This is a genomic window from Mesorhizobium sp. L-8-10 (assembly GCF_016756635.1).
Lineage (GTDB): Bacteria > Pseudomonadota > Alphaproteobacteria > Rhizobiales > Rhizobiaceae.
Genome location: NZ_AP023263.1, coordinates 4,437,292 through 4,666,833, shown reverse-complemented (window position 1 = coordinate 4,666,833; position 229,542 = coordinate 4,437,292). Strand labels below are relative to the sequence as shown.

Annotated in this window: 208 protein-coding genes, 1 tRNA gene and 4 pseudogenes (2 of these 213 cut by a window edge); 90 read left to right on the top strand and 123 right to left on the bottom strand. The window is 64.2% G+C overall.

Annotation, left to right across the window (positions count from 1 at the left end; genetic code table 11):
- A protein-coding gene (locus JN280_RS21490) for a pyridoxamine 5'-phosphate oxidase family protein (RefSeq protein WP_202305045.1) crosses the window boundary here: on the bottom strand, positions 1-235 show its 5' end (the start). The gene continues 377 nt to the left of window position 1, outside the view; 235 of the gene's 612 nt are visible here — the first part of the coding sequence; its start codon is at positions 233-235; its stop codon lies off the left edge, out of view.
- Positions 236-313: 78 nt separating this feature from the next.
- Positions 314-664: a gamma-butyrobetaine hydroxylase-like domain-containing protein gene (locus JN280_RS21485; protein WP_202305044.1), complete on the bottom strand. Its 351-nt coding sequence runs from the start codon at positions 662-664 to the stop codon at positions 314-316.
- Between the two features lie 207 nt (positions 665-871).
- On the opposite strand from JN280_RS21485, the gene moaA reads away from it, so the two are divergent.
- The 12 genes from moaA to JN280_RS21425 all read left to right on the top strand — a co-directional run bounded on the left by moaA (position 872) and on the right by JN280_RS21425 (position 12,580).
- Positions 872-1,879: a GTP 3',8-cyclase MoaA gene (gene moaA, locus JN280_RS21480; RefSeq protein ID WP_244741867.1), complete on the top strand. Its 1,008-nt coding sequence runs from the start codon at positions 872-874 to the stop codon at positions 1,877-1,879.
- Between the two features lie 187 nt (positions 1,880-2,066).
- Positions 2,067-2,219: a hypothetical protein gene (locus JN280_RS21475; protein WP_202305042.1), complete on the top strand. Its 153-nt coding sequence runs from the start codon at positions 2,067-2,069 to the stop codon at positions 2,217-2,219.
- Entirely contained in the window at positions 2,216-2,359 is a 144-nt protein-coding gene (locus tag JN280_RS21470) for a hypothetical protein (RefSeq protein WP_202305040.1), read from the top strand. Before JN280_RS21475 ends, JN280_RS21470 begins: the two co-directional genes overlap by 4 nt.
- 115 nt (positions 2,360-2,474) lie before the next feature.
- Positions 2,475-3,395: a DMT family transporter gene (locus JN280_RS21465; protein ID WP_202305039.1), complete on the top strand. Its 921-nt coding sequence runs from the start codon at positions 2,475-2,477 to the stop codon at positions 3,393-3,395.
- Positions 3,396-3,464: 69 nt separating this feature from the next.
- Positions 3,465-4,667 (top strand): multidrug effflux MFS transporter, encoded by a 1,203-nt coding sequence (locus JN280_RS21460; protein ID WP_446720850.1) that lies wholly within the window; start codon positions 3,465-3,467, stop codon positions 4,665-4,667.
- Complete coding sequence (mobA, locus tag JN280_RS21455) at positions 4,664-5,299, top strand: molybdenum cofactor guanylyltransferase MobA (RefSeq protein WP_202305037.1); 636 nt, start codon at positions 4,664-4,666, stop codon at positions 5,297-5,299. Before JN280_RS21460 ends, mobA begins: the two co-directional genes overlap by 4 nt.
- The gene (mobB, locus tag JN280_RS21450; RefSeq protein WP_202305036.1) at positions 5,296-5,802 is read left to right on the top strand and encodes a molybdopterin-guanine dinucleotide biosynthesis protein B; all 507 of its coding nucleotides are present in this window, start codon (positions 5,296-5,298) and stop codon (positions 5,800-5,802) included. The genes mobA and mobB overlap by 4 nt, the downstream gene beginning before the upstream one ends.
- Before the next feature lie 186 nt (positions 5,803-5,988).
- Positions 5,989-6,771 carry an ABC transporter substrate-binding protein gene (locus JN280_RS21445; protein ID WP_202305035.1) on the top strand — a complete coding sequence of 261 codons (783 nt, stop codon included), beginning with the start codon at positions 5,989-5,991 and terminating at the stop codon, positions 6,769-6,771.
- Positions 6,772-6,871: 100 nt separating this feature from the next.
- Positions 6,872-7,582 (top strand): ABC transporter permease, encoded by a 711-nt coding sequence (locus tag JN280_RS21440; protein ID WP_202305034.1) that lies wholly within the window; start codon positions 6,872-6,874, stop codon positions 7,580-7,582.
- Complete coding sequence (locus JN280_RS21435) at positions 7,579-8,421, top strand: ABC transporter permease (protein ID WP_446720672.1); 843 nt, start codon at positions 7,579-7,581, stop codon at positions 8,419-8,421. The genes JN280_RS21440 and JN280_RS21435 overlap by 4 nt, the downstream gene beginning before the upstream one ends.
- Positions 8,422-8,942: 521 nt before the next feature.
- On the top strand, positions 8,943-9,914 hold the full coding sequence (locus JN280_RS21430) for a TAXI family TRAP transporter solute-binding subunit (protein WP_202305032.1): 972 nt from the start codon (positions 8,943-8,945) through the stop codon (positions 9,912-9,914).
- 161 nt (positions 9,915-10,075) lie between these two features.
- On the top strand, positions 10,076-12,580 hold the full coding sequence (locus tag JN280_RS21425) for a TRAP transporter permease (RefSeq protein ID WP_202314955.1): 2,505 nt from the start codon (positions 10,076-10,078) through the stop codon (positions 12,578-12,580).
- A gap of 98 nt (positions 12,581-12,678) precedes the next feature.
- Here the strand turns inward: JN280_RS21425 and JN280_RS21420 are convergent, their stop codons facing one another.
- The 3 genes from JN280_RS21420 to JN280_RS21410 form a co-directional block, all read right to left on the bottom strand.
- The gene (locus JN280_RS21420; protein WP_202305029.1) at positions 12,679-14,025 is read right to left on the bottom strand and encodes a TRAP transporter large permease; all 1,347 of its coding nucleotides are present in this window, start codon (positions 14,023-14,025) and stop codon (positions 12,679-12,681) included.
- A complete protein-coding gene (locus tag JN280_RS21415; RefSeq protein ID WP_202305027.1) occupies positions 14,022-14,591 on the bottom strand; it encodes a TRAP transporter small permease subunit in 570 nt (189 codons plus the stop codon). Before JN280_RS21415 ends, JN280_RS21420 begins: the two co-directional genes overlap by 4 nt.
- A gap of 113 nt (positions 14,592-14,704) precedes the next feature.
- Positions 14,705-15,742: a TRAP transporter substrate-binding protein gene (locus tag JN280_RS21410; protein WP_202305017.1), complete on the bottom strand. Its 1,038-nt coding sequence runs from the start codon at positions 15,740-15,742 to the stop codon at positions 14,705-14,707.
- A gap of 167 nt (positions 15,743-15,909) precedes the next feature.
- Between JN280_RS21410 and JN280_RS21405 the strand changes: the two genes are divergently transcribed.
- The 3 genes from JN280_RS21405 to JN280_RS21395 are packed head-to-tail and all read left to right on the top strand — an operon-like array spanning position 15,910 to position 19,355.
- Positions 15,910-16,662 (top strand): SDR family NAD(P)-dependent oxidoreductase, encoded by a 753-nt coding sequence (locus JN280_RS21405; protein WP_202305015.1) that lies wholly within the window; start codon positions 15,910-15,912, stop codon positions 16,660-16,662.
- 30 nt (positions 16,663-16,692) lie between these two features.
- Positions 16,693-18,393 carry an FAD-dependent oxidoreductase gene (locus tag JN280_RS21400; RefSeq protein WP_202305013.1) on the top strand — a complete coding sequence of 567 codons (1,701 nt, stop codon included), beginning with the start codon at positions 16,693-16,695 and terminating at the stop codon, positions 18,391-18,393.
- Positions 18,390-19,355 (top strand): DMT family transporter, encoded by a 966-nt coding sequence (locus JN280_RS21395; RefSeq protein WP_202305011.1) that lies wholly within the window; start codon positions 18,390-18,392, stop codon positions 19,353-19,355. The genes JN280_RS21400 and JN280_RS21395 overlap by 4 nt, the downstream gene beginning before the upstream one ends.
- On the opposite strand, the gene JN280_RS21390 is transcribed toward JN280_RS21395, so the two are convergent.
- From JN280_RS21390 to JN280_RS21360, 7 genes are all read right to left on the bottom strand, one after another.
- Entirely contained in the window at positions 19,309-20,100 is a 792-nt protein-coding gene (locus JN280_RS21390; RefSeq protein WP_202305009.1) for an IclR family transcriptional regulator, read from the bottom strand. The two genes, JN280_RS21395 and JN280_RS21390, sit on opposite strands and share 47 nt — an antisense overlap.
- Before the next feature lie 433 nt (positions 20,101-20,533).
- Positions 20,534-21,724 (bottom strand): epoxide hydrolase family protein, encoded by a 1,191-nt coding sequence (locus JN280_RS21385; RefSeq protein ID WP_244743589.1) that lies wholly within the window; start codon positions 21,722-21,724, stop codon positions 20,534-20,536.
- A 19-nt stretch (positions 21,725-21,743) separates the two neighbouring features.
- Positions 21,744-22,553, bottom strand: a complete 810-nt coding sequence (locus JN280_RS21380) for an SDR family NAD(P)-dependent oxidoreductase (RefSeq protein ID WP_244741862.1) — start codon at positions 22,551-22,553, stop codon at positions 21,744-21,746.
- 11 nt (positions 22,554-22,564) lie between these two features.
- Entirely contained in the window at positions 22,565-22,993 is a 429-nt protein-coding gene (locus JN280_RS21375) for a Zn-ribbon domain-containing OB-fold protein (protein ID WP_202305005.1), read from the bottom strand.
- Positions 22,990-24,174: a thiolase family protein gene (locus tag JN280_RS21370; RefSeq protein WP_202305000.1), complete on the bottom strand. Its 1,185-nt coding sequence runs from the start codon at positions 24,172-24,174 to the stop codon at positions 22,990-22,992. The genes JN280_RS21375 and JN280_RS21370 overlap by 4 nt, the downstream gene beginning before the upstream one ends.
- Positions 24,175-24,179: 5 nt before the next feature.
- Entirely contained in the window at positions 24,180-26,345 is a 2,166-nt protein-coding gene (locus tag JN280_RS21365; protein WP_202304997.1) for a CaiB/BaiF CoA transferase family protein, read from the bottom strand.
- A 32-nt stretch (positions 26,346-26,377) separates the two neighbouring features.
- Positions 26,378-27,184, bottom strand: a complete 807-nt coding sequence (locus JN280_RS21360; protein WP_202304996.1) for an enoyl-CoA hydratase-related protein — start codon at positions 27,182-27,184, stop codon at positions 26,378-26,380.
- A gap of 108 nt (positions 27,185-27,292) precedes the next feature.
- Here JN280_RS21360 and JN280_RS21355 point away from each other — a divergent pair, with 108 nt between their 5' ends.
- From JN280_RS21355 to JN280_RS21345, 3 genes are all read left to right on the top strand, one after another.
- The gene (locus JN280_RS21355; protein ID WP_244741858.1) at positions 27,293-28,348 is read left to right on the top strand and encodes a zinc-dependent alcohol dehydrogenase family protein; all 1,056 of its coding nucleotides are present in this window, start codon (positions 27,293-27,295) and stop codon (positions 28,346-28,348) included.
- Between the two features lie 97 nt (positions 28,349-28,445).
- Positions 28,446-29,486, top strand: a complete 1,041-nt coding sequence (locus JN280_RS21350) for an MBL fold metallo-hydrolase (protein ID WP_202304995.1) — start codon at positions 28,446-28,448, stop codon at positions 29,484-29,486.
- A gap of 103 nt (positions 29,487-29,589) precedes the next feature.
- Positions 29,590-30,339 carry a GntR family transcriptional regulator gene (locus tag JN280_RS21345; RefSeq protein WP_202304993.1) on the top strand — a complete coding sequence of 250 codons (750 nt, stop codon included), beginning with the start codon at positions 29,590-29,592 and terminating at the stop codon, positions 30,337-30,339.
- A 2-nt stretch (positions 30,340-30,341) separates the two neighbouring features.
- Here the strand turns inward: JN280_RS21345 and JN280_RS21340 are convergent, their stop codons facing one another.
- Entirely contained in the window at positions 30,342-31,505 is a 1,164-nt protein-coding gene (locus JN280_RS21340; RefSeq protein ID WP_202304991.1) for an acetyl-CoA hydrolase/transferase family protein, read from the bottom strand.
- A 140-nt stretch (positions 31,506-31,645) separates the two neighbouring features.
- Positions 31,646-32,455 (bottom strand): 2-hydroxyacid dehydrogenase, encoded by an 810-nt coding sequence (locus tag JN280_RS21335; RefSeq protein ID WP_244741854.1) that lies wholly within the window; start codon positions 32,453-32,455, stop codon positions 31,646-31,648.
- Between JN280_RS21335 and JN280_RS21330 the strand changes: the two genes are divergently transcribed.
- The 5 genes from JN280_RS21330 to JN280_RS21310 all read left to right on the top strand — a co-directional run bounded on the left by JN280_RS21330 (position 32,399) and on the right by JN280_RS21310 (position 37,816).
- On the top strand, positions 32,399-34,345 hold the full coding sequence (locus JN280_RS21330) for an aldehyde dehydrogenase family protein (RefSeq protein WP_244741851.1): 1,947 nt from the start codon (positions 32,399-32,401) through the stop codon (positions 34,343-34,345). The two genes, JN280_RS21335 and JN280_RS21330, sit on opposite strands and share 57 nt — an antisense overlap.
- An 84-nt stretch (positions 34,346-34,429) precedes the next feature.
- Positions 34,430-35,224: an ABC transporter ATP-binding protein gene (locus JN280_RS21325; protein ID WP_202304985.1), complete on the top strand. Its 795-nt coding sequence runs from the start codon at positions 34,430-34,432 to the stop codon at positions 35,222-35,224.
- A 23-nt stretch (positions 35,225-35,247) separates the two neighbouring features.
- Positions 35,248-36,078 (top strand): ABC transporter permease, encoded by an 831-nt coding sequence (locus JN280_RS21320; RefSeq protein WP_202304983.1) that lies wholly within the window; start codon positions 35,248-35,250, stop codon positions 36,076-36,078.
- A gap of 141 nt (positions 36,079-36,219) precedes the next feature.
- Entirely contained in the window at positions 36,220-37,314 is a 1,095-nt protein-coding gene (locus tag JN280_RS21315) for an ABC transporter substrate-binding protein (protein ID WP_202304981.1), read from the top strand.
- 79 nt (positions 37,315-37,393) lie between these two features.
- Positions 37,394-37,816 (top strand): nuclear transport factor 2 family protein, encoded by a 423-nt coding sequence (locus JN280_RS21310; RefSeq protein ID WP_202304979.1) that lies wholly within the window; start codon positions 37,394-37,396, stop codon positions 37,814-37,816.
- Positions 37,817-37,871: 55 nt separating this feature from the next.
- Here JN280_RS21310 and JN280_RS21305 read toward each other — a convergent pair whose 3' ends face one another.
- Positions 37,872-39,386, bottom strand: a complete 1,515-nt coding sequence (locus JN280_RS21305; protein WP_202304977.1) for an AMP-binding protein — start codon at positions 39,384-39,386, stop codon at positions 37,872-37,874.
- 381 nt (positions 39,387-39,767) lie between these two features.
- Between JN280_RS21305 and JN280_RS21300 the strand changes: the two genes are divergently transcribed.
- The 3 genes from JN280_RS21300 (at position 39,768) to JN280_RS21290 (ending at position 42,697) form a co-directional block, all read left to right on the top strand.
- Positions 39,768-40,937: a GGDEF domain-containing protein gene (locus JN280_RS21300; RefSeq protein WP_202304975.1), complete on the top strand. Its 1,170-nt coding sequence runs from the start codon at positions 39,768-39,770 to the stop codon at positions 40,935-40,937.
- A 183-nt stretch (positions 40,938-41,120) separates the two neighbouring features.
- Positions 41,121-41,990, top strand: coding sequence for an NAD(P)-dependent oxidoreductase (locus JN280_RS21295; RefSeq protein ID WP_202304973.1), 870 nt, complete (start codon positions 41,121-41,123; stop codon positions 41,988-41,990).
- A 2-nt stretch (positions 41,991-41,992) separates the two neighbouring features.
- Positions 41,993-42,697, top strand: coding sequence for a DNA alkylation repair protein (locus JN280_RS21290; RefSeq protein ID WP_202304971.1), 705 nt, complete (start codon positions 41,993-41,995; stop codon positions 42,695-42,697).
- A gap of 88 nt (positions 42,698-42,785) precedes the next feature.
- Here JN280_RS21290 and JN280_RS21285 read toward each other — a convergent pair whose 3' ends face one another.
- The 3 genes from JN280_RS21285 to JN280_RS21275 all read right to left on the bottom strand — a co-directional run bounded on the left by JN280_RS21285 (position 42,786) and on the right by JN280_RS21275 (position 44,624).
- Positions 42,786-43,277 carry an Lrp/AsnC family transcriptional regulator gene (locus tag JN280_RS21285; RefSeq protein ID WP_202304969.1) on the bottom strand — a complete coding sequence of 164 codons (492 nt, stop codon included), beginning with the start codon at positions 43,275-43,277 and terminating at the stop codon, positions 42,786-42,788.
- A 101-nt stretch (positions 43,278-43,378) separates the two neighbouring features.
- A complete protein-coding gene (locus JN280_RS21280; protein WP_244741848.1) occupies positions 43,379-44,002 on the bottom strand; it encodes a uracil-DNA glycosylase family protein in 624 nt (207 codons plus the stop codon).
- Between the two features lie 10 nt (positions 44,003-44,012).
- Positions 44,013-44,624, bottom strand: a complete 612-nt coding sequence (locus JN280_RS21275; protein ID WP_202304966.1) for a glutathione S-transferase — start codon at positions 44,622-44,624, stop codon at positions 44,013-44,015.
- Positions 44,625-44,788: 164 nt separating this feature from the next.
- On the opposite strand from JN280_RS21275, the gene JN280_RS21270 reads away from it, so the two are divergent.
- Positions 44,789-45,475, top strand: a complete 687-nt coding sequence (locus JN280_RS21270) for an HAD family hydrolase (RefSeq protein ID WP_202304965.1) — start codon at positions 44,789-44,791, stop codon at positions 45,473-45,475.
- Entirely contained in the window at positions 45,472-47,124 is a 1,653-nt protein-coding gene (gene pgm / locus JN280_RS21265) for a phosphoglucomutase (alpha-D-glucose-1,6-bisphosphate-dependent) (protein WP_202304964.1), read from the top strand. The genes JN280_RS21270 and pgm overlap by 4 nt, the downstream gene beginning before the upstream one ends.
- A 9-nt stretch (positions 47,125-47,133) precedes the next feature.
- On the opposite strand, the gene zwf is transcribed toward pgm, so the two are convergent.
- A complete protein-coding gene (gene zwf / locus JN280_RS21260; RefSeq protein ID WP_202304963.1) occupies positions 47,134-48,696 on the bottom strand; it encodes a glucose-6-phosphate dehydrogenase in 1,563 nt (520 codons plus the stop codon).
- Positions 48,697-48,700: 4 nt separating this feature from the next.
- Positions 48,701-49,705 (bottom strand): phosphogluconate dehydrogenase (NAD(+)-dependent, decarboxylating), encoded by a 1,005-nt coding sequence (gnd, locus tag JN280_RS21255; protein WP_202304962.1) that lies wholly within the window; start codon positions 49,703-49,705, stop codon positions 48,701-48,703.
- 244 nt (positions 49,706-49,949) lie between these two features.
- Here gnd and JN280_RS21250 point away from each other — a divergent pair, with 244 nt between their 5' ends.
- Positions 49,950-51,269, top strand: a complete 1,320-nt coding sequence (locus JN280_RS21250; protein WP_202304955.1) for a glucoamylase family protein — start codon at positions 49,950-49,952, stop codon at positions 51,267-51,269.
- A gap of 12 nt (positions 51,270-51,281) precedes the next feature.
- Here the strand turns inward: JN280_RS21250 and JN280_RS21245 are convergent, their stop codons facing one another.
- Positions 51,282-51,899: a thermonuclease family protein gene (locus JN280_RS21245; protein ID WP_202304953.1), complete on the bottom strand. Its 618-nt coding sequence runs from the start codon at positions 51,897-51,899 to the stop codon at positions 51,282-51,284.
- Positions 51,900-51,973: 74 nt separating this feature from the next.
- Here JN280_RS21245 and JN280_RS21240 point away from each other — a divergent pair, with 74 nt between their 5' ends.
- Positions 51,974-53,509 (top strand): sensor histidine kinase, encoded by a 1,536-nt coding sequence (locus JN280_RS21240; RefSeq protein WP_202304951.1) that lies wholly within the window; start codon positions 51,974-51,976, stop codon positions 53,507-53,509.
- A 32-nt stretch (positions 53,510-53,541) separates the two neighbouring features.
- On the opposite strand, the gene JN280_RS21235 is transcribed toward JN280_RS21240, so the two are convergent.
- The gene (locus tag JN280_RS21235; protein WP_202314953.1) at positions 53,542-54,531 is read right to left on the bottom strand and encodes a nicotinate-nucleotide--dimethylbenzimidazole phosphoribosyltransferase; all 990 of its coding nucleotides are present in this window, start codon (positions 54,529-54,531) and stop codon (positions 53,542-53,544) included.
- 173 nt (positions 54,532-54,704) lie between these two features.
- Here JN280_RS21235 and JN280_RS21230 point away from each other — a divergent pair, with 173 nt between their 5' ends.
- Positions 54,705-54,935 (top strand): DUF1289 domain-containing protein, encoded by a 231-nt coding sequence (locus JN280_RS21230; RefSeq protein ID WP_274609021.1) that lies wholly within the window; start codon positions 54,705-54,707, stop codon positions 54,933-54,935.
- On the top strand, positions 54,932-55,630 hold the full coding sequence (locus JN280_RS21225; RefSeq protein WP_202304947.1) for a retropepsin-like aspartic protease family protein: 699 nt from the start codon (positions 54,932-54,934) through the stop codon (positions 55,628-55,630). The genes JN280_RS21230 and JN280_RS21225 overlap by 4 nt, the downstream gene beginning before the upstream one ends.
- Before the next feature lie 92 nt (positions 55,631-55,722).
- Here the strand turns inward: JN280_RS21225 and JN280_RS21220 are convergent, their stop codons facing one another.
- The 5 genes from JN280_RS21220 to selD form a co-directional block, all read right to left on the bottom strand.
- On the bottom strand, positions 55,723-56,325 hold the full coding sequence (locus tag JN280_RS21220) for an ATP-dependent Clp protease proteolytic subunit (RefSeq protein ID WP_202304945.1): 603 nt from the start codon (positions 56,323-56,325) through the stop codon (positions 55,723-55,725).
- 14 nt (positions 56,326-56,339) lie between these two features.
- Positions 56,340-56,777: an SRPBCC family protein gene (locus JN280_RS21215; protein ID WP_202304943.1), complete on the bottom strand. Its 438-nt coding sequence runs from the start codon at positions 56,775-56,777 to the stop codon at positions 56,340-56,342.
- Positions 56,774-57,088, bottom strand: a complete 315-nt coding sequence (locus JN280_RS21210; protein WP_202304941.1) for an ArsR/SmtB family transcription factor — start codon at positions 57,086-57,088, stop codon at positions 56,774-56,776. Before JN280_RS21210 ends, JN280_RS21215 begins: the two co-directional genes overlap by 4 nt.
- Before the next feature lie 239 nt (positions 57,089-57,327).
- Entirely contained in the window at positions 57,328-58,311 is a 984-nt protein-coding gene (gene dusA, locus JN280_RS21205) for a tRNA dihydrouridine(20/20a) synthase DusA (protein WP_202304934.1), read from the bottom strand.
- 222 nt (positions 58,312-58,533) lie between these two features.
- Positions 58,534-59,583: a selenide, water dikinase SelD gene (selD, locus tag JN280_RS21200; RefSeq protein ID WP_202314952.1), complete on the bottom strand. Its 1,050-nt coding sequence runs from the start codon at positions 59,581-59,583 to the stop codon at positions 58,534-58,536.
- 518 nt (positions 59,584-60,101) lie between these two features.
- On the opposite strand from selD, the gene fdnG reads away from it, so the two are divergent.
- From fdnG to JN280_RS21150, 10 genes and pseudogenes are all read left to right on the top strand, one after another.
- Positions 60,102-63,188: a formate dehydrogenase-N subunit alpha gene (gene fdnG, locus JN280_RS21195; RefSeq protein WP_202314951.1), complete on the top strand. Its 3,087-nt coding sequence runs from the start codon at positions 60,102-60,104 to the stop codon at positions 63,186-63,188.
- 12 nt (positions 63,189-63,200) lie between these two features.
- Entirely contained in the window at positions 63,201-64,151 is a 951-nt protein-coding gene (fdxH, locus tag JN280_RS21190; protein WP_202304932.1) for a formate dehydrogenase subunit beta, read from the top strand.
- Positions 64,138-64,842, top strand: a complete 705-nt coding sequence (locus JN280_RS21185) for a formate dehydrogenase subunit gamma (protein WP_202304931.1) — start codon at positions 64,138-64,140, stop codon at positions 64,840-64,842. The genes fdxH and JN280_RS21185 overlap by 14 nt, the downstream gene beginning before the upstream one ends.
- 104 nt (positions 64,843-64,946) lie before the next feature.
- Positions 64,947-65,864 (top strand): formate dehydrogenase accessory protein FdhE, encoded by a 918-nt coding sequence (gene fdhE / locus JN280_RS21180; protein ID WP_202314949.1) that lies wholly within the window; start codon positions 64,947-64,949, stop codon positions 65,862-65,864.
- A 7-nt stretch (positions 65,865-65,871) separates the two neighbouring features.
- Entirely contained in the window at positions 65,872-67,290 is a 1,419-nt protein-coding gene (gene selA / locus JN280_RS21175; RefSeq protein WP_202304930.1) for an L-seryl-tRNA(Sec) selenium transferase, read from the top strand.
- Positions 67,277-68,062 (top strand): tetratricopeptide repeat protein, encoded by a 786-nt coding sequence (locus tag JN280_RS21170; RefSeq protein WP_202304929.1) that lies wholly within the window; start codon positions 67,277-67,279, stop codon positions 68,060-68,062. The genes selA and JN280_RS21170 overlap by 14 nt, the downstream gene beginning before the upstream one ends.
- Positions 68,059-69,891: pseudogene (selB, locus tag JN280_RS21165) on the top strand (selenocysteine-specific translation elongation factor); the annotation flags it as partial. The gene JN280_RS21170 and the pseudogene selB, both read left to right, overlap by 4 nt.
- A 126-nt stretch (positions 69,892-70,017) precedes the next feature.
- Positions 70,018-70,113 (top strand) — tRNA-Sec (locus JN280_RS21160).
- Between the two features lie 21 nt (positions 70,114-70,134).
- Entirely contained in the window at positions 70,135-70,578 is a 444-nt protein-coding gene (locus JN280_RS21155) for a hypothetical protein (RefSeq protein WP_202304928.1), read from the top strand.
- Between the two features lie 610 nt (positions 70,579-71,188).
- Positions 71,189-72,231 (top strand): IS3 family transposase gene (locus JN280_RS21150; RefSeq protein ID WP_244741846.1). Its coding sequence is split into 2 segments (ribosomal slippage): positions 71,189-71,363 and positions 71,363-72,231, totalling 1,044 coding nucleotides; the frame shifts between segments, so codons are not numbered across the junction.
- 170 nt (positions 72,232-72,401) lie between these two features.
- Here the strand turns inward: JN280_RS21150 and JN280_RS21145 are convergent.
- From JN280_RS21145 to JN280_RS21100, 10 genes and pseudogenes are all read right to left on the bottom strand, one after another.
- Positions 72,402-73,184: a ZIP family metal transporter gene (locus JN280_RS21145; RefSeq protein ID WP_202304925.1), complete on the bottom strand. Its 783-nt coding sequence runs from the start codon at positions 73,182-73,184 to the stop codon at positions 72,402-72,404.
- A 166-nt stretch (positions 73,185-73,350) separates the two neighbouring features.
- Positions 73,351-74,119 (bottom strand): annotated as a pseudogene (locus JN280_RS21140) (ion channel).
- 252 nt (positions 74,120-74,371) lie between these two features.
- Positions 74,372-74,704 carry a SorU family sulfite dehydrogenase c-type cytochrome subunit gene (sorU, locus tag JN280_RS21135; protein WP_202304923.1) on the bottom strand — a complete coding sequence of 111 codons (333 nt, stop codon included), beginning with the start codon at positions 74,702-74,704 and terminating at the stop codon, positions 74,372-74,374.
- Positions 74,705-74,760: 56 nt separating this feature from the next.
- Positions 74,761-75,939, bottom strand: a complete 1,179-nt coding sequence (sorT, locus tag JN280_RS21130; RefSeq protein ID WP_202304921.1) for a SorT family sulfite dehydrogenase catalytic subunit — start codon at positions 75,937-75,939, stop codon at positions 74,761-74,763.
- Between the two features lie 113 nt (positions 75,940-76,052).
- On the bottom strand, positions 76,053-76,835 hold the full coding sequence (locus JN280_RS21125; RefSeq protein ID WP_202304919.1) for a hypothetical protein: 783 nt from the start codon (positions 76,833-76,835) through the stop codon (positions 76,053-76,055).
- Positions 76,832-77,374: an RNA polymerase sigma factor gene (locus tag JN280_RS21120; protein ID WP_202304917.1), complete on the bottom strand. Its 543-nt coding sequence runs from the start codon at positions 77,372-77,374 to the stop codon at positions 76,832-76,834. Before JN280_RS21120 ends, JN280_RS21125 begins: the two co-directional genes overlap by 4 nt.
- Positions 77,375-77,523: 149 nt before the next feature.
- Positions 77,524-78,018: a DoxX family protein gene (locus JN280_RS21115; protein WP_202304915.1), complete on the bottom strand. Its 495-nt coding sequence runs from the start codon at positions 78,016-78,018 to the stop codon at positions 77,524-77,526.
- Between the two features lie 5 nt (positions 78,019-78,023).
- Positions 78,024-78,824 carry an HvfC/BufC N-terminal domain-containing protein gene (locus JN280_RS21110; RefSeq protein WP_244741843.1) on the bottom strand — a complete coding sequence of 267 codons (801 nt, stop codon included), beginning with the start codon at positions 78,822-78,824 and terminating at the stop codon, positions 78,024-78,026.
- Positions 78,811-79,737 (bottom strand): MNIO family bufferin maturase, encoded by a 927-nt coding sequence (gene bufB, locus JN280_RS21105; RefSeq protein ID WP_202304911.1) that lies wholly within the window; start codon positions 79,735-79,737, stop codon positions 78,811-78,813. The genes JN280_RS21110 and bufB overlap by 14 nt, the downstream gene beginning before the upstream one ends.
- Before the next feature lie 137 nt (positions 79,738-79,874).
- The gene (locus JN280_RS21100) at positions 79,875-80,198 is read right to left on the bottom strand and encodes a BufA1 family periplasmic bufferin-type metallophore (protein WP_202304909.1); all 324 of its coding nucleotides are present in this window, start codon (positions 80,196-80,198) and stop codon (positions 79,875-79,877) included.
- 261 nt (positions 80,199-80,459) lie between these two features.
- Here JN280_RS21100 and JN280_RS21095 point away from each other — a divergent pair, with 261 nt between their 5' ends.
- The 3 genes from JN280_RS21095 (at position 80,460) to JN280_RS21085 (ending at position 83,743) form a co-directional block, all read left to right on the top strand.
- Positions 80,460-80,777 (top strand): NrsF family protein, encoded by a 318-nt coding sequence (locus JN280_RS21095; protein ID WP_274609098.1) that lies wholly within the window; start codon positions 80,460-80,462, stop codon positions 80,775-80,777.
- 188 nt (positions 80,778-80,965) lie between these two features.
- Positions 80,966-81,619, top strand: a complete 654-nt coding sequence (locus JN280_RS21090) for a DUF3047 domain-containing protein (protein ID WP_202304905.1) — start codon at positions 80,966-80,968, stop codon at positions 81,617-81,619.
- A 78-nt stretch (positions 81,620-81,697) separates the two neighbouring features.
- On the top strand, positions 81,698-83,743 hold the full coding sequence (locus JN280_RS21085) for an adenylate/guanylate cyclase domain-containing protein (protein WP_202304903.1): 2,046 nt from the start codon (positions 81,698-81,700) through the stop codon (positions 83,741-83,743).
- A 186-nt stretch (positions 83,744-83,929) separates the two neighbouring features.
- On the opposite strand, the gene JN280_RS21080 is transcribed toward JN280_RS21085, so the two are convergent.
- Positions 83,930-84,520, bottom strand: coding sequence for a TetR/AcrR family transcriptional regulator (locus JN280_RS21080; RefSeq protein ID WP_202304901.1), 591 nt, complete (start codon positions 84,518-84,520; stop codon positions 83,930-83,932).
- A 130-nt stretch (positions 84,521-84,650) separates the two neighbouring features.
- On the opposite strand from JN280_RS21080, the gene JN280_RS21075 reads away from it, so the two are divergent.
- On the top strand, positions 84,651-85,223 hold the full coding sequence (locus JN280_RS21075; protein WP_202304899.1) for a peroxiredoxin-like family protein: 573 nt from the start codon (positions 84,651-84,653) through the stop codon (positions 85,221-85,223).
- Between the two features lie 433 nt (positions 85,224-85,656).
- A complete protein-coding gene (locus JN280_RS40325) occupies positions 85,657-86,124 on the top strand; it encodes a DUF302 domain-containing protein (RefSeq protein WP_202304897.1) in 468 nt (155 codons plus the stop codon).
- 174 nt (positions 86,125-86,298) lie between these two features.
- Here the strand turns inward: JN280_RS40325 and JN280_RS21065 are convergent, their stop codons facing one another.
- From JN280_RS21065 to JN280_RS20975, 19 genes are all read right to left on the bottom strand, one after another.
- Complete coding sequence (locus tag JN280_RS21065; RefSeq protein WP_244741839.1) at positions 86,299-87,483, bottom strand: CapA family protein; 1,185 nt, start codon at positions 87,481-87,483, stop codon at positions 86,299-86,301.
- Positions 87,484-87,491: 8 nt separating this feature from the next.
- Entirely contained in the window at positions 87,492-88,172 is a 681-nt protein-coding gene (locus JN280_RS21060) for a CBS domain-containing protein (protein ID WP_202304895.1), read from the bottom strand.
- Positions 88,169-90,574, bottom strand: coding sequence for a phosphoenolpyruvate synthase (ppsA, locus tag JN280_RS21055; protein WP_202304893.1), 2,406 nt, complete (start codon positions 90,572-90,574; stop codon positions 88,169-88,171). Before ppsA ends, JN280_RS21060 begins: the two co-directional genes overlap by 4 nt.
- A 410-nt stretch (positions 90,575-90,984) precedes the next feature.
- Entirely contained in the window at positions 90,985-92,763 is a 1,779-nt protein-coding gene (locus JN280_RS21050; RefSeq protein ID WP_202304891.1) for a sigma-70 family RNA polymerase sigma factor, read from the bottom strand.
- 525 nt (positions 92,764-93,288) lie between these two features.
- A complete protein-coding gene (locus tag JN280_RS21045) occupies positions 93,289-94,263 on the bottom strand; it encodes a branched-chain amino acid ABC transporter permease (protein ID WP_202304889.1) in 975 nt (324 codons plus the stop codon).
- Positions 94,260-95,138 (bottom strand): branched-chain amino acid ABC transporter permease, encoded by an 879-nt coding sequence (locus JN280_RS21040; RefSeq protein ID WP_202304887.1) that lies wholly within the window; start codon positions 95,136-95,138, stop codon positions 94,260-94,262. The genes JN280_RS21045 and JN280_RS21040 overlap by 4 nt, the downstream gene beginning before the upstream one ends.
- 8 nt (positions 95,139-95,146) lie before the next feature.
- Entirely contained in the window at positions 95,147-95,863 is a 717-nt protein-coding gene (locus tag JN280_RS21035) for an ABC transporter ATP-binding protein (protein WP_202304885.1), read from the bottom strand.
- A complete protein-coding gene (locus JN280_RS21030) occupies positions 95,856-96,659 on the bottom strand; it encodes an ABC transporter ATP-binding protein (RefSeq protein WP_202304883.1) in 804 nt (267 codons plus the stop codon). The genes JN280_RS21035 and JN280_RS21030 overlap by 8 nt, the downstream gene beginning before the upstream one ends.
- A 7-nt stretch (positions 96,660-96,666) precedes the next feature.
- Positions 96,667-98,016, bottom strand: coding sequence for an ABC transporter substrate-binding protein (locus JN280_RS21025; RefSeq protein ID WP_244741837.1), 1,350 nt, complete (start codon positions 98,014-98,016; stop codon positions 96,667-96,669).
- Positions 98,013-99,134 carry a class II histone deacetylase gene (locus JN280_RS21020; protein ID WP_202304881.1) on the bottom strand — a complete coding sequence of 374 codons (1,122 nt, stop codon included), beginning with the start codon at positions 99,132-99,134 and terminating at the stop codon, positions 98,013-98,015. Before JN280_RS21020 ends, JN280_RS21025 begins: the two co-directional genes overlap by 4 nt.
- A 474-nt stretch (positions 99,135-99,608) precedes the next feature.
- On the bottom strand, positions 99,609-102,341 hold the full coding sequence (locus tag JN280_RS21015; protein WP_202304879.1) for a LuxR C-terminal-related transcriptional regulator: 2,733 nt from the start codon (positions 102,339-102,341) through the stop codon (positions 99,609-99,611).
- 248 nt (positions 102,342-102,589) lie between these two features.
- Positions 102,590-103,393, bottom strand: coding sequence for an ABC transporter permease (locus JN280_RS21010; protein ID WP_202304877.1), 804 nt, complete (start codon positions 103,391-103,393; stop codon positions 102,590-102,592).
- Positions 103,387-104,262, bottom strand: coding sequence for an ABC transporter permease (locus JN280_RS21005; RefSeq protein WP_244741835.1), 876 nt, complete (start codon positions 104,260-104,262; stop codon positions 103,387-103,389). Before JN280_RS21005 ends, JN280_RS21010 begins: the two co-directional genes overlap by 7 nt.
- A gap of 14 nt (positions 104,263-104,276) precedes the next feature.
- The gene (locus JN280_RS21000) at positions 104,277-105,446 is read right to left on the bottom strand and encodes an ABC transporter substrate-binding protein (RefSeq protein WP_202304875.1); all 1,170 of its coding nucleotides are present in this window, start codon (positions 105,444-105,446) and stop codon (positions 104,277-104,279) included.
- Between the two features lie 48 nt (positions 105,447-105,494).
- Complete coding sequence (locus JN280_RS20995) at positions 105,495-106,559, bottom strand: ABC transporter ATP-binding protein (protein ID WP_202304873.1); 1,065 nt, start codon at positions 106,557-106,559, stop codon at positions 105,495-105,497.
- Between the two features lie 4 nt (positions 106,560-106,563).
- The gene (locus tag JN280_RS20990; protein WP_202304871.1) at positions 106,564-108,630 is read right to left on the bottom strand and encodes a hydantoinase/oxoprolinase family protein; all 2,067 of its coding nucleotides are present in this window, start codon (positions 108,628-108,630) and stop codon (positions 106,564-106,566) included.
- Positions 108,630-110,333 (bottom strand): hydantoinase B/oxoprolinase family protein, encoded by a 1,704-nt coding sequence (locus tag JN280_RS20985; protein WP_202304869.1) that lies wholly within the window; start codon positions 110,331-110,333, stop codon positions 108,630-108,632. The genes JN280_RS20990 and JN280_RS20985 overlap by 1 nt, the downstream gene beginning before the upstream one ends.
- Positions 110,334-110,482: 149 nt before the next feature.
- Positions 110,483-113,134 carry a LuxR C-terminal-related transcriptional regulator gene (locus tag JN280_RS20980; RefSeq protein ID WP_202304867.1) on the bottom strand — a complete coding sequence of 884 codons (2,652 nt, stop codon included), beginning with the start codon at positions 113,132-113,134 and terminating at the stop codon, positions 110,483-110,485.
- Positions 113,135-113,250: 116 nt separating this feature from the next.
- On the bottom strand, positions 113,251-114,150 hold the full coding sequence (locus JN280_RS20975) for a lipid kinase (protein WP_202304865.1): 900 nt from the start codon (positions 114,148-114,150) through the stop codon (positions 113,251-113,253).
- A gap of 505 nt (positions 114,151-114,655) precedes the next feature.
- Between JN280_RS20975 and JN280_RS20970 the strand changes: the two genes are divergently transcribed.
- Complete coding sequence (locus JN280_RS20970; protein ID WP_202304863.1) at positions 114,656-115,105, top strand: RrF2 family transcriptional regulator; 450 nt, start codon at positions 114,656-114,658, stop codon at positions 115,103-115,105.
- 250 nt (positions 115,106-115,355) lie between these two features.
- Here the strand turns inward: JN280_RS20970 and JN280_RS20965 are convergent, their stop codons facing one another.
- The 15 genes from JN280_RS20965 to JN280_RS20895 all read right to left on the bottom strand — a co-directional run bounded on the left by JN280_RS20965 (position 115,356) and on the right by JN280_RS20895 (position 131,271).
- Complete coding sequence (locus JN280_RS20965; protein ID WP_202304860.1) at positions 115,356-116,792, bottom strand: aldehyde dehydrogenase family protein; 1,437 nt, start codon at positions 116,790-116,792, stop codon at positions 115,356-115,358.
- 18 nt (positions 116,793-116,810) lie between these two features.
- The gene (locus JN280_RS20960) at positions 116,811-117,968 is read right to left on the bottom strand and encodes a fumarylacetoacetate hydrolase family protein (RefSeq protein ID WP_202304858.1); all 1,158 of its coding nucleotides are present in this window, start codon (positions 117,966-117,968) and stop codon (positions 116,811-116,813) included.
- Positions 117,969-117,982: 14 nt separating this feature from the next.
- Positions 117,983-118,753, bottom strand: coding sequence for an enoyl-CoA hydratase/isomerase family protein (locus tag JN280_RS20955; RefSeq protein ID WP_202304856.1), 771 nt, complete (start codon positions 118,751-118,753; stop codon positions 117,983-117,985).
- 10 nt (positions 118,754-118,763) lie between these two features.
- Positions 118,764-119,912, bottom strand: a complete 1,149-nt coding sequence (locus tag JN280_RS20950; protein WP_202304854.1) for an extracellular solute-binding protein — start codon at positions 119,910-119,912, stop codon at positions 118,764-118,766.
- 2 nt (positions 119,913-119,914) lie between these two features.
- Complete coding sequence (locus tag JN280_RS20945) at positions 119,915-121,108, bottom strand: CaiB/BaiF CoA transferase family protein (RefSeq protein WP_202304852.1); 1,194 nt, start codon at positions 121,106-121,108, stop codon at positions 119,915-119,917.
- Between the two features lie 23 nt (positions 121,109-121,131).
- Positions 121,132-121,911 carry an SDR family NAD(P)-dependent oxidoreductase gene (locus JN280_RS20940; RefSeq protein WP_244743583.1) on the bottom strand — a complete coding sequence of 260 codons (780 nt, stop codon included), beginning with the start codon at positions 121,909-121,911 and terminating at the stop codon, positions 121,132-121,134.
- 2 nt (positions 121,912-121,913) lie between these two features.
- Positions 121,914-123,095, bottom strand: a complete 1,182-nt coding sequence (locus tag JN280_RS20935; RefSeq protein ID WP_202304850.1) for an aldose 1-epimerase family protein — start codon at positions 123,093-123,095, stop codon at positions 121,914-121,916.
- A gap of 22 nt (positions 123,096-123,117) precedes the next feature.
- Complete coding sequence (locus JN280_RS20930) at positions 123,118-123,258, bottom strand: hypothetical protein (protein ID WP_244741833.1); 141 nt, start codon at positions 123,256-123,258, stop codon at positions 123,118-123,120.
- A gap of 280 nt (positions 123,259-123,538) precedes the next feature.
- Positions 123,539-124,453: a sugar phosphate isomerase/epimerase family protein gene (locus JN280_RS20925; protein WP_202304848.1), complete on the bottom strand. Its 915-nt coding sequence runs from the start codon at positions 124,451-124,453 to the stop codon at positions 123,539-123,541.
- Positions 124,454-124,476: 23 nt separating this feature from the next.
- Positions 124,477-125,562: a Gfo/Idh/MocA family protein gene (locus tag JN280_RS20920; RefSeq protein WP_202304846.1), complete on the bottom strand. Its 1,086-nt coding sequence runs from the start codon at positions 125,560-125,562 to the stop codon at positions 124,477-124,479.
- 26 nt (positions 125,563-125,588) lie between these two features.
- Positions 125,589-126,650 carry an ABC transporter ATP-binding protein gene (locus tag JN280_RS20915; RefSeq protein WP_202304844.1) on the bottom strand — a complete coding sequence of 354 codons (1,062 nt, stop codon included), beginning with the start codon at positions 126,648-126,650 and terminating at the stop codon, positions 125,589-125,591.
- Positions 126,651-126,654: 4 nt separating this feature from the next.
- Entirely contained in the window at positions 126,655-127,746 is a 1,092-nt protein-coding gene (locus tag JN280_RS20910) for an ABC transporter ATP-binding protein (protein ID WP_202304842.1), read from the bottom strand.
- A 1-nt stretch (position 127,747) separates the two neighbouring features.
- Positions 127,748-128,653: a carbohydrate ABC transporter permease gene (locus JN280_RS20905; RefSeq protein ID WP_244743582.1), complete on the bottom strand. Its 906-nt coding sequence runs from the start codon at positions 128,651-128,653 to the stop codon at positions 127,748-127,750.
- 50 nt (positions 128,654-128,703) lie between these two features.
- Positions 128,704-129,564, bottom strand: a complete 861-nt coding sequence (locus JN280_RS20900) for a carbohydrate ABC transporter permease (RefSeq protein ID WP_202304840.1) — start codon at positions 129,562-129,564, stop codon at positions 128,704-128,706.
- Positions 129,565-129,657: 93 nt separating this feature from the next.
- Complete coding sequence (locus JN280_RS20895; protein WP_202304839.1) at positions 129,658-131,271, bottom strand: extracellular solute-binding protein; 1,614 nt, start codon at positions 131,269-131,271, stop codon at positions 129,658-129,660.
- Positions 131,272-131,650: 379 nt separating this feature from the next.
- Here JN280_RS20895 and JN280_RS20890 point away from each other — a divergent pair, with 379 nt between their 5' ends.
- On the top strand, positions 131,651-132,667 hold the full coding sequence (locus tag JN280_RS20890) for a LacI family DNA-binding transcriptional regulator (RefSeq protein ID WP_202304831.1): 1,017 nt from the start codon (positions 131,651-131,653) through the stop codon (positions 132,665-132,667).
- Positions 132,668-132,680: 13 nt separating this feature from the next.
- On the opposite strand, the gene JN280_RS20885 is transcribed toward JN280_RS20890, so the two are convergent.
- Complete coding sequence (locus JN280_RS20885) at positions 132,681-134,324, bottom strand: MFS transporter (RefSeq protein WP_202304829.1); 1,644 nt, start codon at positions 134,322-134,324, stop codon at positions 132,681-132,683.
- A 281-nt stretch (positions 134,325-134,605) separates the two neighbouring features.
- Here JN280_RS20885 and JN280_RS20880 point away from each other — a divergent pair, with 281 nt between their 5' ends.
- Positions 134,606-135,370, top strand: coding sequence for a copper homeostasis protein CutC (locus JN280_RS20880; protein ID WP_202304827.1), 765 nt, complete (start codon positions 134,606-134,608; stop codon positions 135,368-135,370).
- Positions 135,371-135,373: 3 nt separating this feature from the next.
- A complete protein-coding gene (locus JN280_RS20875) occupies positions 135,374-135,895 on the top strand; it encodes a GNAT family N-acetyltransferase (RefSeq protein WP_202304826.1) in 522 nt (173 codons plus the stop codon).
- Between the two features lie 66 nt (positions 135,896-135,961).
- Here JN280_RS20875 and JN280_RS20870 read toward each other — a convergent pair whose 3' ends face one another.
- The 3 genes from JN280_RS20870 to JN280_RS20860 all read right to left on the bottom strand — a co-directional run bounded on the left by JN280_RS20870 (position 135,962) and on the right by JN280_RS20860 (position 139,852).
- A complete protein-coding gene (locus JN280_RS20870; RefSeq protein ID WP_202304825.1) occupies positions 135,962-136,759 on the bottom strand; it encodes an FAD binding domain-containing protein in 798 nt (265 codons plus the stop codon).
- 125 nt (positions 136,760-136,884) lie between these two features.
- Positions 136,885-139,239 carry a xanthine dehydrogenase family protein molybdopterin-binding subunit gene (locus tag JN280_RS20865; protein ID WP_202304823.1) on the bottom strand — a complete coding sequence of 785 codons (2,355 nt, stop codon included), beginning with the start codon at positions 139,237-139,239 and terminating at the stop codon, positions 136,885-136,887.
- 115 nt (positions 139,240-139,354) lie between these two features.
- Entirely contained in the window at positions 139,355-139,852 is a 498-nt protein-coding gene (locus JN280_RS20860) for a (2Fe-2S)-binding protein (RefSeq protein WP_202304821.1), read from the bottom strand.
- Between the two features lie 293 nt (positions 139,853-140,145).
- Here JN280_RS20860 and JN280_RS20855 point away from each other — a divergent pair, with 293 nt between their 5' ends.
- The 4 genes from JN280_RS20855 to JN280_RS20840 all read left to right on the top strand — a co-directional run bounded on the left by JN280_RS20855 (position 140,146) and on the right by JN280_RS20840 (position 143,658).
- Entirely contained in the window at positions 140,146-141,333 is a 1,188-nt protein-coding gene (locus JN280_RS20855; protein ID WP_202304819.1) for an FIST N-terminal domain-containing protein, read from the top strand.
- Positions 141,334-141,350: 17 nt separating this feature from the next.
- The gene (locus JN280_RS20850) at positions 141,351-142,688 is read left to right on the top strand and encodes an ATP-binding response regulator (protein WP_202304811.1); all 1,338 of its coding nucleotides are present in this window, start codon (positions 141,351-141,353) and stop codon (positions 142,686-142,688) included.
- Between the two features lie 290 nt (positions 142,689-142,978).
- Positions 142,979-143,218: a FitA-like ribbon-helix-helix domain-containing protein gene (locus JN280_RS20845; RefSeq protein WP_202304810.1), complete on the top strand. Its 240-nt coding sequence runs from the start codon at positions 142,979-142,981 to the stop codon at positions 143,216-143,218.
- Positions 143,218-143,658, top strand: a complete 441-nt coding sequence (locus JN280_RS20840) for a type II toxin-antitoxin system VapC family toxin (protein ID WP_202304809.1) — start codon at positions 143,218-143,220, stop codon at positions 143,656-143,658. The genes JN280_RS20845 and JN280_RS20840 overlap by 1 nt, the downstream gene beginning before the upstream one ends.
- 143 nt (positions 143,659-143,801) lie before the next feature.
- Here JN280_RS20840 and JN280_RS20835 read toward each other — a convergent pair whose 3' ends face one another.
- The 3 genes from JN280_RS20835 to JN280_RS20825 all read right to left on the bottom strand — a co-directional run bounded on the left by JN280_RS20835 (position 143,802) and on the right by JN280_RS20825 (position 147,109).
- Entirely contained in the window at positions 143,802-144,479 is a 678-nt protein-coding gene (locus tag JN280_RS20835) for a response regulator (RefSeq protein ID WP_202304808.1), read from the bottom strand.
- A 333-nt stretch (positions 144,480-144,812) separates the two neighbouring features.
- Positions 144,813-146,006, bottom strand: coding sequence for a Gfo/Idh/MocA family protein (locus JN280_RS20830; RefSeq protein ID WP_202304807.1), 1,194 nt, complete (start codon positions 146,004-146,006; stop codon positions 144,813-144,815).
- Between the two features lie 47 nt (positions 146,007-146,053).
- Positions 146,054-147,109, bottom strand: coding sequence for a sugar phosphate isomerase/epimerase family protein (locus tag JN280_RS20825; protein ID WP_202304802.1), 1,056 nt, complete (start codon positions 147,107-147,109; stop codon positions 146,054-146,056).
- Between the two features lie 580 nt (positions 147,110-147,689).
- Here JN280_RS20825 and JN280_RS20820 point away from each other — a divergent pair.
- The 10 genes from JN280_RS20820 to JN280_RS20775 all read left to right on the top strand — a co-directional run bounded on the left by JN280_RS20820 (position 147,690) and on the right by JN280_RS20775 (position 157,037).
- Complete coding sequence (locus JN280_RS20820) at positions 147,690-148,598, top strand: sugar phosphate isomerase/epimerase family protein (RefSeq protein WP_202304801.1); 909 nt, start codon at positions 147,690-147,692, stop codon at positions 148,596-148,598.
- A 112-nt stretch (positions 148,599-148,710) separates the two neighbouring features.
- The gene (locus JN280_RS20815; RefSeq protein ID WP_202314939.1) at positions 148,711-149,880 is read left to right on the top strand and encodes a mandelate racemase/muconate lactonizing enzyme family protein; all 1,170 of its coding nucleotides are present in this window, start codon (positions 148,711-148,713) and stop codon (positions 149,878-149,880) included.
- A gap of 2 nt (positions 149,881-149,882) precedes the next feature.
- The gene (locus JN280_RS20810; protein WP_202304800.1) at positions 149,883-150,602 is read left to right on the top strand and encodes a FadR/GntR family transcriptional regulator; all 720 of its coding nucleotides are present in this window, start codon (positions 149,883-149,885) and stop codon (positions 150,600-150,602) included.
- Entirely contained in the window at positions 150,595-151,587 is a 993-nt protein-coding gene (locus tag JN280_RS20805) for an NAD(P)-dependent oxidoreductase (RefSeq protein WP_202304799.1), read from the top strand. Before JN280_RS20810 ends, JN280_RS20805 begins: the two co-directional genes overlap by 8 nt.
- A gap of 158 nt (positions 151,588-151,745) precedes the next feature.
- Positions 151,746-152,180: a YciI family protein gene (locus JN280_RS20800; protein ID WP_202304798.1), complete on the top strand. Its 435-nt coding sequence runs from the start codon at positions 151,746-151,748 to the stop codon at positions 152,178-152,180.
- Positions 152,181-152,209: 29 nt separating this feature from the next.
- A complete protein-coding gene (locus JN280_RS20795; protein ID WP_202304796.1) occupies positions 152,210-152,629 on the top strand; it encodes a YciI family protein in 420 nt (139 codons plus the stop codon).
- A gap of 156 nt (positions 152,630-152,785) precedes the next feature.
- On the top strand, positions 152,786-153,931 hold the full coding sequence (locus JN280_RS20790) for a glycosyltransferase family 87 protein (protein ID WP_202304794.1): 1,146 nt from the start codon (positions 152,786-152,788) through the stop codon (positions 153,929-153,931).
- Between the two features lie 78 nt (positions 153,932-154,009).
- On the top strand, positions 154,010-155,263 hold the full coding sequence (locus JN280_RS20785; RefSeq protein WP_202304792.1) for an RNA polymerase sigma factor: 1,254 nt from the start codon (positions 154,010-154,012) through the stop codon (positions 155,261-155,263).
- A 372-nt stretch (positions 155,264-155,635) separates the two neighbouring features.
- Positions 155,636-156,718, top strand: coding sequence for a WD40/YVTN/BNR-like repeat-containing protein (locus JN280_RS20780; protein WP_202304790.1), 1,083 nt, complete (start codon positions 155,636-155,638; stop codon positions 156,716-156,718).
- Between the two features lie 22 nt (positions 156,719-156,740).
- Complete coding sequence (locus tag JN280_RS20775) at positions 156,741-157,037, top strand: MoaD/ThiS family protein (protein ID WP_202304788.1); 297 nt, start codon at positions 156,741-156,743, stop codon at positions 157,035-157,037.
- 123 nt (positions 157,038-157,160) lie between these two features.
- Here JN280_RS20775 and JN280_RS20770 read toward each other — a convergent pair whose 3' ends face one another.
- The 9 genes from JN280_RS20770 to JN280_RS20730 form a co-directional block, all read right to left on the bottom strand.
- Positions 157,161-159,170, bottom strand: a complete 2,010-nt coding sequence (locus JN280_RS20770; RefSeq protein ID WP_244741829.1) for an acyltransferase family protein — start codon at positions 159,168-159,170, stop codon at positions 157,161-157,163.
- Between the two features lie 269 nt (positions 159,171-159,439).
- Positions 159,440-159,832, bottom strand: coding sequence for a YciI family protein (locus JN280_RS20765; RefSeq protein WP_244741826.1), 393 nt, complete (start codon positions 159,830-159,832; stop codon positions 159,440-159,442).
- 207 nt (positions 159,833-160,039) lie between these two features.
- The gene (locus JN280_RS20760; RefSeq protein ID WP_202304786.1) at positions 160,040-161,122 is read right to left on the bottom strand and encodes an ABC transporter ATP-binding protein; all 1,083 of its coding nucleotides are present in this window, start codon (positions 161,120-161,122) and stop codon (positions 160,040-160,042) included.
- Between the two features lie 226 nt (positions 161,123-161,348).
- Positions 161,349-162,455, bottom strand: coding sequence for an ABC transporter ATP-binding protein (locus tag JN280_RS20755; RefSeq protein WP_202304784.1), 1,107 nt, complete (start codon positions 162,453-162,455; stop codon positions 161,349-161,351).
- Entirely contained in the window at positions 162,452-162,694 is a 243-nt protein-coding gene (locus tag JN280_RS20750; protein ID WP_202315340.1) for a hypothetical protein, read from the bottom strand. Before JN280_RS20750 ends, JN280_RS20755 begins: the two co-directional genes overlap by 4 nt.
- Positions 162,691-163,650, bottom strand: a complete 960-nt coding sequence (locus JN280_RS20745; protein WP_202304782.1) for a carbohydrate ABC transporter permease — start codon at positions 163,648-163,650, stop codon at positions 162,691-162,693. Before JN280_RS20745 ends, JN280_RS20750 begins: the two co-directional genes overlap by 4 nt.
- A gap of 1 nt (position 163,651) precedes the next feature.
- Complete coding sequence (locus tag JN280_RS20740; protein WP_202304780.1) at positions 163,652-164,557, bottom strand: carbohydrate ABC transporter permease; 906 nt, start codon at positions 164,555-164,557, stop codon at positions 163,652-163,654.
- Between the two features lie 87 nt (positions 164,558-164,644).
- Positions 164,645-165,955, bottom strand: coding sequence for an ABC transporter substrate-binding protein (locus tag JN280_RS20735; RefSeq protein ID WP_202304778.1), 1,311 nt, complete (start codon positions 165,953-165,955; stop codon positions 164,645-164,647).
- Positions 165,956-166,351: 396 nt separating this feature from the next.
- On the bottom strand, positions 166,352-167,002 hold the full coding sequence (locus tag JN280_RS20730) for a TetR/AcrR family transcriptional regulator (protein WP_202304771.1): 651 nt from the start codon (positions 167,000-167,002) through the stop codon (positions 166,352-166,354).
- Between the two features lie 92 nt (positions 167,003-167,094).
- Here JN280_RS20730 and JN280_RS20725 point away from each other — a divergent pair, with 92 nt between their 5' ends.
- The 3 genes from JN280_RS20725 to JN280_RS20715 are packed head-to-tail and all read left to right on the top strand — an operon-like array spanning position 167,095 to position 169,586.
- A complete protein-coding gene (locus JN280_RS20725; protein WP_202304769.1) occupies positions 167,095-168,291 on the top strand; it encodes a Tm-1-like ATP-binding domain-containing protein in 1,197 nt (398 codons plus the stop codon).
- 7 nt (positions 168,292-168,298) lie between these two features.
- Positions 168,299-169,165, top strand: coding sequence for a phosphoenolpyruvate hydrolase family protein (locus tag JN280_RS20720; protein ID WP_202304766.1), 867 nt, complete (start codon positions 168,299-168,301; stop codon positions 169,163-169,165).
- 4 nt (positions 169,166-169,169) lie between these two features.
- On the top strand, positions 169,170-169,586 hold the full coding sequence (locus tag JN280_RS20715) for a cupin domain-containing protein (protein WP_202304764.1): 417 nt from the start codon (positions 169,170-169,172) through the stop codon (positions 169,584-169,586).
- A 32-nt stretch (positions 169,587-169,618) separates the two neighbouring features.
- Here JN280_RS20715 and hpaD read toward each other — a convergent pair whose 3' ends face one another.
- From hpaD to JN280_RS20700, 3 genes are all read right to left on the bottom strand, one after another.
- Positions 169,619-170,599 (bottom strand): 3,4-dihydroxyphenylacetate 2,3-dioxygenase, encoded by a 981-nt coding sequence (gene hpaD / locus JN280_RS20710; protein WP_202304761.1) that lies wholly within the window; start codon positions 170,597-170,599, stop codon positions 169,619-169,621.
- 91 nt (positions 170,600-170,690) lie between these two features.
- Positions 170,691-172,208, bottom strand: a complete 1,518-nt coding sequence (hpaE, locus tag JN280_RS20705; RefSeq protein WP_202304753.1) for a 5-carboxymethyl-2-hydroxymuconate semialdehyde dehydrogenase — start codon at positions 172,206-172,208, stop codon at positions 170,691-170,693.
- Between the two features lie 10 nt (positions 172,209-172,218).
- Complete coding sequence (locus JN280_RS20700; RefSeq protein ID WP_202304751.1) at positions 172,219-172,605, bottom strand: 5-carboxymethyl-2-hydroxymuconate Delta-isomerase; 387 nt, start codon at positions 172,603-172,605, stop codon at positions 172,219-172,221.
- A 127-nt stretch (positions 172,606-172,732) separates the two neighbouring features.
- Between JN280_RS20700 and dapA the strand changes: the two genes are divergently transcribed.
- From dapA to JN280_RS20680, 4 genes are read left to right on the top strand one after another with little or no spacing between them, the layout of a single operon-like run.
- Positions 172,733-173,635 (top strand): 4-hydroxy-tetrahydrodipicolinate synthase, encoded by a 903-nt coding sequence (dapA, locus tag JN280_RS20695; protein ID WP_202304749.1) that lies wholly within the window; start codon positions 172,733-172,735, stop codon positions 173,633-173,635.
- Positions 173,632-174,489, top strand: coding sequence for a fumarylacetoacetate hydrolase family protein (locus JN280_RS20690; protein ID WP_446720764.1), 858 nt, complete (start codon positions 173,632-173,634; stop codon positions 174,487-174,489). Before dapA ends, JN280_RS20690 begins: the two co-directional genes overlap by 4 nt.
- A gap of 50 nt (positions 174,490-174,539) precedes the next feature.
- Positions 174,540-175,016, top strand: coding sequence for a homoprotocatechuate degradation operon regulator HpaR (gene hpaR, locus JN280_RS20685; RefSeq protein ID WP_202304746.1), 477 nt, complete (start codon positions 174,540-174,542; stop codon positions 175,014-175,016).
- A gap of 45 nt (positions 175,017-175,061) precedes the next feature.
- Positions 175,062-175,763, top strand: a complete 702-nt coding sequence (locus JN280_RS20680; protein ID WP_202304744.1) for a fumarylacetoacetate hydrolase family protein — start codon at positions 175,062-175,064, stop codon at positions 175,761-175,763.
- A gap of 456 nt (positions 175,764-176,219) precedes the next feature.
- On the opposite strand, the gene phaZ is transcribed toward JN280_RS20680, so the two are convergent.
- The 4 genes from phaZ to JN280_RS20660 form a co-directional block, all read right to left on the bottom strand.
- Positions 176,220-177,011 (bottom strand): poly(3-hydroxyalkanoate) depolymerase, encoded by a 792-nt coding sequence (gene phaZ, locus JN280_RS20675; protein WP_202304742.1) that lies wholly within the window; start codon positions 177,009-177,011, stop codon positions 176,220-176,222.
- A 169-nt stretch (positions 177,012-177,180) separates the two neighbouring features.
- Positions 177,181-178,890 carry an alpha/beta fold hydrolase gene (locus JN280_RS20670; protein WP_202304735.1) on the bottom strand — a complete coding sequence of 570 codons (1,710 nt, stop codon included), beginning with the start codon at positions 178,888-178,890 and terminating at the stop codon, positions 177,181-177,183.
- 42 nt (positions 178,891-178,932) lie between these two features.
- Entirely contained in the window at positions 178,933-179,415 is a 483-nt protein-coding gene (locus JN280_RS20665; protein ID WP_202304734.1) for a MaoC family dehydratase, read from the bottom strand.
- Between the two features lie 19 nt (positions 179,416-179,434).
- Positions 179,435-181,123 (bottom strand): long-chain-fatty-acid--CoA ligase, encoded by a 1,689-nt coding sequence (locus JN280_RS20660; RefSeq protein ID WP_202304731.1) that lies wholly within the window; start codon positions 181,121-181,123, stop codon positions 179,435-179,437.
- A 272-nt stretch (positions 181,124-181,395) separates the two neighbouring features.
- Between JN280_RS20660 and JN280_RS20655 the strand changes: the two genes are divergently transcribed.
- The 3 genes from JN280_RS20655 (at position 181,396) to JN280_RS20645 (ending at position 184,547) form a co-directional block, all read left to right on the top strand.
- Complete coding sequence (locus tag JN280_RS20655; protein ID WP_202304729.1) at positions 181,396-182,829, top strand: WS/DGAT/MGAT family O-acyltransferase; 1,434 nt, start codon at positions 181,396-181,398, stop codon at positions 182,827-182,829.
- A 117-nt stretch (positions 182,830-182,946) separates the two neighbouring features.
- Complete coding sequence (locus tag JN280_RS20650) at positions 182,947-183,723, top strand: esterase/lipase family protein (RefSeq protein WP_202304726.1); 777 nt, start codon at positions 182,947-182,949, stop codon at positions 183,721-183,723.
- Between the two features lie 83 nt (positions 183,724-183,806).
- Entirely contained in the window at positions 183,807-184,547 is a 741-nt protein-coding gene (locus JN280_RS20645; protein ID WP_202304725.1) for an MBL fold metallo-hydrolase, read from the top strand.
- Here the strand turns inward: JN280_RS20645 and JN280_RS20640 are convergent.
- The 3 genes from JN280_RS20640 to JN280_RS20630 form a co-directional block, all read right to left on the bottom strand.
- Positions 184,544-185,716 (bottom strand): alpha-hydroxy-acid oxidizing protein, encoded by a 1,173-nt coding sequence (locus JN280_RS20640; RefSeq protein ID WP_202304718.1) that lies wholly within the window; start codon positions 185,714-185,716, stop codon positions 184,544-184,546. The genes JN280_RS20645 and JN280_RS20640 overlap by 4 nt on opposite strands.
- 50 nt (positions 185,717-185,766) lie before the next feature.
- Positions 185,767-186,198: a phasin family protein gene (locus tag JN280_RS20635; protein WP_202304716.1), complete on the bottom strand. Its 432-nt coding sequence runs from the start codon at positions 186,196-186,198 to the stop codon at positions 185,767-185,769.
- 71 nt (positions 186,199-186,269) lie between these two features.
- On the bottom strand, positions 186,270-187,568 hold the full coding sequence (locus tag JN280_RS20630) for a DUF445 domain-containing protein (RefSeq protein WP_202304714.1): 1,299 nt from the start codon (positions 187,566-187,568) through the stop codon (positions 186,270-186,272).
- A gap of 714 nt (positions 187,569-188,282) precedes the next feature.
- Between JN280_RS20630 and JN280_RS20625 the strand changes: the two genes are divergently transcribed.
- Positions 188,283-188,768, top strand: a complete 486-nt coding sequence (locus JN280_RS20625; protein ID WP_202304713.1) for a phasin family protein — start codon at positions 188,283-188,285, stop codon at positions 188,766-188,768.
- Between the two features lie 120 nt (positions 188,769-188,888).
- On the opposite strand, the gene JN280_RS20620 is transcribed toward JN280_RS20625, so the two are convergent.
- The 7 genes and pseudogenes from JN280_RS20620 to JN280_RS20590 all read right to left on the bottom strand — a co-directional run bounded on the left by JN280_RS20620 (position 188,889) and on the right by JN280_RS20590 (position 199,374).
- Positions 188,889-189,383: an anthrone oxygenase family protein gene (locus tag JN280_RS20620; protein ID WP_202304712.1), complete on the bottom strand. Its 495-nt coding sequence runs from the start codon at positions 189,381-189,383 to the stop codon at positions 188,889-188,891.
- A 129-nt stretch (positions 189,384-189,512) separates the two neighbouring features.
- Positions 189,513-190,076 (bottom strand): GNAT family N-acetyltransferase, encoded by a 564-nt coding sequence (locus JN280_RS20615; RefSeq protein ID WP_202304711.1) that lies wholly within the window; start codon positions 190,074-190,076, stop codon positions 189,513-189,515.
- A 193-nt stretch (positions 190,077-190,269) separates the two neighbouring features.
- Positions 190,270-193,479: a bifunctional cytochrome P450/NADPH--P450 reductase gene (locus tag JN280_RS20610; protein WP_274609019.1), complete on the bottom strand. Its 3,210-nt coding sequence runs from the start codon at positions 193,477-193,479 to the stop codon at positions 190,270-190,272.
- Between the two features lie 109 nt (positions 193,480-193,588).
- Positions 193,589-193,840 (bottom strand): annotated as a pseudogene (locus JN280_RS20605) (hypothetical protein); the annotation flags it as partial.
- A 553-nt stretch (positions 193,841-194,393) separates the two neighbouring features.
- Complete coding sequence (locus tag JN280_RS20600) at positions 194,394-195,008, bottom strand: TetR family transcriptional regulator (protein WP_202314926.1); 615 nt, start codon at positions 195,006-195,008, stop codon at positions 194,394-194,396.
- 146 nt (positions 195,009-195,154) lie between these two features.
- Positions 195,155-198,265, bottom strand: coding sequence for an efflux RND transporter permease subunit (locus JN280_RS20595; RefSeq protein ID WP_202304709.1), 3,111 nt, complete (start codon positions 198,263-198,265; stop codon positions 195,155-195,157).
- On the bottom strand, positions 198,262-199,374 hold the full coding sequence (locus JN280_RS20590) for an efflux RND transporter periplasmic adaptor subunit (protein WP_202304708.1): 1,113 nt from the start codon (positions 199,372-199,374) through the stop codon (positions 198,262-198,264). Before JN280_RS20590 ends, JN280_RS20595 begins: the two co-directional genes overlap by 4 nt.
- Before the next feature lie 89 nt (positions 199,375-199,463).
- On the opposite strand from JN280_RS20590, the gene JN280_RS20585 reads away from it, so the two are divergent.
- The 4 genes from JN280_RS20585 (at position 199,464) to JN280_RS20570 (ending at position 204,347) form a co-directional block, all read left to right on the top strand.
- Positions 199,464-200,069, top strand: a complete 606-nt coding sequence (locus JN280_RS20585) for a TetR/AcrR family transcriptional regulator (protein ID WP_202304706.1) — start codon at positions 199,464-199,466, stop codon at positions 200,067-200,069.
- A 228-nt stretch (positions 200,070-200,297) separates the two neighbouring features.
- A complete protein-coding gene (locus JN280_RS20580) occupies positions 200,298-201,545 on the top strand; it encodes a multidrug effflux MFS transporter (RefSeq protein ID WP_202304704.1) in 1,248 nt (415 codons plus the stop codon).
- 11 nt (positions 201,546-201,556) lie between these two features.
- A complete protein-coding gene (fabF, locus tag JN280_RS20575) occupies positions 201,557-202,861 on the top strand; it encodes a beta-ketoacyl-ACP synthase II (RefSeq protein WP_202304702.1) in 1,305 nt (434 codons plus the stop codon).
- Positions 202,854-204,347, top strand: a complete 1,494-nt coding sequence (locus JN280_RS20570; RefSeq protein ID WP_244741822.1) for an adenylate/guanylate cyclase domain-containing protein — start codon at positions 202,854-202,856, stop codon at positions 204,345-204,347. Before fabF ends, JN280_RS20570 begins: the two co-directional genes overlap by 8 nt.
- On the opposite strand, the pseudogene JN280_RS20565 reads toward JN280_RS20570, so the two are convergent.
- From JN280_RS20565 to JN280_RS20545, 5 genes and pseudogenes are all read right to left on the bottom strand, one after another.
- A pseudogene (locus tag JN280_RS20565) lies at positions 204,254-204,969 on the bottom strand (B3/B4 domain-containing protein). The gene JN280_RS20570 and the pseudogene JN280_RS20565 overlap by 94 nt on opposite strands.
- Before the next feature lie 4 nt (positions 204,970-204,973).
- Positions 204,974-205,897, bottom strand: coding sequence for a DMT family transporter (locus JN280_RS20560; RefSeq protein ID WP_202304697.1), 924 nt, complete (start codon positions 205,895-205,897; stop codon positions 204,974-204,976).
- Positions 205,898-205,981: 84 nt separating this feature from the next.
- Positions 205,982-206,788 (bottom strand): AraC family transcriptional regulator, encoded by an 807-nt coding sequence (locus tag JN280_RS20555; RefSeq protein ID WP_202304696.1) that lies wholly within the window; start codon positions 206,786-206,788, stop codon positions 205,982-205,984.
- Positions 206,789-206,872: 84 nt separating this feature from the next.
- Positions 206,873-207,514, bottom strand: a complete 642-nt coding sequence (locus JN280_RS20550; RefSeq protein ID WP_202304694.1) for an alpha/beta hydrolase — start codon at positions 207,512-207,514, stop codon at positions 206,873-206,875.
- A gap of 67 nt (positions 207,515-207,581) precedes the next feature.
- Positions 207,582-208,553 carry a ring-cleaving dioxygenase gene (locus JN280_RS20545; RefSeq protein WP_202304692.1) on the bottom strand — a complete coding sequence of 324 codons (972 nt, stop codon included), beginning with the start codon at positions 208,551-208,553 and terminating at the stop codon, positions 207,582-207,584.
- Between the two features lie 428 nt (positions 208,554-208,981).
- Here JN280_RS20545 and JN280_RS20540 point away from each other — a divergent pair, with 428 nt between their 5' ends.
- On the top strand, positions 208,982-209,620 hold the full coding sequence (locus tag JN280_RS20540) for a TetR/AcrR family transcriptional regulator (RefSeq protein ID WP_202304690.1): 639 nt from the start codon (positions 208,982-208,984) through the stop codon (positions 209,618-209,620).
- Between the two features lie 46 nt (positions 209,621-209,666).
- Here the strand turns inward: JN280_RS20540 and JN280_RS20535 are convergent, their stop codons facing one another.
- From JN280_RS20535 to JN280_RS20500, 8 genes are all read right to left on the bottom strand, one after another.
- Positions 209,667-210,548 (bottom strand): intradiol ring-cleavage dioxygenase, encoded by an 882-nt coding sequence (locus tag JN280_RS20535; protein ID WP_202304688.1) that lies wholly within the window; start codon positions 210,546-210,548, stop codon positions 209,667-209,669.
- Between the two features lie 19 nt (positions 210,549-210,567).
- The gene (locus JN280_RS20530) at positions 210,568-212,346 is read right to left on the bottom strand and encodes an FAD-dependent oxidoreductase (protein WP_202304678.1); all 1,779 of its coding nucleotides are present in this window, start codon (positions 212,344-212,346) and stop codon (positions 210,568-210,570) included.
- On the bottom strand, positions 212,346-213,458 hold the full coding sequence (locus JN280_RS20525) for a branched-chain amino acid ABC transporter permease (RefSeq protein WP_202304676.1): 1,113 nt from the start codon (positions 213,456-213,458) through the stop codon (positions 212,346-212,348). The genes JN280_RS20530 and JN280_RS20525 overlap by 1 nt, the downstream gene beginning before the upstream one ends.
- A gap of 8 nt (positions 213,459-213,466) precedes the next feature.
- Positions 213,467-214,336: a branched-chain amino acid ABC transporter permease gene (locus JN280_RS20520; RefSeq protein ID WP_202304674.1), complete on the bottom strand. Its 870-nt coding sequence runs from the start codon at positions 214,334-214,336 to the stop codon at positions 213,467-213,469.
- Between the two features lie 233 nt (positions 214,337-214,569).
- The gene (locus JN280_RS20515; protein ID WP_202304672.1) at positions 214,570-215,271 is read right to left on the bottom strand and encodes an ABC transporter ATP-binding protein; all 702 of its coding nucleotides are present in this window, start codon (positions 215,269-215,271) and stop codon (positions 214,570-214,572) included.
- 7 nt (positions 215,272-215,278) lie between these two features.
- Entirely contained in the window at positions 215,279-215,995 is a 717-nt protein-coding gene (locus tag JN280_RS20510) for an ABC transporter ATP-binding protein (RefSeq protein ID WP_202304670.1), read from the bottom strand.
- Positions 215,996-216,053: 58 nt separating this feature from the next.
- A complete protein-coding gene (locus JN280_RS20505) occupies positions 216,054-217,373 on the bottom strand; it encodes an ABC transporter substrate-binding protein (protein ID WP_202304668.1) in 1,320 nt (439 codons plus the stop codon).
- 48 nt (positions 217,374-217,421) lie between these two features.
- Positions 217,422-218,492 carry a maleylacetate reductase gene (locus tag JN280_RS20500; RefSeq protein WP_202304666.1) on the bottom strand — a complete coding sequence of 357 codons (1,071 nt, stop codon included), beginning with the start codon at positions 218,490-218,492 and terminating at the stop codon, positions 217,422-217,424.
- 171 nt (positions 218,493-218,663) lie between these two features.
- On the opposite strand from JN280_RS20500, the gene JN280_RS20495 reads away from it, so the two are divergent.
- The 3 genes from JN280_RS20495 (at position 218,664) to JN280_RS20485 (ending at position 221,168) form a co-directional block, all read left to right on the top strand.
- On the top strand, positions 218,664-219,455 hold the full coding sequence (locus tag JN280_RS20495) for an IclR family transcriptional regulator domain-containing protein (RefSeq protein WP_202304664.1): 792 nt from the start codon (positions 218,664-218,666) through the stop codon (positions 219,453-219,455).
- A 224-nt stretch (positions 219,456-219,679) separates the two neighbouring features.
- Positions 219,680-220,141: an iron-responsive transcriptional regulator RirA gene (gene rirA / locus JN280_RS20490; protein ID WP_202304662.1), complete on the top strand. Its 462-nt coding sequence runs from the start codon at positions 219,680-219,682 to the stop codon at positions 220,139-220,141.
- 424 nt (positions 220,142-220,565) lie between these two features.
- Positions 220,566-221,168 carry a hypothetical protein gene (locus tag JN280_RS20485; protein WP_202304653.1) on the top strand — a complete coding sequence of 201 codons (603 nt, stop codon included), beginning with the start codon at positions 220,566-220,568 and terminating at the stop codon, positions 221,166-221,168.
- A gap of 126 nt (positions 221,169-221,294) precedes the next feature.
- Here the strand turns inward: JN280_RS20485 and JN280_RS20480 are convergent, their stop codons facing one another.
- From JN280_RS20480 to hemP, 5 genes are all read right to left on the bottom strand, one after another.
- Positions 221,295-222,086, bottom strand: coding sequence for a heme ABC transporter ATP-binding protein (locus JN280_RS20480; protein ID WP_202304651.1), 792 nt, complete (start codon positions 222,084-222,086; stop codon positions 221,295-221,297).
- Between the two features lie 10 nt (positions 222,087-222,096).
- A complete protein-coding gene (locus tag JN280_RS20475) occupies positions 222,097-223,197 on the bottom strand; it encodes a FecCD family ABC transporter permease (protein ID WP_202304649.1) in 1,101 nt (366 codons plus the stop codon).
- Positions 223,198-223,355: 158 nt separating this feature from the next.
- Positions 223,356-224,252: a heme/hemin ABC transporter substrate-binding protein gene (locus tag JN280_RS20470; protein ID WP_202304648.1), complete on the bottom strand. Its 897-nt coding sequence runs from the start codon at positions 224,250-224,252 to the stop codon at positions 223,356-223,358.
- A 10-nt stretch (positions 224,253-224,262) separates the two neighbouring features.
- The gene (locus tag JN280_RS20465; protein WP_202304647.1) at positions 224,263-225,324 is read right to left on the bottom strand and encodes a hemin-degrading factor; all 1,062 of its coding nucleotides are present in this window, start codon (positions 225,322-225,324) and stop codon (positions 224,263-224,265) included.
- Positions 225,325-225,334: 10 nt separating this feature from the next.
- Positions 225,335-225,541, bottom strand: coding sequence for a hemin uptake protein HemP (gene hemP, locus JN280_RS20460; RefSeq protein WP_202304646.1), 207 nt, complete (start codon positions 225,539-225,541; stop codon positions 225,335-225,337).
- Between the two features lie 231 nt (positions 225,542-225,772).
- Between hemP and JN280_RS20455 the strand changes: the two genes are divergently transcribed.
- The 6 genes from JN280_RS20455 to JN280_RS20430 all read left to right on the top strand — a co-directional run.
- Complete coding sequence (locus JN280_RS20455; RefSeq protein ID WP_244741818.1) at positions 225,773-227,932, top strand: TonB-dependent hemoglobin/transferrin/lactoferrin family receptor; 2,160 nt, start codon at positions 225,773-225,775, stop codon at positions 227,930-227,932.
- A 4-nt stretch (positions 227,933-227,936) separates the two neighbouring features.
- Positions 227,937-228,368, top strand: a complete 432-nt coding sequence (locus JN280_RS20450; RefSeq protein ID WP_202304644.1) for a hypothetical protein — start codon at positions 227,937-227,939, stop codon at positions 228,366-228,368.
- A 19-nt stretch (positions 228,369-228,387) separates the two neighbouring features.
- Positions 228,388-228,621, top strand: a complete 234-nt coding sequence (locus JN280_RS20445; RefSeq protein WP_202304643.1) for a hypothetical protein — start codon at positions 228,388-228,390, stop codon at positions 228,619-228,621.
- A gap of 19 nt (positions 228,622-228,640) precedes the next feature.
- On the top strand, positions 228,641-228,955 hold the full coding sequence (locus tag JN280_RS20440) for an antibiotic biosynthesis monooxygenase family protein (protein WP_202304642.1): 315 nt from the start codon (positions 228,641-228,643) through the stop codon (positions 228,953-228,955).
- A 130-nt stretch (positions 228,956-229,085) separates the two neighbouring features.
- On the top strand, positions 229,086-229,331 hold the full coding sequence (locus tag JN280_RS20435) for a DUF4160 domain-containing protein (RefSeq protein ID WP_202304641.1): 246 nt from the start codon (positions 229,086-229,088) through the stop codon (positions 229,329-229,331).
- Positions 229,312-229,542 carry the 5' portion of a DUF2442 domain-containing protein gene (locus JN280_RS20430; RefSeq protein WP_202304639.1) on the top strand. The gene runs 18 nt beyond the window's last position, so the window shows 231 of its 249 coding nt (coding positions 1-231); the start codon lies at positions 229,312-229,314; its stop codon lies beyond the right edge, outside the window. Before JN280_RS20435 ends, JN280_RS20430 begins: the two co-directional genes overlap by 20 nt.

Sequence of the window (229,542 nt, the reverse complement as noted above, 5' to 3'; positions counted from 1 at the left end):
GCCGGTCGGGCATCATCAGCGTCCTGTCGTCATGGATGCGCACGAAGCCGGCCTTGTCGCCACGCGGCGAGCAGTCGAGCCCTTCCGGTCCGCTCGTCGCCAGCGACACGAAGGGCGAAGACTCGATGAAGGCCGCGTATTCGGGGATGATATGGTCGAGCTCCTTGACCAGCGAGGTTTCGCCGGGCCGTCCGTAGAGCGCTTCCAGTTGTTCGATCGTGGTGATGGTGTTCATGGATCCTTCCAGCCGATGTCAGCCTCATTCACCCATTTCATGAAGCTTTTGCGACAAGACCAGACGATGTCGCCGATATCAGTCGCGTGAGAGGCCTTTCTCGGCGAGTTCGTCGAGATAAGCTTGCCAGCGCTGCGCCTTCTCGTGACCGAGTTGATGCAGATAGTTCCAGGTGAAGATGCCCGTGTCGTGGAAGTCGTCGAAAGTGATGCGCACGGCATAGTTGCCGACGGGCTCGATCTTCAGGATGGCGACGTTCTTCTTTCCCGGAACCGTGACGCGCTGCTCCGGCGAATGTCCCTGCACTTCCGCCGAGGGCGAAAGCACCCTGAGCATCTCGGCGGACAGCTCGAACGGAGCGTGGGCGGGGAACGTAACCTTGAGCAGCCTCCGGTCCTTCGAGACGCGAAGTTCGGTCGGGGCGGTCATGGACGTCTCCTCTGCGCTTGCGATGTCGTTCCTACGCTGCTTCACGACGTTGCGGAAGCGAGGATTTTTCGGCGGAATCCGATATATTGCGTTCGATACAGCGGAAAAGCTAGGCAATGGCTGACCCGCGGACTTGAAGCGCGGCGTGGAATTTACGACATTGCGGGTAACAAGTGCCCAAGGGGCCAGCCAGGACGGACGCGACGCATGGGCTTTCACGACACGATGATCGATCCGTTCGGCAGGGCGATCAACTATCTGCGTGTGTCGGTCACCGACCGCTGCGATTTCCGCTGCACATACTGCATGGCCGAGGACATGGCCTTCCTGCCGAAGAAGGACCTGCTGACGCTGGAAGAACTCGACCGGCTGTGCACCGTCTTCATCGAGAAGGGCGTCAGGAAGCTGCGCCTGACCGGCGGCGAGCCGCTCGTGCGCAAGAACATCATGCACCTGGTCCGCCAGCTCTCGCGGCATCTGGCCAGCGGCGCGCTCGACGAGTTGACGCTCACCACCAACGGCTCGCAGCTTTCGCGATTCGCCGCCGAGCTCGCCGATTGCGGCGTGAGGCGCATCAATGTGTCGCTCGACACGCTCGACGCGGACAAATTCCACGCGGTGACGCGTTGGGGCAACCTCGCCAAGGTGCTCGAAGGTATCGACGCGGCCCTTGCGGCCGGGCTGAAGGTCAAGCTCAACGCCGTCGCACTGAAGAGCTTCAACGATGCCGAGCTTCCCGACCTCATGCGCTGGGCGCATGGCCGCGGCATGGACCTGACGGTGATCGAGACCATGCCGATGGGCGAGATCGACGTCGACCGCACCGACCAGTACCTGCCGCTGTCGCTGCTGCGGGCCGACCTCGAGCGGCAGTTCACGCTGACCGACATCCCCTACAAGACCGGGGGTCCCGCCCGCTATGTCGAGGTCGTGGAAACCGGCGGCAGGCTCGGCTTCATCACGCCGATGACCCACAATTTCTGCGAGAGCTGCAACCGCGTGCGGCTGACTTGCACAGGCACGCTCTATATGTGCCTCGGCCAGGAGGACGCCGCGGACCTGAGGGGCCCGTTACGGTCGTCCGAAGGCAACGAGCTCGTCTCGGCGGCCATCGACGAGGCGATCGGGCGCAAGCCGAAGGGCCATGATTTCGTCATAGACAGGCGCACGCGCCGGCCGGCGGTTTCCCGTCATATGAGCGTGACCGGCGGCTAGCCGGCGAGAAGGCCCCTATGGCTGACGGCCGCGTTCCTCGCGGCGGATCTCAGCAACCGCCGACCCCTTCACCTATTGGAATCCAAGGTTCGGCACCACGGCGACTTTTCCCGATGAGGTGTTTTCTTGCGCACTGGAGCCGCCGGCCAACGGCGACGGGCAAAGCCGGCGCGCCGCTGACGGCGCCATGCTGGCCATCTACGGCAGCTCCAACGTGATGGACTGTTCACCGGAGGACCTCGCTGCATCGAGGCTCAGGCGCGACGTGGCGCGCTTCGAACTCACCTATCGCCCGGTGAATGACAACCGGGTCCTGTTTCCGGCTACGAAGGCGACATGATCTTTTACGAGCGCGATGAGATACGGAAGGACGGCGACCTGGATGTCATAGACGGTCTGCGTAGCGTCTATCCGAAGGCCGGACGCGCCATTTGCGACAAGCTCGCTGCGTCGATCGCCGCGACGCTGTCCGGACCCTGAGTTTCGGCCAGCCTGCTGCGGCCTTCCATCGCGACCACTGGCCCATGCGATAGACATTGCGGTTTCCGCCTCGGCTGCTACACGCAGTTGTAAAAACGATCTTCCGGAAACGCCCTTGCCTCTTTCCCCCAATCTCAGCGCCGCCGTCTTCATGTCGATCTCGATGGCCGGTTTCACAATGAACGATGCCATCACCAAGGCGGTGTCGCATTCGATGAACATGGGCCAGGTGATGTTGCTGCGCGGCATCTTCGCGACGTTGCTGGTCGGCCTGATCGCCTGGCACCAAGGCGCGTTGCGTGCGCCCGGCGCGGTGTTGCATCCCATGATCCTGCTGCGGGTGGCCAGCGAGGTGGGCGCGACCGTGTGCTTTCTGATCGCGCTCGCGCATCTGCCGATCGCCAACGTCTCCGCCATCCTGCAGGCCCTGCCGCTGGCGGTCACCATGGGAGCCGCCCTCGTCTTCGACGAGCCCGTGGGCTGGCGTCGCTGGCTGGCGATTTCGGCCGGTTTCCTCGGCGTCATGATTGTCGTTCGGCCCGGCGTCGACGGCTTCAACGTCTACGCCCTGATGGCGCTCGCCAGCGTCTTCTTCTGCACCGTCCGCGACCTCGCGACAAGGCGGATCCCCAACGAGATCCCGACCTTTCTCGTCTCGACAGCGACTGCCGCTTCGGTTGCGATCACGGGCGTGGTGATCGTGCAGCCGATGGGCGGATGGACGCCGCCGGATGCATGGAGCGTCGGGCTGTTGGCGGGGGCGGCGGTGCTGCTCGTCATCGGCTACCAGTTCATCATCAAGGCGATGCGGACGGGCGACATCTCCTTCATCGCGCCGTTCCGCTACACGGCGCTGCTGTGGTCGATCGGACTTGGCTTCGTCGTATTCGGCGACGTGCCGGATGCCGCGATGATCACGGGCGCCTCCATCGTCATCGGCTCCGGCCTCTATGCACTCTATCGCGAGCGCTTCGTGGGCAAGCAGCGCCCGGCCGCCGAAAGCACCGGCCCGGCCATGGCGCCGGACGGAATGTAGGCGGGGACCCGTGGCGACAGACCAGTCGCGATCCAGGAAGCAGACCATACGCAGTGGCGCGGGTGGGCTCTGATGGCGCGTCTCTATTTCGATCGCTTTTCCCCGCCACATATGACGACGCTGATCGTGGCAACAGCCACGGGCGCGTTGACCATGAACGTCTTCCTGCCCTCCCTGCCCGGCATGGCGGAGTATTTCCAGGCCGACTACAAGGTGGTGCAACTCGCAATCTCGCTCTACCTCGCGGCCACCGCCTTTCTGCAGCTCTTCATCGGGCCCGCTTCCGACCGCTTCGGCCGCCGCCCGGTGATGCTCGCCTGCTTCGCCGTCTTCATCACGGGCACCGTCGCGGCGCTGTTCGCGCCGACGATCGAGCTCTTCCTGGCCTGCCGCCTTGCCCAGGCGTTCTCGGCCGCCGGCATGGTGCTCTCGCGCGCCGTCGTGCGCGACACGGTCGGCGCGGGCGACGCGGCGAGCATGATCGGCTACGTCACAATGGGCATGGCGCTGGTTCCGATGGTGGCGCCGATGCTGGGTGGGTTCCTGGACGAGATCTATGGCTGGAAGGCGAGCTTCGTTCTGACGCTCGCCTTCGGCATCGCGGCCATGACCATCATCTATTTCGACCTCGGCGAGACCGTGGCCAGTCGCACGGCCAGCATTACCGCACAGTTCCGCGCCTTCCCCATGCTCCTGCGCTCGCGCCTGTTCTGGGGCTACACGGCGACGGCAACGCTGGCGTCCGGCGCCTTTTTCGCCTTCGTCGGCGGAGGCCCCTATGTCGCAACCGAAATCCTCGGCCTGTCGCCGTCCGGCTACGGCATCTATTTCGGCATCATCTCGTGCGGATACATCGTCGGCAATTTCCTGTCCGGCCGCCTGTCGCGCCGGCTCGGCATCAATCGCATGATGCTTATCGGAAATGTCGTGGCCACCGCGGGCGCCGCGCTGGCGCTCGTCCTCTTCGCGGCCGGGCTCGAGCATGCTCTCTCTCTGTTCGGGCCCGCAATTTTCCTGGGGCTCGGCAACGGTCTCACCTTGCCGAACGCAAATGCCGGCATCGTCAGCGCGCGTCCGGACCTGGCCGGCTCCGCCTCGGGCCTCGGCGGCGCGATCCAGATCGGCGGCGGCGCCCTTTTGTCGGTGCTGGCCGGCATGCTGCTGTCGCCGAGCAGCGGTCCCTACCCGTTGCTCGCGATCATGCTTGTTTCCGCCTTTGCCGCCGCGTTCGCGACGCTCTATGTCATGCGTGTCGGAGTTGGCGACACATGAGCACCGAAAGGATCGCGGGCATACTCCTGGCCGGCGGGAAGTCTTCCCGCATGGGCGGCGGCGACAAGAGCCTGCGGCTGCTCGGCCGCCGGTCGATGCTCGCCCGCGCTGCCTCCCGCCTCGCGCCGCAGGTCGCGGCACTGGCGCTCAACGCGAATGGCGACCCGGCCCGTTTCGCCGGCTTTGACCTGCCCGTCATCGCCGACACGCTGCCCGGGCATCCCGGTCCGCTGGCCGGAATCCTCGCCGGAATGGAATGGGCCGCGGCCACGCCGAACCGCACCCATCTGGTCAGTGTCGCCTGCGACACGCCCTTCTTCCCCGCCGACCTCGTTAGCCGGCTCGTCGAAGCCGCGGACGGCAGGCCCGAACGTATTGCGGTCGCGGCATCGGGCGGCCGGCGCCATCCGGTCTTCGGTCTATGGCCGCTGGCGCTGCGCCCTGCCCTTCGCTATTTCATGGAGGAAGGCGCGACCTACAGGGTTTCGGACTTCGTCGAGCGGCAGGATTTCGCGCTCGCCGACTTCCCGATGCTGACGCTCGTGCAGGGAATGGTCGACCCGTTCTTCAACGTGAACACCGAGATCGACCTGATGATAGCCGAACGCATCGGCGCGGGGCTTCCGACATGACGCTGCGCATCTTCGGCATCGCCGGCTGGAAAAATTCCGGCAAGACCACGCTGACAGAGAGACTTGTGGGCGAACTCACGCGGCGCGGCCGCAAGGTGTCGACGGTCAAGCACGCCCACCACGCCTTCGACATCGACAAGGAAGGCACCGACAGCTACCGCCACCGCCAGGCCGGCGCCGCGGAAGTCGCCATCGTGTCCGGCAACCGCTGGGCCCTGATGCACGAGCTTCGCGACGAAGCGGAGCCGACGCTCGACGCCATCCTCGCCCGGCTTGCGCCCTGCGATATCGTGCTGGTCGAGGGTTACAAGCGCGAAGCCCACCCCAAGATCGAGACACGGAGGCTGGCGGCAAAGGACACAAGGCCGCTGGCACCGGACGATCGCAGCATATTGGCGGTCGCAGCCGACCATGCTGTCGAGCGCGCCGCGGTGCCGGTTTTCCACATCGACGACATTGTCGCAATCGCCGATTTCATCGAGTTGCAGACCGGCCTGACCTGATCCGCTCGCTCTGGTGAGCGCACGGGGCCGGCGCCGGCGACGCAAATCGCGTCCAGGCACGACGGTTTTTGCGGTTGCTTTTTCTTGAAGAACAATGGGAATATCGCCGCGATGGGCGGCCGGAATGCCGGGGCCCAGCCGGGAAACTGTGGGATTTCCCGGCTATCAAGAACAGAGAGGAACAACATGCGTATCTCCAAGCGTTTCGCTCTTGCAGTCTCGGCTGCCGCGTTCGCGCTGTCGGTCGGTGCCGCGGGCGCTCAGGAAAAGGTGCTCAAGATCGGCACGGAAGGCGCCTACCCGCCCTTCAACAACCTGACCGCGGACGGCAAGCTGGAAGGCTTCGACATCGACATCGCCAACGCGCTTTGCGAGGAGATGAAGGTCAAGTGCGAGTTCGTAACGCAGGATTGGGACGGCATCATTCCGGCGCTTCAGGCGGGCAAGTTCGATGCCATTATCGCCTCGATGTCGATCACCGACGAACGCAAGGAGAAGGTCGACTTCACCAACAAATACTACAATACGCCGCCGGCGATCGCGGCGCCGAAGGACACCACCATCAAGGGCGTGACCAAGGAGGACCTCGCGGGGAAAACGATCGGCGTGCAAGGCGGCACCACCCATTTCAACTACTCGGAAAAGACTTACACCGACAGCACCATCAAGCCCTATCCGACCGCCCAGGAATACCAGCTCGACCTCGCCAACGGCCGTATCGACGCAGTCAACGACGACGTAACCGTCATAGAGCAGTGGCTGAGTTCGCCCGAAGGCGAGTGCTGCAGGCTGGTCGGCACGGTCACCCCGGTGGATGAAATCCACGGCGAAGGCGCCGGGATCGCCGTGCGCAAGGGCGAAACCGATCTCGTCAAGCAGTTCAACGCAGCGATCGATGCCATTCGCGCCAATGGCAAGTACAAGGCGATCAACGACAAGTACTTCGTCTACGACGCTTATGGCAGCTAACCGGTACGCTCTGTCCGGTTGATATCGTGAGCGGGGCGGCGGGATATCCCGCCGTTTCCGCAACTGACGCCCGCGACCGAAGCGCGGAGAACAGGGCCATATGGACGGCGCGCTGACACTGCTCAGCTTTGGGCCGGAAGGCTGGGGCGACGATATCGCCTGGGGCGTTCTGGTGACGGTCTCGCTCGCGCTGGCCACCTTGCCGCCCGGCCTGCTTGTCGGTTTCCTCGCGGCGCTCGCCAAGCAGTCGCGTGAGCCTTCGCTCCGGCTGGCGGGCAACATCTACACGACGATTTTCCGCGGCCTGCCCGACCTGCTGACCCTGTTCCTGGTGTTTTACGGCGCGCAGATCGGCATCCAGACCGTGATGCGTCTGTTCAATCCGGCCGCCGTCATCGAGATCAACAGCTTCGTCGCCGGCATGATCGCTCTCGGCGTGGTGTTCTCCTCCTACGCCAGCGAGACCTTCCTCTCGGCCTTCCGCGCCATTCCGCGCGGCCAGTATGAAGGCGGCTACGCGATCGGCCTCACCAATACCCAGACCATGCGGCTGGTCATCCTTCCGCAATTGATCCGCATCGCGCTGCCGGGCCTCGGCAATCTCTGGATGATATTGCTGAAGGACACGGCGCTCGTCTCCGTCATCGGTCTTTCCGACATCCTGCGTCAGACAGGCATAGCGGCCCGCGTCACCAAGGAGGCTTTCCTCTTCTTCGGCGTCGCGACGCTTCTCTACCTCGTCCTCGCCATTCTCTCCTCCATCGCGCTCCGGCGCATCGAAATGAAGGTCGGAAGCGAGGTCCGCCGATGAGCAGCGCGACGATGGACGAAACCACCACCGTCGACCGCCCACCGCCTCCCGCGCGCGGCTGGCCGCGCGAGCGTGTCATCGGCCATGTGCTGATGGGGCTTTGGATCGCCTTCGGGCTCGGCTTGGCCTTCTATCTGTTCATGGCCTGGAACCCCGACCTGTTCCATCGTTATGCCGGCAACTACATGTCGGGTCTCGGCGTGACCCTGTCGCTGGTGTCGATCTCGGTCGTGCTGGGCGCCGCGCTTTCGGTGCCGATCGCCTATGCCCGCATGTCGAAGAACCGTCTGCTCTCCGCGCTCGCCTACGCCTATGTCTATTTCTTCCGCGGTACACCGCTGCTCGCCCAGACCTTTCTGGTCTATTACGGGCTCGGCTCGTTCCGGCCGCAACTCGAAGCGGTGGGATTGTGGGCCTTCTTCCGCGAGGCCTGGTATTGCGCGATCTTCGCTTTCACGCTCAACACCGCCGCCTATCAGGCCGAGATCCTGCGCGGCGCTGTCCAAAGCGTCCCGAGAGGGCAGTGGGAAGGGGCGGCCGCTCTCGGCCTGCACCGGTTCCAGATCCTGCGCAAGATCATCCTGCCGCAGGCGCTGATCGTGGCGTTGCGGCCCTATGGCAACGAGATCATCCTGATGATCAAGGGCTCGGCGATCGTGGCGATCATTACCGTCTACGATCTGATGGGGGAGACACGGCGCGCCTATGCCCGCAGCTTCGACTTCCAGACCTATCTGTGGGCAGCAGTATTGTATCTCGTCATCGTCGAGGCCCTGCGCAATGCGATCGAATGGGCCGAACAAAGGCTGACGCGCCACCTGCACTATCTTCACGGCTGATTGGGCAATGCGTTGTCTGGTGCCCGCAATTTGCTTGCTTCAACGTTGCAACCATGGCTTGTCGAGGAAGCACATGCGCCATCCCTTTCGTGCGAGCGGCGCCGGAATATCCCCGAGGCGGGCGCGGGGTATCCTGGAATGGGTCGACCGGTTCGACGATCGCCGGCCGCCGCAGCCTGGCGGCAACACTCCACCGGCAGGAGGCGAGGCAATCCGTATCCCATGCAGGCAGAACGAGCGATGGCCGCATAGCTCAAACGAAACAGCGTTCGGCATTCCAGGCGCGGTCCGGTACGATCGATGGTATGCTCGACAATCACGTGCCGATCGCGCCACCTTCATCGTCGGAGCGCGTGACATCGATGAGATCGTCCCGCGCCTGGTGAGGCAAACGATGCCACGCTCGCGGCATCACGTTGAGGGAGTAGTTCTAGCATGACGGGTTTGGCACGGAAGACCCGGACTGCCGGTCGAGCAATCAGCATGAACCGTGCGAATTGGGAGCAAGCAGGAGCAAGCACATGAAAAGAACAATCGGACTCGGTGTCGCGGCAGCGCTGTTTGGAATGTTTTCCGTCAGCACCGCGTCGGCGCAGCAGCAATTCGTCACGATCGGCACGGGCGGCGTCACCGGCGTTTATTATGCTGCTGGCGGCGCGATCTGCCGGCTGCTGAACAAGGACCGCAAGACCCATGGCATCCGCTGCTCAGTCGAATCGACCGGCGGTTCGGCATTCAACGTCAACACGATCAAGGAAGGCGAACTCGACTTCGGCATGGCCCAGTCGGATGTGCAGTACAACGCCTTCAAGGGCGAGGAATCCTTCAAGGAGGGCGGCGCCCATGCCGATTTGCGTGCCGTCTTCTCGGTTCACCCCGAGCCGTTCACGGTGCTCGCCCACCCCAATGCCGGCGTAACCAAGTTCGAGGACTTCAAGGGCAAGCGTTTCAACGTCGGCAATCCCGGTTCCGGCACACGCGCCTCGATGGAGCGTCTGCTCGGCGCCATGAACTGGACGCTGGCGGATTTCTCTCTGGCCTCCGAGCTGAAAGCCGACGAGCACGGCCCGGCACTTTGCGACGGCAAGATCGACGGTTTCTTCTATGGTGTCGGCCACCCGTCGGCGAACATACAGGATCCGACCACAACCTGCGGCGCGAAACTCATCCCGCTAACCGGCGAGGCCGTCGACAAGCTCGTGGCCGACAATCCCTACTATGCGCGGGCGACCATTCCGGGCGGCCTCTACAACGCCAATCCGGACGATACCCAGACTTTCGGCGTGCTCGCCACCCTGGTCACGTCGGCCAATGTCCCCGAGGAGAGCGTTTACCAACTCGTCAAGGCGGTCTTCGACAACTTCGACGAGTTCAAGTCGCTACACCCGGCGTTCGCCAATCTCGACCCGGCAAAGATGGTCAAGGACGGCCTGTCGGCGCCGCTGCATCCGGGCGCCGAACGCTACTACAAGGAGAAAGGCTGGCTTCAGTAAGCCGGCGCCACTACCCGCCGGCGGGTTCGAAAGGAAGCCGCCGGCGAAAATCGCAAGAGCAACGGGAGGGTGTCGTGAGCAAAGTCAAGGAAGCACCGTCCGATATCGATGTCGAACAGCTCGTCGCCGAGGCGGATACCGGAGGGCGGCACGCCGCCGGTGTGACCGGGCAGATCCTGCTGTGGGTCGCGGTCGCCTGGTCGCTGTTCCAACTCTGGTATGCCTCGCCGCTCCCCTTCGTTTTCGGCTTTGGCGTCCTGAACGACACCGAGGCTCGTGCGATCCACCTCGGCTTCGCGCTATTCCTCACTTTTGTTGCTTATCCGGCACTGAAGTCGTCCTCCCGCGACAAGGTGCCGGTCCTGGACTGGATCCTCGCGCTCGCCGGCGCTTTTGCCGGCGCTTACCTGTTCCTCTTCTACGATCAACTGGCGAACCGGCCCGGCCAGCCGACGATGCTTGATCTCGTCACCGGCACAGTTGGCATTCTGCTGCTGCTGGAGGCGACGCGCCGCTCGCTTGGCCTGCCGATGGTCGTCGTCGCCTGCGTGTTCATCTTCTACACCTTCGCCGGCCGCTATATGCCGGAAGTCATCCAGCATCGCGGCGCATCGCTGGTGAAGTTCCTCAATCATCAATGGCTGACCACCGAGGGTGTGTTCGGTATCGCGCTTGGCGTTTCGACCAGCTTCGTTTTCCTGTTCGTGCTGTTTGGCACGCTTCTGGAAAAGGCAGGAGCCGGCAACTGGATGATGCAGATCTCCATTGCCCTGCTCGGTCATATGCGAGGCGGCCCGGCAAAGGTTGCCGTCGTATCCTCCGCACTCAACGGCGTGGTCTCCGGCTCCTCGGTTTCCAATGTAGTCTCGGGCGGCATCTTCACCATCCCGCTGATGAAGCGCACCGGCCTGACAGGTGTCAAAGCGGGCGCGATAGAGGCGTCTGCCTCGATCAACGGCCAGATCATGCCACCGGTCATGGGTGCAGCGGCCTTCCTGATGGTCGAGTATGTCGGCATACCGTATTCCGCAATCGTGATGCACGCGCTGCTGCCGGCGGTACTCTCCTATATCGCGCTGCTCTACATCGTGCATCTGGAAGCGATCAAAATCGACTCGAAGCCGATCGCCTCGCAGCCGTTCCCGGCGCGCGAGAGGATGCTGCGCTGGGGCCTTGGACTCTCAGGCACCATACTCACGTTGTGCATCCTCTATTACGGCATCCTCGCCGTCCAGGCGGCATTCGGTTCCGCGGCACCAGCTTTGCTGGCGATTGTGGGCGCTGTGCTCTATGCCGCGTCGATCTGGTTCTCGTCGCGCTATCCGGACCTCGCGATCGATGATCCCGACACGCCGATCCTGCATCTTCCGCGCGCCTGGGAGGTTACGCGAACCGGGTTGGATTTCCTCATTCCCATCGTCGTGCTGCTGTGGTGCCTGATGGTCGAGCAGTTGTCACCCGGTCTGTCCGCCTTCTGGGCGACGGTATCGATCCTCGGCATCGTCGCCACTCGCCGACCGCTGATGGCGATATTCCGCAACGAGAATCTCGGCACGGCGTCCCGCGCTGCCGCTGCCGATCTCATCGACGGTCTGTCGCTTGGCGCACGCAACATGATCGGCATTGGTGTCGCAACAGCCACCGCGGGCATCGTGGTTGGAACCATTACGCTCACCGGACTTGGCCTGATGATGACCGAACTGGTCGAGTTCATCTCGGGCGGCAACGTCATCCTGATGCTGGTCCTGGTAGCTGCGATCAGTCTCATCCTCGGCATGGGTATTCCGACCACTGCCAACTACATCCTCGTTGCCACATTGATGGCACCGGTGGTGGTCGATCTCGGCGCCCAGTCCGGTCTCGCCATCCCTTTGATCGCGGTCCACCTCTTCGTCTTCTATTTCGGCATCATGGCCGACATCACGCCGCCGGTCGGGCTCGCCGCCTTCGCGGCGGCAGCAATCTCCAAGGAAGACCCGATTGCCACGGCTTTCCAGGGCGCGTTCTACTCGCTCAGAACCGCAATCCTGCCGTTCGTCTTCATCTTCAATCCGACCATGCTTCTGATCGGCGTCGAAGGCTGGTGGCATCTCATATGGGCGTCGACGATCTCGCTTGCAGCAATCCTGCTTTTCTCCGCCGCGACGATGAACTGGTTCGTGACCAGGAGCCGCCTGTGGGAAAGCGCGGTGCTGCTTCTCATCACCTTCACGCTGTTCCGGCCCGACTGGTGGGTCAATCAGTTCGCGCCACCTTATGAGGAAAGACCTGCAAGCGAGTTTCTGACAATGGTTGGCGAGGCACCCGAAGGATCGCGGCTGAACTTTGTCGTCGAAGGTATCGACTTGATGGGAGAGGACGTGCGCAAGACGGTGAATATTCCGCTTCGCACGCCCGGCGAGCCGCTCGAGCGGCTTCGCTCGATAGGCCTGACGATCCTCCCGTCCGGTGAGACGCTCACAATCACAAATGTCGCCTTCGGCTCATATGCCAAGCGCATTGGCCTCGACGTCGGCTACAATGTCACGGCCGTCCTGAGGAGAGCAGAACAGCCTTCGACACTCATTCCGATCGGATTGGCGCTCTTGGCCACGGCGGCGATTGCCGGCCTGCAATATGCACGGGTCAGATCGAAGCCCGAAAAGATGGAAACTCCCACCGCCTGACTCTCTCCGGCAATTGAGTGATCAATTCCTGAGGAAGCAGTCGGGTCAGAAGCGGCCACCCTTTCCCGATCGGCCTCAGACGATCGGGACTGTCCAGGTCATTTCGCCAACCAGTTCGGCAGCCATAGCGTGATCTCGGGCCACAGAACGACCATTGCCAGAGCGGCAAGCTGCAGCAGCACGAAGGGGATGATGCCGCGATAGATGGTCGAGATCGATACTCCGTCCGGCGCAATGCCGCGCAGGTAAAAGAGCGCGTAACCGAAGGGCGGTGTCAGGAACGACGTCTGCAGGTTGACGGACAGTGCGATGGCGAACCAGATCAGCGTGTGCTCCGGTGTCAGGCCGAAATTGAGCTTGGCAACAATTGGCGCGACGATGGGCACGACGACCAGGGTGATTTCCACCCATTCGAGGAAAAAGCCCAGAACGAACACGACAAGCATGATGGTGAGCAGGACCGCATGGGGATTGTCGCCGTGCAGGGCAAGGGCATCGACAATCATCTGATCGCCGCCGAGCTTGCGGAAGATGACGCTGAAGATGGTGGCGCCGATCATCACGAAGATGATCATAGCCGTCGTCTTGGTGGTGTCGCGCAGGGCTTCGGCGAGGAAGGACAAGCTGAGATTGCCCGAGATCAGCGCCAGGAGCGTCGCTCCGGCCGCGCCGATCGCCGCCGATTCCGTCGGCGTTGCGATGCCCGTGACGATCGTTCCGAGCACGGCCGCGATCAATGCCACGGGCGCCAGAAGATCACGCGTCAGCGCCAGCGCGACGCGCAGCAAGGGCTCGCCAACATTCTCCGCTTTCGCCACCGGCATGCGATGCGGCTGGAAGACCGCGATGACGATCAGATATGTGAGATAGAGCCCGCCCAGCAGCAATCCCGGACCGACAGCTCCCATGAACAGGTCGCCCACCGAGACCCGCATCTGATCGCCGAGCACGATAAGCATCACGCTCGGGGGAATGAGAATGCCGAGCGTGCCGCTCGAAGCGATAAGCCCCGTCGATATCCGGGCGTCGTAGCCGTTCTTCAGCATGGTGGGCAGCGCCATCATGCCCATCAGCACCACCGAGGCTCCGATGATGCCGGTGGATGCGGCCATCACGACGCCGATGATGGCCACGGCGAAGGCATAGCCACCCGGCAATCCGCGAAATACCGAGGCAAGCGAACGCAGGAGCCGCTGCGCGACACCGGACCGTTCCAGCATCAGCCCCATGAAGACGAAGAGCGGTATGGCGATCAGCAGCCAGTTGGTCAGGATGCCCGAGTAGATGCGCGAAACGCCGAGGGACAGGAACAGCATCGGCACTTCGGCCAGCAGGGCGAAGATCAGGCCGATACCGGCCAGGACGAAGGCGACAGGGTAGCCGGTGAAGATGCCGGCCATCAGACCGACCAGCATCACGATGGGCCAGAAATAGGCGTCGGTCATCGGGTGGCGCCATCGCTTGTCGTGGAGAAACCGGCGAGTTCGAGTGCCGTCGCGATCACGCGCAGGAGGGCATAAAGTCCGAGCAAGGCGAATGCCGCCGGGATTGCGGCCTTGATCGCCCACCGATCGATCAAGCCGCCATAGGTCGAGGCTTCTCCGGATATCAAAGCCTTCTCAGCGAAACCATAACCGTACCAGGCGATGATCGCGCAGAAGGGCAGGAGGAAGAAGAGATCGCCGAACAGTCGGATCGCGAGCCGCGCCCGCTCGGATAGAGCGGAGGAGAATACGTCAACCGAGACATGGCTGTTGTCACGCAGGGCGTAGACGCCACCGAAGAGCACGATCAGCGCGAAGATGTGCCATTGCAGATCCAGAAGCGAGTTGACGGTCAGTGCCTTTCCAAACAGCGGTACGGCCTCGCCCCAATCGGCAAGGACATTGATACCGAGCTGTGCGGCCAGGACCGTCAGGCAGACGCTCAAGATCAGCGGCAGGATCAGCCAGCCGACGACTTGTCCTGGCAAGGTGCAAAGGGTTTGCAGCCGATGAAGGATACGGGTCATGAGCGCACTTTCAGGGAACGATCTTTCGCGCTGGCGCCGGTAGGCCGGAGCGCGTCCGGCGCCTTATCGGCCGGGACGCGCGACGTAAACCCCTCGCTTCCTGGGGTAAGGGGCTAGTTGTGAGGGATGGCCTGCAGGCGCTCCCACTCGCCGACGCGGTCCATATAGGCAGTCAGCGATTCATGCGCTTCCTTGAAGATCGGGTCCTTCTCGCCCTCTTCCTGCAAGACGCGCTGGGCCTCGTCGCGGATCGCCATCAGGACCTCGTCGGGAAAACGGCGGACGTTGACGCCTGCTTCGCGGATGGTGGCGATCGCCTCAGCCTGGGCATTGAGCTGGTCGCCCAGATTGTAGGCTATGTTGGCCTTGCACGCCTCGACCATGATCTGCTGAGTGCCCTCGTCGAAGCTGTTCCACACATCCATGTTGATGATGATGGAGTCCCAGCTCGAGGGCTGGTGCCAGCCCGGGAAGTAGTAGTTTTTCACCACCTTCTGGAAACCGAAGCCGAGGTCGAGCTGCGGGGCGGAGAATTCGGTGGCGTCGATGCGGCCGGTTTCGAGAGACACGAAGATCTCGCCGGCCGGCACGAGCTGCGTATTGGCGCCGAGCCCGGCCAGCGTCTTGCCTCCGAGACCGGCAATTCGCATGTTGAGACCCTTGAAATCCTCGACGGAATTTATCTCCTTGCTGAACCAGCCGCCCGCCTCGGGCACCACCAGATGGCAAGGAATGACCTTCACCCCGTGCGGGTCATAGGCCTTCTGGATGATCTCCAGGCCGCCGCCTTCGAACATCCAGGCAAGAGCCACGTCGGGGCTCGGACCGAAGGGCATGGACCCGATCAGGTTGGCGACCGGGATGGTCTCGGCCCAGTAGCCGATCCAGTCGAAACCCATCGGGATGGCGCCTGAAGATACTGCGCCAAACACTTCGAAGGGCGGCACGAAATCGCCGGCGCCGTGAACTTTGATCTCCACCTTGCCGCCGGTCATCAGTTTAACGCGCTCGGCCCATTTGACGGGGCTCGGCCCGATGGACGGCACCTGCAGGCCGAAGACGCTTTGCAGATCGAAGCTCTCGGCAATGGCCGGAGCGCTTGTGGAAAGCATGGTCGCCGCAAGGGCCGCGGCGACAAGCCGATTCTTCATGAGGTCCTCCCCTGATGGCACCCGTAGCGGGCGCAATTCATCCTCCCGGCACCGTGGTAGTGCCAGTTCCTGCAAACGGGACAGAAATCGCTCCCGCCCGGCTTGCTCATCTCGAACATTAATTATAATCAAACGGATTAGCAATAGCCTAATTCTGGAGGTGGAGGATGTTCGGGATCGCAGGATCCGTCGCCGTCGTGACCGGCGCGGGGCAAGGCAATGGCCGCGCCATCGCACTCGGCCTGGCACAGGCGGGCGTTCGCCTGGCGCTGTGCGACGCGAATGGCGAGACGGTCGAAGAATCGGCGGCGATTATTCACAGAGAGGGCGGCGAGGCGCTTGCCCTGAAGGTCGACGTGTCCGATCGGACCGCCTGCCGCAATTTCGCGACCAGGGTCCGTCAGGACTTGGGCGAGACTGCCATCCTCGTCAACAATGCGGGCATCATCCGTCGCCACGGGCTCGACGATCCGGATTTCGACGATCACTGGGAAGCGACCTTCCGGGTCAATGTCGATGGCACGAAGAACATGGTGCAGGCCTTCGTTCCGCAACTCGAAAAGACGCGGGGACGCATTATTAATCTGGCTTCCATCATGTCGCAGGTCGCCGGGCCGGGCATTCCGGCCTATGTGGCGAGCAAGGGTGCGGTGGCGCAATTCACCAAGGCGCTGGCGCATGATCTCGCGTCGCGGGGTATCCGCGTCAACGCGATCGCGCCCGGCGTCATCGACACGCCGATGACAGAGGCGACGCGTGGGAACGAGGCGGCTATCGGCCGCTTCATGGCCCACACGCCGCTCGGCCGGACCGGCCGGCCGGAAGAGCTGGTCGGCCCAGTCCTCTTCCTCGCCTCGAACATGTCGAGCTATGTGACCGGCGCCATCCTGCCGGTCGATGGCGGCTATCTCGCCGCCTGATTTCTTCTCGAGACCTTGGGATCATCCGCGATGAAAAAGCACGTTTGCGACGTTTTGGTGGTTGGCTCCGGTGCCGGCGGACTCTCGAGCGCAGTGTCGGCCGCCCACCGCAACCTCGACGTTCTGGTCGTCGAGAAGGAACCCGTATTCGGCGGCACCACGGCGCGTTCCGGCGGCTGGATGTGGATCCCCTGCAATGGCCCGGCAAAACGCGCCGGCGTCGAGGACAGCCCGGAGAAGGCCCGTGTCTACCTGCAACACGAGACCGGCGACCAATTCGATGCCGCGCGCGTCGACGCATTCCTCGAAGCCGGCCCGAAGGCGGTCGAGTTCTTCGAGGAAAGCACAGCGCTGAAATTCGATCTCGGCCCGACCTTTGCCGATTACCATCCCGACGCGCCGGGCGGCATGCCGGGCGGCCGCTCCATCGTTGCCCGCCCCTTCGACGGGCGCGAATTGAGAGATGAGATTCGTCGTCTGCGTCCGCCGCTTTCCGAAATCACTTTCCTTGGGATGATGATCGGTTCCGGCAAGGAGCTCTTGCATTTCTTCAACGTCACCCGATCGCCCGTCTCCGCCTTCTATGTCGGCAAGCTTTTCCTGAAGTTTCTGCGCGACATGGCCCTTCATGGTCGGCCGATGCGACTGATGAACGGCAATGCGCTGGTGGCCCGCCTCGCCAAGTCCTGCTTCGACAAGAATGTGCCGATCTGGACCAGCGCGGCGGTGCGTGAGCTCCTGCGCGACAAGAGCGGGCAGGTCACGGGCGCTATCGTCGATACGAAGGAAGGCGTCGTCGAAGTCTCAGCCAGGAAGGGCGTGGTGCTGGCCGCAGGCGGCTTTCCACAGGACCCCGTCCGCCGCAAGGCACTCTTTCCGCATGCGCCCGCCGGCTATGAGCATGTGTCGCCGGCCCCGCCCGGAAACACCGGCGACGGACTGCGACTGGGCGAAGCGGCCGGTGCGCATGTCGATGAAACGCTGCCGAACTCCGCGGCGTGGGTTCCCGTGTCACGTCCTCCGCGCAGCGACGGCACGCTCGGTGTCTTCCCGCATTTCGTCGACCGCTCCAAGCCCGGCGTCATAGCCGTAACCCGCTCGGGCAAGCGCTTCGTCAACGAGGCGAATTCCTACCATGATTTCTGTCAGGCCATGGTCAGGACCTGCCGCGAAGAAGGCCAGGAGATCTGCGCCTTCTTCGTCGCCGACCACAAGACAATGCGCAAATACGGGCTCGGCTACGTCAAGCCGGCCCCTGTCCCTTTCCGCCAGCATATCCGCTCCGGCTATCTGATGGAAGGCACGACACTGACCGAGCTTGCCGGCAAGATCGGCGCTGATGCAGCCGAGCTCGAGCAAACGGTGGCGCGCTTCAACGCGCATGCGCGAAATGGGGAGGATCCCGAATTCCACAAGGGGTCGACGGCGTATAACCGGTCGCTCGGAGATCCGGAACATAAGCCGAACCCTTGTGTTGCGCCGGTGGAGGACGGGCCGTTCTACGCCGTCAGGCTCGTGGTTGGCGACCTCGGTACCTTTGCCGGCCTCAAATGCGATGAATATGCCCGCGTGCTGGATGAAGCCGGCAAGCCAATTCGGGGGCTCTATGCGGCCGGCAACGACGCGGCATCCATCATGGGCGGCAATTATCCCGGTGGCGGCATCACGCTCGGACCGGCGATCACATTCGGCTACATCGCCGCGCGCCACATGTCCGGCGCCAACTCGTGAGCGAGTCGACCATAGTCGCCGACACGGCGCTCCCGAGGGGGCGCCTCGTCAGGGGCGTTCTCATCGGGCTGTCGGCGGCACTGATGTGGGCGATCTACAACATTGGCGTGGATATCGGCCGGGCCGAAGGTTTCACCAGCGCCGATCTGGCCATGCTGCGCTATGCGGTGGCTGCGGCGATGCTGACGCCGCTTCTCATGCTCCGCAAGGGCAGAGCCCCGACCGGACTGACGCTCAGGCGCGTGATCCTGCTCAGCATTGCGATCGGCCCTCCCTTTGCCTTCATCTTCAACACCGGTTATGGCCTGGCGCCTCTGGCGCATGCGGTGGTTATCTCGCCGGGAGTGACCATGCTCGTGGCAAATTTCCTGCCGGTTCTGCTCGACGGGACGCGGCTGCCGCCGCATCGCAAGGCGGGCATCGCCGTCCTGATCCTCGGTCTCATTGCGATCGCCGCCGACCGGCCGGCATCCCCAGCGGCAGGCGCAAATGTGATTCTCGGCGATCTTTGCTTCGTCGGATCGGGCACATTGTGGGGAGCGTTTACCTATTTGCTCGGCCGTTGGCGCCTGCCGGCCGTGGAAACCACGGGAGCCGTCTCGCTGGTGACAGCGATCTCCTTCCTGCCCTTCTATCTCCTGCTGTTCGAGCCGGCCGATCTGCCCTTGCCACTGTGGGTCGAGCAAGCGTTCTATCAGGGCGTCCTGGGCGGCTGTCTGGCAATCGTTGCCTTTGCGGCCACCATTTCGCTGATAGGGTCGGGATTGGCCGCTCTTTTTCCGGCGCTGGTGCCGCCGCTTGCCGTGCTGCTTGCCATTCCCATCACCGGCCAATGGCCGAACGGTGCTCAGCTTCTCGGGGTTGCCGTCGCCACGGCTGGGCTGGTCGTGTCGCTTGACATACTGTCGCGCTATCTCAGGCGTCTTCGAGATGGCCGAGATCGCGTGACAGGCCCGCGGTGAATTCCATCAGCCGTGTCACGCAGGGGCCTTCCTCCGACAAGTCTATGAAATTGGTGGGTCCAATCACCGTTACCACGAGCTGGACCGTTCCAGTGTGGTCGAAGACGGGCGCGGCCACCGCGCTGACGCCGGGGATCGGAGCATCCCTGGTGATCGAATAGCCCTGCCTGGCGACCGTTGCCACTTCGCTTCGAAAGGTCTCCTCGCTCACATTGGGGATGGCGTAGAGAGAAGGCTCCCCTCCTTCCAGTTCTGCGCGCACGAGAGGATCCGTTATCTTTCCCGGCAGGAAGGCGGCGAAGGCCTTGCCCGTCGCCGTCATTGTCACCATGAAGGTTCCGCCTACGGCCACGTTGGAGTGGATGCGGGCCTCCGATTCCTGCAAGTAGACGATAGTCGGCCCGTGCAGACCCCAGACGCTGATCGTCACCATCAGTCTGAGTTCTTCGACGAGTTCGGGCAGGCGGCGGATGGTTTCGCGATAGGCGTTCTGATTGCGCAGGCGCGTGAGGCCAAGATGCAGCGCAAACGGGCCAAGCTGATATTGCCCGGTCTCCGTTTGCTCCACCATGTTGATGTTGCGGAAGCTGACCAGATAGGGATGGAGCTGTGCGGCCGCCATGCCGAGTGTTTCGGCGAGGTCGCGCAGCTTCAGAGGTCCACCGGCTCGCGCCAGTGCCATCAGGATCGCGCCGCCCGTCTCGATGGACTGTACACCGCGCGGTGCACGCGGTTTTGGGGACATGGTCTCGCTCGCCAAAACATATCCTCGAATCGTTTGTTGCCGCGATTGCAATTACTATCCGCAACCAGCGCACGTGTCTCGCGCAGGCGATTCTGCGCAGGCTCCATCCGGCCAGGCGACCTGCCGCTGGCGCCGAACCGCATCGTATACGCCAGACGGTTCTTTGACGGCGTGAGGCTCGGGGAAGCGAGGTTCCCCCAGCAGATACGTGCGCGGCAACACGCAAAGGAGAGCGATCTGGCTGAATCCTCCCGGTGCGATGAAGGTCGCGCCGCCCGTGGAGATTCTGCGGAGGTGGTCAACTTTTTCGTGAATGTCGGTCTGACCGTTGGCGCCCGGATGGGTTCCACAGCCATAATGTCGTTATCGTCTCGCTCGACGAACAGGGACGAACGGTAATCTTAGGTGGAGAGCCCCGGCTCGGAGGGTTGGCTCAAGACAATCCGGAAGGATCGAGGTCACCCTGATGAATGGCGAAAAAGCGCCACATCTCCGTCACAAAAATATCGGGCTGCTCGAATGCGAGAAAGTGGCCGCCGCGGGGAGCTACTCCATACCTTCGAATGTCTCTGAAGACGCGCTCAAGCCAGCGCCGGGGCGGCGCGATGACATTGTCCGATGGCCCGAACAGGAAGCCTGACGGCACCTCGATCCATCGGCCGGCTTCAACGCGTCTGGCGGTGCCGTCCACCAGGCTGACGTAGAGCCAGTTCGGCACATTGATGCCAGCGAGCCAATACATCATCACGTTGGCGATCAGGTGATCCAGATCGAAGGGCGGAGGCTTGTCCGATCCACACTGCGTCCAGGCTTGGAAACGCTGAAGGATCCAGGCGGCGAGTCCGATTGGGGAGTCGGTAAGGCCGTAGGCGAGTGTTTGCGGCTCGTTCCCTTGAACGTCCCAATAGCCGAAGTTGCCGCGCTTGTAGGCGTCATTGCGCGCCAACCAGTCGAGTTCCTCGCTCGTCAACGTGTCCAAACCATGGTTGGGCGGCGTGGAATGGCCGCCGCCGAGACCTTGGCTGTTGTGGTGGAGTGCAACCAATCGCTCTGGGAAGTCGAGCGCAATCCAGGAGCCGATTATCGCGCCCCAGTCGCCGCCCTGAAGCACATAGCGGTCCATGCACAGCACTTCGGTCATAAGCAATGCAATGCGCCGCGCGATCTCGCGTGGCGGAACGGGGATGTCGAACCCTTCCGAAAAGCCGAAGCCTGGCAAGCTCGGCACGATTACGGTGAAGGCATCTTCCTCCCTGCCGCCAAAGCGCTCCGGATGCACCAACTGGTCGATCACACCGAGGAATTCCAGCATCGACCCTGGCCACCCATGGAGCAGGAGCAGCGGCAGCGGGTTTTCTCCGGAACCCGGTTCGACGATAAAATGAATCAGTTTGCCTTCGACCAACACCTGGTAGCCGGCATAGGCGTTGATGCGCCGCTCCCATGTGCGCCAATCGTGGCGCTCGAGCCAATGGCGCTGGACGGCCTGCATATAGCCCAGATCCGCGCCATAGGCCCATGGCCGAGCATTGGCCTGATTGGGCCAGCGTGTTGCCTCGAGCCGCCGCCTCAGGTCGCCGAGAACGGATTCGGGTACCGCGACCTTGAACCGGGGAAGGTGCAAAAGGTCCAAGGCCTCGTGCTCACCAATGGGTCAGACCGCCATCGACGGCGACGGTCTGTCCGGTGATGAACTCCGCCGCCTGTGTCGACAGGAACATGACGAGACCGACGAGATCCATCGGCACTTCTTCACGCGGAATGCACTGGCTGGCAATCAGCCGCGCTTTGCCTTCTTCGGTGACAGTCTCGCGTGGGATCTCCGTGAAGGTGCCGCCCGGTTGCACCGCATTGACCGTAATGCCGTCAGCCCCAAGTTCCCGGGCCATCGCATTCGTCATGCCGATCAGCGCCGACTTGGAGGTCACGTAGTGCAGGTAGTTCTTGATGCCAAGGGGCACCGAGCCCGACGTGATGTTGATGATGCGCCCCCATTTCGCGGTGCGCATTGCCGGCAGCACCGCGCGGGAAGCAAGGAAGCAACCGGTGATGTTGACCTTCAGCACCGTATCCCACTCCTCCAGTGGAATCTGGTCGAAAGGCCGCATCTTCAGCCCGGAAAAGATGCCAGCATTGTTGACGAGGACGTCTATGCGACCAAACGCCCTGAGAACGGCCTCGACCATGATCTCGACCGACTTTACGTCGGAGATATCCGTAGCGATGGCGAGCGCCTTGCCGCCCTGCCCCTCGATTTCCGCTTGCACGGCCTTCGCCTTCGTCTCGTTGAGTTCCGCTATGATAGGAACGGCGCCCGCTGCGGCGAATTGGAGCGCATATTCGCGTCCGATACCCTGGCCGGCACCGGTTATGATGACCACGCGTCCGGTCACGTCGAAGTTGCGGCCGCGTGCGATCGCCTGCAGACCGGTCGAGATTGCATGCTGGTTCACATGATCCTCCATTACGTGTCAGGTGTAGATTTCTGGATCGGAGTCCATTGGCACAAGCGCCCCTGTTCCGAACCAAGAAGAACGTCCTCGAAAACGGCCCTCACCGGTAGGCCGACAGCGGGTTCCACGCCCTCGCCGTCAACCAGGTTGCCGATCAGCAGCGGTCCTTCCACGGTCTCGACGCTGACGACGGTGTACGGGACGGGGATGTCGGGGAAGTAAGCCCGGTGGAACGTCGTCCACGTCACCACCCGTCCGCGGCCCGAGAGCAGCCGCCACTCGGTCTCCTCCGCAAGACATTGCGGGCAAGCTGGCCCCGGAGGATAGCGCAGACAACCGCAGCGGCTGCAGGCCTGCACGCGCAGTTCATCATTCGCTGCAAACTGCCAATATGGCCGGTCATACTGCCCGATCCGAGGCTGCGGCCGTTTCACGCTCATCGCGATGCCTCCGCGCGATAGATGATGGACGCGGTCTTGCCGGCCACGTCGGAGACGTACTGCGCGTGCCTGGCACCTTCGACTTGACGTCGACCTGCCGCGCCTCGCAACTGGCGCACGGCCTCCGCCTGATGGTTCCAGCCCTGCATGTAGCTTTCACAAAGCATGCCGCCCGAAGTATTGGTGGGCAGGCCGCCGCCCGGTCCGATGCCGGTTTCAGCGATGAAGCGGGCCGCTTCCCCGATTGGACAAAAACCGAAACCTTCCAGTGCGACCGGGACATGGATACTGAAGCTGTCGTAGACCTGCAGCACGTCGATGTCGCGAGGACCGATGCCAGCCATGCGATAGACCTGCGCAGCGGTCTGCGCATGGCCGCTGTGATAGAAGTCAAGCAAGCGGGGGCGCAGGCTGGCGGCGTCGCGGTGAAGGTCGCTGGCGCCGATGCCAACAACGGAAACGAGCGGCACGGCCAGTCGTTTCGCCCGTTCCCTGCTGGTGACAATCAGCGCCACTCCACCGTCGTTGACGAGGCAATAGTCCGGGCGCCGCAGCGGCTCGCAGATGATCTTGCCGGAAAGATAGTCGCCGATGCCGAGAGGTTCGGTCAGGATGGCGTTGTCGTTGAGCCGAGCAAAATCGCGCTCTGCTATTGCTATGGTGCCGAGATCGGCCGGACGAAACCCGGTCTCGGCCATGTAGCGGTTCGCCATCATGGCGTAGAGCGCGCCCTGCGAGGTCAACCCCCACGGGGCATAATAGACATAGGCCTGGAAACGCTCGCCTCCCATGGCGTTGGGTCCGCCATATTGTGTCGACGCCGAGCGCTGATTGTTGCCGTAGACGAGGGCAACACATTCGGCGAGGCCGACGTTGATGGCGAGTGTCGCCTGGATGATGGCGTTCACCGCATCGGCCTGCACCGTGAAGCGGGTGTCCAGCCCCAGGACTTCACCCGTACGCTCCATGGCAAGCGTTGGCCCGACCACCAAGCCGTCGATGTCATCCTTGCTTAGACCGCTGTCGACCAGCGCCCGCGCAAAGGCGCGTGCGGCCAGCGCATAGGAATCGGGCGAGTCCGAAGCCGGCTTGAAATGATAATCTGCGCGATAATCCGTTTCGCCTATACCGACGAGACAGGCTTCTCCCGACAAACGATCGAGGCGTGTGTAATCGGGCATGGCGGTCAGGCCCTCAGCGTCAAGGGTGTCTTTGACGCAGGCAGACCGAGTTCGTGCGCCAGTTCGACGTGGACAAAACCAAGCCGAGGCATGGCTGAGCGCACTTCCGCGGGCGTCGACAACAGCTTGAGCGGCGATCCGAGCACCAGCCATTCGTTGTTGTCCGCCGTCGGCACGGTCTTGAGCAGGCCGCGTGCGGCCGTCTGCGGATTTTCCATCACATCCTTTACGGAAAGGATGGGCGCGGCTGCGCGCCCCAGGCCGCGGGCCTTCTCGACGAGTTCGGCGGCCGACAGCGTCGAGGCGGACGGCACAAGCGACACGTCGCCTTCGATCGCGACAAGCCGGTCGGATGCTGCCACTATCACCGGCGGCGCGCCGGCTTGCCCATTCCAGCACGCCTGCGTCGCCCAGGCCGAACAGTCCTGCATGGCGATGTCGAGGTGGACAGCCGTGCCGCCCGTTTCTCGGGCGAAGAGCGCGGCCAGCGTACCAGCCAGGCCGAACTGGCCGCCGAGCTGATCCGAGATAGAGATGCCAGCCTTCATCGGCACGCCGTCGACTTGTGTCGCCGCCATGGCGCCCGACATGCCCTGAATAACCGTATCCAACGCAGGCCTGCCAGGGTAGACGCTGTCATAGCCGAAGCCATTGACGGAACAATAAACGATGGAGGGGTATCGCTGCTGCACCTCTTGCGCGCCGAAGCCCAGCTTGTGAAGCGAACCAGGCTTGAGGTTCTCCATCACCACATCGGCGGTTCCGAGCAAGGTCCAGAGTGTTTCGCGATCGCTGGGCTGCTTCAGGTCCAGCACGATGCCGCGCTTGTCGCTGTTGCTCAAGGCGTAGACATAGGCCTCGCCATCGGCGCGCAGCGGCGCGTTGATACGGTTGGTGTCGCCCGTTGGCGGCTCGACCTTGATGACGTCGGCCCCCAGCGCCCCAAGCTGACGGCAGGCCAGGGGTGCCACCGTATTCATGCCGATTTCGATGATGCGGACTCCTTCGAGCGGGCGGCCGGAAAGGCGAACGTCCCCCGTGACGCGCTTGACAGCTCCGGTATCCGTGCCGGCGCGCTCAAGGCACCACGAACGGTCGGCATCGGGCATCGGAACCGGCTTGGCGACCGGCACGTCCGCTCCAGTCGCGCGGATCGGATTGCCGGGGATCCGCAGCTTGAGCCCCGTCAGGGGGTCCGACGCTTCGAGCACCATCCTGCGATGGACGAGATTGGGCTCTGTGGCGATGGCGTCCAGCGGCAAGATCGGGCCGCAGGGGATACCTTGCGCCGAGACAAGCTCGATGCAGCGTACGGCCGTCAGGCCCGCGACCCAGGCACCGACATGCGCGTCAAGCAGATCCACATTATCAACCCGCGCCGACGGGGTTCGGAACGCAGGCGCATCGACGAGCGCGGGCCGGTCCATCACCGTGCAAAGCTTGCGCCACTGCACATTCGTGGGTCCGCAGATGAGAACCCAACCGTCCAGTGCCCTGAACGCGTTCCAGGTTGCGAGAGCGGGGTGGCGGTTCCCGGCGCGTGTCGCGTGGCGGTCGACAAGCACGAGGGGAATGAAGGTCAGCAGTGCGTTCACGCCAACGTCGTAGAGCGCCATGTCGATCCGCTGGCCGATCCCGGTCCGCAGTCGCACCAGCGTTGCAGCCATAATCGCGGCAAGTCCGTAGACGGCCGTCTCCATGTCGATGAACGGCGCTCCGGTGAAGGTCGGCAGCCCGTCGGGACGGCCGGTGGTGTCCGCAATGGCCGCCATGGCCTGCACCAGCGCCTCCGAATGCGCGGTGCCAGCGAGCGGCCCGCTGTGGCCATAGGCCGTCAGGTCGCAGAGAATCTGGCGCTCCGGACGTGCTCGGCTCCAGATTTCAGAATCAAGCGCGTTCGCGTCGGACGAGAGCAGAACCACATCCGCCGCATCGACCAGCCTAAACAAAACCACGCGGTCTCCCGCGTCCCGGCTGTCCACGAACAGACTGCGCTTGCCGGCCGCCGCCAGTGCCCGCTCCGGCCGCGGCCCCGCCTTATCTTCGACCAGCACCACCTCGGCGCCAAGATCGGCCATCAGGGAGCCGCATGCGGTCGCGGCAAGACGCGTTCCGATCTCGACAACGACAAGGCCTTCGAGCAAGCGCGAGCCTGCGGTTCGACTGGACATCCTCATTCTCCAAAGCGTCTGGGAACGGGCGGCTAGTGGCCGCGGTACTTCTTGCTGTGGAAGTCGGGCTGGCGCTTTTCGCGTAGCGCCGCGCCGCCTTCCTTGGCCTCCTCCGTGCCGAAGTAGAGGGCCAGAGCCGAGAAGGCCAAGTGACCGATGCCGCGAATGTTCTCGCTGTCGGCGTTGAATGAGCGCTTGGCGATGGCAATGGCCGTTGGGCTCTTCTCGTTGATTTCGTCGCACCAACGCTCCACCTCGGCGTCGAGGTCGGCATCCGGCACCACGGCGTTGATCAGCCCCATCTCGAAGGCTTCGCGGGCCGAATAGCGCCTGCACAGGTACCAAAACTCTCGGGCGCGCTTCTCACCGATGGTGCGGGCGAGATAGGCGGTGCCAAATCCAGCGTCCACCGACCCCACCTTGGGACCGACCTGCCCGAAACTGGCGCTCTCGCTGGCGATTGCGAGATCGCACAGCGTGACGAGAACGTTGCCGGAGCCAACGGCATAGCCGCGCACCTTCGCGATAACCGGCTTCGGCACATCGCGGATTATCGTCTGCAACTCCTCGACCCCATTACCGAGAATGCCGATGCCGCTGTCGACGCGGTCGGCCTTCTTTTCCTGCTTGTCGCCGCCGATGGCGAAAGCACGATCGCCTGCACCTGTCAGCACGATGGCGTTGATGTCGCGGTCCCATCCGGCGCGGCGGATCGCGTCGGTTACCTCGTAGTAGGTGTTGCGCGTGAAGGCGTTCAATCGATGCGGCCGGTTGAAAGTGATGGTCGCGGTCCGGTTCTTCACGTCGTACAGGATGTCCGAATATTCACCGCAGTCCATGCGTCCCTCCCAGCCTGAGCGCCTTTGCTTGATCCATAATGTCCGGACATATAGCATGAGTCCTTCAGACGCAAGCGGCTTTTTCGGAATGGGTGGAAGAATTGATGCTTGCCCGCCAACCACAATGTTCGTACATATCGTCGATCAGCGGAGGAACAGATGAAGCGCTATAGGCTGGACGGTTCGGGCAGCATCGAGGGACTAACGTTGGAAGAGGCGGAACGCCCTTGCCCCGGCCGGCATGATGTATTGGTCAGGATGCGGGCGGCATCGCTCAACTATCTCGATCTCAAGATCCTGCACGGACACTTCCCGGCGAAGACCGCCGGGCTGGTGCCGCTCTCCGATGGTGCCGGCGAAGTGGTGGAACTCGGAGAAGACGTCACCCGCCTTGCAGTGGGCGATCGCGTCGCCAGCACATTCCTGCCCCACTGGATCGCGGGTCCGCTGCCGGCGGACGCTCGAAAGGTCCAGCCTGGAGCTACCATCGACGGGATGCTTTCCGAATACGTCGTCTTCCCGGAGGAAGCCTTGGTCAAGGCTCCGGCAGGGCTCACCTATGAAGAAGTATCCACCTTGCCTTGCGCTGCTCTGACCGCCTGGCAGCTCTTCACCGGCGCGCGCCCTCTCCTTCCGGGAGAGACGGTCCTGGTCCAAGGCAGCGGCGGCGTATCGTTATTCGCCCTACAGTTCGCCAAGCTCGCCGGGGCGCGGGTGGTGGCCACAACCTCGAGCGCCGATAAGGCCGCCCGATTGAAGGCGCTCGGCGCCGACATCGTCATCAACTACCGCGATATGCCGACATGGGGACAGGCTGTCCGGGTGGAAACCGGCGGGATCGGAGCCGACCACATTGTCGAGATCGGCGAGGCGGACACCCTGGAACAGTCGATCACCGCAGCAGCGGTCAATGCCCAGATCAATCTCGTCGGCAGGCCGGTTGGCGCGCCGCCCATCGACCCTGCAACCTTGATGCGCGCCATCGCTACCTACCGCAGGATCAGCGTCGGCAGCCGCACAGAATTCGAGGCGATGAACCGAGCAATCGAAGTGCATGGCCTTAGCCCGGTGATCGACCGCGTCTTTGACTTCGGTCAGGCACCCGACGCGTTCGCCACCTTCGGCAAGCGTGGTCATTTCGGCAAGATCGTCATTCGCATTTGACCGGGCGCATCTGACCGGGCGACTGCTCCATGGCAGGCCAAAAAAAACGAGACTAAATGTCCGAATATTTTGATACAGCATCATCTCGGAGGAAACGATGGTGTGGAAGGGCAGGACTGGTACGCGACGGGATTTTCTCGGGGCCGGTGCGATATACGCCGCCGGTTTGACGGCGACCATGAACCGCGCTGGGGTGGCGCTGGCCGGCGACCAAGCAACAGCAGGAACGAACGGAGAAAAAATGTCAGAAGCCAGCGAGGTCACGTTGCAGATCACGTCGCATTCCGATCTCCAACCCTGGACACGTTTCAGGCTCGGCGATGCGTCCGTCACCGTCGTCAGCGACGGGCGCATCGCCATTGGCGATCCGAAAAAGTGGTTTCTCGGACTGAAGGACGGCGACCTGGAACAATCGCTTCGTGACAACTTCCTGTCGGAGACAGATACGTCGCTGGCGCAAAACATCATGATCGTCGACATCGGCGGGCGACGGGTGATGTTCGACACCGGCACCGGCGGATCGCCCCTGATCGGCCCGACCGCCGGCCATCTGCGCGCCAATTTGGACAGCGCCGCGATCGACCCGGCGAGCGTCACCGACATCATCTTGACCCACGGCCATCCGGATCACCTTCTGGGATTGGTGAATGCCGCCGGCAAACCGGTTTTCGAGAAGGCGCAGGTCTACATTTCCGAAATCGACCATGAGATGATCGTCGGCGAGCCAAACCCAAATGACCCATTTGCACCGGAGTTGAAGCGCCAGATAACGGCCGTCGCCGACCGCATCGTCATGATCGGCAATGGCGAAGAAGTCATACCCGGCATTCGCGCGATCGCTGCCCCCGGGCACACCCTAGGACACATGATCTTTGCTATCGAATCTGCCGGCAGGACATTGCTGAACACGGCCGACCTTGGCCATCACCAGGCGGTTTTCACACGTCACCCCGAAGTCAACTTCGTAGCGGACGCGGATCCGGCGATGATGGTCGCGACACGCAAACGCCTGTACGACATCATCGCCACCGACCGGCTCGGCTTTCTCAGCTATCACTTTCCTTTCCCGGGCATCGGCCACCTTGCCAGGGCTGGCAGCAGCTACATCTACATTCCCGCCAGCCTCGACACCGTCTGACCCGCTGCATACCACCGCCGGTGGTGCCGTCATCTCCCTGCCTCGGACGCTTGTTCTCTTCACCGAACCTTTGTATGTACATTTGGTCAAAAGGGGGAAAGGCATGGCGGCAACTACCACGGCCAAACGCAGGCCGATTCATCGCGAGATCGCAGACGAGCTTCGGCAGCGGATCGCCGCCGACGTCTACCATGGCGCTGAGCTGCCGCGCGAACTGTCGCTTATGGAAGAGTTCGGCGTCAGCCGCCACACGATCCGTACGGCTCTGCAGCATCTCGTCAACGACGGCATCATCGAGCGCCGCGCCGGCTCCGGCACCAAAGTCACGGAACGCGCCAAGGGCGGCATCTGGGCAGCAGGCAGCCTGAGCAACCTGATCGGCGAGTTCACGCCCGACCAATATCTGACGCTGAGCATCCGCGAGGAGGCGATTGAGAATTTTCCGCAGGCAGCTGCGCTCTTCGGGCTTGAGCCGGGCTCCCGCATCTTTCACGTGCTGCGCATCCTGATGCTCAACGACCTACCTTACGCATTCGTGAATATTTTCGCGCTGAACGAGGCCGCCAAGCGGGTTCCCGAGTCAGAACTCGGCGTCAAACCATTGGTGAATCTGATCGAGCAGTATGCGAAGGTACGGCCGGCGCGCGTGCGCCAGATCGCCTCCGCCAGTTCGGCAGACGACCAGGCGGCGCGGCAACTCGGCATCAAGGCCGGTTCGGCGGTGCTCCATCTCCAGCGCACCTATTTTGACAGCGACGGGCGGCCATTTCTGCATGTCGACCTTCTTTGCCGTCCCGACCGCTATCAGCATGTGATGGATTTCGTGCATGAGACGCCGGGCAAGCCGGCCTGACGTCACCTTGCGATACCTGCGACGTGCTTGCGCGCAGCATCCATCAAGGCGTCGCGCTCGTCAGGGTGTGCAATTGAGATCATAGCCTTGACGCGCTGTTCGATCGACTTGCCCCGCAGTTCGGCGATGCCGAATTCGGTGGCAATGATATCCGCATCCGACCGCGGCACCGTCACCACCGCCGACTCGATGCGGGCAACGATGCGGCTTGTGCCCTTGGCCGTGCGGGCCGGCAAACCCATGATGGAACGTCCGCCTTCGGCGGCCAGCGCCCCCCGAACAAAGTCGAGCTGGCCGCCAATGGTGCCGAGATAGTGACGCCCGGCCACCTCCGATCCGACCTGACCGGTAAGATCGACTTCAACAGCGGAATTGACCGAAACGAAGCCCTTCAGACCCGCCAGCACTGAATGATCATGTGTCCGGTCGACGGGCTCGACCAGCAGATCGGGGTTGCCATCGGCAAAATCGCTTAGTCTCCGTGTGCCGGCCAGCGCATTCGTGACGGTGCGGCCGCGATCGAGCGTCTTGGTCGAGTTGTCGAGCACGCCGCTTTCGATCAGCGGAACGATTGCGTCGCCCACCACGCCGCTGTGCAGACCCAGCCTGCGGCGGTCGCCGAGAGCGGCAAGCAAGGCGTTGGGGACCGTGCCGATGCCGACCTGTAGGATTGCCCCATCGGCGATGAAACGGGCAATGTTCGCAGCGACCGCGCTGTCAGTTTCGTCGGGCGTTGAAGAGGGCAGTTCGACCAGAGGCTCTTGATCTCGAACGACAATGTCGTAGTCGGAAAGATCCGGACGGCGCGTCGAGGCGGTTCTGGGTGCCCAGTCGTTGATCGCTGCGATACGCATACGCGCCCGCGCAAGCGCGTGCTGGGCGTAGCTGTTCGCCGCGCCGTAGCTGTGCAAACCGTCATGGTCAGGCCGGCTGACCTGCATCAACACCACATCGACGCGGATCGCGCCGGAATCCAGCAGCGCCGGCAACTGCGACAGATGGCAGGGAATGACGTTCATCTTTTCTGCCCGGCAAAGCGCACGATTCGAGCCGACGGCGCCCATGCCATAGACGGTCACGAAATCGGTATGCACCGGAAGGACGGTGGCCGAATAACTCCCCCCCAGGAAGACGTTGAAGGGCCCGATCTCGTAGCGCTGCGCCATGAGCCTGCGTATCAACGACGTCGGTTCGGCAATTCCTTGCGACCACATGACGGTGTCGCCCGGTCGCACGAGCTGGGTGAAATCGATATCGGCGACGTCGATTTCGCAACGAGCATCGAGAAGACCTGCCAATCCACCCATCACGCGACCCTCGCATGGCGTGGGGCATGCCCGGCGAGGGCGTCGCCGATGTTGGCGAAGATGGCGGTCATTTCGTCCAGGACGCCCCTGCGGGAACCGCCGGCCATGTGCGGCGTGAGGACGACGTTCGCCAAGGACGCCAACCGGTCTCCCGGACCGCGGGGCTCGCGAGTGTGCACATCTAGTCCGGCGCCGGCAATGCGTCCCTCGACCAACGCGTCATAGAGATGATCCTCGTCAACCAGCAAGCCGCGTGCAATGTTGATCAAAAATGCGGTCGGCTTCATCGAGGCAAGCTCGCTTACGCCGATCAGTGGTCGGCCGTCCGGCAGTGGCGGCACGTGCACGGACACAAAATCCGCGCTGCGCAGCAGGTCTGTGAACGGCACCTGCTGGATGCCAGCGTCGGCATGTTGGGTCGGATCCAGTGTCTTGCGGTCGGCACAGATGATGCGCATGCCGAAGCCGCTCGCCCGCCGCGCCAGCAATTGGCCGATCTCGCCATATCCGGCAATGCCCAAGGTCCTGCCGGCAAGGAGCGAGAGGCCGCCAATATTGGCCCAATTGTAGTATTCCTTGCCGGGCACGCCCACGGCGGGACCACCGGCGCGAACCGCTCGATCACAGTCGAGAAGCCGTCGGGACAGGGCCAGCATCAGCAGCATCGCATGCTCAGCCACGTGGACCAGCGTCGGCCGCGGCAGGCAGGAAACGGCGATGCCGCGTTCGCGCGTAGCCTGCAAATCGATCGGATGGCTGGAGGCACCGATCCGCTGGATGAATTTAAGCCTGGGCGCACGCGCCAGCACGCCGGCATCTATGCGCCCGCGTCTAAAAACAAGCACTTCGGCATCCCGCAGTGCTGCCTCGTCGCCGAAAGAGGCAACACGCAGGCGATGTGCTTCGCGGAGCGGCGCACCGGCACCGGCAAGCTCCGCCTCATCCACCACCTCGGGCAAAAAGAAGTCGCGTACATATGTCCGGTCTTCATCCCCGTCCCAAGCAAGCAGGCTACGACCCAGACGCACCACGTGGTCCGGGTCGAGGAAGGATATTCCGATCGGGCGGACGGTATGCATTCGGCGTTTCTCCCGAAATCATCTGTTGTAAATGTACGGACATTACAGTATGAGATTTCTTCGACGACGGCAAGCGTGGCCACGCGCGGCCGGCCCGGCAAGCCAGCAAACGGAGGAAAGATCGTGGACACAATCGACAGGCGCGGCGCCCAGCAACAGGAGATCGAGAGCTTTGAGTTGCTCATGGCCGGCACGTCACGCGGTGCGGCCAGCGGGCAGGTCTTCGAGCGCGTGAACCCCGCCGATGGCTCGGTGGCCGGCATCTTTTCCAATGCCACGGCCGAGGACGCCCAGACCGCTATTGCTGCGGCCCGCAAAGCCTTCGACGCGGGCAGCTGGCCACAGGCGCCGGCACGCGCGCGTTACGAGGTCCTGAGCCGGACGGCCACACTCATCGAGAAGAATGCCAATGCCTTGGCCATGCGCATGGTGCTGGAGTCGGGCAAGCCGCTACGCACCGCCCTCGGCGAGGTCCAGGGCGCAATCAAGACCTTCCAGTATTATGCCGGCCAGGCGCTGGCCCTCGAAGGGTCGGCAATCAGTGACCGGGTGCCGGATGCACTCGGCCTGATCTTGCACGAACCTGTTGGCGTCGCCGGCTTTATCACCCCCTGGAATTTCCCGCTTCTCAACCCCGCCTGCAAGATCGCTCCGGCGCTCGCTGCCGGCTGCACGGTGGTCATCAAACCTTCGCATCTGTGCCCCGGCCCTGCCGTGCTTCTAGTCCGCTACCTGCACGAGGCCGGCCTGCCCGACGGCGCCTGCAACATCGTGACGTCAGACATCGAGCGTGGCGGCGTGGTCGGGCAAGCGTTGGCCGCCTCGCCGTTGGTGGACAAGATCGCCTTCACCGGCTCTACCACCACCGGCCGCGCCGTGATGCGCACCGCATCCGATACCAACAAGAAGGTTGCGCTCGAGCTTGGCGGCAAGTCGGCCAACATCGTATTCGACGACGCGCCCTTCGACATGGCTGCGCAGACCGCCATCAGCGCTTTCTGCTACAATAGTGGACAGCAGTGCTCCGCCGGCACGCGTCTGCTTGTCCAGCGCGCCATTCACGAAAAGTTTGTCGAGGCGATCGTAGCCGAGGCGGGCAAGCAGGTCGTCGGCAATCCGAGCGACATGGCAACCACCATGGGCCCGCTGGTCAACAACGAGCAATACCGCCGCGTTCTGTCCTATATCGACATCGGCTCCCAACATGGCCGCCTCGTCGCCGGTGGGAAGCCGAGCGACGTCGCCACCACGGGCGGCTTCTTTGTCGAGCCGACCATTTTCGACGGCGTCTCGAACGACGCCCGAATCGCCCAGGAGGAGATTTTCGGACCGGTTCTTTCCGTGATCCCGTTCGACACGGAACAGGACGCCATCCGCCTCGCCAATGAGAGCCGCTATGGTCTTGCCGGTGGAGTGTGGAGCAAGTCGATCGATACCGCCATCCGGGTAGTGAAGGCGGTGCGCACCGGCAAGATGTTCGTCAACAGCTACAACTCGGCCGGCATCGATGACATGCCACATGGCGGCTATAAGGACAGCGGGGTTGGCCGTGAATTCGGCCGCGAAGGGCTGCGAGAATTCCAGCAGCTGAAGACCGTGCAAATCAAGCTCTGCGCGTAGGAGCACGCCAGGATAGGGTCAACGACCGGAACGCCACCGGGTGGAGAATGCGGCTTTCACGTCAGGAATGGGAGGACTGCCGGCATGGTGCCGATCGTCGAATTCGACAGGGTTTCAAAGATCTTTTTCAAGGGCAACGCCCAGATACACGCCCTTCAGAACGTTTCGCTTCAGGTCCGGCCGGGTGAATTGCTGGCCGTCGTGGGCCCAAGCGGATGCGGCAAGTCAACGCTACTGAACTTGACGGCTGGGCTAATGCAGCCGGGCACGGGCGAAGTGCGTTACGATGGCAACGCCGTTAACACGGTCAACACCCAGGTCGCATACGTCACGCAGAAGGATAATCTGCTGCCGTGGCGCACAGTCGAATCCAATGTCGGCCTGCCGCTGGAGGTTGGGCGATACCGCGATATGTCAGCCGCGCAGAAGCGCGAGCGGATCACGCGCTACATCACGATGGTCGGGCTGTTAGGCTTCGAGAACCATTTCCCGGCCGAACTTTCCGGTGGCATGCGCAAGCGCGCGCAGCTTGCCCGCTCGCTGGTTTACGAGCCGGACACGCTGCTGATGGACGAACCTTTCGGCGCGCTCGACGCGCAACTCAAGCTGACGCTGCAGGCCGAGTTGCTCAAGACTTGGGAAGGCTCCGGCAAGACACTGATTTTCGTGACGCACGACATCACCGAAGCGATCTCGCTTGCTGACAGGGTCATCGTCATGTCCTCGCGGCCGGGAACGATCCGCAGCATCGCGGATATCAAGCTCCCGCGTCCCCGCGACGTGTTCCACGTGCGCTTCTCACCGGAATTCGGGGAGTACTTCGAGACGCTGTGGGCGGCCCTCAAGGAAGACATGAAGAACGGAACGGAGTTGCACTGATGTCCAGCACCATGGAAAGTGCCATGACCCGACCAATCGTGGAAAAAGCCTCAGACGACGTGTTCGCGGTCGACCCCAGCATCAAGGCGCGCAGGCGCGAGAACATGCTCGTGACGGCGCTGCGGGTCGGCTTGTTCGTGGTTGTCCTGGGTGCCTGGGAGTTTGCCAGCGGGACGATCATCAGCTCGTTCTGGGTGAGCAGTCCGACCCAGATCTTTCTCGCTTTCATAGAGATGATGAAAAGCGGCGCCCTGCCCCGCGCGGTTTTCGCTACCACCCTCGTGGCTGCGGCCGGCTTCGCGCTCGGCATCCTCATCGGCATCGGGCTGGGCGTGCTGTTCGGCATCAACCGTGTCGTTGCCCGCGTGCTCGATCCGTATCTGACAGGGCTCTATTCCCTGCCGCGTGTCGCGCTGGTCCCTCTCTTCATCCTCTGGTTCGGCCTCGGCTTCGAAATGAAAGTGATCTTCACGGCGCTGCTTGTGTTTTTCCCGATCTTCATGAACACACTTGCCGGTATCCGAGACGTGGACGACGATCTGATCGACGTCATCCGGGTCATGGGCGCCTCGCGCCGGGACACGATCCTCAAGGTGCTGGTGCCGTCGGCCCTGGCCTGGGTCTTCGCCGGCCTGCGAATATCGGTCCCTTTCGCGCTGATCGGAGCGGTGGTGGCCGAAATGTTCTCGTCCAGCCAAGGTCTCGGCTATGTGATTTCGAACACGGCCAATCAGTTCGACACGGCAGGCCTTTTCGCTGCGCTGGCGGTCACGACCCTGCTTGGCTTGGCCCTCGACTGGCTGGTGGCGCTGGTTGAACGGCGTGTTCTGCGCTGGCAGCACAAACGTCATTAAAATGTTCGAACATTATATGCGACCGGCGAGCAACGAAACGTCAGAACGAGAGAATTCTCGGGTGCGGAATGATTGACAAAGTCATAAATGTTCGTACATTTATGACTGCGAATTAGAACAAGCTTCCAAGGGAGGAACAGCATGACTGAGACCTTTCAACTTTCGCGCCGACACATGTTGCAGCTCGGCGCCGCCGCTGGCGTGATGGCCGGTTCATCGACGCTCGGCGTGACCCGGCTGCTCGCAGCCGGATCGGAGAAGGTGAAGATCATTCACGCTTCGCCTGCCACGCTGCTCGTCTGGTCCATCTCTTATCTCGCGGAGGACATGGGCTACTATAAGGAGGAAGGCCTCGCAGTTGAACGCCTCGGCCTCGGCGGTGGCCCCGCCGCGATGACGGCGCTGCTTGCCGGCGAAGGCACGATGAACGTATCGGCGCCGGGCGAGTGCCTCGCGGCCAATGCGCGCGGCCAACGGATCAAGATCATCCAGGCTTACACCCGCAGCGATCCCTATACGATTTCGGTGACCAAGGCCTTTGCGGACGCAAATGGCATCACGGCGGCAAGCCCGCGCGAGCAGCGCGAGAAGGCGCTGACCGCTATGAAAGGCAAGCGCATCGGTATCACCGCGCCGGGCAGCAACACCGATCTGGTCGTTCGCATGGCGCTTCAGCAGGTCGGGCTCGATCCCACGAGCGATGTGACGATCGTGCCTGCCGGTTCGATCGTGAATATCATGTCGGCTTTGTCCCAGGGCGGGCTGGATGGTGGCGCGTTGCTGGCGCCTTTTACGGAGCAGGCCGGCGTCGAATTCGAAGCTGTCCCGCTTCTGGCAATCGCGGCGGGCGAGATCCCGCAGGCCGGGCGCCTGCAGGGCCAGGTGCTCGAGGCGCGGCCGGAGGATCTGGAAGCCAAGCGTGACCTTTTCGCCGCCTTCATACGCGCAGACCTGCGTGCCCTAAAATTTCTCCAGGAAGATCCGGACGGGGCAAGGGCCAAGCTGCGCCAGACCCGGTTCCCCAAGATCGCCGATGCCATCTGGCCGGACGTCTGGGCCAGCGCTCTGCCCATATTCGCCTCCCCTTACGTGGCCAGGGACTCTATCCAAGCATGGCTTGAGACCGGGACGATCGGTGGCAATCCGGACCCCAACACATTCCCTTATGACGAAATCATCGACATGAGCCTCGTCGACGAGGGGCTTCAGAAACTCGGTTGGTCGCCGAAGAGCTGACGAGACCTGCACCGTCGCGCCAATCCAGGCGCGGCGGGTTCCTTGTTTGCTACCCGCGAGCGCTGCACCGGAGGTTGCCATGACAGACGTGTCGGTCACGTCTCTCCTTGATCGGGACGCCATTCGCGGCCTGATGGACCACTATTGCCTCGCCCTGTTCGCGGCCGATGCCAGGCTGCTGCATGCGCTCTACTGGCCGGGCGCGCACGAGGAGCATGGCGACTACAGGGGCACCGCCGAAGGTTTCGTCGAGCAGTTGGCGCCCAACTTGCGGCAGCGCATCAGCACCGTGGCCTGCCTGGCCTATCGCACCATCGACTTCGTTTCTTCGACCGAAGCAGAAGCCCACGGCTTCGGCCACATTACCGTCGTGTCGGGTCCGAGCGAAGCCCGCACGAGCGCACTGCTCGCAACCCGCTACGACGACTTGGTCGAAAAGCGTGACGGCGAGTGGCGTATCCGCCAGCGCACGGCGAGCTTGATCTTCAAGCGCGAACTTTAGGACTTGCCAGCATCGTTGTTGGGCGTGCTCCGCAGACGAGCCAGGTGCAACGGGCTTACAGAAGCTTCCGCAGTTCCGTCTTCAGCACCTTGCCGTAATTGTTCTTGGGCAGGCTTCCAAGCCAGACGTAGCGTTTTGGTCTCTTGAACCGCGCGAGCCCGGACAGGCAATGCTCATCCAGCGCTTCATCGTTTGGCTCGCAATCTGGCTTGGCCACAACGAAGGCCACGACTAACTCGCCCCACTCGGCATCCTCCTGCCCGACGACCGCGACTTCCGATACCGACGGATGCGTCAGCAGGATTTCCTCGACCTCTCTTGGATAGACGTTGGAGCCGCCCGAAATAATCACGTCCTTTGATCGGTCGGTAAGGGTCAGATAGCCCTCCGCATCCAATCGGCCGATATCGCCGGTGTGCAGCCATCCGTTACGGACAGTCGAAGCCGATGCTTCCGGGTTGTTCCAATAGCCGGCCATGACCGTTGGCCCACTGACGACAATCTCTCCGTCTTGGCCGGGCGCGAGGGTGCGTCCCGTGCTGTCAACCACACGGACGTCGACCGGACTGTGGGCGCGCCCGACAGAGGCCAGACGCGCTCGTTCCCGCGGATCCTCGGACAGTTTGTGATCGGCCCGGGGCAACGCCGTGATCGTCATCGGCGATTCGCCCTGGCCATAGATCTGCACGAACTTGTCGCCGAAGACCGCGATCGCGCGCTCGATGTCCGCCTGATACATGGGGCCGCCGCCATAGACGACGGTCTTCAAGCCTTCGCCCTGGCTCTTGCTTGCTTCGGCCGCATCGACCAGGCGGCGAACCATTGTCGGCGCCGCGAACATCGAGGCGGTTCCAACATGCTTCGCAATCGACAGGATCTCGTCTGCATCGAACCCGCCGCTCAAGGGCACGCAGTGTCTGGCTGCCTTGCGGACATGGATGAAATTATAGAGCCCGGCACCGTGCGAGAGCGGCGCGGCATAGAGCGCAGTGTCACCTTCATCGACGGCATCGACGTCGGCGCAATAGGCAAGCGACATCGCGACCAGGTTTTCATGGGTCAGCATCGCCCCCTTAGGGCGCCCTGTCGTGCCGGAGGTGTAGAACAGCCAGGCCAGATCCGACGATCGCCGTTCTTGAGGGCAGCTCAAATCGCCCGATGCCAAGGGCGATGAGAATTCTTGGTCTTCGATCGACAAAATCTGTGCACCCGCCCGGATTTCGGCCCGCAGGACCTCGGCATGATCTTCGTCGACAAAAACGAGTCTTGCACCGGAATCGGCAACGATCCAGGCCGCTTCCCGGGCATGAAGCTTCGCGTTGATCGGAACGACAATGCCGCCGATCCACCACGCAGCATAGAGGCATTCCAGATATTCCGTGCGGTTCGTCATGAACAAGGCGACCCGGTCACCCGCACCAAGCCCATGCTGCTGCGACAATGTCCGAGCAATGTGCGCTGCACGCCGGGCAAATTGATCGTAGGTCGCGACGACCTCTGCGCCACGCATCAGCGCCGCCTTTATGGGATGACGCTTGGCGCTTGAAAACAGCCAGTTCGCTATGTTCATTACGAGAATCCCTATTGAATTCTAAATGTTCGTACATTGTGAATAAGCAGGGATCAATAGAAGACTGAGTACGATACGAGGCCGATTCGCCGGCTACGCTTCGGCTTCCCGATCCAGCGGTCCGATTCAGCGCTCTGTTCAAGCCTCTCATGTCACCCGCTTTGGAGCGCCGCGCATCATTTGAACGTACAAAGAGCGCTCCATCGCTCGAGCCAACCTGTTGTCTGCCTTCCAAGCGCAATGTCCGACCTTCCAGTTGACGCGGTCGCGGCCCCGGAAGGCTTGCTTAACCATTCCGTCGCCTGAGATCCGCGCGTTTACACGGGCTTCAGGCTTTCTCCCCTAACGCTGCGGCATCGCCTGCTCGCCCGGAAAGCCCGTATGCCCGTCGCTCTCGATCTCGACACGCTGCTGGTCAGCTCGATGCTCGTTACTACGGCATGCGGAATGCTGTTCCTGTTCGAGGCCTTTCATCGCCGCGATGCGATCCCGTCCCGCTGGTGGGGCGTGGGTTTCCTGTGCACCACCGCCGCGCCGGTCTTCTACATCGCCTCGTCCGGAGTGCCGGAACTCCTGTGGCTGGTGGTGGCTGTCGGCAACGGCATCGTCATAACGGGCATTTCCATGATCTGGGTGGGCGCCCAGGCCTTCAACGGCCGCAGGCCGACCGTGGGGCTGGCCCTGCTCGGCCCCTTGCTGGTGACGGCGGCCGCCCTTTTCGACAGGAGCGAGCCAGAGGCCTGGCGCGGCGGCATCGTATTCCTTGTCATGTTCGCCGCCTATTGCTTTGCGACCGGCGTCGAATTCTGGAACCAGACGGGTTTCCGTTATCGCAACGCCGCCGTGCTTTCCGGCGCCAGCACCTTTCTCGGCTTCTTCTATGCGGGCCGCGCGATCGCGCTCTGGATCTGCGGACCCGAGGATCCCTTCTTCCGCAGCTTTTTCGGTCCGGAGATCGCGACCCTGGTCGTGATGTTCATGATCCTGATCTCCAGCTTCAGCCTGATCGCCATCGGCAAGGAGCAGTTCGAGATCGCCCTGCAGCGGGCGGCTACGCGCGACGCCCTCACCGATACGCTCAACCGGCACGAATTCATGCGTAAGGCCGAACTGGAGCTTCGTCGACTGGAAGGCACGGGCACCCCGGCGAGCCTGCTGCTTGTCGACCTCGATGTCTTCAAGAAGATCAACGACACGCATGGACATCCCGCGGGCGATCGCGTGCTGGTGCATTTTGCCGAGACGGCCAGGGCGGCGCTGGGACCCAAGGACCTTCTCTGCCGCTACGGCGGCGAGGAGTTCGTCATCCTCCTCCCCGGACAGACGGCGCGGCAGGCCCGCGTCGTCGCCGAGACCATCCGGACACGTTTCGCCGATGCCGCCCTGGTCACCGACAAGGGTACGGTCCGGCCGACCGCGAGCGCCGGGCTCTCTTCCGCCGAACCCGGCGAATACGATCTGGAAAGGCTGATCGCTCAAGCAGACGATGCGCTCTATCGCGCCAAGGCTGCCGGCCGCAACAGGGTGGGCGCCCCGGCCAAGGCGGCCTGATCCAGGCTCCGTCGGGCTACTTTTCGCGGCTTGACGAATTCCGCCTATCGCATAGACCTGTCGCGGTGTCGTTGCGAGCGTCGCGCGTCCATCGGATGCGCAACGTCGCTTTCACTTTCAATCGACGCATCGTCCTTCCGAAATCGAAGCAGGGTTTTCGGAGCGATGCGGCAGGGAGATGCTATGGCTTCGGTTGCATTCATCGGTCTCGGCGTCATGGGTTATCCGATGGCGGGCCACCTGAAGAACAAGGGCAGCCACGACGTGACGGTCTACAACCGCACGACCGCGCGCGCCCGCAAATGGGCCGACGAATTCGGCGGCGACTCTGCGGCAACGCCGCGCGAGGCGGCAGTGGGCAAGGATTTCGTCTTCGCCTGCGTCGGCAATGACGACGACCTGCGCGAAGTGACGGTCGGTCCCGACGGGGCCTTCCACGGCATGAGGGAAGGCTCGGTCTTCATCGACAACACGACCGCTTCGGCGGAAGTCGCCCGCGAACTCGCGGAGAAAGCCGCGGCTGGCGGCTTCGGCTTCCTCGACGCCCCGGTTTCCGGCGGCCAGGCAGGAGCGGAAAATGGCGCGCTCACCGTGATGGTCGGCGGCGCGGAGCGGGATTTCGACAAGGCCAGGCCCGTTATCGAGGCTTACGCACGCATGGTGGGACTTATGGGGCCGGCCGGCGCCGGGCAGCTTACCAAGATGATCAACCAGATCTGCATTGCCGGGCTGGTCCAGGGCCTGGCGGAAGGCATCCATTTCGGCAAGAAGGCCGGTCTCGACATCGAGAAGGTGATCGAGGTGATCTCCAAAGGCGCCGCCGGCTCCTGGCAGATGGAGAACCGCCACAAGACCATGAACGCAGGCAAGTATGATTTCGGATTCGCGGTCGACTGGATGCGCAAGGATCTAGGCATCTGTCTTGACGAGGCCGACCGCAACGGCGCGAAACTGCCAGTGACGGCGCTGGTCGATCAGTTCTACAAGGACATCCAGGAAATGGGCGGCAAGCGCTGGGATACGTCCGCACTGCTCGCCCGCCTCGAGAAATAGAGTTGTCCATCCCCTCGCCCGACTGGACGGCCGACGACGTCGTCGCGCATCTGAAGGCGCTCGGCTCGGCTGAGAACCGCGCCGGCATGGCACGGTTCGGCATCACCACGGATAAGGCGTTCGGCGTCGGGCATACGGTTCTCAATCCGCTGGCCAGGAAGGTGAAGACGGACCACCTCCGCGCGCAGTCACTCTGGGCAACCGGCTATCGCGAGGCGCGCATCCTCGCCGGCCTGACCGGCGACCCCAAGAAGATGACGATCGACGAGTGCCGGCGCTGGGCGGCCGATTTCGATTCCTGGGACGTCGTCGACGGTGTGTCGGCTCTGTTCGTTGAGACACCGTTCTGGCGAGAGTTGATCGATGAGTTCGCCGAGGACGATCGGGAGTTCGTGCGGCGCGCCGCCTTCGCCATGCTGGCGTGGAGCGCGGTTCACCTGAAGAAGGAGCCCGACACAACGTTCGTCGCCCTTCTGCCGCTGGTCGAACGACATTCGGGCGATGCCAGGAACTTCGTGAAGAAAGCCGTGAACTGGGCGCTCCGGCAGATCGGCAAGCGCTCGATGACCCTCTACCGCCCTGCGCTCGCCTTGTCGGAAAAGCTCGCGGAATCCGACGACAAAACGGCGCGCTGGATCGGCAAGGACGCCGTCAGGGAACTGACCGATCCGAAGACGCTGGACCGCCTTGCGAAGAAAGGCCGGTGACCGGGCGGTCGTTGATTTGGCGCATTTTTGTCCCGAAGGCGGTTCCCGCTTTCGGGAGAAATGCTTTGGCCACGGCACGTAGTCGGGCTCAAGCCGCGCTTGCGCCGCTCTCCTTGTCGAGAATGATATAGTCCAGCGGCATCTCGGTCGTGTATTTGATCTGCTCCATCGCGAAGGAAGAAGACACGTCCCGGATTTCGATCTTGGCGATGAGACGCTTGTAGAACGCGTCATAGGCGGCGATGTCGGGCACCACCACGCGCAGCAGATAGTCGACGTCGCCGCTCATACGGTAGAATTCGACGACTTCGGGGAAGTCCTGGATGACTTCGGAGAAACGGCGCAACCACTCATGGCTGTGCGAATTCGTGCGGATTGCGACGAAGACGGTGACGCGGACATTGATCCTCTCGGGATCGAGAACAGCCACACGCCGCTTGATGACGCCCTCTTCCTCCAGCTTCTGGATCCGGCGCCAGCAGGGCGTCGTCGACAGCCCGACCTTCTTGGCGATGTCTGCGACGGCGAGTGTCGCGTCCTCCTGAAGCAGGCGGAGGATCTTGCGGTCGAGGCGGTCCATTTCGGGCTCCCGTTGGAATGGGTTTGCATAATGATCGCGCATGCGGCGCATCGCAAGAAAGGAATTCTCCGGAATGGCGGATTTGAAGGGAGAGCGTTCTGCTAGCAGCCATCGAGGCGACGGCGAATTTCTGCCCGCAGAAAAGGCAGCAGATCCATTTCGAACCAGGGATTTCGCTTCAGCCAGCCCGTATTGCGCCATGAAGGGTGGGGCAGCGCCAGAACGCGCGGTGCCGACGGGGTGTCGAAGAGCGCCCGCCAGTTCATGACCGTTTCGGTGAGCGATCGGGCGCGGGATGCGCCTATATGCCAGTCATGGGCATAAAGGCCGATCGCGACGACCAGATCGATCCGGGGCATCGCGGCCAATAATGGCACGCGCCAGGCGGGAGCGCATTCCTTTCGCGGCGGCAGGTCCGCGCCGCGCGCATCCTGGCCGGGAAAGCAGAACCCCATCGGCAGGATGGCGAAGTTCGAGGGGTCATAGAACTCCTCGCGCGAGACGTCCAGCCAGTCCCGCAACCGGTCGCCCGAGGCATCGTTGAACGGGATGCCGGTCGCGTGAACCTTGGTCCCCGGCGCCTGCCCCGCGATCAGGATGCGCGCCGCGTCGGAGGCAACCAGCACCGGACGCGGCTCGTGCGGCAGCGGCTTGCCCCGTGGCTGGTCGCGACATATGCGGCACGCCCGTACTGCCTTCGCCAGACTGGCAAGGGGGTCCTGCAAGCCTGCTTCCTCACGCAGCCGCGCTCGGCCGCGCGCCGACCGCGCGATACCAGCGAATGACATTGGCGAGTTCGTCCGGCACCTGGATGCGGGCCGGTTTCATGAAGTCGACGGCGATCATCCCTGTGATGTCGGCGACCGAATAGTCGTCGCCGGCGACGAATTCGCGGCTCGCCAACTCGCCATCGAGCAGGCGAAGGAACTCCAGTGCCTTCGGCTTGTTGGCCTCGCCCCATTCGGGAATCTGCGGTTTCTCCCATTCCTTCATGGCGGGGTGGATGTGTCGGAAGGCCTGAGCCACGGCCATCATCAAGTTGAGCTCCATTCGGCGCTGCCACATCTCGACTTTCGCCTTGCCAAGCGCGCCGCGTCCGAACAATGCCGGCTCTGGATGAAGTTCCTCGAAATAGCGGCAGATTGCGATGGATTCGGTGATGATCGTGCCGTCGTCAAGCTCCAATACGGGGAGGCGGCGCAACGGGTTGCGCGAGGCAACCGCCTCTTCCCGATGCCCCATGGCATTCATGTCGATCGGCACAAGCGGCACTTCGATGCCCTTTTCCGCCAGGAAGATGCGCACGCGGCGCGGATTGGGCGCCTTGCCGCCGTCGAAGAGCTTCATCTCGGTCCTCCGCTCTGTTCCACGTCATCGGACCCTATAGACCCCAGCAAGCTATTTGAAGCCTGCCGAGACCGGAGCGCTGGTTTTTGCGCCGCCGGGAACGTTCGGCCGCGTCGCGCGTTTCTGCGCTGCCGCCACCAGCGACAAAACCGAGGGGGCGTCCCGTGGCAGACCCAGCCAAACTGGTGTTCATGATCGATGTCGACAACACGTTGCTCGACAATGACCGCTTCTTTGCCGAACTGACGGCGCGGCTCGACCGGCTCTTCGGGGAGGCCGAGTGCCAGCGCTACTGGCGCCTTTACGAGAACAGGCGCGAGACGCTTGGTTATGCGGACTATCTCGGCGCACTGCAGGATTTCCGCCTTGAGAACAACGACGAGGCCGCTCTCCTGCAGGCATCCGAATTCATGCTCGACTATCCCTTCGCCGATCTGCTCTATCCCGACGCGCTCGCCGTGGTCGATCATCTCGGCCGGATGGGCACCACCATCGTCCTGTCCGACGGCGACATCGTGTTCCAGCCGCGCAAGATCAGGCGGTCCGGCCTGTGGGACGCCTTCGGCGGGCGCGTGCTTGTCTATGTCCACAAAGAGCGCATGCTCGACGATATCGAACGTCGTTTTCCAGCCACCCGTTATGTCATGGTGGACGACAAGGCACGGCTTCTGGCCGCCATGAAGCTTCAACTCGGCGACAGGCTCACCACGATCTTCCCGCGCCAGGGTCACTACGCCCTCGATTCCGTAGTGGCCGATGTTGCTCCCGCTCCTGATGTTGCCGTCCGGCATATCGGCGAGCTGCTCGGCTTCTCGGTTCAGGACCTCAATCTCTCCAAGGCAGGCGTATGAGCATGGCTGTCAGTCCCCTCGCCGGCAAGCCGGCACCGAAATCGCTGCTCGTCGATGTCCCCGCCCTCGTCGCCGCCTATGCCGCACTCCGTCCCGACCCCGGGATAGCAGGTCAGCGCGTCGCCTTTGGCACGTCGGGCCATCGCGGCAGTTCCTTCGAACGCAGCTTCAACGAATGGCATGTGCTGGCGATCACCCAGGCGATCTGCGACTACCGCGCGGGAAAAGGCATAACGGGTCCCCTGTTCATCGGCATAGACACCCACGCGCTGTCGTCGCCCGCATTCGAGAGCGCTCTGGAGGTGCTGGCGGCCAACGGCGTGGAGACGATGATCGCCAGGGGCGGCGAATTCACGCCGACGCCGGCCGTGTCGCATGCGATCCTGACCTATAATCGCGGCCGCGCCTCGGGCCTTGCCGACGGCATCGTGGTTACGCCGTCGCACAATCCGCCCGACAATGGCGGCTTCAAATACAATCCGTCCAATGGCGGTCCGGCCGATGTCGACATCACGAGCTGGATCCAGGACCGCGCCAATGCGTTGATCGAGGGCGGCCTCAAGGATGTCCGACGCATCCCCTTCGACCGGGCGCGCCACGCCGCCACCACCCAAGAGCACGACTATCTCGACGCCTATGTCGCCGACCTCGGAGCCGTGGTCGACTTCGATGCGATCCGGTCGTCCGGCATCCGCATGGCGGTCGACCCTCTCGGCGGCGCCGGCGTCCATTACTGGGCGCCGATCGCGGAACGTTATCGCCTGCCGCTCGACATCGTGAGCGAGGAAGTCGATCCGACCTTCGGCTTCATGACCGTCGATTGGGATGGCAAGATCCGCATGGACCCGTCGTCGTCCTATGCCATGCAGAGGCTGATCGGCCTGAAAGACCGCTATGACGTCGCCTTTGCCTGCGACACTGATCATGACCGACACGGGATCGTCGCGCGGTCGGCCGGCCTGCTGCCGCCGAACCACTATCTGTCCGTCCTCGTCGACTATCTGTTCCGGCAGCGTCCGGGTTGGAGCGCCGCCGCTGCCGTCGGCAAGACCCTGGTCAGCACGGCGCTCATCGACCGCGTCGCGACCCGGCTGGGCCGCCGGCTCCATGAAGTCCCGGTGGGCTTCAAGTGGTTCGTCGACGGCCTGTTCGACGGCACGCTGGGTTTCGGCGGCGAGGAAAGCGCCGGGGCGTCATTCCTGCGCCGGGACGGCACGGTCTGGACCACCGACAAGGACGGCATCGCGCCGGCCCTGCTGTCGGCGGAAATCACCGCACGCACCGGCCGCGACCCCGGTGCGCTCTACAGGGACATCACGGCCGAGCTCGGCGAGCCGACCGCCGATAGGGTCGAGGCGCCGGCGAGCGCCTCCGAGAAGGCGAGGCTGGCGAGGCTTTCACCGAAGCAGGTGCCCGGCACTGAGCTCGCCGGCGAGAAGATCGAGGCCGTGCTCGACCACGCGCCTGGCAATGGCGCGCCGATCGGCGGCATCAAGGTCACCGCCCCCAACGGCTGGTTTGCTGCGCGTCCCTCGGGCACCGAGGATATCTACAAGATCTACGCCGAGAGTTTCCGCGGCAAGGCGCATCTGAAGTCGATCCTGGATGAGGCCGAGGGCATCGTGAACCGCGCCCTCGCAGCGTCGTGAGACAGCTCGTCAGCGTTTCGGCCGCGCTGCGGTCAGGGGCCTCCAGGCCCGGTTGCCGTCGCGGGCAAGAAGCTCGTCGGCCGATGCCGGACCGTCGCTGCCCGAGGCATAACCTTCGACCGGCGTTCCCTTTTCCGTCCAGTCGTCGAGCACTGGCTGCACGACCCGCCAGGCCTGCTCGACCATGTCGGCGCGCATGAACAGCGTTGCGTCACCGATCATCACGTCGTAGATGAGCGTCTCGTATCCGACATTGGCCTCCTTCGGGAACCAGTCTTCATAGCGGAAGTCCATCCTCACGGCAGCGAGATCGACCGTCTGACCGGGGCGCTTGACCTCGAACTGTAACGAGATCCCCTCCTCCGGGGCGATGTTCAGAACCAGCCAGTTGGGCTGCAGTGCCTCGACGGGGGTATTCTGGAAAGCCGCGTAGGGAGCCTGCTTGAAGCGGATGGCGATCTCGGTGAGGCGCCGCGACATGTGCTTGCCTGTGCGCAGGTAAAAAGGCACGCCTGCCCATCGCCAGTTGTCGATATCGAGACGCATGGCAACAAAGGTTTCGACATTCGAATCCGCGGCGACATTGGGCTCGTTGCGGTAGTTGTTTGCCGGCTTATCAAGGACGGTCCCCGCCCGGTACTGGCCACGAACTGCCTTGTCGGCCCGGGCCGGCGGCATCCCCGCGAACAGCTCCGCTTTCTTGTTGCGGATCGAGCCCGCGTCGAAGCCTCCCGGCGGCTCCATCGCTACCATCGACAACAGCGTGAAGACATGGTTCGGCACCATGTCCCGCAGGGCGCCGGTGGCTTCGTAGAAGCTGCCGCGCCGCTCGACGCCGACGGTCTCCGCTGCGGTGATCTGGACGTGATCGATCCGGTCACGGTTCCAGATCGGCTCGAACAGCCCGTTGGCAAAGCGGAAGGCCATGATGCTCTGGACTGTGTCCTTGCCCAGGAAGTGGTCGATCCGGAAGATCTGCTCCTCGCGCAGCGTGCGCAGGATGCGCCTGTTGAGGTCGCGCGCCGAGTCCAGGGAATGGCCGAAGGGCTTCTCGATCACCACGCGCCGCCAGCCCTGCCGCTTGCCGTCGACGGTTGAATTCTCGTCGGTGAGTTTCGCCTTGCCGAGGCCTTCCACGACCGGGTCGAAAAGCTGGCTGGCTACGGCGAGATAGAAGACCGCATTGCCTTCGGTGCCGCGCGCCGCATCCGCCTCGGCGAGCGCGTCCCGGATCCTGCCGAAAACGTCGGGTCCCGTGATGTCGCCACGGACATAGGACATGGTTCCCGCCAGCCGGTCCCAGGCGGCCGGGTCGATCTGCTCGCCATCAAACCCGGTCCCGGGGTCGCAGATGATGCTCTTCAGCATGTCGAGCAGGCTGTCGCGCCAGCTTTGCGCCGAAGCTTCGGCCCGGTCCACGCCGATCAGGGCGAAGTTCTGCGGCAGCAGATTGGTCCGCGACAGATTGTAGAGGGCCGGCACCATCAGGCGCTTGGTCAGGTCTCCGCCGGCGCCGAAGATGACCATGGCGCAAGGCGGCGCCGACGGAGGCAATGGTGCGTGGTTGTCCATCCCATCACTCCGCTGTTTTCGGGTCGGACGGCTCCTTGCCCTCGACATGGCCGCCGAATCCGAGGCGCATGGCCGACAGCAGCTTTTCCCCGAATGTGTGTTGCCTGCGCGAGCGGAAGCGGGCGAAGAGCGCGGTCGCGAGGGAATCGGCCGGAACCGCCTCCTCCAGCGCAGCCTCGATCGTCCACCGCCCCTCCCCGGAATCCTGGACGAAGCCGGAGAAACCGTCGAGTTGCGGGTCCCTGGCCAGCGCCGCCGCGCCGAGGTCGAGCAGCCAGGACGAGACCACGCTGCCGCGCCGCCAGACCTCGGCGATGTCGGCCAGGTTCAGGGAAAATCGTTGATCGGCCGGCAGGTCGGTGGAGTCCTTGTTGCGCAGTATGTCGAAGCCCTCGGCATAGGCCTGCATCAGTCCATATTCGATGCCGTTGTGCACCATCTTGACGAAATGGCCGGCCCCGCAAGGTCCGGCATGGATGTAGCCGCGCTCGGCACGCGGATCGCTCGCCTCGCGACCGGGCGTGCGCGGTATGTCGCCCAGTCCCGGCGCCAGCGCCACGAAGATCGGATCGAGGTGATCGACCGTTTGCGTCTCTCCGCCGATCATCATGCAATAGCCGCGCTCAGCGCCCCATATTCCGCCCGAAGTGCCGCAATCCACGTAGCGGACGCCGTTGCCGGCCAAAGCCTTGGCCCGCCGGATGTCGTCCTTGTAGAAGGTGTTGCCGCCATCGATGACGATGTCGTCCGCACCCAGGAGGTCGCCCAACCGGGCGATCGTCTCTTCGGTGATGCGCCCCGCCGGCAACATCACCCATACGGCGCGCGGCCGTTCGTCCAGCGCCTTCACCAACTCGTCGAGGGAGCCCACGGCCTGAGCGCCCTCCTTGGCCAGCGCCTCGCGCGGCCCTGCATTGGTGTCGAACACCACGCAACGATGTCCGGCCCGCATCAGGCGACGGCTGATATTGCCGCCCATGCGGCCCAATCCGACAACTCCGATCTGCATTCGCTTCTATCCCTGTCAGACGATACGCCGGCCACGTCGCATGCGTTCCTTCGGCCGGCTCCCATGGTCACTGCCGCGGCGGAACCTGAACCATTCGGCGCCGCGGCGATGGAAAAATGGGCGGGCTCTTGCCGACACCGCTCCTTGGCGGCACCCTGCCCGCAATCGATGTAGGCCAGGGCGCGACCCTGTCACTGGGCACCCCGGCCGCAGGATCGTCGCACAGGGAACACGGTCAAACAACATGAAGCTGCCGGACGATGTCGAACTCCGCGTGCTCCAGCACGAGACTTTCCGCTATTTCCTGCACGAAGCCAGCCCGGTGAACGGGCTGATCGCCGACAAGACGGAACCCGGCTGGCCGGCGAGCATAGCCGCAACCGGCTTGGCGCTCGCCGCCTATCCAATCGGCGTCGATCGCAGCTTCATCTCGCGGGACGAAGCCATCGAGCCGACGCTCAAGGTGCTCCGCTTCTTCTGGACGAGCCCGCAGGGAACGGAGCCGGACGCGACCGGCTATCGCGGCTTCTTTTATCATTTCCTCGACATGCAGACCGGCCGGCGGGCGTGGGATTGCGAGGTGTCGACCATCGATACGACCTTCCTGCTGGCCGGCGCTCTCACAGCCAGGATCTTCTTCGACCGGGATACCGACGAGGAACAGGAGATCCGGGCGCTCGCCGAGGCGCTCTACAAACGCGCCGACTGGCAGTGGGCACAGAACGGCGGCGAGACGGTATCACATGGCTGGCGGCCGGAAACCGGTTTCATCCCCTACCGCTGGGAGGGCTATGACGAGGCACTGCTGCTCTACGTTATGGGACTGGGTTCACCGACCTTCCCCTTGCCGCAAAGCAGCTACGCCGCCTGGTGCTCGACCTATGAGTGGAAGGAGTGCCAGGGCATCGAGTTCCTCTATGCCGGCCCGCTCTTCACGCATCAGCTCTCGCATATCTGGATCGATTTCCGCGGCATCCAGGACTACTATATGCGCGAGAAGGACATCGACTATTTCGAAAACAGCCGGCGCGCGACCTTCGTCCAGCAGCGATATGCAATCGACAACCCGCTCGGCTTTGCGCACTACGGGTCCTGCTGCTGGGGCATCACGGCAAGCGATGGGCCGGGCCCCGTGACGCTGAAGATCGACGGCATCACGCGTGAGTTCCAGGACTATGTCGGACGCGGAGTGCCCTACGGCCCTGACGACGGCACGATCGCACCCTGGGTGGTCGTCGCCTCCGTGCCCTTCGCTCCTGAAATCGTTCTGCCGACGGTGGACCACTTCATCCATGAGGTGAAGCTCAAGAGCCAGAACCCTTATGGCTTCAAGGCGTCTTTCAATCCCACCTTCCCCGACAAGTCGGGCAGCCCCTATGGCTGGATATCGCCATGGCACTACGGGCTGAACCAGGGCCCGATCGTGCTGATGATCGAGAACTATCGCACCGGCCTGCTGTGGGAGTGGATGCGGAGCTGCCCCTATCTGACAGCCGGATTGCGGCGCGCCGGCTTTCGCGGCGGATGGCTGGACGAGCAGCACGAGGACGACCGAACCGGATAAAGTGCGTCCGCCTCACAACAGGCCGAGCAAGGCCCGCAGCCAGTTGAACGCCGCGCCCAGCCTGTCGTGCTCACCCTCGATCATGCCGCCATGGGTCTCGCGCCAATCGCGCGGGCGGTCGAACTCGCCGGCCCAAAGTCCGAGCCTGCCGGCACGCGCGGCGTCCTCCTCGTCAAGATAGCCGCCATACGCTATCGCCCACCCGGCAGCGACCTGTTCCTTGTTCAGGTCCACCGCGCCGGCGCTGCATTGGCCGAGCAGGCGGCCATAGCGGTCGCGCTCCCAGCCCTCACAGGTGACGGCCCTGCCTGATATCAGCCTGGACAGCGCCTCGCGGGAACGCCGACCGCAGGGATATCCGGTGCCGTCACGCATGCAGGTCTGATTGTATTCGGGCGCATCGATCCCACGCAATCGCACCCGCTCAGTGCCCAAGGTCAGCGTGTCGCCGTCATTCACCACCGCGGCACCGGCGGCCTGCCTGGTCTCCACGCGATCGAGGCGGGACGCGACGACCGCGAGCATGCCCAGGATGGCGAAGGTCAGCGCATAGTCGAGCAGCTTGCGCAGGCGACTGCGGCGCGCGCGTGCATAGGGGACGCGCCTGCGGCCGTATCGGTATCGGTTCATATGGCAAAGGGAACCTTAATCATTGCGGACTAGCCTGCCGGAGTAACCGGGATTGTACGCAAATAGAAACCCCGATGCCGTTGCTGCGAACGAACACGGCTGACAAATTCATTGTGGACCGCAGGAAAACCCATCGCAACAGCGATGTGTCGCGCGCGGTGAAGCACACTCGTGACCGTCTTTCCCAACGTTCCGGCAGCCCGGCCTTCGATCGCGAGCTGTTGAAGCTGCACGCCAGGGCGATCGTCACCGGCGCCTCGGCGATTCCGTTGCTGGTGCTGGTCATCGCCGCGGCCGGGCTGCTCGGCGGCATGGGCGGCACGATCCTGAGCTGGGCCCTGGTCACTGTTACCTGCTACACCGGCATAGCCCTCTTTGCCCGCAGCATCGACAAGGCCGATACCGCACGGATCGAGCTTGCGGCCACGAAGCGCAACTTCCTCATCCTGCATTCTTTGTCGGGCCTGTGCTGGGCCTATCTCGCCTCGCTCGGCTGCGGTGAATGCCAGGTCGAGCAATTCCCGGTCATCAAGGCGGTCGTGCTTCTGCTGGCCATGGCGGCGACCGCGATCATCGCCTCGTCGCTGCGCGGCGCCCTCGTCGCCACTTTCGCAGCGCCGGTCATCGTCTACGGGGTCGTCGGCGCGCGCTACTGGATGCCCGTCGAGGCGACGATGATCGGCCTGCTTGCCATATCGCTGCCCTTCTTCGCCTATGTCGCGGGTCACCTCAACCGTTCGGCCCTGATGCTCCTGTCATTCCGGCGGGAGAAGGACGGGCTGATCGCCGAACTCGAAACGGCCAAGTCGATGTCGGACGAGGCACGGCGGCGCGCCGAGGAGGCCAATCTGGCCAAATCGCGTTTCCTCGCCTCGATGAGCCATGAGTTGCGCACGCCGCTCAACGCCATCCTCGGCTTCTCCGAGGTCATGTCGAACGAGGTCTTGGGGCAGATCCAGAACACCACATACAAGGAATATGCGCGCGACATCCACGATTCCGGCCGGCATCTGCTCGATCTGATCAATGAGATTCTCGACCTGTCGCGCATCGAGGCCGGCCGCTACCAGCTCAACGAGGAGCCGGTCAGCCTGCTCGACGTCGTGGAGGAATGCTGCCACCTGATGGAACTCAGGGCCAGGAACAAGGATCTGCGGATCGTGCAGCAGTTCGAGGCCTCCCTGCCGAGGCTCTTCGCCGACGAGCGCGCCATCCGCCAGATCGCGCTGAACCTCATCTCGAACGCCGTGAAGTTCACGCCGGCCGGCGGCGAGATCGTGGTGAAGGTCGGCTGGACGGCCGGCGGCGGCCAGTATGTATCGGTTGCGGACGACGGGCCCGGCATCCCCCCCGACGAGATCCCCGTTGTGCTTTCCGCTTTCGGTCAGGGCTCCATCGCCATCAAGAGCGCCGAACAGGGAACCGGCCTGGGCCTGCCGATCGTCCAGGGACTGCTCGCCATGCATGGCGGCGAATTCCAGCTGAACTCCAAGCTTCGCGAGGGCACTGAGGCGATCGCGATCTTCCCGAGGGGCCGGGTGATGGAAGACATGCCCGCCTTGCCGACATTGCCGCTTCGGGCAGTGGCCTCAGGCGGACGGCGGCGCTGACCGCCTGCCGATCCGCCAACTATCTGCGAAAATCAGAGCGTCGCCGCCATGCCGGAATGCACAAGCGCCGCGGCCTTGACGATACCGACCGCGAGGCCTGCCCCCGTCGCTTCCCCATGCGCCAGCTTCAAGTCCAGCACCGGATCGAGTCCGAGCCGCTCGATCACCTTGGCATGGCCCGGTTCGGTCGAGACATGAGCGACGAGGCAATGGTCGAGCGCGGCGGGGTTGACTGCGTGGAGCACGGCAGCCGCGGCGAGCGCGGCGAAGCCGTCGAGCACGATCGCCACCTTCTGCATGCGCGCAGCCAGGATGGCGCCGGCGATGGCGGCGAATTCGCGCCCGCCGACGCGGCGCAGCACCTCGAACGGGTCCTTCAGGTTCCGGCCGTGCAGTGCCAATGCGGCATCCACCGCCGCGGCCTTGCGGGCAATCATGTCGGGACCGGCACCGGAGCCAGGCCCGACCCAATCCTTGCCGGCGCCGCCATAGAGGGCAGCGAGCATTGCCGCCGCCACGGTCGAATTGCCGACGCCGAGGTCGCCGATGGCAATCAGATCGGCGCCGCCGGCGATCGCCTCCATGCCGAAGGCCATGGTCGCCGCACAGCCGCGCTCGTCGAGGGCCGCCTCCTGCGTGATATCGGCCGTGGGCAGGTGCAAAGCGAGGTCGAAGACCTTCAGCCCGAGATCATAGGCCACGCAGATCTGGTTGATCGCGGCGCCGCCGGCCGCGCACAACTCCACCATTTCGGCCGTGGCGTCCTGTTGCCGAGGCGAGATGTTGCGCCGCGCGACGCCGTGGTTGCCGGCGAAGATCGCGACCAGCGGACGCGTCACCGCGGGCGGACGGCCGGACCAGGCGGCCAGCCACTCCGCAATCTCCTCGATCCGGCCGAGCGAGCCGGCGGGCTTGCGCATCTGCTGGAACTGCGTTCGCACCTTGGCGGCGGCCGCCTCATCGCGGGCGGGAAGCTCTCGCGTGAGGTTGCGAAAATCGTCGAAGGGAAGTCCGGTCGTCATCTCGTCCATGCCTGATCGTCGCGACGGGCATAGCGGCGTTTGCCGCGCCGCACAATCGTCCTTTTGCCCTCGCGAATGAGTGGTGCAAAAACGCCGCTGTCGGACGCAAACGCATGGGCTTGCATTGCCTTTTTCGGCGCACCATGTGGGATAGACGAAACGGAACCTCCTCCTTGTCTATCGAATCGCCCTGCATCCTCGTCTGCTCGATCGACATGAAGACCGGCTATTGTTTCGGCTGCGGCCGCACCCGCGACGAGATATCGGGCTGGATCGGCATGACGCCGGAAGCGCGGCGCGAGATCATGGCGACGCTGCCGGCCCGGCTCGACATGGTCGAAAGGCGGCCGCGGCGCGAGACGCGGCGAGCGCGGATGGCGCGTGAACGCGGGGCTGCCGAATGACCGGACAGCTTTTCTGGATCGGAATGGCGGCGATTGGCGGCGCGCTGATCCTGTTGCTCCTCAGCAGCGACACGGGCGATTCCTTTGGCAGTGGCGACGATCTCGCCCGCTTTCTCTATCTGGGCATATGGGGCACGGTGATCGCCGCGGCCATCCTCGGCTCCGGCATGCGGCTCGGCTATGTCGCGCGTAGCCTGGCCTTGTGGATGCTGGTCGCGCTGATTCTGGTCGCCGGCTACCAGTATCGTTACGAATTGCAGGATATTGCAAACCGCGTGACCGCCGGCCTCGTACCGGGCAGCCCGCTCTCCATCGGCGACGACGGCAGCACCGTCATGCTGGAGAAAGCCCCCAACGGGCATTTCCAGGCCCGCATCGAGGTGAACGGCGTGCCCGTGCGGACGATCGTCGATACCGGCGCCACCGCCACGGTGCTCACTGCCGCCGATGCCCGCGCTGCCGGCTATGATCCGGAAGCGCTGAGCTATACGATCCGCGTCTCGACCGCCAATGGCACGGCCCGCGCGGCGCGCGTCACTGCCGACGAGATCACGCTCGGAACGATCAGCCGCAGGAACGTGCCTGTGCTGGTGGCCGATGGCGGCATGCTCGACCAGAGCCTGCTCGGCATGAACTTCATCGGCACTCTGTCGGGCTTCGACGTACGCGGCGACCGCATGATCCTGCGGGACTGACCGTCCAGATCGATTTCAGCAAGTGCGCAGCGGTCCTGCGTACAAGCAAAGGGCGCGAGCATTTCCAGGACTGGGAAAAGGGCGGAATTGATCTACGCGGCGACGCGCCTGTCGTAGATGTGGTCGACGACGCCCCAGGCCTTTGCTTCCTCGGCCGTCATGAAGTGGTCGCGGTCGAGCGTGCGCTCGACTTCCTCGATGCTGCGCCCGCAATGCCTGGCATAGATCTCGTTCAGGCGCCGCTTGGTCTTGATGACGTCCTCGGCGTGCCGTTCGATGTCGGACGCCTGGCCCTGGAAACCGCCTGACGGCTGATGCAGCATGATGCTGGAGTTCGGCAGAGCGATCCGCCGGCCGGGCGTTCCCGCCATCAGGAGGAACGACCCCATCGATCGTGCCGTTCCCATGCAGACCGTCGAAACCGGACAAGTGATGTACTGCATCGTGTCGTAGATCGCGAAGCCGCTGGTCACCACCCCGCCAGGCGAGTTGATGTAGAGCGCAATCTCCTTCGTCGGATTGTCCGATTCCAGCGAAAGAAGCTGGGCGCAGACCAACGCAGAGACATTATCGTCGATCGGCCCGTTCAGGAACACGATGCGCTCGCGCAACAGCCTGGAAAAGATGTCGAAGGCGCGCTCGCCTCTGCTCGACTGCTCGACCACCATGGGCACGAGATTGGAGATTGCGTTCATGGAGGACCTTCCTGTCAGGCGGCGCGCGGCAAACGCGGCCGCAGGTTCGTGTTCGCGGCCGACAGCGTCAGGACAGGCCTCCGGACTGCCGGCATTTCCATGCCCGAATGGGTGATGCGAAGACGCGTCCCCCCAACCGCGCGGCAAAGCTCGAAGGTGACCGTCGACGTCAGGGACTTTTCACGCGCCTCCTCGTCCCGCCAACTGTAGCTCAGCCGCCGGAAGGGCTCGGCCTCGAGCACCTCGCATTCGATCGGGGCCCCGCCTTCGTCATCCTGCCGGAACGCAAAACGGGTGCCGGGACGAGCCTCGATGTCGTTCGGCATCAGCCACGCCGCGAGAAGCTCGGGCACCGTTAGAGCGCGCCACACTTTCTCCGGCGGATGAGGCAGGTCGCATTCCGTCACCAAGGACACCTCGTCACCTGCAACCTCGTTACGTTCTTCGGTCATTGATCCATATCCTTCAGCACGTCCCTCAGTTTCTCGACACGTTCGGGCCAGAACAGGCGGTAACGCTCCATCCAGGCCAGCAGCGGCCTCATTCCGTCCGGCTCCAGCCGGTAGTAGGTGTTGCGGCCGTCCCGCCGCTCGACCACCAGCCCGGCCCGCTTCAAGGATGCCAGATGCTGCGAGACCGCCGGTTGCGATATCGCGAAACCCGCCTTCAGTTCACCCACGCTCATCTCAGCGCCAGTCAGTCGCTCGAAGACGGCGCGGCGGGTGGGATCGGCCAGGGCCTTGAAGATTTCCGTTTCCAGCATGGCCAACCTATAAGCGAACGCTTATCAGTTGGCAAGCCCTGTCGATAGGATAGCCCTGCCGGTCGCTGCCCCCTCCACCAGCGAAAGCCAAGGGCCGAACCCGGCTCGAACCTGCGCAAGGGACAGGCCGAGGCGCGCGTTCCCCACGCGGCCGCGCGCCCAAGCCGCGCTGGGCTGCGACCCGAACGACCCCAGGGTTGGTAGCTTGTCAAGGGACTTTCGAAAGCCCACGCCGATCGTCAGGCGGCGACTTCGGCGGTCTCCAGCGACACGGCCTCGAAAGCGCGGAACAGGACATCCGGCCCCGCCCCTGGCCGCGTTGCATCCGTGGAAAGGATCTGACGGAACCGACGGGCGCCGGGAAAGCCGTTGAACAGGCCGGTCATGTGGCGCGTCACATGCGCCAGGCGTCCGCCATGCGCGATGTGGCGCGCGGCGTAGTCGGCCATGGCATCGATGATGCCGGCCAAATCCGCCCGGCCGTCGTCCCCCCAAAGCAGGGCATCGGCATTCGCCAGCACGCCGGGCGTATGGTAGGCGGCGCGCCCGAGCATCACGCCGTCGACATGTTCCAGATGGCGTACGGTCTCATCCAATGACTGAATACCGCCGTTTATACCAATGAGACGATTCGGATATTCCTGCTTCAGCCGATAGACGCGGGGATAGTCGAGCGGCGGGATGTCGCGGTTCTCCTTGGGGCTCAGCCCTTCCAGCCAGGCCTTGCGCGCATGCACCCACAAGGCGTCGGCGCCGGCCGCGAAGACCGTCCGGGCCATCTCGCCCAGTGCTGTCTCCGTGTCCTGCTCATCGACGCCCAGCCGGCATTTCACCGTGACGGGAATGGCCGCCACCCCTTTCATGGCGGCCACGCAGGCGCCGACCAGGTCCGGCGTGCGCATCAGGCAGGCACCGAAGGTACCGGATTGGACACGGTCCGAGGGGCATCCGACATTCAGGTTGATCTCGTCATAGCCGAGGTCCTTGCCGATCCGCGCCGCCTCGGCCAGCTTCTTCGGATCCGACCCGCCGAGCTGCAGCGCCACGGGATGCTCCACGGCGTCGAAGCCCAGCAGGCGCTCGCGATCGCCATGGATGACGGCGTCGGCGACCACCATCTCGGTATAGAGCAGCGCGCGCCGGGTCAGTTGGCGATGGAAGAACCGGCAATGACGGTCCGTCCAATCCATCATCGGGGCGACGGCGAGTTGTATACGAGACATGCTGTTTTTATTTAGCCTTCTGATTCAAGTCCGCCCAATCGAGTTCCTTCGAATAGGAATTTGGAGATTGTACTCGTTTGTTTTCAATCACTTAGGTACCACTTCTCAATATGGGCTCATTTGCACGCGCCGATGGGGCTCGGGTACAGCCTTGCTGTACCCTAAAGGGCGACGCTCTTCCACCGTTTGCCCCCGCCGCCCTGACCCGGAGCTGATTGCCGATCATGCCTGGACTCTTACGGAAGGCACGCCTGGTTCGACAGAGCCCACCAGTCGGGCAGACGGGTAGCCTGCAGCGACGATCTTCTCGACCAGAGCTGCCGCGCTGCGGCGCTCGCAGGCGACCAGCAACCCGCCCGAAGTTTGTGGGTCGGTGAGAAGATGGCGCCGCCACTCCGGCATGTCTTGAGGCAGGCGTACCGCATCGCCGTAGCTCGCCCAGTTGCGCCGCGATGCGCCGGTGATGAAACCCCGTTCCGCAAGTGACGCCGCGTGCTCAAAGACGGGGACGTCGCGGTCGCGGATGACGAGAGCGCAGCCGGAGCCGCGCGCCATCTCAAGGGCATGCCCGAGCAGGCCGAACCCGGTCACATCGGTGATCGCATGCACGCTCGCGTCCGCGCCGAGATCCGATCCGATCCGGTTGAGAAGCGTCGTCGAGGTTATCATCTCGGCATAGCCGCCGGGCGCAAGCGCCTCTCTCTTGATGGCTGCGGAATAGATGCCGACTCCGAGCCCTTTGGTCAGAATCAGGGTATCGCCCGCCCTGGCGCCGGAATTGCGCCGGACGTCATCGGGCCGGCATGTGCCGACTACGGCCAGGCCGTAGATCGGCTCTGGCGAATCGATCGAATGGCCGCCGGCGACAGGGATTCCGGCCTCGGCGCAGACGGTTCGCCCACCCCTCAAGATTTCCCTGACCAGGGGCGTCGGCAACTTGTCCATCGGCATGCCGAGGATTGCGAGAGCCATGATCGGCCGGCCGCCCATGGCGTAGACGTCGGAGATTGCGTTCGTCGCTGCGATCCGCCCGAAATCGTAGGGGTCGTCCACCATCGGCATGAAGAAATCAGTGGTCGCGATCACGCATGTCGCATCGTCGATCTGCCAGACGGCCGCATCGTCACCGGTCTCGATACCGACAAGGAGCTGCCGGAAGGGATTGGCCTCGGTTTGATCGACGAGAAGCTGCTGCAGGACAGACGGCGCCAGCTTGCAACCACAGCCGCCGCCATGCGCAAGGCTGGTTAGACGGACAGGCGCTTCGGTCATTTCAGTCGCAACTGCTGTTGCCATGGCGAGGCCTCCTTGACTGGCGCAGAGCAGACACGCCGGACACGCAGCGCCAGCGTCGGGCGAGGGCCGGCGGTCTTTCGGTTGCGGTCGGATAGGAGAGATCAAATGCGCCGACGGCGGCATGAGTCGTCAGGCGATACGCGGTGCGGAACCAGCGGCAGGACACGTTTCCCACAGCCGAGCACGTGCCGCTGTCCGTCGTTAGAAATGCGCCCCGCCACGCGGGAGCCGATGCCAACACCACGTCGCACAGTAGGCTCACCCTCGGACATCGGTCAATCGCGTTCCCGGGCACGAAAATATGAATTTGCCAGTCAATAATACCGTAAGAAACCCGGAGATCGCCGTGAAAAAGCAGGTGAAAGCCATTTTGCCGACTTCGACGCGCTTCCTACCTTCATTTGTTTGACATTGAGGCAATTAGGCTCACAATGGCGTTTGTATCCCTTGGTTCGGGACGCCCTAGCGGGCATCGAATTCAGGAGGAATTCCAGATGAATGTAGAACTCTCACGGCGCGCGTTCCTGCAGTCGGCAGGCGCGAGTCTCGCCGGGACTACGCTTGGAGCTTTCGGCTTCGGCGATATCGAGGCCGCGCATGCGGCGGCGATACGGCCGTTCAAGCTCGCGAACACCACGGAAACACGCAACACCTGCCCGTACTGCTCGGTGGCTTGCGGCGTAATCCTGTATTCGAAAGGCGACCTCAGGAAGGGCGACCAGGCCGAGATCACGCATATCGAGGGCGACACGGACCACCCGACCAATCGCGGCACCTTGTGTCCCAAGGGCTCGGCCCTGCTCGGCTTTGTCAAGGCTCCGACCCGCCTGCAGCACCCCATGGTCCGGAAGCCGGGATCGGACAAGTTCGAGCAGATCTCCTGGGAAGACGCGCTCGACCGCATGGCCCGCCTGATGAAGGACGATCGCGACCAGAACTTCATCGCGACGAACGATGACGGCGTGACAGTCAACCGGTGGCTGACCACCGGTTTCCTCGCCGCGTCGGCGACGACCAACGAAACCGCGTTCGTGACCTACAAGGTGGTCCGCGGCGCGGGCATGCTGGTGTTCGATAACCAGGCACGTGTCTGACACGGCCCGACGGTGGCGAGTCTCGCCCCAACATTCGGCCGTGGAGCAATGACGAATTCCTGGACAGACATCAGGAACACGGATCTCGTTGTCATCATGGGCGGCAATGCCGCAGAAGCGCATCCTTGCGGCTTCAAATGGGTCACGGAGGCGAAGGCCAACCGCGGCGCCAAGCTGATCGTTGTCGACCCGCGATTCACGCGCTCGGCCGCGGTTTCGGACCTCTATGCGCCGATCCGCCAGGGAACGGACATCGCCTTCCTGCTTGGACTGATCAACTACTGCATCCAGAACGACAAGGTGCAGTGGGACTATGTGAAGGCGTTCACCAACGCCAGCTATGTCGTCAAGGAGGGCTTCACATACCAGGACGGCCTTTTCTCGGGCTATGACGAGGCCAAACGCGACTACGACAAGTCCAGTTGGGACTACGAGATCGGACCCGATGGTTTCGCCGTCGTCGACGATACTCTGGCGAACCCCCGCTGCGTGTGGAACCTGCTCAAGAACCATGTCGCGGTCTATACGCCGGAAATGGTCGAACGCATCTGCGGCACACCGAAAGACAGGTTCCTGAAGGTAGCCGGGATGGTCGCGGAGTGCTCTTCGCCGACCAAGGCGATGACCTCGATGTACGCGCTCGGCTGGACGCAGCATTCGAAGGGCTCGCAGAACATCCGCGCCATGGCGATGCTGCAGCTTGTGCTCGGCAATATCGGCATTCGCGGCGGCGGCATGAATGCGCTGCGCGGCCACTCCAATATCCAGGGGCTGACCGACGTCGGGCTGATGTCGAACTTGCTGCCCGGCTACCTGACGCTGCCCACGCAGAAGGAGCCGGACTTCGCCGCCTATATGTCGACCCGCGGCTTCAAGCCGCTGCGGCCGAACCAGATGAGCTACTGGCAGAACTACAGGAAGTTCTTCGTCAGCTTCCAGAAGTCGATGTGGGGTGAGGCTGCGACGGCGGAGAATGACTTTGCCTACGACTACCTGCCCAAGCTCGACCTGCCGGGCTACGACGTCCTGCGCGCGTTCGACATGATGCACCAGGGCAAGATCAACGGATATATCTGCCAGGGCTTCAACCCTCTGCAATCGGGTCCGAACAAGAAGAAATTGATCGAGGCCCTTTCTAAGCTCAAGTTCCTCGTCATCATGGATCCGCTGGACACGGAGACGGGACGGTTCTGGGAGAACCACGGGCCGTACAACGACGTCGATCCGTCGCAAGTTCAGACGGAAGTTATCCAGCTTCCGTCCACCTGCTTCGCCGAGGACGAAGGTTCGCTCACTAACTCCGGACGTTGGCTGCAGTGGCACTGGCCGGGCGGGACGCCTCCCGGCGAGGCGAGGACGGACAATTGGATCATGGCGCAGATTTACCTGCGCCTGAAGGACCTCTACGCGAAGGAAGGGGGCGCATTCCCCGATCCGATCGCGAACCTCAGCTGGCCGTATGCCGATCCGGGAGATCCGCAGGCCGAGGAAATCGCTCAGGAGATCAACGGCAGGGCGTTGGCCAAGGTAACCGACACGGCCGATCCGACAAAGGTGCTGGCCGAGGCCGGGAAACTGCTGCCAGGCTTTGCCGCGCTCCGCGACGACGGCTCCACATCCTGCGGCTGCTGGATTTATTCCGGCTGCTTCAACGAAAACGGCAACAACATGGCCCGGCGGGATACGACCGATCCAGACGAGACCGGCGCTTATCCGAAATGGGCCTTCTCCTGGCCCGCCAACCGCCGCATCCTGTACAACAGGGCTTCGGCGGACCTAAGCGGCAAGGCCTGGGATTCCAGCCGCAAGGTGATCGAGTGGGACGGTGCGAAATGGACGGGCTACGACGTCCCGGACATCGCGCCGACGGCCAAGCCCAACGAGGTCGGTCCGTTCATCATGAATCCCGAGGGCGTCTCGCGCCTCTTTACCCGCGGCATGATGCGCGACGGGCCGTTCCCGGCGCATTACGAACCGTTCGAGTCGCCGATCGCGAACCCGGTCGCTCCAAAAATCCGTGGCAATCCGGCGGCCAGAGTGTTCAAGGACGATTTTGCGCAGTTCGCCGACCCGGGCTCGGATGAGTTCCCCTATGCCGCGACCTCCTACCGCCTGACCGAGCATTTCCACTTCTGGACCAAGCACGTCATCGTCAATGCAGTGATGCAGCCGGAGTTCTTCGTGGAGATCTCGGAACAGCTCGCTGCCGAAAAGGGCATCACCAAGGGCGGCTGGGTACGCGTCTGGTCGAAGCGCGGTTCCGTCACCGCGAAAGCGGTGGTGACCAAGCGGATCAGGCCGCTCATCTGCGATGGCAAGACCGTCCATATTGTCGGCATTCCGCTGCATTGGGGGTTTACCGGAGCGGCGAAGAAGGGCTTCGGCCCAAACATGCTGACACCTTATGTCGGCGACGCCAACATAGAGACGCCGGAATACAAGGCGTTCCTCGTCAACATAGAGCCCGCTCCAGGGCCGGTGGCATAGGAGGAGCAAGCGATGTTCCCTCCCCTTCCCAATCCTTCGACCACGGACACGGCGCCGCGCTTTTCCGACAAGGACCTCATCCGCCGCTCCGCTTCGACCGTCCCTGCTCCCGATCAGCAACTGACGGAAGTCGCCAAGCTCATCGATGTCTCGAAATGCATCGGCTGCAAGGCGTGCCAAACGGCCTGCATCGAGTGGAACGACACGCATCCGGAGGTCGGCTTCAATGCCGGCCTCTATGAGAATCCGCCCGACCTGACGCCCGACATGTTCACGCTGATGCGCTTCAGCGAGTGGGAAAACCCCGAGACGAACGAGCTCGAATGGCTAATACGCAAGGACGGCTGCATGCACTGCGCCGATCCAGGCTGCCTCAAGGCCTGCCCGGCGCCGGGTGCGATAGTGCAGTATTCGAACGGTATCGTTGATTTCGTCCATGAGAACTGCATCGGCTGCGGCTACTGCATCAAGGGTTGCCCGTTCAACATCCCGCGTATCTCCCGCGTGGACCATACGGCATACAAATGCACGCTCTGCTCGGACCGCATCGCAGTCGGCCAAGGCCCGGCCTGTGCCAAGGCCTGCCCGACGCAGGCGATCGTCTTCGGCACAAAGGAAGAGATGAAGCAGCATGCCGAAGGCCGCATCAAGGATCTGAAGTCGCGCGGCTATGCCAATGCCGGCCTCTACGACCCGCCGGGCGTCGGCGGGACCCATGTGATGTACGTGCTGCACCACGCCGATCAGCCGGAGCTTTATTCCGGCCTGCCGAAGGAGCCGAGGATCAGTCCGCTGGTCGAGGCTTGGAAAGGCATCACCAAATATGCCGGCCTGACTGTGATCGGCGTCGCGGCCGGCGTCGGCCTGCTCCACCATTTGGTCATGGGGCCGAACAGAGTCTCCGACACCGATGAGGAGCACGCCGAAGAACTGACGGAAGGCGACGGCCATGGCCGCGTATGACGTACACCGGGGCGATGCGGTTCATCCCGGCAAGCCGGTGACGGTCGACCGTTACACGGTCGGCGCCCGGATCAACCACTGGATCACCGCGACGAGCCTGGTGCTTCTCGCCATCTCCGGCTTGTCGATGTTCCACCCGAGCCTCTTCTTCCTCAGCGGGCTGTTCGGCGGCGGACCTTGGGTGCGTTTCCTGCATCCGTGGATCGGCGTCGTTCTCTTCTTCGGTTTCCTCGGACTTTTCATCCGGTTCTGGAAGGCGAACCTGTGGAAACGCGAGGACGGCACCTGGCTCGCTCGGGTCCGGGACGTGCTCGCGGCTCATGACGAGAACCTTCCTGAGGTCGGCAAGTACAACGCCGGGCAGAAATTCGTGTTCTGGGCGATGTCGATCCTGATCATCGTCCTGATCACGAGCGGCCTCGTGATATGGGAGCAATACTTCTCCGCTTACACCACGCTCGGCCAGCAGCGATGGGCGCTGCTCATCCACTCGATCGCCGCGGTGATGGCCATTGGCGTGTGGATCATCCACGTCTACGCGGCCATCTGGGTGCGCGGCACGATCCGCGCCATGACGCGCGGCTGGGTGACCGGTGGTTGGGCTTGGCGGCATCATCGCAAATGGTTGAGGGAACTCGTCACGATGAGATCGGGCGAGGGATCAGGATCGGGATCGAAACCCGCCGAATAGAGCGGGCACTGGCGGGATGACTTTCCCGCCCTAGTTTGTGTTTGCGCATGATCTTGTGCGCCGGTCAGGCAACCACGTGGCCCGTGCGGTTCGTGAGGTTTGAAATGCCAAGACAAATCACTCCGGCCGGTTCCGACCCCACCGCGATCGGCGAAGTCTCCGCTCCTCCCTTTGTCCGTCTCCCCGAGCCTGCGCTTCAATTTTCTCGCCGCGCGCAGCGGTTGAACGCGCTGGCGGCAAGCCATGACCTCGGCCCATATCTTCGCTTTGTTGCTGCCCTCGCCAAGGCCCAGCACGACATCCAGGCAGGCTTGCCTGAGCCTCAGATGCCGGATGCGCAGGCGCGCGAGCGTGCGCGTGCCTTCGCAATGCCGCCACTCGACCGCAATAGCCTTGCGCCCGACGCTGCCGTCGAAACGCTCGACCGCCTTGTCGCCGCGGCCTCGGCAATCTGCAAGCCGGCTTCGGCGGCTGATGCGCTCGAGCGCTTGAAGCAGGCCTCTCCCCCAAAGCGTGACAGCATGGTGCACAACGTGCTCGCCGATGCGTTGCCGATGGATACGCTGGCCGATCACGTCTATGTCGCGGCCGCCCTGCAGGTTCACTTCGCTCGTCTCGCTGCTCGCCTTGATGCCTCCGAACTGGTTCCCATCGCCGATGGGGCGTGCCCGGCCTGCGGCGGGCCGCCGGTATCCTCGATCATCGTCGGCTGGCAGGGCTCTCACGGAGCGCGGTTCTGCGCGTGCTCGCTTTGCGGGACGCTGTGGAATCATGTGCGCATCAAATGCACGCTTTGCGGCTCCACCAAGGGCATCGGCTACCAGGAAATCGAGAGCGGGCCGGGCACGGTGAAAGCTGAAACCTGCGATTCTTGCGGGTGCTATGTGAAGATCCTGCATCAGCACAAGGATCCCGCTCTCGACCCGGTCGCCGACGACGTGGCGACGCTTGGCCTCGACCTGCTCGTTCGCGAGGGCGGCTATCGCCGTGGATCGTTCAACCCCTTCCTGATCGGCTACTGATGGTGCGATGACCGGTTTGCCTTCCAGCCGCCTGCGCAATCTCCCGTCAGTCGATCGTGTGCTGAAGACACCGCTTGCCGCGGCGGCTGTCCAGCGCTTCGGGCCGCAAGCCACGACGCACGCCATCCGCGAAGCGCTTGACAAGGCCCGCGCCGCCTGTCGCGTCGGGGCAGCGGCGTCGGAGGCGGGCGATCTTGCCGCCGACGCGCTCGCCCGCCTCAAAGCTGTAGAGCGCTCGTCGCTGCGCCCCGTCTTCAACTTGACCGGGACAGTACTGCACACCAATCTTGGGCGGGCGCTCGTTGCGGACGAGGCGATGGAAGCGGCGCGTGCCGCAGCGCTCGGAGCAGTGGCGCTCGAGTTCGACGTCGAGACGGGCAAACGCGGCGAACGGGATGATCATCTGCGCGCGCTCGTCTGCGAGCTGACCGGAGCCGAGGATGCGACGGTGGTGAACAACAATGCGGCCGCCGTGCTGCTGGTGCTCAACACGCTGGCGCTCGGCCGCGAGGCGATCGTATCGCGTGGCGAGTTGATCGAGATCGGCGGTTCTTTCCGGATGCCGGACATCATGACCCGCGCGGGTGCGAAGCTCATTGAAGTCGGCACGACCAACCGCACGCATGCCAAGGACTATTCGGTAGCCATCGGCCCGGCGACCGGCCTCGTTCTCAAGGTCCACACGTCGAACTATCGCGTCGAGGGCTTCACGGCGGAGGTTTCGGCACACGAACTTTCTTCGATCGCGAAGGCGGGCGGTGTGCCTCTCGTCCACGATCTCGGCTCCGGCACGCTCGTCGACCTCTCCCTATATGGCCTGGCGCATGAGTCGACCGTACGCGAGGCAATCGCCGATGGCGCCGACCTCGTCACCTTCTCCGGCGACAAGCTGCTCGGTGGGCCGCAGGCGGGCTTCATCGTCGGCAGAAAGGACCTGCTCGCTGAGATCGGCCGGAATCCGATGAAGCGGGCGCTCCGCATCGACAAGCTTCGGCTCGCGGCCCTGGAGGCGACACTGAAGCTCTATCGCAACCCTGACCGATTGGCAGAGCGGCTTCCGACGCTGAAGCTGCTGGCGCGACCGGCCGTCGACATTGCCGCCCAGGCGGCACGCCTCGCTCCTGTGGTCGCCAATGCCTTGGGCTACGCATTTGCGGTCGATGTAGTGGAGTGCAGGAGCCAGATCGGGTCAGGTGCCCTGCCCCTCGAAACCCTACCCAGCGCCGGGCTCGCTCTCCACCCGTTATCGGGCAGCGGCCAGGCGCTGGAGGCGCTTGCGGCCAGGCTGCGAGCGCTGGCCGTCCCGGTGGTCGGACGGATCGAAAAACGGGCGCTGGTTCTCGACCTGCGCTGCCTCGAAGACGAGGCCGGCTTTGCGGCCAATCTGGCGGGCCTCTCTCCGCGAGATGTCGATGCGATTGCTTGACCGTCCTCGCAGGCCCGCCCAGATATCGGTGGCAGAGCAACTGGCCACCGCCCTTGAGGCCGCCGCGCGGCGTGACTATGCGACGGCTCTCGGCATATGGGAGCCGCTGGCCCGTGCCGGGGTGGCCCGCGCCCAGACCAACATTGGTGCCTGCTTCGCCGGGGGGCTCGGTGTCGAGCGTGACCCGGAACTTGCTTTCCGCTGGCTCGCACCGGCTGCGGAGGCGGGCGATGCCGTCGGGCGGCGTAACCTCGCGTCGCTCTATTTCCGCGGCGAGGGCGTGGCGCAGGACTACGGTCGTGCCGCCGAGCTCTATCGGGCAGCCGCTGAGCAGGGCGATGGACCGGCGCAGGACATGTTGAGCTGGATGTTGCTCGAGGGCGAAGTGATCGAGCCCGACGTCGTCGAAGCGCGGCGCTGGGCGATAGCGGCCGCCGGCCAAGGCATCGCGTCGGCCATGACCCGCGTCGGCATGCTCTACCACAACGCGCTCGGCGTGCCGCGCGACGCTGGCGAGGCGGTCCGTTGGTGGCGGCGGGCCGCGACTGGTGGGGACGCGGACGGTCAGGCGATGCTCGGAGCAGCTTGCTATCTGGGCGCCGGCGTGCCGGCTGATGCCGTCGAAGCCTATGCCTGGCTGCTGCGCGCACAGGCGCGCGGCAGCGCTCTTGCGAACCGGTACATGGCGGCGGCGCACGCTACCCTCAACGCAGAGCAAATCGCCGAGGCCCAACGCCGCGCTGCGGCGCCGCTGCCAGAGATTGCACCATGATCGTCGGCACGGCGGGGCACGTCGACCACGGCAAGACAGCGCTGGTGCAGGCGCTGACCGGCGTCGACACCGACCGCCTGCGGGAAGAGAAGGCCCGCGGGATGACGATCGATCTCGGCTTCGCCTATCTTCCGGTGCCGGGCGGGGACATTGTCGGCTTCATCGACGTCCCGGGGCACGAGCGTTTCGTGCATACCATGCTCGCCGGCGCCAGCGGCATCGACTTTGTGCTGCTCGTCGTGGCTGCCGACGATGGCGTCATGCCGCAGACACGCGAGCATCTGGCTATCGTCGATCTCCTCGGCATCAGGCGGGGGCTGGTCGTGCTGTCGAAGTCCGATCTGGCTGGGCCAGCGCAGCGCGCCGCCATTGCGGCGGACATTCGCGCCGCGCTCGCGGACACCGCGCTCGCGGAGGCCGAGATGATCCATGCCTCGACCGTCACCGGCGAGGGCGTTGACGACATCCGACATCGGCTGTTCGAGGAGGCGGCGCGCAGTGCCGGCCGCGAGGCTTCGGGCCGCTTCAGGCTGGCGGTGGATCGCTGTTTCACGCTGCAGGGCATCGGCACGGTCGTCACCGGCACGGTCCTATCGGGCTCAGTCGGCATTGGCGACAATGTCGTGGTGAGCCCATCGGGACTGAATGCGCGGGTCCGCTCGATTCATGCGCAGAACCGAGCGGCCGAGCGCGGCAAGGCGGGAGACCGCTGCGCCCTCAACCTCGCCGGCGACGACATCAGCAAGGAGGCGATCGAGCGCGGAGACGTGGTGCTCGACCCGGAACTTCATGCGCCGACGGGCAGGATCGATGCCGGATTGCGTGTCCTGGCAAGAGAGCTCAGGCCGATCGGCCAATGGTTCCCGGTGTGGCTCCATCACGCCGCGGCCGAAGTAGGAGCCAGGATCGTACTCCTCGGCGACGATCCGATCCCACCGGGCGGCGCGGCCAAGGTTCAACTGGTCCTGGACAGCCCGATCGCCGCTGCAGCCGGCGACGCCTATGTCGTGCGCGACACCTCGGCGCAGCGGACCATCGGCGGCGGACGCTTTATCGATTTGAGGGCGCGGAGCCGGAAGCGCCGGGCACCGGAGCGGCTGGCTTGGCTCGAAGCGTATGCGATCCCGGCGCCTGAAGAGGCTGCTAGCGCGCTTCTTGAGGCGCCGCCGTACTATCTGGATCTCAGTTCCTTCGCGCGCGACCGGGTGCTCACCGCTCGCGAAACGGAAAGCCTGGTCGATCGCCTGGGCCTCGTCAGTATTCCCCTAGGCGCGACGCTCTTCGTGCTATCACCCATGCGCTGGGCACATTTCAAACGCGAGCTCACCGCAAAGCTGGAGACATTTCACGCCGACAACCCGGATTTGCCGGGCATCGGCATGGAAAGGCTACGTCTCCAGCTCGAGCCGCACCTTCCGGCACCGGCATTTGCCGCCGCCCTTCGCGGTCTCGCGCGCATGGGCCAGCTTGCCCTTGAGGGTGCCTGGGTGCGGCTTCCGGGTCATGAGGTCCGTCTCGCGCCGAACGAAGAGGCCCTGTGGCATGAGGTCGAACGGATGCTCGACGGCCCTGGGCGTTTCCACCCGCCGAGAGTGCGTGACATCGCCGGAATGCTGGCCAGGCCGGAAACGGAAATCCGCCGGCTTCTGAAGCTCACCGGCCGCATTGGGAAAGTGCACGAGGTCGCCCATGACCACTTCTTCCTGCGTTCGACATTGGCCGAGATCGTCGAGATTGTTCGCGACCTGGCGATGACACAGCCGGGCGGACAGTTCAACGCTGCCCGGTTTCGAGACCGCGCGGGCAGCGGACGCAAGGTCGCCATCCACATTCTCGAATTCCTGGACCGGCATGGCGTCACGATACGGCGCGGCGATCTCAGGCGCGTCAACAGGCACCGGCTGGACCTGTTTCACTGCCCGGCCGATAATGAACCGACGACGGTGGAAGCTTCTGGAGGAGCATCGTCCCCGGTGGGGCGTCCGGACTTCAAATCCGGGAGGGGCCGTGAGCCGGTCCTTGGTGGGTTCGACTCCCACTCTCTTCCGCCATCTTCGTGAAGGCGATCGACGATGGCGCGCTTTCTGCTTGAACTGAAGACGGCCGCCGAAGCCGCCAAGGTCGCCGAGGGAAGCTTCCGGCGGGAAGCCGCCAAGCAGATTGCGGCGCTCGAGCAGGCACGCGCATTCGCCTTCAGGCGGCTCAATATCATGCAGGCCGTCGCCCAGGCCATGGCATCGGCCGACAGCGAGGAGGTCGCCGTGGCAAGCGCGTTCGCCGCCTTGCGCATGCGCCTCGGCTGGAACTCCGACAGCGAGGCGCGCTCGCAGGTGATCACGCATTTCGGCTCGGTCGCGCTGGCGATGTTCCGGGCACAAGCGGGCGACGACAAAGCCACGGAGGATGTCCACGAGGCACTCGCGAGTTTCGAGCAGTGGTATGCCGAAACCCGAGGAGCGCCGTTCTGGATGCTGTTCGAACACCAGATGCCGGACACGCCGTTGGTGGACTTTTGACCGCGGGGATTATCGGGGCCGGTGATCGGCAGCCACAAGAGAGCGACGATCCGGCAACCCCACCGGTGCTGCAGCTGGAACGCAAGCAACTTGGACTTGACAACTGATTTCCATGCACTTTTTCGGGCCAGTCAGTCCGCCCAGTCCATCACGGGGGCAGTGGCCTTCATGATCGCGCTGCCGATCGGGTCTGTCGCAGCCGAGCTCTCGATTTCGAACGCCGTAGAGCTCCGAAACAGATATCTCGCACTGTGAGGTGTCAGCCTCCCTGCTCCGGACCGTTGCGACGTCCATCTCCCGAGAATAGCGGCGAGATCACTCATCGGGCCTTCGGCGCCACATAGAGTTCACGCAGCCGCCCCGCCAAGGCGAGCACACGCTCGTCCAGGCGGAAGTCGCATCAGGCACAACTGCCAATAACGTGCGACCGAAAGACCCTTCATCGAGAGAGCCGCACGTTCGATCGCATGCAGGCCGCAGCGGCATGGCCGGAAAAGCGTGAGACCCAACGTGCGAACCCTGTGCCAGAGCCGGCTCGGGAAATTTGAACAAGGGTTATAAGTGGAATTTCTGCCTGGACACGGCATAGAAGCCGGGAACAGGAGAGACCATGACGAGACGACCCCGCCGAAACCACAGCGCCAAGCAATGGAAGGACCAGCTCCTGGAGGGTGCATCGGGCGTATTTGGCGGCGAGGCGAAGGCCGAGCCGGCTGCGAGCGTGGACGTCAAGACGCTGCACGCCAAGATCGGCGAACTGACGCTGGAGAACGATTTTTTAGAGGGAGCGCTCAGCAAGGCCGGGTTGCTGAGCGCAAGGAAATGATTGACCGCAAGCACGCCCTTTCCCTGACCCGCCAGGCCCGTGTGCTGGGGATCAGCCGTGGCAGCGTCTACTACCTGCCGCGGCCCGTCTGCGCCGTCGATCTTGCCCTGATGCGCCGCATCGACGAACTGCATCTCGACTACCCGTTCGCGGGAAGCCGGATGTTGCAGGGGCTCTTGAGGATGGAGGGCCATTGCGTCGGCCGGCGTCATGTCGCCACGCTGATGACGAAGATGGGCATCGAGGCGCTCTATCGTCGTCCCAACACCTCAAAGCCGGCGCCGGGGCACACGGTCTATCCCTATCTCCTGCGCAACCTGCCCGTCACCCGGCCCAACCAGGTGTGGGCGATGGACATCACCTATGTCCCGATGGCACGCGGCTTCGTCTATCTGGCCGCCGTCGTCGACTGGTTCAGCCGTCGCGTCTTGTCGTGGCGGCTGTCGATCACGCTGGAGACGGCGTTTTGCGTCGAAGCCGTCGAGGAGGCGCTGACCCGATACGGAAAGCCCGACATCTTCAACACCGACCAGGGCAGCCAATTCACCGCCCGCGACTTCATCACGGTGCTCAAGAACGCCGGCATCGCCATTTCCATGGACGGCAAGGGCGCCTGGCGGGACAACGTCTTCGTCGAGCGGCTATGGCGGAGCATCAAATACGAGGAGGTCTATCTGCATGCCTATGCCAACGTGCCGGAGGCGCGGGCGGCCATCGGCCGCTATCTGACCTTCTACAATGCCAGACGGCCTCATTCATCGCTTGACCGGCGCACCCCGGATCAGGCCTACTTCAACACGCCGCAGCCAATCCCGGCCGCGGCATGACAGAGGCGGAAATCCACTTAAGAAACCCCGCCAAACTGTTCAGACAAACTGAGCCACCTCTGCCCTCGAGCGGAAGAAGGCCCATCGGCATGCCAGAAGGAGGTGGCCGAACCGACCGTCTGGCTCTGCTCGCCGTCCGTATCTTTCATTACCGGCGCCGGCATGTGGAGTCATCCGAAGGCCACATCCAGAAACATCATGGCCGCCAGTCCTATGGTCAGGCCGAGCGTCGCCTGCTTCTCGTAGCCGTGCTGGTGCGTCTCGGGAATGATTTCGTGGCTGATGACGTAGATCATCGCACCAGCCGCGAACGTTAGCGCCCAGGGCAACGCCAGATGGGAAAGGCTGACGCCCCAGGCGCCCAGCAGTCCAGCCATCGGCTCTATCAGGCGAGTGAGGCTCGCAACGCCGAACGCGCGAATTCGCGAGTTGCCGACCGACAACAGCGCCATGGCCACGGCCAACCCCTCGGGCGCGTTCTGGAGCCCTATGCCGATCGCGAGAGTCGTACCGGCCGTCATGTCGCCGCCGCCGAAACCGACGCCCACGGCGAGCCCTTCCGGCGCATTGTGGATGGCAATCGCCAGCACGAACAGCCAGATACGCGCGAGTTCGGTGGCAACGGGACCTTGTCGTCCTTGGAAGAAATGCTCGTGCGGTATCCATTCGTTGAGCGCGGCCATCGTGCCGGCACCGATCAGGACGCCGGCGACCGCCACCGCGGCCGGCAGCGTATTGCCGCCGAAAACTCCGCTGGCCTGCTCTATCCCTGGAATGATGAGGGAGAAGAACGAGGCAGCCAGCATCACGCCGGCCGCGAAACCGAGCAGCGTGTCGTTCCAGCGTGTGTCGACCGGACGGCCGAAAAGTGCGGGAAGCGCTCCCACCGATGTCATGAGTCCGGCCAGCAGGCTGGCAACAGTGCCGATGACGATAAGGTTCTCCGATATCACGTGAGTAGCAGCCAGTTGCAGACGAATACTGTGGTGCCGGGTTAAGAACAGTCGTCTCTTTCGCCGTCTTCGACATTGTGCATGATCAAGATGGCCCGCACTGATGCCGGCTGGGCCCTCCACCTGAAATCTTGGCTATTGGCTCCGACGGCGCCGGTCATCCGGTTCAGTTCGCACCTTCGGTTTCGATGTGAAGGACGGTCCCGCAATGCTTGCAATGCACCGCATCGGGGTCATGTCGAATGAGCCCGCATGCGGGGCACCTATGCCACACCTTGGCAGGGCGGAACAGTACCTGGGCCAGACGAAGGAACAACGTCACGCCTACGATCATGATCGCCACGGAGATCATGCGACCCGTCGTTCCCTCCAGCGTGATGTCGCCAAAGCCGGTCGTGGTGAGGGCGGTAACGGTGAAGTACAGCGCGTCGGCATAGTTGCCGATTTGGGCGTTTTGCCGATGCTGGGTCTCGAACACCACCCCGGTCATGACGAACAAGAAGACGCACAGATTGGCCAGAGCGACCAAGGCATCCTCGTTGCGACGGAAATAGACGAAGTCGTGCCGCAGCCTGGCCAAAATCTGGTAGGTGTGGAGCAGGCGGACCGTACGCAGGATGCGCAGGAAACCAAGGCCCTCGCCAGCGACTGGCGCGAGGAACGAGAAGATCGCCGCAAGGTCGGCGATTGAAACCGGATTGAAGAGATCGCGAAAACGGTTGCGGCTTATGAACAGCCTCGCCAGGAAGTCCGCCAGGATGACTGTCCCGAAAACCGGACCCAGTACCTCTATGACGAGCGCATTCGGCAGGAACGAGGTGGATCACGAATGTCACCGTCAGCAGATCGAAAGCCAGGAGCGCGTAGCGGAAAATATGGGCACCGTGCGTGCTGCCCTCGTAGAGGGCCACCAGGTCAGCCTTGAGATTGCCAATCTTCAAACAGCGCCCTCCACCAACGGGCTCGAGCTGCAGCCAGTGCACGTGGCGCGAGGTACAACGATATCGGCCGCACCGTGCCTGCGGCTTGACGTCAATCAAAGCACTCTTCTTGCGGACGCAACCGCAGGCTTTCTTTACAGAGCATGGCGGCAACAGGCGCGCAAGCTCCGCCGACGGCCGATCTCCGCCAAGGCGAGCCCCCCGGCGTGATCCGAGGAATCGTGGGTGGGTCCGCAGCGTTCCATCTCAGCGCGGACTGCCGGCCACGGTCGAGACGTAGTGTGCGACCGCATCGATCTCTTCCTTCGAGAGATCCTCATAAGCCGGCATCGCGCCGACACCCTCGACGACGGCTTTGCGCACGCGCTCCTGGTCCGGGCGAAGCTGGTCGAGAGGTGGCCCGATCTGCCTGTCCGAGCCGGCGTCGGCAAGCTCGTGGCAGAGCGCGCAGGCAGGTTGGGCGGTCTCCAGAAATACCTGGCGCCCGAGCGCGAGGCGCGTCTCGTCGGCGGCCGCCGCCCCGGCGGAAACCAGGAGCATGGGACTGGCGGCAAGCAGGACAGCGGCGGCAAGGCGCATAAAGGGATCTCCGGTGAGGAAGAGGCCCGTCCGCGGGCCGCCGACGGGCAGGATGGTCAGCTGACGGCGACTTCCACGCCGTGGTCGCGCCAGCCATTGTGGTTGTAGCCGGAATTGTTGGGCTCGGGCTCCTCGGGCTGGACATTGCCTTCGCTGTCGGTCGCGCGGCTGACGATGAGATGCGTGCCAGGCTGGAGGTCGGTGGAGAGAGCAAAGCTGCGCCAGGCATAGCGGCCGAGATCGGGACCTATGAACTCGGCCTTCTGCCAGTTCTTGCCGCCGTCGGTGGAAACCTCGACGGACTGGACGGGATTGATGCCGCCGAACGCGAAGCCCGTGACCTGGACCGCGCCGGCGCGCGCAACGTCGAGCGGGGCGGTGACGAAGGATTTGACCGGCATCGCCCAGACCGAGGGATGCTGAGGACCTGCCTTCTCGCCTACCGGGAGGAGCCGGTAGCGGCTTTGCTGGATGCGTGCGTCGCTCTCCTGCGCGGTCAGGGCCAGGCGCTTGAGGTATTTGACATTGTTCACGCCGGTATAGCCCGGCACGATCATGCGCAGCGGCCCGCCATGGGCAAGCGAGACGGGCTCGCCGTTCAGGTCCCAGGCCAGAAGGACCGTGTCGAGCACGTCGATCGGCACCGAACGCTCGACGACCACGTCGCGCTCCTTGAGGTCCGCCGGTATGGTCTCACCGCCTGTGCCGGTGATGAACTTCATGCCTTCGGCCGGCCCGCCAAGCGCATCGACGACCTTGCGCAGGGGCACGCCTGTCCAGATCACGTTGCCGGCCGCGCCGACCTTCCATTGCGTGCCGCTCGGGTTATGGTCGAAGAAGGCTCGGCCGTTGCCCGAGCACTGCAGGACCATGGCCACGGTGTCGAGGCCCATCGACTTGAGCTGGCCGACGGTGAGCGCGCGCGGTTCCGCCACCCCTTCGATGGATACTTCCCAGGCATCGCGGTCCGCGACGATCGAAGCATCGGGCGGGCTGACATTGTTGCGGATGTAGAGCTTGTCCTCCGGCGTGATCAGGCTGGTACCGAAGGCATCGCGGCGCGTCTCGATCGTGTTGTTGCTGTGCACGATGAGCGCGTCTGGCTTCTTGAAGCTGACATAGTCCGGCAAGGGCTTGTCCTGCGCCGAAACAGTCACTCCGGACACGGCAAGGCCGGTTGCAGCAGCCGTACCCGCAAGCAGATAGCGGCGCCTGAGATCGATTTTCTCGGTCATGCATTCCTCCCATTGGCCGCCGCTGCATGTGCTGACGGCGTCGTCCGGCAAGTGCCGGATGACAGAGGAGACGGCGACGACGGCGGCGATATTCCGTGCCCTGGCGAAAAATGTCAGGCGCGGCAGGGCTGCCGGGCCGTGCTCAGTGATGCGATGAGGTCGTCCATCGCGGGCTCGGACAGCGCCGGACCCAAGGTGCGCAGACTACCCGCGATCGTGGCAAAACGCACGGGATCCATGTCGCGCGCGACCACGATGAACATCGTTCGGCCCGACTGCCAGCGCGCGACATGGAGGGCGCCTTTCTGATGGATGTCGAGCGCATTGGTAGCGTCGTCTCGCAACCCGGCGCCGAACTCGAACAAGCTCATCCGGCAGCCGCGCTCGCCCACGAAACGGCTATGCAGGGCGAGCATTCCTTCTTCGAGCTCCACCCGCTCCTTCAGCACCAGCCGAAGGCCGGTAGCCGAGAGCAGCCGGTCGGCCGGCGCCGCGGAGGTCGGCTTCGGCCGCAGGGGCGGCAGCGCCGTTTCCAGCCACCGGTCGTGCAGGGCGACCGCCGCAGCAAGGTCGGTCATCGTTCGGGGAGTCCTCGTCCGATCGATGAACCAGTAGCCGCCCGCGAGCAAGGCGAGCGCAAGGCCGGCGGCGGCCGCAACACGCTTGAGGTCGGGTAGCCTCCGAGGCGGAAACGGCGACGGCATGTCGGGCACGAGCAACTGAACGGGGGGCGGCACGCTGTCGGCAATGGCCGCCCGCAGCGACTGCAGCCGAGCGATTGCCTGCGCGACCGACGGATCGCGCGCCGCCAGCATAGCGAGGCGTGCCGCCTCGGCTGCGTCGAGTTCGCCGTCGACATAAGCGCTCAGCTTGTCGAAGGTAACGCTCTCGCTCATCGTTCAGCACTTCTCCCGGCCGACGGGTGCATGGTCACGTTCTCTTCCGACAGGATCCGGCACAAGACCTGGCGCGCCCGGCTCACCCGGCTCATGATCGTGCCGCGCGGCACGCCCAGCATCTCGGCGGCCTCGTCATAGCTGAAGCCGCCGACGTCGACGAGGGTCAGGACGTCGCGGTGGTGCGGACCGAGCATGGCGAAAGCCTGCCGCACGGCAAGCTGGTTCACGATGACGGTCTCGAGCGATGCCGGCATGAAGGTTTCGACGGCACAATGATCTTCGAGCGGGTCAACTTCCGGCTGGCGGCTCTGCATGCGCAGGCGGTCGATCCAGCGGTTGCGCATGATGGTGAAGAGCCAGGCACGGAAGGGACGCTCGCCGTCCGGAATGGCGGGACTCGCGATGGCCCGCAGGAGGGTGTCCTGGTAGAGATCGGCGGCCGCCTCGGCATCGGCCGCAAGCGCACGCGCATAGCCGTAGAGACGGCTTGCGATCGGCCGGAGGCGGTCATCGAAGCTCTGCGCTCGCCGGGTCATCGGCTCTCCGCAACAGCAGGTACGACCTGTATGGTATGACATGTGTCCGAAGGCCAGCGACGGGCGAATATCCGCACCCGATGGGGAAGCAACATGCTGCTTCGGCTTGATCCAACCTGCGAGGCGAGATCGCACCAAGGACGCCGTCATCACCTCGGAACCAGCCAATGGTCGAGCGAAACCCGACCCGGTCCCCACGCCATTAATCCAAGTGCCATTGCCGCCCACGTGACATGGATTGGCCAGCCGTCCGGCACCGTGAACTGTATGATTATGGTCATGATCAGAAGCCCGAACGCGGCAAGGCGCGTCGCAAGGCCAAGGACCAGGAGAATTGGCAACAAAATCTCGGCCGAACCGGAAGCGAATGCCATGGCCGCAGGTGCGGGAAAGGCATAGGGACCGCCCGGCAGGTGCAGCTTGAACTCGGAGCTGAACAGGAACACTGCGGTGTCGCTCAATTGCAGGAACCCATCCCACTTGTTGACGCCTGACCGCCAGAACGGGATCGCGAGACCGACACGCAGGAAAATCTGCGTGACCGAAGGCTGGGCAACGGCGCGAATGATGGCGTTTGCCCTCTCGACGAGATTGATGATCCGTCGTCTCCACGTGCCGACGGCGAATTCGGGCCAAGGTGCCATCGATGTCATCCTCCCTGCCCGACTGCGCTGAACACGCCCGCCTTCAGCATTCCGGCGATATTGGCGGAAAGGTCGAAGTCCGGGCTATCGCCAAGGGCTGCGGCAGCGGCCGCGCCGAGCCGCTCGCCCGCAATAAGGTGCGTGAGAAAGACTGCGCCGCCGGGTGGCAGTCGCCTGACGGCGACCTCAAGGCGTGGTCTGGTCACGAGCGCGTCCTCCGGTTCGGAGGCTTCTATGCGGCCGACGGGATCGCTGCTCCGGTTTGCCACGAAAATCGTAACCGCCGGAAAGCGCGAACGCGTGACCCGCGCCGCGGGATGCGGCGTTAGAACAGCATCGGCCAACCGCTCCGAAGGAACGGAAGCGAGCGCCTGGGGCGCCAGTGGCTCGGCATCGGCGGCATGATAGGCATCGAGCCATGCCCGTTCGATACGAGCGACATCGGCCAACCACGGCAGCGATTGCGCGTGTTCGTAACGTTCTATGAAATCGGGAAAATCATGGCCGTATTCGAACAGGAGCGGCGAGACCGGCGGAGTGGCGCGAACGTGGAACCGCGCCATGGCACGAAAGAAATCTTCCCCGGTAATGCGCTGCGTCGCCGGGAACGTAGCCGCCAGCGCGTCGATGAGGCTGACGGTAACATTGTTGCGATAGACGTTGTAACGCTTGATCGCTGCCTTGCCGTTCGGCCCGGCGACCGCTGCCGGTGTCGCGCGGCCGGGGTCGAGCAGTGCCGGGGCAAAGGTATCCGCATATGAAGGCCAGTGCGCGGGATCCTGGTTGCGGCGCTCAGCGGGAAGCACGGATCTTCTCCTGCGCAAAACCATGCGCGTGGCGGTCGAGGATTGTCTGCGCGGCCGCCGCTTCGGCCCTCAGTACCGGCCATTCCGGGATTTTGCTGTCCCATTCGATGAGCGTCGGCCTGGGCCCGCATCGATCAACCACAATTTCATAGAGCTTCCAGACCGCATCGGCGACCGGAGCGTCATGGCTGTCTATCAGCAGAAGGTCGCCCTCGTCGTCTGCCTGCCGGGCATGTCCTGCCAGGTGTATCTCGCCGACGTGGCCGAGCGGGAAACCGGCGAGATAAGCCAGCGCCGAGTAGCCATGATTGGTCGCCGAAACGAAGACATTGTTGACGTCGAGGAGAAGGCCGCAGCCCGTTCTGCGCACCACCTCACGGATAAAGCCTGTCTCGGTCATCGTCGACTCGGGGAAGACGACATAGGTCGACGGATTCTCCAGCAGGATCGGGCGACCGATCGCCTCCTGCACTTCGTCGATGTGATTGGCGACGCGGGCGAGTGTGGCCTCCGTGTAGGGCAGCGGCAGCAGATCGTTGAAGAATGTCGTGCCGTGAGTCGACCATGCAAGGTGCTCCGAAACAAGCGCCGGCTCGTAGCGGTCGACGAGCGCCTTGAACCGTGCGAGGTGGGCCTGGTCTATCGGCTGCGGTCCTCCGATCGACATGCAGACGCCGTGGAGCGAGACGGGATGGTCGCGACGTATCTGCGTCAGGGCATCGTGCGGCGGCCCGCCGGCCCCCATGTAGTTCTCGGCGTGAACCTCGAAGAAGCCTTCCTGTTTCCCCGCGGCGACGATCGCCGGAAGATGTTCGTGCTTGAAGCTGGTACCGGCCAGGCCGGCAAGCGGATGGGCCGGAAAGCGCAAGGTTGGCGCAGCTCCTGGCGCGCGGTCGTTGACCGGTTCGTTCATCTTTGCCTCCTCCGCTTTCCGGCACGCCAAGCAGGTTTGCATAGCCTCGCCCACGCTTCACCTGCCCAGGCTCTTCTCTTGCCGCAGGTTCTTGTCGGAAAACCGTGGGACACTTTTCCGAAACCTGCTGGTGCGGCTTACGACGGAAGGTCGCGTGTCAGCGGTTCTGTCGAGCCACTGCGGTCTCCCGGCACCTTGATGTTGGCGCAGGTTCCGCCTTGGACGAATGCCCAGGCGTTACCCTGGAAATCGACGGTCGACGTACCCTGGCAGGTCGTGCCGGGTCCTGCCGCACAGTCGTTCGCGCCGGCAAGGGAAATGCCGTAGCACTTCTCCTTGCCCGCTGCCATCGCCGCCTTTCCTTCGTCCTCGGTCAATGGTCCGGCACTCGCCAGTGACGCGAGCGCGGTTGCGACGGCGCCGGCCAGAACCGATGCGCTTACGTTCGATCTCATGGACATGACTTCATCCTCCGATTGGGGTTTCGCACGCTGATCGTGGCGCACGCGACGAATAATTCGGTCGAGGCGACCCGCCTGTTACGCCGTCGCGGCGCACGGTTTCGTGATCTCGGTCAGGTTCCGCCGAACGCCTCGACTGCAACCTTCGACCATCGGCCGTCGAACTAATGAAAAGCGGGCCTTGCGTCGGAGACGGGCGTGGTTCGGGCGCTGGTCCGGATGTCGGGCGCCTCGCAACGGGGCGCATGACCGCGTGGCCCAATCCCGTCGAAGCGGAAGACAAGCCGTCGGCGAGGCCGCCCCGTCTGTTTTCCCATGATCGCAGCGGTCGGCGCAGTGCCCGCACTGGCAATGGTCACGATGCTTCACAAAGGTGCGCCGCTCGCCCCGCGAGTGACCGTCCTGCTGGGCGCGCTGGCAGCCGCCGCTCTGGGAAACTTCGGGCTGCGCCTGTTCCATCCCCAGGATGCCAGTCTCATGGTGCTTGTCTGGCAGTTCGGAAGCGTGGTGCTCCTGTCCATGCTCGCAGGTTGGAATGGCCGCCGGATCCTCGCCTGGCGGCACCTGGGCTTCGCGTGAGCCCGCGCCCACAGCGCGCGCTGTCGTCGCCGGCAACGGCTCATCCGGGAGTTGGGGGTGCGTTTTTCCCAATCCGGATCGCTGCACGGTGGCTGCGCGGCGGCGTAACATTCCATCCGTGGAAAGCGAACTAGTCGAGAGCTCCGCGATCATGCGCGGACAGAGCGGCGAAACGAGGAGACGCGACCTTGAGGCTGATCTGCATTCTCCTTTTTCTCCTCGTCGTGGCCTTCCCGATCGGGCGAGCGGCCGGCCAGGACATCCCAGTCGGTTCCTTTTCGCGAGGTTCGCTCGCGGAGTGGAGCAGCCGCTCCTTCAAGGGCGAGACGAAGTACGAGCTGGTCGAGGATGCCGACCTGCGAAGCGTCGTCCTCGCGGCGGAAGCGAATGCGGCGGCTTCGGGTCGCTACCGCAAGATCCGCATCGATCTGACAAAGACGCCATTCCTCAACTGGTCGTGGAAAGTGACCGGCATTTTCTCAGGTATCGATGAAAGGCAGAAGTCGGGCGACGACTTCCCCGCGCGTATCTTCGTCGTCGTTGAACGCGGTCTGCTCGGAGCCCGGTCTCTCGCCCTCAACTATGTCTGGGCGAGCCAACACGGTACAGGAAGTGCGTGGCCAAGCCCTTACTCGGCACAGGTTCGCCTGATTGCGGTCGACAGCGGACAAAAAGGACTCGGCTCGTGGGTCGGATACAAGCGGGACGTTCGAGACGACCTCAGGAGATTCTTCGGCGCGGAGATCCGCGAGATCGATGCTGTTGCGATCATGACGGATGCTGATGATCACAAGGGGCACACGCGGACGTTCTATGGAGACATCTGGTTCAGTCCGGAATGATGAGCGTCTTCCGCCATTTGGCCGGGCGGCAGAGCGGTCTGACGGAGCGAGACGAACGGCTCTCCGACGGAGCAGCGGATGCGGGTAAGAGTCAGCGTTGCCATTTCGGTTTTCCTGCTGTGCTGCATTGCCGTCAGCGCGATTGCGGTGGATGCCCTGTGGCGGCGAACAGCCGACAGCAACAGTCGCCTTCTCGTTGCGACCCTCGACCACCAGATCACCGAAACAGTGCGCAACGAAGTGGCGGGACGCATCGCCAGCGCGGAAGCGGCGTTCGGCGCGGTTCGCACGATCTTCCTGCAGAACGTCATCAAGACGAGAGAGGCCGACAAGCGCGAATTCGTGTTCCTTTCCCAACTGCAGGCGCAGCCCTCGCTGTCGTGGGTCGCCTTCGGATGGCCCGATTCGACCTTCTTCGCGTCCCACAAGCTTGGCGACGGCGAACTGGAGATGATGGAGATCTACCTCAAGGACGGCGCGTGGACCCGGCGCGTCGACCGCTACAAGGTCGTGCCTGGCGACATCGAGTTCTACCAGAGGAATTTCGAGCCGACCGATTACTTCGTCACCGACCATGCCTGGTATCAACAGGCGATCAAGGCTGATGCACCTGCATGGTTCATCATCGCCGAGCACCCAGTGGCAACACGTGCAGCGGCCGCCTTCGCCGGCCCCATCGACGTCTACTACAAGCGTCAGGGCGTGCTCGCCACGATAGTCGAAATCGATCGCCTCTCACGCTTCCTCGGCTCCCTTTCGGTCGCCCGCACCGGAGCCGCCTTCATCCTGTCTTCCGGGGGCGATATCGTAGCCGGCCCCGACGGGGCGGCGGACGAGGTGCACGGCGCCGATCTTGGCGGTCATCCGCTCTTCGGGATCGCGCGCGAACTGGGGCAGCGCCTCGCGAGCGGCGCGGCGGCCAGCGAGGCCATCAGGGTGCGCATTGTCGATCAGGGTGTATCCTACAACGTTACCGCAACCCCGCTCGACTTCCTCGATTGGCACGTTGCGGTCATCATTCCGGAAGCCGAGTTTCTCGCCGAGATCGACCGGACCACCGCCCGACTGGCCTTTACCCTGCTCGCGCTGGTTCTGGCGGCCGGCGGCGTGTCGGTGTTGATTGCGCAACGTCTTCTGGCCGAGCCGCTTCGCGCGGTCGCGGAGGATCTGCGCGCCGTCGAGAACTTCCAACTCGACCAGATTTCAAGACGCCGATCGTGGCTGGTCGAGTTCGACAAGCTTTCCACGGCATTGGTTCACATGGCGACGGGACTGAGCGCATTCGCGAAATACATCCCCACCGACCTTGTGCGCACGCTTGTGACGGAGGGAATGGAAGCAAGACCCGGCGGAGAAATGAGGCCTCTCACCATTCTCTTCGCCGACGTCGCAGGATTCACCGGGATGTCCGAGCGGCTCGGCAAGGACATCGTACCGGTGATCAGCGGCTACCTGGATCTCGCCTCGCAGGCGATTGAAGCCGAGGCCGGCACCATAGACAAGTTCATCGGCGATGCCGTCATGGCCTTCTGGGGCGCACCACGGAGAAGGAACGACCACGCCACGGCCGCCTGCAGGGCGGCGTTGAGGATCTCGCGGGCTTTGAGAGACACCGGCCCGAGAGACGACGCCGGCAACGCGCTCACCGTGCGCATCGGGCTCAACAGCGGGGTCGCGCTCGTCGGCAATATCGGCTCCGCCACGCGTCTGAACTATACCGCCGTCGGTGACGCGGTAAACGTCGCAAGTCGGCTCGAAACCGCAAACAAGCTCTACGGGACAAGCATCATAATGGGAGAGGAGGCCCGCAAGGCCGCTGGTGCCGACATCATCGTGCGCGAACTCGATCGCATCGCCGTTTACGGCCGCGAAGGCGGAATCGCGATCTTCGAGCTCATCGCCATGGCCGGGGAGGAGCGGCCGTCATGGATCGGATCGTACGAAAGCGGCCTGCATTTCTACAGGACGAGAAGGTGGCGCGACGCAGAGAGCAAGTTCGAGGAGACGGTGGCGGCGCGCGGCGACGATCCTCCGTCCCGCTGGATGATCGCGCGCTGCCGTTTGCTTCAGCGGCAAGATCCGGATGACGACTGGCAGCCGATTACCGTGATGGAATCCAAATAGGTGTTGAGTCGGCTTCGGTTGCGGTTGCAGCGGATTCCGCTGCCTGTAAGGGTGCCGCCGCCATATGCGGACACTGGAGACGATCCGGCGCCACGATTCCAAGGTCGGTCCCCGCGCGGCGGGCGCGGCGTTCTCCACGGCGTGAGGGTGGGCATGAGCTGACCCGGGCAAGCACGACCCGTCCGATCACAGCGACCGGTGCCCTTCGGCCAGGGCGACGGCTGATCTGGCGATGCTGCGCAGACGCTCCTCGTGACCGCCCGCGCGGGCCAGCACACGCAGAGCCATGACAGCGGACAGCATCAGTCTTGCCGTCGACCGTTCACTGCCCGAGGCTCGACGCGGTCCGGCGGCGGAAAGCCGGTTCAGAGCGCGACAGAAACCATCTTCGATTTCCCGCAGGCAGTCCTCGATCAAGGCGGCAAGCTCGGTATCCCAAGGTGCGACCTCCATCGCCGAGTTGATGAGGAGACAGCCCCGACGATCATTGAGCGAGGCCTCCACCAGATCGTCGAAGAAGGCCTGGATTCCCCTGATCGGATCCTCGCACGCGTCGAGCTCCGCGATCCGACGCCGCGCGTAGGCGTCTATGTAGGCCTCCAGACAATCCCGGAACAAGGACCGCTTGTCTCCAAAGGCGTTGTAGAGGCTGGCACCGGTGATCGACATTGCACCGGCAAGATCCCGCACGGATGTCGCCTCGTATCCCCGGCGCCAGAACTGGTCCATCGCCGCTGCCAGCGCCGCCGGCTGATCAAATTCCCGTGGTCGCCCCATTTTATTCCCTCCTGAGCCGCGCGGGGCCGCGGCGCCTCTTGCCAACGCGGTCGAGCTATGCATGTTTTATATCTATCGCTCTAAAATCACAACCTGTGCCGTCCCGCGCGGGTTCGAAAGGACGCATGCAATGACCGCCCCATTTCCTCACCTTCTTCCCCGCCAGTCCGTACCGGAGCTTCAGGTGCCGATTGTCGGAGGACGCACCTACGACATTCGCAAAGAGACGCCGGCGGCGTTCTCGCTGGTCTTGTTCTACCGTGGGTTCCATTGTCCGATCTGCAGGACCCAGCTCAAGGATCTGGACGCCAAGATCGGCGAGTTCGAGAGCCGAGGCGTGTCTGTCGTTGCAATCTCGACGGACGTCGAGGAGCGCGCCGTCATGACGAGTCTCGACTGGCAATTGCCTCACCTTCGCATCGGCTACGGCCTGTCCCTGGCGACGGCGCGCGAATGGGGCCTCTACATTTCCCGCAGTCGCGGCAAGACGTCGCTGGGAATAGAAGAGCCGGATCTGTTCTCGGAGCCGGCGCTCTATCTGGTGCGGCCGGATGGCACGCTCTACTTCGGCAGCGTCCAGACCATGCCGTTTGCGCGTCCCCATTTCTCCGACATTCTCGGAGCGATCGACTATGTCTTGAAGACCGACTATCCGGCGCGCGGCGAGGTCGAAGCAACCTTTGAGCCCGCCGAAGCGAAATAGAGCACAAAGCAGTCCGGCGCCGCAGGTGGCGTCCCGTGTAAAGGAAGTTGCTTGCATCATACATGGAGGGGGAGACGATCTCCGCGAGATCGACCGTGGCCCGGAAGAAGTCGGTTCGCGGTCATTCCCGTTTCCATTGCTGCGCGACTTCGCCTCCGACGCCGGCGGTCGGCCGAGATGCCGAAACGGTTACGCAGCCGCGCCTTGGGCTTGATCGCGCGACCGCGGGGCTCGCGGAGCAAGCATGAACAACGGCCAGCGCTTGGTGTCGCAAGCTGTCGTAGGACCAGACGCTACGCAGTTCACGATTTCGTCAGGTGGATGCGACAGACTTGCCTGTCCGGAACGGGTACTCTCCTGTTCGGATGCGAGGGGCACTCTATGCGCAGGTTTCGTTGCGCAATGGACGGCGTAACGTCTCAAGGAGGAAACGATGTTCCAGATGCTCGCAATCCCGATAGCGACCATGGTCATCGTCTTGTCGGGTGGCTCCGTGACCCGCGCCCAGGACGCCGACTGGATCGTGAAGGAGAGTGCGGCCGACTTTGCTGCCACCGTACAGGTCCTGCAGGCCGAGATCGAAAAGCGCGGCGCGACCGTCGTCGCGACGGTCGATCACGCCGCGGCGGCCAGAAAGAGTGGTCTCGAGTTGCCTCCGACAACAGTGATCATATTCGGTAATCCGGCGCTGGGCACGCCGCTGATGCAAAAGCGGCAGACGGCGGGGATCGACCTGCCCTTGCGTGTCCTGGTGTGGGCGGATGCAGGCGGCAAGGTGCAGGTCGGCTACTGGCTGCCATCGCGGATCACCGATGCCCACGAGATCGGAAATGCGGACGAGGTGATGGACAAGATTGCGGCTGCCCTCAGTGCGATCACGGATGCCGCGGTCGCTCGATGAACGGGAACTTGTGCATCCAGGGCCGCGAACTCGCGTGTTATGGAGAAAGTTCGTGCCGGAACTGTCACAAGCGTGCTCTCGATGCCTACGCTCCCCGGACCTGGCACTTGCGACCGGAATAGCAGAAGCCAGATTGTCATCGACCCGGCGAGACACGAATCTCTGGTTTCGCTTTCACCACGACAGGGCCAGCGTGCCGTCCTTTCTCAAGCGCATACGCTGGCCGAAGCGTTGGCACTCCCGGTCCAGAGTCCTGCCGAGCCAGGCAGCATCGTCATCGGACGCACGGACGAGTCGGAACTTGTGCAGCCGGAGGGGGACCAACTCCATGCCGAGCAACCGGTGATCGCGATCGTCGACATCAAGGAAATACGCGACCGTCAAATCCGGGCGAAACTCTTCGTGCCCGCCGATGCCCTCATAGTCGTTTATGAAGTCCCCGCATCCGTAAAGGATCGGCCTCTGGGCGTAGATCTCGATCGCCAGTGGATGATGCGACGAGTGCCCATGAATGACGTCGACCCTGGCGCTATCGATCAGATCGCGGGCGAAACGCCGGTGTCGCATCGACACGTCGAAGCCCCAGTTCGGTCCCCAATGGATGGAGGCAAGGACCAGATCTCCCGGCCGTCTGTATTCGTCGATGCTTCTGATCACGCTTGCGACCGCGTCTTCGCTGAAGTTCGCAAGGAAGTTCACGCCCGCCCGGTCCTCTCCGGCCGCCCAACCGGTGGGAATACCGCTCGACGGGCAGCCGAAGGCAAAGACGAGCAGCCGCCTTCCCGAGGCTCGTTCGAGGACCGCGGGCCGTGCGGCGGCGTGCGCATCCCTGCCGGCGCCGGCCACCGCGATCCCGGCCCGCTGCAGCGCGAGCAAGGTGTCGTCGAGGCTGCCCGGTCCCCAGTCCCGGATGTGGTTGTTGGCAAGGACGCAGCAGTCGATGTCGGCGGCGGCGATGCAGCCGACATTGTCGGGATGCATTCGGTAGTTGATCCCCTTCGCTTCCGGGATTCCATCGGCCGTGATGCTGGTTTCGAGATTGATGATCCTGAAGTCCGGCTCGCGCCGCTCGATCTCGGTGAGCGCATCGCCCCAGATGTAGTCGAACGGCACCGCCCTCGGAATCTCGCCGGACAAGCGTTCCGCGAGATCGACATAGCCGCGAGCCGAACGAATATGCGGTTCGTACAGCGCTGGATCGGATGGTCGCGGCATGATCTGATCGATACCGCGGCCGGTCATCACGTCCCCGCTCAGGAAAAGCCTCATCGGCTGCACCTCTTTCTCGGCCTCCTGGCCCGGCACGGCGCGCTCAGGCTCCCCGAGCCGCACTTGCCGGGCAACGTCGGCGCAAGCCATCCGCCGGATCAATCCACGGGGGCGTCGGCGACCTGGAGATTGTCCCAGACGCGCACCGCGCCAGGCGCGTTTTCGGCAGCGACGCGAACCGCTTCGCGCACCTGCTCGGTCGTCACCCTTCCGTTCAGGGTCACAACGCCGTCTCGCACCAGGATGTCGATGGTCGAGCCGGGCGCCCACGCCTTGCCGGCGATCTCGTCGATGACGCTCTGGCGGATGGCAAGGTCATCGATAACCGGCTGCGGAGTTTCGCCTGCCAGGCGCACCAGGGCGGATAACAGATTGGCGCGGCTTACGATGCCGACCACCTGACCTTCACGCACGACGGGCAGGCGCCTTACCTGGCGCGCTTCCATCAGTTCGACAATCTGCCGCACGTCCGTATCCGGTCCGACGCTCGCCGCGTTGCGGCTCATCACATCTTCCACTTTACGTCCATGTTCGCGCGCGTATTGACGCGCCAGTTCGTCGGTATCCAGCCAGAAGTCGAGCCATCGCCGGCCTGCGGTTCCGGTCTCCGGGCGCCGCAGCAAATCAGCCTCGGTGATGATACCGACCAGATTGCCCCGCGCGTCAACGACCGGCAGACCGCTGACCCCGTGCTCGACCATCACACGCGCCGCATAGCCGACCGTGCTGTCGGGGCGCACGGTGATCGCCCCGACCGTCATGATGTCGCTGGCTTTCATCTTGCCTTCTCCGCTTCTGCCGCAGCTTCGGCCGCCGCGATCTTGTGCTTCACCGCGATGAAGCTGTCGGGGCTGACCGAAATCGAATCGATACCGCATTCAACGAGAAACGCCGCGAACTCGGGATGATCGCTCGGCGCCTGGCCGCACAGGCCGATTTTTGCGCCAGCCGTTCGGGCGGCGGTGATGACATTGGCGATCATCCACTTCACCGCCTCGTCCTGTTCGTCGAACAGGCTGGCCAGTTCGGCCGAGTCGCGATCGACGCCAAGGGTCAGTTGCGTAAGATCGTTCGAGCCGATCGAGAAACCATCGAAGCGTTTCGCAAATTCCGCAGCGAGGATCACATTGGATGGCACTTCGCACATCACGAAGATCTGGAGCCCGTCCTCCCCGCGCCGCAGCCCATTCTCTGCCATGACGTCAAGCACACGGTCGGCTTCGCGGATCGATCGGCAGAAGGGGATCATGACCACGACGTTGCTGAAACCCATTTCGTTACGCAGGCGCCGCAGGGCACGGCATTCGAGCGCGAAGCCGTCCCGGTAGCGCGGCGAGTAGTAGCGGGCGGCGCCTCGGAACCCGATCATCGGGTTCTCTTCCGTCGGCTCGAACTCCGCGCCCCCGATCAATCCCGCATATTCGTTGGTCTTGAAATCGCTCATGCGCACGATCACCGGTTTCGGGTATAGCGCCGCCGCGATACGCCCAAGCCCGCGCGCAAGCCCATCGACGAAGTATTCCGTCTTGTCCGGAAAACCGGCGGTAAGCGTCGCGATCTCGCGCTTTGCCGCCTCGTCCTTGAGCCGATCGAAGCGCGCGAGCGCCATCGGATGGACGCGGATGTGGTTGCCGACGACGAACTCCATTCGGGCGAGGCCGACGCCGTCCGCGGGAAGGCGCCACCACCGCAGTGCCGCGGACGGGTTTCCCAGGTTCAGCATGAGCTCGGTGCGCGTGGTCGGCAGGTTGTTCACATCGACCACATCGGTCTCGAAGGCGGCCTCCCCTTCATAGACGAATCCCTGATCTCCTTCCGCGCAGGAGACCGTAACGTCCTGTTCGTCGTGCAGTCGCTCGGTGGCGTTCCCCGTGCCGACGATCGCCGGCAGTCCAAGCTCCCGGCTGACGATGGCGGCGTGCGAGGTACGGCCGCCATGATCCGTCACGATCGCCGCCGCCCTTTTCATGACAGGCACCCAGTCCGGGTCGGTCATCCGGGTAACGAGGATTGCACCGTCTTCGAAGCCTTCGATGTCGCCGGGATCCTCCACCAGGCAGACACGGCCGGCAACGATGGCATCGCCGATGGCAAGCCCGCTGGCCAGCCTGCGACCTGCCTTGGTAATCCTGTAAGACTTGAAAGCCGCGGCCTCGCGGCGCGATTGGACGGTTTCCGGACGCGCCTGGACGATGAAGATTTCGCCCGTCTCGCCGTCCTTGGCCCATTCGACGTCCATCGGGCATCCGTAGTGCGCCTCGATGGTGGCAGCCGATCTGGCGAGCGCCAGGATTTCCGCATCCTCGAGCACAAAGGCCACGCGCTCGGCTTGCGACGTCGGTACGTTGCGGGTCGGCTTCTCGCCAGCTGCGTAGATCAGCTTCTGCAACTTGCTGCCGCGCTTCTTGCCGACGATCGGCACGAGGGCAGGATTGGAGATGAGCGGCTTGAAAACCTGGTATTCATCGGGATCGACGATGCCCTGGACGACGTTCTCCCCCAATCCCCAGCTGGCATCGATCAGGACGAGGTCCTTGAAACCGGTCTCCGTGTCGATGGAGAACATGACGCCCGAGCCACCGAGATCGGAACGGATCATGAGCTGAATTCCTATCGACAGGGCAACGCTCATATGGTCGAACCCCTTCGCATTCCGATAGCTGATGGCGCGGTCGGTGAAGAGGGAAGCGTAGCAGCCGCGGCACGCCTTAAGCAGCGCTTCTTCGCCGCGAATGTTCAGGAAGGTCTCTTGCTGGCCGGCGAAGCTGGCGTCGGGCAGATCCTCGGCCGTCGCGCTGGACCGGACCGCGACATCTGCCTGCGGCCGCCCGCTCCGCCGACAAAGCTCCCGATAGGCGAGAGCGATCTCGTTCGCCAGGTCCTCCGGCCAGTCGGCACGCAGGAAAAGCTCTCGGATCGCTTTGCCCGCTTCGGCAAGAGCAAGCTTGCCTCGGTCCAATTCGCCAAGGAGATCCTGAATCCGCTGCTTCAGGCCGTTGGCTCTCACGAACGTCCAATAGGCCTCGGCGTCCACGGCGAAGCCAGGGGGAACACGAATGCCCTTTGGCGCAAGCTGCCTCACCATCTCACCGAGAGAAGCGTTCTTGCCGCCGACACGCCCGACATCACCTCGCCCGATCTCCTCGAACCAGACCGTCGACCTACCGGATCTTGAGGCCATTCAATTCATCCTTGCTGTTCAGAGCCAGTGTTGCCGATCCGAGGTTCGGCAACCTTGATCCCCGTCAAACTGGAGGTGCATTCGGTCAGACAAGCCGAAAGAGAGACGGTGCCGGCGACCTTCGATTGGTCAAGGCAGCCGAAGAAAGCGAGGTGGCTGCGCGACCAGCTTCGATGGCGATGACACCCATCGGTCGATGGCGGCGGAAGTGGCCTGCCCTGGCTCGGGCAAGGCACAGGGAAGCATCGGATGGACAGGAAATGGAACTACCATATCGACAGGGGACAGACCTTCAGTATCGACTATTGCCGCACTGCTTGTCCGACTCTGGCTGCCGGAGACAATTGTCTCCTGAGCGGCAGGCATCCCGGGGAATCCCGCCGGAGGCGAAGCTCAGCCACCGCGAGGCGTCATGGCTCGATGAAGCTGGAAAGCGCACGCGCCCGCCGCGCTTGGCGAAGCTTGCCGAGCGCCCTGGCCTCGATCTGACGGATCCTCTCGCGCGTGACGCCGAACACCTTGCCGACCTCTTCCAGAGTGTGCTCGGACGAGTCGCCTATGCCGAACCGCATCTGAAGGATGCGCTGCTCGCGCGGGGTGAGCTCGCCGAGAGCCAGAGCGATCGATTCCCGGAGCGCGCTGGCCTCGGCCGCCTCGTGAGGATTGACCGCATCGCGCGCTTCGATCAGGTCTCCAAGTGTCGCGTCGCCATCCTCGCCCACCGGAAGGTCGAGCGAAGTGGGCTCCTGCACCAACGTCAGAGCCCGCTCGACATGCTCCAGAGAAAGGCCGGTACGGCTAGCGATCTCCGCCGCTTCGGCATCCCGCCCATCGCGCTGTTGGACGATACGGCGCTCCCGCAGGACCTTTCCGGCCGTCTCGGCCATGTGCACCGGCACCCGGATCGTGCGGCCCTTGTCGGTAATCGCTCGGGCAATCGACTGGCGGATCCACCAGACGGCATAGGTGGAGACCTTCACACCGCGGCGATAGTTGTACTTCTCGACGGCGTGCATGAGGCCGAGATTGCCCTCCTGGATCAGGTCGAGGAGCTCCAGCGAGGTTCGACGCTGGTATCTGCGGGCGGTCGAAACCACGAGGGGCAGCTGCGACCGCACCATCCGTTCGCGCTCCGCCCTTAGCTCGCGCCAAGCCCTTCCGGCTTCAGCGGCAGCACGCCGGAACTCCGCATGCGGCAGTCCCACGCGCCTCTCGACGGCCGCAAATTCCTCGCGCAGCTGGACTATTCCGTGCTCGATTCCTCGCACGGGCGACCCGAGGTCGAATTTCTGCTCAGCGAGCAAATCAACCATTTGCCGACGTCCAATTCCGGCGGTCGCGGCGAGCGTCGCGAGCTTCATCTCCACGGCACGAAGGGCCCTGCTTCCTTCGTCCACCATCTCCATGAGGGCAGACACCCGGTCCGCCCGCAGCGGAAGAGCGGCGGCTTCGGCGAAGCTCGACAGCAAATCGATCAGCCGGGCAAGCACCTCGGCATCGTCGCCATTGGCGGAAGCGCGCTCCTGTCCGAGCGCTGCGATCTCACCGGCAATGACGGCAAGACGGTCGAGAAGAGATCCAAGGTCACTTTCCGGCTCCGCCTCTACCGGTGAAACCTGCTCGCCGTAGGTCGTAGCAGCTGTGCCGCGCAGCGACCCGGCGGTGTCGCCCTCGGATGCTCCAGGCTCGTCGGGATCCGCAGTCTCTTCGGCTCTTGCGGAAGGCAGCTCGAAGACATCGGTCGCGCGAAGGCGGCCCTCACGAATGCTCTCGATCCACTCGGCAATGCATTCGACAACCGCCGGAATACCGCACACCCGCGCCACCAGCGTATTCTGCGCCGCTTCGATGCGCTTCGCCAACGCCACCTCTTCCTCTCGCGAAAGCGGTGCGCTTGCGCCCATGTCCCTCAGATAGGCGCGCACCGGGTCACGCGAAAGCACCGCCTCTCGTCCCGATTCACGCCCTTTGCCGGCAGGCCGAGGGGCTTGCGTCTCCCTGAGGCCATGGACTACCTCGTCCAGACGCGGCTCGAGACTGGCTTCGTCCAAGCCTACAGCCTCGCGCAAGGCCGCGTCTCCAGCGGCGGCAGGCTCCTGTAGTTCCGCGGCAAGACCGGGACCATTCTCAAGCTCAATCGTGATATCCTGCCCGGTCATGCCGAGCCGAGGGTGTAGCGGATAGTTCATGGACCTACATTCGTGTCGGGGCGCGCCGATCGGGATTGACCAAACGAGGATCGAAATCCGCTGATCCGCTTCGACTTTGTCGAGGCGGCTTGGTGCCTGCGGAATCGGATCGCCTTTCTGAGCCCGGCCTCACCGGCGGCCAATTTTGTGGCTCAGATGGGGACAAGGCGGCAAGAAATCAATGATTTGGCGGGGGCTGCGACCAAAGTGCCATCACCCGGGCAGCTTCGCTGTTCATTCCGGCTCGAACACGAAGTGTCGGGTTTCGACGGCTTTACCACGGCCGGCATGCTATTTCCGGCCGCAGCCGCTTCAGAGACACCGGGAGATTCACAAAAAGGTCCGGCTCGCTGCCACGAGCCGGCAAGATGGCAAGCAACGGGCTCCTTGGGGGTCTAGGCAGTAGGGAAGCCCGCCTCAAACCAAAACACGGAGAGAGTTCACCGGTTCCATTGGCAATATCAAATAAAAGCGAGTACGGCATCGCATTGAACGGCCTGCCGACGCAGGGCCGAGGTCGAAGCGCTACTTCCGCCCAGGCCGCAGCTTTTCCAGCCATCCCGTCAGGCCGGTCGGCCAGGCGATCACGAACAGCGCCAGCAGCAGGCCGAGCCCGATATTGCGATAGTCGGAGAACTCCTTCATGCCCTCATCGGCGACCATCAGCAGAGCCGCGCCGAGCAGCGGACCCCATATCGATCCCAGCCCGCCGATCACGATCATGGCGATCAGGAAGAGAAGCAGCGAGAAGGAAAAGACGGTCGGCCCGACCACGCGGAAATGCACGGCATAGAAGCCGCCCGCGATGCCGGTGAAGAAGGCCGAGACGCCGAAAATCCAGAGCTGGTATTTGAACCGGCTGATGCCGCGCGACACGGCATAGCCGGGATTGTCGCGCAGCGCGCGGAAGGCCAGCCCGAGCGGGCCGCGGATGACGGTGATCGAGAACGCCACTGCAATCGTGAGCAGCGCCAGCGCCACGAAATAGTGCGCCATATACCACTTGGACGGGAACAAGGCCCGCAGGCCGATGTCGCCGAACTGGCCGATGCCCCTCACCCCGCCGAACAGCGGCATGCAGCCGCCCGTCGAGGTGAAGCACTCGGTGTCGTTGACGATGAGGACGTAAAGCACCTGCGCGATGGCCAGGGTCAGCAGCGCGACATAGGGCCCGCGCAGGCGCAGGCAGGCAAGGCCGATCAGCATGCTGGCCGCGACGGCGGCCAGCCCGCCGATCGGGATCGCCGCCAGCATCGGCACCTTCCAGTAGAAACCGAGCATCGCGGTCGCATAGGCGCCGACGGCGAAGAGCGCCATCTGCGCCAGCGAGAAGATGCCGCCGACGCCGAGCACCAGGTTCCACTGGACGACGACGATCGCCCATACGAAGAACAGCGTCGACTGGGTGACGATGTAGCGGCCCGGAACGAGGAACGGCACCGTGATCGCCACGGCCAGGGCGACGAAGCCGATCAGCAGGTCACGACGCAGCGGCATCATAGGCGCACCACCTGCTGGCGTCCGAACAGCCCGTAGGGCCGCCAGATCAGGACCAGGATCACGAGGAGGAGAAGCGTGGCGAAGCTCCAGCGCACGCCGAGCAGATATTGCGTGGCGGCTTCGAGCAGCCCGAGCGCAACCGCTGCGACGACCGCGCCATAGACGTTGCCGAGCCCGGCAACGATGCAGATGATGAAGGCCTTCAGCATCGGGTCGCCGCCCATGACGGGCGTAAGCGTGGCGATCGAGCTGATCATGACGCCCGAGACGGCGGCGAGCGCGCCTGAGAGCGCCAGCACCTGCGCATAGACACGGCCGACGCGCACGCCCATGAGTTGGGCCGCGTCGCGGTTCATGGAGGTCGCACGGATGGCACGGCCCATGCGGGTCCGCTGCAGCATGAACGCGACCGCCGCCATCAAAGCCAGCGCCACGCCCAGGATGAAGAGGTTCTGCAGGGGGACGTGCACGTTGCCGACGACCACATGGCCGGCGACGGCCAAAGGCTGCGGGATCGGATAGGGCCCGAACGCCTTCAGCATCAGGTTCTCGATGACGGCGCCGATGCCGATCGTGGCGATGAAGATGTTGGTCTCGAAATTCTCGGCCCTGAGCAGCGGCAAGGCCGCGCCGAGATAGATGAGCAGGCCGGCGAGCGCGCAGACGAGCGCGGCTGCGATCAGGGCGAACGCCGGATGGAAGCCGGCATGGGTGATCGCCGCGTAGCAGATATAGCCGCCGAGCGTCAGCAGCGCGCCATGCGCCATGTTGAGCATGTTGAGCGAGCCGTAGACCAATGAGAGGCCGACGGTCGCGACCGCATACATGGCGCCGAGCGTCAGTCCGGAAGCGACGATCTGGATCAGGACATCCATCGATCAGACTAAGCCCCCAGATAGGTTTCGATGATTTCGGGACGGGCCATCAACTCCGCGCCGACGCCCGACCAGGCGAAACGGCCATTGTCGAGCAGGTGGATGCTGTCGGCCTGGTCGGCGATGCGCTGGGCGTTCTCCTCGACCAGGAGGATCGTGCGGCCTTGCTGCCTGAGATCGAAGATCACTTCGTAGATCTGGTCGATCACGATCGGCGCAAGGCCGAGCGACGGCTCGTCAAGCATCAGTATGTCGCCGCCGGCCATAAGGCCGCGTCCAATGCCGCACATGCGCCGCTCGCCGCCGGACAGGGTTCCCGCGATCTGGTTGCGACGGTCCTTCAGCCTCGGCAGGAGCGAAAAGACGAAATCGAGCCGCTCGTCGATCCCGCCCGATGCCGCCTTGCGATAGGCGCCCATCAGCAGGTTCTCGTTCACGGTCATCGCCGGGAAGAGCAGGTCTCCTTGCGGAACATGGATCAAGCCGCGCTCGACGATCTCATCGGGCCGGTGGCCATCGATCCTCGCGCCGCGATGGAGGATGGTGCCGGAAGACGGCGGCACCAGACCCGATATCGTCTTGAGCAGGGTGCTCTTGCCGTGGCCGTTCGGGCCGATGATGGCGGTCAACTCGCCATCCGCGACCACGAGATCGATCGCCTGAAGCACCGAGCGGCCTTGATAGCCGGAACTCGCCTTTTCGATCCGGAGCGCCGGTTCAGACATGATCGGCTCTTTCCATGAATGCCTTCAATCGCTCCGATGCGCCCTCGCCGAGATAGACATCGACCACGGTGCGGTCGTTCACCAGCTGGGCCGGCAGTCCTTCGAAGATCTTCTCGCCGTGGTGCATGATCATCACCCGATCGGAGAGTTGCACGAGGAAACGCATGACGTGCTCGATCAGGATGATGGTCACGCCGGACGCCTTGATGGCGCGGACGGCCGCCATCACCTGGTCCACCTCCTTGGCGGTGAGGCCGCCCACCGGTTCGTCCATCAGAAGCAGCCGCGGCCTGGTGGCGATCGCCGTCGCCATCATCAGGAGCTTGCGATCGAGCACCGGCAGCCTCGAGGTGACGACGTCGGCCTTGTCGGCGATGCCGAGCATGCCGAGCGCGCCCTCGGCGGCGTCGCGCGTCTCGCGCCCGACCCTCAAGCTCGGCACCGCACGACTATCGCGCCCGAAATAGGCGCCGACCAGCACGTTCTCGCGCACCGTCATGCTGTCGAAGCCGGCATTGAGCTGAAAGGTCCTGGCGACCCCGGCATGGCAGATCCGTTCCGGCGCCAGGCGGGTGATGTCCTGCCCGTCGAGCAGGATGGTGCCTGCCGTCGCCGGGTTCAGCCCGGAGATGACCTCGAACAGCGTCGTCTTTCCGGCGCCGTTCGGCCCGCCGATGCCGAGGATCTCGCCCTCCCCGACATCGAAGCTGAGGTCGCGCACAGCCGCCAGCGCGCCGAACGACTTGCCGACGCCCTTGCATGACAGGAGCGGAATCGCCGCTGCAGCAGACGTCATGCCGGCGTCACGCCTTGATCCACGGCGGCAGCATGAATTTGGTCGTGCCGTAAGGCGCCGGAGCGATCAGCCCGGGTCCCTTGGTGTAGTCATGGATCTGCAGGAACTGGTGCGGCATGCCGAGCGAAGAATCGTTCACCTGGGTCGGATAGGTGAAGGCGGCATTTTCCAGCGGCATGAAGCGCGTCGTGCCCGTCACGCCGCGGAAGATCATGGAACTCATGCGCGCCGCCACCTTGCGGTTCTGCTCAGCATTGCCGGGCTCGCCGCTTCCGCCGGCGAGGGCAGCAGCCGTCGCCCAGACATAGGCGCCGTCATAGGGCTGCGCACCGGAATTGTGCCCGGCATTGGCTCCGAACTTCTCCTTGTAACGCTTCTCGAATGCGGTGCCGATCTCGTCCTGGAGGGCGCCGACCAGCGTCGCGTAGATGATGCCGTTGGCGGCTTCCTTTGCGATGTCGCGGAAAGCGGGGATCGACGGGCCGTACTGCATGTAGATGAGGCTCGGCGTCGGATTGGGCGCGAACTGCACACAGAACTGGCCGAGGTCGGCCGGCAGGAAGTGGGTGATACAGATGACGGCCGGCGGGTCCTGCCGGATCTTGGCGAGTGTCGGCCCCCATTCCGAGGCGGGCACGCTGACGGTCTCGAACAGGCTGATCTCCCAGCCGTAGCTGCCGGCCTGCTCCTTGACGGCGTTGGCGATGTTGGAGGCGTAGACGCCGGCGGACAGGATGACCGCCATCTTGTTGTTGTGGCGCTTCCAGTCGCCCGAGTCTTCGAGACCCTGGAGGAACTTCAGAAAGCCGGGCCCATACCAGTATTCGGCCGGGTCGCCCTGAAAGGAGCCCCAGTAGCGGTCGGGGTTGGACTTTACCAGGTCGTTGTGGCCGATCGTGGTGTCGTAGTGGACGTAGATGATGCCGTTGTCGGCGGCCACTTCCTGGATGGCCGCGCCCGAGCCGATATTGTAGCCGTTGAGGATCGCGTGGACGCCGTAGCGATCGACCAGGCGTTGGGCCGCCTGCACATTGGTCGCGTCGCCCATCTGCGCCGTGTCCTCGAAGGAAGGTTCGAGCGGCCGCCCCAATATGCCGCCAAGGGCATTGATCTCCTCGCAGGCAAGCGTGAGGCCGTTCTTGAACTCGATGCCGTCGGGCGCGGCGAAATCCGTGGTCGGTCCGCACTGGCCTACCGGGATCGGATCGCCCTCGGCGCGCGCCTCGTCGTTCATGGTGAACAGCATGGCGGGCATGCCGGTGAGCGTGGCCGCAGTGGCGAGGCTGCCCTTGATCAGGAAATTGCGGCGGGAGCCCGCGATGACGTTGGGTGTCTGCAGTTTCGAATCGCGTTTCATCTCTTTGTTCCCCTTGCTTTGTTTATGTTTGTAACGAGTTTGGCCGCCTCGTCGATCACCGCGAGCTGATGCGGTTCCGCCGCCATTCCGCCCCAGGCTGCCATGAGCTTGTCCCAGGGGTCCTCGACCCCCGTCCGGTGCCCGGACAGCTCCTCGATCACAGCCAGGCCGCAATAGGGTACATACATTTCGGAGTAGCCGCCCTCATGGGTCATCACGAGCCGACCGCCGCACAGTTCACGCGCCGCATCGAGCAGCATCCGGGCCAGCACACGGTATCCGCTGGAGTTCATCTGCATGCGCCCCATCGGATCGACACCCGAAGCATCGAAGCCCGAGGGGACCACGATCAGCTCCGGCCCGAAGCGTTCGAGCGCCGGCAGGACAACCCTTTCGAATGCGACCTGGTAAGCACCTGGCCCGGAGCCCGACGGCAAGGGCACATTGATGTTGTAACCGTTGCCTTCGCCTTCCCCGTTCTCGCTCACCGCTCCTGAATTCGCCGGGAAGAGATTGTTCTGATGGATCGAGATGGTGAGCACGCTCGGGTCGTCATAAAACACCGCCTGCGCGCCGTTGCCGTGATGGACGTCCCAGTCCACCGTCGCGATCCGTTTGATGCCGTGCACCTTCTGGGCATGCCGGATGGCGATCGCGGCATTGGAGAAAAGGCAGAAGCCCATTCCGACATCTGATGTCGCGTGGTGGCCCGGCGGGCGGATGAGCGCATAGGCGTTGTCGACCTTGCCCTCGATGACGGCATCCATCGCCACGATGGCGCCGCCGGCCGCGAGCAGCGCGATCTCGTAACTGCCTGCGCCGAGCGGCGTGAGCGAACTCGCGTCCCCATAGCCGCGTTCGCTGATCTCCCTGATCTTTTCGATATGCGCTGCCGTATGGACCCGGGCCAGTTCCTCGACGGTTGCCGGGCGTGGCTTGATCGGAACCAGATGGTCGAGGATGCCGCTGACTTCGAGCAGATTACGCAGCCGCCGCTTGGTTTCGGGGTTCTCGGCATGGGTGCCGGGCTGCACCGTCAGGCTCGGCGGGAAGACCTGTGCCCAGTTCCATGTGTTGTGCCACAGATAGAGTTCGTGGAAGACGAAACCGGTCGCCATCGCGTCCCTTCACGCAACAATGCCAATGGAGGGGAGGATTGCGCTGATAGCGGCCCTTGTCCCGCCACCTTCGGGTAACGGGTGGCTTTTTTTGCCCCACCCGCCCGGGTAATTGGTGCCAACGTCATCGACCGTTGGTACGAGCCCGGGCAGCCGGCGGTCCTGTAAAAAACTGGAAATTTACAGGACGGGCCTGTTATTCCGGCATGCCGTCGAAAGTAGGGTGACGGGGCAATGCTTGCGGCAGTTGCGCCGCCCTCGCCTGGCTGCCGACACCTCGCGAAGGATCGGAGAAAACCGCCCGCCGAGACGGCTGGCCTCGTTCTGCCGGAGGTATCCCTCGGCACGGCCGGAGTCGGTGGACGCAGTTCATCACGTTGAAAGCAGGCGTCAAAAATTCACGGTAGTGGCGCCGGTGTCAAGGGTGGTCAGCAAGAATTGATCGACGCCGTACAGTGCCATTGGCATGAGCACTCAGCCTGCGAAGGGCCGCTCGACGGAACCGTCGAGGCCGATTTCCCTCAGCTTGAGGGCCGCCTCGGTGCGGTTCGACACGCCGAGCTTGCCGAAGATGTTCTTCAGGTGCCACTTCACGGTGTCGGGCGCCATAGAGAGCGACTGCGCCAGTTGACGATTGCTGTAGGCGCGCATCAGCAGGGCGGCGACCTCCGTCTCCTTGCTGCTCAAGGCCCGCTTCGCAGGCGCCTGCCCAACGGCTGCCGGGCGGATGCGGTCGCCCGAGGCGCGGGAGAGTTCGCGCAGCAACCTGTCGACGAAGTTCGCCGTCTCCGAACTGCGCCTCCATGCCCGAATGCGCCCACGGGCGAATTCGAGCACCTGGCGCATCGGATAGCCTTCGTCGATCAGCGACCGCATCGCGTTCTGCGGCAACGCCAGGGTGACCGTGTCGACCGTTGCTGCCAGCGCGAGCAGCGTCTCCCCGGCTGAATGGGCGGCAATGGCGACGAGCGCCCTCACCTGCATCAGACCGCGGAGGCGCCCATCCTGACGCATGCGCTCGGCGACGCGGTCCAATATGGCGATGGCGTTCACGGGTTTTCCCTCCGCGATCAGTACACGAGCGGCGCCGATATGGGCATACTCCTCAAGCGGATGGATCGGAAGGCTGCTGCGTTCGCCGGAGGGTTCTATGCCGCGCGAGCGCAAGGCGAGCCTTGCCGCGCGCACGTCGCCGCGCAGAAGCAACAGCCGCACCCGCTCGTTGAGCGCGCTTGCCGTCAGCCGCCGGTACCGCTTCTCGATGCCGAGCCTTTCGGCTCGTTCCAGGAAGACGATCGCCTCGTCCTGGCGACCATGCGCGGCGGCCAGTCGCGCGAGGTGCAACTTGCAGGCCATCTCGTGAACGACGAGACCGCATTCCTCGATGATCTGGCGATGCTGGAACAGAAGTCTTTCAGCGCGCAGCAGATCGTTCCACTCATAAGCGAGCTCGACCTGGAAGATCGCCGTCATCGCTTCCGCGTAGGAGCCGGAGCCGAGACGCTCGCGCGCGAGCCGGCAGGCCCGGTCCAGGAACTCGTCCGCTGCCGCGAGATTGCCGGCGGCTATCTCCACCAGTCCGAGCAGCAGGTCGGAATAGACGATCCCGAAAACCGAATTGCTCGCACCGTGATAGTCGCGGGCCTTCAGGCTGAAAAGCCGCGCCGCATCAAGCTCGCCGAGCGAATAGTGGCAGAACGCCCCGATATTGGCGAGCGTGCCGCGCGAGAAAGCCTCCTCCTCGGGATAGTCCTGGAGCCAGCCCGCCGCGAGCCGGCTCGCCGCCCGCGACCGGTCCGAAGCGCTGATCACACCTGCGGTGAGCGTGCGCAACTCCGCCTTCAGTGAACGGATGGTCGAGCGGTCGAGCGCGCCTTCGTCGGCGAGGCGACGGATCAGATCCTTGGCCTGCTTGAGCATGCGCGCGGCCTGGCGCGGACGGCTCATATGGAACTGCGCCCAGACGCGGGCGAGCAGCAATCTCGGCCGCGTTTCCACAAGACTGCCCGGCAGCTGGTTGAGCCACTCCGTGACCCGCGGGATATGGCCCTGCATGATCAGCGGCATGGCGCATTTTTCCACGAGGCCGGCAGCGAGATCGTTGTCGCCGCTGGCGAGCGCATGGCCGACGGCGTCCGAGACATGTCCGTTCTCGGCGAGCCAGTCGGCGGCACACCGGTGCAGGGCCGCGCGCCGCTCCGGCGGCCAGACCGCCAGCTTGTCGCGGAGGAACTCGCCGAAAAGATGATGGTAGCGGAACCAGTGGCCGAAGGAGTCCAGCGCGATGAGAAACAGGTTCGAGCGCTCGACCCCGGCAAGGGCCGCCCTGCCATCGATCTCCGGGCAGACGGCCTCGGCGAGACCGAGGCAAAAGCGATCGAGGATCGAGGTCCTCAGCAGGAACTCCTGGATCTCGGTCGATTGCCGCGCCAGCACGTCATGCGCCAGGAAGGTCGCGACGTCGCGCTGGCTGCCAGAGAAGTCGGCGATGAAGGCTTCCTTCGAGCCCTCATGAGCGAGCGCGAGGGATGCGAGTTGCAAGCCGGCCGGCCAGCCCTCGGTCTTGTGATGCAGCGCGACGACAGCCGAGATGTTCAGATCGAGGCCGCAGACGCCGGTCAGATAGTCTTCCGTCTCTTCGAGCGAGAACCGCAGGTCGGCGTCTCCGAGACTGAGCACATGCCCCTTCATCTTCATATTGGAGAGTTCGAGAGGCAGGTCGCCGCGCGTCGCGAGCACGATACGCAATGCGGGCGGCGCATAGGCGACGAGCGCGTTGAGGAAGGAGGCGATTTCAGTCGAGACAATCAGATGGGCGTCGTCGAGCACGAGGAAGATCGGCGTCGATGCGCGCGACAGGTGATTGATGATGCCGGTGAGTATGGAATCGACCGGCGTGACCGGGCTGGAATCGATCAGCGCCTCCGCATTCTCGATGAGCGTCGGGTCGACGCGCTGCAAGGCGGCGGCGAGGTATTTGAGGAAGCGGGCAAGATCGTTGTCAGGGGGGTCGATCGAGAGCCATGCAACGCGCGAAGCGTTGTGGCCCGCTGCCCATTGAGCCAGCAGCGTCGACTTGCCGAAACCCGCCGGGGAAGAGACGATCGCCAGCTTACCTGCCGTCGCCGCGTCGAGCATGCGCAGCAGCCGGGGGCGGTTGACCAGGACATCGCGCAGATGCGGCGGCTGCAGCTTGGTGGTGATCATGACCGGCGGACGCCCGTAAGCCGGCGCAACCGGCCTATCAAACAGTCGCGAAGGTTACGGTCCGTCGGCATGGCTCCCCAGTCGATCTTCCGCATCGGCCCGAAAATCGGAATCGATTTTCGATGCGCAACTCAATAGTGGCAGAGCACCCTTTGCCGCGCGTCCGAAAGGACGCGCGGCGCTCTGGCGAGATTGGCTTCCTCGGGAACCACTATAGGTCGATCCTGGCGGCTCCGACAGCCGGTTGATCACGCCCGTCGGGCGTTGCGGCCAGCCGTGATCAGCACCACCGCCGCGACGGCCACGAAGGAGGCCATCAGGATCGCGCCGGAGAGCGCATAGATCGTCGGCGATGCGCCGGAGTTCATCTTGCCGAACATGTCGAGCGGAAGCGTGTTCTGCCGCCCGACCAGATAGTAGGCGCGACTGTATTCGTTGAGCGACAGCAGAAAACTGAAGATGAAGGCGCCGGCGAGTCCGGGCCGGATGAGCGGCAGGATGATGTCCCAGAGGCGACGGAACCAGGACGCTCCGAGGTCCGCGGCGGCCATGAGATAGGACTTGCGAACCACGCCGAGCGACGTCAGCACAACGGTGAAGGCGAAGGGCAGAGCCCACAGAAGATGCGCAGCGGCTACCGTGCCCCAGAACGGCTTCACGCCGATCCGCCCGAACACCGCCGACAGGGCAAGACCCTGAACCACGCCCGGTACGAACATCGAGAAGATGACGAACAGGAACCATTGCGACCGCAGCCGGCGCATCTCGAGATAGGCGAGCGCCGCGAGCAGCGCCACCACCACCGAGATGGCAGCCGTCAGCGTCGCGACGACGAGAGACTCCCTCAAGGCTCCGAGCAGGCGGCCGTCCTTGGCCAAGGCCACATACCATTTGACGCTGAGATCCGCCGGTCCCGGGAACGCCGGCTGGAGGTTCTGGTTGAAGGAAATCGCCAGCATGTAGAACGGCGGCAGGTAGATGATCGCCAGCGCCGCCAGCATGGCGCCGAGCGCGATCGAGCGTGGCCCCCTGCTTTCAAACCTCGTCACCATGAGAAGTCCTCGAACAGCCGGGAAAAGCCCAGAAAGCGGTTGCCGAGATAGAGCACCGCCCCCAGGAAGACGAGAACGACGCTCGATATGGCGAAGGCCAGCGGGAAATTCACCACGCGCATCACATCGTTGATCATGATCGATATCATCGAGGCGGCGGCCCCGCCGAGCATCTGGACCTCGGTCGAGGAACCCAGCGCCATCACGAAGACGAACAGGAAACCGGCGAAGGAGCCTGCCTTGGTCAGCGGCAGCAGAACGTGCCGCAGCGTGTGACCGAAGCCCGCACCGAGATCCATGCTGGCCTGCAGCAGCGACGGCTCCACCTTGCGCATCGACAGGAGCAGCGGGAAGATCACGAAGGGCAGATAGGAAGCGACGAGCCCAACCATCACGGCGAAATTCGAGAACAGCAGCCAATCCAGCGGCTGGCCGATCAAACCGCTCGCCATCAGAAACTCGTTGATGGGGCCGCGACGTCCGAGCACCAGGCGCCACGAGAAGGCGCGGATCAGATAGGAGGTGAAGAAGGGGATGGTGAACAGCGCCATCAGCACCATTGCCGCGCGCGGGCGCGCACAGAAATGGATGTAGTAGGCGGCCGGATAGCCGATCAGCAAACAGATCAAGGCGGCGAGCGCCGCCTTGATCGTGCTGCCGACAAGCACTGTCCAGCGGCCGGCGTCGAGGATCTGCCCGTAGGCGGCGAGCGAGAAGTCTGGTGTCATCCAGTAGGTCTGGGGATCCCAACTCCAGAAGCTCCACAGGATGACCAGGCCCAGCGGGACCAGGCAAAGGCCGGCGATCGCCACGACCGCCGGCAGCGCCAGCAGCGTCGCCCGCGAGATCAGCTTCGGGCTCGTCGTCACGACCGCCTCCCCGCTCAGGCGTTTCTCAGCTTCTGCCACCACTCCTCGTAAAGCTGGAAGTTGTCGGGCCGGGTGTTCTGCCAATAGACCTTGCCCGAGAACTTGGCCTTCACGTGATCGGCAACGCCCTTCACCTCCTCTGCCTTGAACTCGTCCGGATGGGCTTCGGCATAGGCAACGTTGTTGTCGGTGGGCACGACATAGCCGCGCATCTTGCCGAGCACGCAGCCATAATAGCCGGCGAGCAGCCAGTCGGCGAAACGATGGGCGGCGTCGCCCAGCCCGCGTTCCACGGCGCCCTTCATCAGGATCGTGTTGTTGCCCCAGCCTTCATAGCCTTCCTTGGGTGCAGCATATTTGGCGTTGATGCCGCGCTCCTGCGCCGCCTTCACGATCGGTTCCCAGCCGGTCATCGCCCAGACCTCCTCGTCGGCGACAAGCTGGACGCCCTGTTCCCACCCGCTCCAGAAGGTCCGGAACTGGCCGTCGCGCTTGTGCTTGATCAGGAACTCCATGACCAAGCCGAGCTCGCTCTCGGTCAGGTTGCCCGGTTCCACGATCGGCGCATTCTCCGATTCCTTGAGATACATCGCCGTGAAGACGGCCGAGTTGATCCAGGCATCCTCCATGCCGACCTTGCCCTTCAGCTTCGGGTCGAAGATCACGCCGTAGCTGTCGATCTCGCCCACCCTGTCCGGCAGATAGATCATGGAATCGGCGTTCAGCACGGACGGCAGGCCATACTGTTTACCCTCGTGATAAAGGTATGGGATCTGCTTGGCGAAGTCCCATACCTTGGCGTAGTTCGGTATCCTGGAGACATCCCAGGGGGCAATGGCGCCCTGCTTGGCCAGTTCCTTCTCCGCTCCGCCCTGCAGGCCTCCGATGTCGTAGAGATCGTTGCCGTTGCCCGCGACGAGCTTGGCCACCACCGGACCGGGATCGTTGCCATTGTCCGTGAACACGGTGCTCAGCCCCGTGTCGCTGGCCAGCCTCGACCAGTTTTCACCGATGTCGAGCGTGCCGCTCGCCCAGAAGGCAAGTTCCTCATCGGCCGCTGCGGCGAGACGCGGGAAACCGGTAGTGCCGGCGAGTCCAAGCGCGGCTCCGGCCCCCATCAGTTTCAGCAGGCTGCGCCGTTCCATATTGGATTGAAGGAATGACCTGTTCTGCCTGATATGCATTGTCTTTCTCCTTTCTGTTCCACCTCGTTATCTTTTTGTCCTGCGCGATCAGCCGGTCAGAAGCAGCGGCGCGCCGGGCAGGAAGCGAACCCCGACCTCTTCGCCCGGTAGCGGGAGTTCCGCCGACATATGGGCGATCGTAACCTCCTGACCGTCCGGGAAGGCGGCATGCACGTCGTGATGAAGGCCGCGATAGCGGACCGCCGAGACCGTGAGGCGCATCGTTTCAGCGGCCTCCGAGCCCTTGGGAACGAGGGTAAGCTGATCCGGGCGGAAGACGATCACGGCGTCCGAAGCAGCCGGCGGTGACTCCTGCGCCACGACCGGCACCGGCACACCGCCAACCACCGCGCTCAGCACGGGGCCTCGCCGCTCGACGGCCTGCGGGCGCAGCATGCATTCCATGCCCATGAAACGCGCGACGAAGCTGTTTGCCGGGCGATCGAAGAACTGCGTGGGTGTCCCGACCTGCACGACCTTTCCGGCGCGCATGACCGCCATGCGGTCGGACAGCGATAGCGCCTCGTCCTGATTGTGAGTGACCAGGATGAAGGTCGCGCCCGTGCGTTCGTGCAGCCGGCCGAACTCGTCGCGCATCTGGCGGCGCAGATTCTCGTCGAGGCCGGTCAGCGGCTCATCGAGCAGCAGCACGCCGGGCTCCATCACCAGCGAACGGGCGAGAGCGACGCGCTGACGCTGGCCACCGGAGAGCTTGTTGACATCCCGATCCTCGAAGCCTGCGAGACCAACCAGCGAAAGCACCGCGGCGACACGCCTGGCAATCTCATCGCGCGGGCGCTTGATGACCTTCAACCCGTAGGCCACATTCTGTCCGACATTCATGTGCGGGAACAGTGCGAGGTCCTGGAACACAGTCTTCGAGGGGCGGCGGTTCGCCGGCATCGCGGTCATGTCGGCGCCGTCGAACAACACCTTGCCGCCATCGGGCATGTCGAAGCCGGAGATCATGCGCAGCAGCGTGCTCTTCCCCGAACCGGAAGGCCCGAGCAGGGTGAAGAACTCGCCGGCCTTGATATCGAGAGACACATCGTCCAGCGCCGCAATATCCCCGAAACGCCGCGTCAGATTCCTGATTGAGATCGCGATCGCCACAGGCCTATTCCGCTTCCCTGATGACGAGCAGGCCGGCGGGCTGCATCCGCAGCACCTGGCCGGGCAGGATGAGCGTGGTGGTCGTCGCCTCCTCGACCACAAGCGGGCCCGCCATTTCGACGTCGATCGGAAGCCGTTCCCGATCGACAAGCCGACATTCGACCCAACCCTCGGCTTCGTCGAAGAACACTTTGCGTGCACCCGTGGTGGCACCTTCGAGGCTGCGGCCCTCTCCGGGGAGCCGCGCCAGGCCGACGACATTGGCGACCAGTTCGGCATGGAGATGCACATTGGTGAGCTCGACCGGCGTGCCGGGCAGCGAGAAGGTAAAGGCAGTCTCATGCGCGGCATGAAAAGCCTCCAGGAAACGACCGGTCGCCCAACCCGGCTCGAAGTCGGCGGCAACCGAATGCTCCTGCCCCTTGTAACGAGCTTCCAGCCGGCAGGTCAGCGACAGGCGCCCGCGACCGGTCACACCGAAATGGCGTAGCGCCTCGTCGATGAGCTCATCGAATATGCCTGACACCGTCTCCATGACGGCGTCGTTCGCCTCGCCGAAATGCGTGCGCCTTATGTCGACGCTCGGATAGGCGGCCAGCATGCCCCAGGCCGAGAAGATACCGGGAAAGACCGGGATCACGGTCGACCGGACGTGCAGCTCTCGGCCGAGCTTTGAGGCAAACATCGGCCCGGCCCCGCCGCTCACCACGAAGGACAACTCGCGCGGATCATGGCCACGCTGCACGGTGACGAGCTTCAGCGCATCGATCATGCCTGCCTCGGCGATGCGTACGACCGCAAGGGCAGCGCCTTCGATGCTCGTTCCAAGCGCGCTCGCGATCGGTTCGAATGCGACCCGCGCGGCATCGAGGTCGAGCTGCATCTGGCCGTTGGCGAAATTGACGGGATCGAGAATGCCGATCACCAGCTTGGCGTCGGTCACGGTCGGCTGGCTGCCACCTCGGCCGTAGCAGGCCGGTCCGGGCTCCGAGCCTGCGCTTCGGGGGCCGACATGGAGGCGGCCGCCTTCGTCCAGCCAGGCGATCGAACCGCCGCCGGCGCCGATCTCGACGATGTCGACGACGGGCACCTGGACCGGATAGCCGGGCCATATCCGGGTCTTGTCGAGATTGTATTGCGGCGCGAGCTGGGGGCGGCCGTCACGGATCAGCGAGCATTTGGCCGTGGTGCCGCCGACGTCGAGATAGAGCACATCGCCCTCACCGAGTTCCCTGCCGACGCGGACCGCGCCGGCCACGCCTCCGGAGGGACCCGACTCCACCAGCGTCAGCGGGCTCGCGGCGGCCTGGTCGAAAGTCGCCACTCCGCCGTTCGACTGCATGGCGAAATAATCGCAGACGATACCCTCCTCAGCCAGCGAGCGTTCGAGACCGCTGAAGTAGCGCCGGATGATCGGCTCGACATAGGCGTTGAGCACCGCCGTGTTGCTGCGCTCATATTCCCGCCACTGCCGCGATACCCTGTAGCTCGGCGTGATCGCCACCTCGGGCAGCATCGCTGCGAGGATTTCGGCGCAACGCTCCTCATGCGTCGGGTTGACGTAGCTGTGCAGAAACATCACCGCGACTGCCTCGATGCCTGCCTCCTTGCAGTGCCGCGCCGCCTCGCGCACATCCGCTTCGTCCAGTTCGGTCAGGATCTCGCCGGCCGCGTTCATCCGCTCGGTCACCTCGAAGCGGAAGCGCCGAGGCACATAGGGTTCGGGAGATCGCGCCTGGAGGTTGTAGAGATCCGGCCGGTTGCCGCGACCGATCTCCAGAACATCGCGGAAGCCGCGCGTCGTCAGCAGTGCCGTCTTGACGCCCTTGCGTTCGGTGATTGCGTTGATGACGGTTGTCCCGCCATGGACAAAGAAGCTTGTCGCTGCAGGCTCCAGGGCTTCTCGGCTCGCTGCCTGCCGGATGCAGTCGATGACGCCGCGCGACTGGTCGTCGGGCGTTGTCAGCGACTTGCCTATGATCACCCGCCCCTTGGCCTCGTCATAAGCCACAAGGTCGGTGAACGTCCCGCCGACATCGGTGGCGAGCCGGGTCTTCGTGGCGGTCTCCATCACACAACTGCCTCCGTTTCGATGCCGTAGACGGCGCGCGCCGCCTCCTGGCTGATCAGCCCGTCGGCGATGTCGGCCAGTACGCATTCCGTCTTGCGGTCGTCGGGATTGCCCCATCCTCCGCCGCCGCCGCTGATCACCCGAACAGTGTCGCCGCGCTTGATGTCGAGCCCGGGGTGGTGATGGATCCTGAGCACGCCGCCGTTCTCGGCCGACACGACCTCAACCCCATTGCAGCTTCCCGGACTGCCGCCGTCTGCCCCCCATGGCGGCGTGACATTGCGGCTGATGCCACAGTAGATCGACGCCTCTTCGCACAGGACCTGATACTCCCTGACAAGCCCGTAGCCTCCGCGGAACCTTCCCGCGCCGGTGCCGCCCTCGGTATTGAAGCCGTAGCGGGTGATCAGAAGCGGCAGCCTGGCCTCGAGCAGCTCGACCGAGTGGTTGTATGTGTCACCGTCGGTCAACGAGATGAGACCGCTCGCGCCGTCGCGGGACGGCGTCGCACCCCAGCCGCCATGCTGCGGCTCGATGTGGACAAAGAGTTCGTTGTTCGCGGTGCGGCCCGAGAGATAGAGCACGGCCAGGCTGGTATAGGATCCGGCGGAGAAGACCTCGGGCTTCAGCGGGGCAAGCGCCCTCCAAATGAGTTCCGAAGCATGAACCGACCCCTCGTAGTACCACCCCGTCGGCGACGGTTTGCCGGCGCTGAACACCGTGCCATCGGGCACGACGACCTCAAGTGGCCGGAACCAGCCTTCGTTTGAGGGCGAATGCGGCGAGACGAGTGCCTTGAAGACGGTCTTGACCGCAGATTCCAGCGCCCCGCGCGAGCAATTGAACGGACCGGCTACGGAGGGCGAGCTACCCGTGAAATCAGCGATGACCGATGAACCGCGGATGGTCACCTTGATCCGAATCGGTACCGGCTTGTCGGAAATGCCGTCGCCATCGATCACATCCTCGGCTTCGTACTCGCCGTCCGGCAGGGCCTCGATGACCTTGCGGCTCTTGCGCTCGCTGGAAGCGATGATCTCCTCGAAGATGTCGGCGAGCGTGTCCTCGCCATATTTGCCCGCCATTGCCTGAAGGCTGCGCTCGGCGATGCGCACCGTCGCCACCTGGGCGCGCAGGTCGCCCATCGCGAGATCGGGCAGCCGTAAATTTTCCAGGATGATGCGGACGATGTCGTCGTTCAGCCGATCCCGACGGGCAAGCCGCACGCCGGGAATGCGCATTCCCTCCTCGAAAACCGATGTGGCGTTGATCGGAATGCTGCCCGGCACGGCTCCTCCGACGTCGAGCCAATGCGCCACGTTTATCGCCCAGGCGATCATGCGGCCGCCCGAATAGACAGGCTTGATGATGGCGAAGTCGTTGGGGTGGGTTCCGCCGCTGAACGGATCGTTGATCACGAAGACGTCGCCCGGCTCCATGTCGTCCCGGAAGCGATCGGCGATGGCACGGACCTGCCGTGCAAAGGTTCCGGTGAAGAGCGTGATGCCGTTCGACTGGGCGACCAGATCGCCGTTCGGAGCGCAGATGCCGCAGGCAAAATCGAGAACCTCGTAGACGATCGGGCTCATACTGCTGCGTGTCATCACCACGCCCATCTCGTCGACGGTGGCGAGCAACTTGCCCACCACGATCTCCGCCGTCACCGGATCGATCGCGGGTTTCGATGTCCGTGTCGCGTCCATGGAGCGGCCTTCCCTTCAATCCTTCACACGCCCAGCCTACACGGCAGGTGCCCAGGCGATAGCCGATCAGAAGGGTAGCTACAGGCTCGGCAGCTCCCTACCCCGACGGGTAGGCCCATGGGCAGCAGACGCCTGGACGGGACCGATGCTCAGCCGTCGATGAGGCCGAGTTCCCGCGCTGCGGCCAATGCACCGATGCGGTTGGAGCGGTCGAGCTTGCGGAAGACATTCTTGAGGTGGAACTTGATCGTGTTGTCCGAAATGGCGAGTGCGCGTGCGATTTCCTTGTTGGAAAGGCCGGTGGCGACGAGCTTCAGCACGGAGACTTCGCGTTCGGTGAAATCCTGGCTCGGCGCCCCCGCCGCAGCTTGCCGTTGAGCCGGCCCCAGCAGGGCGGCCAGCTTCTCGCGCTGGATCGGCGGCAGGGCCGGGCTTGCGCGGCGTAGTTCCAGGAAGGCTGCGACGCCGTCCCCCTCCTCGACGAAGGAGGTGTGCGTCCTTTCCACGAACGGCGTCAGCAAGACCTCATCGAGCAGCGCACCGGCTTCGCCCTCCCGGCCCACCGCGAGCAAGAACCGAATCCTCAGCATCGACAGCCTGACATGACGCAACGGCGGCATGGCACCCGTCTGGTTTGCGGCGAGTCGATCGAGATAATGAAGCGCAGCACGGTAGTCGCCTTCGGCGTGATGGATGCGCGCCCAGAGCATGGCCGGTACATTGCCGCGCAGCCGCCGCGTGAGATCGTTGCGTGTCCGGTCGGCAGCCGAGACTTCGTCCAGCCCATGTGCCCGCGCAAAAGCCCGCGCCTCGCGCGGCATGCCCGAGTGGGCGAGCAGGAAGACACGTTCGCGCTCGACGAGCCGCGCCAGGCGTCCATAATTCCGCTGCTGCGCGACCATCGCAGCATGGTCGAGTGCCCGGTGCGCGTCGGACAGGCGGTTCCCGAGCAGATGGATGCGAAGCTGGGCAAGGTAACCGGCGGCAAGGATATCGAACCAGCAGTCGCCCTCCTCCAACTGCGGCAAGAACTCCGACAGCGAACCGGCCGCTTCCGCGAACGTTCCCTCCTCGACAAGCGCCTCGGCATCGAGCACCCGCGCCATGGCCTCGAGGTCGGATCCGTCCCCGAGCAGTTGCCGGGCCGACTCGGCCATTTGCGCATAGGCGGCTCGCGCCGCATCGATCTCGATCCGGAAAAGATGCGCCTGCCCCATATGGGTATGGAGATGTGCCGCACCGAAGAAGGCACCGGCCCGGCGGAACTCGGCGACCGCAGAGGCGCCGTGCTCCAGCGCCCGTCCGAACTCGCCGAACTGAAGACAGAGGAAGCACAAGAGATTCAGCGTCAGTGCACTTTGCGTGTTGTCTCGCGCCAACAAGTCGAGGTCAGCCGCGAGTTGGTCAAACTCGGCCCGGCTCGCCTCGATGTCGGCATAGAGCGCCAGGAGTTGCCCGATCAGCCGGAACTCGCGCTGAAGGGCGGCATCCTTTTCGGGGATCGTCCTGCCGGCATTCTCGAAGGCGCGACGGCAGGCAGCAAGGTCGCCATTCTTGGCGAGCAGAACCGCATTGCCGAGCAGCGTCCGCGGGAATGCCCCATGCTCCTCCTCAGGCAGGCTCGCGAGGGCGGCGGGAAGCACGCGACGGATACCGCCCGCGCCGGAATAGACGAGCCGCCAGCCCCCTGCCCGCTCCAGCATCTCGACCGCGACGGTCGGGGCCTCCGCCGCGAGCGCGTGGGAGACCGCCGCTTCGATATTGCCCTTGCGCTCGAACCAGCGCGCGGCGGTGAGCAGAATCGCGCCGGGCTCCGCGCCTTCGGCGCAGGGCTGCGACAGCAGGAAATCCTGGAATACCGGATGGAAGCGCAACCAGCGGCGCTCATGGTCGAGGGCGACGAATGGCACGCCCGCGCATTCGAGGCGCGTCACACGCGTCGTGAAGCCGTCGGTCCCGGTGAGGTGATCGGCGAGTTCGGCATCGAACCGGTTGAGCGGGGCGAGCCGCATGAGAAAATCGAGATCGCCCGGCGACAGCTTCGCTGTCAGCCGCTCGGCCAGATAGTGCGCCACGTCTTCCTGCTTGCCGCCGAAATCGGCGAGCGGGTCGGCTCCGTCGGCATTCTGCTCGGCTATGCGGCCGGCCATCCTCACGGCCACGGCCCAGCCCTCGGTCTTGCGGAAGATCTGCGCGATGTCGATGGGCCGAGGGCCATGGGGGATCATGGAGAAGAGCTCGGCGATTTCTTCTTCCGACATCAGGAGGTCGCGCGCATTGAAGCTTCGCAACTGGCCGTCGAGCCAGAGGTCGCCCACCGGTATCGATGGTCGCATGCGCGACGACACCACCAGGCAATGTCCGGTCAGCGGGCCGACACGCAGCAATTCGCCAAGCAAGTCGTTGGCGTCCTTCGATTCGGCGAGGTGATAGTCGTCGAGCAAGAAAACCGTGCGTCTCGGCAACAGGCGCACGCGTTCGGCGAAGAGCCGCGTGAGATCACCGATCGAGGAGGCGTCAAGCGGCGAAACCGCCCCGTCTCCGGCGTCCTCACAGGCGGCGGCCGCAAGCTTCCCGATGAAGGCGCCGAGGTCGCGGTCATCCTCCTCGAGCTGTATCCAGCGCACGAGGCCCCCGCTATCCGACCGCTGCAGCGCCCACTGTGCGCACAGGCTCGTCTTCCCATAGCCTGCAGGCGCATGGACGAAGACGGCGCGGCCGGCAGCGGCCTCGTCGAAGCGTTTCCACAACGCTTGGCGAGGGACGAGACGGTCCCCCGGGTTCGGGATGCTGGTCGTCATGTCTTCAAGTGTTCCCGGCTGGATCAGCCTATGTCAATGGCGGAGCCGGCAAAGTCTGACAAAGAAGGAACGCCTTCGCAATCGTCCGAACGACCGACGTCGGAACTGGCTGGCTGTCAGCGGCTGGCGGTCGTCCTCGGAACAAAGATCGAGATCGCCCTGGGATGTACCTTGAAATGCGCGGGGGTCGACGTCACGATCTCGCCGTCGGCGTTCACCGGCATCGGCTTCCTTGTCTTGACGTCGAACTCCACGCAGCGCGCGGTCCGCACCTCGCTCCAGGCGCCATGCCTGCCGGACCGGAAGGATCGCAGCATCAGTGCCAGCTTCCACAGATTCGTCATTTCGAGGCTGTAGAGATCGAGGTGACCGTCGTCGATCTCGGCGGTCTCTTCGACGACGTTGCCGCCCCCATAGTGGCGGCCGTTGCCCACCGCGACCTGGAAGGTCCTGACGTCGATGACCATGCCCTTCTCGACGATGCGGGCCGGGAACGGCCTCGCTCTGGCCAGCACTTTCATCGCCGCCAGCGCATAGCCCAGCCTGCCGAAACGCTTCTTGAGCAACGGATCGAGGCCTTGAGCGAGCTTCGAGGAGAGCCCGATGCTCGCAACGTTGAAGAAGGCATGGCCGTTGACCGTGCCGACGTCGATCCGCCGCGTCTTTCCCCCGACAATGACATCGGCCGCATCCACCAGGCCCAGCGGTATCTCGAGCGTACGGGCAAGGTCGTTGGCGGTGCCCATCGGTATGATCCCCATGGGCAGTCTGCTCTCGATCGCCGCCAACGCCGCTGAAGACACCGAGCCGTCGCCGCCGCACACGATCACCAGATCGGCCATGTGGCGCAGACGCACGATATCGCGGGCGATCTCCGGAAGCGCCTCGAACGGCTCGACCGTCACCGCCAGCCCGCCGCCGCCAAGCCGTTCGATGACGGGATCGATCGCTTCCCGGCCGCGTCGGGCCTTGGGATTGACGAGCAGCAGCGCTCGCCTCTTGGTGGATTTGTTCATTCCAGGTTCAGCCGAAAAACAGACCCACGGCAGACAGGTCGACATTGCACCGCAACCGGTCGGAGGCGGGCCGAAAGATTATTTGCGATGGCGACCGAAGTTTGTCGCGGAACGCGAAAAGCATGTCGCGACCAATATCCTTTGTGCAAACTCGTTCCGATCTCGCCAAAGCCGGCTTTGTCAGCCTCGTGGCCGGAGCCTCGGCAATGCCTGTATCCAGCCCCACACCGGGAGTTCCCTCGGACACGAACACGCCGTCATGCGAGGGCGAGTCACGTCCAAGGCAAGTTTTTCCATGGCAAGACAAGAAAATCGGCGAAATGATGACGAACAGGAGCGCATTTTCAGCAAAAAGTTACGAAAAATCAAGAGTTTCGGCTTGTATATCTCCTCTCTGGAATTTATCTACGGACGAGGCCGGATTGCAGCGGGGACGATCTGCCATCATCGGCAAACCAGAGTGCGCCGCGGGTGCGCGGCCGCGTTTCGACGACAGTTCTGAACGATGCTCACAAAAAAAGGCAAATACGGTCTCAAGGCCCTCGTCCACCTTTCGCATCTTCCTGCAGGACAGCTCGCCTTCGTCAACGATATCGCTGTCGCCAATAACATACCGAAGAAGTTCCTCGACGCCATTCTGGGCGAATTGCGCAACGCCGGCTTCGTCCATAGCCGCAAGGGCAAGGACGGCGGCTACCGCCTGGCGCGGCCTGCGACGGAGATCAAGATCGGCCATGTGGTGCGTGTCCTCGACGGACCGCTGGCGCCGCTGCCATGCGCCAGCCGCACCCGATACCAGCAATGTGAAGACTGCGACGAGGCGACATGCCAGGTCCGACACATGATGTTGGAAGTGCGCCAGGCCATCGCCGAGGTGCTCGACAATCGCAGCCTCGCGACGATGCGCGACAGCGCCAACGACGACGTCGCTATGGCGTTGACGTACCAGAGCTGAGCCTCCACTCCTTGCAGGCGTGGCTCGCCGTCCCCGACATCCGCTACCAAAGCGCGGATGTCGCGAAGCATCTCGCCGGATGATCGGGCTTCTCGGGCGCCGCGCCTGATGGCATCATGCCAACAATCGACGATATCGACCGTTGGAGCGAAAACCATGCGGCCCGGACGGGCTGCGCCGGGGATTGAGGTCGCGTGGATGCGCGAGCATCCACGCCGCCCGGATGTACCAACATCCAGTGTCGTTGATATTACGCCAGCGTGTAGGCGGTCTTCACGGTCGTGTAGAATTCGGCGGCGTAGCGGCCCTGCTCCCGGGGCCCGTAGCTGGAGCCCTTTCGGCCGCCGAACGGCACGTGGAAATCGACGCCCGCCGTCGGCAGGTTGACCATCACCATGCCGGCCTGAGCATTGCGCTTGTAGTGCGTGGCAAACTTCAGGCTGGTCGTGCATATGCCTGACGACAGGCCGAATGGCGTATCGTTGGCGATATCAAGGGCTTCCTCATAGTCCTTCACCCTGATGGCGCTCGCCACCGGGCCGAAGATCTCCTCGCGCGAAATGCGCATCTGGTTGCTCGCCTCGGTGAACAGGGCCGGCTGCAGATAGAAGCCGGGCGTCTCGCGGTTGAGGCGCTCGCCGCCGAAGACCAGATTGGCTCCCTCGTCGCGGCCGATCGCGACGTATTTTTCGTCCTGTTCGAGCTGGGACTGGTCGACGACGGGCCCGATATGCGTGCCCTGTTTCAGGGCATTGTCGATGACAAGGCTCCTCAGCTTCTCGGTGACGGCCGAGACGAAACGGTCGTGGATGCCTTCGGTCACGACCAGTCGGGACGACGCCGTGCAGCGCTGGCCGGTCGAGAAGAAAGCCCCATTCACCGCGCAGTCGACCGCGATGCCGAGGTCGGCGTCGTCGAGCACGACGAGCGGGTTCTTGCCGCCCATTTCAAGCTGGACCTTGCGCATGTGCTCCAGAGAAGCCGCCGCCACGCGTTTTCCCGTGCCGACCGAGCCGGTGAAGGTGATGGCATCGACGTCAGGGCTGTCCAGGATGGCCTGGCCGACGACCGAGCCTCTGCCCATGACGAGGTTCAGCACGCCCTTGGGCAAACCGGCGCGGTGGAGGATATCGACGATCGCCCAGGAACAGCCCGGCACGAGGTCGGCCGGCTTGAAGACGACGGTGTTGCCGTAGCAGAGTGCCGGCGCGATCTTCCAGGCGGGGATCGCGATCGGGAAATTCCACGGCGTGATGATGCCGACGACGCCGACCGCCTCGCGCGTTACCTCGACGCCGATACCGGGCCGGACGCTCGGGATCGCCTCGCCGGAAAGCCTCAGCGCCTCGCCGGCGAAGAAGTCGAATATCTGGGCTGCCCTGACCGTCTCGCCGATGCCCTCGGCCAGCGTCTTGCCTTCCTCGCGCGAGAGCAGCCGTCCGATCTCCTCCTTGCGTGCTGTGATCTCGTCGGCCGCCTTGCGAAGCACCGCATGGCGTTCGATCAGACCCGACCGCGACCACGCTGGAAACGCCGCCTTGGCGGCTGCGATCGCCGCTTCGGCATCGGCTTTGGTCGCGCGCGCATAATTGCCGACCACGTCGTTCGTATCGGACGGATTGATGTTGGGAACGGCGTCGCCGCCCACCCATTCGCCGGCAATCAGGTTGCGGTGCAGTTCGGTCATCGGTCTATCCACTTCGCGTCAGATGAGTTGAGCCTTGGCGAGGTCTCTCATGAGATGGCTCGCGCCATAGGTCCAATGCGGGCAGTCGGGCGAAAGCCTTACGCGGTTGACGAGGCTGCCAAGCTTTTCCGTCGAGATCGTGACGATATCGCCGACCTTGTGCGTGAAACCCTTGCCCGCCTCTCCGCGATCCTTGGAAGGAACGAACATCGTGCCGAGATAGAGCGCGATGCCGTCGGGGTATTGATGGTGAGGTCCCATCGCCGCTGCGACCAGCTCCTCCGGCGAGCGGCTGATCTCGGCCATCGAGCTCGCTCCCTCGAGCGAGAACCCGTCCTCGCCTTCGACCTTCAGGTGGACCTTGGCCCGCTTCACGTCGTCTATGGTGAAACCGGCGTCGAAAAGGCGGACGAACGGCCCTAGAGCGGCCGAGGCGTTGTTGTCCTTCGCCTTGCCGAGCAGCAGGGCCGAGCGTCCCTCGACATCGCGCAGATTGACGTCGTTGCCGAGGGCGGCGCCCACGATGCGCCCCTTGCTCGACGCGATCACGGCGATCTCGGGCTCCGGATTGTTCCAGGTCGAGATCGGATGCAGCCCGACATCCGCGCCGAAGCCGACCGAGGCCATGGGCTGACATTTGGTGAAGATCTCGGCGTCGGGGCCGATGCCGACTTCGAGATATTGCGACCAGACCCCACGCGCGATGAGCTTCTCCTTGCAGGCCATCGCCTCGGCCGAGCCGGGCTTCAGCTTGGAAAGATCGTCGCCGATCAGGCTGGCGATATCGGCGCGAATGGCGTCCGCCTTTTCGGCCGAGCCGCGCGCCTGCTCCTCGATCACGCGCTCCAGCAGGCTGACGACGAAGGTGACGCCGGAGGCCTTCACAGCCTGAAGATCGACAGGCGAAAGCAGCCAGGGCTTGGCCACGTCCCGGCCGGTCTCGAAACTGTTGGCGCAGACATCTTCCAGGCTGCCGATGGTCTTGCCCGCGGCATCCCGCACGAAGCCGGCTGGATCATCCATCTCGCAGACGTCGCGCACGGTCGGCGCCTGCCTGGACGTGATGTCCATGACCATCCCATTCCGAACGGTCACCACGAGCGGATGGGGCGCGCCGGGCGATTTGACCCGACCAAGGAAGATGCCCTCGCCGGGCAGGCCTGCTGTATCAGTCACGTTCTTTCCATCCCTCAGCGCCGCCTGAACACCGCGGCGCGTTTTTCCTTGAACGCCGCCCTTCCCTCCCGGGCGTCCTCAGTCGCAAAGCAGATCGTCTGCAGGTCACGCTCATATTCGATCGCCTTTTCCGGCGGCATCGTATGGGCGGCCTTCAGATTGAGCTTCGCGGTCTCGGCGGCGATCGGCGCGCGGCTCGCAATTGTTTGAGCGATTTCGCGCGCCCGCGCAAGCAGTTGCTCACGCGGAACCACATCGCTGACGAGCCCCCAGGCCAGCGCCTTGTCGGCGCGTATCGGGTCACCCGTCATGATCATCAGCGCCGCGTTGGACATGCCGGCCGAATGCGCGAGATGCATGGCCATGCCGCCGCCGCCGATCCAGCCGAGCTTGATCTCGGGCGCGGCGAACTGCGCGTTCTCGGAGGCGATGCGGATGTCGCAGGACATGGCCGTCTCCAGCCCCCCGCCGAAGCAGTAGCCGTTCACCGCAGCGATCGACGGCTTCAGCAGAGCGCGGATGGCATCGCAATAGTCCGGCCTGTTGCGGAACTGCCATGGCGTCTCGTAGGTGTCGAGTTCGCCTATGTCGGAGCCGGCGCAGAACGCCTTCTCGCCCGCGCCGGTCAGGATCACGCAGCGGATCGTCTCGCTGTCGTTGCATTGCTTCACCGCCGCCACGATCGCGTCGGCCATCTCGGGCGTGACCGCATTGAGCTTCTGCGGCCGGTTGAGGGTGATGACGGCGATAGCACCGTCGACTTCGAACAGCACATCCTGGGTCATGATGAAGCTCCTACCTCTCGCCGCCGCTCGGCCGGCTGGCGCGATAAAGTGTCTGCAACTCCGCCACAACCGTGCCGGCCGGCCGCCCGATGTCGAAGGCCTCCCGCAAAAGCGCGGAGGCCTTGGTCTGGAAGGCGATGTAGCCCGCGTGACGGGGCCGAACGTAAGCGGCCTCCAGCGTATCGGCCGTGTTGCGATAGAAATCGCCCCAGCGCCGGTTGACGGCTTCGTCGGCCCAGGCCGAGCGGCGGCTCGGCTGACCGTCATGCGACGGGATGAAACCGCTCTGAGCCTCGTCTCCCATTAGCCACAGAAGGTGATCGATCAGTTCCGGCGTCACCGGGCAGCGCCTGGAAATGCCGATCCCGGTGCCGCCGAGCGTCGATCCAGGCTGCCCGCCCGTCGTCATCCGCGGCGCATTCGTGAAGCGGATCGCCTTGCCCTCCACCGGCGCCGCATAGTTCACATAGCCGTAGATCAGCGGGCAGAGCTCGACGTCGTCATGCGTCGACATATGGCCGAGAATGCCGATCGGGTTCTTGTCCCTCACGGAAGCCGGGCTGCGCACGGCCAGCTCGGCCAGAAGCTCGAAAGCCTCTCGGCCCGTACCCGGCGAGACGAGCAGATCGGGATCGTCCACCGCCGGCGGCTCGCCGAGGGCAGCCGCGAGCGACAGATAGCTCAGGATTGCGTGCGGCCCCGCCATCGACAGCGCGACCTTTCCCGTCTGCTGCGACCGCGCGACGACCTCGGCCCAGCCTTGGGGGGACGGCCCTTCCAGCAGGTCGCCCCGGCCCGCCATCACTTGGGTCGCGGCGTCAAGCGGCAGGGCCCAGTGCCGGCCGCCATAACGATAGCTCGACAGGCAGGGGCCGATCGTCGCCGCCTCCAGCTCCGCGATCCTGTCCGCTCCGAACACGGTCTCCAGCGGCTGAAGGCAATCCGCCTCCACGGCTTCGCCGACATGCGGGTGATCGAGCACGACGAGATCGTAGCGCGCGCAGAGATCGGCGATCGGATGGGATTCGAAGCCCTCCAGCGGCTGCCTGTCCCAGACGATCGACAGACCGTCGCGCGCCGGATCGAGCCTGGCCGCAGCCGCGGCCAAGGCATTGTATCCCCGGGGATGATCCCAGGTGAGCGCCCTGTAGGATTGCATGGTCAGTGCCTTCCGGTACTGATCGCGCCGGCCTGCTCCAAGCGGTCGATCGTGGCGTCGTCATATCCTGCCTCGGCCAGGACCTCGCGTGTGTGCTCGCCGGCGAGCGGGGCGCCGCGCGCGACCTTGGACGGGGTCTTCGAGAACCGGATCGGGAAGCCCGGCGTCTTCACGCGTCCCTCGGTCGGATGCTCGTATTCGACGAAGGTCCCGTTGTGCTTCACCTGCGGATCGTCGACCAGTTCCCGGTAGCCATAGACGGGCCCCGCCCAGAGATCCGCTTCAGCGAAAAGTCTCAGCCATTCCGCGCTGGTCTTGCCCTTCAGCCTGTCGCGCGTCCTGGCGAAAATCTCGTCGCGGCGCGACCAACTGTCCGCCTCGTCGTCCATCGCGGCGAAACTCGGCTCGCCGATCACTTCGCCGAGCTTCTTCAACGGCGGAAAGGCAACGACGATATAGCCGTCGCTCGTGGCGAAGGCGCCGTAGGGCGCACGGATGAAGACATGCGCATGCGGCTCGTCCGAGCGCTTCTGCTCCTTGCCGCCGACGGTGAAGACGGAGAGTTCCTGCATCTGGATCGTGGCGATGGCGTCGAGCATGTTGACTTCGACCAACTGGCCTTCGCCCGTCCGCTCCCGATGGAAGAGTGCCGCCAGCGCTCCCTCGAAGGCCGTATATGCGGTGATCGCGTCGACGAGATATTGGCCGGCCGCATTCGGTGCCTCGCCCGCACGTCCCGCCGAGAGCATCGCGCCCGACATGGCCTGCAGAAGGAGGTCCTGGCCGGGCCTGTTCACATAAGGCCCGGTCTCGCCGTAGCCGGACATCGAGACATAGACCAGGCGCGGATTGATTTTCGAGAGCGTCTCGTAATCCACGCCCAGACGCTTGGCGACGCCCGGCCGATAGTTCTGCAGGAACACATCTGCCGTCTTCACCAGGTCGAGCAGGACCTTTTTGCCTTCCTCCGCCTTGAGATCGACCGCCAGCGAGCGCTTGTTGCGGTTGAGCGAGAGGAAGGAGACGTTGACCTTGTTGCCGCGGGCGCCGCCGGCCGACACATGGCGCTGCCATTCGCCCGTCACCGGCTCGACTTTCACCACGTCGGCGCCGAGATCGCCCAAGCGCTGCGCCGCGAAAGGCCCCGCCATCGCGATCGAGCAATCGAGCACGCGGATGCCGCTCAGGATTCCCATGTCAGTTTTCCCTGTCTTTCCTGTCAGTGCATGACCCAGCCGCCGTCGACATTCAGCGTCTGGCCCGTGATGAATCCGGATTCCTCCGAAGCGAAGAACATCAGCGCATTGGCGATGTCGCGCGGATTGCCGCGTCGCTTCAGCGCCTGGTGCTCGAGCACGAAGCGCGTATAGCCCTCTGGGTCCGGGTGGATCTTTTCCGCGTCGGTCGGGAAGGCGCCGGGCGCGATTGCGTTGACCGTCACGCCGTATTGGCCGAATTCCCTCGCCCAGGCACGCGTCAGCCCGATCAGCGCTCCCTTGGACTGGACATAAGGCGCCAGCAGCGCCCAGCCGCCATAGGCAGTCACCGACGAGACGTTGACGATGCGGCCCCAGCCCTGTGCGCGCATATGGGGCAGTGCCGCCTGCACGCAAACGATGGCTGCGTCGACATTGACACGCTGGACGGCCTGGAAATCCTCGATCGTGTAATCCTCGAAAGGTCGCGACGGATAGATCGCGGCGTTGTTGATGACGATGTCAAAGCCGCCGACCTCGCCAGACTTCGTGTCGAGCCGGCTGCGCAGATCGGTGAGATCGGAAAGATCGGCCTCGCACATCGAAAGACCCGAGAGCTTCTCGCGGCCGGCCTGCTCCAGCAGGTTCTCGATCTTGCGATGATCGTTGTCGATCGCCACTACCCTCGCGCCCGCCCGCAGGAACTGCAGCGTCGTTTCGGTGCCGAGGCCGCCGGCCGCGCCCGTATAGAGGATCGTCCGGCCGGCGACGGACATGGCAGATCTATCCTTGCGTTCCGGCATGCTCACGAACGACCTCCGATCGGCAGGTGCTTGCCCGAGGGTTCCGGAAAATCCTCGGCCGGCTGCTCGGCCAGAGCCGCTATGCGCTTGCCCCTCGCGGCGATCTCGTCCGCATCGGCAAGGACCCGGAAGGTCGTGTCGTAGGCGCGTTCCTCACCATGCTCGAGCCAGATCAGTTCGCCGCGGTCGCGCGCCGCCTTGTGGCCGAGCACGTGGTGGGTCGATGGCTCGATGCCGAGAGCGTACTGGCCGGCCTGCAGGTTCTGCCACTCGAACATGCAGGGGAACTGGTCCTTGCGGGTGACCACTTCGAAGCCGATGCCGAGCGCGTCGTTGACGACGGCGACCGGAACCTCGCCGGCAGCGTCCGCGGCGAGCTCATGCTGCCAGACCTGCTCGTGGAAATTCATCCGCGGGGCCGGAAGGGTGCGGTAGCCGACTTCCTGTTTTCGGTAGTCGGCGCCCGCATGCGCCGCCCACACCACGTCCTTGATCGGCGCAAGGTAGCGCGATCCCTCGGCGACCACGGGATGGCCGACGTTGATGTGATAGCAGTACATATGCGGCGTGCGGTAGAAGCCGCGATTGACCACCCGGTCCGACAGCTTGATCTCGTTGGAGCCGACCTTGGCCTCGATGCGGCGGATCAGGTGCAGATCCTCGCCGAACACCGTGCCCTGGCTCACCACGCCCTCGCACCAGAGCGTGCAATCGTCGCCGTCCCATGTCTCGCCATAGCCGGTCAGGCGTGCGGGCAAGGTGCCGATGCGGCCGTGGATGGAATGGCTGACGGATTTGCGCGGCCCATAGACATAATGGTCGGCCGGCTCGTCATACATGAACAATATGTGGTCGAGGCCGCAGGTCACCATCAGCCCGGAGAAGGACCGAAGCCAGGCGAGCCCGCCCTCGCCTTCATATTCGGCAAGGCCCGGATGCTTGAAACCCGCAGGCGAATGCCAGCCCACGGCCAGGCCGCGATATTCGCAGTCGGCGATATCGAGGGCACGGTCGACGAGCACCGTGAAGCGCAGGCCCGTTCCGGTGCGGAATTCCAGCATGCGGATGCCGCGCTCGACGCCGTCTCCCAGCGTCATCAGCCGCACGCCGGCGAATTGCGACAGCGATCCGGCGGTGGCGGCAAGGTCGCGGCGCGAGCGCCGCGTTCCATAGAGTTCAACCATATCAGACTTCCTGCGACTTCCCTCAGTTTGCCTTGGCGCTGGCTCTCAATGCGGAGACATCGGCGCCGGTGATGATGCTTTCCACGGTCAGCAGGTCGGTCTCGGCCACCACCAGCTCGGCGGTCACCTCGCCACGCCGCATGACGATGATGCGGTCGGCCACCTGGAAGACGTGGTGCAGATTGTGGGTGATGAAGACCGGTCGGACGCGCCGCCATGCGAGAGCAGATAGAATACCTTCTTGTCCTGCGCTTCAGCCGGCGCGGCGAGCGCCGCGCCGAACACCAGGGCCGCGGCGGCGGATAGTGCCAGTCTGTACATCCTTCTTCCTCCTCATGCCTCTGAGCAGAGAGGCGGCAGGCCTCTCCCGTGCTCCCGCCGACCCCGGCGGGAGATCTGCCTGATTGCCTGGTGAAGATCGCCGGTCGGCTACATCGGGAAGATCAGAGCCCGTTCGCCCTGAACTTTCCGTCCAGGAACTTCTTCGCCCTCGGCACGTCGTCTTCCGCCAGATGCTCGATGATGACAGGGATGTTCGGATGCTTCTCGGCGAGCCGCTTCAGATAGAGGTCGTAGTTCAGGGAACCGAGCCCCGGCGCCGGCAGTTCGATCTCGCCGACACCGCGGAAGGTGTGGCTCTCGAGCGCCTCGGCGTCGCCGATATCGGCATGCTTCTCGCTCTTGTCATCGCCCGAGCGCTTCACGTCCTTGGCATGCGCTATCCTTATCTTGTCGGTCAGCGTGTCGAAGACCTGGTTCAGGATCTGGTCCATCCTGTCGATGTTGTGGGTCTCGAAATAGTTGGTCGGATCCATCAGCAGGCCGAGGCCGGGATGGTCGACCTGCGCGAACATCCGCACCGTTTCCTCGACGGAGCCGACGACATTGTTCACATAGGTTTCGAGCAGGAACACGGCCCCGTGGTCGTAGGCCGTCTGCGCAAGGTCCGCGATGACCTTCCGGCACTCCTCGAAGCCCTCCTCCGTCTTGTTCTTCGGATGATGAACCCAGTCTGACTCGGTGTTGAAGGTGCCCGTCTCCGAGATCACATAGGGCGAGCCGAATTCGCGGGCGTTGCGGATGATCTCCTTGAGATAGCCCACCCGCTTCTCACGTTCGGCCTTGTCGGGGTGGATGATGTTCGTATAGCCCGAGATGCAGCAGATCGGCAGGTTGTGGTCGCGGAAAGTGTCGCGTACCTTCCTGGCCTTGTCCTTGGTGATCTGGCCCGCGGACAGGTCGAGGTCCTTGAAGTGCAGGTCGAGTTGCACGGTGTTGAAGCCGAGCCCGCGGATCTTGCTCGCGGTCTCCTCCAGCCCATACGGGAAATATCCCGTGAAAATTCCGGCTTGCATCATGATGGAATGTCCTCCCTGCGGGTTCAGTCGATAGAGATTTCGGAAAGCTTGACGGCGCGGCGCTGGTCGATCGAGCGGTAGCCCGCTTCGATAAGCGCCATGGTCTTGACGTTGTCGGCGACGGAGAGCGCCGGCGGCGTGCCCGATTTCAGGGCATATTGAAGCTGCTCCATCACGCCGATGAAGGCGTGCGGGAACCACATCGTTTCCCATTTCGGCGAGACCCATTCGCCGCCGGTGGTCTTGGCGGAGGCGTAGCTCAGCGTCGAGGCCGCACCCGTCGGCCAGCCGATGGTTCCCTTGGCCACGCCTTCGGTTCCCTCGACCCGCCAGTCGATATGCTGGTCGTCGCGATAACCTTCCCGGCGCGGCCCCGACCATACATCTTCGAGCGAAACCGCCATCACGCCTGACGGAAACCTCAGGGTCGATACGGTGATGCCGTCGTGATGGTCGAAGGCCGTGCGCGGATCCTTGCGTGCCAGCGTCGTGATTTCATCGGGGTCGCCGAACAGGAAGCGTAGCGCGTCCAGATGGTGCACGCTCATATTGGACAATGTCAGCCGGTCGTAGCCCGCCAGGAACGACTGCCAATGCGGAATGGCATGCATGTCGATCTGGGCAAAGACGATGTCCCCGAGCGCGCCGCTGTCGATCACCTGCTTCAAGACACGCATCGACTGGTCGTAGCGCATGTTCTGGTTGACCGAGAGGATCTTGCCGGCTCGCGCAGCCTCGTCGCGCAACTCGATCGCATCCTTCAGCGACAGCGCCTGCGGCTTCTGGGCGAGGATCGCCTTGATGTGGCTCTGCTTGAGCGCATGGCGGATGAGCGCCGGCTGCTGGTCCGGCGGAAAGGCGAGGTCGACGATCTCGACATTCTTGTCTTCGATCAGTTGTTCAGGGGTTTCGTGAACCGTCCGGATGTCCCAGCGCTGCGCGACCTTTTCGGCGTTCGCCCGGGTACGCGAGGCGATTGCGACGACGGGAAAGCCGGCCTCGTTGTAGGCCGCGAGATGACACTCGGCCATGATCATGCCGGCGCCGATGCAGCCGATCCTGAATTCCCTGGCACGAACCGCCACATCCGGCTCGAAAGCACCCGCCATCGCGTCCTCCCTTGTCATTGCGTCATTCATCTTGCGAGGGCTCCTCCGCCCTGTGCGAAACAGTGAATCCGTCCGGGGTCGCAGAAGAGCGCGACTTCGGCTTCCGGCCTGATGTCCGGCTGGCCGCGCATCAGGGCGCGCAGCCGCGACTGCCCGGCATCCAGCGTGACCACCGTGTAGCCGCCCAGCGGCTCGACCTCGAACACCTTCGCCGGCCGGCCGGCCTTGCCCTCGCCCCAGGGCTCGACCTTCAGGTTCTCCGGCCTGATGCCGATCTCGGCAGTGCCGGCCGGAACGCTGCCGGCCGGCAGGCGGATGGCGCCGTGGGCCGCCTCCAGCCCCGCCTCGGTGTGCCTGCCGGCCAGGATGTTCATCACGGGCGAGCCCAGTAGCCTGGCGACGTAGACGCTGGCCGGGCTGTCATAGATTTCAGACGGAGCGCCGACCTGCCTGATCGCGCCGTTATCGAGGATCGCCATGCGATCTGCGACCGACATCGCCTCCTCCTGGTCATGCGTCACATAGATCAGCGTCTTGCCGAGGTCGCGCTGGATGCGCTTCAGCTCGACCCGCGTCTCCTCGCGCAGCCGGGCGTCGAGCGCCGAGATCGGATCGTCCATGAGATAGGCGGCGGGATCGCGCACCAGGGCGCGAGCGATCGCGACGCGCTGCCGTTCGCCGCCCGAGAGCTGTGCCGGCGGCTTGTGGAGTATGTGGCCGATATGGAGCTTCGCCGAAACGTCGGCGAGGCGCCTGTCGATCTCGGCGTGCGCGACCTTGCGCTCGACCAGCGGAAAACAGACATTCTCGCGCGCCGTCATATGCGGGAACAGCGCCAGGTTCTGGAACACCATGGCTACGTTGCGCCCGGCCGGCGAGACCTTGTTGACCGGGCGCCCTCCGATGAGGATCTCGCCGCTGTCGGGCGTCTCCAGCCCCAGGATGAGCCGCAGGATGGTCGATTTCCCCGACAAAGGCGGTCCGAAGAAGCAAAAGAACTCGTTGTCCTCGACGGTGAAGGACGCATCGTCGACGGCGAGCGTGTCGCCATAGCGTTTCGTCACGTGTCGGAATGCGATCTCGGCCATCGTCTCACCCTGCCCTGATCGCGGCGCCGCTGGCCGCATCGAAGATGCGCACCGAGTTCTGGTTCGGCGCGAGGGCCACGACGTCGCCGACGGCCAGCACGACGTCATTGTCGAAGACCGCCTTCACCGCCGTCTCGCCTTCGCCGAAATGGACGATGGTCCGTGCTCCGATGCGCTCGATGAAGGTCGCCGGCATGCGGAGTCCAGGCCCCCCGTCCGAGATCGCCACCTGCTCGGGACGGAAACCGTAGATCACCTCCCCGCTGTGGCGGCGCAGGCCGGCGGCGAGCGCGTCGGGCAAGGGCGACGTCGCTCCAAGCTGTCCGAGATCGACGACCAGGCCGCGATCGCTTTCGGCCGACCTCCCTTTAAGGAGATTCATCCCGGGTGCGCCGATGAAACGCGCCACGAAGACATTCGCGGGATCGTTGTAGACCTCAAGCGGTGTCCCCACCTGCTGCAGCACGCCATGATCCATGACCGCGATCCGATCGGCCATGGTCATGGCTTCGAGCTGGTCGTGCGTGACATAGACCATGGTCTGCCGGAACTGCCGTTGCAGATGCTTCAGCTCCGTGCGCATCACGGCACGGAAGGCGGCGTCGACATTGGACAGCGGCTCGTCCAGGAGGAAGATCGCCGGCTCCATGATGGCCGAGCGGCCGATCGCCACCCGCTGCAATATGTTGACCGACAGCCGGTCGGCCTTGCGGTCGAGCAGCGGCGTCAGTTGCAGGAGCTCCGCGATCGCTCCGACCCGTCGTTCGAGCTCCGGCTTCGGCGTGCCGCGCATCCTGAGGCCATAGGCGAGGTTCTGCCACACACTCATATGCGTGAAGATCGCGTAATTCTGGAAGACGAAGCCGACGCCGCGGCGTCCCATCGGCACGCCGGCCATGTCACGGTCGCCGAACAGGATGCGCCCATCAGTGGAATCCTCCATGCCGGCGATCATGTTCATGGTCGTCGACTTGCCGCAGCCCGAGGGGCCGAGCAGCGCCATGAATTCGCCATCCGCTATCGTGAGGTCCATGGTCTTCAGCGCAGTGAAGTCGCCGAACTTCTTGACCAGGTTCTGCAGGTGGATCGCACTCATGTCAGGCCTCCCGTGCTGCGGCCATGCGTTTCATGGCGAAAACCGCGGCGACGGACAGCACGATCAAAATGGCGAGCGCGATGGCCGCGACATAGCCCCAGATCAGGTCCTGCGTGGTGATCTTGTAGATGTAGACCGAGATGGTCTCGGTGGCGACGCCGGGGCCGCCCCCTGTCATTATGTAGAGCGTGTCAAAGATCTTGAAGTTCTCGATGACCCGGATGGCCAGCGCGATGACGATGATCGTCTTCATCTTCGGCAGCACGATGCTGGTGAAGCGTTGCCAGGCATTGGCGCCGAGCAGTGTCGCGGCCTTGATCTGATCCTCGGGCACGCCGACGAGGCCGGCGAGCAGGATGAGGAACATCAGCGGCGTCCACTGCCAGATATCGGCGATCATGACCGCGACCAGCGCCAGCGTCGGGTCCGACAGCCACGCCACCGTGACAGGCATGCCGGTCAGCGAGGACAGGATGTCGTTCAGCGGGCCGCCCGACTGGAACAGCATGAAGAACATGTAACCGGCGACCGCGGGCACCACCATCATCGGCATGAGCATGATCGAATAGAACAGGCGCTTGCCCGGAAAGCTGTCCATGAACAGCGTCGCCAGCGCCAGCCCGAGCAGGAACTCCGCAGGCACGCAGACGAGCATGACGATCGCGGTGCGCCACAGCGCGCTCCAGAAGCGCCCATCCGCAGCGAGGTCGGTATAGTTGGCGAGGCCGTTCCACAGCTCCCAGGCGTTCCACCACCCGGTACCCGACAGCGGCGACCAGTCGGTCATGCTGATATAGAGCTGCATCAGGAGCGGAAACACCGAGATGAACAGCACCAGGATCTGCGCCGGCAGTGTGAGCCGGAAGCCCAGGCGCGCGGCTTCGAGGTCGACGGAAGGCTGTTCCATCGTCTTGTCGGGGGCATCCACGCGGCGCTCCTCCACCAGGTTTGCCGCACTCATTGCTTCAGCGCTCCGAAGGTCAGGCCACGCACGAGGTGACGCTGGATGGCGATGCCCAAGACCACCGGCGGCACGGCGGCGATCAGTCCGAGCGCGGCCTTGGCGCCATAGAGCTGCCCGGTCATCGAGGATGACAGCGAAGCCATGTAGACGGGGATCGTCACCCATTCGCGTGTCGTCAGGAGCAGCGCGATCAGATAGTCCGACCAGTTGAGAATGAAGACGAAGAGCGCCGCGCTCGCCAGGGGCGCACGCATCATCGGCAGCGTGATACGGGTGAAGACACGCAGGCGCGAGCACCCCTCCACGAGCGCCGCCTCCTCTATCTCGCGCGGCATGTCGTCGAAGAAGGTCTTCATCAGCCAGAAGGCGAAGGGCAGCGTGACGATGCCGTAGATCAGCGCCAGGCCCCACCAGCTATCCATGAAATTCAGGAAGGACCACATGATCATGACCGGGATCATCACGGCCATGGGCGGGAAGAGACGGAGCTGGATGAGGGCCAGCGGCAGGTTCCCGCCGGCGCCGAAACGCGACAGGCCGTAGGCCGCCGCCGTGCCCGCAGACATGGCGATAGCAGTGCCGAAAACCGCAGAGAGCAGCGAGGAAATGATCGGCTTCATCGCGGTGCGGTCGAGCGCGACGATCAGGTTGCTCGTCGATTCGCCGAAGATGAAGCGGAAATTGTCGAGTGTCGGCTGCTTCGGCCACCAGGTGAGGTCGGCACCCGCGGCCGACCATTCCGCGATCGGCTTGAAAGCCATCGAAACCATCCACAGGATGGGCACGAGCGTAACCGCCAGCGCCGCAAGGATGGCGGCGTAGCGGAAGATCTCGAAGGGGACTGAACGCTTCATCTCGGCTGTTTCATAGCAATGGTGCTGGCATGGGACGAACGGCATCGATCACCCCTGCCCTTCCCACGGAGGAAGGGCAGGAACGCATCGCTGTCAGCCGACCGGATCGACCACCGTCGGCCACGCGGCCTTGTTGGCTTTGATCGCCTCGAGCAGCTTGTCCTCGCCGGTGCGCCGGGCGATCTTCTGCCATTCGGCCTCTGTGTCGGCCATCGCCTGCTCCGGCGTCTTGGCCTTGGTCAGAGCGGCGACGAGGTTCTCGTCGAGCGCGTTGTGGAAAGCGGTCGCACCCGGATAGTTGATGGTCGGCACGGTGCGGGCCACCGTCTCGCGCACCACGTCCATGTGGTAGGCGTGATAGGTCTGGCGCACCAGCGGGTCGGAGAAGTCCGACAGCCGGAACGGATCGAAATAGCCGCCGGGATTGGCCGTCATCCAGGCATAGATGCGGCTCGACCCGAGCCATTGCAGGAACAGATAGCAGGCCTCCGGGTGCTTGCTCTGCGACGAGACCGATGCCGACAGATTCAGCCACAGCACCGAGCGGCTGATCCGATTGCCGTCGACGTCGCGGCCGGGCGGCAGCATGGAGCCGATCTTGCCGGTCACCTTGGACCCGGCATTGCCGGGATTGTCGAGGAACTTCGGCAGGTTTGAGAAGGCGCAGGTCATCGCCGCGCCGCCATTGGCGAAGTTGCCATACTGCTCCGGCCAGCCCCAGGAGATGGCATCCGGAGAATGGTGCGAGAGCGAGGCGACATATTCTGATGTCGCCGCCACGCCGGCCTCCGAATTGATCAGCGGCTTGCCGGAATCGTCGAACAGGAACTGGTTGGGCGAGCCCATCGACACATAGCGCTGGTACCAGTTGGTGTAGCCCCAACCCTGGTTGCGCAGGTCGGTCGAGCCGAAGAGGCCCTTGTCCGGCCGATGGAAGAAGGCCGCGACCTCGTCGAGCTGCTTCCATGTCCTGGGCGGCGCCAACTCGTAGCCGTATTTGTCGGCGAAAGCGTTCTTCTCCGCCTCATCGCCGAACAGGTCGGTGCGGTAGACCCAGACCTGGAAGTCGCCATCGAGCGACACGCCATAGGTCGAGCCGCGATACTGGTTGAGCAGCGAGACACCCTTGGCACCGCCCACATAGCCGCGCTCCGGGTCGTCCCATTCCGGTTTGTGCTCGGCCACGAAGTCGTCGAGATTGACGATGCCGCCGGTTTCGGCGAGGTCGCCGAGACGGTTCCACTCGACCGCATAGATGTCGTAAGCCCCACCCTTGGTGGAGATGTCCTGCATCGTCTTGGTGAATTCCTGGCCGTTCGGCACGCCGACGATCTCGAGCGGGATGCCGGTCTCCTTTTCCCAAAGCTCCTTGATGGAGGGGGCGCCAGCCGGGAACGGCTGGGTGAGCTGACCGATCGAGCCGTCCGACAGACCGAGCACGATCCTGGCAGGCGCATTGCCCGCGCCCTTCATCGCCTTCACTGCCTCGATGGCACGGCCTTCCGGCGTGTTCGGGCCATACTGATAACGCTCCGCGCCGTCGAAACCGGTCGGGCCGCCGATCATGCCTTCGGCCAGCGCGTCGGCCGCATAGGCGCGGCCAGGACGAATGAGTCTCGGCGCAATGCCGACTGCCGCAACCAGGGCGGCAGCTTTTCCTCCCGACGCCAGCAATCGGCGCCGCGACATGCGGATCAAATCGGACATCTGCAATCCTCCCTTGGCCGCTTTCCTCCGGCAGCCCTTCAGCATGATGGATATTGACGACCAATCTGATGGCTGTCAACATCATTTCAAATCAGAATAGGTCATTCTTCATCAAAGTAAAGGAAAAGTCGTGAGAATTCAGGGCGATACGCTCCCTTCGCTGCGCGTTTTTGATGTGATTTTCAGGCAATTTGCGGTGACCGGCGGCGGTGACGGAGCGAATTCGGGGCCGCCTGGCTTGCATCGCCGCCTCACGCGGATACATCATTTCACATCAGAATCGGTGAGCCTGCCAATCGAAGCTGCCGCTTTCGTTCAGCCCGGCACGCAGCCTGAGCGAGGCGCCGCCGGGCCGGCGCCGGAGAGAAGGTGACACAACGTGCGATCCACTCTGATCGACATTGCGCGTGAGGCAGGCGTCTCCGCCGCCACGGTTGACCGGGTGCTCAACAACCGCGCGGGCGTGCGAAGCCGCACGCGCGAGATCGTGATCGAGACCGCCCAGCGTCTCGGCTACATTTCGGACGGATCGACCCCGGTCCAGCCGGCCGCGAGCGCGCCGGTGCGTCTGGATTTCGTGCTGCCGATGGGCACCAACACCTTCATCAAGATGCTGCACCAGCAATTGGAGATCCAGGGCGCGGCGCGTCCCGATCTCGATGTCCGCATCGTCACGATCGAGGGCTTCAACCCCGATACGCTGGCGCGCACCCTTCACGAGCTTCGTGGCCAGACGCGAGGTATCGGCGTGATCGCACTCGACCACCCGACAGTGCGCGAGGCGATCCGCGCCTTGTCGGCGAGCGGCGTCAAGGTGGTGACGCTGGCGTCCGACATCCTTCACGTGCCGCGTATCGCCTATGTCGGCATCGACAACCGCCAGGCAGGCCGGCTCGCCGGCTACATCCTCGGCCGCTTCCTCGGCACGTCTGCACCGAAGAAGGTCGCGCTCTTCGCGGGTTCCCTCTCCTATCGCGGCCACGAGGAACGCGAGATGGGCTTCCGTCACATCCTCGCCGAGGAGTTCCCCAACCTCCAGATCGTCGAATTGCGCGAGATGCTCGACGATCGCGAAAAGGCCTTCGCCGAGGCCTCCGCCCTGCTCGACCGGCATGGCGACCTGGCCGGCATCTACAATATCGGCGCCGGCAACCAGGGCATCGCACGCGCACTGAAGCAGCGCGGCCTGAGCGTTGTCTTCGTCGGGCATGAGGCGACGGAAGGCAACAAGGCGCTGCTGCTCGACGGCACGCTCGACGCCGTCATCGACCAGAACCCGCGCGTCGAGGCGCGCGAGGCGCTGAACATCCTTGCCCAGAGCGTGCGCGGCCTCGACTACGATTCCCACGCGCCGCGCCTTCAGATCGTCTTCAGGGAGAACATCCCGGAAAACTGACATCGGCGGCCGGTCACGGCATGTCGAACACGTCCTTGGTGGCGAACAGCGCGGCCGACCAGTTGGTCGGCCGTTCGATCATGCGGTGGACGCGCGGCGGCTCGGTACCGCTGTGCAGCTTCCTGATCTTCGCTCCCACAACGTCGTCGGCATGGGTGGTGCGCTGGTTGTGGCGCCGATACTCAACCCAGGTCGGCAGGTGATAGCTCTCCATCCAGGATTCCGGATTCTCGAGGTCGCGCGACAGCGCCCAGTTACGCGCCCCGTTGCGCCGGCGCACGCGGCTCCGTTCGGCCATGGCGTCGAGGAACGCCTTCGTGTCCTCGGTCCGGATGACGTATTCGATCATGATCAGTATCGGACCGCTGCGCGGCTTGAGGTCGAGCGCCAGGCTCGGCTCCTGCCAGCGGTTCAGCGGATCGAGATTGAGGGCCGTCTCCTCCGGCAGCGGGACCAGGAAGCCGATCGCAGAACCGGCAAGCAACAGTCCCGCGGAAACCAGCAGCGCCACCTGCGCCCCCTGGTTCTCTGCCGTGACGCCCCAGATCCAGCTGCCGAACGCCATGCCGCCGAAGGTCGCCGTCTGGTAGATCGCCAGCGCACGGCCAACGACCCAGCGCGGCGTCGAAAGCTGCACCGTGACGTTGAACAAGGACAGCGCCAGCACCCAGCAGGCGCCGCCCATCATCAGGGCAATACCCGTCAGCCAGGGACTTGGGCTAAGGGCAGCGATCACCGCGCATGAAGCGAAGCCGAGAAAGGCGCCGCGCACGATCGCCTCGGCCTGGGAGCGCCGACGCAGGCGCGCGCTGAGCAGCGCGCCGCCGATGGCGCCGACGCCGAAGCAGCCGAGCATCAGGCCGTAGACCAGCGGTCCGCCGCGAAGCAGGTCGCGCGCCACCAGCGGGAGCAGAGCGAGAATCGAGATTGCCGCCAGGCCGAACAGGAAACTGCGCAGCAGGACCTTCTCGATATTCGGCGACATGGCGACGTAGCGCAGCCCCGCGCCCATCGCAGCGCCCAGCGATTCGCGCGGCAGTGCCGACGCCGGGACGGCCGGCTTCCAGCGGGCCAGCACACCGATCAGGGCGAAATAGCTGAGCGTGTTGACAGCGAAGGCCGCTGCGGCCCCCGCCGCAGCCACGATCGCGCCGCCGATCGCGGGGCCGACGCTGCGGGTGAGGTTGAAGTTGACGCTGTTGAGGGCAACGGCTGCCGGGAGGTCGGCACGCGGGACGATGTCGCCGACCGAGGCCTGCCACGACGGGTTGTTGAGCGCCGTTCCGCAGCCGATCAGGAAGGTGAAAGCCAGCAACGCCCATGGCGAAAGCAGCTCGAGATGGGCGGTCACGGTCAGTACGGCAGACACGAGCAGCATGAAGAGCTGCGCGACGATCATCACCTTGCGCCGGTTGAAATTGTCGGCGATCGCGCCCGACGCCAGCGAGAACATCATGATCGGCAGTGCCGTCGACGCCTGGACCAGGGCCACCATGTCGGCCTCGGCCGTCAGCGAGGTCATCAGCCAGGCGGCGCCCACCGCCTGGATCAGACCGCCGAAATTCGAGGCCAGGCTCGCGAACCAGATCGCGCGGAAGGTCCCGTACTGAAAGGGAGCGAGCGGCGATCCCGGATCGTTGTTGTTGTTCTCGATCATCTCTTGGACGACTGCGGCGGTTGAGTCCTTCTCGAATCTTAGACCATGATCGCGCCCGGTTGCATCGTTGTGTCTGGCATCGCCTGGGCCAATGGAGGCAAGATTTGCCCGATCCAGCACGACGACACTTCCGGGTAGAGCGGTTCGCCCGCGCGCGTCGGTCTTCTTGGAGGTAGAGGCGCGAATGCAGGCGAAGGTAAGGCCGCGTGAGCCTTTCGCCCCCTGTCCCGGGCCGGGCCGTGATGCTACATGGGCGGCCGAATTCACGGGATGGATCGGGAATGACGGATCAGAAACAGCCCCTGCCCCTTATCGAGGTCTGCGTCGAAGGGATCGACGGGCTGATCGCCGCGCAAGAGGCCGGGGCGGATCGGGTCGAGCTCTGCGCCAGCCTGCTCGAAGGCGGCATCACGCCGAGCTTCGGCACCGTCAGGGAGGCTCTCGCGCTGGCCTCGGTGCCTTTCCATGTGATCGTGCGGCCGCGCGGCGGGGATTTCCTCTATTCGGAAGCGGAATACCGCTCGATGCTGGCCGACGTGGAGGCGTTGCGCGACCTCGGCGTGGCCGGTGTCGTCGTCGGCTGCCTCAGCGCCGACGGCACGATCGACGAGGAGCGCATGGCCGAACTGGCGCGCCGCGCCGGGCCGCTCAACGTCACCTGCCATCGCGCCTTCGACATGACGCGCGACCCCGCCGAAGCGTTGGAAGCGCTGATCCGGTGCGGCATCGGGCGCGTGCTCACGAGCGGCCAGCGCGACACGGCCGTCGAAGGAGCAGCCCTGCTCTCCGAACTCGTCGTTCAGGCGGCCGGCCGCATCATCATCCTCGGCTGCGGAGACCTCGACCCGTCGAACATCGCCACGGTGCGCAAACAGACCGGGCTGGCCGAGATGCACTTCGCGGCGCTCCGCGACGTGCCGAGCACCATGACCTATCGCAATCCTGACGTCGGCATGGGCGGTACGGATCTCGACCGGGAATACAGGAACACGCTGACCGACCCCGCCCTCGTGGCGGCGACGATCGCAGCAGCCAGGGCAGCTTGACCAATGCAGACCACATCGATCCTTCCCGTCGTACCGGCCGACGAGCCGGCGATCCTGGCGCTGAACAACGAGCATGCGGCCGAACTGTCATGGCTCGAGCCGGAGCGGCTCTCCTTTCTCCTCGGCCAGGCCTTCCATGCGCGGCGCATCGGTGCGCTCGAAGCGTTCCTCATGGCCTTCGACCAGGACGCTTCCTATGACAGCCCGAACTATCTCTGGTTCCGGCAACGCTATGAGCGTTTCGTCTATGTCGACCGCATCGTCGTGGCTAACGCCGCACGCGGCCGCGGCCATGCCAGACGGCTCTATCTCGACCTCTTCGATCGAGCCGCCGCGAACGGCCACACGATCGTCACCTGCGAGGTGAACGCCGACCCGCCCAATCCGGCGTCGGATGCCTTTCACGCCGCGCTCGGTTTCCGTGAGGTCGGCGACGCCACGATCCATGGCGGCGCCAAGACGGTCCGCTATTTTGTCCGCGAGATCGGATCGGTGAAGGGTGAAATGGTGAATAGTGAATGGTGAATGGGAGAAAGGGCCCTCAGCGCCTTCTTCTTCCATTCACCATTTTACCATTCACCATTCACCATTTCACCCGTTCGCTGCCGCCACTGCGCGCCTGGCCATCACGCCGATGAGATTGGCGCGATATTCGGGCGACGCATGGATATCGCCCATCAGGTTCTTCGCGGGGATCTTGATCCCGTCGAGGGCGGCTGCATCGAACTTCTTGGCCAGCGCCGCTTCGACCTCCTTCGAGCGGAAGACGCCATCGTCACCGGCGCCGGTGACGGCCGCGCGCACGCCTTCCTTGTTCTTGGCGACGAACACGCCGGTCATGGCGTAGCGTGACGCCGGGTTCGGGAACTTGGCGTAGCCGGCCTTGGCCGGCGCCGTGAAGGTCACCGCCGTCACCACTTCGTCCTCCTTGAGAGCCGTCTCGAACAGACCCTTGAAGAACTTGTCGGCAGGCAATTGTCGCTTGTTGGTAACGATGGTGGCGCCAAGCGCCAGCAAGGCGGCCGGATAGTCGGCGGCCGGATCGTTGTTGGCGATCGAGCCGCCGATCGTGCCGCGATGGCGCACATGCGGGTCGCCGATATGGCTGGCGAGATGCGTCAGCGCCGGGCACACCTTCTGCAGCTTCGGGTCGCCGGCGACCTCGGCATGGGTCGTCGTCGCGCCGATGGTCACGGTCTTGCCCGAAACCTTGACGCCCTTGAGTTCCTTGATGTGATTGAGATCGACGACGTCCGACGGCGAGGCGAGCCGTGTCTTCATCGCCGGGATGAGCGTCATGCCGCCGGACAGGAACTTGCCGTCGCCGGCCTTCACCTTCTTGACTGCGTCCGCGACCGAGGTGGCGCGGTGGTAGTTGACTGAGTACATGGGACATCTCCCTCGATGTGAATGGTGAATAGTGAATGGTGAATGGTTCCGATCACCGGAAACCGTCGTGAATGGGAACGGGCGGAAACAGCCATTCACCATTCACTATTCACCATTCACTGCCTTCAATGCTTCGTCGTCGCCTTCAGCGCCGCCCAGACTTTCTGCGGCGAGGCCGGCATGGTCAGGTCGTTGTTGCCGATGGCGTCGGTGATGGCGTTCATGACGGCGGGCGGAGAACCGATGGCACCAGCTTCGCCGCAGCCCTTGATACCGAGCGGATTGCCCGGGCAGGCCGTCTCCGTCGTCGACACCTTGAAGGACGGCAGGTCGGAGGCGCGCGGCATGGTGTAGTCCATGTAGCTCGCCGTGATCAGCTGGCCCGTCGACGGGTCGTAGTGACACCCTTCCAGCAGCGCCTGGCCGACGCCCTGGGCGATGCCGCCATGGACCTGCCCTTCGACGATCATCGGATTGATGATCTTGCCGAAATCGTCGGAGGCGACGAACTGCACGATTTCGGTTGTTCCGGTCTCGGGGTCGATCTCGACCTCGCAGATGTAGCAGCCGGCCGGGAAGGTGAAGTTGGTCGGGTCGTAGAACGCCCCCTCCTTCAGGCCGGGCTCCATTCCGGACGGCAGATTGTGCGCGGTGTAGGCGGCGAGGGCCATCTGGAACCACGGCACGTTCTTGTCGGTGCCGGCGACCTTGAGCGCTCCGTTCTCGATCACGATGTCGCCCTCGTCGGCCTCCATCAGATGGGCGGCGATCTTCTTGGCCTTGGCCTCGACCTTGTCCAGCGCCTTGACGATCGCCGACATGCCGACTGCGCCGGAGCGCGAGCCGTAGGTGCCCATGCCCATCTGCACCTTGTCGGTGTCGCCATGGACGATCGACACGCTGTCGATCGGCACGCCGAACCGGTCGGCGACGAGCTGGGCGAAGGTCGTCTCGTGACCCTGGCCGTGGCTGTGCGAGCCTGTGAGCACCTCTATGGTGCCGACGGCGTTGACGCGCACCTCGGCCGATTCCCATAAGCCGACGCCGGCGCCGAGCGAGCCGACCGCGGCCGAAGGCGCAATGCCGCAGGCCTCGATATAGCAGCTCATGCCGATGCCACGCAGCTTGCCGCGCTTGGCCGCCTCGGCCTTGCGCTTCGCGAAGCCCTGATAGTCGGCCGCCTTCATCGCCGCGTCGAGCGAAGCGCCGTAGTCGCCGGCGTCATAGGCCATGATGACGGGGGTCTGATAGGGGAACGACGTGATGAAGTTCTTCCGCCTGAGTTCGGCCGGCGACATGCCGAGCTCGCGCGCGGCCGTCTCGATGACGCGTTCCAGCACATAGGTCGCCTCCGGCCGTCCTGCCCCGCGATAGGCGTCGACCGGCGCCGTGTTGGTGTAGACCGCACGCACATTGGCATGGATCGCCGGGATCACATACTGGCCCGACAGCAGGGTCGCGTAGAGATAGGTCGGCACGGCCGACGAGAACAGCGACATATAGGCGCCGAAATTGGCGATCGTGTCGACCTTCAGCGCCGTCATCTTGTTGTCCTTGTCGAAGGCGAGCTGCACCTCCGTGACATGGTCGCGGCCATGCGCGTCGGTCATGAAGCTCTCGGTGCGGTCGGCCACCCACTTCACCGGCACGCCCGTCTTCTTCGAAGCCCACAGGCAGACGATCTCTTCCGGATAGATGTAGATCTTCGAGCCGAAACCACCGCCGACATCGGGCGCGATCACGCGCAGCTTGTTCTCGGGCGCGACATTGTAGAAGGCGCTCATGACGAGCCGCGCGACATGCGGGTTCTGCGACGTCGTCCAGCAGGTATAGTGGTCTTCCGCCTTGTCGTAGTGTCCGAGCGCCGCGCGCGGCTCCATCGCATTCGGCACCAGCCGGTTGTTGACGATGTGCATCTTCGTCACGTGGGCGGCGTTGGCGATTGCCGCGTCGACCGCCTTGGAGTCGCCGATCTCCCAATCATAGATCAGGTTGCCGTCGGCTTCGGGATGAAGCTGAGGCGCGCCTGGTTTCAACGCCGCGACGGCGTCGGTGACGGCCTTCTTTTCCTTATAGGTGACCTCGACGGCCTCGGCCGCGTCGCGGGCCTGGCCCTTGGTTTCGGCGACAACGATCGCCACGGCGTCGCCGACATAGCGGGCCCGGTCCACCGCCAGCGGCGACCATGCGCCCATCTTCATGGGCGAGCCGTCCTTGGAATGGATCATCCAGCCGCAGATCAGATTGCCGATGCCGTCGGTCTTCAGCTCCTTGCCGGTCAGGACGCCGATGACGCCGGGCATGGCCTGCGCCTTCTTGACGTCGATCTTCTTGATGTCGGCATGCGCATAGGGGCTGCGCACGAATGCCGCGTGCTTCATTCCCGGCACGACCATGTCGTCGACATAGCGGCCGGCGCCGGTGATGAAGCGCTTGTCCTCTTTACGCGCCACCCGGGCGCCGATGCCTTCCATTCCCATCAGAGTTCTCCTCCAGAACAGTTTGGTGAATGGTGAAGGTGGTGAATGGTGAATGGTCGCAGCCGCGAACGCCCGCCCTACCATTCACCATTCACCATTCACCATTCACGCGGCGTCACGCCGCCTTTGCGCTCTTCTTGCCGCCCTTGGCCATCGCCTTCGACGCTGCGAGGATGGCCTTGACGATGTTGTGGTAGCCCGTGCAGCGGCAGATATTGCCCTCGAGTTCGGCCCTGACGGTCGCCTCGTCCAGTCCGTCGGGGTAGCGACGGATCATGTCGGTCGCCGCCATGATCATGCCTGGCGTACAGAAACCGCACTGCAGGCCGTGATGCTCCTTGAAGGCCGCCTGGACGGGATGCAATTCGGCGCCGTTGGCGAGGCCCTCGATTGTCACCACCGTGGAGCCCGAGGCCTGCGCGGCGAGCATGGTGCAGGATTTCACCGCCTTGCCGTCGACATGGACCACGCAGGCGCCGCACTGCGAGGTGTCGCAGCCGACATGGGTACCCGTCAGCCCGACATGCTCGCGCAGGAAATGGACCAGCAGGGTCCTGTCTTCGACTGTTCTGGTGACGTTTCGCCCATTCACGGAAATCGTAACTTCAGACATCAAATACTCCTCCTCCCGGATACCGGCAGCATGAAACCATTTCTCCCGCCCGGACCCTGAAAAACGGCTGCGGTCCGGATTGAGGCAGCCTAGCCGAAATCAGTCCGATCATGAAAGAATGCCGGGAGGGAAAATAGGCGTATATTATACTTTCGGTCGCAACCGCGGGTCGCCTTCTCGCCTCCTTCACCAGCGCAAAACCCGACGCCTGCGCGAATTCGAGGCAGGCCATTGTCAAATCAGGCGCGCCGGATGAAGATGGCCGCCGCGCGACGGGGAAAGAACGCCGCGCCATGCGTTGGGAGGAGACAGCGCTGACCATTTCGCGCACCACCTATGGCTGCGGGCTCACCGTGCTCGCCACAGGCGCGGCTGACGTCGCGGGTTTCGCCAAAGCGATCGGCGAGGCGTCGGCAACCATCGATGCCGGGTTTGCGCTTCTGTTCTTTTCCCAATCGCTGATTGGTGCGGCCGAAATCGCCGAGGCCCTACCCTTGCATGCGCCGGGCCTCGCCTTCGCCGGATGCTCCACCGCCGGCGAGATCACGCCGCAGGGCCTCGAGGAAGGCCAGGCCGTGGCGATCCTGTTCCCGCAAGCTGCCTTCACGGTCGCGGCGACCATGGTGAAGCATGTATCCTCGTCCAGCATGGACGTGATCGCCGGCGAGGTCGAACGCCTGAAGCGCCAGCTCTGCGGCCGCGATGCCGCCCGCCGCGGGCATGTCTTTGCGCTCTGCTTCATCGACGGCCTGTCCTACGCCGAGGAGGCCGTGACTTCGGCCATCCATTGGGGGCTCGACGACATCCCGCTGCTCGGTGCCTCGGCGGGCGACGACCTCAAATTCGAGACGACCAGCCTGATTGCCAATGGGGAGGTCGATTCGGACTGCGCGGTCATCACGCTGGTCGCCACCGACATCCCCTTCCAGGTCTTCAAGACCGAGAATTTCGTTCCCACTGACGACAAACTGGTCGTCACCGCATCCGATCCGGACCATCGCACCGTCCGCGAGTTCAATGCCGGGCCGGCCGCCGAGGAATATGCCGCCGCAATCGGGCTCGACGCGAAGTCGCTGACGCCCATGAGCTTCGCCTCGCATCCCGTGGTCGTGCGCGTCGGCGGCGAATATTATTGCCGCTCGATCCAGAAGGTTCATCCCGACGGCTCGCTCTCCTTCTTCTGCGCAATAGACGATGGCATCGTGCTCACCATCGCCCAGCCCAAGGGCATGGTGGAATCGACACGCGCCGCGATGAAGTCGGTCAGCGAGAATCTCGGGGGGACCGATGTCATCCTGGGTTTCGATTGCGTGCTGCGGCGGCTCGACGCCCGGAACCGCCAGGTGTTCCGCGATATTTCCGAACTCTACCGCAACAACAACGTGGTCGGCTTCGGCACCTATGGCGAGCAGTACCGCTCGATGCATCTGAACCAGACCTTCACCGGCATCGCCTTCGGGCATCGCCGGGCGGCAGAGTAGGAAGCTCCCGCGGCACGATGGGCGTCTCCGACATCAACGACGTCGAAAGGCTGAAACGCATCAACGAAGCGTTGATGTCGCGCGTCGAGCGCTCGATGGACCAGCAGGGCAACGCCTTCTCGCTGTTCCAGACCGCGATCAACCTCGAGAACCGCATCAGGACGCGGACCGAGGAACTGCGCGCGACCCTGCGCCGGCTGGAGCAGTCGAATGTCGATCTCGTCGCGGCGAAGGAGAGCGCCGAGCAGGCCAACATCTCCAAGACCCGCTTCCTGGCGGCGGCGAGCCACGACGTGCTGCAGCCTCTCAATGCCGCGCACCTGTCGATCTCGGCCCTGGCCGACCTGCAGACCACCGAGGAGGGCCGCAAGCTGGTACGGCAGGTCGAGCGCTCGCTCGACACGATGGACGACCTGCTCCGGACGCTGCTCGACATTTCCAGGCTCGATGCCGGGGTGGTCAGCCCCGACATAGGCGACGTCGCGCTCGAGCCGCTGTTCGTCGCGCTGACGTCGGATTTCCAGCCTCTCGCCGACAAGAAGGGATTGCGGCTGCGCTTCCGCCCGACCAGCGCCGTCGTCCGCTCCGACCGGACCCTCCTGCGGCGAATCCTCCAGAACATCATATCCAACGCAATCCGCTACACGCGCCAGGGCGGCGTGCTGGTCGGCGTGCGGCTGCGCGGGTCGACCATACGGATCGACATCGCCGACACCGGGTGCGGCATCGCCGAGCATGAGCGCGAGGCGGTGTTCGAGGAGTTCCATCGCGGCGTGATGCCCCGCCATCGCGACCTCTCGGCCGGCGGCCTCGGGCTCGGCCTGTCGATCGTGCGGCGCATGGTTGGCGCGTTGGGCCACCGGCTTACCTTCACGTCGCAGGTCGGGCGCGGCACGGTGTTCCGGTTGGAGGTCCCGCCCGGAGCAGCGGCGATGGCGGAGACCCCGGCCACGGCGGAGCCCGACAGGCCACGCGGATACGGTCTGTTCGGTACCAAGGTTCTGCTCGTCGAGGACGACGACGCCGTCCTGGAAGCCACCAAGGCGCTGCTGCAGCGCTGGCAATGCGAGGTCCGAACCGCCACCTCGACCGATAGCGCCCTCGATGCGCTGGGCGACACGGAATGGGTGCCTGATATCATCATCGCCGATCAACATCTCGACCACGGCGATTTCGGCACGGAGACCATCAATGAGGCGCGCGCCTATCTGCAGCGAGCCGTGCCGGCGCTCGTCGTAACGGCGGACGCGTCCGAGGAACTGCAACTCGCCACCAGGGGCCTGAGCATCGAACTGATGCGCAAGCCCGTCAAGCCTGCGCAACTGCGTGCGCTGCTGGCCCATCTGCTCGCCTGAGCAGACCCATCCAGGCGACCTCATGACAGTTGCCGGCGCGGCTCGCCGGGACCACTTGCTTTCGCGCTACCGCATCGGCCCGAAAGTCGTAATCGACTTTCGGAAAGCACGATGCGGCCACTTTGAAGTAGCAGAGCGTCCTTTGCGCGTCCAAGTGGACGCGCGGCGCTCTGGCGGGCGTGGGCCACTCGGTCGCGCTCCAACGATCGATATCATCGGCCGTTGGTATCTTGTTCAATCCTGTTCAGGTTGCTATCTTTGCTCTCATTGAGAGCATTGGAGGCATGTCAATGGCCGGCAATTTGCATGTCCGTAACCTCGACGACGAACTGATCGCGAAACTCAAGATTCGCGCCGCCCGCCATGGCCGGTCTGCAGAAGCCGAACATCGCGAGATTCTAAGGCAGGCGCTTGCAGCTGAGGTCGACCCTACATTCGACGATCTGGCCGCTCAATTGCGCAAGCTCACAGCCTCCCGCAAACAGACCCCTTCGGAGGTGCTGCTGCGCGAAGGACGTGATGAACGGTGATGGAAACACTCATCATCGACGCCAGCATTGCGGTCAAATGGGTTGTGGAGGAAGACGGGACGGAAGCGGCGATCGCAATGCGATCAAGATTCCGCTTTGCCGCACCTGATTTGCTTGTCGCTGAGTGTTCAAATATTCTCTGGAAGAAAGTCCAGCGCGGCAATCTGACGAAAGAGGAAGCTGTCATGGCTGGCCGCCTCCTCGAACGTTCGGACGTCGAATTGCTTCCAATGCGGGGCATTTTGGAGCAGGCAACTACACTCGCCATCGAACTTGACCATCCGGCATACGATTGCGTCTATTTGGCACTCGCTCATCAGCGGCAACAGCGGTTCGTGACAGCTGATCAACGGCTGTTGCGGGTAATCGCCAGCAAAGCATCCGACAATCTGGCAGAGCTCTGCATCGCACTTGATCAAGTCCACGGCGAGAGCCGCTGAACCTATCTGCCCACGCGGATCTGATCGTTCCAACGTTCCCGATCCAGTGCAAGACGCTCGAAACCGGCGGGCCATTTGCCTGCGAATCCAGCGGCAAGTAGATGCCTGCCTTCCAAATACCGAGCTAAAGAACCAGCTATCGCTCAGAACGCGGCCGTGTCCCGGAACAGATCCGCATTGTCGAGCTTCGACACCTCGATCACGGCCTGGGTGCGGCTATAGACGTTGAGCTTGCGCAGGATCTCGGAGACATGCGCCTTCACGGTCGTCTCCCCGACCTGCAGCTCATAGGCGATCTGCTTGTTGAGCATGCCCTGCTTCAGCATGTGCAGCACACGCAGTTGCTGCGGCGTCAGTTTGGACAGCCGCCGCACCATTTCGGCGCGGTCGGACCTGTCGGCGTCGGGCGCCTGGCCATCATAGTTCTCCGGCACGTAGATGGCGCCTTCCATGACGTCACGGATCGCCTGGGCGAGTTCGTCCTTGCGCACGGATTTCGGGATGAAGCCCGCAGCCCCGTAGGACAGCGCCTCGGATATGATGCGCGGTTCCTCATGGCCCGAGACGACCACGACGGGAAGCCGCGGATGGCGGGTGCGCAACTGCAGCAGGCCTTCGAAACCCTGCACGCCGGGCATGCTGAGATCGAGCAGCGCAAGGTCGAAGGGTATCGGGCTGCCGAGCAGATCGAGCGCCTCCTCGACGCTGCGCGCCTCGACCGTATCGACGTCGGGGTAGGCCATGCGCACGGCGCTGTGCAGCGCCTCCCGGAACAGCGGGTGGTCGTCGATAATCAGGAAACGAACCGTTTCGCCGCCCATGGCTGCAACCTCTGCACTTCGTCCCGAAGGGCCCCCGGCGCCTCTATCGGCCCCATGCGGGTCGGGCTTCCGGGCCTCATCCATGCCGCTTGTCCGGCGAGCTTAACCGACGCGGCTGGGCGCGCTAATTGGCCAATAGTACAGTTTCCGTGATTGTCGCGCCCGCCCCGCAACATATCGCATCGAGCCTGGGGGTGACCACATCTTTCCACGGTCTTGCGAGATGAACGGGCAACCGCGCCACGGCTGCACCGGTCACGTCGATGCAGCACCGCTGCAGTCTTCCTGGCCTCGCGCGCGGCGGCACGCGGCAAGACGGTCGTGACAGATGCGTCAGGGCTTCACCCAGGCGCCGTTCCTGGCCGATGATTTCACGCAAGCCTCGACGAAGGCCACGCCTTCGACGCCGTCCTGGACGGTCGGATAGATGACCTCCTTGGGAACCCTGCCGCCCTTCTTGCGCGCCGCACGGATGGCGCGGGCAGCCTCCGCATAGATGTTGGCGAAACCTTCGAGATAGCCTTCCGGATGGCCCGACGGCACACGGGTCACGCGACCGGCGGCCGGTCCGGCGCCCGCGCCGGCGCGCGTGATCAACTGCTTCGGCTGGCCGAACGGCGTGAACCATAGATAATTGGGATCGGCCTGCACCCATTCGAGGCCGCCCTTGCTGCCATAGACGCGCAGCTTCAACCCGTTCTCATGACCGACAGCCACCTGGCTCGCCCAGATCATGCCCTTGGCGCCCTTGCCGCTGCCCTTCGCCGCCGGCTTGAAGCGCAGCATCACATGGGCGTTGTCGTCGAGCTGGCGCCCCGGCACGAAGGCATCGAGATCGGCCGCAAGGCTGTCGAGCTCGAGCCCTGTCACGAACCGCAGCAGATTGTAGGCGTGGGTGCCGATGTCGCCCGTCGAGCCGCCCGCGCCCGATCGCTTGGGGTCCGTTCGCCAGGCTGCCTGTTTCTGGCCGGTCGCCTCGAGGTTCTCCGTCAGCCAATCCTGCGGATATTCCGCCTGGACGACACGGATCTCGCCGAGCTGGCCTTTCTGGACCATCTCGCGCGCCTGCCGCACCATCGGATAACCGGTGTAGTTGTGGGTGAGCACGAAGAGCTTGCCGCTCTTCTCGACAAGGGCGGCGAGCTTTTTCGCGTCGGCGAGCGTCGAGGTCAGCGGCTTGTCGCAGATGACATGGATGCCGGCCTCCAGGAAGGCCTTGGCCGCCGGCCAGTGCATGTGGTTCGGCGTGACGATCGCCACCGCCTCGATGCCGTCGGGGCGCTTCGCCTCGGCCTTCGCCATTTCCTGGAAGGAGCCATAGCTGCGGGCCGGGTCGAGCCCGAGTTCGGCGGCAGACGCCCTGGCCCGCTCGGGATCAGACGACAGCGCGCCGGCGACCAGTTCGAACTCGCCGTCCATGCGCGCGGCGATGCGATGCACACCGCCGATGAAGGCGCCTTGACCTCCGCCCACCATGCCGTAGCGGATCGGTCCTTGCGCGCGTTCCGCCCTGCCCTCGATCGCCATGCCAGTTTCCTCCTCTCCGTTTGTTCTCGCCGCTTCCGCTCGCTCCGTCAGATTCCCATCATCGCCCGCAGCAGCTTCTTGTCCGTCTTGCCGCCGGCGAAGTCGTCGAAGGCCCGCTCCGTCACCCTGATGATGTGGCTCTGGATGAAGGGTGCGCCCTCGGCGGCGCCGTCTTCCGGGTGCTTCAGGCAGCATTCCCATTCCAGGACCGCCCAGGAATCGTAGTCATATTGGGCGAGCTTGGAGAAGATGCCGGTGAAATCGACTTGGCCGTCGCCGAGCGAACGGAACCGGCCTGCCCGGTTCACCCAGCCCTGATAGCCGGAATAGACGCCTTGCCGCCCATCGGGGTTGAACTCGGCATCCTTCACATGGAAGGCCTTGATGCGCTCGTGATAGATATCGATGAAGGCGAGATAGTCGAGCTGCTGCAGCAGGAAGTGCGAGGGGTCATAGTTGATGTTGGCCCTGGCGTGGCCGCCGACCGCGTCGAGGAACATCTCGAATGTCGCGCCGTCGAACACGTCCTCGCCCGGGTGAAGCTCATAACCGATGTCCACGCCAGCGTCTTCATAAGCGTCGAGGATCGGTTTCCACCGCTTGCCGAGCTCGCCGAACGCCTCCTCGATCAGCCCCGCGGGGCGCTGCGGCCACGGATAGAGGTAGGGGAAAGCCAGCGCGCCGGAGAATGAGACGGATGCCGTCAGCCCGAGATTCCGCGACGCCTTGGCGCCGAGCTTCATCTGGTCGACCGCCCATTTCTGCCGGGCCTTGGGATTGTTGTGCACCGAGGCGGGCGCGAAACCGTCATACTGGCTGTCATAGGCCGGATGGGTGGCGACGAGTTGGCCCTGGAGATGGGTCGACAACTCCGTGACCTCGACGCCGTTTTCGGCGCAGATGCCCTTGACCTCGTCGCAATAGGTTTTGGAAGAGGCCGCCTTGGCCAGATCGAACAGCCGCCCGTCCCAGGTCGGGATCTGCACGCCCTTGTAGCCGAGGTCGCCGGCCCATTTGGTGATGCTCTTCAGCGAGTTGAACGGGGCGGCGTCGCCAGCGAACTGCGCGAGAAATATGCCGGGGCCCTTCATTGTCCTGGGCATGACTGTCCTCCCTCCTTGCTCGGAAATCGCGTTGCGCAATCGATTACATTTCCCGAAGCATTCGACAACCGGTCACCGACGACTGTCCCAAGCAACGGGACGTTTCGCGCCGGCCCCTTCACCAGGTTCGCGATGCGGAGCCCGGGCGCTCGTCGACAGGCGTGTCGCAGAAATCAACCAGGCACCGGTTGCTTCGGAAGGAGGAGCCGGCGGCCCACCCGCCGCCGGCTCCTCCTCACCCCCGGCATCGCAGTCCGCCTGCCGGAGCGTCGGCGGCAACGAACCCTCTCCATTTCTGGTAATACCAAATTTGCGAAAACCGTCAAGGGGAGCAGAATTGCGCGGCTTCGGGTCGGGTCAACTCGGAAGGAAAAATTTTATAAGTGATTTCAAAGCGATAAATTGATCGCGGAGACCTCTGATGCGACTTCTTGCGGCTTCCCCGGAAATGGGCTAGAAAACGATCCGCACCCAATTGGTCTAACCAGTTTGAGGAGAAGGCTGGACTGACCTGGGGAGGAAGCCGGCACGCCCTCACTGGACGCGTTGGCGGCAGTGAATTCTGGGAAGAGGAAAGGCCATGCATCTTTCGACGCACAACTGGATGCGCGCGGAGCCGCTCGAGACGACGCTCCGGAGGATCAAGAAGTTCGGCTACGAGAGCATCGAGATCTCGGGCGAACCGACGCAATACGACACCACGGAGACCCGCCGCCTGCTCAAGGAGCACGGCATCCGCTGCTGGGGCGCGGTCACGCTGACGCTCGGTGAGCGCAACCTCGCCGCCAAGGACGAGGGCCAGCGCGCCCGTTCCGTCGACTACGTCAAGAGCGTGCTGACCATGGTCAGCGAACTGGACGGCGAGATCGTCACGCTGGTGCCGGCCACCGTGGGCAAGGTCGTGCCCGACGGCACCGAGGCCGAGGAATGGAAGTGGGTGGTGGACGCCACACGGGAATGCTTCGCCCACGCCAGGAAGGTCGGCGTGAGGATCGCGGTGGAGCCGCTCAATCGTTTTGAGACCTATCTGTTCAACCGCGCCGCGCAGGCCCTGGCGCTCGCCGATGCTATCAGCCCCGAATGCGGCGTCTGCCTCGACGCCTTCCATCTCAACATCGAGGAAGAGGACATGTATGAGGCGATCCGGCTCGCCGGGAAACGCCTCTTCGACTTCCATGTCGCCGACAACAACCGATTCGCCTGCGGACTCGGCCAACTCGATTGGGCCAGGATCGTCGGCACGCTCAAGGAGATCGGTTATGACGGCGCCCTCACCAACGAGTTCGTCGCGCCGGTCGACCGCACGCCGGCCGCCAAATACAAGAACATGGTGGAGCGCAACCCGGTCGACATCTCGCCCGAGCAGTTGAAGTTCATCCAGGACCACGGCTCCAGCGTGCTCACCGAGGAGTTCTATTCCGACCAGATGCGCATCACGGCTGAGACGATCCTGCCGCTGATCGGCAAGCAGCATCTGATGAGCAAGTAGAGACGGCCCGGATTGGTTGGGACAGGGATCCTTCTCTTCCGGGCAATCCCCGGCAAAACCGTGAAGCGCTTGGCGTCCGGAACAGCTCTGGAGGGGAAGGGCAAGGGTGAGCATGCGCATCGGCCGAGTTGAAGCCTGGTGGGTCCGGATACCCATCGAGAAGAGCCGCCAGCATCGCAGCGACTTCGGTCGGATCGCGACCTTCGACGCCGCGATCCTGCGCATCGAGACGGCGGACGGCATCGTCGGCTGGGGCGAGGGCAAGAACGCGGCCGGCAGCGCCGGCAGCTACGGCGCCCTCGTCCATATGCTGAACCACGAGATCGGGCCGCAGCTCATCGGCCGCGACCCGCGCGACATCGCCGTCATCTGGGAGATGCTCTACAACGGCGTGCGCCACGAAAGCGCGGCCTTGACTGGCCATTCCATGCCGCAACTCGCGCGGCGCGGCCTGACGACGGCAGCCATCAGCGCGGTAGACATTGCGCTATGGGACATCTTCGGCAAGTTGTTGGGCGAGCCTGTGTGGCGCCTGCTCGGCGGCAGGAAGCGGGATCGCCTGCCGGCCTATGCCTCGGGGGGCTGGGCGAGCGCCGAGACGATCGGTGCGCAGCTGCGATCCTATATCGACGAGGGCGGCTTCAAGGCGGTGAAGATGCGCGTCGGCGCCATGGACGGCGCACCCAATATCTCCGCCGCGCGCGTGCAGGCCGCGCGAGAGGCGCTGGGCCCCGATATAGAAATCATGGTCGATGCCCACGGCACCTATACGGTCGCCGAGGCCAAGCGCTTCGCGCATCTGGTGGCCGACTGCGATCTGGCCTGGTTCGAGGAGCCCGTCATCGCCGACGACAAGCCCGGCATGGCCGAGTTGCGCGCCTCGACCTCGATCCCCATCGCTACCGGCGAGAGCGAGGCCACGCGCTTCGCTTTCCGCGACCTCGCCGTGCTGAAGGCCGCCGACATCTTCCAGCCGGACCCCGCCTTTTGCGGCGGCATCAGCGAGGCTGTCAGAATCGCAACCCTGGCCAGCGCGTTCAACCTGCGCTTCGCGCCGCATCTGTGGGCGGGCGCGCCCTGCTTCCATGCGGGGCTGCATGTCTGCGCGGCGGCGGCGTCGAGCTTCGTCATCGAATATTCGCTCGGCGCCAACCCGATGATCCACGACCTGATCGAGGAAACGATTGACTTGAAGGAGGGTATGATCGCAATACCCGACCGCCCCGGCCTCGGTTTCACGATCTCCGAGAGCTTCCTGGAGGCCCATATCGTAAAGCCCTGACGATGACTGAAAAGAACCTGCTCGCCGAACTCGCGTCCCACCTGTTTTCCTGCTCGGACGAGCATACCGGCCGCACGCCTTCCGAGCGCGAGCTGGCCGAGCATTTTTCGGTCAGCCGCGGCCAGATCCGCGAGGCGCTCGCCATATTGGAGGCCATGCGCATCGTCGAGCGGCGCGCGAAATCGGGCATCTACCTGACCCGGCACCAGGCGAGCGTGGAGGCTCTGGCGCTGTTCGCCAGGGCCGGTCTGCCGCTCGATCCCGTGCAGATCTACGAGGCCGTCGAGCTGCGCAAGATCCATGAGATCAAGGCCGCCGAACTTGCCTGCAGCCGGGCGACGGAGGAGAATTATGAAAGGCTGCGCGAGATCCTTCGGGAGTCCGAGGAGAAGATCGCCGCCGGCGAATCGATCCACAAGCAAGACAAGGAATTCCACCTGGAGATCGTGCGCGCCACGAAGAACAGCGTCTTCCACCAGGTCTGCAGCCTCTATTATGTAATGGGCGAGGGTCGCCTTCCGATCTATTTCAGCGACCCGGAGCGCAGCCGCCGCTCTCATGCCGACCATCTCCAGATCTTCGATGCGCTGCTGCGCCGCGACGGCAACCTGGCCCAGGCGCTGATGAGCGCGCATCTGCAGGGTGCGGAAAGCTATTGGAAAGGCCTGATCGAGAGCCGCGAGGCCGACGAAGCCGAAGCCTCGCGGCTACAGGATGCGTAAACGGGCGAAAATACTCTCGACACATACGCTCCATCCGCGGGCGACGGCGATGCTGACCGGCGCCGGCGACCTGGTGGTTGCTTCCGCACTCGACCCGCAGACCCTGATCCGCGAAGCATCCGACGTCGACATCGTGATCGTGCGCGCGCCTCTTCCCGCGGCCCTGTTCGCTGCCGCGACCGGCTTGCGGGCAGCCATCCGGCACGGCGCGGGGCTCGACATGATCCCGGTCGAGGCAGCGACGGAGGCGGGCGTGCTGGTCGCCAATGTGCCGGGTGTGAACGCACGCTCCGTGGCGGAGCACGTCTTTTTCGTGACGCTCGCGTTGCTCAGGCGCTTCCGCGTGATGGACACCGATCTTCGGGGCCGAGGCTGGCTCGCCGGCCGCGCCCATTCCGACCACACCAACGAGCTGGCGGGCCGCACGATGGGCATCGTCGGCCTGGGCAATGTCGGCCGCAACGTCATGCGCATCGCCCGCGACGGTTTCGGGCTGCGTGTCGCCGCCGCCAGCCGCAGCTCTCCGAGAGATCTGCCCGACGACGTCACGGTCCTCGGTATCGACGAACTCGTCGCGGAAAGCGATGTCCTCGTGCTCTGCTGCCCGCTGACCCCGGAGACGACCGGGCTGCTCGACCGTGACCGGATCGGCCGGATGAAGGCTGATGCTCTCGTCGTCAATGTCGCGCGCGGTGCCGTCATCGAGGACGCCGCGCTGATCGCATCCCTGCGCGAAGGCCGCATCGGCGGGGCAGCACTCGATGTTTTCGCGACGCAGCCTTTGCCGGCCGACCATCCCTATTTCTCTTTCCCGAATGTGATCGTCACGCCGCACATGGCAGGCATCACCGAGGAAAGCATGATGCGCATGGGAACGGGCGCGGCCGGCGAGGCGATCCGCGTTCTGTCCGGCCGGTTGCCGGTCAATCTGCGCAATCCGGACGCCTTGGAGCGCTACCGCAGGCGATTTCCCTCTCCGGCCTGAATGCTCGCGCGTCGACGCCTCGTCGCTCGCGCGAAAAAACTTCAACGCCCTTGTCGATTTCTGCGCTCCCCGCTCGACGTTCTCTCAGCACGAGGCAAAAGATGGGCGAAGCCCAGCGGAATTCGTGCCGGACATGAAGAAGCGAAGAGGAGACAGAGATGCGTGTGATGGTCATCATCAAGGCGGACAAGGATTCCGAGGCCGGCGTCATGCCGGGCGAAGACGTCCTGACGGCCATGGGCAATTTCAACGAGGAACTGGTCAAGGCCGGCATCATGCTCGCCGCCGAAGGGCTGCATCCGAGTGTGCGAGGCAAGCGCATCCACCTCGGTGCGAGCAGCCCCAAGGTGATCGACGGCCCGTTCGCGGAAACCAAGGAGCTGATCGCCGGCTTCTGGCTGTGGAAGGTCAAGTCGATGGAAGAAGCCGTGGATTGGGCCAAGCGTATTCCCAATCCGCGCCGCGCCGAAGCGACCATCGAGATCCGCCAGGTGGGCGAGGACGACGATTTCGGCGAAGCTTTCACGCCCGAATTGCGCGAGCAGGAGGCAAGGCTGCGCGCCGAGGCCGAACAGAACGCCCGCAAGGGCTGACGCCGCCGGACCAAGCAAGGAGACGAGACATGCGCTTCATGATGCTGATGATCCCCAAGGGATATGAGACCGCGGCTCCGGGCACTGTGCCCGATGACGTCGAACGCGTCGACGCCATGATGAAATACAATGAGGAACTGCATAAGGCCGGCGTCCTGCTCGCGCTGGACGGGTTACACCCGCCGTCCATGGGCGCGCGCGTATCGTTTGCAGGCGGCACGCCCAAGGTGACGGACGGTCCCTACAGCGAGGCCAAGGAAGTGGTCGGCGGCTACTGGATCATCCAGGCGAAATCGCGCGAGGAGGCCATCGAATGGGCCAAACGCTGCCCCGGGGCCGACAACGAGGTCATCGAGGTCCGCCAGGTGCACGAGCTGTCCGACTATCCGGAGGACGTGCAAGCCGTCGCGAGCGGGCTGACGGCGATGCAGGCGCCTTCGCAGCGGTGAAGCCGGGAGGGAGGAACCGATGCGCTTCATGATCTACCGTCCGGCCGACCTTGCGAAAGCCGGAGGCCGGCGTGCCGCCCCGCGATCGGGGCGGCAAGACGGCCTTAAGTTCTCTCCCATAGGCTTCGCACGGGCCGCAAGAGGCGGGCGGGGCGAATGGACGAGCGGCAGCGGACTTTCAAGATTGTCCTAATCGGGCTCTGCATCGCCCATTTCCTGGCCTTCTACGCATCAAGATACGCCGAGACGGCAGGCATCACCGGCCTGCTCTATCCCAACGGAACACCTGTCGGCGGCGACTTCATCAATCTGTGGGCGGCGGGCCGGCTCGTCCTGTCCGGCGCCTTTTCGGACATATATGACGTGGACCGGTTCATGGCCTATGAGCGCGGCTTCACGGGCGCCGCCATCGGCGTGCGTCTCTGGGCGTATCCGCCGCATTCGCTGCTCTTCGCCTGGCCGCTCGGCCTTTTCGGTTTCTATGCAGCTTTGGCGCTCTGGTCGGTGGCGGGCCTGGCCGTGCTCCATGTCGGCGCCCGCCGCTTCGGATTTGACAGGCTCGAGACCGCCGCCATCCTGATGTCGCCCGCGACCGTGCTCAATCTCTATTCCGGCCAGAGCGGCAGCCTGGCGACCGGCCTCCTGCTTGTCGCGCTCTCGCCACGCAAGGGGGGCGGAGCCCTGTCGGCCGGCGCCGCGGCGCTCCTTACGATCAAGCCGCAGGCCGGCTTCCTGCTGCCCCTGCTGTGGGCCTTCCAGCGGCGATGGCTCCTCATTATTTGCACCGCGCTCGCCGCCATCGCCCTGACTGCCATCGCGACCGCGTTCTTCGGTCTCGACGTCTGGCGCGGCTACCTGTCCGACACGCTGCCCGCCCTCAGCCATCTCGAGCGCGAAGGCAGCGGCCCCTTCACGACGATGATCCCCTCGCTGTTCATGGCGCTGCGCATCGTCACAGACGATGCCGACCTCGCTTCCGCCGGGCATCTGGCCTTCGCCCTGTCGGTTGCCCTGGTGCTCGTCCTAAGGCTTCGACAGACGGACGATCCCGTGAGGCAGAGCTCGCTTTTGCTTATCGCAACCGTGTTGATGACGCCTTATATCCACAACTACGATCTGGCTATTCTGGCCTGCGGTACGTTGCTGGTGGCGCGTCGCGCAGACGTGACCGCCGCCTCTCCCCTCCTGGTCCGCACCCTTGTGGTGACCGCCTGGCTCCTGCCCCAGCTCGTGGTGACATTCAACGTTCTGGGCCTGCCGGTCTCGCCGCTGCTCGTCCTGCCCCTGCTGTTCCTTGCATAGACTCCCGGACCGGACGAGCGACCGCCGCCGCCTGCCGCACGGGTTGCGCCGGCGCCGTAGAATGCTCTAATCGGCCTCATGACGGCCGACATCAATCGCACCATAGACGCGGTCTGGAGGATCGAGCAGGCGAAGCTGATCGCCGGGCTCGCCCGCATCGTGCGCGATGTGGGGCTCGCCGAGGAACTCGCGCAGGATGCGCTGGTCTCTGCGCTGGCGCAGTGGCCGCGGCAGGGCATTCCCCGCAACCCAGGCGCATGGCTCATGGCCGCCGCCAGGAACCGCGCGTTCGACCATCTTCGCCGCAAGAAGATGCTCGCGCGCAAGCACGAGCAGATCGCGCAGGAACTCGAGGACGAACAGGCAGCGACACCGGATTTCGACGCCGCGCTCGACGACCATATCGGTGACAATCTGCTCAGCCTGATCTTCACCGCCTGCCATCCGCTGCTCTCGCCAGAGGCCCGGGCAGCGCTGACCTTGCGCCTCATGGGCGGGCTGACCACCGACGAGATCGCCAGGGCGTTTCTCATCTCGGAGCCCACGGTCGCCCAGCGTATCGTGCGCGCCAAGCGTACGCTTGCCGATGCCGGCGTGCCCTTCGAGGTGCCGCGTGGGGCGGAGCTCGCCGGGCGGCTGTCATCGGTGCTCGAAGTGATCTACCTCATCTTCAACGAGGGCTACGCAGCCACGGCGGGTGACGATTGGATAAGGCCACAGCTCAGCGAAGAGGCGCTTAGGCTGGGCCGCATTTTGGCCGAGCTTGCGCCTGGGGAAGCCGAGGTCCACGGCCTTGTCGCGCTCATGGAGATCCAGGCCTCGCGTTTTGCCGCGCGCACCGGCCCGGCGGGCGAGCCGGTGCTGCTGCTCGACCAGAACCGCGCGCGCTGGGACCAGTTGCTCATCCGTCGTGGTCTCGCAGCCCTCGCCCGCGCCGAGGCGCACGGCGGCGTGCGCGGCCCCTATCTGCTCCAGGCCGAGATCGCCGCGTGCCACGCGCGGGCCCGCACCGCAGCCGAGACCGACTGGCACAGGATCGCGGCCCTCTACGCGGCACTGGTGCAGATCGTGCCCTCACCCGTGGTCGAGCTCAATCGCGCCGTCGCCATCGGCATGGCCTTCGGTCCGGCAGCCGGGCTTGAAATCGCCGATACGCTGGCCGAGGAACCCTCGCTGAAATCCTACCATCTCCTGCCCAGCGTGCGCGGCGACCTGCTGTTCAAGATGGGGCGGCTGGCCGCGGCCAAGGTCGAGTTCGAACGCGCCGCTGCGATGACCCGCAACGCGCGCGAGCGCGCGCTGCTCCTGGAGCGTGCGGCCGCCTGCGGATAGGCGCGCTCCGAGGCAATTGCGGTCGAGACTGTCCCGGCATTGCTGAAACCGGTCAGCGGCTGCCTGTGTGGGAACCGCAAAAGTGGCTCCGGCAAAGGAGCACGGCCGTTCGCGAATGGAGAGTCAATTGCCAAGTTGGCGCGACTCGCAGGATTGCCCGGTCACAGGCGCATGCGAATGCGACGCCCTTCCGCCATGCTGCCTACAATGCGGTCGGCACTTCCAGCGGACTTCCAGGAACAGTGTTGACATCGCCCATTACATCCAGCGACTCTTGCAACCGTCCAGGCAGCGCGCGAAAGCTCCACCCGTTCGCAATGGCGATGGGCAGCGATGTCGCGGCGGGAAATGTGCGGCTCAAGGGAGGAACACATGGCCGAGAGAATTCTCGTCCTGCTCGGAACGAAGAAAGGCGTCTTCATCGCCGAGAGCGATGCCGATCGCAGATCTTGGAACCTGCGCGGCCCGTTCTGCGAGCATTGGCCGATGAACCATGTGGTGGGCGACCCCGAGACCGGCACGATCTATGGCGGCGGTGGCAACGAATGGTTCGGCCCGGCTGTCTGGAAATCCGATGATTTCGGGGAGAGTTGGACCCATTCCAGCGCCGGCCTCGCATACGAAGCCGGTGTGGAGCCGGTGAAGGCGGTGTGGAGCCTGCACAGGCACAATGGCAGCCTCCTGGCCGGCGTGCAGCCGGCCGGCCTGTTCCGCAGCGACGACGGCGGCGAGAACTGGCGACATCTCGAAGGCCTGCAGAAGCATCCGTCGCGGCCCGAATGGACCCCGGGCGGCGCCGGCCTGATCCTTCATTCCCTGGTGGTCGACCCCGAGGACGAAGACCGCATCTGGATCGGCATCTCGGCAGCCGGCGTGTTCCACACGCAGGACGGCGGCAAGACCTGGGAGCCGCGCAATCGCGGAACCAGGGCCGACTTCCTGCCCGAAGGCCAGAACTATCCCGAATTCGGCCAGTGCGTGCACAATCTGGTCATGGCCCCGGGTGGTTCCGGCCGCCTCTATCAGCAGAACCATTGCGGCATGTATCGCAGCGACGACGGCGGTGCATCATGGCGCAGCATCGAGAAAGGCCTGCCCTCGACCTTCGGCTTTCCCGCGGCCACCCACCCGCGCGATCCCGACACGGTCTTTCTTCTGCCGCTCAACGGGGATACGGCAGGCCGCTACGTGCCCGACGCAAAAGGCGCGGTGTGGCGCAGCCGGGACGGCGGCGAGACATGGCAGGATCTGCGCAAGGGCCTGCCCCAGAAGAACGCCTATTTCGGCGTGTTGCGGCAAGCCATGGCAACCGACCGCCTCGACCCGGCCGGGGTCTATTTCGGCACCAGTTCGGGAGCATTGTTCGTGAGCGCGGACGAAGGCGAGAGCTGGACGGCCGTGGCCGAGCATCTTCCGACGGTGCTTTCGGTGGAAACTCTTGTTCTCGACCAATGAATTGCCGCCCGGATCCGCGCCGATGAGGAGCGAACAGATACCAGACGCTGCGCCGGCGGTGGTGGCGCGCCTGCCCGGGCTGCTCGTCGATCTCTTTCCGGGCGCTCCGCGCCGGGTCGAGGTGACAGCGGAGACCGTCGGGCAAATGATCGAGGCGCTCGACGCCCGCTGGCCCGGCATGCGCGACCGGCTCTGCGATTCGCGGCCGGCGATCCGCAAGCATATCAACGTCTTCGTCGACGGAGAGCGTGCGACGCTCGAAACCAGGCTTCCCCCGGGACAGGAGGTTTTCATCCTCACGGCGATAAGCGGTGGTTAGCCCGGGATCACGATACGAAGCTTGGACATCGCCGACCACCTGACCCAGACGATTTGGTGGGCTCGGCAACGGCCCTGCCCTACCAGAGACGAACTGTGGACGACTGCCCGTGGGTGCCTCGCGTCACCGGGACCGAACAGCCTCATCGCTGGAGATGCCGGCACGCCTTTCGCCGAAGATCGCCCTTTCCAGGGGCACGGCCAGTGAATCGGCATAAGAAACGGCGAGATGCTGGCGGTCGCGATATGTGAGCTTGCCGTCGATCACAGCCGGACAGTTGCTGTCGTCACAAAGCATTTCAGATGTATCGACATAGCGCACCCCGTTCACGCCGGCGACCGCGGCTTTCTCGGTTTCGTGGATCCCCTGGTCCAGCGCTTCTGCACGGGGCGTATCGCAGGCCGAGGACGGCCTTCCCTGCCACAGGGCGCGTGCGACGCATTTGCCGAGATCCGTCTTGTGGAGCGGCACGTCGCGCAACAGCACCACCGCGGTGCCGGCCTGACGCAGCGTACCGAGCGAGGATTTGACGCCTTCGGCCCAGATCTCCTGGTCGACCGGATGATAGAACTGCGTCTCGACGGCGTTCTGCGCATAATGCTGCGAGAACTGCGAGACGACGACGATCGCCGGCTTGAGCGAGACGATTTCCCGCATGGCCCGCTCGCGCCAGCGATCGCATTCGTCGAATTTCCGCTTCAGGCTCGCACTCCACACCGGAACCCTGGCCATGGGACAGGCACCCTTCAGATAGGCGACCAGCCGCCAACCTCTATCCTTCGCGATCCTGGCGAGGGGCGTCGACCAATGGTCGGCGTGGGAATCGCCGAACAACACCATGGTTCTGTCGGATCGGGCGGCGCCCAGATCGCAGGGAAAGGGTTCGTCGGTCTCCAGCCTCGCCACGCAGGAATCATCTGCTTCGCGCGCCACCGATTTCCGCTCCGCGCTTTCACGAACGAAACGCTGCCGATCGTCGACGTTGCGGCCGGAGAGATCCGCGCTTCCATAGGCGACCGTGACCCCTATGGCCGTGAGCAGGGCGGCAAAGCCGAGCGACCGGCCGCTCCCGGCGGACAGCCATGGGCTGTGGCGTACCGGATTCTCGACCAGACGGTAACTCAGGGCCGAAAGCGCTACTGTCAGCGCCAGACAGGCGAAACGGTCGACGGCCGTCAGGTCCGGTTTGAGGATCGTCGCATAGACGATCACCGGCCAGTGCCAGAGGTAGAGAGAATAGGAAATCTTGCCCACCCATTGGAAAAGGGTATTGCCCAGAAGACCAGCGCCCCCCGCTGGGCTGCGCCGCGCTGTGCCCAGCAGCACCAGGACCGTTCCGGCGACGGGCAGCAAGGCCGCGAAGCCGGGAAAGGCTCCGTCTTCCGTCAGGGTCAGGTATGCGGTTACGATCAGGGCGAGGCCCACCCAGGTGAGCGCGGGCGAGAAACGGAAGCCTTCCGCCCAGCGCTGCGTAACCGCGAGTGAGGCAATACCGCCAGCGGCGAATTCCCAGGCCCTGAACGGCGAGAAATAGAAAGCCCAGGGCTGGGCCACCTCGGTGAACCAGGCGCAGAGACCGAATGAGGTAGCGCCGACGATGACCATGAGGGCTGCGGTGCCACGCAGCCCGGGCCGCAACCAGGCAAAGAACAGGAGAAGCGCCGGCCAGGCCAGATAGAACTGCTCCTCGACCGACAGCGACCAGAAATGCAGGAAGGGATTGTCGGCGACATCGGGCGCGAAATAGTCGAACGACCATCGGATCAGCCAAAGGTTGATCACATAGGCCGAGGCGAACAGGGCGCCCTTCGAATAGAGCTGATGCTCGGACGGCGCAAGGATGAAATAGCCCACAGCCAGCGTTGTCAGGATGACCAGCAGCGAAGCGGGAAGCAGGCGGCGCGCACGGCGGGCATAGAAGCGCCAGAGATCGACCGTGCCCCGCTCGGCGATCTCCCGCTGAAGATGGCTGGTGATCAGATAACCTGAGATGACGAAGAAGATATCGACGCCTGCGAAGCCGCCGGAGAGCTCGGTCAGGCCGAAATGGAAAGCCACGACGCCGGTGACTGCGATCGCGCGCAGCCCCTCGATCTCGGGCCGGAACGATTGCGGGGCAGTCAGGTCTTTCAATGTTCATCGCTCCGGCTTTTGGCCAGAAGCGCTGAACCAGAAGTCTGGAACGGCGCTCCAACTTGTTGTTCATGCACCGGAATTGGCCGAAGAGCGGTCTCGGCCCGGTACTTCGCAGAGCTCCGGGGAGCGGCGGGCAGGTTTGCTGCAAACGCCGGCGCGCGCAATGCAACAAGTTTGATGCAGCGCAACATCAAGTGAGCGGCGAGCCCCCGCCCCCGCATCGACAGGCAATGCGGGGACGCCATGAAGCATCGTCGACGAAGACCTCAGCCCATGCCGATCTTGCGGAACCGATCGACCTCGACGCTCGGCTCGAAATCCTCGAGCTCGAACATCTGGCGGATCTCGATGCTGCCGTCCGCCGTGCCCGGATTGGGGAAGCGGCTGGCCCATTCGAAGGCCTCCTCCCTGGAGCCCACCTTGATGATCGTATAGCCGGCGATCAGTTCCTTGGTTTCCGCGAACGGCCCGTCGATCGTCTTGCGCTTGCCGCCGGACCATTGGATGCGCCAGCCCCTGGCGCTCGGATGAAGACCGTTGCCGTCGACGAGCACGCCGGCCTTCGCCATCTCCTCGTGATATTCCGCCATGGCGTCGAACACCTCCTGCGGCGGCATGACGCCCGCCTCGGAATCCTTGCTCGCCTTCACGATGATCATTTATCGCATTGCCGATCTCCCTTACGTTTTGGAACCGCCCCGGACAGGGGGGCTACCGGGACGTCGAGCCGGTAGGGGAAGAATCGACATTTGCCGCCCAACTTTCTGGCGAATCTCAGCCGAGGCGGCGCTACCGACTCTGACGACCGGCGAAGCACCGGATCGACATCTCGACAAGAATCTTTTTTCGGGAACGCCAGCCGCGGCTCAGGCGCGGTGGCGCAGGCTGACCCCGGTGCCACGATCGAACAGAACCACCTTGTCCTGGTTCCAGGCAAAACGGACCGCGTCCTCTATGGCGACCTTCACATTGGCCGGCACGGTAGCCCGCAGCGTGGCGTCACCCACACGCAGCGTCACGATCTTCTCCACGCCGTGGTTCTCGACGTCGTGGACAAACCCCTCCACCGGCGCGCCGGCCTCGATAAGGATATCCTCCGGCCGGATGCCGAAGGTCAGCGGCCTGTCGTCGGCAGGCGCTGCGCTGGCCTTGCCGGCATAGGGCAGTTCGAAGGCGACGGGCGCAACCACCGCGCGCCCCCCGGTGAGCCGGCCGTCGAGCAAATTCATCGGCGGCGAGCCGACGAAGCTCGCCACGAAGGTATCGCGCGGGTTGGTATAGATTTCCTGCGGCGTCCCGGTCTGGACGAGGCGGCCATGGTTGAGCACGCCAACCTTGTCGCCCATCGACATGGCCTCGATCTGGTCATGGGTGACGAACAGGAAGGTCGCTCCGAGGTTCATCTGGAGGTTCTTCAGTTCGGTGCGCAACGCTTCGCGCAGCTTGGCATCGAGCGCCGACAGCGGCTCGTCCATGAGGAAAACCCGCGGCTTCCTGACAATCGCCCGGCCGATCGACACGCGCTGCATCTCGCCGCCCGACAGCCTGTCGGTCTTGCGGTCCAGGAGATGCTCGATGCGCAGCGTTCTTGCGGCGCGGGCGACGCGTTCGGCGATCTCGGCATCGGGCACCCGGCGGATCTTCGACTTCAGGGGGAATTCGAGGTTCTGGCGAACGGTGTATCGGGGATAGAGTGAATATTGCTGCAGCACCAGCGCAACATCGCGTTCGGCCGCGCCCCAGCCGCCGACATCGATGCCGTCGATGAAGATATTGCCTTCGGTCGGCTCCTCCAGTCCGGCTATCAGACGGAGCGTGGTCGTCTTGCCGGCGCCGGTTTCGCCCAGAAGCACGAAGAACTCGCCGTCGGCTATGTCGAGATCGAGCCTGGCCAGTGCCGTGTGCGAGCCAAACTTCTTGGTGACCTTTCGTAGTTCGATATTGGCCATGGTCAGAACGCCTTCGCGATAATTCCTGCCGTCAGTTGACCCCTCATCCGACCTCGCTTCGCGAGGCCACCTTCTCCCACAAGGGGAGAAGGCCGGCGCCTGGCCCTGCCGGCTCCGCAAGTCACCCGACATTGACTATTGGCCGAGAAGCAGGCTGCAAGCGTTCCCTTCTCCCCCTGTGGGAGAAGGTGGCCTCGCGAAGCGAGGTCGGATGAGGGGTAAGCCGTCACAACCTCACCCCAAGTGAATTGCCGCTTTCCTTGTCGAAGAAATGCGCCTGTGAGGGATCGATGCGGGCGAAGACGCGGTCGCCCGCACGGGCGACGTAGCCGCTGCGCGTGCGCGCCCGCAGCATCTGGTCGCCCACCTTGAGGTCTACGATGTCGTAGGCCCCGAGCGGTTCGATGATGTGCGCCTCGACCGGCAGAAAGCCTTCTCGCGCCTCATGGTCGACCAGCACGCCTTCCGGCCGGATGCCGAGCGACACTCCGCCTGATGCGGCCTTGCCGTTGAGCTTGCCCAGGAGCTCGCGCGGAAACGCAAACCCTTCGGGCTCGCCGGCGACGATGACGCGCGCAGAGCCACCCGACTCCGAAACGGTCGCGTCGGCAACATTCATCACGGGACTGCCGACGAACCCCGCGACGAACAGATTGGCCGGGCGCGAATAGACTTCTTCCGGCGATCCGATCTGCTGCAGCACGCCTTCATGCATGATGACGATCCGGTCGGCGAGCGCCATGGCCTCGATCTGGTCGTGGGTGACGTAGATCGTGGTCGAGCCCTGCTTCAGGTGCAGGCGTTTGATTTCGGTGCGCATCTCCTCGCGCAGCTTGGCGTCGAGGGCTCCGATCGGCTCGTCCATGAGCATCGCCTTCGGCCGGCGGACCAGCGCGCGGCCGATCGCCACCCGCTGCATGTCGCCGCCCGACAGCGCCGACGGCTTCCGGTCGAGCAGGTTCGTGATGCGCAGCACCTTGGCGATCTCGCGCACTTCCTTGTCGACCTCCGCACGGTTCATGCGCGTCGCGCGCAGCGGGAAGGCGATGTTCTCGTAGACGGTCATGTGCGGATAGAGCGAGAAGGACTGGAACACCATTGCGATGTCCCGGTCCGAGCATTTGAGATGCTGCACCGCCTGGCCGTCGATGAGGATGTCGCCCTCATCGATCGTCTCAAGCCCCGCGATGGCGCGCAGCGTCGTCGTCTTGCCGCAACCCGACTGGCCGAGCAGCACAATGAACTCGTTGTCCTCGATCTTGAGGTCGAGGTTCTTGATGACCTGGACGGCGCCGAAGTATTTCTGGACGCCGCGAAGCTCGATCTGGGTCATGAGTTGCCCCCATGCCGGCGGCCCTCATGGTGGTCGGAGACGTCGAAGACGCCGTCGATGCTTTCCTTGTCGCTCTGCGGTTTGCCGAACCAGCCGGTGAACAGAAAGGTCAGAAGTCCGATCAGGATTATGGTCACTCCGTAGCGGTGGAGGAAGAGGTTCCAGGGCTGGCAGAGCGCGACGATGCCGAGCACCATCACGATCTCCGCGATACGCTGAAGCTTGGCGCTGCTGATCATTTGCGGATCGCTCCGAAGGACATGCCGCGCAGCAGGTGGTTGCGAAGCAGGAAAGTGAAGATCGCGACCGGCAGCAGGAAGAGGAACGTACCGGCGGCGATCACCGTCCAGTCCGGCAGGCCCGAGCCGACCTGGCTGGGGATGAAGGGCGGCGCGGTCTGGGCGCGGCGGTTGGTCATGATCAGCGCGAAGGCGTATTCGTTCCACGCGGTGATGAAGCAGAAGACGGCGGTGGCCGCGATGCCGGTTGCGGCTTCGGGAATGACGATCTTGAAGAATGCCTCCATGCGCGTGTAGCCGTCCACGAGTGCTGCTTCCTCATACTCCTTCGGGATCTCGTCGATGAAGCCCTTCATCAGCCAGACCGAGAAGGAGAGGTTGAACGCCGTATAGAGGATGATCAGGCCCCAATGCGTGTCGTTGAGGCCAACGGCGCGATACATCAAGAACATCGGGATCGCCACCACAACGGGCGGCAGCATGCGCGTCGACAATATGAAGAAAAGCAGATCCGCCTCGCCCTTCACCCGGAAGCGGGAGAAACCGTAGGCGGTGATCGTGCCCATGGACACGGCGAGAACGGTCGAGGTGATGGCGATGATTAGCGAGTTCATGAAGCGGCTCGGATAGGCCGACCACTGAACATTGCCTTTGCCGTCGCGCACGACCTTCTCGCCGCCGTCGAACACCATGCGTTCCCACCACGGCGCCGCTGCGTATTCCTCGGGCGTCGGCGGCGCGCGCAGTTGCGAGCGCTTGGTGAAGAGTTTTACGAAGGGCGACACTTCCGGCGTGAAGACGATCGTCGGCGGAATGGTTGTCGACAGGTTGCGCGGTTTGAACGACGTCGACACGATCCAGTAGATCGGCGCGAGAAAGATCAGCGTGATAACGACGACCGCGACGACGGCGACACGGTTCAGCGCCCTTTCGCCGGATGTCTTGACGGCGGCCATCTCAGCGTTCCTTCACCTTGTTGAGGTACTTCACGTAGATGTTGGTGATCGCCAGGATCATGATCAGCACGATGTAGGCAAGCGCGCAGGAGCGCCCCGTCTGCCATTCCTGGAAGGCCATCTTGTAGAGCCGGATCGAGATCACCTCCGTGGTCGGCTGGCTGGTCAGGATGTAGGCGAGGTCAAAGGTCTTGAACGCCTCCATGGTGCGAAAGATGATCGCGATCATCAGGATCGGCGCGACCAGCGGCAGCGTGATGCGGAAGAAGGTGTAGAAAGTGCCGGCGCGGTCGATTGCCGCGGCCTCGTAGAGGTGCTTCGGCACGGCCGAGAGCCCCGCGAGGGACAGGAGCATCACAAAGGGCGACCACATCCATATGTCGGTGATGGCCACCGCATAGAGCGCCATGTCGGGGTTGGACAGCCACTCGAACGTGCCAAGCCCCAGTACGTGGTTGATTATGCCGAAGGACGGGTCGTAGAGCAGCTTCCAGAACAGGCCGACCACGGCCATGGAGAGCATCATCGGCAAGAGAAGCAGCGTGGTGATCAGACCCTTGAAGGGGATGTCGCGGTTGAGGAGCAGCGCCACGCCGAAGCCGACGATCACCTGGCCGACGACCGAGACGATGACGTATTTCGCAGTGATGGCGAAGTTCGACCAGATGAAGGGGTCGTTGAGCAGCTCGCGATAGTTCTGCAACCCGACGAAATTCGCGGCCGCCGGAGACGAGGCGCGGAAGTCGGTGAAGGAATAGCCGAGCGAATACATCAGCGGGAAGATGTTGAAGACGATCAGGAAGAGGATCGTCGGGATGATGAAGAGATTGCGGATCGTGATGTCGCTCAAGCCGCGGGAGGCGGCGCGCGATTTCGGATCCAGCGTTGCTATGACTGCGGTGGCCAAGGCCGGTTCCTTTCCCGTACTCTGATTCTCGACCGCTGAAAAAAGATCGGAGGGGACGGGCGCGCCCCCTCCGATCTCAGACCGCGCCTACTGCATGCGGTTGTACTTCTTGAAAGTGGCGTTCCAGTCGGCGGCGAGCGCGTCGAGCGTTTCCTTCGCCGTGCCCTGGTTGCCGGTGACGTACGGATAGACCCGCTGGTTCATCTGGATCAGCAGCTCCGCATATTCCGGCGTCGCCCAGAAGTCCTTCACCTTGAACATGGTGTCGTAGAAGGCCTTGTTGTACGGCGTCGCGTTCTGGAACTCGGCGCTCTCGAGCACCGCCTTGTTGCAGGTGTAGCCGCCGAGCTCGGCCCACTTCTTCTGCGTCTCGTCCTTGACGAACCATTCGAGGAACTTGAAGGCCTCTTCCTGGTTCTCCGAATAGCTCACGATCGAGATGCCCTGTCCGCCAAGCGCGGCAAACTGGTCGCCGTTCGGCCCGGCCGGATTGGCGAAGAAGCCGGTGTTCTTGGCGTTCGGGTTCGACGCCTCGTTCACCAGCGCCGGGAAGAACGCGAAGTAGTTCATGCTCATCGCGGCCAGGTTTTCGGTGATCGCCTGGTTGTCCTCGATGAAGAAGCTCTTGGCCCAGCCCGGAGGCGTGAAGCCGTAGAGTTCCTTGTAGAGCTCGAGCGCCTTGACGTTCTGCTCGGAGTTGATGATGCCGTCGACCTTGTAGGTCGCGTAATCGCCAAGCTCGCCACCATAGGAGAAGATGGCGTTCTCGACGCCCATCACCAGCGCATCATAGGAGTTGTCGGTGTAGATGGCGATGCCGTAGCGTTTTTCGTCCGGACGGTGGAAGAACTCGGCGATGTCACGCAATTGCTTGAAATCCTTCGGCGGAGCGAGGTCGTAGCCATATTTGGCCTTGAACGCCTCCATCTCCTTCGGATCTTCGAACCAGTCCTTGCGATAGGACCAGCCGACGGCGTCGCCCTCGGCAGGCACGGACCAGTATTTGCCGGAGGCGGCCGGATATTCGGCATAATATTTGACGGTGGCGGGCGCCATCGTCTCGGTCAGCTTGTGCTCGGCGAAGAACTGGCTGAGGTCGACATAGTGGCCGGCCTCCGAGGCGGCGCCGATCCATTGCGAGTCGCCGACGACCATATCGTAGGCACTGCCCCTGGCGTTGAATTCGGTGAAGGCCTTCGTCTGGAAGTCCGACCACGGCGTGGTCTCGACCGTGACCTTGACCCCGGTCTCCTTCTCATACTCGTTGGCGAGTTCCTGCAGGTAGTTGGCGGGATCCCATTCCGCCCAGAAGATGGTGAGTTCCTGCGCGAACGCGGACGTTCCGCAGGCAAGCGTGAACCCGATACCGGCAAGCATGCCGGTTATTGACCTGTGCATGATGACTTCCTCCCGTTTGCGCTTACCCTTCCTCGTCGTCCGCGCCCCGCGAGCAGGTCGCGGCGATTGCCTGCATGAGCAGACCTTCAACCATCCGGACGCCGGTCTCCTCCCCTGCGCTCCCCGAACGGTCCAGCCCTGAACAGGCGCCAGCGCACCCGCTTGGACTGCATTCTTTCCGTCTCAATCTGGTATTACCAATTGCCGATATCGGTCAAGCTGTTTTCTTGCCACTCCCGGTCACAACACGATCCACGCCCTATGGACAACCCGTTCATTTGCGTAGTCTCGCATTTGCGAGATTGTGTAATCGTTTGCAGGCAAAGAACAGCTTTTGGGGTCACGCCGCCCAGTCCGCAGAATTGGTCCTACCAGTTTGGACGCCATAGCCTGGCCTTACGAGCGATCTTCGGGCCAGGCCGCCTGCGCAGCGACGGCGCGGACGAGCGCCGTCGCTGCCCATTCGGTTATTGACCGCGTTTCCTCGACATCAACGCCCCAGATATCCTTCAGCACCACCAACGCCTCGATGCCGAACAGCAGCGACAAAGCCTTGGCGAGCCGGTCGAAAGCCGCCTCGGGCACCTGCCCGCGCAGCGGCGCGATGGCGTCGCGCAGCAGATCGATACGGTGGCCGCGCGTGAAGGGCGGCTCCGGTCCGAACGTTCCGGCCTGCCGGGCGGCCCATTGATCGAGCGAGAGCTTCAGCGCGGCCCGGAAGGTCGCCTCGAAGGCATCTATGCGCGGCATGGCGCTGCCGAACAGGTCGCGTGTCCGCTTCTCGGCGTCGAACGAATCCGAGCGCCATTCGAGTATGGGGCCGAGGGCCTCATCGACGACCGCATGGACCAGCGCGGCCTGGGTGGGAAAATAGCGATAGGCCGTCGCGCGCGACACTTGCGCGGCCTCCGCCACCTCGGTGACGGAGGGGATGGCCCCACCCTGCATCAACCGCGTCGCCGTCTCCAGCATCAACCGCCGCGTCCTGGCGCGCGGCCCACGCTCGACGGCATCGGCGAGACCCTGTTCTTGACGTGAGACATCCATGTCAATACGATACTATCGTCTCATTTCGATTGCAACATCTGCGCACCGGCATTCGAGACGCGAACGTGGACGGGCAGGAGGGCGGGGACCTCATGAAGCGCATCTATGTCGTCGGCACGGCCGACACGAAGGGCGAGGAACTGGCCTTCCTGTCGGATGCCATCGTCGCGGCGGGCGGCCATGTCATGCGCGTGGACGTCGGCACCCGGCCACCGGCAACCGATGTCGACATCCCCGCATCGGAAGTCGCCGCCTGCCATCCGGACGGCGCCGACGCTGCGCTTGGTGCGGATGATCGCGGCGACGCCGTCGCGGCGATGACCATCGCATTCTCACGCTTCATCTCGGCGCGGGAGGATATCGCAGGCGTGATCGGCATCGGCGGCGGCGGCGGCACGTCGATCATCACCGCCGGCATGCGCGGCCTGCCGCTCGGCCTGCCGAAGGTGATGGTCTCGACGCTCGCTTCCGGCAACGTCGCGCCCTTCGTCGACGTTTCCGACATCGTCATGGTGCCTTCGGTGACCGACATGGCCGGCCTCAACCGCCTCTCGCGCATCATCCTGCACAACGCGGCGCAGATGATTTCGGGCATGGCCCTGCGCCCTGCCCCGCGTGCCGAAGGCAAGCCGGCATTGGGCCTCACCATGTTCGGCGTGACGACGCCCTGCGTCACGGCGATCGTCGCGACGCTGCGCGAACGTTATGACTGCCTGGTCTTCCATGCCACCGGCACGGGCGGACGCGCCATGGAGAAACTTGCCGACAGCGGTCTGCTTCAGGGGATCATCGACATCACGACCACCGAAGTCTGCGACCTCTTGCTGGGCGGTGTGCTGCCGGCGACCGAGGACCGCTTCGGTGCCGTCGCCCACCGTCGGCTTCCTTATGTCGGCTCCGTCGGCGCCCTCGACATGGTGAATTTCTGGGCGCGCTCGACCGTACCGGAACGCTACCGCGACAGGCTCTTCCACCAGCACAATCCGAACGTGACCCTCATGCGCACGACCGCTGAGGAATGCCGTGTCATCGGCGCCTGGATCGGGCGGAAGCTGAACGCCTGCGACGGACCGGTGCGCTTCCTTCTCCCGGAGAAGGGCGTGTCGGCCCTCGATATCGAAGGCGGAGCCTTCTTCGATCCCGATGCGGACGCCGCCCTCTTCGCCGCGATCGAGGAAACGGTCGTCCACACCGGCGACCGCCGCGTCCTTCGCTTGCCGCTCCACATCAACGATCCCGCCTTCGCGGCCGCCGCCGCAGAGGCCTTCCGCGCCATTTCAGGAGAATGAGACCCCGATGCCGGCAATCCCACGCAAGAAGATCCTCGAGAAGTTTCGCAAGATGATCGCCGACGGCGTGCCGATCGTCGGGGGCGGCGCCGGCACCGGCCTTTCCGCCAAGGCCGAGGAGGCAGGAGGCATCGACCTCATCATCATCTACAATTCCGGCCGCTACCGTATGGCGGGTCGCGGCTCGGCGGCGGGCCTGCTCGCCTACGGCAACGCCAACGAGATCGTGAAGGAGATGGCGGTCGAAGTGCTGCCGGTGGTGAAGAAGACGCCGGTCCTGGCAGGCGTCAACGGCACCGATCCTTTCGTGCTGATGCCGCGCTTCCTCGCCGAATTGAAGGACATGGGCTTCTCCGGCGTCCAGAACTTCCCGACCATCGGCCTTTTCGACGGGACCATGCGGGTGAGTTTCGAGGAGACCGGCATGGGCTTCGGCCTCGAGGTCGACATGATCGCGGCAGCCCACGATCTGGACCTCTTGACCACGCCCTATGTCTTCAATCCCGACGAAGCCAGGGCGATGACCAAGGCCGGCGCGGACATCGTCGTGGCGCATATGGGCGTCACGACCGGCGGCTCGATCGGCGCCACCAGCGCCAAATCGCTCGACGATTGCGTGAAGGAGATCGACGCGATCGCCGAGGCCGCGCGTTCGATCCGCAAGGACGTGATCATGCTGTGCCACGGCGGTCCGATCTCGATGCCCGACGACGCGCGCTACATCCTCGAGCGGTCGGAAGGCTTGCACGGTTTCTACGGCGCCTCCAGCATGGAGCGCCTGCCGGCCGAAGCCGCGATCGCCAGACAGACCGCGGATTTCAAGGCAATCGCGCTTGGCGGCGCCGACGCCAAGCCGAAAAGCAAGAAGGGATGAGACGATGAGCGACGCAGACAGGATGTTCCGCTACCCGAAGGAGGTGGACACCTTCGCCTTCGATTGGGGCCGGCTGGCGCTGACGGTCGCGCCCGAAGTCAACGGGGCCGAACGCTTTTCCGGCGGCGTGGTCGATCTCGCCGTAGGCCAGGGCCATTCGCGCCACAACCATCCCGGCGCGGAAGAGATCATCTTCGTGATCTCGGGGACCGGCGAGCAGATGGTCGAGGACGAAGCCGGGAACCCGGTGGTCAGAAAAGTCGGGCCGGGCTGCACGATCTATGTGCCAGAGAGCCGCTACCACTCCACCCTCAACACCGGCGACGGGCCGATGCAGCTATTCGTCGTCTATTCTCCGGCCGGGCCGGAACTGGCCCTGCGCGAGCTTCCCGACTTCCGGCTGGTGCCACCGGCGGGCTGAAGCAGGCTTCCACCGAATGGACGGGCGGCGCCCTACGGCGCCACGATGGGCTGCGCCTTGAGTTGCGGCTCCTCGACGGCGACACCGGCGAACAGGCTGCCCTCCTCGAACCAGCTTCGCGGCGCCGGCGCCCCCCACAGCGTCTGGCGCTGCGGGTCCTTCAGGTCCCACTTGATCGGTTCGTGGTCGGGATCGACGGTGAGATAGTCCGAACAATAGATCTCGATGCGGTGGCCGTCGGGATCGCGCACATAAAGGAAAAAGGCGTTCGAGATGCCGTGCCGGCCCGGCCCGCGCTCGATATTTGCGAGATAGCCCGTCGTCGACATCAGGTCGAGCAGGTCGATGATGTTGAGCGGCGTCGGCACCCAGAAGGCGACATGGTGGAGCCGGGGGCCGCGGCCGTTGGTGAAGGCCATGTCGTGCACGCCGCCCTTGCGGTGCATCCAGGCCGCCCACAGCTTCTTCGTTTCCTCGTCCTCGGTATATTCCGTCACCCGGAAGCCGATCTCGTTGTAGAAGGCGACGGAGGCATCGACGCTGGTCGAATAGCAGTTGAAATGGTCTATCCTGAGCGGCTTGACGCCGCGATAGAGCCTGTATTGCTGGTGGATCGTCGGCAGCCGCTCCATTGTCGCGTAGAATTCCAGCGGAATCCCGTGCGGATCCCGTGTCCTCAGCGTACGGTCCTGCCAGGGTCGCTCTATCCATTCGGCCGGCAGGCCCTTACCTTCGAAGAAGGCCTTCGCCCGATCGAGGTCCTCCTCGGAGAACACCTTGAAGCCGAGCACATCGGCAACGGGCTCGATGCCGCGCTTCAATACGATGCAGTGATGATTGCGCTCTTCCATCGCCCGCAGCGTGACGATGTCGCCGTCCTCATGCGTCACCTGCAGACCGAGCGTATCGGCATAGAACGCCTTGCTCGCCGCAAGGTCGGTGACGGCATATTCCACATGCGACAGTCGCACGATGTTGAACGGCGGATAGAGATTGCATTTCGGCAGCGGCATCGACGTCCTCCCAGTCCGATCCATGTCCCTCGGGGACACTAACGGCTCAGCGTTCCTCGCCCTTGATCCGGATCAAGCCGATCCAGCCCCGTCATCCGCCCAGCCTGGCGATGGCGTGCGGAGCCGTGGCGAAGGCGATGTTCTTGGTTTCCATATAGAAGTCGAAGGACCAGTCGCCGCCGTCCCGGCCGATACCGGAGTTCTTCACGCCGCCGAACGGTGTCGGAAGGTGGCGGACATTCTCCGAATTCACCCAGATCATGCCGGCCTCGAGCTGTTCGGTGAAGCGAAGGGCGCGGGTGACATCGGATGTCCAGAGATAGCCGGTCAGGCCATAGTCGACGTCGTTGGCCAGCGCCAGCGCCTCGGCCTCGTCCTCGAACGGAATGGCGGTGAGCACCGGTCCGAAGATCTCCTCCTGCGTGATGCGCATCGAATTCGTGGCATTGGTGAAAAGCGTCGGCTTCACGTAACAGCCGCCGCCCGGGCCTTGCGCTTTCTCGCCGCCGGTGGCGATCGTGGCGCCTTCCTGCCGGGCGAGGTCGAAATAGGACAGCACTTTCTTTTCGTGCACGGGATGGATCAGCGGGCCGATCGTGGTCTCCGGATCGAGCGGATGGCCGATCCTGATGCGCGCCGCCTTCTCCGCGACTTTCCTGGTGAAGGCCTCGTAGATGTCGGCTTCGACCAGCAGCCGCGACGAGGAGGTGCAACGCTCGCCGTTCAGCGAATAGATCATGAAGACGGCGGCGTCGGCGGCGCGTTCGAGATCGGCATCTGCGAACACGATGACCGGGTTCTTGCCGCCGAGCTCGAAATGCACGCGTTTCAGCGTGTCGGCGCCCTGCTTCATGATCAGCGAGCCGGTGCGGCTTTCGCCGACGAAACCGATCGCCTTGATGTCAGGGTGCTCCGTCAGCGCCTTGCCCGCGTCCTCGCCGAGCCCGTTGACGAGGTTCCACACACCCTTCGGCAGACCGGCCTCTTCCGCGATCTCGGCAAGCAGGCTGGCCGTCAGCGGCGAAAATTCCGCCGGCTTGTGGACGACGGTGCATCCGGCGGCCAGCGCCGGCGCGATCTTCCAGGTCGACAGCATGAAGGGCGTGTTCCACGGGGTGATGATGCCGACCGGACCGATCGGCACGCGCGTGGTGATGTTGAGCTGGTTCGGGGCCCTGAGCGCCTTGCCGTCGCGGGCTTCCGGCGCGCGATCGGCGAAGAAACGGAAATTCTCCGCGCCGCGCAGCGCGGCCTTCGCCATGAATTTCAACGCCTGGCCGGTGTCCATGCATTCGACGAAGGCGATCTCCTCTGCCCGTGCCTCGATCGCGTCGGCGAGTCTGTGCAGCAGTCTCTTGCGAGCCTCGCCCGGCATCGCCGCCCAGGCCGGAAACGCCGCCTTGGCGGCCTTGGCCGCGCGGTCGATATCGGCCGCCTTGCCATGGGCCACACTGGCAAGCGGCTGGAGGTCGATCGGCGAGATGGTCTCGAAGGTCGTGCCGTCCGCCGCGGGCACGGCTTCGCCGCCGATGCGGTTGAGCACGCCCTCGGCGCGGAACCGCGCCAGCCAGGCCTTGGCCTTGCCGAGGTTTTCGTCGAGCGTTGACATGGTCTTCCCCCTATTTGCCGCGCAGACGCGGATGGATGGCGTTCTTTTTCCAGCTGAAATCCGGATCGATCTCGCGGATCTCGAAGGACAGCGCGAAATGCGGCGTCTCGAAGAGCGGCGCAAGGAAACTCTCGACGGCAGCGAAGACCGCATCGCCCAGCTTCTTTTTCACCTCGATCGCCCGGCCTGCGGCGAGCCGGAGCGACAGGTCGACGAAGCCGTTTTCCGGCAGCCTGTCGGCGATGGCATAGGCCTCGCAGCGCAGTGCGCGAACACGGATCGCGCCGAGCTCGAACACGTCAGCATCGATTGCCGCATCGAGGATCGCATCGCACAGACCCTTGATATCGACCTTGCCGTCGAGATTGGCCGAGTATTCGACGATGAAATGCGGCATGGGCTCCTCCCCGCGGCTTCGCGACATCGCTCGTTTTCGACGTTGCAACCATGTTATTAACGTGTTAACTAGATCGATGTCAAGCAGCTGTGCATGACATGGAGATCGAGGGAAGCGGAGGAGAGCCATGCTGAAACTGGACAAGGACTTTCTCAAAGGCTCGATCCCGCCATTGGTGACGCCGTTCCGGAACGGCGCGGTCGACTACGACGCCTATGCCGGCCTGGTCGAGTTCCAGCGCCGCGAGGGCTCGCACGGCATCCTCGTCAACGGCACCACGTCGGAGCCGTCGTCGCTGACCGTCGAGGAGCGCAATCGCATCGTCGACGTCGCCGTGGAAGCCGCCGCCGGCAAGACCACGGTCGTGGTTGCCACCGGTTCTCAGAGCTATGCGGAGACCGCGGCTCTAACCAGGCATGCGGCCGGCAAGAAGGGCGTCGATGCGCTGCTGATCGTGACGCCTTATTATTCCCGCCCGCCGCAGCGCGGTCTCGTCGAATACTACCGGCAGCTCAACGCCCTGCACGACAAGCCGTGGATGATCTACCATATTCCGGGGCGCGCGGCGGTGGACGTGAAGGTGGAGACGGCGAAGGAGATCGACAACACCTGTCCGACCTTTGTCGGCATGAAGCATGCATCGCTCGATCTCGCCTATGTGTCGGACCTGTTCGAGGAGATCGACGAGGATCTGCGCGTCTTCGTCGGGCTGGAGGAGCTGTCGTTTCCCATGATGGCGGTCGGCGCCTGCGGGCTGATGAATGCGGTCGGCAATCTGCGTCCGAAACCGCTCGCCGAGATGTGCGAGGCGGTTTGGGCCGGCGACCTGTTCAAGGCGCGCGACCTTCACCGCAAGCTCTTCGAGATCAACAAGGCGGTGTTCTACGACATCAATCCGATACCGATGAAATATATGATGAAGCGGCTGGGCATCATGCCTGAGAACGAGCACCGGCTGCCGCTGGTGCCGGCGACACCGGAGCTCGAAAAGCGGCTCGACGGCGTACTTGCCAGGACGGGACTTGTCTGATGCGGTTGCTGACCTTTCTTGCTTATGGAATGGCCAAGGCGGGTGCGGTGAAGGACGGCGGCATCGTCGACCTTTCCCGGCATTTCGAGGGGCGAAGCGTCAGGCAGATCATCGAGGACGGGCTGCTCGACGATGTCCGCGCCATTGTCGCCACTGCCGCGCCCGACGTGCCGCTTGAAGGGCAGGCCCTCGACCTGCCGATCGCCGATCCCGGCAAGATCTTCTGCGTCGGCGTCAACTACGTGAACCGCAACGAGGAATACAAGGACGGATCGGAAGCGCCGAAATACCCATCACTCTTCATGCGCACTCCGCTTTCCTTCGTGCCGCATGGCGAGGCCATGGTCATCCCTCGCGAATCCGAGCAGCTCGACTATGAGGGCGAGATCGTGCTCGTCATCGGCAAGCCCGGTCGTCGCATTGCCCGGGCCGAAGCGATTGCTCATGTCGCCGGCCTCACCATCATGAACGAAGGATCGGTCCGCGACTGGATCCGGCACGGCAAGTTCAACGTCACCCAGGGCAAGAATTTCGACCGGTCCGGCGGGCTGGGCCCCTGGATCGAAACCGACCTGTCCGGCATCGACGTCTGCGACATGCGGATCGAGACCCGGGTGAACGGCGAGCTCCGCCAGAGCGACACGACTGCGTCCATGGCCTTCTCATTCGCGCGCATCGTCGAATATGTCTCGACCTTCACCACGCTCATGCCGGGAGACCTGATCGCCACCGGCACGCCGACGGGTGCCGGCGCCCGCTTCGACCCGCCGAAATGGCTGAGGCAGGGCGACGTCGTCGAAGTGGAGGTCGAAGGCGTCGGCACGCTGCGCAACACTGTGGCGGCCGAGGCCTGAACCGCACGAACGCCTTGCAGCGCATCGCAATACGGTGAAAGGTGCGCGCCATGGATTCTCGACAGAAGCAGACCCGCCAAGCGCTTCCTGAGGACACGCTGCTGCCGCGCGACACGCGCCGCTCGCTGCCGATCGCGTTGCTGCGCGCGCGCGAGGCGGTGATGGGCCGCTTCCGGCCGATGCTCGCCGCCCATGACGTGACCGAGCAGCAATGGCGCGTGATCCGCGTGCTCGGCGAAACCAGCCCGCTCGACGCGACCGAGGTGGCCGACCGCGCCTGCGTGCTGGCGCCGAGCCTCACCCGCATCATCAAGGCGCTGGAGGATCGCGCGCTGATCACCCGGGAGCGCGATGCCAGCGACGGCCGGCGCGCCTTGCTGGCGATCGCGCCCGCCGGGGTGGCCCTGCTGCGCGAAGTGACGCCGGAGAGCCGCGCCATCTATGCCGATCTCGAGGCCCGCTACGGCGCCAAGCAGATCGAGCGCCTGCTCGACATGCTGGACGAACTGGCCAATATCGCGCCGTAGCCCGCCTGCTCCCCCAAACCGGCAACCGAAATTCAGGACCTTCGAATGACCGAATTTGTCGTCGCTCCGCCCCCTGTTCCTTCCGTAGCGGTTTCGGGATCGGCGGAACGCTTTCCCGTGCGGCGCATCTTCTGCGTCGGCAGGAACTATGCCGCCCACGCCCGCGAGATGGGCAACGACCCCGATCGCGAGCCGCCTTTCTTCTTCGCCAAGCCTGCCGATGCCGTGGTCGACAGCGGTGTCGAGATTCCATATCCGCCGCTGACGGAAAATCTGCATCACGAGATCGAGCTTGTCGTGGCGATCGGCAGGGGCGGCTTCCGAATCTCCCGCGCGTCCGCCTTCGACCATGTCTGGGGTTATGCCGTCGGCATTGACCTCACCCGTCGCGACTTGCAGGACGAAGCCAAGGCGCTGAGGCGTCCATGGGACTGGTCGAAAGGCTTCGATCGTTCCGCGCCATGCGGCCCCCTCACCCGCGCCGCGCAGTGGCGCACGCCGGACAAGGGACGGATCTGGCTGGCGGTCGACGGCGAGACCAGGCAGGATGCCGACCTCGCCGAGCTTATCTGGCCGGTCGAAGACATCGTCGCGATCTGCAGCGAAGGCATGGAGCTTCAGCCAGGCGACCTGATCTTCACCGGCACCCCCGCCGGCGTCGGCGCGATCAAGCCCGGCCAGCGCGCGACCGGCGGTATCGACGGGCTGGAAGGGATAGACATCCGGGTCGGCAGCACACCTTCGTGAGCGTGGTCCGCCAAGTCAGCTACGAGATGGCAACCTTCCGACCCATCATTCTTGTGCGCGAAGCGGGAACCGGCAGCGGTTGGCCCGCCCCGTCCTCCAATCCGCCTGCCGGCACCTTCTTCTCGCGGCTCGGGATACGCCACGTCACGGGAGTACCCCTCATCCGACCTCGCTTCGCGAGGCCACCTTCTCCCACAAGGGGAGAAGGGAACGCAGTTGTGTTCGTCAAGTTCAGCAAAACGGGCCATGGTGGCGCCCTGCAGTGGCGCCTCGGCCAACCGTCAACGTCGGTGATTTGCAGAGCCGTCGAAGCAAGGCCCCAGCCTTCTCCCCTTGTGGGAGAAGGTGGCCTCGCCCGCAGGGCGAGGTCGGATGAGGGGTATTCCGTAGCCGCAAGCGAGAAAAAACCCATCGCAAGGCCCCGGCCCGGGCGCTCACACAGCCAGCCCCGAAGGGTTACTCCCTCAGAAATGCCTCGATCATCTCCGCCGACTGCTTCGGCTTGGTGACGAGGAACAGATGCCCGTCGTCGAGCAGTTCGAGGCGTGAATTCGGGATCATGCCGTGCAGCATCCTGGCATTGATGACCGGCACCAGAGGGTCGTCGGTGCCAGCCAGGATGAGCGTCGGCTGCCGCAGCAGCCACAGGAACGGCAGGCTGGTCCAGCCGCTCATGGCAAAGAGCTGCAGCATATAGCCATATTGGGTGGCGCCTTTCATGGCGGCGGCGTGCCGCGCGATCAGCGTCGGGTCCTTGCGGAAGTCGCCGCCATAGATCTCTGCCGCGATCGAGCGCATATAGCCGGGATCGGTGTAACGGCGCGGGCTCGCCATCTTCATCAGCACCTTCGGCGCGCCGGGTACCATGGTGACGCCGGGCGCGGTCGCGGCCAGGATGAGCTTCCGGCACACGCCAGGATATTGATAGGCGAATTGCTGGGCGAGCCCGCCACCCCAGGAGACACCCGACACGTCGACCTGCTCGTAGCCGAGGATCTCCACCAGTCGCTTGGCCATGCGCGCGAGTGTCGATGGCCGGTACGGCAAGGCCGGCTTGGGCGAGCCGCCGACCCCGGGCACGTCGAAGATGATGCCCGATGTATCGTCGAGGGCGTTCATGAACGGTTCGGCGAGTTCCAGATTGGCGCCGATGCCGTTGAACATCAGAAGCGGCGGGCGATCCGCCGTGCCCTGCCGGATGCCGGTGCGCAGCAATTGCCCATCGACGTCGAAGACCTTGATCTCCATCGGAGCGCTCTCGGCCCTCCTTCGCTTTGCGGATGCTCTCATCTGTCCCCTGCCCCTTTTTGTGCTATTTGTGCCGCCCCTCATCCGCCTGCCCGTCCTCCGCAGCTGCAGCGCAGCTGCTGCGGAGGACGGGCAGGCGGATGAGGGGCAGCGCAAAGATTGAGTCAGCTCACGCCTCGAAGATATACGTCCCGGGCGCAGCACCGAGCGGCTTGTGCTTCTTGCTGCCTGGAGTCTTGGGCGCCCCGATCTCGTCGCCCGATCTAGCCTTCAGGAATTCGGCCCAGTCCAGCCACCAGCTCCCCTCATGCTTGGTGGCCCCCGCCGCCCAGGCATCCGCATCCTTCTCCTTGGTGACGCCCTTGACGTACCAGGCCTTCGGATTGCCGGGCGGATTGAGCAGGCTCTGCAGATGTCCGGAATTCGACAGGATGAAAGTGGTCTTGTCGCCATAGATACGAGCCGTCTGGTAGACGGCCTTCCACGGCGTGATGTGGTCGGTCGTGCCGCCGATGACATAGGTCTCGTGCTTGACCTTGCGCATGTCGATCGGGACGCCGTTGATCGACAGCTTGCCGGGGTTCATGAACGGGTTGGTGAAGATCAGGTCGAGGAAATCGCCGTGCAGCCGCGCCGGCAGGCGCGTGGTGTCGGCGTTCCAGAACAGCACGTCGAAGGCCGGCGGCTGGTTGCCGAGCAGATAGTTGTTCACCCAGTAGTTCCAGATCAGGTCGTTCGGGCGCATCCAGGCGAACATCTTGGCCATGTCCTGCCCGTCGAGGATGCCGCGCGCCTTGGACATCTGCTTGGCCGCCATGACACTTTCGGGCGTGACCAGCGCGGCGAAGTCGTTGTCGGTGGCGGCCATAGTGTCGAGTACGCAGACCGCCAGGATGACCGCATTGACCTTCTTGAGATCCTGCGCGGCAAGCCAGGCGACATAGGTCGACAGCGTGATGCCACCCGAGCAGGAGCCCATGATGTTGACCGTGTCGGAACCGGTGATCTCGCGCGCCGCGTCGCAGGCCTCGTCGAGTGCCGCAATATAGGTGTCCAACCCCCAGTCGCGTTGCTCCGGCGTCGGATTGCGCCAGGACACGCAATAGGGCTGCAGGCCATTCGCGAGCAGGAACTTGATCATGCTCTTGTCGGGCGAGAGATCGACCGAATAATATTTGTTGATCTGCGGCGGCACCACCAGCAGCGGCCGCTGATAGACCTTCTCCGTCGTCGCCGTATAGTGGACGAGTTCCAGCACCTCGTTGCGGAACACCACCGTGCCCGGCGTGTTGGCGAGGTTCTCGCCGACCTTGAATTTGGAGACGTCCACGGACGAGGGCAGGCCGCCGTTCTTCGTCATGTCGTCGAGGAAGTTCCTGAGGCCGTTGAGCGCGCTCTTGCCGCCGCTGTCGACGAAGGCCTTCACTGCCGTCGGATTGAGAAGTGGGTTGTTGGACGGCGCCATGGTGTCGACGAAGATCGATGTCATGAGGCGGGCGCGCGCCGCATCCTTCTCAGGCAGATCCGTCTTCTCGACGAGGTCGGTGACGGCCTTGCCCCAGGCGACATAGGACTGCATCAGCGCCTTGTGGATGCCGCTCGTCTTCCAGGCGGGATCGGCGAAGCGGCGGTCCTTCGGATCCGCGGCGATGTCGGACTGCCCGCCGACGATCTTGCCGAACTCGGTTGCGAAGGACATCCATTGCTGGGCGACGAGTTGCGGATGGCTGGCGAGCGCCTTCATCACCGTTCCCGCCGCCGCCACCAGATCCTGGCTGCGCACGCCGATCAGCGGATTGAGCGCCAGCGTGTTCTCCGCGGAATTCTCCGCGATGTCATCGGCGATGGTCCGCCCTTCGTTCTTCGGCGCCTTGGCCATTGCAGTCCTCCCTTTCCTGCCGCCGTCCGCTCCAAGACCCGATCAGGACTTTGGCGGAGGCGCGGCGACGAGCATGGCCAGCGTCTCGGCGATCAGCGCCGGCTTTTCCTCGCCCTCGATCTCGACGACGTTGTTGGCTTTCATCAGGAACTGCCCGGGTCCCTTCTCGTCGAAGGAAACCAGCGTCGAACGCATGCGCACCCGCGCGCCGGCCTTGACAGGGGTGAGGAACCGGACCTTGTCGAGCCCGTAGTTGAAGGCGGCCGCCGTGCCCTCCGGCAGCGCGCCGATCTCGTAACTCATCGCGGCGACGAGCGAGAGGGTGAGATAGCCATGCGCGACAGGCGCTCGAAACGGGCTTTCGCGCTTCGCGCGCTCCACGTCGATGTGGATCCACTGCTTGTCGCGTGTCGTCTCGGCGAACTGGTTGATCATCTCCTGGTCGACCGTGATCCAGGAGGAGACGCCAAGTTCCTTGCCGATCATCGTCGGCATGGTCGCGAAAGTCAGTGGCGTGTCGGTCATATGCGATCCTCGTGACGGGTCAGGCGGACTTCTTCATGACCTCGTCGCGCAACTCGCGGCGAAGAATCTTGCCGACATTGGTGCGCGGAAGGTCGGTGCGGAACTCGATATGCTTCGGCTTCTTGTAGCCCGTGAGGTTCTTGGCGCAATACTCCTGCAGCACCTCCTTGGTGAGCGTCGGGTCCCGCTTCACCACGAACACCATCACGGCCTCGCCCGAATTCTTGTCGGGCACGCCAACCACGGCACATTCCTGCACGCCGGGATGGCTGGCAACCACGTCCTCGATCTCGTTCGGGTATACGTTGAAGCCCGACACCAGGATCATGTCCTTCTTGCGGTCCACGATCTTGACGTAACCACGGTCGTCCATGATGCCGACGTCGCCGGATTTGAAGAAACCGTCCGGGGTCATCACCTTGGCCGTCTCGTCGGGGCGTTGCCAGTAGCCGGCCATCACCTGAGGACCCTTGATCGAAATCTCGCCGGGCGCGCCATGCGGCACATCGTTGCCGTCGTCGTCGAGCAGGCGGATCTCCACATTGGGCAGCGGCAGTCCGATCGTGCCGGTGAAAGCGTCGTTATCGGTCGGGTTGCAGGCGATGCCCGCCGACGTCTCGGAGAGGCCATAACCTTCGACGATCGGGCAGCCCGTCACTTCCAGCCACTTCCGGGCCACGGCCTCCTGAACGGCCATGGCCCCGCCATTGGCGATCCGCAATTGCGAGAAATCGAGCCTGGCGAAATCCGGATTGCTGGCCAGCGCATTGAACAGCGTGTTGACGCCGGGGATCAGGTGGAAGCGGTACTTGGCCATTTCCTTGACCATGCCGGGGATATCGCGCGGATTGGGAATCAGAATGTTGACCCCGCCGGCGCGCATGGCCAGTAGCCCGCAGCTGATGAAGGCGAAAACGTGATAGAGCGGCAGCGCGCAGATGAAGGTGAGCTGGCCGGAGGTCGGCTTTCGCTTGATGCCCGGCTGCATCCACGCCTCGGAAGCGAGCAGGTTGGCGATGATGGTGCGGTGAAGCAGCGTGGCGCCCTTGGCGACACCGGTGGTTCCGCCGGTATACTGCAGCACGGCGACGTCGTCCGGCTGGAGATCGGGCGCGTCGAGCGGCTTGTGACGGCCCGTCGCCAGCGCCGCCTTGAGGCTGACCGACCCCGGCAGCGACCAGGCCGGCACGGCCTTCTTCACCCTGCGCACGACGAAGTTGGTGACGGTCCCCTTCGCGAAGCCCAAGAGGTCGCCGACGCTGGAGACGACGACGTGCTTGATCGAGGTGTTGCGGATGACCTGCTGAAGGGTCGCCGCGAAATTCTCCAGGATGATGATCGCCAGCGCGCCGGAATCCCTGAGCTGGTGCTCCAGCTCCCGCGGCGTGTAGAGCGGATTGACGTTGACGGCGATGAAGCCCGCCCTCAGCACAGCCGCGATGGCCACCGGATATTGCAGCAGGTTCGGCATCATCAACGCAACGCGGTCGCCCTTCTTGAGGCCGAGCCCTTGCAGATAGGCCGCAAGATCGCGTGACATCAGGTCGATATCACCATAGGTGACCGACTTGTCCATGCAGATATAGGCCTTGTCGTCCTTGAAGCGCGCGAAGCTCTCTTCGAACAGTGCAGCGACGGACGGATAGTAGTCGAAATTGACCTCGGCCGGAACACCGGCCGGGTAGTGCTTGAGCCACAAGCGCTCCATGGCTTCCCCTCCCGAGGAATGTTTTTGCTCAATCTAGACGCGACCACAGCGGTTGAAAAGCAGCAACCGGCCATTGAACGTCCTGATCGTATTCCCCGGATGCTTACCCAGCGGAAAGCCATGCCAAGTCATCGCTCCGCTTGCCTTTGCAACGAATCCGGCAAATGATCACATGTGGAGCTCTTCGTGGCCGTTCGACTTCATCGTCGGCAATTGCGGCGCGTATTTCGCAAGACGGCGCTGACCGGGAACCGAGGAGCGGGAGGAACCCGATGAAACAGCTGACGGGCATCGACGCTTCGTTTCTCTATATGGAAACGCCCGAGATGCCGATGCATGTGGCGGGCCTCCACATCTATGAACCGCCGGCGGAACTGCCGGGTTCGTTCTTCCATCATTTCCGGGATTTCTTCCTGTCGCGCATGCATCTGGCGCCGGTCTTCGAGAAGAAGCTGGCCCGAACCGTGCTCGAACTCGACCATCCCGGCTGGGTCGACGCCGGCGAGATGGACCTCGACTATCACATCAAGCGCGCGACGCTGCCGGCCCCGGGCAGCTTCGCCCAACTCGAGCAGATGGTCGGCGAACTGCATGCCGTGCCGCTGGACCGCAGCCGTCCTCTCTGGCAGATCACAGTGATCGATGGGCTCGGCGACGGCAACGTCGCCGTCTATTCGAAGATGCACCATGCGGCGATCGACGGCGGCGCCGGCATGGCGATCGCGGCCGCCCTGTTCGACATGTCGCCCGAGCCGCGCAAGGTGAAACCGCCCGAGCCGAAGAAGCCCACGAGAAAGCCGACGATAGAGGAACGCGCCATCCTCGGCATCAACGATGCCGTGCAGAACGTCATGCGCCAGCAACTGAAGGCGATGGAGGCGATCCCCCAGATGCTCGGCACGGTCACAGACATGCTCCTGCCGAAGAAGAGTGAAAGCGGGGGCGGGCTGCCCGGCATTCCCGACGTGCTAGCCCCGAAGACCCCGTTCAACGTGACGATCACCAGCCAGCGCTCCTTCGCGGCGCGCGAAATGTCGCTGACCGACGCCAAATTCGTGGCCAAGGCGACGGGCGCCAAGATCAACGACGTGGTGATGGCGATCTGCGCCGGCGCGCTTCGACCCTATCTTTCGGAACGGAAAGCGCTGCCGAAGCGGCCGCTCGTCGCCTTCGTGCCGATCTCGCTGCGGAAGCCGGGCGATGCCGAAGCCAGCAACCAGGTCTTCGGCATGCTATGCCCGATCGCCACGGAGATCGCCGATCCGCTGGAACGACTGCAGGCGATCCGCCGCACCGCTGGCGATTCCAAGGCGCTGGCCGGCACGGTTAAGGACGTCTCGCCCAAGGACTATACGCTGCTCGGGGCGCCGATCCTGCTGCCCGGTCTCGCCCAGCTCTATGGCCGCATCGGCCTTGCCGACGTCATGCCGTCGACCACCAATCTGACCATCTCCAACGTGGCCGGGCCACCCTTTCCCCTCTATTGCGCCGGCGCCAGGATCCTTGCGCTCTATCCCGTCTCGATCCCCGTGCACGGGATAGCGCTCAACATCACGGTGCAGAGCTACCTCGACAAGCTCGATTTCGGCATCACCGCCGACAAGCGGGCGGTTCCCGACGCCGCGAAGCTCGCGGATCTGCTCGTCGCAGCGCTCGCCGAGCTGAAGTCGGCCGTCGAGACCATGCCGAAACCCGTGCAGAACTGAGCCGACGATGACATCGCGACATCTGCCCGAACCACGAACGAAGCCCCATATGTGACGCGTGAACGGAACCCGCCGGCCGTCCATCCAGGGCGACCGCACGACCCGACAGGAGCTGGAATGACAGCGCATGCGCATCCCCTGAAACCGCCGTCGCGGCTGCTGTTCGCGCTGGAGTTGCGGACATTGCCCGAACTCGGCAGCTTTGTCGCGTCGTTGCCGCTGCTCACGGCCATGACGCCCGGCGGTGACGGTCACCCCGTGCTGGTCCTGCCCGGGCTCGTCACGAGCGACCGTTCGACGGTGCCGCTGCGCGGTTTCCTCAAGTCCAAGGGCTATGCCGCACATGGTTGGAACCTCGGCCGCAACTACGGTCCCCTGCCCGGCATCGAACGCAGGATGGTAGACCGCGTGAAGGAACTCGCCGACGTCAGTGGCGGCAAGGTGAGCATCGTCGGCTGGAGCCTCGGCGGCATCTATGCGCGGCAGCTGGCGAAGATGATGCCGGAACTGGTGCGCGGCGTGATCACGCTGGGCAGCCCGTTCAACGGCGATCCGCGCGCCACCAATGCGTGGCGGCTCTATGAGTTCACCTCCGGCCACAAGGTCGACGACCGCGAGCGTCACATGGGCGGCGCCATCTCGGAATCGCCGCCGGTACCGAGCACCGCGATCTACAGCCGCACCGACGGCATCTGCGCCTGGCAGAGTTGCCTGGAGAACGAGCTGCCGCATACCGAGAGCATCGAGGTGGAGGCGAGCCATTGCGGTCTCGGCCATCACCCGGCGGCAGTCTTTGCCATCTGCGACCGGCTGGCGCAGAAGGACGGTGAATGGAAGCCTTTCGATCGGAGCGGCTGGCGCAGCCTGTTCTTCCCGGATCCGAAACGGAAATAGATTCGCCGGGATCGAACTCCTGACGGAAAGGTGTCAGGAGCAGGACTATAGGATCGCGCCGACCCGTTCTTGGGGAGGCCGCCGTGACCATTGCCATCGACGAGATCGCACCTGACGTCTACCGGATCGCCAGCTTCGAGCCGCGATTCGGCTTCACCTTCAACCAGTATCTCATGCGCGACGAAGAGCCCCTGCTCTATCACACGGGTTTTCGGCGGGCCTTCCCGGACACGCGTGACGCCGTCGCCCGACTGATCGATCCTGCAACCATACGCTGGATCGGTTATTCGCATTTCGAGCCCGACGAATGCGGCGCCCTCAACGAATGGCTGGCGCTCGCCCCGCAGGCGACGCCGGTCACCGGCACGGTCGGTGCGTCGGTTGTGCTCGAGGACTATGCCGACCGGCCGGCAAGGTCCCTGAAGGACGACGAGATCCTGCTTACCGGGCGGCATGCATTCCGTTTCCTGTCGACCCCGCATCTCCCCCATGGATGGGATGCCAGCCTGCTTTTCGACGAGACCGACCGAACGCTGTTCTGTTCCGACCTGTTCCTCCATGGCGGCGAGGTGTCGGCCTTGACCGAGAGCGACATCGTCGGGCCGGCGCGCGCGATGATGGTGGCCTCCCTCGCCGGGCCTTTCGCGCATGGCCTCGTGTGGGCGCCGCATACGCAGAAGCTGTTCGCGCGCCTGGCCGGGCTGGAGCCCCAGACCTTGGCGCTCATGCACGGCTCTGCCTTCCGCGGGAACGGCGCCGCAGCGCTGGTCGACCTCGGCACAGCGATCCGCGAGCTTTTCGGTGGCGGTGGTACCGACACTTAACGCGACAAGTTCTCCTTGCCCAGTTCGCTCGCCTTGATCAGCCCCAGCAGCGCCAGCGTTATGTCGAACTCGCCGATGATGTTGCGGATGACCTCGCGCACGCCGGTCTCGCCCGCGATCGCGAGCAGCACCGGCAGGCCTTCCGCCGCTGCGGCGATATCGGGCAGCGCGTCGAGTGTCGCGATCTCGCCGTCGACCTGACGCCCGCCATGGTTCGACACCACGATACCGTCGACGCCATGCTCCCGCGCGAGCCTTGCGTCGTCGGCATGGCACAGGCCCTTGAGCAGGATCGGCAGGCTGGTCATGTCGCGCAACCTGGCGATATCGGTCCAGTTGAGATCGGGTCGCGAATAGGTCGCGGTGAAATGCGCGACCGCCGCGCGCATCTGGCTTATCGTCAGGCCGAATTCCTTGCCCTTGCGGCGCAGGCTGAGCGCGGCCCCTATGACACCCAGGCCGCGCGGCCGGATGCCGGTGTCGGGTGGAGATGCCGGGATTTTCGAAAGGAATACCGGATCGCTGAGATACTGGCCGATCCCCAGCCCCCGCAGGAACGGCAGATAGGCCATGTCGAGATCGCGCGGCCGCCAGCCGAGCAGCGTCGTGTCGAGCGTCACCACGATCGCCTCGCAACCGGCCTTCTCGGCCCGGGCCACGATCGAGCGGACGAAATCGTCGTCGCTCGACCAATAGAGCTGGAACCAGCGCGGCGCAGCGGCCATCGCCGCCGCGGTCTTCTCCAGCGGCACCGACGCCTGGTTGGAGAAGACATAGCCGATGCCTTCGGCGGCCGCGGCCCGCGCGACGGCGAGATCAGCCTCGGGATGTACCATCTCCAGCACGCCGACCGGCGCGAGCAGGATGGGCGCGCGGTGACGGCGGCCGAACAGGGTGACGGAGATGTCGCGGGTTGCCACGTCGCGCAGCACGCGCGGTACGAGCGCATGGCGCTCGAAGGCTGCGCGGTTCGCCCGCATCGTGACTTCGCAGCCGCCGCCGCCGATTATATAGGCGGCGGCCTGCGGGGACATGGCCTGGCGGGCGTTCGCCTCAAGCGCGTCCGGTGCGACCGGCACCGACGGGCGTGCGCCACCGACGCCGGTGACATAAATCTCCATTTGCCGCAGGCGGCCGGGCGCGACCGCCGGCTTCTCATTGGCTGTCATGTCTGCCCCTCCCCAGACGATGCCGTGCCTCTCTCGAAGCAATGCCGGGGCTACTTCCGCTTCTCGTAGCTGTCGCGGATCTCTTCCATGGACTCCTGGATGCGCTTGCGCAGGATCTCGATGGATTCGGTGCCGGATTTCTTGACGATCTCGGCGACTTCGCCGGCATTCTTCACGGCGGCTTCGAAGGATTTCCGGGCGAAATCCGCCTGCTTGGCCATCATCTCCTGCGGATTGCCGGGGATACGATAGCTCTGCGCCATGTCGGTGACCTCGCGCAGTGTGTCTTGCAGCATCTCCCGCTGCTTGGCCATCAGCGAGCTGGCGCCGGATGCCGTGGCGGAAGCCGATTTCTGCAGCGCTTCGAGGTTCTTGCGGTGATGCTCAAGCACCCGCTCGATGTCCATGCTGGGAAGCTTCAGGTCCTGGCCGAGCTTCGCGAACATGTCGATGAAGGACTCCGATTCCGGTTTATTCGCCATGCCTTCCTCCTTGGCGCCGGCACTATCCGCATGCCGGTCATTCCTCAAAGATAGAAGATTGGCGGGGCCGGTCAATTCGCGACGACGAGAAGTTCCGCAGCATAGAGCAGAAGCCCGGCCAGCCCGCCGATGATCATGCCGTTGAAACGGATATATTGCAGGTCCTTGCCGATATTCATCTCGATCAGCCGGGTGAGCTGGGCCAGGTCCCATCGCTTCACCTGATCCGCGATGAAGGTCGAGACGCCGCTCTTCTGTGTCTCGATGAAGGAGGAAAGCGCCACGACGAAACCGCGGTTCATATCGGCCCTGATTTGCGGGTCGGTCGCCAGATGCCGGCCGACTTCAACGAACATGTCGGCGAGATGGTCGCGGATGCGCGACTGTTCCGATGAGGCATCCTGCTCGATGAACTGCCGCAGGCTGCCCCACATCTCCTGGGCGAGGTCGGCGAGTTCGGGCCTCGCCAGGAAGTCGCGCTTCAGCCGCTCGGCGCGCCTGGCATACTCCTTCGAATGGCGCAACCGGTCGATGAACTTCATGACGAAGCGGTCGAACTCCTCGCGCATCGGATGGTTCTTGTCCTTCCTCACCTCCTCCAGCAGCGTGCCGGCCGATGCGACGATCTTCTTCAGGAGATAGGCGTCCGCTCGGAACAGGTTGAACAGGGTCGGCAGTTCCTCGCGGATCTTGTCGCGCATGGCGGCCAGCGCCTGCTCGTCCGAAAGGAGGCGGCCGACGACCTTGGTCAGTTCGTCGAACAGCTTCTGGTGCCGGCGCTCGTCGGTGAAGGCCGAGAGCAACTCGGCCGCCAGCGGCGCGACCTTGATCTTCTCGACCTGCTCGAGCACCCGCTCTCCGACGAAACCCCGCAGGCCCGACTCCTCGATCGACGCCAGCATCTGCGGCACCAGTCGGGCAACGAAGCGCGACAGCCCTGCTGCCCGCGAACGATCGGACAACCAATCCGCCACCAGGGCGGCGAAGTCGACCTCGTTGAGTTTTTCGCGCACGGGGCCGGGCGACAGGAAGTTGGTCTCGATGAAATGGCCGAGATTGTCGGCAATGCGGTTCTGGTTTTCCGGAATGATCGCTGTGTGCGGGATCGGCAGCCCGAGCGGACGCTTGAACAGCGCAACCACCGCATACCAGTCCGCCAGGCCACCGATGGACGCTGCTTCGGCGAAGGCCGCGACGAAACCGAGCAGCGGATAACGATGCTGGAAGGACTTGGCGATCAGGAAGATCGTGACGCATAGCACCAAAGCGGCGGTGGCTATGAATTTCGTACGGCGCAGCGCCGCCAGCTTCTCGGCCTCCGGTACGAACATTGCCCCGGTGAGTTTCGGTGATGGATTGGCTTTCGGCATAAGCTGTCCAGTCCTGAAGCCTCATTGAGGGGAGATGGCGACCACCCGCCGCGTTCCCATAGCGCATGTGCGCCTCCGGCCGCCCTGTTTTCAAGCCGACCGCCTCCGGCACGGCCCTCTGCTTATCGCAATGTCGTGATTGCTTCTCTCCCTGTCGTTTCACGGCTCAGCCGAAATTCGTGCTATGGCTATGCGCATGTGGAAACCTGTCCTGATCTTGATTGTCATTCTCGCCGGATGCCAGTCGGTTGGCGGAAGCGGGGCCGATCGCGCCGACGGGGCGCAGGCGGGGTCGTATGACAGGCTCGCGGCCGCCGGACGAGGCGATCCATATCTGGCCTGGCAACGGGGGATTGGTGGCCGTTAAGGCGGCACCTACCCAGAAGCGGACGCTCACGGATCTTATCCAGCGCCTTTGTGAAGGCCAGTTCCGATTTTCGGGCTGTTGCCGACTTGATTCAGCGCGCCCCGTGCCGGACCGTCTATCGCGGCCACGGCCACGCACAAAGCCTGCCCTCTGCCCGCTCCGGAGTAGGCCAACCACTCCTTCAATGCAGAAATAGCCGCTTTTTATCAATCGCTTGCAGGTCATATTGCGGCGCAACAAGAATTTATGTTGCAATGCACAAAATCAGCCTCTATATGATCGCCATGCCCCGGGCCGAAGTCGGACGGGGTCCACCATGGCTCCCAACTGAGGATGGAGAAACCCCGATGACCAAGACCACTGCCAAGACCACTGCCGCCCCCGCTTCCGGCTATGTCGCCTCGATCCAGGACGCGATCGACAACGTCCAGTCGAAGCTCGAAATTCCTGCCGCCGCCCGCGATTTCGTGAAGCGCACCGCCTCTTCCGCCAAGGAGCGCGCGGAAAGCGTGCATTCGGGTGCGGCCAATGCGACCGACACCGCCGAGAAGTTCGCGACATCGATCGTCGGCGGCTATGCCAATCTGACCCGTGGCCTGCTCGACATGACGCTCGCCAATGTCCAGCACACGCTGACCACCGTCGAGAAGATCGCCGCTGCCAAGTCGGTCAACGAGGCCGTCCAGCTCCAGGCCGATTTCGTCCGCGAGAACGCCCGCGCCAATTTCGAGCGCATCCGGGGCGCCGCCGAGACCGCCCGCACCACGGTGACCGAAGGTGCGCAGGCCGTGCAGGCCGAGTTCTCGAAGTTCTACGGCAAGAAGGCCGCCTGACCGGCCCGGCATCACCGGCTCCAGTACAAGCGTACCTCAATGGCGCCGCGCAAGCGGCGCCTTTTTATTTCCGGCCGCATGCCGACTTTGCCGCATCGTCGAAAAAGGGTGCCAAAGGCTTCACCGCACAACGTAAGCGATCGCCAGCAACAAAAAGGCAAGCATGGCGAAAAAGGCCCGGGCCACATGCGAATATTCCCAACGATCACGCAGCTTCCGCCAATCCTGGGCGCTTTCCTCGTCGCGCGCGCCGAATGAGAAGAAGCCGACTCCGAACCTGCTGAGATCGCTGTCCTTCAGCCAGAAATTATTCACCGGATGCGTCAGAATCCAGTACAGCGCATGCATGACGAGCATGGCGAGGAACGCGCAGAATACCAGCCAGAAGCCCGGTGATCCTGCCCACAAGATGGTGAGTATGAAGGTCGCCGCCAATCCACCCGCTTCGCCCACCCCGCCGGCGACAGTGAAGCCCGGGTAATAGATCGGCTGCACGGCCAGATATTCCTCTTTCGCCAGGCGCAGCTTGCCCGGCAATTCCATCGCATGTGCAAGCACGCTCGCCAAGGCGACGGCAACCAGCAGGAGCGTCAGGACTTGAAAGGCCTCGAACATCGTCCTTCCCACGTGGACGGCGGCAGCGGCCAAACGAGGGTGCTCGGGGATTGGTTCCAAGCTTGCTTCAGGTCGAAAATTCAATCGGCGCGATCGGTCTATGACTTGATCATCTGGCCGACGAACACACTACGATGAGCCCGCCGGCTGAGCCGCGGCCTCCGCCGCAAGTTGCGTCCACAGCGGCAGATAATGCTGCTCGGCCGGAGCAAGCTCGATCACGCCGACCGTCTCGCCGGCGTCGAAGGACAGCTTCGCGTCGAAGCGACGAGCAAGTGCCTTCATCGCCTCGTTCTGCGGGTGGGTCGTGACCAAAAGCTTGGTGTAGCCGAGCGCGTGCGCATGGGCGATCAGCCGTGCGAACAGGCGGCCGCCAATGCCGCGGCGCTGCAATTCACGCTCGACGCTGAAGGCGATTTCGCCCGTCGGCGGCACCAGTCCGGGACGCTCGTGCAACTCGGCCGCGCCGAGAACCTTGTCGTCCTCGACATAGCCGATCACCGTCGTGCCGTCGTGGAAGCTGCGCGCCGCATAGCCTGAAACGAAACTGTCGTCGGTGAAGCCGTTGAATCGGTCGCGCCTGCTGACGGTGTCGAGCCGCAGCAAGTGATCCTGGAAGCGCTGAAGGTCCGAAGGCCTGAGTTGCCGGATGATCCCGTTGGGGGCAACGGCATGGTGCGCGCTCTGTTGCATCTGTCGTACTCCTCGTGGGTTCCTCCCCGAGTCTACGACTCTCGATGCCGCATATATTGTGCACCGCAACATCGATTGCAACGGTGTCGTAACGTCAGCCTTGTCAAGACGCCGAACCGATGCTGATGAGCAACATCCCGACACGACGCCTGCCGGGCGGCACGACGCTTTCGCCCGCCGCGCCGGTCCTCCGTCAGTTGCCCGCCCAGACATCGAGCACGTAGCGGCTCGTCCGGCTCATCTCGTCCGTCCAGGCGTCCGCCGCCTCGACGTCGACGTCCTTCTCCTCGGCATAGATGCGCGCCAGTGCGCGCTTCACATCCGGCTCCATGCGGCTCCCGTCGCCGCAGACATAGATATGGGCGCCGGCCTCGATCAGCCGCCACACGGTGGTCCGTTCCTTCCACAGCAGGTCCTGGACATAGGTCTTTTCGCCGGCGAGCCTCGAAAAGGCGACATGGAGGTCGGCGAGGCCCTGCGCGGCCATTGCCTCCAGTTCCCCGCGATAGAGGAAATCCTGGTCGGGGTGGCGGCAGCCGAAGAACAGCATGGCCGGCCCGAGCGTCGTGCCGGCGGCCTTCAACGCAGCCCTCTCCTGAAGGAAAGCGCGGAACGGCGCGAGCCCCGTTCCCGGCCCGATCATGATGACGGGCCTCGCCGGATCGTCCGGGAGGCGGAAGCCGGCCTTGGTTTCCTTGACGGTGGCATGGATGACGGCACCCTCGCCCTTGTCGACGAGATGGTTCGAACAGACGCCCTTGTAGATGCCGCTTCCGGACCGCGCCGGCCCCTCGACCACGCCGACGGTAATGGCGCAACGTCCTTGAGCCGCAGACGGCGACGACGAGATCGAATAATAGCGCGGCGCCATCAACGGCAGCATTTCGAGATAGAGCCCGAAGGGCAGTTCGCAGGCCGGGAACTCCTCGAGCAGGTCGAGGACGGATTTGCGTTTCACGAAGACCTCGCTCCGATAGGCTTCCGCCCCTTCGGCCGCGAGCGCCTGCAGCTTCGGTCTGGTCACCGGGCATCGCGTGTGCTCGGCCATCGTCTCGACCTGTTTGCGGGTGGCGACATGCTGCAGCTCGACATAGTCCGACAGGATGCGGCGCAGCGGCACCGGCCCGTCGGCCGGAAACGGCGCATGCCGCCCGCCCGTGGTAGCCAGGCGAATCTGCGTATCAGGGCCAAAGCCGAAACGCCGCTCGACCCGCTCGACGAGTTCCCGAGCGTTGACGGGAACCACGCAGAGATGATCGCCCGGGCGGTAGATCATCCCCTCGGGCAGCGCCACTTCGATGTGGCGCGTCGAACGGCCCGACGCCGCGCTGTCCTGCAGTTCGCGATTGGCGAGCACGGTCATCTCCCGGGCGCCCGCCTGTCCGACGGCCGGATTGACGGGAGCGCCTTGCACGATCTCCACCTGATAGAGCGGTTCGGCCTTGGTCTGTTCGGAAAAGTCGACGTCCAGTTCCAGGGCTTTGCCAAGCCGTGGCCATAAATCCTTGAACCAGGATTGGAAATGGCCGTCGAGATCCTCGCGGGCGTCGGCCTCGCCGCGCGGTATCACCCGGCGGCCGCCGAGCGCCTCCAGCCTTTCGTCGATGAAGCGCGGCGTGGCCTGGAAGGTCGAGGCCCAGTCGCGGTTGCCGCAGCCGAAGACCAGGTAGTTCACGCCAGCGGCAGCACCGGGCCCGGCTTCGTCGAGCCATTTCACGAAAAGCGTCGCATTGTCGGGCGGCGCACCGTTGTAGGAGGCGCTGGCGATGATCACGGCGCCCTCTTTCGGCAAGGCCCCGACGTGGGAATCGAGATCGGCAAAGGTGGTGTCGAAACCGTTGAGCTCGGCCGATTGCGCGACCGTACGGGCCAGTTCCTCCGTGGTGCCCAGATTGGAGCCGAACAGGATCGTCGCCCTGGTGCCATGGCTCGGCCGCTTTGCGCTCACGACCTGAGCCTGCTTGTCGCCCTGGTCGGCAAGTACTGCCCCCGGCACGAAGGCACTGTGTGTGCGGCCCGGCCTCGGCTTCACCTTGATGCGGAAGCCGTCCGGCTTGATCGACAGCGACTCCTTGATCTTGAGCTGGTATTTCAGATGGTCGAAGAGCTGGAAGCGCTGCAGGATCATGCCGAGCACCAGCGTCGCCTCCTGCATGGCGAACTGGCGGCCGATGCAGGCGCGCTGGCCGTTTCCCCACGGCTTGAAGGCATGCGCCGGACGCGCCGCCTCGGCCTCCCGCGAGAAATTATCGGGGTTGAACTTCTCCGGCTCCGGGCCCCAGACGGACGGATCGCGGTGCAGCATCAGAGTGAGCAACGTGACGAACGTGCCCTTCCTCAGGCTGTAGCGGCCCCCGATCACCTCGTTCTCATAGGGGTAGAGGCCGATCGCCGGCGCGGTCGGCCAGAGCCGCAGCGCCTCGTTCAGGATCTGCTGCACATAGGTGAGTTGGTTGACCTGCTGGAACGTCGGCATGGCCGCCAGATCGCTGCCGAGCACGCGGTCGGCCTCCTCATAGGCCCTGGCCAGCACGTCGGGATTGTTGACCAGGAAATAGAGCGTGAAGGACAGGAGGCCGGAGGTCGTCTCGTGCCCTGCGATCAGGAAGGTGATGATCTGGTAGCGGATATTCTCGTCGGACAAGCTCTCGCCGGTCTGCTTGTCGACGCCTGCCAGCATGAAGTTGAGAAGGTCTTTCTGCGCCTGGTCGCCGCCGCCGCGCCGCCGCTCGCGGATGATGTCGTCGACGAGCTTGCTCATGAAGGAGACGTCTTCCCTGAGCTGCCTGAGCCGCCGCTTCAGCACGACCTTCTCGAAAGGCAGGCCCCGCTGAACCATGCAGGTTTCCAGCGTGCGGGTGAGCGCGTCGATGAAGGGATGGTAGTCGCGCCGGTAGAAGGAATTGAAGCGGTAGTCGAAGCCGCAGACCCCGATCGTATCCAGCGCCAGCGCCGTCATGTCGTGGACCACGTCGATCTCGTCGTCGGCGTTGAGCCGCTCCCATTTCAGGCAAAGCTGGCCGGCAATATCCTGCATCAGCGGCAGGTATCCGGCCATCGCCCGCTGCGCGAAGGTCGGCAACAGGATGTTGTGCGCCTTGCTCCAGTTCGGCTCCGCCGTGTCGCTCGTGAACAGCCCGTCGCCGGCCGCGGCGCGGATGCGGCGCAGCGAGCCGCGCACGGCCTTGTCGAACCGCTTCTCGTCGCAGATCTCCTCGACCAGCGACGCGCCCGACACCACGACAAGTGGCGTGCCCATCATGTTCAGCTTGAAGATCGGACCATGCTCGCGGGTGAGCTGCATCAGGCTCTGCAGCGGCGTATCGCTGTCGACCGTCAGCATGTTGCCGACGACGGGCCTGCCGGGCGGATTGGGAATCGGATGAAGCAGGTCCTGCGCCAAGCTCTTGTTTCCCCTTATTGCCGGACGAGCCGGGTGTTTTCCCGCATTTAATCGCAGGTTGAGAGAGGAACGCAAGCAACGCGACGCACGGCTGGCAGATGCCGTACGGTCAGAACTCGAAGCGGGGCGAGGAACGGCTGAGCACGCCGAAGACCGGACTGCACGGCCAAGCGGCGTCGAGCTCGGCCGCAAGCGCCGTCATGAGTGCAGGAACATCCGCCGGAGCTTCGACATGCATGGCCTCGGCCACGATCAGGACCGACGTCGCGCCGTCACGCACGGCCGAATGACCGCTCTGGCGGTTGGTCCAGCGCCGTGCATGCGCCCTGCCGGCTTCATCCGCGAAAATGACCTCGCCCGGCTAATCTCCTGGCCCATACCTCGCCGGTCGGATGGGAACATATCGCCTTCTGCCGACTGGGGTCGGCCGAGCCGCTTAACGCCAGTTATTCGACCCTTGCCGGCTGTCGGAAGGTAGGGCCGCAAGGTCCGCATCCGGCTGGTCAGCGGGCATTGCACGAAATGGGGCGTGGGCAAGCCTTTGGAGCTCTGTCTCGGACGAGGTAGGGCTTGCCATCTCTTCCGGCATATAGCTATCCCTATTCAGCCAGCGCCGCGTACAACGTTTGCGCGGTGGCGTTGAAGATGAGTTGGCCTTCGACGCGAACCTTGAGTTCGCGCGCGCCCTTCTCGCACTCCCAGTATATTGGCCGTCATACCGAGGTCAGGGGCACAAGGGTCAAGCGGTAAGTCAGGCAATCCAGCGGGCGAGAACTTGAACCGTTTCCCCCGCGAACAAAGCCATGTTCGGCAGCCGTTGCTGTTCGCATTTCCCGTTCCTCCGTCGAGTCCTCGTGGATGTCATCAGCAGTCGGCTTGATCCGGAACCACAGTGCCTGCGTACGACAGGCCGGCTAGTTCGACTTGCCGAGAGCTTTCAGGATAAAGCGAATCTGCTCGCGCAGGCCTGCTTCGGTGTCTTCGCCGTGTTGTACGCAGTGCTCGATCAGAATCGGATGGAGGAACGGCACGAACGCGGTCTTGACCGCACGCGCCGCTTCCGCGGGATCTTCGACCTCGAACTCGCTCGCTTCGATGCCCTCGCGGATGATCGCCTCGAAGATCGTTACCATCCGCTCGATATGCGCCTTGATGATCGCCCAGTTCTCCTGCATGGCGGCAACAACCAGGTCGTGCATGCGCTTTTCCTTGACCAATATCATCTTGTTGCGGTCGTGGACGGCGGTCAGGAGCCGGTCGAGTTTCTCCGAGGCTGATACATTCGTGTGCGTGATCGCAAAGGCGATCTCAGCGACCTCGTTAACGATTCGCCAGCAGATGGCCCCGTTGATCGTGTCCCGGGAGGGAAAGAAACGGTAGACATTTGCCGTGCTCATGCCGAGTTCGGAGGCGATGTCGGCCACCGACGTCTTATGGTGGCCGACACGGCGAAAGTGCTCCTCCGCCACCTCCAGGATACGTGCGCGCACCTCGTCGGGATCAGTTCGCGTTCGGACCGGACGATTCATGAATGTCTCCAGATCTGATGAATCGGATCTGCCTGGCTCGCCCCGGGCGATCACATGCAAACGGTAAGGTCGTGCGGCTGGCCCCCCGTATGTTCACGCAAAGCCAGCGGGCGAGAACTTGACCCGTCTCCTCCGACAACAGAGCCCTATTCAGCAGCCATTGCTAATCGCAGTTCCGGTTCCTCCGTCGAAGCCTCATGGATCTCATCAGCAGTCGGCTTGATCCGGAACCACGCGGCATAGAGCGCGGGAAGGAAGAGCAGGATCAGCACGGTTCCGACCGCCGTGCCGCCGATCAGCGTATAGGCCATCGATCCCCAGAAGACGGAGTGTGTGAGGGGGATGAAGGCCAGCACGGCGGCAAGCGCGGTGAGTACCACGGGTCGTGCGCGTTGCACCGTGGCCTCGATGACGGCGTGATAGTCGTCGAGGCCGGCGGCACGGTTCTCGTTGATCTGCTCGGTCAGGATCAGCGTGTTGCGCATCAGGATACCGGCCAGTCCGATCAGCCCCAGAATGGCGTTGAAACCGAAGGGCTGGTTGAAGGCGATGAGCGTCGGCACGACGCCGATGAGGCCAAGCGGCGCCGTCAGCAAGACCATGGTCATCGTCGAGAAGGATCGCACCTGCAGCATGATGACGATCAGCGTGGCGGCGATCATGAGCGGGAAGACCTTGCCCAGAGCAGTATTGGCCTTTTCGGCCTCCTCGATCGATCCGCCCAGTTCGATGCGATAGCCGGCTGGCAGCGATGCGATCAGCGGCTGAAGGGCCGTCATGATCTCCTTGGAGACCTCCGGAGGCTGAGTCGCCTCATTGATATCCGAGCGGATCGTGATGACGGGCGTGCGATCGCGGCGCTTCAGGATCGGCTCTTCCAGACGGATTTCCGCATGGCCGATCTGGTCGAGCGGAACCTGCCGGCCGTTCCGACTCATCAGTGAGAAATCCGCCAGACGCGCCGGATCCAGCCGCTCAGCCCCGGCGCTACGCGCCACGACGGGGACATTGCGGATGTCCTCGCGGACCTGCGTGACAGGGATGCCGGTGAGCAGGAACTGGAGTTGCTGGGCCACCTCCGCCGGCGAGAGGCCGATGAGGTTCAACCGGTCCTGGTCCGGGACGAAGCGGAGCACGGGCGTGCGATTGCCCCAATCGCGGTTGGCCTGCCGTACGTCCGGGACGCTGCGCATAATGTCGAGGGCCTCCTCGGAAATCCTGTACAATTGCGCGGGATCGGGTCCCGTGACCCGAAACTCGACCGGGAACGGCGTGTAGGGGCCGAACACAAGCTGGGTGGCGCGCACATCGGCCTCGGGGGCCAACCCCCGTGACACCGCCTCCCGAAGCCGGTGCTTCAACGCCTCGCGCGCCTCCGCGTCCGGTGTCAGCACGACGATCTTGGCGAAGGCGGAATCGGGCAGTTCCGGCGCCATCGCGAAGAAGAAGCGGGGCGCGCCCTGGCCGACATAGCTCGTGACGATCTCGGCCTCGGGCTGCTCGTCGAGCCAGTGTTCGAGCTTCTCGACCGTGGCCGTCGTCGTCTCGATGCTGGTGCCTTCCGGCAGGCGAACCTCCACCAGCACTTCGGGGCGGTCGGATGTCGGGAAGAACTGCTGCTTGACGGCGCCCATACCGATGACGGAAAGCGCGAAAGCGATGCCGACGATACCGCTGGTTACGAACTTGTGGTGCACGGCGAAGGCGATGAGCCGTCTGAGGCGCCGATAGTTCGGTGTGTCGTAGATCGCGTGGTGGCCGCCTTCGACCGGTTTGATCTCGGGCAGCATCTTGACGCCGAGATAGGGCGTGAAGATCACCGCGACGACCCAGGAGACGATGAGGGCGAACCCAACGATCCAGAAGATGTTGCCGGCATACTCACCGGCCGTCGAGCGCGCGAAGCCAACCGGCAGGAAGCCGGCGATCGTCACCAGCGTTCCCGAAAGCATCGGCGCCGCGGTGTGGCTCCACGCATAGGCCGCCGCCTTGATGCGGTCCATGCCCTCTTCCATCTTCACCACCATCACCTCGATGGCGATGATGGCGTCGTCCACGAGAAGGCCGAGCGCCAGGATGAGGGCGCCGAGCGTGATGCGGTCGAAGAACCGGTCGGTTTGCAGCATGATGAGGAAGACGAACGCAAGCGTCAGGGGAACGGCGGCCGCGACGACGATGCCGACGCGCCAACCCATGCTGATCAGGGCGATCAGCAGCACCACGCCGAGCGCCATGGCGAACTTCATCATGAACTCGTCGACCGCATGCGTGATGTTGACGGCCTGATCGGTCACCTTGTCGAGCGTCATCCCGAGCGGCAGCGTCTCACCGATGGCCGCGGTCCTTTCCTCCAGCGCCTTGCCGAGCGCGAGACCGTCCCAGCCCTCCTGCATGACCGCGGCAAGCATGATGGTGGGCTCACCCTGGCGCCGGATGAGATAGGTGGGGGGATCCTCGTAGCCGCGACGGACCTCGGCGATGTCGGAGAGCTTCAGCGTCCTCCCCTGAGCGACAATCGGCGTGTCGGCGATCGCCTGGACGCTGTCATAAGCGCCGTCGACCCGGATGAAGACCTGCGGTCCCTTCGTGTCGATGGAGCCCGCCGGCGTGACGGTGTTCTGCCGCTGCAGGGCGGCAACGATATCCAGTGCCGACACGCCCAGCGTTGCCAGCCTGGCATAGGAAAACTCGACGAAGATCTGCTCGGGACGCTCGCCGAGGATGTTGATCTTCTTGACGCCGGGCACGTGCAGCAGGTCCTGGCGGATCACCTCGGCCTGCCTGGCCAGTTCGCGCATCGGCATGCCCTTGGCCTTGAGGGCGTAGAGGGCGAAGCTCACATCCGAATATTCGTCGTTGACGAAGGGGCCGTAGACGCCGGACGGCAGGTTGCGGGCTTCGTCTCCGAGCTTCTTGCGGGCCTGGTAGAACTCCTCCTCAACGGCGGATGGCGGCGTGTCGTCCCTCAGCGTAACCGTCATATATGCGTAGCCCGGCCGTGTGGTCGTCTCCACCCGGTCGTACCAGGTCAGTTCCTGAAGCCGCTTTTCCAGCGGTTCGGCGACGAGGTCCTGCATCTCGCGCGCGGTCGCGCCCGGCCACGCCGTCGTGACGGTCAGGGTCTTGATGGTGAAGTTGGGATCCTCCGCCCGCCCGAGCATGACGAAGGCGTAGGCGCCGGCGGCCACCAGCAGGAGGATGAAGAACAAGGTGACGGCGCGTTCGCGAACGGCGATCGCGGAAAGATTGAGGTTCATAAGCTGCCTCCGCTTTCAGACGCAGTCCTGACGCGAGCGCCCTCCTGCAGGAGATGAGCGCCGAGCGAAACAATCGGATCACCAGAGCTTAGTCCGGAGATCACTGCGGTTTCGCTGGTCACACGAACAAGCTTGACGGGCCGAAAGTGTACGGTCGAGGCGGCGCTGTCCAAAATCCAGACGCCAGTCTTCTTGCCATCATCGAGCACGGCTCCCAGCGGCACCTGGACTTCCGGCTGACCAGCCTGGCTTGCAAGCCGAATGGTTACCGTTGCGCCGAGTGGTGCTGCCGCGGCCTCACCGTCGAGCACATAGCGGGCCTCATAGGTACGGGTCTGGGCATCGGCGGAATCCGATAACTGCCGAAGATGCGCCGTATAGCGACGCCCATCGCCGCCATATACGCTGGCCTCGGCCACCGAGCCGATCGCCGGGCGGATCGTTTCGGGAAGCGCGACCACCGCTTCGCGGGAGCCGGTCTGGGCAAGCCGGACCACTGTCTGGCCGGCAGAGACGACCTGCCCCGGCTCGCCAAGCGTTTCGATCACCGTTCCGTCTGCGTCCGCCACCAGGACCGCGTAGGTCGCCTCATTCTCGGCGACCCGTGCCTCGGCGTCGAAAGCGGCGAGTTGCGCCTTGGCCGTATCCAACGCAGCCTTCGCCTGCTCGTAGCGCTGTCGGGGGACCCATCCATCTTTGAGCAAACTGGCGTATCGCCGTTCATCCGGTTCTGCCTGAGCGACCATTGCACGCGCTGCGGCAACTGCATTGCGCTTCGCTGTTAGCGCAAGGCGAAGGTCGGCGTCGTCGATCCGCATCAGCGGCTGACCGGCTTTGACCTGCTGACCGGCATTCACAAGCCGTTCCACGATCTTGCCGGGGACGCGAAAACCGAGATCGCTCTGCACCCTGGCGCCTATGATGCCCGTGAAGCCGCGTTCGGCCCTGGTCACCCGCGCTGGCGTTACCAGTCTGACGATCGGCGGCTGCTGCCTCGGGTCGCTCGCAGCGGAGGCTCCCTGGGTGGGAATGGCAAGTGTGACGAACGCTGCCGTCCCGGACACCGCGGCCAGGATGCTGGCTAAAACCACTAGATTCCTCTTTTTCATGCCCGTCGCCTCGCATCAAAAATAGATTGCACTCGAACTCTATACCCGATATAGAAGGTGAGCGCAATCTAAAAAAAAGGAGATCGACGATGCGCGTGAGTCGCATTCAGGCCGCGGAGAACCGTGAAACCGTAATCAATGTGGCAAGCCGCCTTTTTCGGGAGCACGGCTTTGACGGCATCGGCCTCAAGGATCTGATGAAGGGTGCCGGGCTGACCCAAGGCGCCTTTTACAAGCAGTTCGCGTCAAAGGAGGACTTGGCGGCACAAGCGTCCAGGCGGGCGATGGAGAGCGCCACCCACCGATGGTCGGTCGCCGCCGCTGCCAACCCGCAGAACCCGCTCGGTGCGGTGATCGCGTTCTACCTCAGCATGGGGCATCGCGCAGAAAGGATGGATGGCTGCCCGGTCGTGGCGCTCGGCTCGGATGCTGCCAGACAGAGCGTTGACGTGAAGGCGTCGTTCGAAGCTGGGATCAGGGAATACCTCGAGATGCTCGACAGCTGGGTCGGCGAGGCCGACGGCAAGAAGCCCGGCGGCAAAGCCATGGCCATTCTCTCGACTATGGTCGGTGCGGTCGTCCTCTCTCGGGCCGTCAACGACGAGCGGCTGTCGAAGCAGTTCCTACGAGCGGCCGCCGAGAGTGTGCTGACGGAGTCGTCTGCGAACAAGGCGCAGCGAGGACCGCGCCAATGACGATGTCGCCGGCCGGATCGCGCACGCGCGGCAACAGAGGACACCCTTTCAGATGATTGTTTCGAAATTGCAGCGGTTGTCTTCACAGACGACTTGGCGCCGTTGGCTAGAGAAACTTCGGCAATTTGAGGAGGCCATGGACATGACCGAACTCGAATTCCTTGAAAGGCGGGTCAGGAGTCTCGAAGCGCAAGTCTCTGAGTTGCGCGCGCAGGTCAGGAAGCCGTGATGTCCATACTTTCGATCACGAACTCCTCGTCTGCCCAGCGCCGTCTGACTGGGGGCATCCTATTCCTGCTCGCCGGGCTGGCTGCGCTCGGCGCACTTGCCACCAACATTATCCTTCCTTCGTTTCCACGGATCGGCACCAGCCTTGGCGTTTCTTCCCAAGGACTCGGCCTGACGTTGAGTAGCTTCTTCGTTGCCTTCGCGTTCGGGCAGCTTCTGGTCGGCCCGCTTTCGGATCGCTTCGGCCGCAAATGGCTGGTGCTGGGCGGGCTAGCGATCTTTGTCGCCGGAAGCGTCCTTTGTGCCGCCGCCGACAACCTGACCTTCCTGATCCTTGGCCGGGTCATTCAGGCGCTCGGGGCTTGTGCCGCCTCGGTCCTGTCGCGCGCCATCGCTCGCGATCTATTCGATGGCGAAGCGCTCGCGCGGGCTCTTGCGCTGACCATGATCGCGATGGCCGCCGCGCCGGGCTTTTCGCCTCTACTCGGAAGCGCGCTCGACAGCCTGTTCGGTTGGCGGATCACCTTCCTCGTCGTCGCAGTGTTCGGCGTGGCGCTCGCGCTGCACTATTCGACGAGCGTCGGCGAAACTCACCCGGTCGACAGAAGGGCGTCCCTCGCGGCTTCGGACGTCGCATCCGCATATGGTCGCCTGGTCGTCGACCAGCGCTTTCTTCTTCCCGCTCTTTCAGTGAGCCTCGTCATTGGCGGGCTTTACACCTTCTTTGCTGCGGCGCCCGCCGTCCTGATGAGCGAACTGGGCCTTACCTCCTTCCAACTCGGACTATCCTTCGCGACGACAGTTCTGATCGTCTTTGCGGCTGGGTTTCTCGCGCCACGCCTGGCTCATCGCTGGGGTCAGCGTACCGCCGGCACGGTCGGCCTCTTCATTGCGCTTGCTGGCGGCCTCATTATGTTCGCGTTTGCCGCGGCGCCGGCCTTCATGCCCTTCACCCTGGCCATCGCGCTGTATCTTCTCGGTATGGGATTGATCAACCCGCTGGGTACCGCAATCGCGCTTCACCCCTTTGGACGGCAGGCCGGGCTGGCATCCGCGCTGCTCGGCTTCCTCCAGATGGGCTGCGCGGCCATCGGCGCGTCGTTCGCAAGCGTCCTGCCTCTTCAGCCGTCTGCTTCTCTTGCTGTCATCCTGACCACGGCCTCGGTGCTTGCCCTTCTGGTCTTTCTCCCTGTCGCGCTGCGCCAGCCTAAGGCGGAGATGGCGACGCCGGCGGCGCACCCGAACTGATTGGAGAATAGATGCGACGGATTGTTGTTACAGGCATGGGCGCAGTCACGCCCCTCGCTGCAAATGTCGAAGCGTCCTGGTCGCGTCTCCTGGCTGGCCGCTCGGGCATCCGGAGGCTTTCGGATGACGTGGTGGGAGACCTGCCGGCGAAGGTTGGCGGGGTGGTTCCCTCCTTGGAAGAAGACCGCGACGCCGGCTTCGATCCGAATACCGTCTTTGCGCCGAAGGACCAGCGCAAGGCGGACCGCTTCATCCTCTTCGGGCTCGCGGCGGCAGAAGAGGCGCTTGCGCAGGCAAAATGGGTGCCCGTCTCGGAGGCGGATCGCTTGCGCACAGCCACGATCATCGCCTCGGGCATCGGCGGCTTTCCCGCCATAACCGAGGCCGTACGCACAGTGGACACGCGCGGCGTCCGCCGTCTATCGCCGTTCACGATACCGTCCTTCCTGGTGAACCTTGCGGCGGGCCACGTCTCGATCCGCTACGGGTTGAAAGGTCCGCTCGGCGCACCTGTGACAGCATGTGCGGCCGGCATCCAGGCGATCGGCGACGCGGCTCGTCTTATCCGCGCCGATGAAGCCGACATCGCGGTGTGCGGCGGAACGGAAGCATGCATGAATATCGTCAGTCTAGGCGGTTTTGCCGCGGCACGATCTCTTTCCACGGGGTTCAATGAGGCACCTGATCAGGCCTCGCGACCCTTCGACATGTCGCGGGACGGCTTCGTCATGGGCGAAGGCGCCGGCATCCTGGTCATCGAGGAATTGGGCCACGCGCTGGCGCGCGGCGTAAAACCACTCGCTGAACTCGTCGGCTACGGCACGACAGCGGACGCCCACCACGTCACTTCCGGTCCCGAGGACGGCGACGGTGCCCGCCGGGCCATGGAGATCGCGATCGCCCAAGCCGGCATTTCGCCGCGTGAGATCCGCCACCTCAATGCGCACGCAACTTCCACGCCAGTGGGCGATCTCGGGGAAATCGCGGCGATCAAAGGGGTCTTCGGCATCGATTCCACAGTCGCAGTCAGCGCAACGAAGTCGGCGACCGGACACCTGCTCGGAGCCGCCGGCGGGCTTGGAGCCATCTTCGCAATACTGGCGCTCAGGGATCAGGTGGCGCCACCCACTCTCAATCTGAGCGCTCCCGATCCGGCAGGCGACGGGATCGACTTCGTCCCGAACCAGGCTCGGCCGATGGAGATGGAGTACGCGATCGCCAATGGCTTCGGTTTCGGAGGGGTCAATGCCAGCGCGTTGTTCCGATGCTGGACGGACGGGCTGGCCGATGCCGGCACCGGAGAACCCCGTGACTGATGCCTTGCCTCGGACCGCTCCTGTCTTCAATCCAGCCGGACCTGTGGCGGACGAACGGATACGACAGCGCCAGCGGCTCGGCCTCATGCTCGCCCGTGCCGAACGCGAGGGCGCCAGGCTGCAATACTGGGCGCGCTCGGCGGCGCTCGCGGCCGTCGGTCTCTTCTTCATTCTCTTCGCCGAGTGGAACGCGGCCCTCGCTTTCACGCTCTCAGGCCTGGTTGTCTTTTACCTGCTCGGCTTCTGCCATTACGGGCTGGTGAAGCGGCGGCTCAATCCACCGTGGCTGAGCTTCGTGGTTGGCACACTCGACATCGTGCTGCTCATTTTCCTGATCGTCGGCACAAATCCGTTTGAAGAAACCGAGATGCCGCTGGCGATGCAACTGCGCGAGGGCTCGTTCGCTTATCTCCTGATCTTCGTTTGCCTCGCCGCGCTCACGCTGTCGCCGCGCCTCGCGCTCTGGGTTGGCGTTTCCGCAGCGGCCTCGTGGAGTGCGGCGGTCGTTTGGGTGGTCGCGCAACCGGAGACGCTCGTCGGCGATGCGCGCATGATAGACATGCCGGTCGCCGAGCGGCTCCAGCTCTATTTCGATCCGAGTTTCGTCGACGTCATCGAGCAGAGCACGACCGTCGTGCTCATTCTGATCATCACCGGCATCATCGCCGCGGTCGTGTCGCGCTCGCGGCGGTTGGCGGAGGACTACATCGCGGCCGAGCGGGCGCGGATCAACCTGGCGCGACATTTCTCACCCAACGTCGTCGACGAGCTGGCGTCGACCGACGAACCGTTCGGGCCGGTCCGACGCCAGGAGGTTGCAGTCCTGTTTGCCGACATTGTCGGCTTCACTGCCTATTCGGAGGACCATCCGGCCGAGGAAGTCTTTGCATTGTTGAGGGAGTTCCATCGGCGCATGGAGCAGGTAGTGTTCGATCACGGCGGCACGGTCGACAATTACATCGGCGACTGCATCATGGCGACGTTCGGCGTGCCGCAGCCGGCTGATGACGACGTCGTGAGGGCGCTGCGCTGCGCGCGGGCGATGAGCGCTTCGGTGCGGCAATGGAACGCGCGCCGCGCCGCAGTCGGTCTCGATTCCGTCGACGTGCGGATCGGCTGCCAATACGGGCCGGTCGTGCTCGGCGCCGTCGGCAGCGAGCGCAAGCTGTCGATCGCGGTCGTCGGCGACACCTGCAACGTCGCGAGCAGGCTGCAGGCGCTCTGTCGCGAACTCGACGCGGAGATCTGTTTCGGCAGCGACCTCATCGATGCGGTGCGCAGCATGGGAAACGAGGGAGACGAAAGTGCGCTTGACGGCATTGTCGGCCGCGGTGCGGTGACCGTGCGCGGTCGCGACGAGCCGGTCCATGTCTGGGTTGTTCCTCGGTCCGATCAGGGATGGCGCGGCTTACGCTCGCTTCGTGGAAAGGGTGGCGCAGCGGTTGTCCCGGGCAGTCCAGCGCTTGCGATCGCGACTCCCGTCTGATCCTTCCCGAGGCGTACATCGCCTTGATTTGTAAAGTTCCTTGCATTTCCCGGCAAGGCTGACGCTGCGCAAATCTTGATGGGGACTGGCAATGACCGCCGCCCCGAACATCCTTGAACTAAGGACAGTCCGCGTACTGACTGCTTCGAGCGTCGAGGCTTGATTGTGTAGTTCCATTCAGGATGGAACCAACGCGATGCCCTCCGAAAAGGTCGGTAGGTTTCGCCGCCCGTGGCACGGCGAACCTGTAGGCTGCCGGCGACCCGGGCGATATCGAAGACGGCAATGGGGATAGCGAAAGCAAGCGAAGCAGCGTTGCGGAGGTCGATCAGCGGATGGATGCGCGGCAGCGATCGCTCCTAGCGGAAGCGCCGCAACAACACCTCAAACGCGCATCGATATTGGGTCGGCTTCAGCCCCGTGCGGGAAAAGGCGCGCCGCCAGGCCTGCATCTCGGGGAACTCACCCTCGGAACGGGATGCGATCCGGTTCTCCGCGATGTCGTTGAACCGTTCGATCGCGGCCTCGACGGCCCCTTCCCTGGTAATACCTTCGGCTCGAAGAGCGCCCGGAACGAGTCGGGAAAATCCTCCCAGATGTCGTCGGCATGATGGAAAAGCATGATCCTACCTCGTCTGTGACGACATATCGGGCCGCGTAGCCCTCATCCGTCGCCGGGCCTGGAAGAAACCGGAAAGTCCGGTCGCAAGAACTGCGGCGAGCACGCAACCGACACCGAACATTTCCACCGGCCCCACGGGCTCGCTCAACAGGAGCGCCGCGAGAAACAGCGCCGAAACCGGCGCCAGCGCGGTGAACAGCGAGGCCTCGGCGCCGCTCACCCGAGCAGCTCCGGCATACCAGAAAAGAAAGCCGCCGACGGTCGGAACCAGCGCGTAATAGATGACCGCCCACACAGCCCCGGTGGTCATGGTGATCGCCCAGGGCACCTCCAGACAGGCGGCGACAGCCGCCGTCGCCAGTCCAATCATCGTCATGATGGATGACAGGACAAGCGGCGAGATATCGGTGCGCAGCCGCTTGTTGAGCAGGATGAAGAGGCCCTCGCATACTACCGCCGCCAGGATCAGGACGTTGCCGAACCAATCGCCGCCCTCTCCGCTTCGGACCGTGATGGCGAGCACACCGGCGGCCGCCAGTCCGATCCCCAGCAGCAGGGAGCGTCGGGGACGCTCGCCGAGCACGAGGATGGCGATGGCGGCGGACACGATGGGCAGCGTGCCGATGATGACGCCGGCATGCGCCGCGGAGGTGAAGCGGAGCCCCGAGATCAGCAAGGTGGTATAACCGACGCTTCCGGCCGCAGCCTGCAGGAAGAGAAGCCCCCAATCGCGTCGTGTGAGCTTCGGCCACCATGACGCGGTGAGTCGCATCAGGACCAGGAAGAACGGCAGGGCGATGACGAAACGCAATGCGGTGGCCGTGAAAGGCGGCAAACCGGACGCGATCACCTTGCTCGCGACGACGGTGCTGCCGACCAGCACCATCGCCAGCGAAAGATAGAGATAACCCTCGACCTGCTTCCGCATGAATCGCCGCCTGCTGTTGTCGGAGGCGAAACAAGAGCCCGGCTGACCGGGCGGCGTCTTGAACGGAATTGCAGGCGAGCCGTGTCAGGTCACCGCGTCGGCGTAGACCCCCGGAGAAATGCCGAAGCTGCGCACGAACAGCCGTGTCATGTGGCTCTGGTCGGCAAAGCCGCCGGCTGCGGCGGCCTCGGCGAGCGGCATGCCGCCCGCGATCAGGCTTCGGGCGAGATCGATGCGCCGCTGCATGATATATGCATGCGGCGTGCGGCCCGTAGCCCGCGCGAAACCGCGCAGGACCTGGAACCGGCTGAGACCGCTTTCCCTCGCGAGATCGGCAAGAGTGACCGGCATCGCCGGTGCATCGTCGATGAGCGCACGCGCCCGGCGGATCGCCATCGGCACCGCCCGCGCTGGCTCGCTCATTTCCCCACCGATGAGCCCCGCCAGCAAAGAAAGCAGCAACTCGTCGCAGCGGATCTGCGATGCTCCATCGTCAGGACCCGTCGCCGCTGCGAAGAGGCGCAGGAAAATGTTGGCCGTCGTCCGGCTCGTAATCGCGGGATGATGAAACTCCCGGGTGCCATGAGCGCCGTCGGCGATATCGTCCGCCGCGCCCTGGATCATGGCCGGCTCGAAATAGAGCATGCTCCAGGCCCGGCCATCGTCTCCGATCGGCATGCCGTCATGCACCTCGCCCGGGTTGACCGTGATCGTGTCACCGGGCCCGGCCTCGACCATGCCCCTGCCGCTGAAGGATCGCTGGGCGCCGCGATGGACGACGCCGATGCCATAGTGCTGATGCGAATGCCTGGGAAAGCTGTGGCGCGTCTCCGCGACGATGGCCTCGACCCCGCGCATCCCGCAGCGGATCATCCTGAAGCCTTTCGCCATGTCCTTCCGATCGTGCCGTCCCCTGCGTCGCGCATCGAGAATAGATCGTCCGGCATCGAAGCGGAAGGCATCGGCCACGACACGCTATCTGTCGATAGGTCCCAGCCGCTCGAGGCAGGAACGAAGCATATGGCTGGCGCGGCGGATCTCATCGTCGCTGACGACATGGGCACGGTCCTCATAGATCACCGTGTCGACCATCGCCCCGAAACCCGAAAGGACTGCCGCCGTCTCCCGCACGCGCCAGGCGGGCACCCAGTCGTCGTTCTCGCTTCCCGTGAGCAGAACCGGCACGCCCGGTATGCGCTTCGGCGAACGCCACGTCGTACCGGGTGGCCCGATCAGGCCGCCGGTAAAGAACACTCCGGCCGCGTAGGGTGCCGGACGCAGCATCAGAGTCTGGACTGCGAGGCAAGCGCCTTGCGAGAAGCCGCATATAACCAACCGTTCGACCGGGAAGCCGACCATGCCTACCCTGTCGATCAGCGCATCGATTGCAGAGAGCGCCCTGCCGAGGTCAGGCTGGTTGTCCTCCAGCGGCTCCAGGAAACGGCGGGGATACCAGCTGCCTGCCGGCGCCTCGGGGCAGTAGTAGCGTACACCATCGATGGCCAGAGCTTCTCCAAGATTGGCCATTTCCTCAGGCGTTCGGCCACGACCATGGATCATCACTGCCGCGAGGCGCGCCTCGGACACGGTCGCGCCCGTTTCGAGAACAGGAACCATCGGCTGGTCTCCCGGCGACCCGCGCCGCGCGTCCGGACGGACGCACGGCCGTCGAAGGCCACCCTGGCTACTGGGCCATCGCGCCTTGCGGCACCTTGATCGTTTCGAGTTGCGCTTCGATCTCGGCACGCCGCGGCTCGAACCAGGGTGGCAACAGCAGCTTCTCGCCGAGATGTTCCTTCGGCTCGTCGATGGCGAAGCCGATGTCGCAGGTGGCCACTTCGCACAAGATCCCACCCGGCGAGCGGCAGTAGATCGAGTGGAAGTAGTTGCGGTCCTTGATCTCCGACACGTCGGTGTAGCCGAGCCCTTCGAGATGGAGCTTCACCTCCATCTGCTCCTTTTCCGTCGGCACGGCGAAGGCGACATGGTGGACGATGCCGGGCGCAAACTGCCAGGAGCCCTGCTTCTGGTCGGGCACATGGACCAGATCGACCGTCTTCTGGGCACCGCCCTCATTGATCCGATAGCGGTGATAATTGCCGTCGATGCCGACTTTCTCGAGCCCCAGGCCTTCGGTCAGGAACCGGTCCTGTTCCTCGATGTCGCGCACCGACATGGCCACCGAATGGAAGCCGCGCACGGCCGCGTCGGCCTTGATGTCCTTGGTCGTCCAGCCCTTCGTCTTGTCGTCCTTATCCTCGATCATCTCGAAATCGAGGCCGGCGGGATGCCGGAAATGCAGGGTCTTCTGCCCGAACCGCTCGCCTTCCCCGACGATCTCGGTGTTGTGGCGCTTGAGATGATCCTTCCAGAACGGGATCGAGCCGTGCGGGACGGAATAGCCCGTCGTGTTGATCTGGCCCGAGCCCCGGCGTCCGCTTATCCCCATGCGCGAGAATGGAAAGGTGGTCGAGACCGATCCGATCTCGGCATCGGCATTGGCGTAATAGAGATGGTAGAAGGAGACGGTGCCGTCGAACAGGATCGTCTGCTTGATCATCCGCTGACCGACGACCTGGGTGAAGAAGTCGATGTCCTCCTGCGCGCCCCAGACGCCGCTGGTGACGTGATGCAAACCGTTTACCCGTGCTGCCATGACAATCCTCCCGTGAAAAACGCGGCCGCGACGACCAGAGTGACCAGCGCTCCCGTCGCCGCCCGAAAATTCTGATACGATCGGTACATTATCGAACCATGACCGCGTCCCGCAAGCCCTTCGAGGCGAGATTCGATTGTGCAACGCAGCAGGACGAAAGTCGGATACCGAGCGCCGAAGAAAGGCAGAGCATCGACCGGAGGCAAACGAAGCTCTTTGCATTCTTCCTCCAAAACAATAGCTTATTACCGAATTTGGAATCATCGCGTCAGAACTGGCCGCCTCCAGCCCGTCCTTCCTGTCTGGAAAGTCCGTCAGATATCCGTCGGCGCGGCCTCCAATTAAGCACCGATCGATACAAAACATCTGCTTGAACGGACTCCGCCAAGGGGCTATGACAGCAGTCGAACGGATCTGGAGCCGGCACAATGGCGCGCCCGAAGGAATTCGACCGGGAAAAGGTGCTCGATCGCGCGACGCGGCTGTTCTGGGAGCGCGGCTTCGGCGGCACGTCGATCAGCGACCTCGAGGCCGCGATGGGCATCGGCCGCACGTCGATCTATGCCGCCTTCGGCGCAAAGGAAGACCTGTTCATGGCCGCAATCGACCATTACGACGCGACCTATTCCATCAAGCTGCGCAACGCCTTGAATGCCGGCCTGCCCGTCCGCCAGGCGATCGAACGCTATTTCGAGGAGCTGATGATCGCCTTCGGCGACCCCGATTTGCCGCTCGGCTGCCTGGTCACCAATGTGGCGGTCGAGGGCGACCGGGGCACCACGCGCATGGGCCGTCGCATCGCGGCTTCCATCACACGCGCCGAGGACACGTTCTATCGCATGCTGCGCCAGGCGCAGGTCGAGGGAGCGATCGACCCCCGCGCCGACGTCCGCGCCATCGGCCGCTACCTCGTCGCCTCGACCCACGGCCTGTCTGCGTTGGCCAAGGCCAATTCGGACCTCAATGCCCTGCGCGACGTGGTGGCGGTCATCATGGCGTCGGTCGACACCATGTTTGCCGGCGGCAGCGCGGCGAACGCCAACAAGCCCAGGGCGGCGAACGCCTGACCGACGCCCTGCCTATCGAGCGCAGGCCGGACAAGCCGACGGCGCCCTATGCGGCCCTCGACAGAACGAAGTCGCATTGCGCCTGCCAGAACGGCTGCGAGAACCCGTACTTCGTCATCGCTTCCCTGTCGTCGTTGCGGACGAAGTCCACGATCAGGCTCTCCTTCACGCCGAACACCGCATCGCTGGTCAGATAGGGATCCCCCGGCACGAAATAGTGGGTCGTGATCGGCGAGAACCCCTTGGCGCCGACGATGAAGTGGATATGCGCCGGCCGATAGGGGTGGCGCCCGAGGGCCGCGAGCATCTTGCCCACCGGGCCGTCGTCCGGGATCGGATAGAACTTCGGCTTCGCCGAACGGAACCAGTAGCGCCCGTCCGCATCCGTCGTGAAGATGCCGCGCAGATTCATGTCGGGCTGGATGCCCTTCTGCTGGACGTCGTAGAAGCCCTCGTCATTGGCCTGCCAGACGTCGAGCAGGGCGCCGGCGATCGGCCTGCCCTCCGTATCCGCAACGCGCCCCGTCACAACCATCGGCTCGCCTTTGCCGTCGAGGCAGATATTCGCGCCGTTCTCGATATAGGGCGCCCCCTCCACATGGAACGGCCCCAGGACCGTGGTCTCGGTGGCGCCGGAAGGCTTGCGGTTGTTGATCGTCTCGACCAGCATCGAGACGCCGAGCGTGTCGGAGAGCAGGATGAACTCCTGCCGCCAGTCCGTGCACATATGGCCGGTATCGGTCAGGAACCTGATCCCGGCCATCCACTCCTCATTGGTCGGCTCCACTTCCTTGATGAAGCCGTGCAGATGCTTGATGAGCGAGGTCATCACCCTATAGAGGCGCGGATCGACCTTGTCCGGGTCCATCCGGGCGATCACGGCTTCTTCGGATCTCTCCTCGGAGAAATAGACGGTCTTTTCCGACATGGATTTTCCTTTCCGATAGTCAGGCTGCTTCCTTGACGGCTTTCCCAGTGTTTTTCGCCGCCCTTCCGAGCAGCGCTTCGAGTACCCGGGCGAGCTCGCCCTTCGGATCGGCGGCGCGTTTCTTCGAACGCCAGGCGACGTGGTGGTCGGGTCGCACGAGCAGGCAGCCGGCGTCGCTCACCTCGCGGGCGCGCGCCCAGTCTCCATAGGGATCCTCGATCTCCCGACCCGGTCCGACGACGACGACGCGGATATCGAGTTTCAGCTCCGCCCCGACCTGATTGGCCGCCTCGACCCAGCCCTCACCGCCGATTCCGGTCATGAGCGTGAACCGGCCATGACCGCACAGATCGAGCGAGGAGAGTTTCTGCGTCCCCTTCTCCAGCCAGACATGGGGCAGACGCGCACCGGGAAAGGTCGTGGGCTCGTAACAGAGCTCGGCGTCGCCCTTGAAGCCGGGATCCTTCGAACCGTCCGGCACGACGGCGACGGAAGCGTAGCGCTGGTTCATCTCGACGCCGTGACAGTCGAATTCATAGACCTTGCTGGCGATCGCTTCGCGCAGCTTCCTGCGCTGTTCCTCGCCGGCTGCGCTGTTTTTCTTGCGCGCCTCCATATTGGCCTTCATCTGCTCGGGATCCTTGGTATCGAGCAGGCCGAGGGCCTGGAAGATCGGGCCGAACTCCTCGATCGATTTGTTGGCGCGGTCGACGATCTGCTTGCCGATCGGCGCGCGTTCCTGCTGGTAGCTGTCGAGCAGCGAGGGCGCGGCCTCACCCTTCACCACCATCGCCATCTTCCATGCGAGGTTGAAGGCGTCCTGGATCGAAGTGTTGGAGCCGAGCCCGTTGGACGGCGGATGCCGATGGGTCGCGTCGCCCATGCAGAACACCCGGCCCTTGGAATAGTCGAGCGCATGCATGTGGTTGACGGTCCAGGTCGAGACCGACTTGATCTCGATCGGGATCGTGTCGTCACCGATCAGCGAATAGGCGACGCTCTTGGCGAAGGCATCATCGACCTCGGGCGCGGGCTGGTTGATGTCGTAGCCCCAGACGATCAGCCATTCGTCCCACGGACGCACCATGCGCACGAGGCCCATGCCGATACCGCCGACATTCGAACCCGGCTGCATCACCCAGTAGAGCACGCTCGGACGGTGGGCGACGTAGCGGGACAGGTCGCCCTTGAAGATGATGTTCATCGAGCCGGCGACGCCCATCTTGCCGTTCATCCTGAGGCCGGCATCCTTGGCCACCTGCGAATTGCCGCCGTCGGCGCCGATCAGATATTTCGAGCGGATCTCATATTCCTCGCCGGTCACGCGGTCGCGGACGAGCGAGGTCACGCCGGTCCTGTCCTGCTTGTGCGACAGATATTCAGTGGACAACCTGGCCCGCGTGCCGCGTGCGCAGGCGGCGCCGAACACGATCGGCTCCAGGAAATTCTGCGGCAGGTCCATCATCCGCGTCGGGCTCGCCAGCTGGTGCCGTGCCGCGCTCATCGGATGGGTGCCCCAGGTGCGCAGGCGGCCGAGTTCCTCGCCGGCAAGGCTGGTGCAGAACACGTTGTCGCCCATCAACTCCTGCGGCGCGCCATAGAGCTTGGCATCCTGCTCGAGATCGAGGTCCCGCAGCACTTCCAGGGCGCGCTGGTTGGTTATGTGCGCGCGCGGAGTGTCGGACAGCCAGCGATATTTCGTCACCAGCACGTTGGACACGCCATAGGTGGACAGAAGCGCGGCCATGGTCGAGCCGGCCGGGCCGGAGCCGACCACGAGGACATCGGTTTCGATCATCATTTTCCTCCTGCGATTTCGGATCGGGTGAGCATTTCGAACCGGCGGCGAACCGGAAAGAGGTGAAGGTCGTATCTGTCGGCCAGCGTTCCCCAGAGGCCCTTGGGGAAGAACATCATGACGACGATGGCGAGCGCGCCGAGCAGCATCAGGTACCAGGGCCCGAAGCCGGCAAGCTGATCCTGCAGAGCGAAGAAGACGACCACGCCGACGATCGGTCCCTCGATCGAGCCGATGCCGCCGATGACGACGATGAAGATCACCATCGCGGTCCAGTCGAGCACGGAGAAGGCAGCGTCGGGCGAGATGCGCGCCGTCTGCAGGTAGATCAGCGCGCCGGTCATGCCGGTGCCGAAGGCACAGAGCATATAGACCCAGAGCTTGGTGCGCATGGCGTCGACGCCGACGCTGGAAGCGGCCGGCTCGCTGTCGCGGATGGCAGCGAGCGCCAGTCCCGCGCGCGACCGCAACACGCGGTAGATCAGGAGGACGGTGAAGACCGCCAGCACCAGGGCCAGCCAATAGGTGACGACGTCGCGCGCGGCGGCAGAGCGCAGGTCCAGCCAGTCGGCGACATGCACCACCAGGAAGGAATCATTGGTGGCGCTGCGCGGCAGCGAGGTTCCGGTCCCTCCTCCGAGCGCCTTGTACTGGGCGGCGAGCAGCCGGAAAACTTCCGCCACGACCCAGGTGCCGATCGCGAAATAGGGTCCGCGCAGGCGGAATACCACGAAGGCGGTCGGCATGGCGACAACAGCCGAAACGAGGCCCGCGAGCAGGATGGACAGGACCGGGTCGAGGCCGGGCAGGATGACGAAGGCAAACATCAGGTAAGCGCCAAGGCCGACAAATGCCTGCTGGCCGACCGAAACGAGACCGGCGAAACCGGCGAGCAGGTTCCAGTACTGGGCAAGGCACAGCATGGTCAGCACGAAGAACAGGTCCTGGATGAGCGCGCGCCCGGCCAGGAAGGGTACGGCGAACAGGAACGCCAGGAAGGCAGCGCCGAGAATTGCGGCAATGCGCGAGGCCCTGGTCTGGGTCGCGATGCGATAGCGGCGGGACGCCGGGGCGGTGACCTGTCGAGCCTGTCCTGCGAGGGTTTCAGCCATGGTCCGCCTCAATCGCTGGCGCGCGGAAACAGGCCGCGCGGCCGGATGATCAGCACGGAGAGGAAGGCGAGATGCCCGGCCAGTATCTGCCATTCAGGGTTGATCGCGGCGCCTGCCGTCTGCGCGAGGCCGATGACGATGCCGCCGGCAAGCGTTCCCCACAGGCTGCCGAGCCCGCCGATGATGACGGCCTCGAAGGCGAAGATCAGCCGCGCCGGCCCGATGGTCGGATCGAAATTGGCGCGGATGCCGAGGAACAGACCGGCAAGGGCCGCCACCGCGAGCGCGATGCCCATGGCAACGGCAAAGAGCTTCCTGTTGTCGATGCCCATGAGCTGGGCGACCGTGGGGTCGTCTGAGACGGCGCGGAACGCCCGGCCGAGCGCGGTGCGGTAGAAGAGCTGGTTGAGCGCCACGATGGCGAGAACTGCCGCGGCCAGCGTGGCAAGCGGCATGAGGCCGATGGCGATGCCGCCGCCAAGCGGAAGCGACGCGGTTTCCAGGTCGCCCGCAGAGAGCCGGCGGGAGTCGGCGGAGAACGCTTCGAGCAGGCCGTTCTGGATGATGATCGACAGGCCGAAGGTCATGAGCAGCGGCGGCAATATGTCGGCGCCGATCGCCTTGTTCAGGATGACGGTCTGGAGCACGTAGCCGAGGGCGAACATCAGCGGCAGCGCCAGGAGAGCGGCAAGCGGCAGCGGCAGGCCGAGAAAGGCCACCAGCGCCATGATCAGGAAAGCGGCGAGCACGATCAGGTCGCCATGGGCCAGGTTGACCAGGCGCATGACGCCGAAGATCAGCGACAGGCCGGCCGCGAACAGCGCATAGAGCCCGCCGAGCAGGATACCCTGGATCACGACGTCGAGAGCGGCCGTCATGAGCGCCTCGCCGGAATGCGGACGAACCGCGCGTCGGAGGTACCCCCCTCTGGCCTGCCGGCCATCTCCCCCTCAAGGGGGGAGATTGGCAGCGTCGATGCAGGTGGCATTCCTGCAGCATCGCGGATTGGCGAAAGCGCAGGCGATAGACAATCTCCCCCCTTGAGGGGGAGATGGCCGGCAGGCCAGAGGGGGGTAGGGGCGACGAGTTCCCTGTTCATGTGCCCTCTCCCTCAGTGCCCGAAATAGGCTGCATGGATCTCCTCCCGCGACAGCGCGTCCGGCGCGCCGGAGAGCGTCATGCGTCCTTCCGAGAAGCAATAGACGCGGTCGCACATCTTCATGGCCTGGACGATGTCCTGCTCGACCACGACGATTGCCGTGCCTTCCGCCTTGACGGCGGGAAGTGCGGCATAGATGTCGCGGATCACCACCGGCGCGAGGCCCAGCGAGATCTCGTCGCAGAGCAAGAGCCGCGGGTTGGACATCAGCGCCCGGCCGATCGCCACCATCTGCTGCTGGCCGCCCGACAGAGCGGTCGAGGGGCTGTTGCGCCGCTCCCCCAGGATCGGAAACAGTTCGTAGAGCGTCCTGAGGTTCCACCTGCCCGAGCCGGAACGTCCATAGGCGCCGATCAGCAAATTCTCCTCGACGCTCAGCGAGGGAAACAGCTTGCGGCCCTCCGGCACCATGGCGATGCCTCGCTTCATGATGTCCGATGCCGGCAGTCCACCGATCGCCTCTCCGTCGAAACGGATCGCCTCCCGCGGAGCGTGAAGCAGTCCCGTGACGGCCTTGAGGAAGGTCGACTTGCCCGCACCGTTGGCGCCGATGATGGCAACCGTCTCCCCTGCCCCGGCTGCGGCCGATATGCCGAACAGAGCCTGGAAATCGCCATAGAAGGCGTCGAGTTTCTCGACGGAAAGCAGCGTCATCGCACCCTCACACCGGCGAGCCCAGATAGATCTCGCGCACCTCTGGGGAGGCAAGCACGGCCTTGGGATCGCCTTCGGCGATGACCCGGCCGAAATTCAGCACGACCAGCCGTCCGACCACGGCCACCAGCGCGTGCACGATATGCTCGATCCACACGATCGTGCGGCCGCCCTTGTGGATGGCCCGGATCGTCTCGACCAGTTCCTGGCACTCGCCTTCGGTAAGCCCGCCGGCGATCTCGTCCAGGAGCAGCAGGCGCGGATTGGTGGCGAGTGCGCGGGCCATTTCGAGCCGCTTACGATCGAGCAGCGGCAGCCCGCCGCTCACGCGGTTCGCCTTCGGCGCCAGGCCGGTCAGTTCGAGAATCTCGCCGATCGTGTCGACCACCTCGGCCTCGCGCTTGTCCTGGCCGAAACACGCCGCCACCAGCAGGTTCTCCGCCACCGTCAGCTTCTCGAAGGGATGCGGCACCTGATGCGAGCGGCAGATGCCGGAGAGGCAGCGTTTCTGCGGCGGCATCCTGGTAATGTCCTGGCCGTCCAGCGCGATCGTTCCGCCGTTCGGTGCGATCGCGCCGGTGATCAGGGCGAACAGCGTCGTCTTGCCGGCGCCGTTCGGTCCGATGATGCCGAGCGCCTCGCCCTCCGCCACCGACAGCGAGACGCCATCGGTCACGACAAGCGAGCCGTAGGATTTCTGCAGGCTGTCGATCGTAAGCAGCATCGGCGTCTCGGCGTTGCAAGAGACCACCCGACCTCGGCGGCCGGGCGGCTTCGGTCGGTCAGGCGATGGCTTCCATCTTGCCCGCGACGGGGATTTCTGGAGCCGTCTGGTTGTCGACGATCACGATGTCGTATTTGCCATCATCCTTGAGACGCCACTGGCCGCCGACCAGCGGGGTCTTGGAAAGGTTGGACCGCGCGAAAGGCGGGACATTCTCCTGACCGAACTTGATCGGACCTGTGATGGTCTGCAGGTCGACCGTGGAGATCGATTCGACCAATGCATCCGTATCCGTGGGATCGGCGGAGCGCTTCAGCACGTCCACGGCGAATTCGAGCAGCGAATGGATGAAGCCGATGGGCTGCGTCCACTGCCGGCCGGTGGCCTCGGTGAAACCGGCCGCAAGATCGGCCGCGGACTGGCCGTTCAGCGAGGACTTGAACGGGTGGCTCGGCGACCACCACACTTCCGACGACAGGTTGTTGCCGGTCTTGCCGAGGGCCTCCACGGCGACCGGGAAGAGGATGCACTTGCCGACACTCACCGCCTTCGGCCTGAAGCCCTTCTGGTTGGCCTGGGTCCAGAATGTGGTGAAGTCGGGCGGCAGCACCACACCGGTCACGATCTCGACATTGCCGCCCTGGAAGGCCGTGATCTGCGCCGAGAAATCGTCGGTCAGGTTCTGGTATCGGCCGGGATCGATCAACGTGAAGCCCTGCTCGGCCAACACCGGCGGAAAACCGACATTGGGGTCGCCCCAGGCGTTTCCGTCTCCGTCATTGGGGAAGAGCCCGCCGACCACCTTGTTGGTCTCGAGCTGGTTCCACATGTTGGTGAAGACGGCGATCACGTCCTCCAGGCCCCAGAAATAGTGGAACGTATATTTGAACGGCTGCCAGCTCGCCGGATCGCCCGGATTGCCCTGGCGCCCGATGAACCAGGGCTGCCACGGCGCCATGGTCGAAATGCACGGCACTTCCTCGATCTCGCACTGGGTCGAGACCGGATTGGTGGTCTCGGGCGTCGAGGCGACAAGCATCAGGTCGATCTCGTCATCGACGATCAGTTCCTTGGCCACTTCGGCCGCGCGGTTGGGATTGGATTGCGAATCCTTGACGATAACTTCGACGGCGTAGTTGGTGCCGTTGATGTCTAGCCCGTTCTTCACGATCTCGCGGAACTGGCCGAGGATGAACTGGTCGGCCTCGGCGAAGGCGGCAAGCGGCCCCGTCTGCGGGCTGACATAACCAAGCTTGATCGTCTCGGCCGCCCTGATATGCGGCGCGAACAGCGGCGCCATCGCCACGCCCGCGCCGGCCGCGGCCGTCGTCTTGATGAATTGACGCCGGCTGAGCCGGCCTGGTCTGCTGAGCGACATGTTCTCCTCCCAAGAAAAAGCCGGAACCGGCCGGCCCCCGTCATTTCCTCACGCGGCCGGCACCGACGGCTCCTCCCCGGCCCACGCCCGCGCGATCAAGGCCCGGATCCCGTCGCGCTCCAACGGTCGCGGGTTCCAGTATGGATTGGCGAGCGCGAGATCGGTGGCCCTGTCGATGCCGCTTTCCGGCATGCCGATATCGCGGAGCGCCCGCCGTGCCCCGACCTTGCCGGCGAGGTCGAACAGGCCGCCGGGGGCATCGGCCACGCCGAGCGCGACAGCGACCGTGGCGGCGGCCTTTGGCACGGCCGGCCCATTGTAGGCGAGCGCGTGCGGCAGCACGATCGTATGCGTCTCGGCATGCGGCAGGTCGAATGTGCCGCCGATCGTGTGGCAGAGCTTGTGATGCAGTGCCATGCCCACCGCGCCCAGGCACGCGCCGGCCAAGAACGCGCCATATTGCGCGTCGGATCGAGCCGCGCGATCTCCCGGATCGAGCGCGATGCCCGGCAAGGCGCGGCCGAGCGCGGCGATGCCCTGCTCGGCCAGCATGGCGATGATCGGATTCGCCTCCTGCGCATAGAGTGCCTCGACACAGTGAGCGATGGCGTTGATCCCGGAGGTGCCGGAAAGTTCCGCCGGCAGCGTCATCGTCAGCCCGACGTCATAGATCACCACCTCCGGCAGGACCTTCATCGACTTCTGCGTTGTCTTCACGCCATCGCGGGTCTCGCCCAGGATCGGCGTCATCTCGGAGCCGGCATAGGTGGTCGGGACGGCGACCTGCGGCAGATCGGTTCGCAAGGCGATCGCCTTGGCCAGCCCGATGGTCGAGCCTCCACCAAGCGCCACGAGACAATCGACGCCGCGCTCGCGCACCACCTCGAGGGCCTGCTCGGTGACGTCGACGGGCGTGTGCATCACGGCCCCAGCATAGAGGGACGGGTCGTGCGCGGAAAGGTTTGCCGCCAATGCCCGTCCGTCCGCGGCCTGATGCGGGGTGGTGATGACGAGCACGCGCCTCGCTCCGAGCCGGGTCAGCTCGTCGCCCACACGCGCCAGAGCCCCGTCGCCGAACACGACGCGGGCGGGCATTCCCGTATAGACGAAATTCTCCATCCCTGGTCGCTCCTTGTTCGCATAGCGAACGATATCATTCGAAAAGTATGAGCCGGAAAACTCCTGTGTCAAGCCGATAGGCTCGGATTGACTGACCCGAGCGATGATGACAGGATGAACTACGCGACGATACCGTTCGCTTTTCGAACAGACTGTCTACGGAGCCGCATTATGGACGCCCAGGCCAAGGCGCCGCAGCGCAACGAAGCCGACGACCGCGAGATCGTGGCCGGCCTGGTGCATGGCATCGCCGTTCTGCAGGCGCTTCAGAAGAAGCCGAGGCTGACCCAGTCCGAACTGAGCGCGGCGACCGGGCTGACACGCGCCACGGCAAGGCGCAGCCTGATCACCCTCGCCTCCCTCGGTTATGTCGATGCGACCGACGGCATCTACCGGCTCACGCCGAAGGTGCTCGAATTCGCCACCGGGTATCTCAACTCCAACGACGGCTGGATCGCCATCGCCACGCCCTATCTCGAAATCTTGCGCAACCGCGTCGAGGAAAATGTCTCGGCGGTGGTGCTCGACCGTACCGATGTCGTCTATGTCGCTTCCTTCGCGGCCGATACCGTGATGTCCATCAATGTGCGCATCGGCGGACGCAAGCCCGCCTATTGCACCGCCATGGGCCGCGTCCTGCTCGCCGGCATGCCGGAGGACTGCGCGCGCGACGTGCTCGAAAAGAGCAGCATCCAGCAGAAGACGGGAAACACCCTCGTCACGATCGACGACCTCATGGCGGAGGTCCGCAAGGTTCGCGAGCAGGGCTACGCCGTCATCGATCAGGAACTGGAGCCTGGCCTCGTCGCGGTCGCGGTGCCCGTGAAGAACCTTCGCGGCGCCACGATCGCGGCACTGAACATCTGCGGTCACACGATGCACACCTCGCTCGACAAGCTGACGTCGTTGTGCCTGCCCGAGGCATTGAAGACCGCCAGGCAGATCGCCACCCGACTGCCCTGAATCGCCTCGAGCCCTGCCGGTCGCGCACGCCGACTCACCTATCCTCGCCGATTCCCGGCCGGCACGGCCCGCGCATGGAAGCGTGCTCATCCCTGCGTTGCGAGGCATGCCGACCTCGCCTTAAACATGACAAAAAACTTCAGGTTAATTGCATTGTTGTCTGGAATTGTTCTAAGGTGTAGGCCATATTCGAGGGGATCGAGAGTCCTCGCAAAGGAACCGTCATGCGGCTGACCCGGCAGACCAACTACGCCATTCGCATCCTGATGTATTGCGCGGCCAACAGCGAGCGGCTGAGCCGCATTCCGGAGATCGCCAGCGCCTATTCGGTGTCGGAACTGTTCCTGTTCAAGATCCTGCAGCCGCTCGTCGAGAACGGCCTCGTCGAGACCGTACGCGGTCGCAACGGCGGTGTCCGGCTCGGCCGCCCGGCCGACAAGATCAACCTGTTCGACGTGGTGCGCGTAACCGAGGAAAGTTTCGCCATGGCGGAATGCTTCGAGAGCGACGCGGCCGAATGCCCGCTGGTCGACAGTTGCGCCCTCAATGCGGCGCTGCGCGAGGCGCTTGGCGCCTTCTTCGCTGTGCTGGAACGCCACACCATCGCCGACCTGGTGAAAGCCAGGTCGAATGTCCGCTCTCTGCTTGGCATCGACCTCCTGGAACCCCGCGCCCTGGCGGGGTGACGCGCCTTCCCCCGGCTTTCCAAGTCTCATGCCGCGAGGGACCGGGACGCCTCGTTCTTCTGCGACCGCCGTTTGGAGCTCCGCGTGAGCTCCCCCGATGTTGCCCATCTCACCGCGCGGACCTCCGGCCCGACGACTTTGCGCGCCGCGCGGCGGCAGCCGGCTTCGCCTCCACCGGCCTGCGCTTCTGGCCGACCGGGCCTGGCGCGCCCTCCTACCCGACCCGGACCGGAACGCGTGCTCACGCCGAGCGGCCGCGCGCAGACATCGTCGACCGGAACTCATACGATTGGCGGCCCCATCGCTATTCCTCGCTTCGAAGCATCTGCCCCCTAGCACCGTCATCCGACAGATGGCATCATCCGCTTCGGTTGCATCTTCCTTGCCCTGACGGGCGGGATCTTCAAAAGCGGAGGGGGGCCTGATGCCGCTTTACACACATGATCAGAGTCCGGTCGGACAAAAGGCATGCGGCGCGTCCTGCATCCTTTGCGCGGCCAATGAACTGGGCGTCCGCAACGGTCCGATCACGGATCCGGACGCGGCGGCCATGTGGCAGCGCATCTGGAAAGGCCCTCAGGACGAATCGCTGATATCGCGCGTCGCCAGCGAGCTCGCCCGGCTGCGCCTGACGGCCGTGATCATTCAGGACAAGTCCAAGACCAGCAGCCTGCGTCAGGGGCAGCTCAGTTCCGTCTTCGAGCCGGCCTATCAGGCCTTCAAGGCCGACGTGAAGAATGTTGTCACCTGGGACAAGCGTCCCGGTCCCAATGCTTTCCTGGACAGCGATTTCGACAGCTTTGCCAGGGTGATGCTGGTTGTCTCGCTGGCCAACGGCCTGACCCATTGGGTGCTCGCCCGCCGCTACAACGGTGCGATCCAGGTGATGAATCCCGACGGCGGCACCGACACGGTCGAGCAGAATCTCGTGAACTGGATGAACGGCCCGCCGGTACCCCGGACGATCGGCAATGTCGACTATGTCTTTACCGGCATCGCGCTCTCAGTAACGCGGACCCCACGCTAAGCATGCCTCCCGAAAGCATGCAGCGGTTTGGGAAAAAAGACATGCGCCAATCAAGAACCTACGGCGTGACGCGTGAATCCGGACGCGTCACGCTGTAGATGCTACGCGTTTGCGGCTCAACTTGCCCTAGAGCGCCGCCGATTGCGGCAGGACGAAGGGCATGTTGCCCTGCGGCAGCGCGCCCACCTTCAGCCGGCAGTCGAAGACGCGCGAGATCAGTTCGTCGCTGAGCACCTCGCTCGGCGCGCCGGCCGCTGCGAGGCGGCCCCGATGCATGACGAAGACCCGGTCGGCATACATGGCCGTGAGATTAAGGTCGTGAAGGATCGCCACGACGCCGCCTCCCCGCCGCGCGAATTCGCGTGCGATGTTCATGATGATGAGCTGGTGCTTGATGTCGAGGCTCGAGACCGGCTCGTCGAGGAACAGATAGCGCGGCCGTCCCTCCAGCACCGGCGCCCACACCTGGCACAGCACCCGGGCAAGCTGCACGCGCTGCTGCTCGCCGCCCGAGAGCTCCTGGTAGAAACGTCCGCCGAAGCCGTCGAGGTCGACGCGCGCCAAAGCGCGCTCGGGCAGCCTCTCCTGCTCGCCCGCCAGCGCGCCGGAGCGCCCGCCGAGAAGACCGAGCTTCACCACCTCGCGCACGGTGAAGGGGAATGACAGGGCCGTGGCCTGCGGAAGCACGGCGCGCATGGCGGCCGCCTCCCACGGCTTCAGCGTCGAAAGCTCGCGCCTGTTGAGGCTGATCGAGCCGCGATAGGGCAGATCGCCTGATAGCGCACGCAGGAAGGTCGTCTTGCCCGAACCGTTCGGACCGACGATCGCCGCCATTTCGCCCGGCCGCATCTCGAAATCCACGTCGGAAACGATGCGCTTCCCGCCGATGGTGACCCCGACATCCCGGGCTTCGATCATGCTAGACCCCTTACAAATCGAGGACACCGCGCTTGCGCAACAGGATCCACAGGAAGAACGGCGCGCCCACGGCCGCCGTCACGATGCTGATCGGCAGTTCGGCGGGCGCAACGACGGTGCGGCTCACGGCATCGGCCATAAGCAGCAGGCAGGCGCCGAGCAGCGCCGAGGCCGGCAGGAGATAGCGGTTGTCCGGCCCGATGGAGAGGCGCAGCAGATGCGGCACCACGATGCCGACGAAGCTGATGCCGCCGCTGACGGCGACCGAAGCGCCGACCGCTGCGGCGACGGCGACGATCGCCACATATTTCATCCGCTGCACTGGAATGCCGAGATGGTTGGCGGTCGCCTCGCCGAGCGCCAGGGCGTTGAGGCCGCGCGCCAGGAAGGGCGTCGCGGCGAGCGCCAGGACGATCACCGGTCCGACTGCGGCCACCTTCACCCAGGTCGCGCCGGCGAGCGAGCCCAGTTGCCAGAAGGTCACGTCGCGCAGCTGGCGATCGTCGGCGATGAAGATCAAGAGCCCCATCAGGGCGCTGGCGAAAGCGGCGAGCGCGATGCCGGCGAGCAGCATGGTTGCGACCGAAGTCTGGCCGCGCCGCGTCGAGATCCTGTAGAGCAGGAGCGTTACGGCGAGCCCGCCGAGGAAAGCCGCGAGCGGCAGGGCATAGATGCCGAGCAGCGCGGTGGCCGGAGCAAGCAGGGTGGGACCGAAGACGATCACCGCGACCGCCGCCAGCGCCGAGCCCGTGGAGATGCCGACCAGCCCAGGATCGGCGAGCGGGTTGCGGAACAGGCCCTGCATCACCGTCCCGGATACGGCCAGTGCCGCGCCCACCAGCGCGCCAAGTGCCACACGCGGCATGCGGATATCCTGTATGATGATGCGGTCACGCTCCGAGAGCGCGCCGGCATCGGCGGAAGACAGCCAGCCGCGGATCACGCCCCAGGCGGAGGCGTCCGAAGCGCCTGCCGCGAGGCTGAAGAGGACGGTGACGACGAGCGCCACGGAAAGCAGCAGGACAGCGATCCTGCCGTGAAGACTGCGGTCACCTTGCATGATGCCGGTGGCTTCGGCGCGGAGCGCCCTGGCTGCGGACATGTCGAGCATACTTACCTGAACCCTTTCCCATCGGGTTGCCCCGCCCGGCCGATGCGATCCCGTGAAGGACCATAGCCCATTAGTCGCGCGAATCGCGTTGCCATCCCGTGCTTGGCTGATCCCGCCACAAGTCGCCCGGCCGCGTGATCGACAAGGCTGAAGAAGCCCTAGTCGGTCGCCTTGTCGCCGTAGAATGCCTTGGCGAGATCACGCACGGCGCCGGCCGTACGGGGGCCGAATCCCAGCAGATAGGAGGCATCCATGCGGATCAGCGCCTTGGCCTGGCCGGCAGGCGTCGGCGCGATCGCGGGATGGGAGACGACCTCGTCGACACCCCTGTCGTGCTCGCCGCCCCGCGTCATCATCAGGATCACGTCGGGTTTTGCCGTAACGACCGCCTCGTCCGAAGCCTGCTTGTAGCCTTCGAAGTCGCCCATCACGTTGACCGCCCCGGCCATCTTGATGATGCCGTCCGCGGCGGTGCCGTGACCGGCCGCGAGGATCTTGCCGCCCTGCAGGCTGAGGACGAACAACACGCGCTTGCGTTCGGCCACGTCGGCCGTCAGCTCCTGGGCCGATTTGATGTCCTTGTCCACCAAGGAAGCCAGCTCTTTGGCCTTGCCTTCGGCCCCGATCGCCATGCCGACAATGCGTATCTTTTCTAGAATCCCGTCATGGTCGAAGCGGTCGGGCACATTCACCATCTCCGCGCTCGCCTTCGCAAGCACGTCGACCGCCTCGCGCGGGCCGCTGCCTTCAAGCATCAGGATCGCGCTCGGATTGACCGACAGCACACCTTCCGGCGAAAGCTGGCGCATGTAGCCGACGTCGGGCAGCGCGAGCGCTGCCTCCGGATAGAGACTCGTCGAGTCGCGGGCGACGAGGCGTTTCTCCTCGCCCAGCGCATAGACGATCTCGGTGATCGAGCCGCCGATCGCAACCACCCGCGAGGGGTCGGAGAACCCACCCTCGATCTCGTTGGCATCAACCGGAACGGCGCAGAATCCTATGGCCGCGACCAACGCGGCGCCCAGAAACGCGCCGGAACTTGTCACGCTACGCATCCGGCCCTCCTCACGCTGCCGAGGACTGCGGCACGCGCGGCAGGTTCTCGGCGATGAAGCGCCAGTCACCGCGCTCCGCCTCGCCCTCGTGACGGGCGCCGAAGAACTGGATGACCATCTCGCCGGCTGCGTCATACGCCTCGATGGAGGTGACGTGACCGTCCTTGGTCGGCTTGCGGACGACCCAGGCCTGGCGGATGTGATCCATGCGCAGATGCAGGTGGAAGGTCTTGTCCATCACATTGAGCCAGGGACCCATCGGCTGGACGTTCTGCAACGGCCCCTTGTGGATCTGGATGCATCCGCGATTGCCGACGAAGCACATGATCGGGATCTGTTCCTGCACGGAGTGGCTGAACATGGCCGAAACCGCGTCGGCGTCGAGCAGCCAGGCATAGTCCTGCCCCACCATGTCGAGCGCCTGGAGGCGCGTCAGGTTGAGTGCCTTCAGCATGCCGAAGAACTGGTGGGTGTCCGTGAGACGGCTCCAGCGGTCGCGCAGTTCCTCCATGCTGGCGACCGCGCCGGCCGGCGCGGCGTCGATGGCGACTTCCATCGCCTTCACGGCCACCTTCTGCGACTGGTCCGCGATCGCCAGCCTGGACACCAGGTTCTGGTAGGCATAAAGGTTCGAACCCGGCCTGAGATGCACCTTGTGCACCGCCTCGCCCTGCGCGTCGAAGAACTGCAGGCTGCGGCGGATCTCGTCGCCGTCCCGCTTCTCGACCGCGAAGCCATGCGCCCACACCTTGGGGAAGATGCGCAGGTCGATCTGCTCGCCCAGTACCATGGCGCTGTGCGCGCCGGTCACCACCTTGTCGTAGGTGCCGATCTTCTCGTGAACGGCGCTTTCGTTGCGGGTCAGAGCCATGACCTCGCCGACCGCTTCCAGGCCGGTGAGCAGTTCGTTGGCGTCGGGAGAGACGCGCAGCGCGCCCTCCCCGCACCATGCCGCAACGAATTCGGCTTCCGAGATGCCAAGCTGCCTGGCAAGGTCGCGCTCGCGCATCTTCGGGTTGTCGGCGCGCGCCTGGCGGATCGCCGGCGCGTCGGGTCTCACTGCGGCATTCATTCGGTCCTACCTACTTGTTGAGGATGAGCTTGCCCTGACGGGTGATCTTCAGCCGGTACATCGCGCCGCGATGATCGATGCTGATCTCGTGATCGCCATGGAACAGCGATTCGCTGGTGACCGTCCTGACGGCCACGGGGCGGATGGGGGCCGGCCGCTCGGCTTGCGGCGTACGATACTGCCCGAAACGGAAATTCGCAGGATTGTGGCTGTTCACGGTCGTGCTTCCTTTTCCAAGTCCGGTCAAACGTCCCCGCCGGTGGCTGATCCGGCATTCAATTCTTGACACTAATTATCAGGTTTAATACGGAGCGCAATACCGGACTGCTTCAGTCAACATATTGGCGGTCGGAAAGAACGAATGTCGTGCGAGCCAGCGTCAGCGAGCCAGCATGGAGAACAACGACAAGGAGTTGGACTCATGGGGCTGGTGGTTTTGGGGCATGAGATGAAGCGAAGGGCCGGCGCACGGACGGCGCTTCTACTCGCAGGCGTGGCGACGATCGCCCTGGGATCGGCGCAGGCTCACGCTCAGGAGACCAGCCAGCCGCAAGCCGACCAGGCGCAGCAGACCGCCCAGCCCCTTCCGGACGACACGGGGGCAACGGTGCTCGATACCATCACTGTCGTCAGCCGTACCGGCGAGACGGCCATCGAAACCATGGCGTCAGTCAGCCAGGTCAGCGGCGAGCAGCTCGAGCGGCGCATGGCGACGACGCCGCAGGACGTGTTTTTCGGCGTTCCCGGTATCTCCGTCCAGACGGATGCCAAGCGCGCGGCCTCCAGCGTCAACATCCGCGGCTTGCAGGATTTCGGGCGTGTGGCTGTCATCGTCGACGGCGCGCGGCAGAATTTCCAGCGCTCGGGTCACGGCACCCAGAGCCTTGTCTTCATCGATCCGGAATTGATCCAACAGGTCGACGTCATCAGAGGCCCCATCGCCAACACTTACGGCTCCGGCGCGATCGGCGGTGTGGTGTTCTTCGAGACAAAGGACGCGGAAGACTTCCTCCGCGACGGCGAGACCTACGCGGCGTCGGTCACGGGCCTCTATGATACCAACGCTTCCGGCTGGACCACCAGCGCGACCGGCGCCTACAAGTTCAACGAGGCGGCCGACGTCATCGCCAACATCGTCTGGCGCGACTATGGCGACTACGAGGACGGCGGCGGCGACAGGGTCGTGGGCACCGGCTTCGACCTGCTCAGCGGCATGATCAAGAGCACGATCCGCCCGACGGAGAACAGCGAGTTGAAGCTCGGCTGGGTCGGCGTCGGCGAGAGCTGGTCGGAAGGCATCGGCACTTCCGACCTCGACCTCAACCAGAACACCTTCACGGCTCGCTACAACATCACCGACGACGCCAGGAGTTGGCTCGACCTGCACGTCAACGTCTCCTACAACGGCGCGGATCTCGACCAGACCTATCGGAGGAGCATAACCCAGTTCGATCCGGACACCGGCCGGCCGATCGTCATCCCCGCCGGCTCGCTCACGACCTACGACCTCGGCACCTGGGGCCTCGATATCTGGAACACATCGCGCTTCGAGACCGGCGAGGTCTCGCACGAACTGACCTATGGCGGAGACTGGGTGTCCGACGACGTGGTCACCACCAGCCCGATCGGCGGCAGCGACTTCTACACCCCGTCGGGCAAGCGCACCGTCTGGGGCGCCTACATCCAGGAAAAGCTCACCTATGACTGGCTCCAGGTCATCGGCGCCCTGCGCTACGACGGCTACAGCCTCGACGACGACTCCCAGGAGACCTCGGGCAACCGGCTTTCGCCGCGCCTGACCGTGGGCGTATCGCCGTTCGAGGCGTTGAGCGGACTGCAATTCTACGGCACCTATGCGGAGGGCTACCGCTCGCCCAGCATCAGCGAAACGCTGATCGGCGGCATGCATCCGAGCGGCGTCACATTCCCCTTCCTGCCCAACCCGAATCTGAAGCCCGAAACGGGCAAGACGTGGGAGTTTGGTGTCAACTACAGCCAGGACGGGTTGATCTGGAGCGACGACACGCTGCGCCTCAAGGCCGCCTACTACAACAACGACGTCGACAACTATATCGGCGGCACGACGCTCTCCGCCTTCGATCCGACCAGCGGCTGCCCGCTGCGTCCGGACCTTCTCGGCACGCCCGGCTACATCCCGATCTGCTTCCAGTACCAGAACTTCGCGGAAGCCAAGATCAACGGCTTCGAGTTCGAGGCCTTCTACGACGCCGGGCGCTATTTCGGTGGCCTGTCGGCCTCGATCATCGACGGCTACACCATCGAGCAGGGCGAGCGCGAGGATCTCCTGACGATCCCGGCTTCGCAGGTGACCGCCCAGCTCGGCATGCGCGTGCTCGAAAACGCGCTGAGCTTCGGCGGCGAGGTCCAGTACAACGCTCCGCCCAAGGGCGCGACGTTCGCCGACGACTACACGTTGGTCAACCTCTTCGCCAGCTATCAGGCGACCGAGAATCTTCGCCTCGACTTCCGCGCCGACAATCTGCTCGACGTCAAATACGCCAACCCGCTCAATGCGACGACCACATCCGTCATCTATGAGCAGGGCCTGACGCTGAAGCTCGGCGCAACCATGCGTTTCGGAGGATGATTCGATGATCGGTACAACATGGCTTCGTTTCCTGGCCATCCTTGCGACGCCTTTCGCCGCGGCGGCGCAGGCGCAGGAAGCGGCAAAGCCCGCGCTCCAGCTGGAGCTCAATGCCGTGCAGCCCTCCGACAAGGGCTGCCGGTTCACCTTTGTCGTCAACAACGGCCTCGGCGTCGATCTCACGCGTGTCGCCTACGAACTCGCGCTGTTTGACGATGCAGGTTCGGTCGACCGCCTCACCGTGCTCGCCTTCAAGGAGATGCCTGCCGGCAAGACCAAGGTCAGCCGGTTCGACATAGCGGGCGTCGATTGCGGCAAGGTCGGCCGGGTGCTCATCAACGAGGCCACCGAATGCGCCGGTTCGGGCATCGAGCCGGCCGCCTGCATGCGCGACCTGAAGACGTCGACCAGGACGTCCGTCGGCTTCGGCCTCTGATTCCAAGGGAAAGATAGATATGATCCTCACCGGGCTCCATGCGCTCGCCGCGGACCGCGGCGACGGGCTGCGGCCGGAACTGCTGGCCCTGCTCGCCGCGCGCCAAGGCGACCGCTCCGGGGGCGGCGTGGTCGTCGAACTGGCCAGCCGCCGCGGTGATGCATTCACGCAATCGGGCCCGCACCCGCGTGGCCTGCGCGATGCACCACTGCCGAAGGGCGTGGTGCGCTTTCCGGTTCGAACGAAACGTTAGATCAAGGGAAAGGAACCCGATGTATATCGCGATGAACCGCTTCAAGGTCCAGAACGGCTCCGAACAGGCATTCGAGGATGTCTGGAAGAACCGGGATTCCACGCTCTCCGAGATGAAGGGATTCCGAGAGTTCCACCTGCTGCGCGGCCCGGTCAACGAGCAGGAAGGCTATACGCTGTTTGCCTCGCATGCCGTCTGGGACAGCTACGAGGACTTCACCGCCTGGACCAAGTCGGAGAACTTCCGCGCCGCGCACAAGAATGCCGGCCAGAACAAGGTCCTCTATCTCGGCCACCCGCAATTCGAGGGCTTTTCGGTGGTCGAGGGAGCGTGAGGCGGAGCGACAACCACGGGCAGAGGCGTGGGTAGGCCGACGGCGCTTCAGAGGCTTGCGTTCCGCACGATATGATGTTTGCCTCTGACTGCAATTTGATGGCACCGCGCGAGGAAGAAAGGTTGATGGATTGCCGATCATATTGAGGCAAGGTCCCTACAAGCGTTTCTTCTATTCCAACGAGGGCAGCCCGCGAGAACCTGCCCATATCCATGTGAGGGCAGGCTCGAAGGAGGCAAAGTTTTGGCTCGAGCCCGATGTGGCCCTGGCCGATAACAACGGCTTTCATGCAAAGGAACTGAAGTCTATTATCGGGATCGTTAGCGCTGCCCGGCAGCAGATCGTGGATGCATGGAATGTCTATTTCGGCAACTGACGTACGTTTCGATGAGCATACGATGTGGGTCGAGTTGAGCGACGGCCGTACCATCGGTGTACCACTCGCGTGGTTTCCACGCCTCGTTAACGCCGCCCCCAAAACGCTGCGTGAAGTCGAAATCAGTCCGCTAGGCCTCCATTGGGAGGCACTAGACGAAGACATATCAATCGCCGGTCTCCTCGCCGGACGAGGAGATCAGACGATCAAA

Excerpts from the sequence above, each read along its gene's own strand:
- JN280_RS21220 (WP_202304945.1), bottom strand. The coding sequence starts at position 56,325 with ATGAACGCAATCTCCAATCTCGTGCCCATGGTGGTCGAGCAGTCGAGC.
- JN280_RS21330 (WP_244741851.1), top strand. The coding sequence starts at position 32,399 with ATGGCTGGAGGCACCGATCCGCTGGATGAATTTAAGCCTGGGCGCACG.
- JN280_RS20750 (WP_202315340.1), bottom strand. The coding sequence starts at position 162,694 with ATGATCAGCAGCGCCAAGCTTCAGCGTATCGCGGAGATCGTGATGGTG.
- zwf (WP_202304963.1), bottom strand. The coding sequence starts at position 48,696 with ATGGACAACCACGCACCATTGCCTCCGTCGGCGCCGCCTTGCGCCATG.
- JN280_RS21410 (WP_202305017.1), bottom strand. The coding sequence starts at position 15,742 with ATGAAGAATCGGCTTGTCGCCGCGGCCCTTGCGGCGACCATGCTTTCC.
- JN280_RS20445 (WP_202304643.1), top strand. The coding sequence starts at position 228,388 with ATGATCCTCACCGGGCTCCATGCGCTCGCCGCGGACCGCGGCGACGGG.
- JN280_RS21340 (WP_202304991.1), bottom strand. The coding sequence starts at position 31,505 with ATGGCGCAGCGCTACGAGATCGGGCCCTTCAACGTCTTCCTGGGGGGG.
- JN280_RS21185 (WP_202304931.1), top strand. The coding sequence starts at position 64,138 with ATGGCCGCGTATGACGTACACCGGGGCGATGCGGTTCATCCCGGCAAG.
- JN280_RS21085 (WP_202304903.1), top strand. The coding sequence starts at position 81,698 with ATGCGGGTAAGAGTCAGCGTTGCCATTTCGGTTTTCCTGCTGTGCTGC.
- JN280_RS21075 (WP_202304899.1), top strand. The coding sequence starts at position 84,651 with ATGACCGCCCCATTTCCTCACCTTCTTCCCCGCCAGTCCGTACCGGAG.
- JN280_RS20505 (WP_202304668.1), bottom strand. The coding sequence starts at position 217,373 with ATGTCGCTCAGCAGACCAGGCCGGCTCAGCCGGCGTCAATTCATCAAG.
- JN280_RS20975 (WP_202304865.1), bottom strand. The coding sequence starts at position 114,150 with ATGAACAAATCCACCAAGAGGCGAGCGCTGCTGCTCGTCAATCCCAAG.
- JN280_RS21360 (WP_202304996.1), bottom strand. The coding sequence starts at position 27,184 with ATGGACTGCGGTGAATATTCGGACATCCTGTACGACGTGAAGAACCGG.
- JN280_RS20450 (WP_202304644.1), top strand. The coding sequence starts at position 227,937 with ATGATCGGTACAACATGGCTTCGTTTCCTGGCCATCCTTGCGACGCCT.
- JN280_RS20735 (WP_202304778.1), bottom strand. The coding sequence starts at position 165,955 with ATGCACAGGTCAATAACCGGCATGCTTGCCGGTATCGGGTTCACGCTT.
- JN280_RS21285 (WP_202304969.1), bottom strand. The coding sequence starts at position 43,277 with ATGGACCGCCTCGACCGCAAGATCCTCCGCCTGCTTCAGGAGGACGCG.
- JN280_RS21375 (WP_202305005.1), bottom strand. The coding sequence starts at position 22,993 with ATGAGCGTGAAACGGCCGCAGCCTCGGATCGGGCAGTATGACCGGCCA.
- moaA (WP_244741867.1), top strand. The coding sequence starts at position 872 with ATGGGCTTTCACGACACGATGATCGATCCGTTCGGCAGGGCGATCAAC.
- JN280_RS20935 (WP_202304850.1), bottom strand. The coding sequence starts at position 123,095 with ATGGTTGAACTCTATGGAACGCGGCGCTCGCGCCGCGACCTTGCCGCC.
- JN280_RS20760 (WP_202304786.1), bottom strand. The coding sequence starts at position 161,122 with ATGGCCAATATCGAACTACGAAAGGTCACCAAGAAGTTTGGCTCGCAC.
- JN280_RS20600 (WP_202314926.1), bottom strand. The coding sequence starts at position 195,008 with ATGAATCGTCCGGTCCGAACGCGAACTGATCCCGACGAGGTGCGCGCA.
- JN280_RS20800 (WP_202304798.1), top strand. The coding sequence starts at position 151,746 with ATGCGTGTGATGGTCATCATCAAGGCGGACAAGGATTCCGAGGCCGGC.
- JN280_RS20965 (WP_202304860.1), bottom strand. The coding sequence starts at position 116,792 with ATGACCGAACTGCACCGCAACCTGATTGCCGGCGAATGGGTGGGCGGC.
- JN280_RS21315 (WP_202304981.1), top strand. The coding sequence starts at position 36,220 with ATGACTGAGACCTTTCAACTTTCGCGCCGACACATGTTGCAGCTCGGC.
- JN280_RS21015 (WP_202304879.1), bottom strand. The coding sequence starts at position 102,341 with ATGATCACCACCAAGCTGCAGCCGCCGCATCTGCGCGATGTCCTGGTC.
- JN280_RS20790 (WP_202304794.1), top strand. The coding sequence starts at position 152,786 with ATGGACGAGCGGCAGCGGACTTTCAAGATTGTCCTAATCGGGCTCTGC.
- JN280_RS20495 (WP_202304664.1), top strand. The coding sequence starts at position 218,664 with ATGGACGCCCAGGCCAAGGCGCCGCAGCGCAACGAAGCCGACGACCGC.
- JN280_RS20615 (WP_202304711.1), bottom strand. The coding sequence starts at position 190,076 with ATGCAACAGAGCGCGCACCATGCCGTTGCCCCCAACGGGATCATCCGG.
- JN280_RS20860 (WP_202304821.1), bottom strand. The coding sequence starts at position 139,852 with ATGTCTGAAGTTACGATTTCCGTGAATGGGCGAAACGTCACCAGAACA.
- JN280_RS20510 (WP_202304670.1), bottom strand. The coding sequence starts at position 215,995 with ATGCTGCTTACGATCGACAGCCTGCAGAAATCCTACGGCTCGCTTGTC.
- fdxH (WP_202304932.1), top strand. The coding sequence starts at position 63,201 with ATGTTCCCTCCCCTTCCCAATCCTTCGACCACGGACACGGCGCCGCGC.
- JN280_RS20595 (WP_202304709.1), bottom strand. The coding sequence starts at position 198,265 with ATGAACCTCAATCTTTCCGCGATCGCCGTTCGCGAACGCGCCGTCACC.
- JN280_RS20990 (WP_202304871.1), bottom strand. The coding sequence starts at position 108,630 with ATGGAGACCGCCACGAAGACCCGGCTCGCCACCGATGTCGGCGGGACG.
- JN280_RS20805 (WP_202304799.1), top strand. The coding sequence starts at position 150,595 with ATGCGTAAACGGGCGAAAATACTCTCGACACATACGCTCCATCCGCGG.
- JN280_RS21405 (WP_202305015.1), top strand. The coding sequence starts at position 15,910 with ATGTTCGGGATCGCAGGATCCGTCGCCGTCGTGACCGGCGCGGGGCAA.
- JN280_RS21120 (WP_202304917.1), bottom strand. The coding sequence starts at position 77,374 with ATGACCCGGCGAGCGCAGAGCTTCGATGACCGCCTCCGGCCGATCGCA.
- JN280_RS20775 (WP_202304788.1), top strand. The coding sequence starts at position 156,741 with ATGAGGAGCGAACAGATACCAGACGCTGCGCCGGCGGTGGTGGCGCGC.
- JN280_RS21320 (WP_202304983.1), top strand. The coding sequence starts at position 35,248 with ATGACCCGACCAATCGTGGAAAAAGCCTCAGACGACGTGTTCGCGGTC.
- JN280_RS20535 (WP_202304688.1), bottom strand. The coding sequence starts at position 210,548 with ATGTCGGAAAAGACCGTCTATTTCTCCGAGGAGAGATCCGAAGAAGCC.
- JN280_RS20875 (WP_202304826.1), top strand. The coding sequence starts at position 135,374 with ATGCAGACCACATCGATCCTTCCCGTCGTACCGGCCGACGAGCCGGCG.
- JN280_RS21000 (WP_202304875.1), bottom strand. The coding sequence starts at position 105,446 with ATGCATATCAGGCAGAACAGGTCATTCCTTCAATCCAATATGGAACGG.
- JN280_RS21060 (WP_202304895.1), bottom strand. The coding sequence starts at position 88,172 with ATGAAAGCCAGCGACATCATGACGGTCGGGGCGATCACCGTGCGCCCC.
- JN280_RS20825 (WP_202304802.1), bottom strand. The coding sequence starts at position 147,109 with ATGCCCAGGACAATGAAGGGCCCCGGCATATTTCTCGCGCAGTTCGCT.
- JN280_RS21485 (WP_202305044.1), bottom strand. The coding sequence starts at position 664 with ATGACCGCCCCGACCGAACTTCGCGTCTCGAAGGACCGGAGGCTGCTC.
- JN280_RS20730 (WP_202304771.1), bottom strand. The coding sequence starts at position 167,002 with ATGGATGTCTCACGTCAAGAACAGGGTCTCGCCGATGCCGTCGAGCGT.
- JN280_RS21305 (WP_202304977.1), bottom strand. The coding sequence starts at position 39,386 with ATGAACATAGCGAACTGGCTGTTTTCAAGCGCCAAGCGTCATCCCATA.
- JN280_RS21170 (WP_202304929.1), top strand. The coding sequence starts at position 67,277 with ATGCGATTGCTTGACCGTCCTCGCAGGCCCGCCCAGATATCGGTGGCA.
- JN280_RS20725 (WP_202304769.1), top strand. The coding sequence starts at position 167,095 with ATGAAGCGCATCTATGTCGTCGGCACGGCCGACACGAAGGGCGAGGAA.
- JN280_RS21400 (WP_202305013.1), top strand. The coding sequence starts at position 16,693 with ATGAAAAAGCACGTTTGCGACGTTTTGGTGGTTGGCTCCGGTGCCGGC.
- JN280_RS40325 (WP_202304897.1), top strand. The coding sequence starts at position 85,657 with ATGTTCCAGATGCTCGCAATCCCGATAGCGACCATGGTCATCGTCTTG.
- JN280_RS21420 (WP_202305029.1), bottom strand. The coding sequence starts at position 14,025 with ATGACCGACGCCTATTTCTGGCCCATCGTGATGCTGGTCGGTCTGATG.
- hpaE (WP_202304753.1), bottom strand. The coding sequence starts at position 172,208 with ATGTCAACGCTCGACGAAAACCTCGGCAAGGCCAAGGCCTGGCTGGCG.
- JN280_RS20590 (WP_202304708.1), bottom strand. The coding sequence starts at position 199,374 with ATGAAAAAGAGGAATCTAGTGGTTTTAGCCAGCATCCTGGCCGCGGTG.
- JN280_RS20520 (WP_202304674.1), bottom strand. The coding sequence starts at position 214,336 with ATGACGGCCGCTCTCGACGTCGTGATCCAGGGTATCCTGCTCGGCGGG.
- JN280_RS21035 (WP_202304885.1), bottom strand. The coding sequence starts at position 95,863 with ATGTCTGAACCGGCGCTCCGGATCGAAAAGGCGAGTTCCGGCTATCAA.
- mobA (WP_202305037.1), top strand. The coding sequence starts at position 4,664 with ATGAGCACCGAAAGGATCGCGGGCATACTCCTGGCCGGCGGGAAGTCT.
- JN280_RS21020 (WP_202304881.1), bottom strand. The coding sequence starts at position 99,134 with ATGGCGACCGGTTTCGTCTTCCACGAACTCTATCTGTGGCACAACACA.
- fdhE (WP_202314949.1), top strand. The coding sequence starts at position 64,947 with ATGCCAAGACAAATCACTCCGGCCGGTTCCGACCCCACCGCGATCGGC.
- JN280_RS20850 (WP_202304811.1), top strand. The coding sequence starts at position 141,351 with ATGGGCGTCTCCGACATCAACGACGTCGAAAGGCTGAAACGCATCAAC.
- JN280_RS20880 (WP_202304827.1), top strand. The coding sequence starts at position 134,606 with ATGACGGATCAGAAACAGCCCCTGCCCCTTATCGAGGTCTGCGTCGAA.
- JN280_RS20795 (WP_202304796.1), top strand. The coding sequence starts at position 152,210 with ATGCGCTTCATGATGCTGATGATCCCCAAGGGATATGAGACCGCGGCT.
- dapA (WP_202304749.1), top strand. The coding sequence starts at position 172,733 with ATGCTGAAACTGGACAAGGACTTTCTCAAAGGCTCGATCCCGCCATTG.
- JN280_RS20480 (WP_202304651.1), bottom strand. The coding sequence starts at position 222,086 with ATGATCGAAGCCCGGGATGTCGGGGTCACCATCGGCGGGAAGCGCATC.
- JN280_RS20820 (WP_202304801.1), top strand. The coding sequence starts at position 147,690 with ATGCATCTTTCGACGCACAACTGGATGCGCGCGGAGCCGCTCGAGACG.
- sorT (WP_202304921.1), bottom strand. The coding sequence starts at position 75,939 with ATGACCGAGAAAATCGATCTCAGGCGCCGCTATCTGCTTGCGGGTACG.
- JN280_RS21225 (WP_202304947.1), top strand. The coding sequence starts at position 54,932 with ATGACCGGACAGCTTTTCTGGATCGGAATGGCGGCGATTGGCGGCGCG.
- JN280_RS20780 (WP_202304790.1), top strand. The coding sequence starts at position 155,636 with ATGGCCGAGAGAATTCTCGTCCTGCTCGGAACGAAGAAAGGCGTCTTC.
- JN280_RS20940 (WP_244743583.1), bottom strand. The coding sequence starts at position 121,911 with ATGCCGGAACGCAAGGATAGATCTGCCATGTCCGTCGCCGGCCGGACG.
- JN280_RS20755 (WP_202304784.1), bottom strand. The coding sequence starts at position 162,455 with ATGACCCAGATCGAGCTTCGCGGCGTCCAGAAATACTTCGGCGCCGTC.
- JN280_RS20500 (WP_202304666.1), bottom strand. The coding sequence starts at position 218,492 with ATGGAGAATTTCGTCTATACGGGAATGCCCGCCCGCGTCGTGTTCGGC.
- JN280_RS21080 (WP_202304901.1), bottom strand. The coding sequence starts at position 84,520 with ATGGGGCGACCACGGGAATTTGATCAGCCGGCGGCGCTGGCAGCGGCG.
- JN280_RS21435 (WP_446720672.1), top strand. The coding sequence starts at position 7,579 with ATGAGCAGCGCGACGATGGACGAAACCACCACCGTCGACCGCCCACCG.
- JN280_RS21345 (WP_202304993.1), top strand. The coding sequence starts at position 29,590 with ATGGCGGCAACTACCACGGCCAAACGCAGGCCGATTCATCGCGAGATC.
- JN280_RS21065 (WP_244741839.1), bottom strand. The coding sequence starts at position 87,483 with ATGGCTTGCGCCGACGTTGCCCGGCAAGTGCGGCTCGGGGAGCCTGAG.
- JN280_RS21365 (WP_202304997.1), bottom strand. The coding sequence starts at position 26,345 with ATGTCCAGTCGAACCGCAGGCTCGCGCTTGCTCGAAGGCCTTGTCGTT.
- JN280_RS20550 (WP_202304694.1), bottom strand. The coding sequence starts at position 207,514 with ATGGTTCCTGTTCTCGAAACGGGCGCGACCGTGTCCGAGGCGCGCCTC.
- JN280_RS20950 (WP_202304854.1), bottom strand. The coding sequence starts at position 119,912 with ATGCAATCCTACAGGGCGCTCACCTGGGATCATCCCCGGGGATACAAT.
- JN280_RS20625 (WP_202304713.1), top strand. The coding sequence starts at position 188,283 with ATGACCAAGACCACTGCCAAGACCACTGCCGCCCCCGCTTCCGGCTAT.
- hpaR (WP_202304746.1), top strand. The coding sequence starts at position 174,540 with ATGGATTCTCGACAGAAGCAGACCCGCCAAGCGCTTCCTGAGGACACG.
- JN280_RS21215 (WP_202304943.1), bottom strand. The coding sequence starts at position 56,777 with ATGACCGAAGAACGTAACGAGGTTGCAGGTGACGAGGTGTCCTTGGTG.
- bufB (WP_202304911.1), bottom strand. The coding sequence starts at position 79,737 with ATGAACGAACCGGTCAACGACCGCGCGCCAGGAGCTGCGCCAACCTTG.
- JN280_RS20900 (WP_202304840.1), bottom strand. The coding sequence starts at position 129,564 with ATGAAGCGTTCAGTCCCCTTCGAGATCTTCCGCTACGCCGCCATCCTT.
- gnd (WP_202304962.1), bottom strand. The coding sequence starts at position 49,705 with ATGCAGATCGGAGTTGTCGGATTGGGCCGCATGGGCGGCAATATCAGC.
- JN280_RS20870 (WP_202304825.1), bottom strand. The coding sequence starts at position 136,759 with ATGTACTCAGTCAACTACCACCGCGCCACCTCGGTCGCGGACGCAGTC.
- JN280_RS20840 (WP_202304809.1), top strand. The coding sequence starts at position 143,218 with ATGGAAACACTCATCATCGACGCCAGCATTGCGGTCAAATGGGTTGTG.
- JN280_RS20650 (WP_202304726.1), top strand. The coding sequence starts at position 182,947 with ATGACAGCGCATGCGCATCCCCTGAAACCGCCGTCGCGGCTGCTGTTC.
- JN280_RS20680 (WP_202304744.1), top strand. The coding sequence starts at position 175,062 with ATGACCGAATTTGTCGTCGCTCCGCCCCCTGTTCCTTCCGTAGCGGTT.
- JN280_RS20540 (WP_202304690.1), top strand. The coding sequence starts at position 208,982 with ATGGCGCGCCCGAAGGAATTCGACCGGGAAAAGGTGCTCGATCGCGCG.
- JN280_RS20905 (WP_244743582.1), bottom strand. The coding sequence starts at position 128,653 with ATGGAACAGCCTTCCGTCGACCTCGAAGCCGCGCGCCTGGGCTTCCGG.
- JN280_RS21210 (WP_202304941.1), bottom strand. The coding sequence starts at position 57,088 with ATGCTGGAAACGGAAATCTTCAAGGCCCTGGCCGATCCCACCCGCCGC.
- JN280_RS21430 (WP_202305032.1), top strand. The coding sequence starts at position 8,943 with ATGAAAAGAACAATCGGACTCGGTGTCGCGGCAGCGCTGTTTGGAATG.
- JN280_RS20970 (WP_202304863.1), top strand. The coding sequence starts at position 114,656 with ATGCTCACAAAAAAAGGCAAATACGGTCTCAAGGCCCTCGTCCACCTT.
- JN280_RS20525 (WP_202304676.1), bottom strand. The coding sequence starts at position 213,458 with ATGGCTGAAACCCTCGCAGGACAGGCTCGACAGGTCACCGCCCCGGCG.
- JN280_RS21475 (WP_202305042.1), top strand. The coding sequence starts at position 2,067 with ATGCTGGCCATCTACGGCAGCTCCAACGTGATGGACTGTTCACCGGAG.
- JN280_RS21125 (WP_202304919.1), bottom strand. The coding sequence starts at position 76,835 with ATGAGCGAGAGCGTTACCTTCGACAAGCTGAGCGCTTATGTCGACGGC.
- phaZ (WP_202304742.1), bottom strand. The coding sequence starts at position 177,011 with ATGGAGATCAAGGTCTTCGACGTCGATGGGCAATTGCTGCGCACCGGC.
- JN280_RS21310 (WP_202304979.1), top strand. The coding sequence starts at position 37,394 with ATGACAGACGTGTCGGTCACGTCTCTCCTTGATCGGGACGCCATTCGC.
- JN280_RS20620 (WP_202304712.1), bottom strand. The coding sequence starts at position 189,383 with ATGTTCGAGGCCTTTCAAGTCCTGACGCTCCTGCTGGTTGCCGTCGCC.
- JN280_RS21240 (WP_202304951.1), top strand. The coding sequence starts at position 51,974 with ATGCCGTTGCTGCGAACGAACACGGCTGACAAATTCATTGTGGACCGC.
- JN280_RS20895 (WP_202304839.1), bottom strand. The coding sequence starts at position 131,271 with ATGTCCGATTTGATCCGCATGTCGCGGCGCCGATTGCTGGCGTCGGGA.
- JN280_RS20670 (WP_202304735.1), bottom strand. The coding sequence starts at position 178,890 with ATGGCCAAGGCGCCGAAGAACGAAGGGCGGACCATCGCCGATGACATC.
- JN280_RS21010 (WP_202304877.1), bottom strand. The coding sequence starts at position 103,393 with ATGGTGACGAGGTTTGAAAGCAGGGGGCCACGCTCGATCGCGCTCGGC.
- JN280_RS20920 (WP_202304846.1), bottom strand. The coding sequence starts at position 125,562 with ATGGCGGGTGCTTTCGAGCCGGATGTGGCGGTTCGTGCCAGGGAATTC.
- JN280_RS20910 (WP_202304842.1), bottom strand. The coding sequence starts at position 127,746 with ATGAGTGCGATCCACCTGCAGAACCTGGTCAAGAAGTTCGGCGACTTC.
- JN280_RS21050 (WP_202304891.1), bottom strand. The coding sequence starts at position 92,763 with ATGAACTATCCGCTACACCCTCGGCTCGGCATGACCGGGCAGGATATC.
- JN280_RS20530 (WP_202304678.1), bottom strand. The coding sequence starts at position 212,346 with ATGATCGAAACCGATGTCCTCGTGGTCGGCTCCGGCCCGGCCGGCTCG.
- JN280_RS21115 (WP_202304915.1), bottom strand. The coding sequence starts at position 78,018 with ATGGCACCTTGGCCCGAATTCGCCGTCGGCACGTGGAGACGACGGATC.
- JN280_RS21470 (WP_202305040.1), top strand. The coding sequence starts at position 2,216 with ATGATCTTTTACGAGCGCGATGAGATACGGAAGGACGGCGACCTGGAT.
- JN280_RS21025 (WP_244741837.1), bottom strand. The coding sequence starts at position 98,016 with ATGAAACGCGATTCGAAACTGCAGACACCCAACGTCATCGCGGGCTCC.
- JN280_RS20640 (WP_202304718.1), bottom strand. The coding sequence starts at position 185,716 with ATGACAGCCAATGAGAAGCCGGCGGTCGCGCCCGGCCGCCTGCGGCAA.
- JN280_RS20630 (WP_202304714.1), bottom strand. The coding sequence starts at position 187,568 with ATGCCGAAAGCCAATCCATCACCGAAACTCACCGGGGCAATGTTCGTA.
- JN280_RS20440 (WP_202304642.1), top strand. The coding sequence starts at position 228,641 with ATGTATATCGCGATGAACCGCTTCAAGGTCCAGAACGGCTCCGAACAG.
- JN280_RS21370 (WP_202305000.1), bottom strand. The coding sequence starts at position 24,174 with ATGCCCGATTACACACGCCTCGATCGTTTGTCGGGAGAAGCCTGTCTC.
- JN280_RS20810 (WP_202304800.1), top strand. The coding sequence starts at position 149,883 with ATGACTGAAAAGAACCTGCTCGCCGAACTCGCGTCCCACCTGTTTTCC.
- JN280_RS20700 (WP_202304751.1), bottom strand. The coding sequence starts at position 172,605 with ATGCCGCATTTCATCGTCGAATACTCGGCCAATCTCGACGGCAAGGTC.
- pgm (WP_202304964.1), top strand. The coding sequence starts at position 45,472 with ATGAGCATGGCTGTCAGTCCCCTCGCCGGCAAGCCGGCACCGAAATCG.
- JN280_RS20745 (WP_202304782.1), bottom strand. The coding sequence starts at position 163,650 with ATGGCCGCCGTCAAGACATCCGGCGAAAGGGCGCTGAACCGTGTCGCC.
- JN280_RS20845 (WP_202304810.1), top strand. The coding sequence starts at position 142,979 with ATGGCCGGCAATTTGCATGTCCGTAACCTCGACGACGAACTGATCGCG.
- JN280_RS20660 (WP_202304731.1), bottom strand. The coding sequence starts at position 181,123 with ATGGAGCGCTTGTGGCTCAAGCACTACCCGGCCGGTGTTCCGGCCGAG.
- JN280_RS20925 (WP_202304848.1), bottom strand. The coding sequence starts at position 124,453 with ATGATGCAAGCCGGAATTTTCACGGGATATTTCCCGTATGGGCTGGAG.
- JN280_RS20865 (WP_202304823.1), bottom strand. The coding sequence starts at position 139,239 with ATGGGAATGGAAGGCATCGGCGCCCGGGTGGCGCGTAAAGAGGACAAG.
- JN280_RS20475 (WP_202304649.1), bottom strand. The coding sequence starts at position 223,197 with ATGCTCGACATGTCCGCAGCCAGGGCGCTCCGCGCCGAAGCCACCGGC.
- JN280_RS20485 (WP_202304653.1), top strand. The coding sequence starts at position 220,566 with ATGCCGCTTTACACACATGATCAGAGTCCGGTCGGACAAAAGGCATGC.
- ppsA (WP_202304893.1), bottom strand. The coding sequence starts at position 90,574 with ATGGCCTCAAGATCCGGTAGGTCGACGGTCTGGTTCGAGGAGATCGGG.
- JN280_RS20720 (WP_202304766.1), top strand. The coding sequence starts at position 168,299 with ATGCCGGCAATCCCACGCAAGAAGATCCTCGAGAAGTTTCGCAAGATG.
- JN280_RS20560 (WP_202304697.1), bottom strand. The coding sequence starts at position 205,897 with ATGCGGAAGCAGGTCGAGGGTTATCTCTATCTTTCGCTGGCGATGGTG.
- JN280_RS20915 (WP_202304844.1), bottom strand. The coding sequence starts at position 126,650 with ATGGCCGAGATCGCATTCCGACACGTGACGAAACGCTATGGCGACACG.
- mobB (WP_202305036.1), top strand. The coding sequence starts at position 5,296 with ATGACGCTGCGCATCTTCGGCATCGCCGGCTGGAAAAATTCCGGCAAG.
- JN280_RS20555 (WP_202304696.1), bottom strand. The coding sequence starts at position 206,788 with ATGGCGAAAGGCTTCAGGATGATCCGCTGCGGGATGCGCGGGGTCGAG.
- JN280_RS21440 (WP_202305034.1), top strand. The coding sequence starts at position 6,872 with ATGGACGGCGCGCTGACACTGCTCAGCTTTGGGCCGGAAGGCTGGGGC.
- JN280_RS20580 (WP_202304704.1), top strand. The coding sequence starts at position 200,298 with ATGTCCATACTTTCGATCACGAACTCCTCGTCTGCCCAGCGCCGTCTG.
- JN280_RS20635 (WP_202304716.1), bottom strand. The coding sequence starts at position 186,198 with ATGGCGAATAAACCGGAATCGGAGTCCTTCATCGACATGTTCGCGAAG.
- JN280_RS20765 (WP_244741826.1), bottom strand. The coding sequence starts at position 159,832 with ATGATCATCGTGAAGGCGAGCAAGGATTCCGAGGCGGGCGTCATGCCG.
- JN280_RS21445 (WP_202305035.1), top strand. The coding sequence starts at position 5,989 with ATGCGTATCTCCAAGCGTTTCGCTCTTGCAGTCTCGGCTGCCGCGTTC.
- sorU (WP_202304923.1), bottom strand. The coding sequence starts at position 74,704 with ATGCGCCTTGCCGCCGCTGTCCTGCTTGCCGCCAGTCCCATGCTCCTG.
- selA (WP_202304930.1), top strand. The coding sequence starts at position 65,872 with ATGACCGGTTTGCCTTCCAGCCGCCTGCGCAATCTCCCGTCAGTCGAT.
- JN280_RS21040 (WP_202304887.1), bottom strand. The coding sequence starts at position 95,138 with ATGGATGTCCTGATCCAGATCGTCGCTTCCGGACTGACGCTCGGCGCC.
- JN280_RS20655 (WP_202304729.1), top strand. The coding sequence starts at position 181,396 with ATGAAACAGCTGACGGGCATCGACGCTTCGTTTCTCTATATGGAAACG.
- JN280_RS21300 (WP_202304975.1), top strand. The coding sequence starts at position 39,768 with ATGCCCGTCGCTCTCGATCTCGACACGCTGCTGGTCAGCTCGATGCTC.
- JN280_RS21325 (WP_202304985.1), top strand. The coding sequence starts at position 34,430 with ATGGTGCCGATCGTCGAATTCGACAGGGTTTCAAAGATCTTTTTCAAG.
- rirA (WP_202304662.1), top strand. The coding sequence starts at position 219,680 with ATGCGGCTGACCCGGCAGACCAACTACGCCATTCGCATCCTGATGTAT.
- JN280_RS20985 (WP_202304869.1), bottom strand. The coding sequence starts at position 110,333 with ATGGACGCGACACGGACATCGAAACCCGCGATCGATCCGGTGACGGCG.
- hpaD (WP_202304761.1), bottom strand. The coding sequence starts at position 170,599 with ATGCCGCTGCCGAAATGCAATCTCTATCCGCCGTTCAACATCGTGCGA.
- JN280_RS20455 (WP_244741818.1), top strand. The coding sequence starts at position 225,773 with ATGAAGCGAAGGGCCGGCGCACGGACGGCGCTTCTACTCGCAGGCGTG.
- JN280_RS20815 (WP_202314939.1), top strand. The coding sequence starts at position 148,711 with ATGCGCATCGGCCGAGTTGAAGCCTGGTGGGTCCGGATACCCATCGAG.
- JN280_RS20715 (WP_202304764.1), top strand. The coding sequence starts at position 169,170 with ATGAGCGACGCAGACAGGATGTTCCGCTACCCGAAGGAGGTGGACACC.
- JN280_RS20885 (WP_202304829.1), bottom strand. The coding sequence starts at position 134,324 with ATGATCGAGAACAACAACAACGATCCGGGATCGCCGCTCGCTCCCTTT.
- JN280_RS21415 (WP_202305027.1), bottom strand. The coding sequence starts at position 14,591 with ATGACCCGTATCCTTCATCGGCTGCAAACCCTTTGCACCTTGCCAGGA.
- selD (WP_202314952.1), bottom strand. The coding sequence starts at position 59,583 with ATGACCGAAGCGCCTGTCCGTCTAACCAGCCTTGCGCATGGCGGCGGC.
- JN280_RS20470 (WP_202304648.1), bottom strand. The coding sequence starts at position 224,252 with ATGCGTAGCGTGACAAGTTCCGGCGCGTTTCTGGGCGCCGCGTTGGTC.
- JN280_RS20830 (WP_202304807.1), bottom strand. The coding sequence starts at position 146,006 with ATGGCGATCGAGGGCAGGGCGGAACGCGCGCAAGGACCGATCCGCTAC.
- JN280_RS21275 (WP_202304966.1), bottom strand. The coding sequence starts at position 44,624 with ATGAAGCTCTTCGACGGCGGCAAGGCGCCCAATCCGCGCCGCGTGCGC.
- JN280_RS20465 (WP_202304647.1), bottom strand. The coding sequence starts at position 225,324 with ATGAATGCCGCAGTGAGACCCGACGCGCCGGCGATCCGCCAGGCGCGC.
- JN280_RS21390 (WP_202305009.1), bottom strand. The coding sequence starts at position 20,100 with ATGTCCCCAAAACCGCGTGCACCGCGCGGTGTACAGTCCATCGAGACG.
- JN280_RS21235 (WP_202314953.1), bottom strand. The coding sequence starts at position 54,531 with ATGACGACCGGACTTCCCTTCGACGATTTTCGCAACCTCACGCGAGAG.
- JN280_RS21045 (WP_202304889.1), bottom strand. The coding sequence starts at position 94,263 with ATGATGCCGCTGCGTCGTGACCTGCTGATCGGCTTCGTCGCCCTGGCC.
- JN280_RS20955 (WP_202304856.1), bottom strand. The coding sequence starts at position 118,753 with ATGACCCAGGATGTGCTGTTCGAAGTCGACGGTGCTATCGCCGTCATC.
- JN280_RS21350 (WP_202304995.1), top strand. The coding sequence starts at position 28,446 with ATGGTGTGGAAGGGCAGGACTGGTACGCGACGGGATTTTCTCGGGGCC.
- JN280_RS20545 (WP_202304692.1), bottom strand. The coding sequence starts at position 208,553 with ATGGCAGCACGGGTAAACGGTTTGCATCACGTCACCAGCGGCGTCTGG.
- JN280_RS21295 (WP_202304973.1), top strand. The coding sequence starts at position 41,121 with ATGGCTTCGGTTGCATTCATCGGTCTCGGCGTCATGGGTTATCCGATG.
- JN280_RS21155 (WP_202304928.1), top strand. The coding sequence starts at position 70,135 with ATGGCGCGCTTTCTGCTTGAACTGAAGACGGCCGCCGAAGCCGCCAAG.
- JN280_RS20945 (WP_202304852.1), bottom strand. The coding sequence starts at position 121,108 with ATGGGAATCCTGAGCGGCATCCGCGTGCTCGATTGCTCGATCGCGATG.
- JN280_RS20785 (WP_202304792.1), top strand. The coding sequence starts at position 154,010 with ATGACGGCCGACATCAATCGCACCATAGACGCGGTCTGGAGGATCGAG.
- JN280_RS20855 (WP_202304819.1), top strand. The coding sequence starts at position 140,146 with ATGCGTTGGGAGGAGACAGCGCTGACCATTTCGCGCACCACCTATGGC.
- fabF (WP_202304702.1), top strand. The coding sequence starts at position 201,557 with ATGCGACGGATTGTTGTTACAGGCATGGGCGCAGTCACGCCCCTCGCT.
- dusA (WP_202304934.1), bottom strand. The coding sequence starts at position 58,311 with ATGTCTCGTATACAACTCGCCGTCGCCCCGATGATGGATTGGACGGAC.
- JN280_RS20515 (WP_202304672.1), bottom strand. The coding sequence starts at position 215,271 with ATGACGCTGCTTTCCGTCGAGAAACTCGACGCCTTCTATGGCGATTTC.
- JN280_RS21245 (WP_202304953.1), bottom strand. The coding sequence starts at position 51,899 with ATGAACCGATACCGATACGGCCGCAGGCGCGTCCCCTATGCACGCGCG.
- JN280_RS21250 (WP_202304955.1), top strand. The coding sequence starts at position 49,950 with ATGAAGCTGCCGGACGATGTCGAACTCCGCGTGCTCCAGCACGAGACT.
- JN280_RS21030 (WP_202304883.1), bottom strand. The coding sequence starts at position 96,659 with ATGACGTCTGCTGCAGCGGCGATTCCGCTCCTGTCATGCAAGGGCGTC.
- JN280_RS20980 (WP_202304867.1), bottom strand. The coding sequence starts at position 113,134 with ATGACGACCAGCATCCCGAACCCGGGGGACCGTCTCGTCCCTCGCCAA.
- JN280_RS20585 (WP_202304706.1), top strand. The coding sequence starts at position 199,464 with ATGCGCGTGAGTCGCATTCAGGCCGCGGAGAACCGTGAAACCGTAATC.
- JN280_RS20665 (WP_202304734.1), bottom strand. The coding sequence starts at position 179,415 with ATGACCGACACGCCACTGACTTTCGCGACCATGCCGACGATGATCGGC.
- JN280_RS20835 (WP_202304808.1), bottom strand. The coding sequence starts at position 144,479 with ATGGGCGGCGAAACGGTTCGTTTCCTGATTATCGACGACCACCCGCTG.
- JN280_RS21100 (WP_202304909.1), bottom strand. The coding sequence starts at position 80,198 with ATGTCCATGAGATCGAACGTAAGCGCATCGGTTCTGGCCGGCGCCGTC.